Origin of the sequence: Streptomyces qaidamensis, from assembly GCF_001611795.1 — a bacterium.
GTDB lineage: Bacteria > Actinomycetota > Actinomycetes > Streptomycetales > Streptomycetaceae > Streptomyces > Streptomyces qaidamensis.
Genome location: NZ_CP015098.1, coordinates 5,239,082 through 5,463,545, shown reverse-complemented (window position 1 = coordinate 5,463,545; position 224,464 = coordinate 5,239,082). Strand labels below are relative to the sequence as shown.

The following is a 224,464-nucleotide window of genomic DNA, read 5'->3' as shown; positions in this document are numbered from 1 at the left end:
CCTCGACGGGCACCTCGGACTCGGTGGTGTAGCTGTCGATGTCGATCTCTTCGAGCGGCTGCTCGGCAGTGGTCTCGGCCACGATGCTCCTCAGATTCTCTTCAGTCTTGGGGGTGGCCGGACTTACTGCGCGACCTGGGTGATCTCGAACGGCTGCGGCTGCTGCGCGCCGTGCGGGTGCTGGTCACCCTTGTAGACCTTCAGCTTCGAGAGCATCTGACGGCCCAGCGTGTTCTTGGGGAGCATGCCCTTGACGGCCTTCTCGATGGCCTTCTCGGGGTTCTTGTCGAGCAGCTCGTCGTAACGGACGGAGCGCAGACCGCCCGGGTAGCCGGAGTGGCGGTACGCCATCTTCTGGGTCCGCTTGTTGCCGGACAGGTGCACCTTGTCCGCGTTGATGATGATGACGAAGTCACCAGCGTCGACGTGGGGAGCGTAGATCGGCTTGTGCTTGCCCCGGAGGAGCGTCGCGGCAGTGGTGGCGAGACGGCCCAGGACAACGTCCTGGGCGTCGATGACGTGCCACTGGCGCGTCACATCGCCGGGCTTGGGGCTGTACGTACGCACGGTTCGTAGCCTTCGCTTCGAGTGAATGGTCCATAACTGGTCACCGAAACGATCACGACAGCCTGGACCGCACTGCGGCGACGCATACCGCGTACGTGGGGTCGCTGGTCATCGGCCCGGTGGACCGGTGTAAGGGCCCGTCCCGTGAGAATGAGCAAGCCAATACACAACGAACAAGCAGAATACCGGGGTACACCACAAGGGTCAAAACGCGGGATCACCGGAGCCGCTCGGTCACGGAGACATACAGGACGGCACAGAGCGTGACAGCCTTCCGCAGCGTCCTCCGCCGCAGTGGCCGTACGTACGGGAACACCGCCGAGACGGCGACGTCCACGGCGAGGGCCGCGCACCACCGCACCACGGATCCGCCCGCGCGCGGACGACGGCATGCCCGCAGCGCCCCCACCACGACCGACGGCCACACCCCGGCCGCGAGGGCCGGCCAGGACAGCAGACACCCCAGCAGCACCACCGCCGGCAGCACTCGCCCCAACCACCCGGAGATGTCGCCTTTGCCCGTGCGCATGGGAGGAACGCTAGGGGCTGGAGAGCCCGTCCGGGCGGACCAGCACACCCCTTGTCCCGTCTAAGATGCGGCCCATGAGCTTTGGGCAGCAGGGGGGACCTCAGTCCCAGTGGGATCCCTGGAAACCGCAGTCGCAGCAGCCCTGGAACAGCGGGGGCGGCCCGTCACCGGACTGGGCGGCGCTCGCTGAAGCCTCAGAGGCCCGCAACAAGCGACGCCGGCTGCTGATGATCGGCGGCGGCGCGTTCGCCACCGTCGCGATCGGCACCGCCGTCGCGGTCGCCGTCGTCTCGGCGGGCGACGACAAGCAGGGGAACCCGACCTCCCTGCCGTCGGCCGACATCCCGAGCCAGACCGCCTCGGCCCCGTCCTTCGCCCCGACCAGCGCCCCTCCCCCGCTGGACCCGAAGGACTTCATCGCCAGCGCGAAGAAGGACAAGGCCCCGCTCAGCCCGGACACCCTCTTCCCGGGCACCCAGCTGACCCAGGCCGGGACGCTGTACAAGAAGGGCCCCACCGCCGACACCCGCAGCTGCGGCTCGGCGGCCGGCGGCACGCTCCCCAAGATCCTCACGGCGAACGACTGCACGCGCCTGATACGCGCCACCTACGTCAAGGACGGCATGGCGGTGACGGTCGGCGTGGCCGTCTTCGACACCGAGGCGCAGGCCGTGAAGGCCAAGGGCCAGAGCACCAAGAAGAGCTTCGTGAAGTCGCTCTCCGGCGGCGGCGTGAAGCCCTTCTGCGAATCCGGATTCTGCCGCACGACCACCAACTCCTACGGCCGCTACGCCTACTTCACCAACGCCGGTTTCACCAACGGCAAGGACGTGACGCCCAAGGACATCCCGGTCTACAAGATCGGGGACGACCTGGCCCAGTTCACGTTCGACCAGATCCGCCGCCGCGGCGAGGTCCAGGCCTCGGCCGCGGCCAACGAATAGCCGGCCCTCAGCAGCAGCCCGCCGACGGCAGCGACCGCTTGTTCCGCGCCTCCCTGCTGCGCGCGGCGAGCAGTTCGTCGGCCGGGTAGCCGACCTCCTCCAGCGTCAGCCCGTGCGGCCGTACGACGTGCACGGCCGAGTCCCGTACGCCGGCCGCCAGCACCTTCCCCGGCCAGTCGGCGGGCCGGTGCCCGTCCCCGACGAACAGCAGCGCCCCGATGAGCGAGCGCACCATGTTGTGGCAGAAGGCGTCGGCCCGCACGGTGGCGGTGATGATCCCGTCGTCCCCGCGCACCAGGCTCAGCTCCTGGAGCGTGCGGATCGTGGTCGCGCCCTCCCGCTTCTTGCAGTAGGCGGCGAAGTCGTGCTCGCCCAGCAGCCCCCGGGCCGCCTCGTTCATGGCGTCCACGTCGAGCGGCCAGTCGTGCCACAGCACATGGCCGCGCAGCAGCGGGTCGACGCCCCCGGGGTTGTCGGTGACCCGGTACGCGTACCGCCTCCAGACTGCCGAGAAGCGGGCGTTGAAGCCCGTGGGCGCCTCCCTGAGGGCCCAGACCCGGACATCCCGCGGCAGCCGCCCGGCGAGCCGCTTCAGCAGCTTCTGGTGGTGCTCGGCCCACACCTCACGCGGCAGGTCGACATGAGCGACCTGCCCGCGCGCGTGCACGCCCGCATCGGTACGCCCCGCGACGGTCAGCTCGTAGGTCTCCCGCGACCGCGTCACGGTCCGCAGAGCGTCCTCGATCTCCCCCTGCACGGTCCGCCGCCCCCCGGCCTGCTTGGCCCACCCGGAGAACTCACTCCCGTCGTACGACAGATCGAGCCGGACCCGGACGTGGCCGGCCTCTACTTCGTCACTCACCCCAGGATCCTCTCACCGACACAAAGGCGGGCCCGTCCCCTGTGAAAGGGAACGGGCCCGCCAACGCCCTGAAGGGGCGGAACGCTTACGCGTCCTTCGACTCCTCGGCGGGAGCCTCGGCGGCCTCGTCGGACTTGGCCTCGGCGGCCTCGTCCTTCTTGAGGGCGTCTTCCTTGACCGCGCGCGCGGTCGCGGCCTCGGCCTCGCCCGTCGCCTCCTGCGCCACCGTCAGAGCCTCGACCAGCTCGATGACAGCCATGGGCGCGTTGTCGCCACGGCGGTTACCGATCTTGGTGATGCGGGTGTAGCCACCCGGACGGTTCTCGTAGCGCGGGCCGATCTCGGTGAAGAGCGTGTGCACGATGCTCTTGTCCGTGATGACCTGGAGCACCTGACGGCGGTTGTGAAGGTCGCCCTTCTTCGCCTTGGTGACCAGACGCTCGGCGTACGGCCGCAGCTTGCGGGCCTTCGCCTCGGTGGTGGTGATGCGGCCGTGCTCGAAGAGCGACTTCGCGAGGTTCGCGAGCATCAGCTTCTCGTGCGCGGCGCTGCCGCCCATACGGGCACCCTTGGTGGGCTTCGGCATGGTGCTTCTCCTAGGTGTCTGCCCCGGCCGTATCAGGTACCGGGGTCAGTATCCGAGCAGGCGGTCGCCTGTCGGAGATCCGGGCGCCGTTTCCGGCGCCCGGAGGGGTCCGCGCCCCACCGGGGCGCGGGGAACTGCGCGGCCGGCCACGACGGACCGGCAGCCCGATCAGTACTGCTCGGTCTCCACGAAACCGGCATCGGCGTCGTCGTCGGCACCGAACGCGTCCGCGGCAGCGGTCGGGTCGAAGCCGGGAGGCGAGTCCTTGAGCGCGAGGCCCATACCCGCCAGCTTCGCCTTGACCTCGTCGATCGACTTCGCACCGAAGTTGCGGATGTCGAGCAGGTCCGCCTCGGAACGGGCCACGAGCTCACCCACGGAGTGGATGCCCTCGCGCTTGAGGCAGTTGTACGACCGAACGGTGAGCTCCAGCTCCTCGATCGGCAGCGCCAGGTCGGCGGCAAGGGCGGCGTCCGTGGGAGACGGGCCCATGTCGATGCCCTCGGCGTCGATGTTGAGCTCGCGGGCCAGGCCGAACAGCTCGACCAGGGTCTTACCGGCGGACGCCATGGCGTCACGCGGGCGCATGGCCTGCTTGGTCTCGACGTCGACGATCAGCTTGTCGAAGTCGGTCCGCTGCTCGACACGCGTGGCCTCGACCTTGTACGTGACCTTGAGCACCGGCGAGTAGATCGAGTCGACCGGGATCCGGCCGATCTCCTGACCCACCTGCTTGTTCTGCACGGCGGAGACGTAACCGCGACCGCGCTCGACGGTCAGCTCCATCTCCAGCTTGCCCTTGCCGTTGAGCGTGGCGAGGACGAGGTCGGGGTTGTGCACCTCGACACCGGCCGGGGGCGCGATGTCGGCGGCGGTGACCAGACCCGGGCCCTGCTTGCGCAGGTACATCACGACCGGCTCGTCGTGCTCCGAGGAGACGACCAGCTGCTTGATGTTGAGGATCAGGTCGGTGACGTCCTCCTTGACGCCCGGCACGGTGGTGAACTCGTGCAGCACGCCGTCGATGCGGATGGACGTGACCGCCGCACCCGGGATCGAGGAGAGGAGGGTCCGGCGCAGAGAGTTACCGAGGGTGTAACCGAAGCCCGGCTCCAGCGGCTCGATCACGAACCGGGAGCGGAATTCGTCGACGACCTCTTCGGTCAACGAGGGACGCTGAGCGATCAGCATGTGGTGAGTCCTTCAGTCAGGGGCACCCACTATTTGATGCCCTTGCCACCGGGCGGCTGGCCCGGAGTGTGTTGCAGTTACAAGGGTACGGGCGATATGGCCCCGAAGAGCCATACCGCCCGAAACCCTCAGACCGACGAGCGGCCGTGCACCTGCCCCGAGGGGTCAGACGCGGCGGCGCTTCGGCGGACGGCAGCCGTTGTGCGGGGTCGGCGTGACGTCCTGGATCGAGCCGACCTCGAGGCCGGTGGCCTGGAGGGAGCGGATCGCGGTCTCACGGCCGGAGCCGGGACCCTTGACGAAGACGTCGACCTTGCGCATGCCGTGCTCCTGCGCGCGGCGGGCGGCCGACTCGGCGGCCATCTGCGCGGCGAAGGGAGTCGACTTGCGCGAGCCCTTGAAGCCGACGTGGCCGGCGGAGGCCCAGGAGATCACGTTGCCGGACGGGTCCGTGATCGAGACGATCGTGTTGTTGAACGTGCTCTTGATGTGCGCGTGGCCGTGAGCGACGTTCTTCTTTTCCTTGCGGCGCACCTTCTTGGCAGCGCCCTGACGACCCTTGGGGGGCATCTATAACTCCTACGGGAGGTGGTCGGTCCTACAGCGAAGACCGTGGACAGTCGTCCGCTGTGGACTACTTCTTGCCCGGCTTCTTCTTGCCGGCGATGGCGCGACGCGGACCCTTGCGGGTACGAGCGTTGGTGCTGGTGCGCTGACCGCGGACGGGCAGACCACGACGGTGACGGAGACCCTGGTAGGTACCGATCTCGACCTTGCGGCGGATGTCGGCCTGGATCTCGCGACGGAGGTCACCCTCGGTCTTGATGTTGTTGTCGACGTACTCGCGGATCGCGACCAGCTGCTCCTCGGAGAGGTCCCGAACACGGGTGTTCGGGTCCACGCCGGTGGCGGCCAGCGTCTGCTGGGACAGAGTCCGGCCGATGCCGAACACGTAGGTGAGGGCGATCTCCACGCGCTTTTCGCGCGGGATGTCAACACCGGAAACGCGTGCCATTCAATGGCTCCAGTTACTTGTCGGAGGTCTTCCGCAGAACCGACTCCCAGCCGCCGTACCAGGTACGAACTGGGTCCCCAGCCTCCGAACCGGGGGTGTCAGGCGGACGCTCGTTCGCCTGGGTCCTGCGTATGAACATGTTCTGCTTGCGTCGCGCGAATCTCTGCGATGGATGCAGAGGGATCGGTCGTGCGTCAGCCCTGGCGCTGCTTGTGGCGCGGGTTGTCGCAGATGACCATGACCCGGCCGTGACGGCGGATCACCCTGCACTTGTCGCAGATCTTCTTGACGCTCGGCTTGACCTTCATGGGTTGAGGTTCTCCGGGTCAGTGCCGGCAGCCCCGTCGCACGTGGCGCGGGGCACAGGCAAGATCTACTTGTAGCGGTAGACGATCCGGCCACGGGTGAGGTCGTACGGAGACAGCTCCACCACGACCCGGTCGTCAGGGAGGATGCGGATGTAGTGCATGCGCATCTTGCCGCTGATGTGTGCCAGGACCTGGTGGCCGTTCTGGAGCTCGACCTTGAACATGGCGTTCGGAAGAGACTCGACGACAGTGCCCTCGATCTCGATGGCACCTTGCTTCTTGGCCACGCTTCGCCCTTCGAATCGACTACCTTGATCGACTCTGTGCGGGGCGCATGCAGGCATGCGGGTACACAAGAGCCGACGAGTCAGTCTACGACAGGGCTCCCGGAAACACGAATCGAGGAAGTCTGCCCCACCGGGCCGGGCTTTAAGCGCCCCATCAGGGGCGCGGGGCTGTGTCGACATGCGGCTCCGCCGCGTGGGCGCGAACAACCACGACGAACCCGCAGCCGCCGGACGGCTCGACCGTCCACCCCGGAGGGGGCGGCACTCAGCCCAGCGGATCCGGCGCGGCAACGATCCCCAGCTCGGCGAGCTTCGCCTTGCCCCCGTCGGGAGCCGTCAGCACGAGCGGCCCCTCCTCCGTCAGAGCGACGGAGTGCTCCCAGTGCGACGACCACGTGCCGTCCGTCGTGATGACGGTCCAGTCGTCCTGGAGGACCTCCGTCTTCGGCGTCCCCAGCGACACCATCGGCTCGATCGCGAGGCAGAAGCCGGGCACCAGCTTCGGGCCCTTGCCGCGCCGCCGGTCGACGTAGTTCAGCAGGTGCGGGTCCATGTGCATCTCGGTGCCGATGCCGTGGCCGCCGTAGTCCTCGATGATCCCGTACTTGCCGCCGCCCGGCTTGGGCTGGCGGCGGATGTACGTCTCGATGGCCCGGGAGACGTCGACCAGGCGGTTGCCCTGCTTCATCGCGGCGATGCCGGCCCACATCGACTCCTCGGTCACCCGGGAGAGCTCGACCAGCTCCGGGGAGTGACCGGACCCCACGAAGGCCGTGAAGGCCGCGTCGCCGTGCCAGCCGTCGATGATCGCGCCGCAGTCGATGGAGATGACGTCGCCGTCCTTGAGGACGACGTCGTCGGACGGGATGCCGTGGACGACGACCTCGTTCACCGACGTGCAGATCGTCGCCGGGAAGCCGCCGTAGCCGAGGAAGTTCGGCTTGGCGTTGTGCTCGGCGAGGACCTTGCGGGCGACCTGGTCCAGATCCTTCGTCGTGGCCCCGGGTACGGCGGCCTCACGGGTCGCCGCGTGAATGGCGGCGACGACCAGCCCCGCCTCACGCATCTTGGCGATCTGCTCGGGGCTTTTGATCTGCACCATGGGAGCTACGGCCTTTCTGGACCTTCGGCGACAACGAACGCCTTCAACGATACGGGGCCGCGCGACCGGCCCCACCCACACAGCAGCCGCGGCTCCCCGAGGGGAACCGCGGCCGTAGCTGCGTACGGACGACTACTTGTCGCCCTCGTCACGCTTCAGCGCCTCCATGGCGCGGGTCGTGACGTCCTCCACCTTGCCGAGCGCCGAGATCGTGACCACCAGGCCCTGGGCCTTGTAGTAGTCGATGATCGGCTCGGTCTGGGTGTGGTAGACCTCCAGGCGCGTCCGGACCGTCTCCTCGGAGTCGTCGTCGCGCTGGTACAGCTCACCGCCGCAGACGTCACAGACGCCGTCCTTGGCCGGCTGCTTGTACGTCACGTGGAAGACGTGCGAGGAGTCGTTACGGCAGATGCGGCGGCCGGCGATGCGCTTGACCACCTCGTCCTCGGGGACCTCCAGATCCAGCACCGCGTCGAGCTGCATGCTCTCGGTCTCGAGGAGCTCGTCGAGCGCCTCGGCCTGCGACACGTTGCGGGGGAAGCCGTCCAGCAGGAAACCGTTCTCGGCGTCCGGCTGCTCCATGCGGTCCTTCGCCATCGCGATGGTGACCTCGTCGGGCACGAGATTGCCCGCGTCCATGTAGGACTTCGCCAGTTTGCCGAGTTCCGTCTGCCGGCTGATGTTGGCCCGGAACAGGTCGCCCGTGGAGATGTGCGGGATCGACAGGTTTCTGGCCAGGAACGCGGCCTGCGTTCCCTTACCGGCACCCGGCGGCCCGACGAGGACGATACGCATCAGCGGAGGAACCCTTCGTAATTGCGCTGCTGGAGCTGGCTCTCGATCTGCTTCACGGTCTCGAGACCGACACCCACGATGATCAGGATGCTGGTCCCGCCGAACGGGAAGTTCTGGTTTGCCCCGAAACCAGCCAACGCCATCGTCGGCACGAGAGCGATCAGCCCCAGGTACAGCGAACCCGGCCAGGTGATCCGGTTGAGCACGTACGACAGGTACTCAGCGGTCGGTCGGCCAGCCCGGATGCCCGGGATGAAGCCACCATACTTCTTCATGTTGTCGGCGACTTCCTCGGGGTTGAAGGAGATCGCCACATAGAAGAACGCGAAGAAAACGATCAACAGGAAGTACGTGATGATGTAGTACGGGTGGTCGCCCTTGACGAAGTGTTGCTCGATCCAGGTCTTCCAGCCCGAGGTGCCTCCGGCGAACTGAGCGATCAGCGCCGGGATGTAGAGCAGCGACGAGGCGAAGATGACGGGGATCACACCCGCCTGGTTCACCTTGAGCGGGATGTAGGTGGACGTACCGCCGTAGGAACGGCGGCCGATCATGCGCTTGGCGTACTGCACCGGGATTCGGCGCTGGGCCTGCTCGACGAAGACCACCAGGCCGACCATGGCGAAGCCGACCAGGATGACCGTGCCGAACTCGATCCAGCCGCCGGCCAGGGAGCCCTGCGTCTTGATCGCCCACAGGGCGGACGGGAAGGTGGCCGCGATCGAGATGAACATCAGGATCGACATGCCGTTGCCGATGCCGCGGTCGGTGATGAGCTCGCCGAGCCACATCACGGCCGCCGTACCGGCGGTCATGGTGATGACCATGGTGATGGTGACGAAGATCGACTGGTCGGGGACGATCTGGCTGGCCACCGGGCAGCCCGTGAAGAGAGCGCCGCTGCGGGCGGTGGCGACGAGGCCGGTGCCCTGAAGGATGGCGAGGGCGATCGTCAGGTAACGGGTGTACTGCGTGATCTTCGCCGTACCGGCCTGGCCCTCCTTCTTCAGGGCTTCCAGACGCGGAATCACCACGGTCAGCAGCTGCAGAATGATGCTCGCCGTGATGTACGGCATGATGCCCAGCGCGAAGATCGTGATCTGCAGCAGCGCGCCGCCGCTGAACATGTTCACCAGGCCGAAGATGCCCTGGTTGGCCTGGGCGTTATCGATACACGTCTGGACGTTCCGGTAATCGACACCTGGGATCGGGATGTGCGTACCGACCCGGTAGACCACGATGATGCCGAGCGTGAAGAGCAGCTTCTTGCGCAGGTCGGGCGTCTTGAACGCCCGGGCGAACGCGGTGAGCACGGTGCCTCCTGCGACCCCCGCGCAACTGCGTCAAGGGTGACGGTCTTGAGGTTCGACGAATAGGTAACGGTCAACTGCCGCTGTGAGTGCCCGAAGTGAAGCACCCAGTGAAAAGTGGGCAGTGCAGGCCACCTTACCGGCGAGACTGCCGCCCTAGGAACGACCAACCGGGGATACCCCATTTGTGGGGTATCCCCGGTCGGGATCGCTCAGGTCATCGAGACGCCTGTGGTGTTCAGACGAGCTCGGTGACGGAACCGCCGGCGGCGGTGATCTTCTCCTTGGCGGAGCCGGAGACGGCATCGACCGTCACCTGCAGCGCCACGGAGATCTCGCCCTGGCCGAGGACCTTGACGAGGCTGTTCTTGCGAACGGCCCCCTTGGCCACCAGACCCTCGACGGTGACCTCGCCACCCTCGGGGTAGAGCGCGGCCAGCTTGTCGAGGTTCACGACCTGGAACTCGGTCTTGAACGGGTTCTTGAAGCCCTTCAGCTTCGGGAGACGCATGTGGAGGGGCATCTGGCCACCCTCGAAGCGCTCCGGAACCTGGTAACGGGCCTTCGTGCCCTTGGTACCACGACCGGCCGTCTTACCCTTCGACGCCTCACCACGACCGACACGGGTCTTCGCGGTCTTGGCGCCCGGGGCGGGACGGAGGTTGTGGATCTTGAGCGGGTTGTTCTCCGCCATGATCAGTCGACCTCCTCGACCGTCACGAGGTGGCGGACGGTGTGCACCATGCCGCGGAACTCGGGGCGGTCCTCCTTGACGACCTGCGTGTTGATGCCCTTGAGACCAAGGGAACGCAGGGTGTCACGGTGGTTCTGCTTGCTGCCGATGTAGGACTTGACCTGCGTAATCTTGAGCTGCGCCATGATTACGCACCCGCCCCGGCACGCGCACGGAGAAGAGCCGCGGGGGCGACGTCCTCGAGCGGCAGACCACGGCGGGCCGCGATCTCCTCGGGACGCTGCAGGCCCTTCAGGGCCGCCACGGTCGCGTGCACGATGTTGATCGCGTTGTCGGAGCCGAGCGACTTCGACAGCACGTCGTGGATACCGGCGCACTCGAGCACGGCACGCACCGGACCACCGGCGATAACACCGGTACCGGGCGACGCGGGCTTCAGGAGCACGACGCCGGCAGCCTTCTCACCCTGGATGGGGTGCGGGATGGTGCCCTGGATGCGGGGGACCTTGAAGAAGTGCTTCTTGGCCTCCTCAACACCCTTGGCGATGGCGGCCGGCACCTCCTTGGCCTTGCCGTATCCGACACCCACGGTGCCGTCACCGTCGCCCACCACGACCAGCGCGGTGAAGCTGAAGCGACGACCACCCTTCACAACCTTGGCGACGCGGTTGATCGCGACAACGCGCTCAACGTACGCGGTCTTCTCGGCGGCAGCAGCGCCGCCGTCACGGCCCTTCCGGTCCCGCCGCTCGCCGCCACCGGCACCGCCACCGCGGCGCTGGGGTCCAGCCATTGGAATTACCTCTCTCTGTTTCCGCTAGCTACGGAACCGACTCAGAACTTGAGTCCGGCCTCGCGGGCGGCGTCCGCCAGGGCGGCGATGCGCCCCGCGTACTGGTTACCACCACGGTCGAACACGACGGCCTCGACACCGGCGGCCTTGGCGCGCTCGGCGACCAGGGCGCCGACCTGCTTGGCCTGCGCGGACTTGTCGCCCTCGCCACCGCGGATCGACGTGTCCAGGGTGGACGCCGACGCAAGGGTGTGACCCTTGATGTCGTCGATCACCTGGGCCACGATGTGGCGGTTCGAGCGGGTAACGACCAGACGCGGACGCTCCGCCGTACCGTTGATGTGCTTACGGATCCGGATGTGGCGGCGCTTGATCGCGGCGCGCTTGTAGGCGTCGCCCTTAAGGATCTTCTGTCCGTATGCCATGGCTTACTTACCCGCCTTTCCGACCTTGCGGCGGATGACTTCGCCCTCGTACTTGACGCCCTTGGCCTTGTACGGGTCGGGCTTGCGCAGCTTGCGGATGTTGGCCGCAACCTCGCCGACCTTCTGCTTGTCGATGCCCTCGACCGAGAAACGGGTCGGGGACTCCACCTTGAAGGTGATGCCCGCGGGGGCCTCGACCAGGATCGGGTGGCTGTAGCCCAGGGAGAACTCCAGGTTGGAGCCCTTGGCCACGACACGGTAACCGACACCGCTGATTTCGAGCTTCTTGACGTATCCCTGGGTCACACCGGTGATCATGTTCGCCACCAGCGTGCGGGACAGGCCGTGCAGGGCCTTGCTCTGCCGCTCGTCGTTCGGCCGCAGCACCTGAAGGGTGCCGTCCTCGGCCTTCGCGATGTCGATCGGCGCGATGACGGTGTGGGTCAGTTCGCCCTTGGGGCCCTTGACCGCGACCGTACGGCCGTCGATGGTGACGTCCACGCCGGCGGGAACCGGGATGGGGAGCTTGCCGATACGCGACATTGCTGTCTCTCCTCCGTTCCCGAATTACCAGACGTAGGCGAGGACTTCCCCACCCACGCCCTTCTTCTGCGCCTGCTTGTCGGTCAGGAGCCCGTGCGACGTGGAGATGATGGCCACGCCCAGGCCGCCCAGAACCTTCGGCAGGTTGGTGGACTTCGCGTACACCCGGAGACCGGGCTTGGAGATCCGCTTGATGCCCGCGATGGAGCGCTCACGGTTGGGGCCGAACTTCAGCTCCAGGACGAGGTTCTTGCCGACCTCGGCGTCCTCGACCTTCCAGCCCGTGATGAAGCCCTCCTGCTGGAGGATCTCCGCGATGTGCGACTTGATCTTCGATGCCGGCATCGTCACGGAGTCGTGGTATGCCGAGTTCGCGTTCCGCAGACGGGTCAGCATGTCTGCGATCGGATCAGTCATGGTCATGAATTGGCCTTCGGCCTCTCTCGCCGGGGTTTCCTGGTGCGCCATCCCTCTCCCCGATCCGAGACGGGACGGGTGCGGCGCGGTGGACCTACGGCGTAGTAAGCATTCAATGAGCGGACAGTTGTCCGCGATGTAAGGGCGGCGGCAGACGCCCAACCCCACAAGCCTAAGCCATGCGGGCCGGGCGTCCTGCCACCCCTACGTGCTTACCGAGAGCCCTGCGAATCCCTATAAGGGGGATTACCAGGAGCTCTTGGTCACGCCCGGCAGCTCGCCACGGTGAGCCATCTCACGAAGGCACACGCGGCAGAGGCCGAACTTGCGGTACACGGAGTGCGGGCGGCCGCAGCGCTGGCAGCGGGTGTAGCCACGCACACCGAACTTGGGCTTGCGAGCAGCCTTAGCGATCAGAGCCTTCTTCGCCATCTCGCTCACGCCTCCTTGAAGGGGAAGCCGAGGTGACGAAGGAGCGCGCGGCCCTCAGCGTCGTTGGTCGCCGTGGTCACCACGGTGATGTCCATACCCCGGGTGCGGTCGATCTTGTCCTGGTCGATCTCGTGGAACATGACCTGCTCCGTGAGACCGAAGGTGTAGTTGCCACGGCCGTCGAACTGCTTGGGGGACAGGCCGCGGAAGTCGCGGATGCGCGGCAGCGCGAGCGACAGGGTGCGGTCCAGGAACTCCCACATGCGGTCGCCACGGAGCGTGACGTGGGCACCGATCGGCTGGCCCTCACGCAGCTTGAACTGCGCGATGGACTTGCGGGCCTTGGTGACGGCCGGCTTCTGACCGGTGATCGTGGTGAGGTCGCGGATGGCGCCCTCGATCAGCTTGGAGTCGCGGGCGGCGTCGCCCACACCCATGTTGACCACGATCTTGACGAGACCGGGGATCTGCATGACGTTCTCGTACTTGAACTCGTCACGCAGCTTGCCCGTGATCTCCTCACGGTACTTCTGCTTCAGACGCGGGCTGGTGGTGGTCGTCATCAGATGTCCTCACCCGTCCGCTTGGCAACGCGGATCTTGTTGCCTTCGTCGTCGAAGCGGTAACCGACGCGGGTCACGACCTTGTTGCCGTCCTTCTCCACGACCAGCTGGACGTTGGAGACGTGGATGGGGGCCTCGGTGGTGACGATGCCGCCGGCCTGCGAACCGCGAGCCGTCGGACCGGCCTTGGTGTGCTTCTTGACCCGGTTGACACCCTCGACCAGGACACGGTCCTCGCGGGGGAAGGCCGCGATGACCTTGCCCTGCTTGCCCTTGTCCTTACCCGTGATGACCTGGACCAGGTCGCCCTTCTTGATCTTCATGCTCACAGCACCTCCGGCGCGAGGGAGATGATCTTCATGAACTTCTTCTCGCGCAGCTCCCGGCCCACCGGGCCGAAGATACGGGTGCCACGAGGGTCGCCGTCGTTCTTGAGAATGACAGCGGCGTTCTCGTCGAAGCGGATGTACGAGCCGTCCGGACGGCGGCGCTCCTTGACGGTGCGAACGATGACCGCCTTGATGACGTCACCCTTCTTCACGTTGCCGCCGGGGATCGCGTCCTTGACGGTGGCGACGATGACGTCACCGATACCCGCGTAGCGGCGACCGGAGCCACCGAGCACACGGATGCAAAGGATTTCCTTCGCACCAGTGTTGTCGGCGACACGCAGTCGCGACTCCTGCTGGATCACGTCTATCTCCTGATTGTCTGCCGGTTCCCGGGGAGGAGCGTGAATGACTCACGCTTCTCCCCGAGCCTGGCGGAACGATTCCTAGGGAGTCCCCCTAGGAGGGATTACTTGGCCTTCTCGAGGATCTCGACGACGCGCCAGCGCTTCGTCGCGGACAGCGGCCGGGTCTCCATGAGGAGGACACGGTCGCCGACACCCGCGGCGTTCTGCTCGTCGTGGGCCTTGAGCTTGTTCGTACGGCGGATGACCTTGCCGTACAGCGCGTGCTTGACGCGGTCCTCGACGGCGACGACGACGGTCTTGTCCATCTTGTCGCTGACGACCAGACCCTCACGGGTCTTGCGGAAACCGCGGTCCGTCTTGGTCTCTTCAGTCACGTTGCTCTCGCTCATCAGGCGCTCTCCACCGTCTCGATGCCCAGCTCGCGCTCACGCATCAGGGTGTAGATCCGCGCGATGTCCTTACGGACGGCCTTGAGCCGGCCGTGGTTCTCGAGCTGGCCCGTCGCCGCCTGGAAGCGGAGGTTGAACAGCTCTTCCTTGGCCTCGCGGAGCTTGTTGAGGAGCTCCTCGTTGCCCAGCTCGCGCAGCTCGGACGCCTTGGTACCGGCCGACATCACGCTTCACCTGCCTCGCGCTTGACGATCTTGCACTTCATCGGCAGCTTGTGAGCCGCACGGGTCAGGGCCTCGCGCGCGATCTTCTCGTTGGGGTACGACAGCTCGAACATCACGCGTCCGGGCTTGACGTTGGCGATCCACCACTCAGGAGAACCCTTACCGGAACCCATGCGGGTCTCGGCGGGCTTCTTGGTGAGGGGGCGGTCCGGGTAGATGTTGATCCAGACCTTGCCGCCACGCTTGATGTGGCGGGTCATGGCGATACGCGCGGCCTCGATCTGACGGTTCGTCACGTACGCCGGGGTCAGCGCCTGGATACCGTACTCGCCGAATGCGACCTGCGTGCCACCCTTGGCCATACCGTTGCGCTTCGGGTGGTGCTGCTTGCGGTGCTTGACCCTACGGGGGATCAGCATGTCGGTCAGGCCTCCGTTCCGGTGCTCTCAGCCGGAGCGGCGGCAGCGGGAGCCTCGGCCTTGGGGGCCTCGGCGCCGGCAGCCTGCTGCGGCTTGCGACCGCGCCCGCCACGCTCGCCACCGCGGCCACCACGGGCCGGGCGGTCGGCGCCACCGCGGGCCGGGCGGTTACCCGCACGGGCAGCGGCGTTCTCGGCGCGGACCTCGGCGATGTTCTTGACGTCGCCCTTGTAGATCCAGACCTTCACACCGATGCGGCCGAAGGTCGTCTTGGCCTCGAAGAAGCCGTAGTCCACGTTCGCGCGGAGCGTGTGCAGGGGCACACGGCCCTCGCGGTAGAACTCCGAGCGGGACATCTCGGCGCCGCCGAGGCGGCCACCGCACTGGATCTTGATGCCCTTGGCGCCGGCCTTCATCGCCGACTGCATGCTCTTACGCATGGCGCGGCGGAAGGAGACGCGGGAGGAGAGCTGCTCGGCGACGGCCTGGGCAACCAGCTGAGCGTCGGTCTCGGGGTTCTTGACCTCGAGGATGTTCAGCTGGACCTGCTTGCCGGTGAGCTTCTCGAGGTCACCGCGGATGCGGTCGGCCTCGGCGCCACGGCGGCCGATGACGATGCCCGGACGAGCGGTGTGGATGTCCACACGCACGCGGTCACGGGTGCGCTCGATCTCGACCTTGGAGATGCCGGCGCGCTCCATGCCGGACGTCATCATCCGACGGATGGCGACGTCTTCCTTGACGTAGTCCTTGTACAGCTTGTCGGCGTACCAACGCGACTTGAAGTCGGTCGTGACACCGAGCCGGAACCCGTGCGGGTTTACCTTCTGGCCCATTACCGGGTTCCTTCCTTGCTGCTGACGACCACGGTGATGTGGCTGGTCCGCTTGCGGATCCGGTAGGCACGGCCCTGGGCGCGCGGACGGAACCGCTTCAGGGTCGGGCCCTCGTCGACGTAGGCCTCGGAGACGAAGAGGCTGTCGACATCGGTGTGGTCGTAGTTGTGCGCGGCGTTGGCGATGGCGCTGTCAAGCACCTTGCCGACCGGCTGGCTCGCGGCCTGCGGGGCGAAACGCAGGACCGCCTGAGCCTCCGTGGCGTTCAGGCCACGGATGAGGTCCACCACGCGGCGGGCCTTCATGGGCGTGACGCGGATGTACCGCGCCTGGGCCCTGGCTTCCATGGTTGTCCTTCCAGTGTCTGTCATGGTCATTCCACCCCGCGCTTAGCGGCGCTTCGACTTCCGGTCGTCCTTGACGTGACCCCGGAAGGTGCGCGTCGGCGAGAACTCGCCGAGCTTGTGGCCGACCATCGACTCGGTGACGAACACCGGAATGTGGGTCTTGCCGTTGTGCACCGCGAGCGTGTGGCCGAGCATGGCCGGCACGATCATGGAGCGACGGGACCAGGTCTTGATGACGTTCTTGGTGCCGGCTTCGTTCTGGGCGTCCACCTTCTTGATCAGGTGGTCGTCGACGAAGGGCCCCTTCTTCAAGCTACGAGGCATCTCAACCCGTCCTTAGCGCTTCTTGTTCGTCTTGCGGCGGCGGACGATGTACTTGTTCGACGCCTTCTTGGGCGAACGAGTACGGCCTTCCTTCTTGCCCCAGGGGGACACCGGGTGGCGACCACCCGAGGTACGGCCTTCGCCACCACCGTGCGGGTGGTCCACCGGGTTCATGACCACACCACGCACGGTCGGGCGGACGCCCAGCCAGCGCTTACGGCCCGCCTTACCCCAGTTGATGTTGCTCTGCTCGGCGTTGCCCACCTCGCCGACCGTGGCGCGGCAGCGCTGGTCGACCAGGCGGATCTCACCGGACGGCATGCGGAGGTGGGCCATCGAGCCCTCCTTCGCGAGCAGCTGCACCGAGGCGCCGGCGGAGCGGGCGAACTTCGCACCGCCGCCCGGACGCAGCTCGATGGCGTGCAGCGTGGTACCGACCGGGATGTTGCGCAGGGCAAGGTTGTTGCCCGGCTTGATGTCGGCCCCGGGACCGTTCTCGACGCGGTCGCCCTGGCTCAGGCCACGCGGCGCGAGGATGTAGCGCTTCTCGCCGTCCGCGTAGTGCAGGAGCGCGATGCGCGCGGTGCGGTTGGGGTCGTACTCGATGTGCGCGACCTTCGCCGGCACGCCGTCCTTGTCGTGACGACGGAAGTCGATCACGCGGTAGGCGCGCTTGTGGCCACCGCCCTGGTGGCGGACGGTCACACGACCGGAGTTGTTACGGCCACCCTTGCTGTGCAGGGGGCGGACCAACGACTTCTCCGGCGTGGACCGCGTGACCTCGACGAAGTCGGCGACGCTGGAGCCACGACGGCCCGGCGTAGTCGGCTTGTACTTGCGGATTCCCATTTCTCAGTCCTCGTCCGATATCGGACGATCCGACCCGCTTACGCGGTCGGACCGCCGAAGATGTCGATACGGTCGCCCTCAGCGAGGGTCACGATCGCGCGCTTGGTGGACGCGCGCTGGCCGAAGCCGGTGCGGGTCCGCTTGCGCTTGCCCTGGCGGTTGATCGTGTTGACCCCGGTGACCTTGACCGAGAAGACCGACTGCACGGCCTGCTTGATCTGGGTCTTGTTGGCGCTCGGGTCCACGATGAACGTGTACTTGCCCTCGTCGAGGAGCGCGTAGCTCTTCTCGGAGACGACCGGCTTGAGCAGCACGTCACGGGGGTCCGTGAAGGACTTGCTCAGCGGGGTCTCGACGGTGTTCTTGCCCTCGGCGGCGTGGCGGCGCGCCTTGGCGACGCGCGCGGCCTTGGCCTTCTTCGCCGCCTTGGAGGCGATAGCGGGGTGACGGATAGCCATCAGACCTCGCTCCCTTCGGTGTCATTGGCCTTCGGGCCGGACACGAAGGACTCGAAGGCGGCCTGGGTGAAGACCACGTCGTCCGAGACGAGAACGTCGTACGTGTTCAGCTGGCCCGGCTCCAGGATGTGGATCTGGGGCAGGTTGCGGGCGGACAGCCACGCGGCCTCGTCGGCGCGGTCGACGACCAGGAGCAGGTTCTTGCGCTCCGAGATCTTGCCGAACAGCGTCTTGGCGGCCCTCGTGGAGGGGGTCTCGCCCTCGACCACGCCGGAGACGACGTGGATGCGGTTGTGGCGGGCCCGGTCGGTGAGGGCGTGACGCAGCGCGGCAGCCTTCATCTTCTTCGGGGTCCGCTGCGAGTAGTCACGCGGCACGGGACCGTGCACGACGCCACCACCGGCGAACTGCGGCGCGCGGGTCGAACCCTGACGGGCGCGACCGGTGCCCTTCTGGCGGTACGGCTTCTTGCCACCGCCGCGGACCTCGCCACGGGTCTTGGTCTTGTGCGTGCCCTGGCGGGCAGCGGCCAGCTGTGCGACGACGACCTGGTGGATCAGCGGAATGCTGACCTTCTCAACGTCGAAGATCTCCGCGGGGAGCTCGACGGAACCGGCCTTGTCGCCCGCCGGCGAAAGGATGTCAACAGTGCTCATTACCTCAGGCCCCCTTGGCCGCGGTGCGGACCAGGACGAGGCCGCCGTTCGGACCGGGAACCGCGCCCTTGATGAGCAGCAGACCCTTCTCCGCGTCAACGGCGTGGACGGTCAGGTTCTGGGTGGTGACCCGCTCGTTGCCCATGCGACCCGCCATGCGGAGGCCCTTGAACACACGGCCCGGGGTGGCGCAGCCACCGATGGAACCGGGGGAGCGGTGCTTGCGCTGGGTGCCGTGTCCGGCGCCGAGGCCCTTGAAGTTGTGACGCTTCATGACACCGGCGAAGCCCTTGCCCTTGCTCTTGCCGGTCACGTCGACCTTGATGCCGGCCTCGAACACCTCAGCGGTGATCTCCTGGCCGAGGGTGTACTCGCTGGCGTCAGCGGTACGGATCTCGACGAGGTGGCGGCGGGGAGTGACGTCGGCCTTGGCGAAGTGGCCCTTGAGGGGCTTGTTCACCTTGCGCGGGTCGATCTCGCCGAACGCGATCTGGACGGACTCGTAGCCGTCGACGTCGTTCGTGCGGACCTGGGTGACGACGTTGGGGCCGGCCTTGACGACGGTGACCGGAACAACACGGTTGTTCGCGTCCCACACCTGCGTCATGCCGAGCTTCTCGCCCAGGATGCCCTTGATCTGCTTAGCCATCGTTCAGATCACCGGCCTCAGAGCTTGATCTCGATGTCGACACCGGCCGGGAGGTCGAGTCGCATCAGAGAGTCAACGGTCTTGGGGGTCGGGTCGAGGATGTCGATCAGGCGCTTGTGCGTGCGCATCTCGAAGTGCTCGCGCGAGTCCTTGTACTTGTGCGGCGACTTGATGACGCAGTACACGTTCTTCTCAGTGGGCAGCGGCACCGGGCCTGCGACCGACGCACCAGTACGCGTCACCGTCTCGACGATCTTCTTCGCCGAGCTGTCGATGACCTCGTGGTCGTAGGCCTTGAGCCGGATGCGGATCTTCTGTCCCGCCATGGCTACTAGTAGTCCTGTCTCTCGTAACGCTCTGGAACCCGGCGTTCCAGCCCTTCTGTCCGACCCACGCGGTCGGGCGTGTCGCTCTTCCGCTGACACAGATGTCCCTTGTTCGAACACCCCTGCAGGGATTGCGCACGGCCCTTCCGGAACCGCAGGCCGGGACCTAGAAGGCCACCGGGTGCCTGGCCGGTGCCGCACTGACGCTTCCCGAAAGATTCCCGTACGTCCGCCCCAGCGCTGCCGTGGTGGCAGTTAGGGCGACGAGTACTGTGGGACTCGCTTCCGGTCCTCCCGGCGGGAGGCGCGCAGCATCAACACTCGACCGAGCAACTCGGACAGTCTGCCATATGGGGCAGGGGCGACGCCAATCGAGCCGAGGAGAATACCCCGGGAGTGACGTAGGTCAAACACAAGGCCGGACGGGCCCGGACCCCACCCCTTCGACGAGCCGCTCCAGTTCTGCGTCGTAGGCCCGGTAGCCGGTCCTTCACCCTCTCAACTGGGCCGGCTGAAGATCGACCCCTACCGATCAGCTCTCGTCGGGCCAGAGCAGCAGGTTCCGGTGGAGCGGACGGCGTCGATCTCCACGACGTCGCCGAGAGAGGCGAAGTTCGCTCAAGCGAGGGGCACCGGATCCGGATCGCCCGCTCTCAACGCCATTCCTCGGGGTTGAGAGCGGCGGCAACGAACGTGTCTCCGGTCGTGACCGTAAGATCACGCTGCGCGACCCGCGATGCGACCTTGTCACGATCGAAGTCACGGAACTCGAAAACGAAATGTTCGGCGATCGCAGGCCTGTCCAGGGGGAAACCATCGAGATCCACCACAGAATTCGCACGATCCGCGCCCTGGCAGAGGACTGATACGAACAGGGGGAAGTGTTCCGCTTCCAGAAGCCGATCCGCGTCCTGGACGACACTCGCGATCCCGACTCCACCTGTCACCTCACCGCACAGGTCGTCCAGACAGTCCACCAGGGCATCCCAGTTCCTGCCGAAGTATCCGGGGAACCGCAGGACTTCGGCGAAGGAACGGTAAATCCCCTCCTCAGTCGTGAGGTCGCGGGATTCGAAGCGGTACACGTGCCCACCCTTCGCCTCCAGCCTTGACAGTTGCTGGTGGACCCCGGATTCCCCCTGGGGAACGAAGATGGCCCAGGGTTCCGAAGTCCCTGTGATATCAAAACCGGTCATCCTGAATCATCCTGCAAATTGGCCGACGTAGTAGAACGTTCCGTAATGGTCCGGTGTGTAATAGGCGGGGCCAGGGCCGTCTTTCGGAGTCAGAAGGCGTTCGGGGCCTCTGATTTCCTTCCCGCAACCCGGAGCGCTGCACTGCGGGAGGTCGACCTTGGCGTTGACGTCCCATTCTTTGTACTTGCCCCCGGGAAGGGCGGACTTGTTGTTACCCCAGTTCGCATTGCCATGGTAGCCGTCGACTTTCCCGATTCCCCCTGGCCGGGCATTGACCTTGTTCAGCATGTCCACGGCGTGCTGGGGCGCCGGTCCCGGCAACAACCCGGCCCCGTCCGGGCTGCCCGTGTCGCCGCCGTGCTGATGACACAGGGGCGCGAGCCCCAGGGGTCGGACCAGGTGTGTGGGTTCCGGACGTACGCGACCCAGTGGGTCGTAGGTGTAGCGCCACCGGACGCCGTCCGGTGTGGTGACGGCGGTGAGCCGGTCCTCGGCATCCCACTCGTACCGCCAGGTGTCGGGTTTGCGGGAGAGCCGGGTCTTGCGGCGTACGACCACGCGCCCCTGGGCGTCGTACTCGTAATGAACGGCGCCTGCCCGCCTCAGCCGCGTACCGGTGTACTCGCGCGGCCCGGTGGCCTCATGACCCGGATGCTGTGCGGGCCCAGGCAGCCTCGGTCTGGTTGCCCGCGGAGTCGTAGGCGTAGCGCTCGCTCCAGCCCGCCGCGTGCACCGCGGTGACGCGGCCCTGTGCGTCGAGATCGAAACGCCGGCCGCCCGTGCGGGAGTCCTGGACGCCTATGAGGTGGCCGTCGGGGCGGTAGGTGTACGAGCGCTCCGCGATCCGGCGGTCTCCTGGAGCTGTGCTCGCCTGCGTGACCAGCCTGTCGAGGCTGTCATAGCCGCGAGTGAGTGTGAGCGCGCCGTCGATGCGGCGGATCACTTCGCGGTCTGCCGCATCGTGCACGAAGTCGATCGTGTGCCCCGCCGTGCCGAGCCGGGCAGTGCGTCCCGCGGCGTCGTACTCCCACGTGCTCCGGGCGCCCGAGGGGGTGATGCGCAGCGTCCGATCGCCGGCGGCGTCGTAGGCAAAGCTCATGGTCCGGCCGTCGACGGTTTCCCTGACGCGACGGCCGACTGCGTCGAGTTCCACGGTCATGTTCACGCGGCGGTAGGGAAACGGATCAGTGTCGGGAACGACGCCCGCGCCACGCCCGCCACGTCTCCCCGACGGCGTCCGCGAACTGCAGCCACCAGCCCTCCGCCTTGTTCCGCACCGTCGCATGCACCCACCGCCATTTGAACCACGACGGGAGCTTGCGGAACGGCACGAAGGTCAGCGTGTCGTTGATGGCGTCTTCGGCCAGGCCCTTGGGCCCCGCCATGCGCAGCACTGCGTACAGCTCCGGCGTCAGCTCCCGGTTGAGTCGCGCTGCGGTACCCGCGGCAGTGAAGGCGTACCCCCGCTGCTCGGGGTGCGGCAACTGCGTCGCCCGCACGAGCCGAGGCGAGACCTCCTCCAGCGAACACTGGAGCGCCAACCCGATCGCCGCTGTACCGAGACGACTCTCACCGCGCTCCCACGCGGCATCCCACTCGGCGGGGTCGTCGATGCCCAGCAGGCCCTTGCCGCTTTCCCAGTCACGATCCGACGCCATGAGCAGTATCCCTACCGATACCAATCCTCGCCGGCGCTCTCCAACGCACTGCGCACATAGCGCTTCAGGCTCGGCGCCACGAGGATTCTGCTGTCCGTCTCATGATCCCAGACGAACACCTCGCTGCGCTCGGGCCGCCGGACGAAGGCGAACTGGTCTCCCCCGCCGTTGTCTCCGAAGAACATGAGCGAATCGAACTCCCTGTACAGGGACTTGTGCTGTTCGTCGTTGCGGAACGAGAGATTGTCACCGAGGATCCGGTCGGCAGACCAGATGACGTCGGTGCCGTATTCATCGGCCAGCCCATTGCTCTCGAGAAGAAGGGCGCGGAGGTCACCCGGGAGCGGCTGGCCCAGGACCGATTCGATACGGTCGAGGGTGCCGGTGTCTGCGGGGTCACGGAGTTCCGCGGAGGGGAACGCTTCGACGATCTCGCGCCAGATCACATTTACTCCGATTCGGTGCCGAGCCTCGGTTGCCATGGCGCCGGTGCCGGTTCTCCAGGATCTATGCCTCTTGGACGCCGGGGCGCCCGCCGTACCGTTCGAGGGCGAAGACTCCGGCCATGAGTACCGCGTCGACCAGAGTCTCGGCGCGCAGTCCCCGTGATCACCAGGCGCACAGCGGCGGCTCTCCTGCTCGATGTCCCGGCCGTCCTCGTGAAAGGGAGGTCAGCCCGTGAACCGGAACGTCGACGTGATCGCGTCGAAGATGTCGAAGAAGGAGTCCGCGAGGTCGAGGACCTGGCTGCTGCCGGCGACCAGGGCGATCTTGCCCTCCTGGCCCGGCACGGGAATGTACGTCTGCATCAGTACAGCGCGGATGGTCCGGTTGAGCGCGTCGCCGGGCACGGCGATGTCCTCGATGCCGTACGTCCGCGCGGCCGGGCAGACGCCCGGGATCTCGACGGTCGTGACCTTCCGCCACGAGTCGCCCTCCCGCTTCGCCTCCTTGACCGCGAGCTGACTCGCGATGACGGCCGGGTCGTTCGACAGCGGCTCACCCCGCTCGTTGCGGCCGCCGACGAGAGAGACGGTCACCGAACCCGTGATCGGCGTGTCCCCGCCGAAGCTCTCCGCCATGCAGCCGCAGTACATCGCGCCCGACTTCCAGGCATCCGCGGCGGCCTTCCGGAGGAAGTCGACGTACGCGTCCCGGTACTGCTCCAGTTCCGGGCGCTGCCGCACGCGCTCGCTCACCATCCGCCGGATCGAGTCGTCCCGCGACTCCGGCCGTACGTCGAACTCCCACCAGGACTCCGGCACCTTGATCCGGAAACCGCCCCGCTCGACGGTCAGTGTCTCCATGTAGCGGGCCATGACGCCGGTCTCCCCGTTCGCTCGATCACGTGTGCGCACATCGTGCCACTACTCCTCCAGTGTCCAGAACGGTGAGTCCTTCGGAGGTGCCGGGCGTACGGGATGGGTGCCGAAGTCGATGTCCGCGTCCACCTGCGGATCTCCAACCGGGAGGCGTTTCCCGTGATCCGGGCTGTAGTACGTCCCGTACGCCCAGTACTCCGGCAGTTCGTGGCCCATCAGCTCCACGCCCCACGCGGCCGACTCCCGCGTTCCGTACATCGCGTTGATCCTGGCAACCGCCTCCGCGCGGGAGACACCGATCCGCTCCACCAATACGTCCGTCATCTCGCGGAAGTAGGCAAGCATCTCGTCGTCGAGCGGAAGCACGAACTCCGTGCCCGTGGTGCCGGCCGTGGGACATGCCCCGTACTCGACGAGCCACCGCAGGCGCCTGACCTCCGCCACGAGACGCGGCACCGCCTCTCTCGCCATGGCGACGAAGGCGGGGCCCGGCGCCGTGCACGCCTCCTCGATGGCATCCAAGTCGAGGTCTTCGCAAGCGGGTTCGGAAGTCATGCCCCAGTGTTACAACGGACACGCCCTACGTCGCCTACGCCAAGCGCGCCCGCAACCACCCCACCGACCCGGACCGGCACACCCGCCCCGAGCCCATCAGGGTCGTACCGGCCGACGGGCCCCGCTACACCGGCCCGATCGCCGTACTGACCTCAGGCACGACCGTCAGCGCCGGTGAGACCTTCACGCAGGCCCTGATTGACCGGCCGGGCGGCACGGTTCGCGTCGGGCAGCCGACCACCAAGGAGGAGTTCGCCAAGAACCGGGACTCGGCGTTCGACCGCGCGGTGAGCGTCCTTCGGAACGACGGCTAGAAGGAGGCCAGGAACTCCGACCATGCCTCCGGCGCAAGCGCGAGCCGGGGGCCTTCGGTGTGCTTGGAGTCCCGGACGTGGATGGTGTGGGGGGCTATGGCGATCTCGACGCAGGAGTCGCCGTCGGGGCCACTGCTGTAGCTGCTCTTGAACCACACCGGTTCAGCGTTACGGATCATGTCTCTCCCAGCAGTTGCTCGATGAAGGCCAGCGACTCACGCGGGGGAAGAGCCTGAGCTCGGATGGTGCCGTAGCGCAGTTCGAGGATCCGGATGTGCTTCGGATCAGTGGTCGGACGGCCGGTGAAAGCGCCGTCGGACCGGCCCACCGCGGTGCCGTCCCCGAATTTCAGCACCTCGATCCTCCCGTTCAGACCGGGGTGTGCCTCGCTGCTCGTCGGCATCAGCTGAAGCCTGACGTTACGCAACCGCCCCACCTCCAGCAGACGCTCAAGCTGCCGACGCCACACCATTGTGCCTCCGACCGGGCGGAGCAGTGTCGCCTCCTCCTGGACGAAGCTCAGCGAAGGTGCCGGCGACCGCTCGAACACCGACTGCCGAGCCATGCGGGCAGCCACCAGACGTTCCACTTCGTCCGGCGAGTATGCGGGTTGCCACGACTCGAACAACGCCCGAGCATGCTCGGGGGTCTGCAACAGCCCGTTGACGCTGTTGCACTCATACACCCCGATCTCCACCGCCTGCCCCTCCAACTTGGCAAGCTCCCGCACCCTCTTGGGGTACCGAACCCTCTTCACGTCCTCCCAGGCCGCCGCAATCAGCCCACCCGCTCCCAGCACCTCATCAGCCCTGACGAGATAGTCCTGCCGAGGGATCCGCTTCCCGCCCTCGATCTTGTAGACCATGTCCTCGCCGTACCCCACCGCCGTCCCGAACTGGGCGGCCCGCATCCCCACCGCCTCCCGCCGCAGCTTCAGCTGCCGCCCCACCGTGGCGATGACCGCGACGCCCCACTCGTCGTCCGGGTCCACCTCCCAACCCGGCTCGTCCGCCTCGCTCTTGAGCCGCCCCGAATCCGCCTCGACCGTCATCCCGCACCCTTCCGCCGTCGTACGACCGTGCCCAGCGGCCTACCCGCACGCCCGGCCCCGACAGCCCGGACAACACCGGACAAGCTCCGGACAGTCACCGTACGCACCCGCTGAGTCACTGTTCACAGTAGGCACTGACGGCCACGCTGAGTGACGTGAAGCAGAACTCCCCCGAACTCCGCACCCCCATCCGTAACTTCAGCCTCCAGCTCTCCGCCACCCCGCGCGGCGCCCGCCTGGCCCGCCTCCTCACCACGGAACAACTGCGCTCCTGGGGCCTGCCGCTGGACCCGGCACGGCAGGTCGTCGCAGAGCTGTCGGTCAACGCGGCCACCCATGGCCGCATCCCGGGCCGCGACTTCCGCCTGCTGCTCTACGTCGTCGCGGCCACCCTCCGCATCGAGGTGACGGACACCCGCGGCGACCGCCTGCCGAGTCCGCAACTGCCCGGCCCCGACACCGAGTCCGGCCGCGGCCTGCTCCTCGTCGACGCACTCGCCGACCGCTGGGGCGTCACCCCGGGCCTGTCACCCCGCAAGACCGTCTGGGCCGAACTGGACTTCTGACCGGAGGCACCGACGCCCCACACCTCGCACCAGGCCGCACGGCGACGACGAGGCACGTACTCCTCGCCGGTCGGGCTCAGGTGCAGCAGTCGCATCCGGGGTGGCAGCCGCACGCGTCCACCCCGGCCGGAGCCGTCACCGTCGGGGACGCGGGTGCGCAGCATCCCTTCCCCTGCCAGGCGTCGCGCCCCTCCTTGAGGGCGATGACGGCAATGACGAGCGCGGCGAACGGGTCGGCCCAGGACCAGCCGAGGGTGGCATTGAGGAGCAGGCCGACCAGGAGCACGGCGGAGAGGTACGTGCACAGCAGGGTCTGCTTGGAGTCCGCCACGGCCGAGGCGGAACCGAGTTCGCGCCCGGCACGGCGCTGCGCGGCGGACAGGAACGGCATGATCGCGAGCGACAGGGCGGCGAGCACGATGCCGGTGATGGAGCGGTCGGCCTCTCCGGCGCCGGCCAGGGCACGGATCGCGTCGGCACTCACGTAGGCGGCGAGGACGAAGAAGGAGGCCGCGATGATCCGCAGGGTGGTCTTCTCCCGAGCCTCACGGACCGCGGGGTCGGCCGCGGAGAACTGCCAGGCGACCGCGGCGGCGGAGGAGACCTCGATGACGGAGTCGAGACCGAAACCGATCAGTGCGCTGGAGGAGGCGACCGTGCCGGCGACGAGGGCGACGATCGCCTCGACGACGTTGTAGGTGATCGTCGCCGCGACGAGCAGCCGTATCCGGCGGGTGAGCGTATCGCGGCGGGCCGCGGACGGCCCCAGGGACAGGGCCACCATCAGCAGCAGCCCTCCGTGGCGGCGTCCGGGCAGGTCTTGTCCTCCTCGACCGCGACCACCACGGCGCGCAGCTGGTCGAGCGCGTGGCCGAGACGTTCGTCGGCGAGCTCGTAGCGGGTGCGCCGTCCGTCCGGGACGGTCACCACGAGGCCGCAATCCCGCAGACACGCCAGGTGGTTGGAGAGCCGGGTGCGGGAGACGCCGAGCGCGTCGGCGAGGTCGGCGGGGTAGACGGGGGCTCGGCTCAGCGCAAGGAGGATCCGGCAGCGGATCGGGTCGGCGAGCGCGCGGCCGAAGCGGGCCAGCACATCGATGTCGGAAGCAACGGTCAGCACCCCGCAACAGTACAGCGAAGCCTGAATTCAGGAAACCCTGAATCATGCGGACAGAACCTGGCCTGGTCAACAGCAAAGGGGCCCGCACGACCGAAGTCGTACGGGCCCCTTCGAGCCACTCAGGTCAGTAGACCCTCAAGCAAGTCCGAAGACTCACTTGTTGATCTTGGTGACCTGGCCGGCGCCCACGGTCCGGCCACCCTCACGGATGGCGAACTTCAGGCCCTCCTCCATGGCGACGGGCTGGATGAGCTCCACCTTCATCTCGGTGTTGTCACCCGGCATGACCATCTCGGTGCCCTCGGGGAGGGTCACCACGCCGGTCACGTCCGTCGTACGGAAGTAGAACTGCGGGCGGTAGTTGTTGAAGAACGGCGTGTGGCGGCCACCCTCGTCCTTGGACAGGATGTAGGCCTGCGCCTCGAACTCGGTGTGCGGGGTGACCGAGCCCGGCTTGATGATGACCTGGCCGCGCTCGACGTCCTCGCGCTTGATGCCACGGAGGAGCAGACCGACGTTCTCACCGGCCTGGCCCTCGTCGAGGAGCTTCCGGAACATCTCGATGCCGGTGACCGTGGTGGTGGTCTTCTCCTGCTTGATGCCCACGATGTCAACGGTCTCGTTGACCTTGAGGACACCACGCTCGATACGGCCGGTGACGACCGTACCGCGACCGGTGATCGTGAAGACGTCCTCGATCGGCATGAGGAACGGCTTGTCGACGTCACGCTCGGGCTGCGGGATGTTCTCGTCCACGGCCTTCATGAGCTCGAGGACGGAGTTGCCCCACTCCTTGTCGCCCTCGAGGGCCTTGAGCGCCGAGACCTTGACGACCGGCAGGTCGTCGCCCGGGAACTCGTACTCGGAGAGGAGCTCACGGACCTCGAGCTCGACGAGCTCCAGGATCTCCTCGTCGTCCACCATGTCGGCCTTGTTCAGCGCGACGACGATGTACGGGACGCCGACCTGGCGGGCCAGGAGCACGTGCTCCTTGGTCTGCGGCATCGGGCCGTCGGTGGCGGCGACCACGAGGATGGCGCCGTCCATCTGCGCCGCACCCGTGATCATGTTCTTGATGTAGTCCGCGTGACCGGGGCAGTCGACGTGGGCGTAGTGACGCGTCTCGGTCTGGTACTCGACGTGCGCGATGGAGATGGTGATACCGCGCTGGCGCTCCTCAGGAGCCTTGTCGATCTGGTCGAAGGCCGAGGCCTCGTTCAGGTCCGGGTACGCGTCGTGCAGCACCTTGGTAATGGCGGCCGTGAGGGTCGTCTTACCGTGGTCGATGTGACCGATGGTGCCGATGTTGACGTGCGGCTTAGTCCGCTCGAACTTCGCCTTCGCCACTGGGGTCCTCCTGGGAGTGGTTCTGGTACGCCTTACTTCATCGGCGCCAGGTGATCTTTGCTGGAAAGCCCGGGCCCCGGGGCACTCACGCCGCGATTGCGGTGGAATGCCCCACGAGGCTCCGGAGTCAAGCCTACGGCGTGTAGACGCTGTGCGTTACTCGCCCTTGGCCTTCGCGATGATCTCCTCGGCGACGTTCCGGGGAACCTCGGCGTAGGAGTCGAACTGCATGGAGTAGCTCGCACGGCCGGACGTCTTGCTGCGCAGGTCGCCGACGTAGCCGAACATCTCCGAGAGGGGCACGAGGCCCTTCACGACGCGGGCACCGGCCCGCTCCTCCATGGCCTGGATCTGACCACGGCGGGAGTTGATGTCGCCGATGACCTCACCCATGTAGTCCTCGGGCGTGGTGACCTCGACGGCCATCATCGGCTCAAGGAGCACGGGGGACGCCTTGCGCGCGGCCTCCTTGAAGGCCTGCGAACCGGCGATCTTGAACGCGAGCTCGGAGGAGTCGACCTCGTGGTAGCCACCGTCGATGAGCGTGACGCGGACGCCCGTCATCTCGTAGCCCGCGAGGATGCCGAACTGCATGGCCTCCTGCGCACCGGCGTCCACCGAAGGGATGTACTCCTTCGGGATACGGCCACCGGTGACCTTGTTCACGAACTCGTACGAGGCGTCGCCGCCCTCGATCGGCTCGATCGCGATCTGCACCTTGGCGAACTGGCCGGTACCACCAGTCTGCTTCTTGTGCGTGTAGTCGACGCGCTCGACGGCCTTGCGGATCGTCTCGCGGTAGGCGACCTGCGGCTTGCCGACGTTGGCCTCGACCTTGAACTCACGGCGCATACGGTCGACCAGCACCTCAAGGTGCAGCTCGCCCATACCACCGATGATGGTCTGGCCGGTCTCCTCGTCCGAGTGGACCTGGAAGGACGGGTCCTCCTCGGCCAGGCGCTGGATGGCGACACCCAGCTTCTCCTGGTCGCCCTTGGACTTGGGCTCGATGGCGACCTGGATGACCGGCGCCGGGAAGTCCATGGACTCCAGGATCACCGGGTTCTTGTCGTCGGACAGCGTCTCACCGGTGGTGGTCTGCTTCAGGCCCATCACGGCGACGATGTCGCCGGCGCCCACCGCGTCGATCTCCTCACGCTTGTTCGCGTGCATGCGGTAGATCTTGCCGATGCGCTCCTTCTTGCCCTTGACGGAGTTCAGCACCGCGGTGCCGGACTCCAGGCGGCCCGAGTAGACCCGGACGAAGGTGAGCTTACCGAGGTGCGGGTCGCTCATGATCTTGAACGCGAGCGCGGCGAGGGGCTCGTCCTCCGACGGCTTGCGCACGACGACCTGCTCCGGGTCCTTGACGTCGTGGCCCTCGATGGCCTCGACGTCGAGCGGGGTGGGCAGGTAGCGCACGACCGCGTCGAGCAGGGGCTGAACGCCCTTGTTCTTGAACGCGGTACCGCAGAACACGGGGGTGACGGTGGTGCCGCCGCCCTTGCCGGACGCGATCGTGATACGGCGGATCGCGGCGTAGAGCTGCTCCACGGTGGGCTCGGTGCCCTCCAGGTACAGCTCCATCAGCTCTTCGTCGTTCTCGGCGACGGCCTCGAGCAGCTTGCCGCGGTACTCCTCGGCAGCCTCGGCGTGGGTGTCCGGGATGTCGACGGTGTCGTACATCTCGCCCTTGGTCGCCTCGGCCGACCAGACCAGGGCCTTCATCGTCACGAGGTCGATGACGCCCTTGAAGTCCGCCTCCGCACCGATCGGCAGCTGCATGACCAGCGGCTGCGCGCCCAGGCGGTCCGAGATCATGTCCACGCAGCGGTGGAACTCGGCGCCGGTACGGTCCAGCTTGTTGACGAAGCAGATACGCGGCACGCCGTAACGGTCGGCCTGACGCCACACCGTCTCGGACTGCGGCTCGACACCGGCGACACCGTCGAACACCGTCACGGCACCGTCGAGCACACGCAGGGAGCGCTCCACCTCGACGGTGAAGTCGACGTGCCCCGGGGTGTCGATGATGTTGATGGTGTAGTCGTTGTCCTCGAGCGGCCAGTGACAGGTGGTCGCAGCAGACGTGATCGTGATGCCACGCTCCTGCTCCTGCTCCATCCAGTCCATGGTGGCAGCGCCGTCGTGGACCTCACCGATCTTGTAAGACACACCGGTGTAGAACAGGATCCGCTCGGTGGTGGTCGTCTTGCCCGCGTCGATGTGGGCCATGATCCCGATGTTGCGGACCTTGGCCAGGTCAAGTGAAGTGGTAGCCATAAGGCTTCAGTCTTCTCTCGGTCTCGATGTGGGTAGCGACTACCAGCGGTAGTGCGCGAAGGCCTTGTTGGACTCGGCCATCTTGTGGGTGTCCTCGCGCTTCTTCACAGCGGCACCGAGGCCGTTGGAGGCGTCGAGAAGCTCGTTGAGCAGACGCTCGGTCATGGTCTTCTCGCGACGGGCGCGGGAGTAACCGACCAGCCAGCGCAGCGCGAGCGTGTTGGCGCGACCGGGCTTGACCTCGATCGGAACCTGGTACGTCGCACCACCGACACGGCGGGACTTGACCTCGAGGGTCGGCTTGATGTTCTCCAGCGCGCGCTTCAGCGTGATGACCGGGTCGTTGCCCGTCTTCTCACGCAGACCCTCCATGGCGCCGTAGACGATGCGCTCGGCGGTGGAGCGCTTGCCGTTCAGCAGCACCTTGTTGATGAGGGAGGTCACCAGAGGAGAACCGTAGACCGGGTCGATGATGACCGGGCGCTTCGGGGCGGGGCCCTTACGAGGCATTCTTACTTCTCCTTCTTGGCGCCGTAGCGGCTGCGGGCCTGCTTGCGGTTCTTGACACCCTGGGTGTCGAGCGAACCACGGATGATCTTGTAGCGAACACCCGGCAGGTCCTTCACACGGCCGCCGCGCACGAGCACGATGGAGTGCTCCTGCAGGTTGTGTCCCTCACCCGGAATGTAAGCGGTGACCTCGATCCCGCTGGTCAGACGCACACGCGCGACCTTACGCAGGGCCGAGTTCGGCTTCTTCGGGGTGGTCGTGAACACACGCGTGCAGACGCCACGACGCTGAGGGGAACCCTCGAGTGCGGGCGTCTTGTTCTTCTCGACCTTGTCCTGCCGGCCCTTCCGGACCAGCTGCTGGATCGTAGGCACTACTTCTCCGGTTTCTGTGTGCCGAATGGTGAAGCTAACCTGGAACATCTCCGACCCACGCGGTCGGGTGTGTCGAATCCCGCGGACTTCCGCTGCCAGGCAGAAATAACGCAGATTACGGTGGCCGGTGTCGGCTCGCCGTGCGGTTCATGGCACACACGCGAGCCAGGGCACACCCCAGGCACAAGGTCTGAGCGTACCTACCGCATTCGCTGCGGTCAAAACAAATGGGCACCGCCCGCATCGCCCGGCGGGACATGTCAAGCCCCTCAGCCGTTGTCGATCTTCAATTCGTCGGCGAGTGTCCGATATGCATACCTTCAAGATGCTACGACGGACACCACGGTCAGCAACACCAGAACGAGTGCCCAACCTGCCGTCGACAACCATCCGAGCACGAGACCGGTCAGCGCGAGCCCGTCCCCCAGCTCTCCCCGGCTGCGGATCTCGGCCCGGGCCACATGTCCCAGTACGACGGCCGGGATCCCGGTCAGCCCCATCGTGGGCACGCACAGCAGCCCGCACACCCCGGCCGCGACTGCCTTCCCGTTGGTCCGCGGCCGCGGCACGGGCAGGAACGAGGCCGGCACGGGCGCGACGGAGGCCGGCCGCGGCAGCGGCCCCTGCGGCAGATCCGCGACGAGCAGCGCCAGCTCCCCCACGGTCCGCGCCGCATACGCCCGCCCGACCCGCTTCTCGAACTCGCCGTGCTCCAGGCGACCCTCGCCGTACCCGGCTCTGAGCACGTCCACGGCCCGCTCCCGGTCGGCGTGCGACGCGAGCATCGACGGGGCACCAGAGCCCTGCCAGGGCTGCCAGGACGGATAGGGCTGCGACACGGAGCACCTCCCCGGGACCGGAGTCCTTCCATGATGCGCCGAAGCGCGGGTTCCGGCACAGGTGCGTCCACGACGGGGCACCGCGTGTCGGCCAGACGGCGGACCCCCCGCAGGGCGGACACGCCGAAGGGCGGCCACCCCGCAGGGTGACCGCCCTTCGCCTCAAGCGACTCGCTTACTGGTTGTACGGACCGTAGTCGTAGTCCTCCAGCGGAACGGCCTGGCCGGAGCCCGTGCCGAACGGCGAGTAGTCGATGTCGTCGTAGCCGACGGCCGAGTACATGGCGGCCTTGGCCTCCTCGGTCGGCTCGACCCGGATGTTGCGGTAGCGGGACAGACCCGTACCGGCCGGGATGAGCTTACCGATGATGACGTTCTCCTTGAGGCCGATGAGGCTGTCGGACTTGGCGTTGATCGCCGCGTCCGTCAGGACTCGGGTCGTCTCCTGGAAGGAGGCGGCCGACAGCCAGGATTCCGTCGCCAGCGAGGCCTTGGTGATACCCATCAGCTGCGGACGGCCGGAGGCCGGGTGACCGCCCTCCTGGACCACACGACGGTTCTCGGTCTCGAACTTCGAGCGCTCGACCAGCTCGCCGGGCAGCAGCTCGGCGTCGCCGGACTCGATGATCGTCACGCGGCGGAGCATCTGCCGGATGATGATCTCGATGTGCTTGTCGTGGATCGACACACCCTGCGAGTTGTAGACCTTCTGGACCTCGCCGACCAGGTGGACCTGAACGGCACGCTGGCCCAGGATGCGCAGCACGTCGTGCGGGTTGGTGGCACCCACGGTGAGCTTCTGGCCCACCTCGACGTGCTCGCCCTCGCTGACCAGGAGACGGGCACGCTTGGAGATCGGGAACGCCGTCTCGTCGCTGCCGTCGTCCGGGGTGACGACGATCTTCTTGGTCTTCTCGGTCTCCTCGATCCGCACGCGGCCCTGGGCCTCGGAGATCGGGGCGACACCCTTCGGGGTACGGGCCTCGAAGAGCTCGACGACACGCGGCAGACCCTGGGTGATGTCGTCACCGGCCACACCACCGGTGTGGAAGGTACGCATCGTCAGCTGGGTACCGGGCTCACCGATGGACTGGGCGGCGATGATGCCGACCGCCTCACCGATGTCGACCAGCTTGCCGGTGGCCAGCGAACGGCCGTAGCACATCGCGCAGGTACCGACGGCGGACTCGCAGGTCAGGACCGAGCGGGTCTTGACCTCCTCGACTCCGCGCTGGACGAGCTCCTCGATGAGGACGTCACCCAGGTCGGTGCCGGCCGGGGCCAGCACCTGACCGTCGACCACGATGTCCTCGGCGAGGCAGCGCGCGTACACGGACGTCTCGACGTCCTCGGTCTTGACCAGGCCGCCCTCGGCGTTCCGGTCCGCGATCTTGAGGCGCAGACCGCGCTCGGTGCCGCAGTCCTCCTCGCGAATGATGACGTCCTGGGAGACGTCGACCAGACGACGGGTGAGGTAACCCGAGTCGGCGGTACGCAGAGCGGTGTCCGCCAGACCCTTACGGGCACCGTGCGTGGAGATGAAGTACTCCAGCACGGACAGGCCCTCACGGAAGGAGGCCTTGATCGGACGCGGGATCGTCTCGTTCTTCGCGTTCGACACCAGACCACGCATACCGGCGATCTGACGCATCTGCATCATGTTGCCTCGTGCACCCGAGTTCACCATCATGAAGATCGGGTTGGTCTTCGGGAAGTTGTCGTTCATCGCCTCGGCAACCTCGTTGGTCGCCTTGGTCCAGATCGCGATGAGCTCCTGCGTGCGCTCGTCCTTGGTGATCAGACCGCGCTCGTACTGCTTCTGGACCTTCTCGTCCTGCGCCTCGTACCCGCGGACGATCTCCTTCTTCGCCTCGGGAACGACGACGTCGGAGATGGCCACGGTGACGCCGGAACGGGTCGCCCAGAAGAAGCCGGCCGCCTTCAGGTTGTCGAGCGTCGCCGCCACGATGACCTTCGGGTAGCGCTCGGCGAGGTCGTTGACGATCTCGGAGAGCTGCTTCTTGCCGACCTCGTAGTCGACGAACGGGTAGTCCTCGGGCAGCAGCTCGTTGAAGAGCGCACGGCCCAGGGTGGTGTTCAGGCGGAAGGTGTCACCCTGCTGCCACTCCGGCTCGCCCTCCTCACGCGCCGGCGGGGTCCAGCCACGCGGCGGGATGGTGCCGACCGGGAAGCGGACGTCGATCTTCGACTGGAGCGAGAGCTCGCCCGCGTCGAAGGCCATGATCGCCTCGGCGACCGAGGCGAAGGAACGGCCCTCGCCCTTGAGGTCGCGCATCTCGCCGTCGGTGGTGAGGAAGAACAGACCGAGGACCATGTCCTGGGTCGGCATCGTCACCGGGCGGCCGTCGGCCGGCTTGAGGATGTTGTTCGAGGACAGCATCAGGATGCGGGCCTCGGCCTGCGCCTCCGCGGACAGCGGCAGGTGCACGGCCATCTGGTCACCGTCGAAGTCCGCGTTGAACGCGGTGCAGACGAGCGGGTGGATCTGGATGGCCTTGCCCTCGACCAGCTGCGGCTCGAAGGCCTGGATGCCGAGGCGGTGCAGCGTGGGCGCACGGTTCAGCAGAACCGGGTGCTCCGCGATGACCTCTTCCAGCACGTCGTACACGACCGTGCGGCCGCGCTCGACCATGCGCTTGGCGCTCTTGATGTTCTGCGCGTGGTTCAGGTCGACCAGGCGCTTCATCACGAACGGCTTGAAGAGCTCCAGCGCCATCGCCTTCGGCAGACCGCACTGGTGCAGCTTCAGCTGCGGACCGACGACGATCACGGAACGCGCGGAGTAGTCCACACGCTTACCGAGCAGGTTCTGACGGAAGCGGCCCTGCTTGCCCTTCAGCATGTCGCTGAGGGACTTCAGCGGGCGGTTACCGGGACCGGTGACCGGACGGCCACGACGGCCGTTGTCGAACAGCGCGTCGACGGCCTCCTGGAGCATGCGCTTCTCGTTGTTCACGATGATCTCGGGCGCACCGAGGTCGAGAAGCCGCTTCAGGCGGTTGTTCCGGTTGATCACACGGCGGTACAGGTCGTTCAGGTCGGAGGTCGCGAAGCGGCCACCGTCCAGCTGCACCATCGGGCGGAGGTCCGGCGGGATGACCGGCACGCAGTCGAGCACCATGCCCTTGGGGCTGTTGCTGGTCTGCAGGAACGCGGAGACGACCTTCAGGCGCTTGAGCGCACGGGTCTTCTTCTGGCCCTTGCCGGTGCGGATGATCTCGCGAAGGCGCTCGGCCTCCTCGTCGAGGTCGAAGGACTCCAGGCGCTTCTGCAGCGCCGCGGCACCCATCGAGCCGTCGAAGTACGTGCCGAAGCGGTCACGCAGCTCGCGGTAGAGCAGCTCGTCGCCCTCCAGGTCCTGGACCTTGAGGTTCTTGAAGCGGTTCCACACCTCGTCGAGACGGTCGATCTCGCGCTGGGCACGGTCGCGCAGCTGCTTCATCTCGCGCTCGGCACCCTCGCGCACCTTGCGGCGCACGTCGGCCTTGGCGCCCTCGGCCTCCAGCTCGGCCAGGTCGGTCTCGAGCTTCTTGGCCCGGGCCTCCAGGTCGGCGTCGCGGCGCTGCTCGATCTGCTGGCGCTCGACGGAGACGTGGGCCTCCAGCGAGGGCAGGTCGCGCGTACGGCGCTCCTCGTCGACGTACGTGATCATGTACGCCGCGAAGTAGATGACCTTCTCGAGGTCCTTGGGGGCCAGGTCGAGCAGGTAGCCCAGACGGGACGGAACACCCTTGAAGTACCAGATGTGCGTGACGGGGGCGGCGAGCTCGATGTGGCCCATCCGCTCACGGCGCACCTTGGCACGGGTGACCTCGACGCCACACCGCTCGCAGATGATGCCCTTGAAGCGGACACGCTTGTACTTGCCGCAGTAGCACTCCCAGTCCCGGGTCGGACCGAAGATCTTCTCGCAGAAGAGTCCGTCCTTTTCGGGCTTGAGCGTGCGGTAGTTGATCGTCTCGGGCTTCTTGACCTCGCCGTGGCTCCACTGACGGATGTCGTCAGCGGTGGCCAGACCGATCCGGAGCTCGTCGAAGAAGTTGACGTCGAGCACTATGCGTCAATCCCTCTCAGGGTTGTAAGTCATGGGGTCTGATACGGGGGTCCTGGGGCCGGAGGCCTTCATGACGAAGGCCTCCGGACTCCCGTCAGACCTCTTCGACGCTGCTCGGCTCACGCCGGGACAGGTCGATGCCAAGCTCCTCCGCAGCGCGGAAGACGTCCTCGTCGGTGTCGCGCATCTCGATGGACATGCCGTCCGAGGACAGCACCTCCACGTTGAGGCACAGGGACTGCATCTCCTTGATGAGCACCTTGAAGGACTCGGGGATGCCGGGCTCGGGGATGTTCTCGCCCTTGACGATGGCCTCGTAGACCTTCACGCGGCCGGTCACGTCGTCGGACTTGATGGTCAGCAGCTCCTGGAGGGCGTACGCGGCGCCGTAAGCCTCCAGCGCCCACACCTCCATCTCACCGAAGCGCTGGCCACCGAACTGGGCCTTACCACCCAGCGGCTGCTGGGTGATCATCGAGTACGGACCGGTCGACCGGGCGTGCAGCTTGTCGTCGACCAGGTGGTGCAGCTTGAGGATGTACATGTAGCCGACCGAGATCGGCTCGGGGAACGGCTCGCCGGAGCGGCCGTCGAACAGCGGCGCCTTACCGGTCGGGAGCACCATGCGCTCGCCGTCGCGGTTCGGGATCGTGTGGTTCAGCAGACCGGCCAGCTCGTCCTCACGCGCACCGTCGAAGACGGGGGTGGCGACGTTCGTGCCCGGGGCGACCTGGTCGGCCTCGATGGCCTGCAGGCGCTGCGCCCAGTCGTCCGCGAGCCCGGAGACGTCCCAGCCGCGGCTGGCGAGCCAGCCGAGGTGGATCTCCAGGACCTGTCCCGGGTTCATTCGGGACGGCACACCGAGCGGGTTGAGGATGATGTCGACCGGGGTGCCGTCCTCCAGGAACGGCATGTCCTCGATCGGCAGGATCTTCGAGATGACGCCCTTGTTGCCGTGGCGGCCGGCGAGCTTGTCACCGTCGGTGATCTTGCGCTTCTGCGCGACGTAGACGCGCACCAGCTGGTTCACACCGGGGGGAAGCTCGTCGCCCTCCTCGCGGTCGAAGACGCGGACGCCGATGACCTTGCCGATCTCGCCGTGCGGCACCTTCAGCGAGGTGTCACGGACCTCACGGGCCTTCTCACCGAAGATGGCGCGCAGCAGGCGCTCTTCCGGCGTCAGCTCGGTCTCGCCCTTGGGCGTGACCTTGCCGACGAGGATGTCGCCGGCGACGACCTCGGCACCGATGCGGATGATGCCGCGCTCGTCGAGGTCGGCGAGGACCTCCTCGGAGACGTTCGGGATGTCCCGGGTGATCTCCTCGGGGCCGAGCTTGGTGTCACGGGCGTCGACCTCGTGCTCCTCGATGTGGATCGAGGAGAGGACGTCGTCCTGCACGAGGCGCTGCGACAGGATGATCGCGTCCTCGTAGTTGTGACCCTCCCACGGCATGAACGCCACGAGCAGGTTCTTGCCCAGCGCCATCTCGCCGTTCTGGGTGGCCGGACCGTCGGCCAGGACCTGGCCCTCGATGATCCGGTCGCCCTCGTTGACGATGACCTTCTGGTTGACCGAGGTGCCCTGGTTGGAGCGGGCGAACTTGGCCAGGCGGTACGTGATGTACGTGCCGTCGTCGTTGGCGGTGGTGATGTAGTCCGCGGAGACCTCCTGGACCACACCGGGCTTCTCGGCCTTGACCACGTCGCCGGCGTCGACCGCGGAGCGGTACTCCATGCCGGTGCCGACGAGCGGGGACTCGGACTTGATGAGCGGCACGGCCTGACGCATCATGTTCGCGCCCATGAGGGCACGGTTGGCGTCGTCGTGCTCGAGGAAGGGGATCATGGCGGTCGCGACCGACACCATCTGGCGCGGCGAGACGTCCATGTAGTCGACGTCCTCGCCGGTGACGTAGTCGACCTCGCCGCCCTTACGGCGGACCAGCACCCGGGCCTCGGCGAAGCGGAGGTCGTCCGTCAGCTGCGCGTTGGCCTGCGCGATGACGAAGCGGTCCTCCTCGTCGGCGGTCAGGTAGTCGACCTCGTCGGTGACCTGGCCCTCGAACACCTTGCGGTACGGGGTCTCCACGAAACCGAACGCGTTGACCCGGCCGTAGGAGGCGAGCGAGCCGATCAGACCGATGTTCGGGCCTTCGGGCGTCTCGATCGGGCACATGCGGCCGTAGTGCGAGGGGTGCACGTCACGGACCTCGAAGCCGGCCCGCTCACGGGAGAGACCACCCGGGCCAAGAGCCGACAGACGGCGCTTGTGGGTGAGACCCGAGAGCGGGTTGTTCTGGTCCATGAACTGCGACAGCTGGCTGGTGCCGAAGAACTCCTTGATGGAGGCGACGACCGGCCGGATGTTGATCAGGGTCTGCGGCGTGATCGCCTCGACGTCCTGGGTCGTCATCCGCTCGCGGACGACACGCTCCATACGCGCCAGACCCGTGCGGACCTGGTTCTGGATGAGCTCGCCGACGCTGCGCAGGCGGCGGTTGCCGAAGTGGTCGATGTCGTCGGTCTCGACGACGATGTTCGTACCGCTGTCGCCAACCGTCTCGGTCTCGCCCGCGTGCAGCTTCACCAGGTACTTGATCGTCGAGATGATGTCCTCGACGGTCAGGATGCCCGCGTCCAGCGGAGCGTCCGCCCCCAGCTTCTTGTTGACCTTGTAGCGGCCGACCTTGGCCAGGTCGTAGCGCTTGGGGTTGAAGTACAGGTTCTCCAGCAGCGTCTGCGCGGCCTCACGCGTGGGGGGCTCGCCCGGACGCAGCTTGCGGTAGATGTCGAGCAGCGCGTCGTCCTGGCCCTGGGTGTGGTCCTTCTCCAGGGTGGCACGCATCGACTCGTACTCGCCGAACTCCTCGAGGATCTGCTCGGTGGTCCAGCCGAGCGCCTTGAGCAGGACGGTGACGGACTGCTTGCGCTTGCGGTCGATGCGGACACCGACCATGTCGCGCTTGTCGATCTCCATCTCCAGCCAGGCACCCCGGGAGGGGATGATCTTCGCGGAGAAGATGTCCTTGTCGGACGTCTTGTCGATGGAGGAGTCGAAGTAGACGCCGGGCGAACGGACGAGCTGCGACACCACGACACGCTCGGTGCCGTTGATGACGAAGGTGCCCTTGCCGGTCATGAGCGGGAAGTCGCCCATGAAGACCGTCTGGGACTTGATCTCGCCGGTCTCATTGTTGGTGAACTCGGCAGTGACGAAGAGCGGGGCCGCGTACGTGAAGTCGCGCTCCTTGCACTCGTCGATGGAGTTCTTCGGCGGCTCGAAGCGGTGGTCGCGGAAGGTCAGCGACATCGACCCGCTGAAGTCCTCGATCGGGGAGATCTCCTCGAAGATCTCCTCGAGCCCGGACTTGGTGGGGACGTCCTGACCGTTCTCGAGAGCCTCCTCGACCCGACTCTGCCAGGCGGTGTTGCCGAGGAGCCAGTCGAAGCTCTCGGTCTGCAGCGCGAGCAGGTTCGGAACCTCGAGAGGCTCCTTGATCTTTGCAAAAGAGATGCGCAGCGGGGCAGTGCTGGCGGCGTTGTTCGTATTCGCGGTCGAGGCGTTGCGCGAGGCGGCCAAGAGGGGGTCCTTCCGAGGGCTCGGACTCACTACGCGCGTACCGGCCCCTCTCCCGTACACGGAGACAAGCCGCGTGGATCCGGCCGAAAGGCCAGGTCAACAAGTCTTGTCGTCGATGCTCGGGCGAGGGCAGACCCCTGGTGACGGGCAGGGGACAGCTAACAGGCAGCGCAAAGGGTCAGTGTAGCCACTTGGCCCACTGATGTCCAGTGCGGGTCGTGAAACCCGTGTTCACCCTCGTTGTTCCACTCCTGCGACACGGCGCTGCCCTCAACGCACGTTGATACTGCCCTCTTCGTCGTCGATCCATGCCTCGGATTCGGATCCTGTGACGACGCGTCCTGAGAATTGCGCGCTGCGTGCGGTTCGTCAAGGCCCCCCTGCCCGATCCGGAGCCGCCCGGAGACACGACGAAGATCACCATACCCCCCGTCACAAAGGGTTCAAGGCAACCGTGGCCGGCCCCCGGGAACGCCGAAGAGCGACCACCCGGATGGATGATCGCTCTTCCGCGCTTACGCGTTACACGTCCAGTGGGACGTGTCGTGGATCCTGGCGGATCCGAAAGGTCTTACTTGACCTCGACGGAGGCGCCGGCGCCCTTGAGGGACTCGGCGGCCTTCTCGGCGGCGTCCTTGGCGACCTTCTCGAGAACGGGCTTCGGGGCGCCGTCCACGAGGTCCTTGGCCTCCTTCAGACCCAGGGAGGTCAGCTCACGCACGACCTTGATGACCTGGATCTTCTTGTCGCCGGCACCCGTGAGGATGACGTCGAACTCGTCCTGCTCCTCAGCGGCCTCGGCAGCGGCGCCACCAGCGGCACCACCGGCGACGACGACCGGCGCGGCAGCGGCGGCGGTGACGTCGAACTTGTCCTCGAACGCCTTCACGAACTCGGAGAGCTCGATGAGGGTCATCTCCTCGAACTGCGCGAGCAGGTCTTCCTGGCTGAGCTTCGCCATGATGGCGGTCCTTCCACTAATTCGGCAGGTGCCGGATGTACATGTGAGGCGGGCGTACGTTTGGCCCGCGACGGTCGCCGCGTTCAGGCAGCGGCGGCCGGGATGCGAGCCGAGTTACTCGGCACCGCCCTGCTCGTCCTGCTTGGCACGGAGCGCGTCCACGGTGCGGACGAGCTTCGACGGCAGCGCCTGGAAGACAGAGGCAGCCTGGGACTGCTTGCCCTTCATGGCACCGGCCAGCTTGGAGAGCAGAACCTCGCGGGACTCGAGGTCCGCAAGCTTCTTGATCTCATCGGCGGACAACGCCTTGCCGTCAAGGACACCGCCCTTGATGACGAGGTTGGGGTTGTCCTTGGCGAAGTCACGGAGACCCTTCGCCGCCTCGACCGGGTCACCGGTCACGAAGGCGACGGCCGACGAACCCGCAAAGAGGTCGTCCAGCGTCGTGATCCCGGCCTCGTTGGCCGCAATCTTGGTCAGCGTGTTCTTCGCCACACGGTACTGAGCGTTCTCACCGAGTGAACGACGCAGCTGCTGGAGCTGCGCGACGGTGAGACCGGTGTACGCGGTAACGACGGCAGCGTTGGAGTTGCGGAACTTCTCCCGCATCTCCTCGACGGCATCGACCTTGTCAGGCCTCGCCATGAGCCTCGGCCTCCTTCCGGGTGTGTCGGACCGCGCGGACCCGAAGGAGGACTGGGGAAAACGAAACGCCCCGGCGCAAGCGCACGGGGCGTAGCTCGACCGGTTTCACGCACGCACGGGGCGGCGGGCTCCGGGAGCTTCTCCAGTGTCACCTGCGCGGGTCGTCCGCCGTTCAGCGGATCCTTCGGCCACCGCGCCCTCAGATGAGCGCGCGGTAACGACCAGCGGTCTTTGGCTTCTTCAGGAGAGTACGGGAACGGATCGCCGTCAGGCAAATCCGCCCGTACGGCTGATCAGCCCTGGGCGGTTCAGCCCTGGCCCAGCTCCTTGAACATCTCGCCCAGGTCCGCGACTTCGCCGGCCGGCGGGGCCTCGACGGTGACCGGCTCGTTGTAGTCGAGGAAGGTGATGGTCATGTCCATCGGGCCCTTGTCGGCCTGGCCCTTCATGCGGAACTGCTTGGTGTGGTCCTCGCCGTCGACCCACATGTCCATCGTGAGCTTGTCGACGCCGAGCTTCTCGTACTGCTTGATGCTCTTCTCGCGCTGCTCGCGGGTCTCCCCCTTGCTGTCCTTGAGCGAGGCACGCAGGTCGGCGAGGGTGGCCGTGCCCGTGTAGTGGGTGGTCTCGACGCCGTCGACCTTCTCGCTGCCGACCTTCTTCACGTCCTTGGCGCCCGTGAGGAAGGTGGACTCCGCCGCCGGGTTCTGCTCGGCCTGGCTCGTGGACCCCATCTTGTCCAGGTCCTTGGCCGCGTCGGAGCCGGAGAGATCGAACTTCAGCCAGCGCTTGCCGTCCATCTCCTTGGCCATCTCGGCTCCCCCACCGAGATACATGGCCTTGTCGACCAGGCGGATCTCCACGGTTTCACCGGCGGCCTGGTCGGGCGCCTGCATTTTCATGCTCATGGCGATCGTGGGCTTCAGACGCATGGACGCCTCGCCCTCGACGCGGCCCGACTCCGGGACCGTGCCCTTCATGCGGTACTGGAGGGACGTGATGTCCTCCGTGTTCTTCGCCGCCTTGGCCACGGCCGCCGCGGGCGTCATCTCGGGCGACTCCTCCGAGCCGCAGCCGACAGCGCCGGCGGCGAGAAGCAGAGCGCCCAGCCCGGCGGCAGGTATGGATGTCCTCATTGATTCCCCCCAAGGAATACATGCTTGCTTCACAGCAAGGCCGTGAGCCTATCCCAGAGGGCACAAGTGATCTATCCGAATTGACGGGGGCCTCAGGGCGTACCGGTCCGCTTCCGCATCAGGTCCCCGAAGTCTCCGGTGTCGGACTTCGGGGGCCGCTCGGCCCGGACCGCGACGCCGTAGTCGGCGTAGTGCGCGGTCTGGGTCATCAGACCCGTGCTCATCCGTGCCTTCTCGACCTTCTTGACCAGCAGGTTCCGCTGGTCGACCCAGATGTCGACGGTCTCGGTGGTGACTCCGGCTCCGGTGAGCTGCTTCCTCAGTCCGGCGTCGGCGACGTCGGCCGCCGTCACGGTTCCGGACCAGTGCGTGGCGGTCCGGCCGCGGACGGTCTCCTCACCGACCTTCCTGACGTCGCCGGAGGAGAGCAGGAGCTTCACGGACTGGTTGGGGGTGGTGCTGCGCATCTGGTCGCCGAGGTGGGAACCGGAGCCTCCGGTGAGGGCTCCGAGGTCGTTGTACGCGTACCGGATCCAGTGCTTGCCGCCGGTCTGCTCGGCGAACTTCGCGCCCATGCGCGCGTAGTACGCGTCGGGCAGGTAGCGGGCCTCCATCGAGGTGGTGCCGAGCCGGCGCATGGTGTCGGCCATGGTGCCGCCGGTGTACGTGATGGTGAGGGTGCCGGTGATGCCGTCGCTCCAGCCGAGGGTGCCGTCGGCGGTCATGGACATCAGCGAGCCCATCGTGGTCGTGGACTCGACCCGGGCGGACTCGGCGTGCTCGGTGGCGCGCTCGGCGGAGCGCAGGGCCGCCAGGGACCGGTCGCGCGCGGTGCGGTCGTCCCGGCCGGGGTCGTCGGAGGAACCCTGGGACGTGCAGGCCGCCAGCCCCGTCAGCGCGGTCGCCACCGCGAGCACCAGGCCCACGCGGCGCATGGTCGTGCCCTGCATACGTCCCCCGTTCGTATCCGGTTCCCGCACGTTAACCCAGGCCACCGGCGTACGTACCGGAAAAGGGAACGGGCCCCGCACCTGTAAGAGGTGCGGGGCCCGTGACCGGTTGGGCGAGCCTCAGGCTCAGACCGCAGCCGGGTCCTCCTCGACGAGGAGGTTGCGGGTGCGGTTCGGGTCGACCGGAATGCCGGGGCCCATCGTGGTGCTGATGGCGGCCTTCTTGATGTAACGACCCTTGGCGGCGGACGGCTTCAGACGGAGGATCTCCTCCAGCGCGGCGCCGTAGTTCTCCACCAGCTTGGTGTCGTCGAAGGACGACTTGCCGATGATGAAGTGCAGGTTCGAGTGCTTGTCGACGCGGAACTCGATCTTGCCGCCCTTGATCTCGGTGACGGCCTTGGCCACGTCGGGGGTGACGGTGCCGGTCTTCGGGTTCGGCATCAGACCACGCGGACCGAGCACGCGGCCGAGGCGGCCGACCTTGCCCATGAGGTCCGGGGTGGCGACGACGGCGTCGAAGTCCAGACGGCCCTTCGACACCTCGTCGATCAGTTCGTCGGAGCCGACGATGTCGGCGCCCGCGGCCTCCGCGGCCGCAGCACGGTCACCGGTCGCGAAGACCAGGACCCGGGCGGTCTTGCCGGTGCCGTGCGGAAGGTTCACGGTGCCACGGACCATCTGGTCGGCCTTGCGCGGGTCGACACCCAGGCGGAAGGCGACCTCGACGGTGCCGTCGAACTTGGTCGTGGAGGTGTCCTTGGCGAGACGGACGGCCTCGAGCGGGGCGTAGAGCTTCTCCCGGTCGACCTTGGCGTCCGCAGCGCGAAGGGACTTGCTGCGCTTGCTCACTACTGCTCCTGTGGATTCTTAGGAGTCGTGGTCCGGGCCGAGCAGGCCCTGCCACTTCTGCTGATGGAGGTTGGGGCTCAGCCCTCGACCGTGACGCCCATGGAACGGGCGGTGCCGGCGATGATCTTCTCGGCGGCGTCCAGGTCGTTGGCGTTGAGGTCGGGCATCTTCGTGGTGGCGATCTCACGGACCTGGTCACGCGTGATCTTCGCGACCTTGGTCTTGTGCGGCTCGCCGGAGCCCTTCTCGATGCCCGCGGCCTTCAGGATCATCTTCGCGGCCGGCGGCGTCTTGGTGATGAAGGTGAAGGAACGGTCCTCGTAGACCGTGATCTCCACCGGGATCACCCAGCCACGCTGCGACTCGGTCGCGGCGTTGTAGGCCTTGCAGAACTCCATGATGTTCACGCCGTGCTGACCCAGCGCGGGGCCGACCGGCGGGGCCGGGTTGGCGGCACCGGCCTGGATCTGGAGCTTGATGAGCCCCGTGACCTTCTTCTTCTTGGGAGGCATAGCTCTCCGGGTCCTTTCGATTCGGGTCCTGCCCGCATACGGGGACCACCCGGATGCAGGCATACCGCACAACGATAACGGGTATAGATGCGCGGCCAAAAACCGCGCAGGTCAGGCAAGCGCCGGAGCGATCGCCTGACCTGCGCGGAAGCGGTGAGTCCGGAAGTTAGTTCTTCTGGATCTGGTCGAAGGAGAGCTCGACCGGCGTCTCGCGGCCGAAGATCTCGACGAGACCCTTGACCTTCTTCGAGTCCGGGTTGATCTCGTTGATGGTCGCCTGCAGCGTGGCGAACGGACCGTCGGTGACGGTGACCGAGTCGCCGACCTCGAAGTCCAGCACCTGGACCTCAACCTTGCGCTGCGGAGCCGGCTTGCCCTCGGCCTCGGCGGCCTCGCGGGCGGCCTTCTCCTCGGCCTCGGGGGCGAGCATCTTGACGATCTCGTCCAGGGTCAGCGGGTACGGGTCGTAGGCGTTGCCCACGAAGCCGGTGACGCCGGGGGTGTTGCGGACGACGCCCCAGGACTCGTTCGTCAGGTCCATGCGGACGAGGACGTAGCCCGGGAGCTTGTTCTGCTTGATCGTCTTGCGGTCGCCGTTCTTGATCTGGACGACCTCTTCCTGCGGCACCTCGGCCTGGAAGATGTAGTCCTCGACGTTCAGCGAGACGGCGCGCTGCTCCAGGTTGGTCTTCACGCGGTTCTCGTAGCCGGCGTAGGTGTGGATGACGTACCACTCGCCGGGCAGGACACGCAGTTCCTCGCGGAGCTTCTCGATCGGGTCGCGGTCGTCCTCGGGCTCTTCTTCGACGAGTTCTTCCGCGGCCTCTTCGCCGTCCTCGGTCTCCGCCTCGGCGGCGTCGTCCGCGACGGCGTCGGCAGCCTCGACCTCGGCGGAGGCCTCGGTGTCCTCGTTGTCCGCGCCCTCGACGATGTCGAGCTCGTCCTCGACGGACTCGACCGGCTCGATGGCGTCGTTCACGTTCGGGTCAGACACGGTGGCTGCTTCTTCCTGGATACATGGGGGTGGAACATGCGAAAGGAGCGCCGGGTACCTCGGCGCTCTTCGCGGACTGCTCAGCCGAACACGTACTTGGCGGCGTTGCTGAGCCCATAGTCAATCACGGTGACCAGGCCGATCATGATGACGACGAAGATGATCACCACGGTCGTGTAGGTCGTCAGCTGGTTGCGGCTCGGCCAGACGACCTTGCGCAGTTCCGCGACGATCTGACGGTAGAAGAGGGCAAGGCGCTTCAGCGGGCCTTTCTTGCCGCGCTTACCACCCTTGCGGGTCTTCTTCGACTCCGGCGCCTCGTCCTGGGCATCAGGCATGTCGATGGAGCCCACGGCGTCCGTCACTCGTCCTCACCTGATTCCGGGTCGTGGCCGTGCCGCGCCCGGTCTGAGCCGCACGGCGGTGCATTGCTGTACGTACATGCGCACACATCCTGGCGAAGGTGTGTGTAGCAGGGCCGGAGGGACTTGAACCCCCAACCGCTGGTTTTGGAGACCAGTGCTCTACCAATTGAGCTACGACCCTTTGTGTGTCCCCCAACGTACCGCATCCGTCCGGATGCTTGGTGTGCACCGAACGGGCGCGGCCTGCTGAAGGCCAACGAGGTGAGAGTGTACGTGCTCCGCGGCCGGTCGTCGAACAGAAAAGGCCCGCGGCAGAACTCGTTGGCTGAAGATCACCTCCGGGGCGAGGGGCGGACTGACGAGAATCCGCTGACGATCGCGCAGGCCGTGCGGGCGATCCGCACTGTTGTTCAGGGATTTGCCCGAGGTTGTTCAGTCTGTGAAACCCCCGTGCCGCGCGCGTTTCCGGTCTGAAACGATGGGGCCCATGAGCCCTGCAACCCCTCCCACCGAGCGCCGGGTCTCCGCCCGAGTCGGCGCGATCTCCGAGTCCGCCACCCTCGCCGTGGACGCCAAGGCCAAGGCCCTCAAGGCCGCCGGGCGGCCGGTGATCGGCTTCGGCGCCGGTGAGCCCGACTTCCCGACCCCCGACTACATCGTCGAGGCCGCGATCGAGGCCTGCAAGAACCCGAAGTACCACCGCTACACGCCGGCCGGTGGTCTGCCCGAGCTGAAGGCCGCGATCGCCGCGAAGACGCTGCGGGACTCCGGCTATGAGCCCGACGTCTCGGAGATCCTGGTCACCAACGGTGGCAAGCAGGCCATCTACGAGGCCTTCGCCGCGATCCTCGACCCGGGCGACGAGGTCATCGTGCCCGCGCCGTACTGGACGACGTACCCGGAGTCGATCCGGCTGGCCGGGGGTGTCCCGGTGGAGGTCGTCGCCGACGAGACGACCGGCTACCGGGTGAGCGTCGAGCAGCTGGAGGCGGCCCGTACGAAGAAGACGAAGGTCGTTCTCTTCGTCTCGCCGTCGAACCCGACCGGCGCGGTCTACAGCGAGCAGGAGACCGAGGCGATCGGCCGCTGGGCGGTCGAGCACGGCCTGTGGGTGCTGACCGACGAGATCTACGAGCACCTCGTGTACGGCGACGCCTCCGCCGTGTCGCTGCCGGCGGTGCTGCCCGAGCTGCGCGACAAGTGCATCGTGGTCAACGGTGTCGCGAAGACGTACGCGATGACCGGCTGGCGCGTCGGGTGGGTCATCGGCCCGAAGGACGTCGTCAAGGCCGCGACGAACCTGCAGTCGCACGCCACGTCGAACGTGTCCAACGTCGCCCAGGCCGCCGCGCTGGCCGCCGTCTCCGGTGACCTGGACGCCGTGACGGCGATGCGTGAGGCCTTCGACCGGCGCCGCAAGACCATCGTGCGGATGCTGAACGAGATCGACGGCGTGGTGTGCCCGGAGCCGGAAGGGGCGTTCTACGCGTACCCGTCCGTGAAGGGGCTGATCGGCAAGGAGATCCGGGGCAAGCGGCCCAAGGACTCGGTCGAGCTGGCCGCGCTGATCCTGGAGGAGTCCGAGGTCGCGGTGGTGCCGGGTGAGGCGTTCGGTACGCCCGGGTACCTGCGGCTGTCGTACGCGCTGGGTGACGAGGACCTGGTCGAGGGTGTGAGCCGGATCCAGAAGCTGCTGGCGGAAGCACGGGACTGACGTCCGCTGCGCCGGTTTCCGCTGCCTGGGGGCACCTACCGAGTTCGGTGGGTGCCCCCTTTGCTTGCGCCAGTTTGTTTGTGCGAGCAAGACCACGAAAGGGGAAACAGCTACCGGGACGGCTGGGACGTACGGCAGGATCTTTGGATGGAGCGTGTACGTGATGTCTCTGAGCTGCCGAAAGCCCATCTGCACCTGCACTTCACCGGGTCGATGCGGCCCTCGACCGTGCTGGAACTGGCCGACAAGTACGGGGTGCGGCTGCCTGACGCGCTGAGTGAGGCGCTGACCAGCGGGGAACCGCCGAGCCTGCGGGCGACGGATGAACGGGGCTGGTTCCGCTTCCAGCGGCTGTACGACGCGGCACGCTCGTGCCTGCGGGAGCCGGAGGACATCCAGCGGCTGGTGCGGGAGGCCGCGGAGGAGGACGTGCGGGACGGGTCGGGGTGGCTGGAGATCCAGGTCGACCCGACGTCGTACGCGCCGCGGATGGGCGGGCTGATTCCGGCGCTGGAGATCATCCTGGACGCGGTGGAGACCACGTCGCGGGAGACCGGGCTCGGGATGCGGGTGCTGGTCGCGGCGAACCGGATGAAGCACCCGCTGGACGCGCGGACGCTGGCGCGGCTGGCGGTGCGGTACGCGGAGCGGGGCGTGGTCGGGTTCGGGCTGTCGAACGACGAGCGTCGGGGGATGGCGCGGGACTTCGACCGGGCGTTCGGGATCGCGCGCGAGGCCGGGTTGCTGTCGGCGCCGCACGGCGGTGAGCTGGCGGGTCCGTCGTCGGTGCGGGACTGTCTGGACGACCTCGGGGCGAACCGGGTGGGACACGGGGTGCGGGCCGCGGAGGACCCGCGGCTGATGAAACGGCTGGCGGACCGGCAGGTGACGTGCGAGGTGTGCCCGGCGTCGAACGTGGCTCTGGGGGTGTACGAGAAGCCGGAGGACGTGCCGCTGCGGACGCTGTTCGAGGCGGGCGTGCCGTTGGCGCTGGGCGCGGACGACCCCTTGCTGTTCGGGTCGCGTCTTGCCGCGCAGTACGAGATCGCGCGGCGGCACCACGGGTTCACGGATGCGGAGCTGGCGGAGGTGGCCCGGCAGTCGGTCCGGGGTTCGGCGGCGCCGGAGGACGTGAAGACGAAGCTGCTGGCGGGCGTGGACGACTGGTTGACGTCCTAGGCGACGCGGGTCGTTTTTTGAGGGGCGGGTATGCCGGCGCCACGTCCCCCGCCGCCCCGGCGCCCGTCTCCGACCCCATCGCGCGGGACGCGCGGGAGTTCGGGGCCTACGCCCGGACCGGCGGGTGGGCCTTCGGGCTGAAGGTGGCGCCCGGTGTGCGGCCCGGCGGGCAGGAGGTGCCTGCGGCGGCCTCTGCCGCTGCGGCGGGCTTCGGACCCGCCCCGGCACGGGCATGACGCGGGTCAGCTCGCGATACCCGCCAGCAGCGTGCGGGCCAGACCCGCGGCGAACGACTCCACCGGCGGCCGGCCCCCCTGTGCCGCGTCGTACGCGAACGCCCGCTGCGCGCACGCCCCCATCAGCAACGACGCCGCGGCGAACGTGTCCACGTCGGCCCTCACCCGCCCGGCGGCCCGCTCGGCCCGCAGATAGTCGTCCAGGCACGCGATCGGCACATGCGGGCCCGTACCCAGCTCCCGCATCATCTCGTCATGCCGCCGCTTCAGCTGCGTCTCGGCGTACAGCGAAGCGGCGATCGGAAAACTCTGCTCATAGAACAGGGCCGCCTGGTGGGCGATCTCCCTGAGGTTCGCTTCCAGCGTGCCCTGCCCGGGCTCCGCGGCCAGCCCCCGCAGCAGCGGGCCGAGTTGGGGCAGCCGCTCCGAGAGGACGCGGATGAACAGGTCCTCCTTGCTCGTGAAGTGCTTGTAGAGCGCGGCCTCGGAGCAACCGGCGGCCCGGGCGATCTCCTTCGTGGTGGCGCGGGCGAGCCCGACGGTGAGCATCAGCTGATGCGCAGCGTCCAGGACGCGCTCCCGGGCCGGTGGCTGCATGGCGGATCCTTAACGGCTTGACGGGTGGGTGAGTGCTTACTCACCCTAGGGAGAAGAGTAGGGGTGAGTGAACACCCACCCACCTATCCGGCAGGGGACGTACCTCATGAAGCTGACTGTGTTCGGTGCCACCGGCGGCGTCGGGCAGGAAATCGTGCGGCAGGCGCTGACGGCGGGCCACCAGGTCACGGCGGTCGTCCGGGACCCGGCCCGGCTGACCGTGACCGGCGCCGGCCTGGACGTGTTCCGGGCGGACCTGGCCGACGCCGAGGCGTTACGCCCTGCCGTGACCGGGCGGGACGCCGTGCTGTCGGGGCTCGGGGCCCGCAGCCGCAAGCACGCCGGAGACGCGACCCGGCTGACACGGGCGGTGCTGGGCGCCATGGAGGCGGAGGGCGTGCGGCGGCTGCTGGCGATCAGCGCCGCCCCGATCGGGCCCGTGCCCGAGGGCGACGCGGCGCTCGACCGTGTCGCGCGCGGCATCGTCTCCCGGATCTACAAGGACGTCTACGCCGACCTGCGCGCGATGGAGGCGGGGATCGCCCGCAGTGCCACCGACTGGACCGTGGTACGGCCCCCGAAACTGCTCAACCGGCCGGTCAGCGGGATGTACCGGGTGGCCGTCGGGGGAACACCGCCCAGGGCCCGCTCCCTGGGGCGCGCCGACGTCGCGCACGCGATGCTGGCGATGGTCGGCGACGCGACCACCGTGAAGCAGGGCGTGGGTCTCGCCTACTAGGACCTGTCCGGCCGATCATGCAGTTCTCGTGACGCAGGTGGGCTCTTCGCTACCCGCCGTTGCGGACTTGTGAAGTGCGAGCTGGTCCGGGCCCGTTCAGTCGGCGTCGGGGCTCTGCTCCGCCGCGGTGTCGTAGGCGGCGCGGGCCTCTGCGATGGCGGACCGATGCCGCTCGGCCCAGCCCACCAGCCCGGTCAGCGAAGCGTGGAGCTCCCGGGCCATAGGCGTGAGGCTGTACTCGACCTTGGGCGGCACGGTCGGATACACCGTGCGAACGAGCAGTCCATCCCGCTCCAGCCTGCGCAGGTTGAGGGTGAGCATTCGTCGGCTGATGCCATTGATAGCGCGTTCCAACTCGGTGAAACGGACCGGGCCGTGGGCGGCGGCGATCAGGATCCCGATGCTCCATTTGCCCGCCACCCGGTCGAGCACCTCGGTGACCGGGCAGGCTTCGTCCCTCAGCGCTTCGGTAACACGGGTGTGACTGCGTGACATGAAAGTGCCTCCTTCCGACGACCAGCATCGTTACCGATGATTACTCCTGTTACACGTCGTAGACCAAGGGGGAAGACATGTCTGTTCGTGCTCTTGTCGTCGATCCGTCCGCATCCGCAGCCGTCTGCCTCGCCGAGGTGCCCGACCCCGTGCCCGGGCCGGGCCAGGTCCTGGTGGACGTCTCCCATGCCTCGTTGAACTACGGCGACCTCAACGACGCCCGCTCCGGGCGGGTCCCTGTTGGTGCGGTGCTCGGTTCGGACGCCGCCGGAGTGGTCATTCAGGCCGCAGCCGACGGAACCGGACCGGCGGTGGGTACCCAGGTGGTGGCCCTGACCACGGGGGCGTTCGCCGAGTGCGTCGCGATCGACGTGGGTGCGCTCGCCGAGGTGCCGAAGGGACTCGACCTGGCGAAGGCGGTGGCTCTGCCAGTCGCCGGAGTGGCGGCACTGCGCTCATTGCGGGCCGCCGGGCTCGGACCGGACAAGAGGGTGTTGGTCACCGGTGCTTCCGGCGGCGTCGGCCGGTTCGCCGTCCAACTGGCGGCGCGGGCCGGTGCCCACGTGATCGCGTCCGTGGGCTCGGCTGCCCGCGGGGAAGGGCTGGCCGAGGTCGGCGCGGCCGAGGTGCTGATCGGACTGGAGGGACTCCAGCGACCGGTCGACGCGGTCATCGACAGCGTCGGCGGCCCCCAACTGGTCGCGGCATGGAACATGCTCGCTCCGAGGGGCAGCGTGCAGAGCGTCGGCTGGACATCCAGGGAGCCGGCGGTCTTTCAGCCGTATGCGACCGTCGGTCCGGCCAAGTCGCTGACCTCCTTCGTGATCGAGGGCGATGTCGGCGCGGACCTGGCCGTTCTCACCGAGCTGGCCGCTGAGGGGTCCCTCACCGTCGAGATCGGCTGGCAAGGATACTGGGACCGCTTCGAGGAGGCGGCCGAGGCGCTTCGCGGACGTCGGATCTCCGGAAAAGCGGTCCTGGAGGTGGCGTCTGGTCAGATGCAGGCCCCGGTACCCTCTCCGCAGGACTAGGTCTGGCCGGAATCACGTTCGGAGCCATATGGCCAGGGCTGCTGTGGTGGCAGTGCCAAGGAAGATGTAGCCGCGTTTGTCATAGCGAGTGGCCACGGCCCGACATTGCTTCAGCCTGTTGATCGCCCGCTCGACGGTGTTGCGCTTCTTGTACCGCTCGTCGTCGAAGCCGGGCGGCCGTCCACCCCGCGCCCCCTTACGCAGGCGGGCGGCCTTGCTGTCGGTCTTCTCCGGGATCTAGAGGCTGACGCCGACCGTGACCGGCTCGTTGACCAGGGTGACTCCGAAGGCCTCGCGGACTCCGGCCACGACCTCGCGGGCCAGGGCCAGGAGGTCTTCCGTCGTCGCGCTCCCCCGGTTCGTGAGTGCCAACGTGTGCTTCGTGGAGATGCGGGCCGGTCCGTCGCCGTAGCCCTTCGTGAAGCCCGCCTTGTCGATCAGCCAGGCCGCGGAGGTTTTGGTGTGGCCCTCACCCGCCGGGTACGCGGGGGGCTCCACCCCGTCGCCGAGCCGCTCACGCACGCGGGCGCGGAACGCCGCGAAGTCCGTGTCCGTGAGGATCGGGTTGGTGAAGAAGGAGCCGGCCGACCAGGTGTCATGGTCCTCGGGGTCCAGGACCATGCCCTTGCCGGCGCGCAGCTTGAGCACCGTCTCGCGGGCCCGCGTCAGGGGGACGCGGTCGCCGGGCTCCACTCCGAGGGCCCGGGCCGTCTCGGCGTACCGGAGGGGGGCGGAGAGGCCCTCGGCGTCCTGAAGGGAGAAGCGGACGCGCAGGACCACGTACCGCTCGGGGTCGGACTTGAAGCGGCTGTGGCGGTAGGAGAAGGCGCAGTCCTCGTTGGCCAGGGTGACCGTCTCACCGGTGCGGCGGTCGTACGCGACGACCTCGGTGATCGTCGAGGAGACCTCCTGGCCGTACGCCCCGACGTTCTGGATGGGGGTCGCGCCCGCCGAGCCGGGGATGCCTGCCAGGCACTCGATGCCGGCCAGACCCGCCTCGACCGTACGGGCGACCGCGTCGGTCCAGATCTCACCGGCCGCGAGCTCCAAGCTCGTGCCGTCGAGGGAGAAGCCCTTCGTGGCGATGACGAGGGCGGTGCCCTCGAAGCCCTTGTCGCCGATGACCAGGTTCGAGCCGCCGCCGACGAGCAGCAGCGGGGTGCCCGCCTCGTCGGCTTCGCGGACGGCGGCGATCACCTCGTCGTCCGTCGTCGCGGTGACCAGCCGGGTCGCGGGGCCGCCCAGCCGGAAGGTCGTCAGCGGGGCGAGGGGGGCGTCGTGGAGTTCCTGCACGGGCTCAAGAGTACGAGACGGCACTGAGAGCGCCGGGCACGTGTGGGTGCGGCCCCCTTTCGCGGGGAAAGGGGGCCGCACGCGCGCGTGGTGGCTCTCAGGGCAGGCGGCGGAGCGCCTCGGACCAGGAGAGCGGGAGGTCGTCGCTGCTCACCTGCCAGGTGGTGAAGGCCGAGTCCTTCATCTGCGGGGCGAGGCCCCGGGAGGAGGGACCGTGGGCCCCCGCGCGGACGAAGGCGTGCAGCGCGTCCTTGGACTCCCAGGCCGACAAGGTCCAGAAGGTCCGTTTGAAGGGCTTCGCCTTCAGGGTGGCTCCGTAGGCGCCGGGGCTCCGGCGGACCTGCCGCCAGACGGCGGGCGTTCCGGCGAGGAACCTCAGGGCTCCCCACAGCGTGCGGGTCTCGAAGCGGGAGGCGAAGACGTACACCTCGGTGTCGCGGGGCGGGGGGTTCGGGACGGTCCAGGGAAGAGTGGGCATGGCCGCTTCTCCTTGTTCGGGTCCTTCGGGGTCAGTGGGCGGCCGTCTCCAGTACCGGTGCCGGTTCGGCCGACTGCGCCTGCCGTTCCGTGCGCCGCCGGGTCGGTATGAGCAGGGCGGCGATGCCCGCGACGGCGACCACCGCGGAGCCCGTCACCAGGGCCGGCCGCATACCGTCGACGAAGGTCTGGCCGGTCTCGTAGCCGCCCTGGGCCGCGAAGATCGACCCCATGACGGCGATGCCGAGCGCACCGCCCACCTCGCGCAGGGCGTTGTTGGCACCGGAGGCGATGCCCTGCTCCGACGGCCGCACGCTGGACATGACCAGGTGCGAGGCGGGGGCGAAGAACAGCGCCATGCCGACACCGCTGACGATCAGGGCGGGCAGCTGGGACACGTAGGAGGCGTCGGTCGTGGCCACCACCGCCATGTAGCCGAGGCCCAGCGCCTGCAGGAAGAGGCCCGCGGCGACGACCGGGCGGCCGCCGATGCGGTCGGCCAGGATGCCGGCGATCGGGGCGACCAGCATCGGCATGCCGGTCCAGGGCAGCATCCTCAGGCCCGCCTCGGTGGGCGAGTAGCCGAGGACGCCCTGCATGTACTGGCTGAGCAGGAAGATCGAGCCGAACATGCCGAGGAACATCAGCAGGCTCGCCGCGTTGATGCCGGAGAACGCCCGGGAGCGGAACAGCCGCATCGGCAGCATGGGGTTCTTGGCGCGTGTGCTGTAGAGGATGAAGCCGACGAGCAGCGCTCCGCCCGCGAACAGTCCGGTCAGGACGAGGGAGGAGGTCCAGCCGTCGGCGGGGCCGCGCACCAGTCCGTAGACGACGCCGAACAGGCCGCCGCTGGCGAGCAGGGTGCCGGGGACGTCGAGCGGCGCTCCGGTGCCGTGGGACTCGGCGAGGCGGAGGCGGGCGAGCGGCAGCAGGGCCAGCCCCAGCGGGACGTTCAGCCAGAAGATCCACTGCCAGGAGATGTGCTCGGTGAGGGTGCCGCCGACGAGCGGTCCGGAGGCGACGGCGAGCCCGTTGACGGCGCCCCAGATGCCGTACGCCATCCCCCGCTTGGCGACGGGCACGGCGGCGGTCAGCAGGGTCAGCGTCAGCGGCATCATCACCGCGGCGCCGGCGCCCTGGACCGCGCGGGCGGCGATGAGGGAGTCGATGCCGGGCGCCATGGCCGCGGCGGCGGAGGCTCCGGTGAAGACGGTGAGCCCGGCGATGAACAGCCGGCGGCGGCCGAAACGGTCACCGAGGGCCGCGCCGAACATCAGCAGGACGGCGAAGGTGAGCGTGTAGGCACTCACCGTCCATTCCAGGTCGTGCAGCCCCCCGCCGAGGTCCTCTCGGATGGAGGGCAGGGCGGTGGTGACGACGAGGTTGTCCAGGGCCGCCATGAATCCGGCGACGCTGGTGATGACGAGGGCCCAGGCGGCTCCCCCGCGACGTGCGGTCTGCTGTGACATCGCTCCCCCATGGAGTGTGTACCGTGATCGATTAGTTATTGATTACTAACTTTCGCGGTCATGAGAATGCGCGGCATCCTCACCCTTCCCTGTCAGTCCTCCGACCCGGCCTTGCGGCGCGCCGAGGGGTACATGCCCTCCCAGACGCGGTGCTCGGGCGGGAACTGCATGGCCGTCAGGCAGTTGATGAGCATTCCGTACGCCATGAACATCGTCGTCTCAGCGGCGTCGGCGCCCAGCGGGAGGTGGACGGTGTCCCACAGACGCATCCACCCGGCGCGCACGGACTCGCCGAACTCGTGGTCGCCCTCCTCATCGGCGGCCCTCACGGCGACGTACATCTGCATCTGCATCATGAGCCGCTCGGGGCGCTCCTCGATGACCTTGGTGTACGCGTTCCCCATCGCATGCAGGGCCTCTTCACCTTCAAGCCCCTCAGAGGCCTCCGCGAAGGTGCGGATGGTGTCCTCCACGCACCGCTCCGCCGCCGCCAGGAAGATCGCCCTCTTCCCCGGGAAGAGCCGGAAGAGGTACGGCTGCGAGACGCCGACCCGGCGGGCGATCGCCTCGGTCGAGGTGCCGTGGTACCCACCTCGGGCGAACTCGGTCGTAGCCGCCCGGATGACGCTCTCGCGCCGCTCTTCTGCACTCATCCTGGCCATGCATTCGAAGTTAGTGCTCAATCACTAACCATGTCAAGCGATGGCTTGCAGACGCTATGCGTAAGGGGCGCCCCGCAATGGAGAGCGCCCCTTACCTCGTGTCGCGGCCGCCTCAGGCCAGTCGCACAACCGCCCGGGACATGCCCAGCACCTTCTGCCCGGCGCTGGTCGCGGTCAGGTCCACGCGGACCGTGTTGTCGTCGAGCTTGGCGGCGACCTTGCCTGCGACCTCGATCACGGCGCCCTGGTCGTCGTTCGGGACGACGACCGGCTTGGTGAAGCGGACGCCGTACTCGACGACCGCGCCCGGGTCGCCGGTCCAGTCGGTGACCACCCGGATCGCCTCGGCCATGGTGAACATGCCGTGCGCGATGACGTCCGGCAGGCCGACCTCCTTGGCGAACTTCTCGTTCCAGTGGATCGGGTTGAAGTCGCCGGAGGCGCCCGCGTAGCGGACGAGGGTCGCGCGGGTCACGGGAAAGGTCTGGGCGGGCAGTTCGGTGCCGACCTCGACGTCGGAGTAGGAGATCTTCGCGGTCATGGTGTCGCTCACGCCTCCTCGGCCGCGCGGGCCACGAGCTTGGTCCAGGCGGTCACGACGTGCTCGCCGGCCTCGTCGTGCACCTCACCGCGGATGTCCACGATGTCGTTGCCCGCGAGGGACTTGACGGCCTCGATGGTCGAGGTGACCGTGAGCCGGTCGCCGGCCCGGACCGGACGGCGGTAGGCGAACTTCTGGTCGCCGTGCACCACACGGCTGTAGTCCAGACCGAGCTGCGGGTCCTGGACCACCTGACCGGCGGCCTTGAAGGTGATCGCGAAGACGAAGGTCGGCGGGGCGATCACGTCGGGGTGCCCGAGTGCCTTGGCGGCCTCCGTGTCCGTGTACGCCGGGTTGGCGTCGCCGACCGCCTCGGCGAACTCACGGATCTTCTCCCGGCCCACCTCGTAAGGCGCGGTGGGCGGGTACGTCCGCCCCACGAAGGACTGGTCGAGCGCCATGGCTCGGCACCTCCTGGTAGCTCTACTGACCGGTACGGGTCCCTCAACGACGCGAGGCCGCCCCCGATCACTCGGGAACGGCCTCGTGTACGAGCCTGTTTTTATCGCGTTTCGCGGTGCGCGGTGTGCGCATTGCAACGCGGGCAGTGCTTCTTCATCTCAAGGCGATCCGGGTTGTTACGCCGGTTCTTCTTGGTGATGTAGTTCCGCTCCTTGCACTCCACGCAGGCCAGCGTGATCTTCGGGCGGACGTCGGTGGCAGCCACGTGAGTGCTCCTAAGACGAACGGATGGACTGTTTAACGCAAGAAGAGTAGCCGATCGAAGGACCGACCCCGCAATCGGCTACTTAGAGTAGCGGTGACCGGACTTGAACCGGTGACACAGCGATTATGAGCCGCTTGCTCTACCGACTGAGCTACACCGCTTTGATGTGATCCGGACCCCGTCTTGCGACGGGAGCCAGTCACACCAGAGCCCCAAAACGGAATCGAACCGTTGACCTTCTCCTTACCATGGAGACGCTCTGCCGACTGAGCTATTGGGGCGAGCGATGAAGACATTACACGCTCCGCCGCCGTTCACCCAAATCCGTTTCGAGGCCTCCGCTCCTGGCGCCCGGAGCGTCCTCCCGGCGGCCTCGTGGACCCCTCCCGTTCCGTGAGCGGACCACGCCGGTACGACTATTGCGCTCCTCCCCGCCGCGGGCGGGGTGCCGTCCTAGGCTCGTCTCACTCTGCGTGATCATGCGTCCTCCCGTGCCAGCCCGAGCCCCTGGAGTGCGATGCCCGACAGCCGGCCGCAGCCACCCCCGCCCCCGTCGTCCTCGCCGGGTCCGACCGACCCGTCGTCGCTGCTGCTGTGCGGAGCGCGGCTCACCGACGGCCGGACCGTGGACGTACGGCTGGGCGGCGGGCGCATCGAGGCGGTCGGCACGGCCGGCAGCCTGGGGGCGGGCGGCGCTCGCGCGTGCGGGGCACGCGTGGACCTCAGTGGCTATCTGCTGCTGCCGGCGCCCGCCGAGCCGCACGCCCACGCCGACACGGCCCTGTCTGCGGACGCCGCGGGACCGGTCTCCTACGAGCCGCAGGACGTGCAGCGCCGGGCGACGGAGGCCGCACTGCTCCAGCTCGGGCACGGGGCGACGGCGCTGCGGGCGCACGTGCGCGTGGGGGACGTTCAGGGCCTCGGCGCGCTGGCGGCCGTGCTGCAGGCGCGGCGCGCCCTGCGCGGGCTGGCGGAGCTGACGACCGTGGCGATGCCCCGGGTGCTGACCGGGGTGGCCGGCGCGGACGGGCTCGCGATGCTGCGGGACGCGGTGAAGATGGGCGCCTCGGTGGTGGGCGGCCGGCCGGACCTCGACCCCGACCCGACCGGGTACGTGGAGGCGGTCCTGGAGATGGCCTCCGAGCACGGCTGCCCCGTCGACCTGCACACGGACGCCGGGGACCCGGCCCGGCTGGCCCGGCTCGCGGCCATGGCGGGCGGGCTGCGCCCCGGGGTGTCCCTCAGCCCCTGCGGCGATCTCGGCCGGCTGCCCTCCGAGGTGGCCTCGCGGACGGCCGACCAACTCGCGTCGGCCGGGGTGGCGGTGGTGTGCCTGCCCCAGGGCGGCTGCGGCGGTGTGGACCGGCGCGGGGCGGCCCCCGTCCGGCTGTTGCGCGCGGCCGGGGTGCGGGTGGCCGCCGGGAGCGGGGCGCTGCGGGACGTGTCCAACCCGGTGGGGCGCGGCGACCCACTGGAGGCGGCCTTCCTGCTGGCCTCGCGTTACGGGCTGGCGCCCGAGGAGGCGTACGACGCGGTGAGTTCGTCGGCGCGGGCGGTGCTGGGGCTGCCCGAGGTGCGGGTGGAGGCCGGTTTCCCGGCCGAGTTGCTCGCGGTGCGCGGGGACCGGCTCGCAGGGGTGCTGTCCCTGGCGTACAGCCGGATCGTCGTGCACCAGGGGCGCGTGGTGGCGCGGACCAGCGCGGTGCGGGAGTACTGCAGTTCGACGGCCTCGGTGGAGCTGGGGCTGCCGCGGCAGGGGCGGGGGGAGGTGCCGTAGGGACTGCGGGTTGCCAGTGGGGGTGCCGGAGGGACTGCGGCAAGAGTGCCGGAGGGACTGCGGCAGGGGGTCCGAAGGAACTGCGGCAGGGAGTGCGTGCGGCAGGGGGTCCGGAGGGACTGCGGCAGGGGGCCGCCGGGCCCGGCCGGTGTGGCCCAGGCCGTGCGGCGGACGGTGCTGTCGAGGCGTACGGTCGAATGCATGCGCATTGTCATCGCTGGTGGTCATGGTCAGATCGCGTTGCGGCTGGAGCGGCTGCTCGCCGCGCGCGGGGACGAGGTAGCGGGAATCATCCGGAAGGCCGAGCAGGCGGACGATCTGCGGCAGGCCGGTGCCGAACCGGTCGTGCTCGACCTGGAGTCGGCGACCGTGGACGAGGTCGCGGAGCGGCTGAGGGGCGCCGACGCGGCGGTCTTCGCGGCGGGCGCGGGCCCGGGCAGCGGGGCGACCCGCAAGGACACGGTGGACAAGGCCGCGGCGGTCCTCTTCGCGGACGCGGCGGTGCAGGCGGGCGTACGGCGCTTCGTGGTCGTGTCGTCCATGGGCGCCGATCCGCGCCACCAGGGCGACGAGATCTTCGACGTCTACCTGCGCGCCAAGGGCGAGGCGGATGCGTACGTGCGCGGGCTGGACGCCCTGGACTGGACGATCCTGCGCCCCGGACAGCTCACCGACGACGCCGGAACCGGTCTCGTACGCCTGGAGGCCCGCACCGGCCGCGGCCCGATCCCGCGCGACGACGTGGCCGCCGTACTGGCGGAGCTGGTGGACACCTCGGCGACGGCCGGGCTCACTCTGGAACTCATCAGCGGGTCCGCGCCGGTCTCGGTGGCGGTGAAGTCGGTGGCGGGAAACTGAGGTTCGCCGCCGGCCGCGCGGTCGGGGCCTAGAACAGGGGCAGTTGGCCGGGGAAGTCCGGGACCGTGTAGCCGTCCAGGGACGGTTGCTCGGGGCCCGGGCGGGCCTGGCGGCGGGAGCCCGGGCACGAGGTGAGTTCGCCGTGCTCACGGGCGCCGGGCGGGTCGTGGCGCGCGTAGCGTCCGGCGACGACGGCGATCTCGCGACGGCACTCGGGGCAGACTCTGCGACGAGAGGACATGGGCCCAGTGTGCCGCGGTCGTCGCGTGCACATCGATCTTGATTCGATTGCTTAAGTCACTCTCCAAAGGCGGCGACTTGGGTTGGAGCAGCGGCACCGCCCTCGGCCTGTTCGCGGTGTCCGTCGTCGTGCTGCTGGTGTGGGGCTGGTGGGAGCTGCGGGTCAGCGAGCCACTGGTCGACCTGCGGACCACAGCCCGCCGTCCCACCCGCGGGCGAGCTGCTGTCGGCGTGTATGCGCGGGGGGGGGGCTCGTGGGTGGAGGCCAGTGCGTGCCACCCCACGGCCGCGCGGCGGAGTGATCATGCTCACCCCCTGGGGGCGCCCGGCGGAGACGCCAGGAGGACGCCAGGGGGGACGCCAGGAGGACGCCAGGGGGACATGCGCTGAGACAACGAAAAACCCCCTCTCATCTACGTCTCCGTAGATGAGAGGGGGTCTTCCCCAGTGTGGCGGCGCCAGGATTCGAACCTGGGAAGGCTGAGCCGGCAGATTTACAGTCTGCTCCCTTTGGCCGCTCGGGCACACCGCCGGGGTCGCTGCCTGGCGAGCCGCTCTTCCGCGGCGCTCCGTGGCAACGACGTAAACAATACCTGATGTGGAGGGGTGCTCCGCCACCCGATTGATCCGCGCCCGGAGGGCCGGGGGTGGCTAGGCTTGTCCGGATGCGGCCCGGGACCTGAACGGGCCCTGCGACCGCCCGCATACGCCGGTACGCACGATACGCACCCCGATACAAGGAGCCACAGGACATGGCCGACTCCAGTTTCGACATCGTCTCGAAGGTCGAGCGGCAGGAGGTCGACAACGCACTCAACCAGGCCGCCAAGGAGATCTCGCAGCGCTACGACTTCAAGGGCGTGGGTGCCTCGATCTCGTGGTCCGGTGAGCAGATCCTCATGGAGGCGAACTCCGAGGACCGGGTGAAGGCCATCCTCGACGTCTTCCAGTCCAAGCTGATCAAGCGGGGCATCTCGCTGAAGGCTCTGGACGCGGGCGAGCCCCAGCTCTCCGGCAAGGAGTACAAGATCTTCTCTTCGATCAAGGAGGGGATCTCCCAGGAGAACGCCAAGAAGGTGGCGAAGACCATCCGCGACGAGGGCCCCAAGGGCGTGAAGGCGCAGGTGCAGGGCGAGGAGCTGCGGGTCAGCTCCAAGAGCCGTGACGATCTGCAGGCCGTCATCACCCTGCTGAAGGGCAAGGACTTCGACTTCGCGATGCAGTTCGTGAACTACCGGTAGGTCCGGTCCCCGGGCTCCCGCCCGCACGGGTACGAGGAGGGGTGGGTACTACCGGTGCCCACCCTTCTCTCCCGTCTACCGCCATCGATCTCGCCCGCTGCGGCCATCATCGGCTCGGCTGCTGCCAACTGCCAGCGGCCGCCCGCATGCCTCCCGCAGGCCGCGCGCCTGCCGCCATCGTCTCGGCTGCCGACTGTCGGCCGTCGGCTGCCATGGGTGGCCGCGGTCAGTCGCGCGAGTTGCCGAACAGCAGGCGGTAGGCGATCAGCAGGACCAGCGATCCGCCGATCGCCGCTGCCCAGGTCGCACCGTCGTAGAAGCCCTTGGTGATCGGGTGGTCCATCCAGCGGGCCGATATCCAGCCGCCGATGAACGCGCCCGCGATGCCGATCAGAGTCGTGCCGATGAGGCCGCCCGGGTCACGCCCCGGCAGCAGGAACTTCGCGATCGCTCCGGCCAACAGTCCCAGGATGATCCAGCTGATGAAGGTCATGCCGTGAACCTGCCCTTTCACGCTGTGCACGCACTGTCCCGGCCTTGTGATCCTGCTCCCGGCAGGCCCGGCCCGTGCGTCCTACGTCGGGCGTCCCGCGCATGGCCTCCTCGCCACGCACGTTCACGCCGTGTTGGTGGGGAGGACGTCCCGGCCGCACCCGCTGGTTGCGCTGATCAATAGGGTGCGACGCATGACAGCTTCCGCTCCCGGACTGCGCCGCACCCTCGGCTTGGGTGACGCCGTCGTCATCGGACTCGGCTCGATGGTGGGGGCGGGGATCTTCGCCGCCCTCGCGCCGGCCGCGCACGCGGCCGGAACCGGGCTACTCATCGGGCTCGCCGTCGCCGCTGTGGTCGCGTACTGCAACGCCATGTCGTCGGCTCGCCTCGCCGCCCTGTATCCGGCCTCGGGCGGCACGTACGTGTACGGGCGGGAGCGGCTCGGGGAGTTCTGGGGGTATCTCGCGGGCTGGTCGTTCGTAGTGGGTAAGACGGCCTCCTGTGCGGCGATGGCGCTCACCGTGGGCACGTACGTCTGGCCCGGGCAGGCGCACGCGGTGGCGGTCGGGGCCGTGGTGGCGCTGACCGCGGTGAACTACGGCGGTGTCCAGAAGTCCGCGTGGGTGACGCGGGTGATCGTGGCGCTGGTCCTGGCTGTCCTCGCTTCCGTGGTGGTCGTGTGTCTGGTCTCCGGTGAGGCCGATGCCGGGCGGCTGGACATCGGGGCCTCGGGCGGCACGGACGGTGTGCTGCAGGCGGCCGGTCTGCTGTTCTTCGCCTTCGCCGGGTACGCCCGGATCGCCACCCTCGGCGAGGAGGTGCGGGATCCGGCGCGCACCATTCCACGCGCGATCCCGCTGGCGCTGGGCATCGCGCTGGTGGTGTACGCGTGTGTGGCTGTGGCTGTCCTTTCGGTGCTCGGGCCGGGCGGTCTCGGGGACGCGACGGCGCCGCTGACCGACGCGGTGCGGGCGGCCGGAGCGACCTGGCTCGTGCCGGTGGTACGGATCGGTGCGGCGGTGGCCGCGATGGGCTCGCTGCTGGCGCTGATCCTGGGGGTGTCACGGACGACGCTGGCCATGGCACGGGACCGGCATCTGCCGGGGGTGCTGGCCACCGTGCATCCGCGGTTCCAGGTGCCGCACCGGGCGGAGCTGGCCGTGGGTGCGGTGGTCGCGGTTCTGGCCGCCACGGTGGATGTCCGGGGCGCGATCGGGTTCTCCTCCTTCGGTGTGCTGGCGTACTACGCCGTGGCCAACGCATCGGCCTGGACGCTGTCTTCGGCGCCGGCGGCGCGGGTGGTGCCGGTGGTGGGGCTGGCCGGGTGTGTGGTGCTGGCGTTCTCGCTGCCCGGGGTGTCGGTGGTCGTGGGCGCGGGGGTGCTGGTGGTCGGGGCGGTTGCGTACGCGGTGCGGCGGCGGGTGGAGGCCGGGGCGGCGAGGAAGTAGGGCAGGGCTTCCTGGTCACCGCCGTTCACGCCCTCAACGCCGTCCAAGCCCCTTGCGCCCTCGACGCCGTCCAAGCCCGTGGAGCCCACCACGCGTTCAAGTCCATGCGGCCCACCACGCCGTCCGTCAGAACCTTGGCCTGCGGGAGCCTCTCGGCTCAGGTCTGTCGGGGCCCCTCGGCTCAGGTCTTTCGTCGCTCCTCCCGGGCGCGGCAGGCTCGGGGTGCGACGGTCCGGCCCCCAAGCGGGAGTTGCAGAGCTCGGACATCACTCGGGTCGGCAACTGCTCGATCGCTGTCATGGGTTCATCATGCAGGCCGCCGCTGACGGCCGGGCGGGCCTGTGGATAACCACTGGCCTGTGGACATCGGGGGAAGAGAGGCTCCCTGCGTCAGCGCACCGCGAACGGCTCGTTCGTCCGCACGATGTCGCGGCCGAGCGGGAGCAACGAGACCGGGATGAGCTTGAAATTGGCGATGCCGAGCGGGATGCCGATGATCGTCACGCACAGGGCGATGCCGGTGGCGATGTGGCCGAGGGTGAGCCACCAGCCCGCGAGGACGAGCCAGAGCACGTTGCCCACGCAGGACGGTGCGCCCGCGTCATGGCGCTCGACCGTCGTGTACCCGAAGGGCCACAGGGCGTAGACGCCGATGCGGAAGGCCGCTATGCCGAACGGGATGCCGATGATGGTGATGCAGAGGAGGACGCCCGCGAGCATGTAGGCGAGGAACAGCCAGAAGCCACTCAGGACGAGCCATATGACGTTGAGTACGGTCCTCATTGGTTCCCACCTGCCATCTTCTCGAGCCGGGCGATGCGTTCCGCCATCGGCGGGTGTGTGGAGAACATCTTCGAGAGGCCCTGGCCGGGCCGGAACGGGTTCGCGATCATCATGTGGCTGGCGGTCTCGATGCGCGGCTCGGGCGGCAGCGGGAGCTGCTTCGTGCCGAGTTCGAGCTTACGCAGGGCACTGGCCAGGGCGAGCGGGTCGCCGGTGAGCTGGGCGCCGGAGGCATCCGCCTGGTACTCCCGGGAGCGGCTGACGGCCAGTTGGATGAGCGAGGCGGCGAGCGGGCCCAGAAGCATGATCAGGAGCATGCCGAGCAGCCCGGGGCCGTCATCGTCGTCCGAGCGCCCGATGGGGATCAGCCAGGCGAAGTTGACCAGGAACATGATGACGGAGGCGAGGGCGCCCGCGACCGACGAGATGAGGATGTCGCGGTTGTAGACGTGGCTCAGCTCGTGTCCGATGACGCCGCGCAGCTCGCGTTCGTCCAGCAGTCGGAGGATGCCGTCGGTGCAGCACACGGCGGCGTTGCGTGGGTTGCGGCCCGTGGCGAAGGCGTTGGGTGCCTCCGTCGGGGAGATGTACAGGCGCGGCATGGGCTGGCGGGCCTGGGTGGAGAGCTCGCGGACCATGCGGTAGAGCGCCGGCGCCTCGAACTCGCTCACCGGGCGGGCGCGCATCGCGCGCAGTGCCAGTTTGTCGCTGTTCCAGTACGCGTACGCGTTGGTGGCCAGCGCTACCAGGACGGCGATGACGAGCCCCATGCGGCCGAAGAAGCTGCCGATGACGATGATGAGTGCGGACAGTCCACCCAGGAGGATCGCTGTCCTGAGCCCGTTGTGCCGGCGGTGCACGGTGCGCCCTCCAAGTGGTGCGGCAGGGGGACCCTTGCTTGCTGAATCTGCGGTGCCCACTGGTGCCGCGTCCTCACGTCCAGTGGACCTTCCCGTACTGGTCAACGCCAGGCGGGAGGCTCAAGTTCCCTGGTGCGCGCGGCGGCGGGTGTGGACCGTCCGGGTGACGGCAACGACCGCGGCACGCACGCGTGGGAGCGAGTGCACCACGCGCGTGCGGTGTGAGCGGCCGGTCTTCCGGGAAGCCGGTCCGTTCAGAAGAACCCGGTGCCGGTGAAGCGTCAGAAGAACCCGGTGCCGGTGAAGCGTCAGAAGAGCCCGGTGCCGGTGAAGCGTCAGAAGAGCCCGGTGTCGGTGAAGCGCAGGACCAGCTGGGGTGCGCCGGACAGGGCGATGCCGAGGACGCCGGTCAGGGCGATCGCGGCGGTGACCGGGCCGGGGACGCGGTGCTTGTCGGGCTCACCCTCGGGGGCACGGAAGAGCAGAGTCGTCCACTGGAGGTAGTAGAACAGCGCGATGACGACGTTGACGGCCATGATCACGGCCAGCCAGCCGAGGCCGGCGTCGACCGCCGCCGAGAAGACGGTGACCTTCGCGAAGAGGCCGATGATCCCCGGCGGCAGCCCGGCGAGGCAGAGCAGGAAGAACGCCAGGAGCAGCGCGGACAGGGGACTGGAGGCGTACAGGCCGCGGTAGTCGGCGACGCGGTTGAGGGACTTCGTCCGGCCGACGAGGGCGGCCACGGCGAAGGCGCCGAGGTTCACGGCGCCGTACATCAGGGCGTAGGCGACGGTGGAGCCGATCGACTTCTCCGCGTCCCCGGAGTACGCGGCGGCGGCGATCGGCACCAGGAGGTAGCCGGCCTGGCCGACGGAGGACCAGGCGAGCAGGCGGACCGCGCTGTACGCGCGCGTGGCCTGCTGGCGGAGGGCTCCGACGTTGCCCACGGTCATGGTCAGCGCGGCGAGGGCTGCCAGGGCGGGGCCCCAGACGTCGGCGTAGGACGGGAGGGCCACGACCGTGACCAGGATCAGGCCGCTGAAGCCCACCGCCTTGCCGATGACCGACAGGTAGGCCGCGATCGGCAGGGGCGCTCCCACGTAGGTGTCGGGCACCCAGAAGTGGAAGGGCACGGCGGCCGTCTTGAAGGCGAAGCCGACGAGGGTGAGCACGACGCCGGTCTGGGCGAGCGTGTGGAACTGCCCGTCGACGTTCTGGACACGGTTGGCGACCTGGGTCAGGTAAAGCGTGCCCGTGGTGGCGTACACGAAGCTGATGCCCATGAGGCTGACCGCGGTCGCGGTGACCGAGGAGAGGAAGAACTTCAGGGCCGCTTCGGAGGACTTCCGGTCGCCGTACCGCAGGCCGACCAGCGCGAAGGCGGGCAGGGAGGCGACCTCCAGGGCGACGATCAGGGTCGCGAGGTCGCGGGAGGCGGGCAGGAGGGCGGCTCCGGCCGCGGAGGACAGCAGCAGGAACCAGTACTCGCCTTCGGGCAGCTCCTTGCGGGCGTCCTTCAGGGCGGTGACCGAGAGGAGGGCGGAGAGCAGGGCGCCGCCGAGGACGAGGAACTGGATGACGAGGGTGAAGCGGTCTGCCGTGTAGCTGCACACGGCGGCGTCGCCGGTCAGGCAGAAGGTGCTGCGGTCGCCGTCCAGCAGGGGCAGCAGCATTGCCGTCGCGGCGGCCAGGCCTGCCACCGACGTCCAGCCGAGCAGGGTCTTGCGGTGCTCGGCGAGGAACAGGTCCGCGACCAGGACGACGAGTCCGGCGACCGCGGCGATGGTGGGCGGCGCGATCGCGAGCCAGTCGACGGACTGGACCAGCGAGGCGGCCAGGGGCTGGGCCGGGGAGCTCATCGGGTGCCTCCTGCGAGGAGCTGCTGGACGGCCGGGTCGCTCAGGCCCAGGAGAGCCTTGGGCCACAGGCCCGCGACGACGGTGAGGACGACGAGCGGTGTCCACGCCGCGAACTCGTACGAGCGGACGTCTGTGAGCCTGGGAGCGTCGTGGGGCACGGCGCCCATGCAGACGCGGCGGACCACGATCAGCAGGTACGCGGCCGTCAGCAGCGTGCCGAACGCGCCGATCGCCATGAAGGTGAGGAAGGCCGCGCGGTTGAGGCCCTCGGCCGGCTGGAAGGCGCCGAACAGGGCGAGCATCTCGCCCCAGAATCCGGCCAGGCCCGGCAGGCCGAGCGAGGCGACGGCGGCGAAGGCGAGCAGGCCGCCGAGGCGCGGGGCCTTGCCGTAGAGGGCGGCTCCGGTTTCCTCGGCGAGGGTGTCGAGGTCGGTGGTGCCGGTGCGGTCCTTCAGGGCGCCGACCAGGAAGAACAGCAGGCCGGTGATGAGGCCGTGCGCGATGTTGGCGAACAGGGCGCCGTTCACGCCGGTCGGGGTCATCGTCGAGATGCCGAGCAGCACGAAGCCCATGTGGCCGACGGAGGAGTAGGCGATGAGGCGCTTGAGGTCGCCCTTCGCGCCCTGTTTGGCGAGGGCCAGGCAGGCCAGGGATCCGTAGATGATGCCCACGACGGCGAGGGCGGCGAGGTAGGGCGCGAAGGTGCGGAACCCGTCCGGCGCGATGGGCAGCAGGATCCGGACGAACCCGTACGTACCCATCTTCAGCAGGACGCCGGCCAGGAGCACCGAGCCGACGGTCGGCGCGGCGGTGTGGGCGTCGGGCAGCCAGCTGTGCAACGGCCACATCGGCGTCTTCACCGCGAGCCCGATCCCGATCGCCAGAACGGCGATGACCTGCACGGATGTGGTCAGCGACCGGCCGTTGTCAGTGGCGAGTGCCATCATGTCGAACGTGCCCGCCTTGATCCCGATCAGGAGCAGGCCGAGCAGCATGACCACGGAGCCGAGCAGCGTGTAGAGGATGAACCGCCAGGCGGCCTGGCTCCGGCCCTCGCCGCCCCAGCGGGCGATGAGGAAGTACATCGGGATGAGGACCATCTCGAAGGCCAGGAAGAACAGCAGCAGGTCGAGGACGGCGAAGGTCGCGAGGGTGCCGGACTCGAGGACGAGCAGCAGGGCGACGAAGGCCTTGGGAGTCGGCCCCGCAGGCATCTTGAAGTACGAGTAGAGCGCGCAGAGGAAGGTCAGCAGCGCGGTCAGGACCAGAAGGGGGAGGGAGATGCCGTCGATGCCGAGGTGGATGCGTACGTCGAGTGCGGGGATCCAGCTGATGTCGGTGCCGGCCTGCATCTTCGACGGCTGGTCGTGGTCGAAGCCGAGCGCGAGGACGATCGCCGCGATGAGGACCGCGCCGGTCACGGTGACCCCGTGCCGGAGCACGGCCTGCTCGGGTGACTTCCCCTTCAGCCCGGGCGGGGCGGGCAGGAGAGCCGCGGCGGCGCCGAGGAGCGGGCCGGCGACGATGAACGCCAGAAGGAACTGCATCACGGACTCGCTGATATCGATCACGCCTGCTCACGCTCCCGTGGCGACGAGGACGACGGCGACCGCGAGGACGACGGTGCCGGCGAGCAGCGCGCTCACATAGGTCTGGACGTTGCCGGTCTGGGCGCGCCGTACGGCGGTGCCGAGCCAGCGGGGCAGCGCGCCCGCACCGCGCACGTAGGTCTCGACGACCTCCCGGTCGAGGAACCGGACGAGGCTCGCTCCGGCCTGGACCGGGCGGACGAAGAGGGTCGTGTACACGGCGTCCAGGTGGAAGCCGGCGGCCGCGTGCCGGTGCAGGGGACCGAGCAGCAGCCGTCCCGGGTCGGCGGGGTCCGGCGCGTAGGCGATGTCGCCGTAGGCGGGCTCGTGGCTGGCGATGGCCTCGGCCTCGACTTGGGCGGCGTCGCCCTCGGGGTGGGCCGCGACCGCGCCGAGCGGAACGCGGGCGGTGAGCGCGGTGGTGTGCCGCCAGGCGGCGTAGGTGACGATGCCGCCGACCAGGGCCACGCCCGTGCCGAGCACGGAGGTGGTCAGGGTCGGGCTGAGGTCCCGGCCGTCGAACCAGTCGGGCAGCAGGCGGAACGTGAACCCGCCGAGGGCCAGGGACGGCACGGCCAGCACCCACAGCACGGCGGTCATCGTCAGCGGCTGCCTGCCGTGGTCGGGCGCTTCGGTGCCCCGGCCCCGGAAGGCCAGCAGCCACAGGCGCATCGCGTAGGCGGCGGTGAGCACGGCCGTGAGGAGGCCTGCGACGAGGACGATCCAGCCCGCCGCGGCGGGTGCGTGCTCGGTGTGTCCGGTGACCACGTGCTCGGCGACGCCGAGGACGGCCTCCTTGGAGAAGAAGCCGCTGAACGGCGGGATCGCGGCGAGCGCGAGCAGCGCCACGGTCATCGTCCAGTAGGCGTCGGGGACGCGGTCGCGCAGGTTCCGCATGCGGGACATGGCGGCGAGCGAGTTGGTGCCGGCGGCGTGGATGATCACGCCGGCGGCGAGGAACAGCAGCGCCTTGAAGGCGCCGTGGGACAGGAGGTGGAACACGGCGGCCCCGCGGTCGCCGACGGCGAGGGCGCCCGTCATGTAGCCGAGCTGGCCGATCGTCGAGTAGGCGAGGACGCGTTTGATGTCGTCCTGGGCGAGCGCGGCGAGCGCCGAGCCGGCCATCGTGACGGCGGCCATGACGGCAAGGACGACCATCGCGGACTGTGAGGCCTCGAAGACCGGGAGGAGACGGGCGATGAAGTAGACACCGGCGGCGACCATCGTCGCGGCGTGGATCAGCGCGGAGACGGGGGTCGGGCCCGCCATCGCGTCGGGGAGCCAGGTGTGCAGCGGGAACTGCGCCGACTTGCCCGCCACGCCCGCGAGGAGAAGCAGGGCGATCAGCGTCGGGTGGTCGAGGGAGCCGCTCGCGACGGTGCCGAGGATCCGCGTGATGCGGAACGAACCGGCGTCGGTGGCCAGGGCGAACAGGCCGATGAGGAAGGGGACGTCGCCGAGCTTGGTGACCAGGAAGGCCTTGAGGGAGGCGGCGCGGGCCTCCGGGGTCTCCCAGTAGTGGCCGACCAGGAAGTAGGAGCAGATGCCCATGACCTCCCAGCCGACCAGCAGCACGATCAGGTCGCCGGAGTAGACGACGAGGAACATCGCGGAGGTGAACAGCGAGACGAGAGCGGCGTAGGAGGGGTAGCGCCGGTCGTCGCGCAGGTAGCCCGTCGAATAGATCTGCACGCAGGAGGCGACCAGGCCGACCAGGACGGCGACGAGGGCGGCGAAGCCGTCGATGTGCAGGGCGAGCTCGATCGGGACCGAGCCGGTGGGGGTGAGTTCCGTGGCCGAGTCGACGGCCGCGTCGCCGCCCTGGCGTACGGCGACGAGCGCTGCGAGTGCGAGGGAGGTGAGCGTCGGCAGGACGGCGAGCGGGCGGACGAAGCCGGGGGCCGTGCGGCCCAGGAGCAGCCCAGCGACGGCGCCGAGGAACGGAAGGAGGGGGACGAGGACGGCGAGGGTGGTCGTGGTCACGCGGTGGCCTCAGCCTTCTGGGCCTCGTCGGACGGCTCGGCCGTGCGGGCGTCGTGGCCGGTGCCGTCGGGGTCGTGCCGTTCGGAGGTGTCCCGGAGCCTGTCGATGTCCGCGGTGCCGCGGTTGCGGTGGACGGCGAGGACGATCGCCAGGCCGATGCCGATCTCGGCGGCGGCGATGGCGATGGTGAACAGGGTCAGGGCCTGGCCGGAGTGCAGGGTCTCCTCGGCGGTCCTGCTGAGCCAGACGTCGAAGGCGACCAGGTTGAGGTTGACGGCGTTGAGCATCAGCTCGACCGACATCAGGACCAGGATCGCGTTGCGGCGGGCGAGGACGCCGTACAGGCCCGTGCAGAAGAGGAGGGCGGAGAGCACGGCGGGATAGGCGAGGTGCATCAGCGGGCCCCTTCCGTGTCGCGCCCGGTGTCCTGGCCGGCCGGGTCGGCGGCGTCGGCCTTCGCCTTGCGGGACAGGACGATCGCGCCGACCAGGGCGGCGAGGAGGAGGACGGAGAGGGCCTCGAAGGGGAGGACCCAGTTCTGGAAGAGGCTCGCGCCGGTGGCCTCGGTGGAGCCGGCGGCGGGGCCGTCCAGGTCGATCCAGGTCGTGCGGAACGCGTCCACGACGACCCAGACCAGTGCGGCTGCGGCGGCGACGGCCACGGTGAGGGCGGCCCAGCGGTTGCCCGAGTCGGCGTCCGGGGAGCGGCCGATGGGGGCCCTGGTGAGCATCAGTCCGAACAGGAGGAGGACGACGACGGAACCGACGTAGATGAGGACCTGCACCCAGGCGATGAACTCGGCGGTGAGCAGGAGGTACTCGACGGCGAGGCCGCCGAGGGTGACCACCAGCCACAGGGCGGCGTGCACCAGCTGCCGGGTGGTGACGGTGACGAGCGCGGCGCCGAAGGTGACCAGGCCGACGAGGAGGAAGGCGATCTCGACGCCGGTCGGGGAGAGGAAGCCGTGGGTTCCGGCGGCGGCACCGGTGGTCGGGCCCGTCGCGAGGAGAGCGGCGCTTGCGGCGAGGGTCATTCCGAGCCCTCCTGCCCCGGCTTCGGCTGGTCCGGCTTCGGCTGGTCCGTCTGCTGCTTGGAGTCGCCCTGGGGGCGGGTGGGCTGTTCGGCAGCGCGGGCCTGCTCGTCGGCGTGCGGTTCGGTGACCGGAGGGGCCTGCTGGGCCGCCAGCTTGTCGGCGGTCTTGCGGGCGGTGGCCAGTTCCTTCGGTTCCTCCGCGCCGGGGTCGAGGGCGGGCGGGGCCGGGACGGTCCACATCCACTCGCGGAGCTTGTCCCGCTCGTGCGTGAGCTCGCGGATGTCGGTCTCGGCGTACTCGAACTCGGGGGACCAGAACAGCGCGTCGAAAGGACAGACCTCGATGCAGATACCGCAGTACATGCACAGGGAGAAGTCGATGGCGAAGCGGTCGAGGACGTTGCGGCTGCGTTCGCGGCCACCCGGGGTCGCCGCCGGGACCGTCTCCTTGTGGGAGTCGATGTAGATGCACCAGTCGGGACACTCGCGGGCGCACAGCATGCAGACCGTGCAGTTCTCCTCGAACAGGCCGATCACACCCCGGGTGCGGGGCGGGAGGTCGGGCTGGGCGTCCGGGTACTGCGCGGTGACGGACTTCTTCGTCATCGTGCGCAGGGTGACGGCCAGGCCTTTGACGAGCCCAGAGCCGGGGATGCGGGGCCGGTTGGGCGGGAGCGACTCAGCCATGGTTACCGGATCACCACCTTGACGACGCCGGTGAGGGCGATCTGGGCGAGAGAGAGGGGGACGAGGAGGGTCCAGGAGAGCTTCTGGAGCTGGTCCTCGCGCAGACGGGGATAGGTGACGCGCAGCCAGATCACGAGGAAGGCGAGGACCGCGGTCTTCAACAGGGTCCAGACCCAGCCGAGGCCGTCGGCGCCCCAGGGGCCGTGCCAGCCGCCCAGGAAGAGGACGGTGGTCAGCCCGCACAGGACGACGATTCCGGCGTACTCGGCGAGGAGGAAGAGAGCGAAACGGAGGCCGGTGTACTCGGTGTAGGCACCGAAGATGATCTCCGAGTCGGCGACCGGCATGTCGAAGGGCGGGCGCTGGAGTTCGGCGAGGCCGGCCACGAAGAAGACGATCGCGCCGACGATCTGCCAGGGCAGCCACCACCACTCGAAGGCGTCGAGGATGCCGGGGAGGGAGACGGTCCCGGCCGCCATCGCCACGGAGGCCGCCGTCAGCAGCATCGGGAGTTCGTAGGCGAGGAGCTGGGCGGCGGTACGCAAGCCTCCGAGCAGGGAGAACTTGTTCGCCGACGCCCAGCCGGCCATGAGCGAGCCGAGGACGCCGACGCCCATGACGGCCAGGACGAAGAAGACACCCGCGTCGATGACCTGGCCGACGGCTCCCTCGCCGGGGCCGATGGGGATGGCGAGCAGGACGAGGAGGTAGGGCAGGAGGGCGACGGCGGGGGCCAGTTGGAAGATCCGGCGGTCGGCGCCCGCGGGGACGATGTCCTCCTTCTGCGCGAACTTCACGCCGTCGGCGATCAGCTGGGCCCAGCCGTGGAAGCCGCCGGCGTACATGGGGCCGAGGCGGCCCTGCATGTGAGCCATCACCTTGTGTTCGGTCTGGCCGATGACCAGGGGGAAGGTGAGGAAGACGACGAAGACGATCAGGAGTCGCAGGGCGACGTCGAGCACGTCGTTCACTGCGGGCCTCCTGCGGGGTCCTCGGGATTGTCGGGCTTGTTCGGGCTGCCGGCGGGCTTGACGTCGTCATCCGTGGGCTGCGGCTCCGTCACCGAGTCCTGTACATCCGCGGCGTCCGCGGCATCCGTGGCGTCCGCGGCATCCGCGGCATCCGCGGCATCCGCGGCGTGCGTGGCATCCGGGCTCTCGGGTCGGCTCGAGAACTCCGGTGTGTCCGGGCTCTCGGGTGTCTCCGAGGACTCCGGTGCCCCCGCGGGCTCGGAGGCCGGCGAGGTCGGCGACCCCTCCGACGGCCCCGGGGCCGGTGACTTCGTTGCCTCCGGTGCCGTTTCGGGGGCCGGTTCGTCGAAGGCCGGGCGGGCGTGGTGCCAGGGGGCATCGGAGGCCGGGGACGCGGAACCGGGCCTCGCGGACTCGGAACCGGGCCTCGCGGACTCGGGGCCGGTCGCGGGGGACGCGGAGCCGGGCTCCGGCGATGCCGGGCCACCGGGTTGCTGACTCGCCGACCCCTGCGACGCCGAGCGGTTGCGCCGCGGGCCCGCCGGAGCCGGAGCCGCCGACTCACCTGGCGTGGACTGGCTCACCGAACCCTCAGCGGCAGAACGCACCCGACGCGGACCGGCCGAAGCCCCCGCACCACCAGCCGAAGCCCCCGCGCTGCCGGTCGGCGTCTCCGCGCCGCCGGCCGGCGTCCCCTCACCAGCCGCCGACTGACTGGCGGAGCCCTCCGACACCGAGCGCGCGCGCCGTACCGGGCGTTCCCCTGCGGGGCGGGCTGCGCCTCGGGTGGGGCGGTCGCCTCCTGCGCGGCCCGCGCCTCGGGTGGGGGCGGGCGGGAGCTGGCCCTTGAGGGGGCCCCATTCGTTGGGGTCGGGGACGCCGGGCGGGAGCATCTGGCGGCGCTTTGGGCCGCCGTGTTCCGACTCGCCCGGTTCCTTCGCGCCGGGCCAGGCCTTGGCGACGCGGGCGGCCAGGACGAAGTCCTTGCGCAGGGGGTGGCCTTCGAAGTTCTCCGGCAGGAGCAGGTGGTCCAGCGCCGGGTGGCCTTCGAAGGTGATGCCGAACATTTCGTACGTCTCGCGCTCGTGCCAGGCGGCACCCGCGTAGACGCCGACGGCGCAGGGCAGGGCGGGAGCCTCGTGAGGGACCGTCGTACGCAGGAGGAGGCATCGCAGCGGGGACAGGGCCGCGACGTGGGCCATGACGTGGAAGCCCGTGCCCGGTTCGTCGACCGCGCTCAGCCAGTCGAAGTAGGTGCAGCCGAGCCGGTCGCGGGCGGTCTCCAGGGCGGTGATCCAGGCGGCCGGGGGTACCTCGACGGTCAGGACCTCGTAGGACTCCTCGGCCGTGGCGTCCGGGCCGAAGAGCTCCTCGGCGTCCGAGGGCAGCCAGCCGACGGCGGTCATCGTCCCTCCCCCGGCGTCGGGTCCGAGCCCGGGGCGGGGCCGGGAGCGGGCGCCGGCGGCTGCACCAGTCCGCTCTGCAGTGCCGACGCAGAAGGACGGCCGGCGCCGCTGCCGTACCGCTCCCCCAGCGACTCGCGGGCGATCTTCTCCTGGAGCTTGAGGATGCCCTGGAGCAGTGCCTCGGGGCGGGGCGGGCAACCCGGCACGTACACGTCCACCGGAATGATCTGGTCGACGCCCTTGGTGACGGAGTACGAGTCCCAGTAGGGGCCGCCGCAGTTGCTGCACGCGCCGAAGGAGATGACGTACTTCGGCTCCGGCATCTGTTCGTAGAGGCGCTTGACGGCCGGGGCCATCTTGTCCGTGACGGTGCCGGAGACCACCATCAGGTCGGCCTGGCGGGGGCCCGGGGCGAACGGGATGACGCCGAGGCGGATGAAGTCGTGGCGGGCCATCGACGCGGCGATGAACTCGATCGCGCAGCAGGCGAGGCCGAAGTTGAAGACCCAGAGCGAGTAGCGGCGGCCCCAGTTGAGGACGACCTTCATCGGCTCGGGCGCGAGGCGGGCCAGGGCGCCCAGCCGCTTGGGCTCGGGCAGCAGGACGGGCTCGGGCGCCGAGGGGTTCACGTCCATGTCAGGACGCCCTTCTTGTATGCGTAGAGCAGGCCGACGGCCAGGAAGCCGAGGAAGATGAACATCTCGACCAGGGTCGTCGCGCCGTAGCCGGGGGCGGCGAAGACGGTCGCCCAGGGGAACAGGAAGATCGAGTCGACGGCGAAGATCACGTAGAGGAAGGCGTACACGTAGTAGCGGACCTGGGTGTGGGCCCAGCCCTCGCCGACGGGGTCGACGCCGCACTCGTACGTCAGGAGCTTCTCCGGGGTGGGGACCACGGGCCGCAGCAGGCGGCCGGCCCCGAACGCGACGGCGACGAACAGTACGCCGACGACGGCGAGCAGGCCGACGACCGAATAGGACTGGAAGTAGTCCGCCGCGACGACGGTCGTGGTGACGACGGTCGGTTCCGGCACGTCCGTCCCTCGCTCCCTCAGAATTCGGACCTGGATCCTTGCGACGATGCTGCGGGCCCACTCGGACGCCGCCGTTCGACGATCTGTACGCACGGGAGTCTAGGCCCTGATAAAGGCAGGGTAAGCAGCCCGTCACGGGCCCGGCACGCGAGGGTGGGGTTTTCCTCAGTTGATCCTGGCGGCCCACCTCATGGCGCCGCCGCCCGCCGCCGGGCACGCTAACGCATATGACCCAACGCATCCCGTCCCCGGGCACGACGGCGGCCCGGGGGGCCGCCCGGCCGGACGACCGTCCGCCGCCCGCCCGGCTCGCCTATGACCGGCACACCTGGAAAGAGATCGCGCACCTGCTGGCCAACCTGCCGGTCGCGCTGCTCGGCTTCACCTATGTCGTGACGATGATGTCCATCGGTTTCGGGCTGACCGTCACGGTCGTCGGGTTCCCGCTGCTCGCGGCCGGACTCGTGGGTGCGCGGCAGTTGGGCAGGATGGAGCGGGCGCGGGCCAGGGCGCTGCTCGGGGTGCGGATCGAGGAGCCGAGCCGGCTGCGGCTGCGCGGCGGGGGCGGCTTCTTCCAGCGGTTGTGGATGCAGCTGAAGGACCCGGTGGGCTGGCGCACGGTGCTGTACGAGTTCATCCGGCTGCCGTGGGGCGTGCTCACCTTCACCGTCACGCTGGTCTCGCTGTTCGTGCTGTGGCCGGTGCTGCCGTTCATCGCGCGGGGGCTGACCAACGCCGACCGGGCCATGGTGCGGGCGCTGTTGTCGCCCTCCGACGAGCTGGAGCGGCGGATCGCCGAGCTGGAGTCGGACCGGGGGGTCGTGGTCGACACGGCCGCGGCCGACCTGCGGCGCATCGAGCGGGATCTGCACGACGGGGCGCAGGCCCGGCTGGTGGCGCTGGCCATGGGGCTGGGCCTGGCCAAGGAGAAGGTGCTGGAGGATCCGGACGCGGCGGCGGCGATGGTCGAGGAGGCGCACGGCGAGGTGAAGCTGGCGCTCCAGGAGCTGCGGGATCTGGCACGCGGCATCCATCCGGCGGTCCTGACCGACCGTGGCCTGGACGCGGCCCTGTCCTCGGTCGCCTCGCGCTGCACGGTCCCGGTGAAGGTGACGGTCGATCTGCCGGAGCGGCCGGCCGCGGCCATCGAGGGCATCGCCTACTTCACCGTCTCGGAGCTGCTGCAGAACGTCAGCAAGCACAGCGGGGCGAAGTCGGCCTCGGTGGACGTGTGGCGGACGAAGACCCGGCTGCTCATCCAGGTGTGGGACGACGGGGGCGGGGGCGCGAGCCTCGACGGCGGTACGGGGATGAAGGGCCTGGCGGAGCGGCTGGACGCCGTCGACGGGCTGTTCGTGCTGGAGTCACCCGTGGGCGGCCCGACGACGGTCACGGCGGAACTGCCGTGGCGTGACCGGTCCGGGGCGCGGGGGTTCGGACCTGCTGCCACTTGACCGTGCACGAGTGCGCTTTCGTGAGGGTGAGTGAGCTTCGGTGCCTGGCCGTCGGGGTGTGTGGACGGACTTCCGGTCGACTTGAACAGTAGTTCGCCCGTCGAATGCATGACCTTTGCGCGGGGAGCTCGTCGGGCGGGGCGAAAGGGTCTTCGATGCCGGTGGTGGGGTGGCAGGGGTGGGCGGGTCGCGTGAGGTGGCGGCGCCGTTCGTGGTGCCCGGCCCTGCGGCGGTCGCGATCCGGGACCGCCTCAAGGGCCTGACCACCGGCGACGAGAAGGTGCTGCGCCTGAGGAACGGTAGGGAAAACCCCCCGTCCAAGACACCGACGGACTCCATGGTCCGCCGACCTGCGGCGGAGCAGGGTGGAGGTACGAGAGCACAGCCGCGGGACGAGGAGAAGGACGGCGCCGATGGCCACGGAGTACGGACAGGGGTACGGGCTCGACAGCGGGCCCGGGCTCCCGGGGAGCACCGAACGGCGGTACCGGCTGCCCGCCGCGCTGCGGGCGCCGGTCGAGCTGCGCACCTGGCTGGAGCTCACCCACGTGCTGCTCAGCCTGCCGATGAGCATCCTGCTGTTCACCTACGCGGTCACGATGGTGTCGCTGGGGGCGGGGCTGCTGGTCACGTTCCTCGGCATACCGGTGCTGGCGGCGGGGCTCGCCGGGTGCCGCGGTTTCGGGGCGCTGGAGCGGATGCGGGCGCGCGGGCTGCTGGGCCTGGAGGTGGCCGAGCCGGAGCCGCTGCGAATGACGAAGCCGGGCGCGATGGCGTGGATGGGGGCCGTCCTCAGGAGCGGTGCCTCGTGGCGGGCCGTGCTGTACGCGGTGCTGCACCTGCCCTGGGCGGTGTTCTCGTTCGTCGTCGCGGTGAACGTGTGGGTGCTGGGCTGGGCGCTGCTGACGTACCCGCTGTGGTTCTGGGTGTTCCCGGTGTACGCCGGTCAGGAGGGGCTCCAGCTGTACGGCGACGAGACGCACCGGATCTACCTCGACAACCCCTTCGAGATCACGGTGACCGCGCTGGTGGGGCTGCTGTTCACGATCGCCTCGCCGTGGATCGTGCGGGCGCTGACGATGGTGGACCGGCTGCTGGTGCACGGGCTGCTCGGGCCGTCGCGGCTGGCGTCGCGGGTGGTGGAGCTGGAGTCGGACCGGGGGGTCGTGGTGGACACGGCCGCGGCCGACCTGCGGCGCATCGAGCGGGACCTGCACGACGGGGCGCAGGCCCGGCTGGTGGCGCTGGCGATGGACCTGGGGCTGGCGAAGGAGAAGCTGCAGGAGGATCCGCAGGCGGCCGCGCGGATGGTGGACGAGGCGCACGGCGAGGTGAAGACGGCGCTGCAGGAGCTGCGCGACCTGGCCCGGGGGATCCATCCGGCGGTGCTGACGGACCGCGGGCTGGACGCGGCGCTGTCGGCGGTGGCGTCGCGGTGCACGGTGCCGGTGCGGGTCGAGGTCGACCTGGCGGAGCGGCCGGCGCCGGCCATCGAGGGGATCGCGTACTTCACGGTGTCGGAGCTGCTGCAGAACGTCAGCAAGCACGCGCGGGCCACCTGGGCGGGCGTCGAGGTGTGGCGGACGGAGAACCGGCTGATGCTGCAGGTCGTGGACAACGGTGTGGGCGGGGCCGACGTCTCCGAGGGGTCGGGTCTCGCGGGGCTGGCGGACCGGCTCGACGCGGTGGACGGGATCCTGGTGGTGGACTCGCCGGCGGGCGGGCCGACCCGGGTGACCGCGGAGTTGCCGTGGCGGGGGGAGCACGTGCGGTGACGTCCGCGGGGCCCGGCTCCTGCGAGCCGTGAAAGGGCCGGGGGCCGTCGCCCCTGGCCCCCCATCTTTCCCTCACCACCCGATCGGCCAGCCAAGAAGCCGCTCCCGGCCCCATTCACCCCCCGGCCCTGAAATGCTGGACCCGTCGCACGGGTGGGCGCGGAGCCGATGTGGGCTGCGGACGGGCGGCATCGGGCTCTGGGGGGCCGGACATCGTGGAGGACAGGGTGCGGGTGGTCATCGCCGAGGATTCAGTGCTGCTCAGGGAGGGCCTGACCCGGCTGCTGACAGACCGCGGGCACGACGTCGTCGCCGGTGTCGGTGACGGTGAGGCGCTGATCAAGACGATCACGGAGCTGGACGCGCAGGGCGAGCTGCCGGACGTGGTCGTGGCGGACGTGCGGATGCCGCCGACGCACACCGACGAGGGAGTGCGGGCGGCGGTGCAGCTGCGCAAGGCGCACCCGGGGCTCGGGGTGCTGGTGCTGTCGCAGTACGTGGAGGAGCGCTACGCCACGGAGCTGCTCGCCGGTTCCAGCCGGGGTGTGGGCTACCTGCTGAAGGACCGGGTGGCCGAGGTGCGGGAGTTCGTGGACGCGGTGGTGCGGGTGGCGGAGGGCGGTACGGCGCTCGACCCGGAGGTGGTCGCGCAGCTGCTGGGCCGCAGCCGTAAGCAGGACGTGCTGGCGGGGCTCACCCCGCGGGAGCGTGAGGTGCTGGGTCTGATGGCCGAGGGGCGGACGAACTCGGCGATCGCGCGGCAGCTCGTGGTCAGCGACGGGGCGGTCGAGAAGCACGTCAGCAACATCTTCCTGAAGCTGGGGCTGTCCCCGAGCGAGGGGGACCATCGCAGGGTGCTGGCCGTGCTCACACATCTCAAGTCGTGATGTTTCACCCGCTGACGCGGGAGACCAGGACATAGCCGGACGCATGATCATCCCAAAGTCGTGTCCAAGATGCGAATGACACGAAGAAGGCGACCCCTGCGGTCGTAGGGTTGATCCTGGGAGGGCCTGCGGGAAGGCCTGTCCCGGACAGCGTCCTCGAGGGAGGTCCAGTTCAGTGACCAGCCAGGTCAGTAGCCCAGCGGAGCAGGCCGACGGAGCAGTCGTAGGAGAGCAGCGCAAAGCGGCGGGCGCGAAGGATGTCCGTCGCCTCGACCGGGTGATCATCAGGTTCGCGGGGGACTCGGGTGACGGTATGCAGCTCACCGGTGACCGTTTCACCTCGGAGACCGCGTCGTTCGGCAACGACCTGTCGACGCTGCCGAACTTCCCGGCCGAGATCAGGGCGCCCGCCGGGACCCTGCCGGGTGTGTCGTCCTTCCAGTTGCACTTCGCCGACCACGACATCCTCACGCCCGGTGACGCGCCGAACGTGCTGGTGGCGATGAACCCGGCGGCGCTGAAGGCGAACATCGGCGATCTGCCGCGCGGCGCCGAGGTGATCGTCAACACGGACGAGTTCACCAAGCGGGCGATGCAGAAGGTCGGCTACGGGACGTCCCCGCTGGAGGACGGGTCGCTGGACGGCTACCAGGTGCACCCCGTGCCGCTGACCACGCTCACGGTCGAGGCGCTGAAGGAGTTCGACCTCAGCCGCAAGGAGGCCGAGCGCAGCAAGAACATGTTCGCGCTGGGCCTGCTGAGCTGGATGTACCACCGGCCCACCGAGGGCACGGAGAAGTTCCTGAAGTCGAAGTTCGCGAAGAAGCCCGACATCGCGGCGGCCAACATCGCGGCGTTCCGGGCCGGCTGGAACTTCGGCGAGACGACGGAGGACTTCGCCGTCTCCTACGAGGTCGCCCCGGCGGCCGCGGCGTTCCCGCCGGGTGTCTACCGCAACATCTCGGGCAACCTGGCCCTGTCGTACGGGCTGGTCGCGGCGAGCCGGCAGGCGGATCTGCCGCTGTATCTGGGGTCGTACCCGATCACTCCGGCGTCGGACATCCTGCACGAGCTGAGCAAACACAAGAACTTCGGCGTGCGGACCTTCCAGGCGGAGGACGAGATCGCAGGGATCGGGGCCGCGCTGGGCGCGGCCTTCGGTGGTTCGCTGGCCGTGACCACGACGAGCGGCCCGGGTGTGGCGCTGAAGTCGGAGACGATCGGTCTCGCGGTCTCGCTGGAGCTGCCGCTGCTGGTCGTGGACATCCAGCGCGGTGGCCCTTCGACGGGTCTGCCCACCAAGACCGAGCAGGCGGACCTGCTGCAGGCGATGTACGGGCGCAACGGAGAGGCGCCGGTGCCGGTGGTCGCGCCGCGCACCCCGGCGGACTGCTTCGACGCCGCGCTGGAGGCGGCGCGGATCGCGCTGACGTACCGCACGCCGGTGTTCCTGCTGTCCGACGGCTACCTGGCCAACGGCTCCGAGCCGTGGCGGATCCCGGACATCGAGGAGCTGCCGGACCTGCGGGTGCAGTTCGCGCAGGGGCCGAACCACACGCTGGACGACGGCTCCGAGGTGTTCTGGCCGTACAAGCGGGACCCGCAGACGCTGGCTCGCCCGTGGGCGATCCCGGGCACGCCGGGCCTGGAGCACCGGATCGGCGGCATCGAGAAGCAGGACGGCTCGGGCAACATCTCCTACGACCCGGCCAACCACGACTTCATGGTGCGCACCCGGCAGGCGAAGATCGACGGCATCGACGTCCCGGACGTCGAGGTCGACGACCCTTCCCCGAGCTCTCAACTTGGTTCGAGCAGGGGCGGCCCCGACGAGGCCAAAACGCTGGTCCTGGGATGGGGCTCGACGTACGGGCCGATCACGGCGGCGGTACGGCGGCTGCGCAGGGCCGGGGAGTCCGTCGCGCAGGCCCATCTGCGCCACCTCAACCCCTTCCCGCGGAATCTGGGTTCCGTTCTGGAGCGTTACGACAAGGTGGTGATCCCCGAGATGAACCTCGGGCAGCTCGCCACGCTCATCCGGGCGAAGTACCTGGTCGACGCCCACTCGTACACCCAGGTCAACGGCATGCCGTTCAAGGCGGAGCAGCTCGCCGCGGCTCTGAAGGAGGCCATCGATGGCTGAGACGTCCACGCACGGCACGGGCACCGTCGAGTCGCTCTCCCTCGTCCCCAAGGCCGAGGGCAGGCAGTCGATGAAGGACTTCAAGTCCGATCAGGAAGTGCGCTGGTGCCCCGGCTGCGGCGACTACGCCATCCTCGCCGCGGTGCAGGGTTTCATGCCCGAACTGGGGCTGGCGAAGGAGAACATCGTCTTCGTCTCGGGCATCGGCTGCTCCTCCCGCTTCCCGTACTACATGAACACGTACGGGATGCACTCCATCCACGGCCGCGCCCCCGCCATCGCCACGGGGCTCGCCAGCTCCCGCCGGGATCTGTCGGTGTGGGTCGTCACCGGTGACGGCGACGCGCTGTCCATCGGCGGCAACCACCTGATCCACGCGCTGCGGCGCAACGTCAACCTCAAGATCCTGCTGTTCAACAACCGGATCTACGGTCTGACCAAGGGCCAGTACTCGCCGACCTCCGAGGTCGGGAAGATCACGAAGTCGACGCCGATGGGCTCGCTGGACGCGCCGTTCAACCCGGTGTCTCTGGCGATCGGCGCGGAGGCGTCGTTCGTGGCGCGCACGGTCGACTCCGACCGCAAGCACCTCACCGAGGTGCTGCGCCAGGCCTCCGCGCACCAGGGCACGGCGCTGATCGAGATCTACCAGAACTGCAACATCTTCAACGACGGCGCCTTCGACGCCCTCAAGGACAAGCAGCAGGCCGAGGACGCCGTGATCCGCCTGGAGCACGGCAAGCCGATCCGCTTCGGCGCGGACCAGGCCAAGGGCGTCGTGCGGGACCCGCTGACCGGTGACCTGAAGGTGGTCGCGGTGACGCCGGACAACGAGGACCAGGTGCTCGTCCACGACGCGCACTCCCCGTCCCCGACCACGGCGTTCGCGCTGTCGCGCCTCGCCGACCCGGACACGCTGCACCACACGCCGATCGGGGTCCTGCGCTCCGTCGAGCGGCCCGTCTACGACACGCAGATGGCCGACCAGCTGGACACCGCGATCGAGCAGCACGGCAAGGGCGACCTGGGCGCGCTGCTGACGGGCGGCGACACCTGGACGGTCGTGGGCTGACCTTGCCGGCCACCCGACGGGGCCCGGGACGCTAGGAAGCGGCCCGGGTCTCGTCGTATGTCCGCCGGGCCTTCTCCACGTCGTCCATGCGGTCGTGCGTCCACTGCGACAGGGCCCGCACCTGCTCGGCGGCCTCGCGGCCCAGGCCGGTGAGGGAGTAGTCGACGCGCGGCGGGATGACGGGTTTGGCATCGCGGTGGACGAGTCCGTCCCGCTCCAGGGTCTGGAGGGTCTGCGTGAGCATCTTCTCGCTGACGCCCCGGCCGCCGTAGGCGCCGATCGCCCGGCGCAGCTCGCTGAACCGGTACGGGCGGTCCAGGAGCTCGATCAGGACGAGCACGCCCCAGCGGCTGGTCACGTGCTCCAGGACCAGCCGGTACGGGCACAGGGCTTCGTTATCACTTACCGCCATGCCAGTACCTTACTTCAAAGTGGGTACTTTCCAAGAGTTAGCGCATCTCCTAGGGTTAGTGCCAACGCACCCCACAAGGAGAGTCCTCACCATGAGCATCGTCGTCACCGGAGCCACCGGACACCTCGGCCGCCACGTCGTGGAGCAGCTGCTGGAGAAGGTCCCCGCCGAGCAGATCACCGCGGTCGTGCGCAATGCGGAGAAGGCCGCCGACTTCGCGGACCGCGGTGTGAAGATCGCCCTCGCCGACTACAACACCCCCGCCTCCTTCGACGGCCTGTTCTCCGCCGGTGACAAGGTGCTCCTCGTCTCCGGCAACGAGTTCGACAAGGGCCGCGTGCACCAGCACAAGGTCGTCATCGACGCCGCCGCGGCGGCCGGTGTCGCCCTGCTCGCCTACACCAGCGCCCCCGGCTCCCTGACCGCCGCGCTGGCCGACGACCACCGCGGCACCGAGGAGATCCTGCTGGGCTCCGGCGTGCCCTACGCACTGCTGCGCAACGGCTGGTACCACGAGAACTACACCGAGAACCTCGCCCCGGTGCTGGAGCACAACGCGGTCGTCGCCGCCGCGGGTGAGGGCAAGGTCTCCTCCGCCTCGCGTGCCGACTACGCCGCTGCCGCCGTCGCCGTGCTGACCGGCGAGGGGCACGAGAACAAGACGTACGAGCTGGGCGGCGACACCCCCTGGAGCTTCGCCGAGTACGCGGCCGAACTGAGCCGGCAGACCGGCAAGGACATCACCTACAACGCCGTCTCCCCCGAAGCGCTCGCCGGCATCCTGACCGGCGCGGGTCTGCCCGAGCCGCTCGCGCAGATACTCGCGGGCGTCGACGCCTCCATCGAGAAGGGCGAACTGGTCGTCTCCACCGGCGACCTGTCCCGCCTGGCCGGCCGCCCGACCACCCCGCTCGCCGACGCCATCGCAGCGGCCCTCAAGGGCTGACCCCCGCTTCACCGCGCCACCCCGGACTGTCATGACCGTATGCCGATACGGGCATGACAGCCGGGGGCGCCCGGCGTTACCGTCGTGAACGCGGACGCACGCCAGGCGCGAAGGAGGGGCACGTGACCGGCAAGCCGAGGGGTGAGCGGCACATAGGACTGCTGAACGGCTTCGCGGCCTACGGGATGTGGGGGCTGGTCCCCCTGTTCTGGCCCCTGCTGAAGCCGGCCGGCGCGATGGAGATCCTGGCCCACCGGATGGTGTGGTCGCTGGTCTTCGTGGGCGCCGCCCTGCTCGTGCTGCGCCGCTGGGCCTGGGCCGGTGAGCTGCTGCGGCAGCCGCGCAAGCTGGCGCTGATCACGGTCGCCGCGGCGGTCATCACCGTCAACTGGGGCCTGTACATCTGGTCCGTGAACTCCGGGCACGTCGTCGAGGCCTCGCTCGGGTACTTCATCAACCCGCTGGTCACCATCGCGATGGGCGTGCTGCTGCTGAAGGAGCGGCTGCGGCCGGTGCAGTGGGCGGCGGTCGGGACCGGCGGCGTCGCGGTGGTCGTGCTGACCATCGGCTACGGGCAGCCGCCGTGGATCTCGCTCTGCCTGGCGTTCTCCTTCGCCACGTACGGGCTGGTGAAGAAGAAGGTGGGCCTCGGCGGCATCGAGTCGCTGGCCGCGGAGACGGCGATCCAGTTCCTGCCCGCGCTCGGCTTCCTGGTGTGGCTCTCCGCGCGGGGCGGCTCCACCTTCGCGGCCGAGGGCGCGGGGCACGCGGCGCTGCTCGCCTCGGCCGGCATCGTCACCGCGCTCCCCCTGGTCTGCTTCGGCGCCGCCGCCATCCGCGTGCCCCTGTCCACCATCGGCCTGCTGCAGTACCTGACGCCGGTCTTCCAGTTCCTGCTCGGCGTCCTCTACTTCCACGAGGAGATGCCGCCGGAGCGCTGGGCCGGATTCGCGCTGGTGTGGCTGGCGTTGACGCTGCTCACCTGGGACGCGTTGCGCACCGCCCGCCGGGCCTCCCGCACGCTCACCAACGAGATCAGCGTGCCCAGCACGACCAGGACGACCGGCACGGTCAGTGCCGCGCGGAACGCCGAGAGCGTGGCCTCCGGTCCGGACCCGGTGGACGCCAGGCCGTAGACCGCCGTCACCGCCGAGATGCCGATCGCGGAGCCGAACTGGGTGGCCGTGGTCAGCAGCCCGCCGGCCAGGCCCTGCTCCGACTCGGCCACGCCGTCCGTCGCGGCGATGGTCAGCGGCCCGTAGGCCAGGGCGAACGCGAGACCGCTCAGGAGCAGGGTCGGGAACATCATGGCGTAGGACCAGTCCATGCCGACCGGCAGGAACAACGCGTAGGAGGCCACGGCCAGCAGGAAGCCTCCGGCGATCACCCGGGCGTTGCCGAAGCGGGTGACCAGTCTGGGCGTGAGCGTCGGCGCGAGGACGGCGTCGATGCCCATGACGACCAGGGCCAGCGCGGTCTGGAGGGACGACCAGCCGCGCAGTTCCTGCAGGTAGAGCGTGACGACGAACTGGAAGCCGAAGAAGGCGCCGAGGAAGAGCAGCGCCCCCAGGTCGGCGCGCACGACCGGACCCTTGCGCAGCAGGCCGAGCCGGACGAGCGGGTCGGGGCAGCGGCGCTCGACCGCGACGAAGGCGGCGGCCACCAGCACGGCCGCGAGGCCCGAGGCCAGGGTGACCGGCCACTGGTGCAGGCCGTGCTCCAGACGTACGACGGTGTAGGCGGCCAGCAGCATGGCGGCGGCGGCGGTGATCGCACCGGGCAGGTCGAAGGTGCGCCGGCGCTTCGCAGGGGCGTCGCGCCGGGGGATCAGGCGTGCGGCGGCGACGAGCAGGGCGGCGGCCAGCAGCACGGGTGCGAAGAACACCCAGCGCCAGCCGATCTCGGTGAGCAGACCGCCGATCACCAGGCCCAGCGAGAAGCCGGCCGCGCCCGTCCCGGCGAAGACCAGCAGAGCCTTGTTGCGCTGCGGGCCCTCCTCGTACGAGGTGGTGATCAGGGAGAGCGCTGCCGGGGTCATGAAGGCGGCGGCGACGCCCGTGACGAACCGGGCGACGATCAGCGTCCAGCCGCCCGTCGCGAAGCCGCCGAGCCCCGAGAAGGCAAGAAAGACGGTCAGCCAGAGCAGGAACATCCGCCGCCGCCCGAGCAGGTCGGCGGCCCGGCCGCCCAGCAGCGTGAACCCCGCGTAGCCGAGCACGTAGGCGCTCATCACCCAGGCCGCGGTGCCGGTGGTCAGTCCGAGATCGGCACGGACGGCCGGGATCGCCACCGCCATCATCGCGACGTCGGCGCCTTCGAGGAAGATCGTTCCGCACAGAACGAGCAGTAGCGCCCAGGCACGGGTGCCCATGAGTCAACACTCCTCCGGTAAGGGGCGGTTACGCAAGTGAGGGTCGGTTCCCTCTTGTAACCACGCCCCACCCTGCGGCAGCATCGATGGACATGGAAGAAGGCACTTCTAAGTCACCGAGTAACTGCGCGAGCACCGTGGACCACGGTGACGCCGACCCCTTCCAGTGGGACACCCGCGAGGACTGCCAGGTCCGGCAGATCCTCGACCGGATCGCCGACAAGTGGTCGCTGCTGGTCATCGCGCTGCTGGAGAACCGGCGGCTGCGCTTCACGGAGCTGCGCCGGGAGATCGACGGGGTCAGCCAGCGGATGCTGACGGTGACCCTGCGCTCGCTGGAGCGGGACGGCCTGGTGAAGCGGACGGTGCACCCGGTGGTGCCGCCGCGCGTCGAGTACGAACTGACCTCGCTCGGCAGGACGCTGCACACCACGATCCAGTCCCTGGTGACCTGGACGGAGGAGCACCAGGAGGAGATCGCGCAGGCCCGGACCGCCTACGACACCCGTGCGACCGAGGCTGCGGCGGCTACGACTTCGTAGGGGCGTGGCGGGCGCGGTGCGCCCGGACCTTCTCGCGGTTCCCGCAGTGCTCCATCGCGCACCAGCGGCGGCGGCCCGGCCGGGAGGTGTCGACGAACAGCAGATGGCAGTTGTGGGCGCCGCACTCGCGGATCCGGTCGGCACAGGGCCCGGTGAACAGGTCGATCGCGTCGCGGGCGACGGTCGCGAGCAGGTGGGTGCCGGTGGCGCCCGGGGCCCAGGACCGGGTGCCGTCGGGCTCGATGCGGGAGACCAGCGGCGGCGCGGCCGCGGCGGCGTTGACCACGTCCAGGTGGGGGGCGTGCAGGGGGCGGCCGTGGGCGCGGTCGGCCGCGAGGAGGAGCACGGCGTCGCGCAGGGTGCGCGCCCGCTCCAGCTCCCCGGCGGAGACGGTGAGGTCCAGCCCGTCCGGCAGCCGGCTGAGCCCGGCCCAGGTGACCAGGTCGGACGGTTCGTGCAGCGCTTCCCAGCGGGCGAAGACTCCGGGCCCGCCCGTCGTCGTCAGCTCCAGGCACAGGGCGCCGGGGTCGAAGCGGTAGGGCTTGCCCTCGCCCGAGACCAGTGTCAGGCCAGGCGTGCGATCCGGCGTTTCCCTCGCGCGTCCACTCACCTAACCAGTATAAGTGGTTACATGACGCAGACACCCGCATCACCGGCTCCCGTGCACTGGAAACTCGTCATCGACGCGAACGACCCACACGCCCAGGCCGACTTCTGGGCCGCCGCCCTGCGCTACGAAGCCGAGGACAACAGCGCCCTCATCGGGAAGCTGCTCGGCTTCGGCGCCCTGCCTCAGGAGGCCACGGTCGACTTCCACGGCCGCCGCGCCTTCCGGGACCTGATCGCCGTACGGCACCCCGAGGACCCCTTCGACGAGGAGAGCGGGACCGGGCTGGGGCGTCGGCTGCTGTTCCAGCGGGTGCCGGAGGCGAAGACGGTCAAGAACCGGCTGCACCTCGATCTGCACCCGGGCGAGGGGCGGCGCGAGGAGGAGGTCGCCCGGCTGGAGGGGCTCGGGGCGAGCGCGCTGCGACGGGTGAAGGAGCAGGGCGGCGAGTGGGTCGTGATGGCGGACCCGGAGGGGAACGAGTTCTGCGTCCAGTGACGGGGGCTCCGGAGTCCTTCACTCCGTAACCCCCTGGCCAAATAAGTATCTTGACGGAGAGTCAGTACCAGCTTCACCATCCAGGCACCCCATTCACTGTGGGCGGCCCGTGGACATCCCACGGGCTTCCCCACGGAATCCGGAGCCCCCACATGAAGCTCTCCGTTTCCGCGCGTGCCGTCGCCGCGGGCGGCATGGCAACCGCCATGCTCCTGACCGGCGGTGCCGTGGCCGACGCCGCGTCCTCCGCTCCCTCCAGAGCGGCCGCCGCGCCGGACATACCCGTGGCGAACGTCAAGGCCCACCTGTCCCAGCTGCAGTCCATAGCCACCGCCAACGGCGGCAACCGGGCGCACGGCCGGGCCGGCTACAAGGCCTCGCTCGACTACGTGAAGGCCAAGCTGGACGCGGCCGGATACACCACCACGATCCAGCAGTTCACCGCCTCCGGCCGCACCGGCTACAACCTGATCGCCGACTGGCCGGGCGGCGACGCGAACCAGGTCGTGATGGCCGGCTCGCACCTCGACAGCGTCTCCTCCGGGGCCGGCATCAACGACAACGGCTCCGGCTCGGCCGCCGTCCTGGAGGCCGCGCTCGCCGTGTCCCGGGCGCAGTACAAGCCCACCAAGCACCTGCGGTTCGCCTGGTGGGGCGCGGAGGAACTCGGCCTGGTCGGCTCCCGCTACTACGTCAACCGGCTGACCACCGGCGACCGTTCGCGGATCAGCGCCTACCTGAACTTCGACATGATCGGCTCCCCGAACCCCGGCTACTTCGTCTACGACGACGACCCGGCGATCGAGAAGACCTTCAAGGACTACTTCGGCGGCATCGGCGTCCCGACCGAGATCGAGACCGAGGGCGACGGCCGCTCCGACCACGCGCCCTTCAAGAGCGCCGGTGTGCCGGTGGGCGGTCTGTTCACCGGGGCGAGCCGGACGATGACGGCGGCGCAGGCGGCCAAGTGGGGCGGTACGGCCGGGCGGGCCTTCGACCGCTGCTACCACTCCTCCTGCGACACCACCGCCAACATCAACGACACCGCCCTGAACCGCAACAGCGACGCCCTCGCGCACGCGGTGTGGGAGCTGTCGGACTAGCCCCCCGGCGCGGCGCCTACTGGTTGCGGGCGCGTTCGGTGAGGCGGCCCATGCGGGCGCGGGCCGACTCCAGCTGCTCGACCTCCTCGGCGGCCGGGCCGTCCTCGGCGGCGAGCTCCGTCCACAGACCGATCAGGTCGCGTCCCAGTTCCAGCCCGAGCGCCGGGTCGCGCACCGCGCGCCAGGCGGTGGCCGCGCTCTCCACGTTGCCGTAGGCGGCCTCCGGGTCTCCGGCCCGGCGGCGGGCAGCGGCCAGGCCGAGCGACAGCCGGAAGGCGCGGAGCGGGTCGCCCGCCAAGTAGGCGATGTACGCCGTGAGTTCACCCAGCCGGAGCACCTCGGGGTGCTCCGGCCCGAGCGTCGCGGACGCCTGCACGACGGTCTGCTCCGCCAGCCCGGACGCCGCTTCGATCCTGCCCTCCTTCACTGCCTCGTTGATCCGCGCCATCGGCTCCGCGAGCAGCGCGGGGGCGGCGGGATCGCCCGGGGCGGTGAGGGGTTCGTCCCCGAGCACGGCCTCCGCGACGGCGTCGAAACCGCGCGGGGGCGTGGGCTTGGGGTCGGGGTCGGCGGCGATCAGGGCGTCCTCGGGGACCGGCGCGGGTCGCGGAGCCGGCTGGGCCTCGGGAACCGGGAGCGGCCTCGCGTCCATGGGCGGGGGCGGGCCGAACTCGCCGGTGGGCGGGGCGACGGTGCCGGGCGGCATCGCCGCACCCGAAACCGGCGGCATGTCCTCCGGCGCGGGCACGACGGTGCCGGGCGGCATCGCCGCACCCGAAACCGGCGGCATGTCCTCCGGCGCGGGCACGACGGTGCCGGGCGGCATCGCCACACCCGAAACCGGCGGCATGTCCTCCGCCGCGGGCACGACGGTGCCGGGCGGCATCGCCACACCCGAAACCGGCGGCATGTCCTCCGCCGCAGGCACGACGGTGCCGGGCGGCATCGCCACACCCGAAACCGGCGGCGCGTCCTCCGGCGCGGGCTCGGCCTGCTCCGGCACGGCGCGCAGCTCGAACGTCGGTACGGGTCCCTCGGCCGGCTGCGGTTCTGGCACGGCCCGCAGCGGAAACGTCGGGGCCACGCCGCGGCCGGACTCCGGCGCGGGACGCAGCACGTGCGTGGCGCTGTCGCTGCGCGGGTGCTGCGGCTCGGGCGGGGCCGGGGCCTCGCTCCGGGCGTGCTGCGGCACCGGTGGCGTGCGGGTGGCGTCGCCTCGGGCGTGCTGCCGCTCCGGCGGGTCCGTGGCGACCGGCTCGGCCGTGAAGTGGCTGGAGCCGTCCGGATCGACCTGGAGCGGGACGACGTAGCCGATGCGCTCGTCACGGATCGTGGCGAGGACGGGGCGCCCGGTGGCGAGGGCGATGTGGTGGAGGCGGTTCAGGACGGCCCGCTGGATCTCCTCGCCGGGAGCCGCGAAGACCGGGACGCCACCGACCAAGGCGCCGTCGGACACCCCGCCGGTGCCCCCTCCCACGTCCGTGCCGGGGCCGGGGACATGGACGTCGATCGGCGCCGCCGGGGTCGCCGCGTGTGCGGCCTGCTTCTGTTCCCGCTTCTTCTCGCGGCTGAGTCGCGACATCGTCCCCTCACTGGGCGTCGTACACCTGCTGTCGAGTGTGGCCGCTCGCCCCCGTTTCTCACGTCACCACGGTGTCACAGGCTCGTCCCAAGGGACGCCGGCCCCGGCACGGTCGTTACCGAGGGCGTGAAGACCGCCCGTACGAGGGAGGAGAGGGGCATGCACACAGGCATGCGACAGGGGCCGGAGATCTGGCTGCGCGGCCCGGTGACCACCCCGGAGCCGGGGCCGCCGGAGCCCGCGCACGCCCATGCCGCGGCGCGGCGTTTCTCCTGGGTCGGCCTGCACGGCGGCGCGGGCGTCTCCACGCTCGCCGCCATCTACGGCGGCCATGACAGCGGACGGTCCTGGCCCGGGCCCGGCGATCCCTCGTCGGTACTGCTGGTCGCGCGGACGCACGCGGCCGGGCTGGACACGGCCGCCGGGGCGGTGGAGATCTTCCGGCGGGGCCAGGCTCCGCCGGGGCTCGACCTGGACGCGATCGTCCTCGTGGCGGACGCCCCGGGCCGGCTGCCGCGTCCGCTCGCCCAGCGGGTCAGATCGCTGGAGTCGGTCATCGACGTGTACCGCGTGCCGTGGGTGCCGTCCTGGCGCCTCGGCGACCTGGGGCGTCCGCCGCGCGAGACGGAGGCCCTGGCCCGGCTGACGGGAGCCGCACGCTGACCGCCCTGCCGCCGACGGCCGTCCCCCTGTCGGCCGGGGAGATCGCGGCGGGGGTACGGGCCCGGGAGCTGCGCGCGGCGGATGTCGTCGCGGCGGCCCTGGAGCGGATCGAGCGGACCGATCCGCAGCTGTGCGCGTTCGCCGAGGTGTGGCGCGACGAGGCGTTGCGGCGGGCGCGGGAGGTGGACGCGCGGCTCGACCGGCGGGGCCCGGACGTCTTCCTGCCGCTGGCCGGCGTGCCGGTCGCCGTGAAGGGACGGCACGGGCTGCGCGCGGCGGGTCCGCTGCTCGCGGCGGGTTGCGTGCCCGTGGGGGCGACCTCCGTGCCCGGGCCGGGGACGCCCTGGCAGACGTGGGGGCTCGGGGCCCACGGCCGGACCGTCAATCCGTGGCGGGCCGACCGTACGCCGGGCGGCTCGTCGGCCGGGGCCGCGGCGGCCGTGGCGGCCGGGCTGGTGCCGCTGGCGACGGGCGGCGACGGGGCCGGGTCGGTGCGCATCCCGGCGGCGTGGTGCGGGGTGGTCGGCCTGAAGACGACGAGCGGACGGCTGCCGTCCGGCGACCGTACGGGACTTGCGGTTCCCGGGGTGCTCGCCCGCTCGGCGTCGGACGCCGGGCTGTGGTGGACGGTGGTGTCCGGGGAGCGGGCACCGGCCGGGGCGGCCCTCCCCGTCCCGGCCGTCTGGTCCCCCGACCTGGGCTTCGCCGACCCCGACCCGGAGCCCGTCGCGCTCGCCCGGGCCGCGGTGGAGCGGCTCGTGGCGGCAGGGGTCGTACGGCTGGTGCGGCCGCGGGTGCCGTTGCGGCTGGCGGATCCCGGCCCGGCCTGGCTGGCCCTGCGCACCCCCGGTTCCGACCTGGCCGGGGCCGAGCGGGTCCGGGCGGAGAACGGGCGGCGGCTGGCCGGGCTGTTCGCCGATGCCGAGCTGCTGCTGACCCCGACGGCACCCACCGCCCCGCACGGTCACGAGGGGCCCGGGGACGTCTACTCCACGTCTCTCACCTGGGGGTTCAACCTGAGCGGTCACCCCGCGCTCAGCCTGCCCGCGGGCTTCGGCGGCGACGGCTGCCCGGCGGGTCTCCAGCTGGTGGCGCAGCCGGGGCGGGAGGCGCTGCTGCTGGCGGTGGCGCGGGAGGCGTGACGGGCACCCCTGGCGGATTTACTTGCGTACGCATATGATGCACACGCATGCTATCGCCGTACGCCGAGTTTCCAGAGGGGCACCCATGACCCGCCGTTTCCTTTTCGTCCTGGGCAGCGCTCGCGCCGAGGGCAACTCCGAGCTGCTGGCCCGCCGGGCCGCCGAGCAACTGCCCCCGGACGTCGAGCAGGAGTGGATCGACCTCACCGAGCATCCGGTGCCGGACTTCGAGGACCTGCGGCACGACAGCGACCACGTCCGCCCGACCGAGGGCAACGTGGCCCGGCTGCTGGACGCGACGCTCGCGGCGACGGACCTCGTGATCGTCTCGCCCCTGTACTGGTACTCGGTCTCCGCGCAGACCAAGCGCTACCTCGACTACTGGTCGGGCTGGCTGCGCACACCGGGCCTCGACTTCAAGGCGACCATGGCCGGCCGCACCCTGTGGGGCGTCACCGCCCTCGCGCACACCCAGGAGGTGGTCGCCGACCCGCTCGTCGGGACGCTGCACAACTCCGCGGCGTACCTGGGGATGCGCTTCGGCGGCGTGCTGCTCGGCAACGGCAGCAAGCCCGGTGACGTGCTGACCGACGACGCGGCGCTGACGCGCGCCAAGACCTTCTTCGAGCAGGAGGCGCCCCCGGCCCGGTTCCTGTACGAGGACTGAGCGCTACGCGGTGATGTCCTTCGCCGTGAAGCGCGCCCACGCCGCCGACCCGAACACCGCCGCGTACAGGGCCTGGAGGCCGAGGTTCCTGGCCAGTTCGTCCCAGTAGACCGGCTCGCGCATGAGGTCGGCGAAGGACAGCCAGTAGTGGGAGAAGAAGTACGGCTGCAGGGCGTGCAGTTGCGGGATCTGGTCGAGGATCTGGACCGTGATCAGCAGGCCGACGGTCGTCGCCATCGCCGCGATGCCGCTGCCCGTCAGAGTCGAGACGAACAGGCCGAGCGCGGCGACGCCGATCAGTGACGCGGCGACGGCCAGGGCGATCAGCAGGGCTCTGCCCAGACCCTCGGCCAAGCTGATCTGCGTACCGGAGATGGTCGTCAGGTCACCGAGCGGGAAGAGCAGCGCCCCGACCGTCAGTGCCGAGACGGCGACCACGAGCGTCGCGGCCAGGCAGAAGATGACCACCGTCGCGTACTTGGTGAGCAGCAGGCGGCTGCGGCCGGCCGGAGCGACCAGCAGGTAGCGCAACGTGCCGGAGTTGGCCTCGCCGGCGATCGCGTCACCCGCGACCACGCCGACCGCCATCGGCAGGAAGAACGGGAGTGTCGCGGCCAGGGCGGTGAAGACGAGGAACAGGCCGTTGTTGGTGATCTGCGAGATGAAGGCCGGTCCTGCGCCGCCCCCGCCGCCGGGCGACGAGCCGTCGCCCGTCTCCATCTTGACGGCGATGCCGACGAGGACCGGCACACCTGCCAGCACGGCCAGCAGCGCGAGCGTGCGCCACCGCCGGAACGTGGTGACGAGCTCGTTGCGCAGCAGCCCGAAGGTCCACAACGGGCTCACCGGCCGTACGCTCTCCGCGACCTCAGCCCGCGACATCGAAGCCCTCCCCGGTCAGCGCCACGAACGCGTCCTCCAGCGAGGCCCGTTCGACCGTGAAGCCGCGCACCCGGACCCCGGCCGTCACCAGCGCGGCGTTCACCTCGGCGAGGTCGCGGTCCGGTGGTTCGCCGGTCACCCGGTCGTCGGCGACGACGACGTCGGCGACGCCCTGCTCCTTCAGGATCCGGGCCGCCTCCGCCGGGTCCGGCGTGGTCACGACCAGCCGGCCGCGCGCCCCGGCGGACAGCTCGGCGACCGGGCCCTGCGTGATCAGCCGGCCCTGCGCCATCACGGCCGCGTGCGTGCAGACCTGCTCGATCTCGTCGAGGAGGTGGGAGGAGAGGAAAACGGTCGTGCCGTCCGAGGCCAGCTCCCTCACCAGGGCGCGGATCTCGCGCATGCCCTGCGGGTCGAGGCCGTTGGTGGGCTCGTCCAGCACGAGCAGCCGGCGCGGCTGGAGCAGCGCGGCCGCGAGGCCCAGGCGCTGTTTCATGCCCAGGGAGTACGCCTTGGCCTTCCTGCCCGCGGCGGCGGTCAGGCCCACCCGGTCCAGGGCCGAGGCGACCCGGGTGCGCCGGGTGCGCGGATCGGCGGCCGGGTCGGCGCTGTCGTAGCGGATCAGGTTGTCGCTGCCGGAGAGGAAGCCGTAGAGGGCCGGGCCCTCGATGAGGGCGCCGACGTGCGGCAGCACGGCGCGGGTGGCCCGGGGCATGGGCTGCCCGAGCACCCGGGCCGTGCCGGAGGTGGGCTCGATGAGGCCCATCAGCATGCGGATGGTGGTGGTCTTGCCGGAACCGTTGGGTCCGAGGAAGCCGAAGACGCTGCCCGCCGGGACGGTCAGGTCGAGACCGTCCACGGCGAGCTGTCCGCCGCGGTAGCGCTTGGTGAGCGCGCGGGTGGCGATGACCGGTTCCCCGGTCCCGGCCCGTGTCCCACGCTGCTCCGGTTCCCCGGCGGACACCTCGCCCATCGGCTTCCTCGTTCTCTCGACGTCCCGTGCGGCCGCGGGACCTACTTGCCGGCGTCGGCCGCCTTCACGAGCGCGTCCTTGGTGACCAGGCCCGCGTAGACCTTGCCGTCGTCGGTGACGAGGGCGTTGACCAGGCGGGTGGAGAAGACCGTGCCCGAGCCGAACTTGCCGTGGACCTTGTCGCCGAGCGAGTCCATGAAGCCGCCGAACTCGCCGCCGGCCTTGCCCGAGGGCACGCCCTCGCCGCCGGTGTCGAAGGTGGCTATGGCGGTCCAGCCCTCGCCGATGGTCTTCATGCCGTCGAGGTCGCCGACTCCCTTGCCGGAGTCCTTCCCGGCCTTGGGCGCCTCGCCCAGGTCGAAGGGCTTGCCGGGGGCCTTGCGCGGGGTCTCGCCCGCCTTGTCGCGTGCCGTGCCCGCGTCCTTCTCCTCGGTGACCTTCGCGCCCTTGGGCGGGGTGAAGTCGAAGGTGGAGGCGGCCGGCTCGGCGAAGCTGACCTTCGTGAAGCCCGCGTCGACGACGGCCGGGCCGCCGCCCGCCGGGGTGAGCGTGAACTTCAGCGGCATGCCGGTCTTCGCGTCCACGGCGACGGTGATCGCGCCGACCGTGGAGCCGGACTGCTTCGGCTCGACGACCAGCTTGTAGGCGTCCCGGCCGGCGACCTGGGCCGTGCCGTCCACGGTCACGGACGTGGTGTCGTCGACCGCCTTCAGGGCCTCCTCGGCGAAGTCCTTCGGCAGGGCCGGCGGCTGCTGGTCCTTGCCGCGCTCCGGGCTCTCGGAGGAGGTGCCGTGGTAGACCTCGTTGGACTTGCTGTCGTAGCCCCAGACGTCCTTGCCGTTGTGGATGACGCTGTACTCGGCGGCGTTCTCCAGCAGCGACAGCTTCTGCTTGTCCGGGCCGTCGGCGGCGACGCGCAGGGTGTGCGTGCCGGAGGCCAGTTCGGTGAGCTTGGCCGTCGGGTCGGCGGAGGAGCCGCCCTCGCCCTGGCCCGCGGCGCCGGACAGCAGGCCCGACTCCAGGCCGCCGAGGTTCGGCAGGCCGAGGTCCGTACTGATCTTCACCGTGCCGGACAGCTGCTGGACGTCCGACTTGGCGATCTTCTCGATGAGTTGCTGTGCGGTGATCTTCGGGAGGTCGGGGTCCCCGGAGTCGGCGAGCGCGGGGACCAGCCCGATCGTCGCGGCGGCCACCCCCACCACCGTGACCGGGACGATGTACCGCGCGGCTTTGCGCCGCCCGGAGCGCTGCTCGTCGACCTCTCCGGCGGTCGTGCTGTCGTCGGATGCGTACGGTGCCATGTGTGCCCTACCTCCGTGGTCGGCGGCGGCTGTCCGTGTCGTCCACGCACTCGTCCCTGAGCCGCCATTCTCACCCGAACAGGTGAGGAGTGGTGTCTTTCCCTGGTGTCCATCTGACCAAATCGGCCAGGGAGATACGTCAGACCCCGGGCTCAACTCCGTGTACTGCTGGGGTATGACACGGAAGGGCGACTTCTCCCCCGACCCGTAGGGGTCGCGGGGAGGGCGGGCTAGCCGGCCCGGTGCACCACCGCGTCGCACAGCTCCAGGAGCGCCGTCTTCGCGGTGCACTCCCGCAGGGGCGCGAGCGCCGAACGGGCGTCCTGGGCGTAACGGACGGTGTCCCGCCGGGCCTGCTCCAGCGCCGGGTGGGCCCGCAGCAGGCGCAGGGCCTCGGCGTGCCGGGCGTCGTCGGTGAGGTCGGAGTCGAGGAGCTCGCACAGGGCGATGTCCTCGGCGAGTCCGAGCCGGGCCGCCCGCTCGCGCAGCCGCAGCACCGGCAGCGTGGGGATGCCCTCACGCAGGTCGGTGCCGGGCGTCTTGCCGGACTCGTGGGAGTGGGAGGCGATGTCCAGGACGTCGTCCGCGAGCTGGAAGGCGACGCCGAGCCGCTCGCCGTACTGGGTCAGGACGTCCACGACCGTGTCGTCGGCGCCGGACATCATCGCGCCGAACCGGCACGACACCGCGACCAGCGAGCCGGTCTTGCCGCCCAGCACGTCGAGGTAGTGCTCGACGGGGTCCCGGCCGTCCTGCGGTCCGGCCGTCTCCAGGATCTGGCCGGTCACCAGCCGCTCGAACGCCTCGGCCTGCACCCGCACGGCCTCCGGGCCGAGGTCGGCCAGGATGTGCGAGGCGCGGGCGAAGAGGAAATCGCCGGTGAGGACCGCGACGGAGTTGCCCCAGCGGGTGTTCGCGCTCGCGACGCCGCGGCGCACGGCGGCCTCGTCCATCACGTCGTCGTGGTACAGCGTGGCGAGGTGGGTCAGCTCCACGACGACGGCCGACGGCACGATCCCGGGTGCGTACCGGTCGCCGAACTGGGCGGAGAGCATCACCAGCAGCGGGCGGAACCGCTTGCCCCCGGCCCGCACCAGGTGCTGGGCGGCCTCCGTGATGAAGGGCACCTCACTCTTCGTGGCCTCGAGCAAGCCTTCCTCGACAGCCGCCATCCCGGCCTGGACATCGGCTTCCAGAGCCTGGTCCCGCACGCTCAGCCCGAACGGCCCGACGTCGGTCACGAGGGGTCTCCTGTCTGCTGTGTCTGCCGGTGATTACGCGGATTGTCGATAGGTCGCTGCCCTCACTCCGGCCAGCGTATCCGGTCACGTTTCGATCACCGCCAGCACCCAGGGTTACAGGCCGGGTGGTATCCGATCACGACCGTTATGTTTTCGATCAACCTATAAGAACAGATATAAATCGACTTACCCAGAGGTAGCGAACTATGCACGATTTGCCGTGATGAGTACGTGAATTCCCCTTGGCGAAAATTGCCCCGCAGGCTCGTGATCAGTGAGTTGAATCACTTGTTCCCCTTTTCCGCCCCACTACGGCATCGGCTTGTACCGCCTTCCCCAGAACGCCAGTTGAGCCTTGGCTCCCGCAAAGGATCAAGCGGCCCAAAAGCCCCCGACCAAGGTCAACTGCGTGATATGTGACTGGGGTGCTTGTTCCCGACATGTGCTCTCGCATACGTTCCGGCCCTGTCCGGCGGACGCCTAATCCTGCCGCCGCCCGGACTCCCCACAGAACCGACTCACTCACGCGTGGCAGGAGCGGGGGACCCAGGTAAGTCGCCGGTCCGCACAGCGGCACGGCTCGGGGTGAAGCCGCGTACGGCACACAGCGCCGTACGCGGCCGGGCACCTCCCGGCCCGAACCCGACAGCTCACCTCGCAGGCGCCGGAGAGGAATATCGCCATGGCCGGACGAGGCAAGCACCGTCGCCCCAGAACCAACCCGCTGACCCGAGGCTTCATCGCCGCCGGTACCGGCGGAGCCGCACTCACCCTTCCGCTCCTCGGCGCCACGCACGCGAGTGCCGCCGAGCCACAGATCGCACCCGCCGCCGCACAGTCCGTGCCGCAGGCGGCCCAGCCCGCCAAGCCCCTCACGTACACCGTGGTCAAGGGCGACTCGCTCGCCCGCATCGCGGACAAGTACGACGTCTCGGGCGGCTGGAAGCAGCTCTACAAGGACAACCGCGCCGCCGTCGGCGACGACCCGAAGCTGATCCACCCGGGTCTGAAGCTGACGGTGAAGACCACCAAGACGGACGCAGCGAAGAAGACGGCGACCAAGTCGTCCGCCCCCGCCAAGCCGGCCGCGAAGCCCGCCGGCGGTGTCGCCCAGGCCACCCAGGCGTCGGCGAAGACCTACGCGAACAACCTGGACGGATGGATCCGCGAGGCGCTGGACATCATGGCGCAGAAGGGGATCCCCGGGTCCTACGACGGCATCTACCGCAACATCATGCGCGAGTCGTCCGGCAACCCGCTGGCGATCAACAACTGGGACTCCAACGCCGCCAAGGGCACCCCGTCCAAGGGCCTGCTCCAGACCATCGACCCGACCTTCCAGGCCTACCACGTGGACGGCACGTCGTGGGACCCGTACGACCCGGTCGCCAACATCACGGCGGCCTGCAACTACGCGGCCGACCGTTACGGCTCGATCGACAACGTCAACGGCCCGTACTGAGCCGCCCCGCCCAGCAGTCGTTCGAGGACGACGGCGATGCCGTCGTCCTCGTTCGACAGGGTGACCTCGTCGGCCACGGCCTTGAGTTCGGGATGGGCATTGGCCATCGCCACCCCGTGAGCGGCCCAGTCGAACATCGGGATGTCGTTGGGCATGTCACCGAAGGCGAGGGTGTCCGCCGGGCGCAGCCCCAGATGCTCGGCGGCCAGCGCGAGGCCCGTGGCCTTGGTGATCCCGCACGGCTGGAGTTCGACCGTGCCGGGGCCCGACATCGTCACCGTCGCCAGTGAGCCGACCACCGAGCGGGCCGTCGCCGCCAACTCGTCGTCCGACAGGTGGGGATGGCGCAGCAGCACCTTGCTGATGGGCTCGCCCCACAGGTCGTCGCGGCGGTCGACCCGCACGGCGGGCAGGGTCGGGTGCGGCATCAGATAACCCGGCTCGATCAGCGTGAGCCCGTCGACCCCGTCCTGGTCGACCGCCGCGTACACCTGCCCCACCTCGGCCTCGATCTTGCCCAGAGCGGTCTCGGCCAGTTCCCGGTCCAGGGTGATGGACCACAGCAGCCGGTCCGCGCCTGCGTCGTACACCTGCGCGCCCTGCCCGCACACCGCGAGCCCCGTCGTGCCGAGGTCGTCCAGGAGCGGCCGCACTCTGGGCGCCGGCCGGCCCGTCACCACGAGGTGCTGGGCACCGGCGTCCGCCACCCGCGCGAGCGCGGCGAGGGACCGGTCGGAGAGGGTGTCGTCGCCGCGCAGCAACGTCCCGTCCAGATCGGTGGCGATGAGTGAATATGCGATGGGTGCGGCCATGATCAGAGAATACGGACAGTGCGCCCCTTCGTTTCATCGCACGACGGACCCCGATCCTCGCGCGACGGACACCGATTGCCCGGTTGAAGGCCTCTGCACCGGTTGGCAACAACATGCTCCGCTACCTACCCGTGAGGCCGCAACGAGCGGTACCTTCCAAGTGTCCAGGGGGGACTTGATCGGGGGGTCGGGTTGAGCAGTGGGCGCATACGCGTGGCCGGGCCCGGGGAGCTCGGCGAAGGGGAGAAGGAGCGCTGGCGTGCGCTGCGCGCGGCCTCCGAGGCACCGCGCAACCCCTTCATGGAACCGGAGTTCACCGAGGCCGTCGGCCGGGTCAGGCCCGGGGGCCGGGTGGCCGTGGTCTACGAGGGGCCGGAACCGGCCGGGTTCCTGCCCTATGAGCGCGGCCCGTTGGGGCAGGGCCGGGCGATCGGGCTCGGTGTCTCGGACGCGCAGGGCGCAATCCTGCGGCCGGGCCTGGACCTGGAGACCGGCCGGCTGCTGAGGGCCTGCTCGGTGTCGAGCTTCGCCTTCGACAATCTGGAGGCCGGGCAGCGGCTGTTCGTCCGGTACGCGGCCGAGGAGCACGCCACCTACGTCATCGACGTGGAGAAGGGCTACGAGACGTACGAGTCGGTGCTGCGCTCGCAGTCGCCGAAGTTCCTGAAGACCACCCTGGCCAAGGAGCGCAGGCTCGGCCGGCAGGGCGGCGAGCTGCGGTTCGTCTTCGACGAGCGCGAACCGGCCGCGCTGCGCGCGCTCATGGAGTGGAAGTCCGCGCAGTACCGCAGGACCGGCCGCCGGGACCGGTTCGCCCAGGGGTGGATCACCCGGCTCGTCGGACAGCTGGCCCGGACCCGGGCGCCGGAGTGCAGCGGCACGCTGTCGGTGCTGTACGCCGGTGAGCGGCCCGTCGCCGCGCACTTCGGGCTGCGCTCGTCGTCGGTGCTGGCCTGCTGGTTCCCGGCCTACGACCCGGAGTTCGCGAAGTTCTCGCCCGGCCTCGTGCTGCACCTGCGCATGGCCGAGGCGGCGGCCGCCGACGGCATCGGCATGCTCGACCTGGGGCGGGGCGCGGCCGAGTACAAGGACGCGCTGAAGACGGGCGAACTGCCCGTGTACGAGGGCGCGGTGACCCGGCCGGGGGCCGGCGCGGCACTGCACTGGCTGAGCCGCGAGCCCTCGCGCCGCGCGCACAGCTTCGTCCGCAGCAGGCCGCGGCTCGCGTCGCTCGCCGCGCGGACGCTCAAGGGCGCGGCTCGGCTGCGCCGTACCTGACACACAAGGGGGGTGGGCGCATGGCCCGTTCGGTTCGTGCGCAGGAGGAGATCCGGCGGTTCCTGGACATCGGGGCGGTGCAGGTCGCCGAGCTGGACCTCGACGATGACGAGGCGGTGCTCAGACCCGGTCCGGGGAACCGGCCCGTGACGCACGGCGAGGTGTTCGTACTGGTCAGGCGGGGTGGCCGACCCGTGGGCACACTGCTCGGGCGGGTGCCGGAGGGGGCGGATCCCAGGGCCGTGCTGGCGGAGCGGGCGCGGGCGGAGTGCGGGCCGGCCGTCTTCGGCGAACCCGGGGAGCCGCCGTTCACGAGTGTCGTCGTCGCCACCCGGGAGCGCGCCGGGCAGCTGGCGCGGGCGCTGGACTCGCTGCTGGCGCAGGACCACCCGCGGTTCGAGATCGTCGTCGTCGACAACGCGCCGGCCACGGACGAGACGCGGGAGCTGATCGAGCGGAAGTACGCCGAGCGCGTGCGGTACGTCTGTGAACCCGTTCCGGGGCTCGCAGCCGCCCACAACGCCGGGCTGGACGCCGTGCGCGGCGAGGTGGTCGCCTTCACCGACGACGACGTGGTCGCCGACCCGCGCTGGCTGACCGAGCTGAGCGCGCCCTTCGCCGCCGACGCCGGGCTCGGCTGCTGCACCGGGCTGATCCTGCCCGCGCGGCTGACGACCCCGGCCCAGGTGCTGCTGGAGAGCCACGGCGGCTTCGCGAAAGGCTTCACTCCAAGGACGTACGACCCCGCGCGTCCGCCGGGCGACGAGCCGCTGTTTCCGTTCACCGCCGGGCGGTTCGGCTCGGGCGCGAACATGGCGTTCCGGACGGCGGTGCTGCGTTCCGTCGGCGGTTTCGACCCGGCCACCGGCGCCGGGACGGCCGCCCGGGGCGGCGACGACCTCTACGGCTTCGTGCGCGTTTTGGCCCAGGGCCACCGGCTGCGCTACACGCCGTACGCCCTGGTCTGGCACCACCACCGGGAGACCTGGCGGGACCTGGAGACCCAGGCCTACGGCTACGGCGCCGGGCTCACCGCCTACCTCACCGCGGTGCTCGTGAACCGGCCCGCGCTGCTGCCGGCGTTCCTCGCGAGGCTGCCCCGCGGCCTCGCCCACGCCCGCACGCTGACGGCGGTACGCGAGACGGAGCCGGCGGACGGCACGGGCACGCCCGGCGATCACGACGTGCGGACCCACCCATGGCCGCGGCGGCTGTCGCGGTTGCAGCGCAGGGGGATGGTCTACGGGCCCCTCGGCTATCTGCGGGCGCGGTACGCACTGCGCGCGGCGGTTCGGGAGAAGACGGCTCAGCGGGCGCAGCCCGCTCAGGGGGCGAGATGACGACGTCGGCACGTACCCGTGGTGAGGGGCCGATATCGCCCTCGGGCACCCCGGTCATCCCCGTCTTCCTCTACCACGCCGTGATGGACGACCCACCCGAGTGGATCGCCGAGTTCACGGTCACGCCTCGGCAGTTCGCGGCGCATCTCGACGTCATCGCCGGCAGTGGGCGCACCCCCGTCACGATCAGCGCCATCGCCGATCATCTGGCCGGGCGGGCGCCGCTGCCGCCCCGGCCCGTGCTGCTCACCTTCGACGACGGGTTCGCCGATCTGCCCGGCCCCACCGCCGAGGTCCTGGCCGCACGCGGGCTGCCCGCCACCGCCTACCTCACCACCGGCGCCATCGCCCCGGGCGGCCGCAGTCTGCTGCCGCCCGCCCCGATGATGACCCTGGCCCGGGCGGCGGAGCTGGAACGTTCCGGCATGGAGATCGGCAGTCACACCGTCACGCACGCGCAGCTCGACACCCTGTCCGCCAAGGCCCTGGCGTACGAACTGCGCACCTCCAAGGCCGTACTGGAGGACGCCCTCGGGCACGAGATCCGGCACCTCGCCTACCCGCACGGCTACAACAGCCCCCGGGTGCGGGCGATGTCGGCGCGGGCCGGCTACGAGACGGCGACCGCAGTGCGGCACGCGCTCAGCTCCGACCGTGACGAGCGGTACCGCATCGCCCGGCTCATCGTCCGGCGCACCCACACCGTCGCCGACGTCACGGGCTGGCTGGCGGGGGCGGGCGCACGGGTCGCGCCGTACCGTGACGGGCCGAAGACGATCGCGTGGCGCTGGTACCGGCGGGCCCGTGCCGTGGTGCACGGGCCCGAGTTCGCGGGCTGACCGGGCGGGGGCTACCTGAGCGGCTGGTTGAGGTACGGGTCGGAGACCGCCTTGCGCAGGCTGTCCCAGGCCGCGTCGTTGGCCAGCGCCAGGTTGCAGTGCGGCCCGGGGTCGCGGTAGTTCCACTGGAGAGCGGCCTTGACGCCCTCAAGGCCCTTCAGGACCCCGGGCACCTCCGCGTACCACTCGGCCTGCCGCTGCGGGCGGTTCGCGTCCGCGGCCGTGCCGAACTCGGAGAGCATCAGCGGCTTGTCGTCGGAGATGTTGGCGCGGATCCAGTCGTGCGTGGCGTTCTGGGTCTGTGCGAAGGTCAGCCAGTCCGCTTCGTGGCAGCGGTAGTAGTTGTACTGGTTGTAACCGACCCAGTCGACGTAGTCGTCGCCCGGGTACATCTTCTTGATCTCGTCGGCGTGGTCGAGGTACCCGGTGGTGATCCACGTCCACACCACGTTGTCGACGCCCAGTTCACGGAAGCGGTCGTGAATGTGCCGGTAGGCCTTCACGTAGTCGGCCGGCGTGCCGTTGTCCGGGGTGCGGGTGTCCATCTCCAGGTCGAAGGAGAGGAACACCTTCTTGCCGTAGTCCTTGATGCGCCGGGCCTGGACGTCGATGACCTTGTCGTCCAGCTCGCCGGCGGCGATCTGCTTCCAGGTCGGCTGCTGCCGCTTCGTGCCACCCCACCACTTGCTCTCCCAGGACAGCAGCAGCAGGTGGTCCTCTCCGACGCGCCGCTCCTCCGGGGTGAGCAGCCGGCCCTCGCGCCGGGTGCCCGAGGCCAGGGACATGTCGTGGTACGTGTACACGATGTCGAGTTTGCGGCCCACGCGCTTCTCGTAGGCGCGCACCTTCTCCGGCAGGTCGTCCCGCTCGTGCGGCACGAACGCCCCGAACCAGGCGCCGCAGGGCGGTTCCAGGAGGGCCGTGGGGCGGCAGTCCGCCTTGGATCCGGCGGCTCCCGGGTCCGGCCCCGACGCGTCGCGCAGGGCGAGTACGGCGACCAGGACCGCGCTGACGACCGTGGCCGACGTGATCAGCAGACGGCGCCGGCTGGATGCCGGCGGGCCGGCGGACTGCGCCGGGTGCGGATCCTTTCGGTGCTGTCCTCCGGTCGTGCTCGGCTTGCGGCGAAAGGGACGGTGGGGGCGGTTGAACCTCACTGAGCGGAACCCTTCGGTGTCCTCGGCGTCGTGCCCGGCGGCGGGGAGGCGCGCAGCGGCGGACAGAACGCGGCGAGTGTGGTCAGCAGCGTCAGCGTCAGCAGCACCCGCTGCGCGCTGAAGGTGTGCGTGGCGATCAGCACGGTCGCGACGAGCATCACGGCGCCGATGCTCAGGAACAGCGTCAGCATCAGCCGCTCCAGCAGGTCGGAGTGGCGGGCGAAATCCGGGTCCCGGCGCTCCACAGGCCCCTCGGCGGGACGCGCCCCCAGGGCGGGGGCACAGACTCTGACCACGGCCGCGCCCGGGCCCGCCGCCAGGAAGAGCACGACCGCGGCTCCGCGCAGCGGTGATCCACCGGGCAGGGCGAGCGCGGCCAGCGCCAGCCAGCCGCCGAACGGGGGCAGCATCCGGACCACGAGTTCCTGCGGTGTCATCGCTCCGCCCCCTCTGACTGCTTCAGTTCGTAGAGCCATCCGGCGCTGTTCTCCGCCACCAGCCGGAAGCGCGGCGAGGCGGCGACGGACGTCCGGATGCGGTCCAGCTGCGCCCTGTCGAGCTGCCCGTTCATCTCGGAGTTGGCCAACTGCCCCTGGGTGAGCAGGAAGTAGGCCCGGGCCGGCCGCTCCACCCCGGCCATGTCGTCGGCGAGGGTGGCGGCCGGGGCCCGGACGATCTTGTCGACGTGGCTGCGGGCGTCGTCGAGGAACCAGTAGTGGTCGATGCTCCAGTAGGAGGCGTACGCGTCCGGGTAGTTGCGGTTGGCGGCGACGACCAGCGAGCCGTCGGGCGCCTGGTCGAAGAGCTGCCGTACGAGGGCCACTTCCTGCGGCGGGAAGTAGTTGATCCGGTCCTTGCCGGAGTAGGCGGGGACGAACGCCAGGGTTCCGCCGAGCAGCGCGGCCAGCGGCACCCAGGTGCCGATGCCCCACCGGCGGGGCCTGGCGGTGCCGGTGAGCTGCCGGTTGCCGGTGTCCCGTTCGGCGGCGTCGGCGGCCAGTGTGCGGACCTCGGGCAGCAGTGCCGCGGCGGCGAAGAAGGCGGCGCCGGGCAGCATGAACAGGAGCACCCGGAAGATCATCTCGCTGCCGTAGCTGCTCGCCGCGAACATCGGCAGCGGGGCCGCCGCGACCAGCAGCAGGGGCCGGGCCCGGTGGCGCAGCACCCGCTGGCGCAGCACGCCGACGGCCGCGAGCAGCAGCACGGAGCCGGACAGCAGCCGGGCCGCCCAGGAGGTCGCGATCGCTCCGGTGCCGGTCGGGGTGGCGCCGTAGCCCGTCTCGACGTTGGCGCCGACGTCGCCGATGGAGCGGATCATGTCCGGCATCGCCACCGACAGGAAGGGCAGCGCCGCCGTGAGGCACCAGGCCAGGAAGATCACCACGGTCGTGACCAGCGGGACCCAGTCGCGGTAGCGGCGGCTCAGGCACAGGGCGAGCAGGCAGACGGCCAGCATGCCCGGGGTGAGCTGGTGGGAGATGACGATCGCCACGATCATGACGGTGACCACCACCGTCCACACCGCCTGCCGCGGCCGGCCGCGCCGCACGGCTGACCGGCCGAAGCGGCGCAGGACGACGGCCAGGACACCCACGTGCAACGCGTACGCCACGGACTGCGGGGAGAAGTAGTCCTGCCCGACCCAGTTGGCGACGTAGAAGAGCCAGACCGCGGTCCAGATCAGCCGCCGGTCCTCGGTGAAGGTGCGGTAGATCAGCAGCAGCGGGAGCAGCAGCATCAGGCTGGAGACCAGGGGCCACCAGGCCATGAACATCGCCGCCGAGTCCACGCCCAGCAGCCGCTGCAGGGCGGCCTGAGCGGCGAAGAAGCCCGGCCACTGGTCGTACACCGCCATGTCGCCGACCTGATCGGCCGTCTGCAGACCGCCGGCCGTCAACAGATGGTCGATGACCGCCTCGTGCTTCCACGCCCAGGCGTACAGCGGCGTCGGGTAGAGCACTGCCTGCGTGGCCCGCTCCATCACCAGCAGGCCCAGCACGTACGCCGCCGACCAGGCGCCCGGCCGGCGCGCGTCGCGGACCGTGAACCAGAAGCCGGTGGTGAGCACCGCGAGCCCCGCCCAGAAGGCCGGATGCAGCGCGCTGACCAGCCCGTAGTCGTCGAGCCGCGAGACGTCGGTGTGCCGCACGGCGTACGCCCAGAGCGCGAGGGCGACGAGCAGCGGCACACCCGGCCAGGCCAGTGCGCGGCGCCCGGACCAGGCCGGGGGCAGGTCGGAGAGATCCCTCACGGGCTCGTGGGCGGGGCTCGACGACTCCGAGGAGGAGGGGCTGGAGGACTGGCTGGCCGTCTCGGGGCCGCTGCCGGGGGTGTTCGCGCCGTCCCGTGCGGGTGTGGGTTCTGGCGTGGATCTCTCCCTCGGTGTGACTGGCGGACGCACGGTGGTTCCCCCCCTGGCGGTTGCTCTCTTCGGCTCTGTTCGGCCTCTGTCGGCCTCTGTTCAGCCTCTGTCGGCCCGGAGCCCGGATCGGTTTCGGCTTCGGGTCTGATCAGTCGCGGGGCGGGCCGCTCGGTGGTTCGTCGGCCGCTCGGTCGGCTGAGGGGCCTGTTGAGGCTGTGGTGCGGGAGCGCGCCCAGGCCGTCACGGCGCGGTGGAACAGCAGGAGCAGCGTGAGGGTGACGAGCAGGGGCGGCGCGAGGGGTGCGAGCGCGTCACGCCACACCCAGCCGCCGACCGCGACGAGATACAGAACCCCCCAGCGCCCCGGCCACGGCAGCCGCCCGCCCGCGCTCGCGAGCAGCAGCCCCAGTGGTACGAGACACAGCAACTGGCAGACCGGCGGCGCCCAGCGCAGCAGCGGTTCGGACCCCGAGAGCCCCCCCATGTCCGCCAGGAAACCGGCCGTCCTCTCATACAACGCCCCGTCCACCGGCCGCGGTTCCCGTCCGAGGGCGGCCGGTGCGGCGTACAGGGCGATGAGGGCGGCGCCCAGCGCCGTGCCGGGCAGCCACGGGTCGCGCCGCGTGCTCAGCGTGACGGCGGCGACGAACACCACGAGCAGGAGGCCGCCCGCGGTGAGCGACGGCAGGGGCAGGCCCTCCAGCAGCTGACGGCCGGTCAGGGCCGCTTCGGATGGCCGGTCGAGCCACGGCAGGTCCCGCAGCGGGGCCCAGAAGAACACGACGGCGACACCGAGCAGGCTCCACAAGGCGCCTCTCAGCCGCCGCTCCCGCGGCTCCTGGTCCGGCTCCCCGGGGCCGTGGGGCCCTGGCTGCCGGTCCGGCTCCCCGAGGCCGTGGGGCCCTGGCTGCCGGTCCGGCTCCCCGAGGCCGTGGGGCCCTGGCTGCCGGTCCGGCTCCCCGAGGCCGTGGGGCGGCGGCTGCCGGTCCGGCTCCCCGAGGCCGTGGGGCGGTGGCTGCCCGGTCGGGCCCTCCGGCCGCACGATCAGCGCCAGCGTGTCCGCCTGGAGCGCCTCGCGCTCGTAGCCGGGGCGCCCTATGAAGAGCGTGACCGTGTCCTGGTCGCCCTCCCGGGGCTGGTGGGCGGCCCGGCGGGCCCAGGTCGTGCCGTACCCGGCGGTGGCGTTGAGTTTCGCCCAGTGGGTGCCGTAGGAGGGGGCCGCGGGCGTGCGGACGGCGGGCGCACTGTCGTCGTGGCGCAGGGCCGCGCGCAGCCCGGCCGTGGAGACGACGGCGATCAGCGTCATGCTCAGCAGCACCGCCCAGCCCGCGCCCGCGATCCCGGACGGGGTGAACAGCACGGCCGCGCTGCCCAGCACGAGGGCGCACATGGTCCCTTGGAGCGCGGCGAGCACACCCGTGCGCCCCTGGACGCGCAGCACGCCGATGTAGAGCTCCACCACCACCCGCGGCAGGGCGCCCAAGGCCAGCAGCCGCAGCACGGTCGAGCCGTGCTCGGCGTAGTCGGGGCTGAAGGGCGTGAGGATGTACGGGGCGAAGACGACCAGCACGGCCACGACCGGGACCAGCAGCAGCGTCATGCGCCGCAGGGCGCCCCGGACGCCGTCGGCGAGCTGGCGGGGGTCGTGCGAGGCGTGCGCGGTGAGCGACGAGGCCATGTTGATGGCCATGAACTCCATCGTGCCGCCGACGGTGTACGCCACGTAGAAGTAACCGTTCTCGGCGGCGCTGAAGCGGACCGCGACCATCACCGGCAGCAGGTTGATCATCGCCAGGCTGAACAGGGCGCCCAGCGAGTCCCCGGCCAGGAAACGCCCCATGTCCTTGATCTTCGGGGGTTCCTTGTCGCGGTCGGCCTCCGCCTGGCGCGGGATCAGCCGGCGAAAGATCAGCCAGCCCAGCGGCAGCGTGGAGAAGGCGATCGCCACCGCCCAGGAGACGAAGATGCCGAGCACGGGCAGCATGCCGGCGAAGACCGCCAGGAGGACCAGCTTCCCGACCGAGAACACCGCGTTCCCGGCGGGCACCCACTCCGCCTTGCGCAGTCCGGTGAGCACCCCGTCCTGGAGGGTGAGCAGCGCCCAGGCCACGCACGCCGCGACGAACACCGCTCCCGCCATGGGCCTGCCCAGGGGCGCGTAGGACGCTCCCCACGCGTCGAGCGTGAGCAGGAAGACGGCGGCCGCGAGCGCCACGACCAGCGAACTGGCCACGTACGTGCCCCACACCAGGCGCCCGGTCTGGCGTCCCGCGCGCGGGACGAAGCGGACGACGGCGCCGATCATCGTCGTCGCCGTGATGCTGGCGAGCAGCCGCATCGCGGCGATCGCGGCCGAGCCCTGGCCGACGGCCTCCTCCGTATAGTAGCGGGCGGCCACCAGCCAGAATCCCAGGCCCAGTACGGCGGAGACGCCGGTGCTGAGCATGAGGAAGTAGGCGTTCTTGAAAAGCGAGTCGTGGGTGTGGTCGCCGTCGGCAGGCTTCGGCCCGCCGCCGTCGGTGCGCGCGGCGGCGGGCTCGTGCACCTGGATCTCAGTCACGGGACTGTCCCAGCCCTCCCGGTGTCGGCCTGCTCCGAGGCGGCTCTTCCTCTCCCGGCGCCCGCACCGGCCGCGCCCCGGACCGCTCCAGCACCTCGGCGACCGTCCGCGCCCGCAGCGGGTCCACGGGCAGCGCGTGCCGGGCGAACCAGCGGGCCGCCTCGGGGGCCGGCGAGGGGTCGGTGAACTCCGCACCGGCGTAGTCGTCGAGGGGCGGGTCGTAGAGGTAGCCGACGACGATGCCCTGTCGCGCGAGAGCCGCCACCGCCGCGTCCCGGTCGGCCACGAACAGCGGCACACGGAACAACGGCTGGGTGCCGTAGGCGTCACGCGGCTTGGCCCAGGGCGTGGAGAGCAGCAGCTCCGTGCCGGCCCGGCAGGCGTCCAGGACGTCGTCCAGCCGGTCGAGCCCCCGCCCGATGCGCCGCAGTCGCAGCCGTCCGGCCTCCAGGCGGTAGTCGTGCATGTCGACGCGCACCCACGGGTGATGGGCGTCGAGCCCGGGCGTCTCGCGGGCGGCGAGGGCGAGTTCGTCCGGGCGCAGCGGCATCCGGATCTCCTCGCGGTCCGCCAGTCCCAGCAGCCGGATCGCGGCCCAGGCGGCGCGCCGCAGCCGCAGCCCGCGCACCGCCGCCTCCGCGTAGGGCCGGATCAGGTAGGCCAGTTCGGCACTGGTCCGGCGTGGCGCGAGCAGTCCGGCGCAGGTCTTCTCCACCGCCTCACGCAGCCCCGGGTCGGCGAGCGAGAGGATGCCTCCGGCCTTGGCCCCGACGTGCTTGGACAGGCTGAACACGGAGGCCTCGCCCCACGCCCCGACCGGTCTGTCCCCCACCCGGCTGCCGATCGCGTGCGCCCCGTCCTCGAAGAGCGGGATCCCCAGCGCGTCGCACTTCTGCCTGAGGCGCGGCGCCGGGTCCGGGTTCCCGTACAGGTTCGTGGTGAGGACGGCCGACACCGAGCCCCACACCTCGTCCGGCACGGCATCGATGTCGATGGACGCGTCGAGCGGGTTCAACGGCGCCTGCACCGGCCGCAGTCCGGCCGCGAGCACGACGAAGAAGATCACGTCGTCGTTGACCGGCGACATCAGGACCCGTCCGCCGGGCGGGCACCAGTGGCGCAGCGCCACGTACAGCCCGAAACGGCACGACGGTACGTACACACATTCCCGGCCGAGCCGGACGCGCATGGTCTCTTCCAGCCGTTTCGGCTGTGCGCCATGCCGCACCGAACCCGGACCGGCCTCCCCTATGGCCATCCGCCCCCCAGATGTGCCGTGGGAAAGCCCCCTCCCCGAGGCCTTCCGGCACCCGCCCAGAGTCGCCCCGTTCGCACCGCTCCGTCAAGATTGCGTCGCGTCCTGTGGATAACTTCCGGCACGTACGAATGTGGCGTCCCGTCCGGCGCGCCGGAGTCGCCCCGTCCGGTCCCACCAGGGCCCACCTGCCCCGTTCGTCCGTCTCCGCCTCCTCGGACTCTGCCCAGGACCGGCGTGTCACCCGTAACGTGTGGCACGACCACGAACACGTGGCGACGACATGGCACACCCGAAAGCGAGGCAGCACCCGATGCCCCCCTTCGATGTCCCCGAGGGCGACCCCTTCGGCCCGCACAACCTGCCGTACGGCGTGTTCTCCCTCCCCGGCTCGTCCCACCGGACCGTGGGCGTCCGCCTCGGCGACCACGTGCTGGACGCGGGCGCGGCGGCCCACGCGCTCGGCTCGCCGTACGCCTCCCTGCTCGCGCGGCCGACCCTCAATCCGCTGCTGGCCGCGGGCCGCACCGCCTGGTCCGACGTGCGCCGGGCGCTGACCGCCTGGGTGACCGTGCCGTCCCACCGCGAGACCGTCGCACCGCTGCTCCACCCCCTGTCGTCGGTGACCCTGCACCTGCCGTTCGAGGTCGCGGACTACGTCGACTTCTACGCCTCCGAGAACCACGCCCGGAACGTCGGGCAGATCTTCCGCCCCGACGCCGAGGACTCCCTCACCCCCAACTGGAAGCACCTGCCGATCGGCTACCACGGCCGCTCCGGCACGGTCGTCGTCTCCGGCACGGAGGTCGCACGCCCGTCCGGCCAGCGCAAGGCGCCCACGGACGCCGCTCCCGTCTTCGGCCCGTCCGTCCGCCTGGACATCGAGGCCGAGGTCGGGTTCGTCGTCGGCGTGCCCTCCCGGATGGGCGCGCCGGTGGCCCTCGGCGACTTCCGCGAGCACGTGTTCGGGCTGTGCCTCCTCAACGACTGGTCCGCGCGCGACATCCAGGCCTGGGAGTACGTGCCGCTCGGCCCGTTCCTCGGCAAGTCCTTCGCCACGTCGGTGTCGGCCTGGATCACCCCGCTGGACGCCCTGGAGGAGGCGCTCGTGGCGCCTCCGGCCCGGACGCACGGGCTGCTGCCCTACCTGGACGACAGCGACGAGGAACCCGGCGGCTACGACCTGCGGATCAGCGTCGCCGTCAACGGCCACGTCATCTCCGAGCCTCCCTTCTCCACCATGTACTGGACGGCCGCCCAGCAACTGGCCCACATGACCGTCAACGGCGCCTCCCTGCGCACCGGCGACCTGTACGGCTCCGGCACGGTCAGCGGCCCGGCGGAAGGGGAACGCGGCTCCCTGCTGGAGCTCACCTGGAACGGCCGCGAACCGCTCGAACTCCCCGACGGCAAGCGCACGTTCCTGGAGGACGGCGACGAGGTGACCCTCTCGGCCTGGGCCCCGGGACCGAACGGCGTACGGGTCGGGCTGGGCGAGGTGACGGGCCGGGTGGTCCAGGGCTGACGCGGACCGGCCGGGAGCAGCCTCTCCAGGCGTGCGACGGTCGCCCCTCCCGTTTCCTCTGTTGTCGTTCAGCCCCTGACGCACACCGCCCGGCCCGTCATACTGGGCGCGGGGCGGTGTGCCCGCACGTACGCCACGCTCGGCGCACCGGTGCGCACGGCGACCGCCCTCCCCCGAACGACCCGTAGCCGCCCCTCTTCCGACGAGGAACCGGAGCCCGTGGCCATGACCGTCTGCCTGCTCCTGCTGAGCGTCGTCGCCGTGACGGCCGCCGTCCCCGTTCCCCGTGCGCTGACGCGGGCCGCATGGCCCGAGCGGGAACCGGTGGTCGCGCTGTGGGTCTGGCAGTGCCTGGTGGCCACCGTTCTGCTGTGCTGCGTGACGGCACTCTCCCTGGGCGCCGCGGCCGTCTTCGGTACCGTCCGCGCCCAGCTCTTCGCCCCGGCGCCCCCCGCGGTGACCGCGGCGTACGACCTGTCCACCGCCCCGCCCTGGGCCGCCGCCCTCACCCTGCTGCTGGCCTGCGGTGCCGCCTGGACGACGGCGATGCTCGCCCGGGAGCTCGTCGAGGCCCGCCGGCGCCGCGCCCAGGCCCGCGCCCACCTGCGCGAGCGCGCCCCCGACCTGCCGGCCGGCCTGCCCGCTGCGCGGGGACCGCTGCTGGTCCTGGAGGACGAGTACCCGGACGCCTGGTGGATGCCCGGCAGCCCGCCGCAGCTGATCGTCACCACGGGCGCCCTGCACCGCCTCACCGGGCACCAGATCGACGCCGTCCTCACCCACGAGCGGGGCCACGCCCGGGCCCGCCACGACTGGCTGCTGCACCTGTCCACGGCCCTGGCCACCGGCTTCCCCCGCATCCCGCTGTTCGCCCACTTCTGCGACCAGACCCACCGCCTGGTCGAACTGGCCGCCGACGACACGGCCTCCCGCCGCTGCGGCCACCTGACCACGGCCCTGGCCCTGATCGAGCTCAACCAGCACCGCGGCGTCCTGTCCTGCGCCTCCAGCCACCGCCTGCTGGGCGAGCGGGTCGACCGGCTCCTGGAACCGCCTCCCCGGCTGGGCCGCCGGCACCGGGCCCTGACCACCACGACGGCGGCCCTCGTACCGCTGCTGCCCCTGCTGATCGCGTTCGCCCCGGGACTGACGGCACTGTCATAGCGGGGCCGGACCGGCGGCCGGTGGGGCTCACGGGGATGCCGGACCGGCGGGCGGTGGCTCGCTGCGGGGCCAACCCGACGGCCGTAACCCTCGGCGGCGCACCGGCTCCGCAGCCGGTGACTCCCGGCGGGGGCCAACCCGACGGCCGTAGCTCCCGGCGGCGCACCGGCTCCGCAGCCGATGGCTCGCGGGAGGGCCAACCCGACGGCCGTAACCCTCGGCGGCGCACCGGCTCCCGCGGCCGATGGCTCGCGGGGGCGTATCGGCCCGTCGGCCGTAGCCCTCGGCGGCGCACCGGCTCCCGCGGCCGATGGCTCGTGGGGGCGTATCGGCCCGGCGGTCGGTGGCGCCCTGGCACTGACCCGGCACCGCGCCACCGAGGAGGCCCGGGCGGCTCTCGCCACGGCGACGACGGACTCCGACGCGGACGTCAGGGCGTATGCGGGACGGGCTGTGTGACCGGTCCGGCCCGAACACCGGTCTGACCCGGCAGGACCCCGGCCCTACATCCAGTCGTCGGGCTCCGGCTCCTCGTCCATCTCCGGCCAGTGGTCCGGCTCGCCCGCGTCCTGTCGGGCGGGGTGAGCCGCCTCCTGGCCGGGCGCTGTCCGGGCCGGGGGCGAGTCGCCCGCCGCGGGAGCGGAGGCTGCCGGTCCACCCCGCGAGGCGAGCACCTCCAGCACACCCTCGCCGTACGTCGTCAGCTTCTTCTCACCGACCCCGCTGATCCCGCCGAGCTCCCCCACCGACGTCGGCCACACCGTGGCGATCTCCCGCAGCGTGGCGTCGTGGAAGATCACATACGCCGGGACGCCCTGCTCACGTGCCTGCTCGGCGCGCCAGGCACGCAGTGCCTCGAAGGCCGGCAGCAGTTCCTCGGGCAGCTCGGCGGCGACAGCCTTGCCCTTGCGCTCGCCCCGCCCGGAGCCGGAGGACGAGGCCCCCGACCGGGAGGTCACCGGCTTCTTCGGCTCCTTGCGCAGCGGCACGTCCCGCTCTCGCCGCAGCACTGCCCCGCTCGCCTCGGTCAGCACCAGCGTGCCGTACTCGCCCTCCACCGCGAGCAGCCCCTGGGCGAGCAACTGGCGGATGACACCCCGCCATTCGCCCTCGGTGAGCTCCTCGCCGATGCCGAACACGGACAGCTGGTCGTGGTCGAACTGGATGACCTTGCCGGTGCGCTTCCCCAGCAGGATGTCGACGATCTGCACCGCGCCGAACTTCTGTCCGCGCTCCCGCTGCAGCCGGACCACCGTGGACAGCGCCTTCTGCGCCGCGATCGTGCCGTCCCAGGTCTCCGGTGGGGTCAGGCAGGTGTCGCAGTTACCGCAGCCGGAGGCGTCCGGGTCCTGGCCGAAGTAGGCGAGCAGTTGGCCCCGGCGGCACTGGGCCGTCTCGCACAGCGCCAGCATCGAGTCCAAGTGGGCCTGGGCCCGGCGCCGGAAGGCCTCGTCGCCCTCGCCGGACTGGATCAGCTTGCGCTGCTGGATGACGTCGTTCAGCCCGTAGGCCATCCAGGCCGTCGAGGGCAGCCCGTCGCGGCCGGCCCGGCCCGTCTCCTGGTAGTAGCCCTCGACCGACTTGGGCAGGTCGAGGTGGGCGACGAAGCGCACGTCCGGCTTGTCGATGCCCATGCCGAAGGCGATGGTCGCCACCACGACCAGGCCGTCCTCCCGAAGGAAGCGGGACTGGTGGGCGGCGCGTGTCCCCGAGTCCAGGCCCGCGTGGTACGGCACCGCCTCGACGCCGTTTCGGCTGAGGAACTCGGCGGTCTTCTCCACCGAGTTGCGCGACAGGCAGTAGACGATGCCCGCGTCGCCCGCGTGCTCCTCGCGCAGGAAGCTCAGCAGCTGCTTCTTCGGGTCGGCCTTGGGCACGATCCGGTACTGGATGTTGGGCCGGTCGAAGCTCGCCACGAAGTGGCGGGCCGTCGGCATGTTCAGCCGCTCGGTGATCTCCTGGTGCGTCGCGTCCGTGGCCGTCGCCGTCAGCGCGATCCGCGGCACGTCCGGCCAGCGCTCGCCGAGGAGGGACAGCGCCAGGTAGTCGGGCCGGAAGTCGTGGCCCCACTGGGAGACGCAGTGCGCCTCGTCGATCGCGAAGAGGGAGATCTTGCCGCGGGAGAGCAGGTCGAGCGTGCTCTCCAGCCGCAGCCGCTCCGGCGCCAGGTACAGCAGGTCCAGCTCGCCGGCGAGGAACTCGGCCTCCACCATCCGCCGCTCGTCGAAGTCCTGCGTGGAGTTCATGAACCCGGCGCGCACGCCCAGCGCCCGCAGCGCGTCCACCTGGTCCTGCATCAGGGCGATCAGCGGGGAGACGATGACGCCCGTGCCCGGCCTGACCAGGGACGGGATCTGATAGCACAGCGACTTGCCGCCGCCGGTCGGCATGAGCACGACGGCGTCACCGCCCGCCACCACATGCTCGATGACGGCTTCCTGCTCGCCCCGGAAGGCGTCGTAGCCGAAGACCCGGTGCAGCGCGACCAGCGCCTCGCTCGCGTCGGCACCGAGGGGCCCGGCGGAGCCGCGGCCCGCGCCGGTCCCGGCTCCGGTCCCGGTCGTCCCGATCCCGATCGCCTCCGTCCCGGCCACCGCGTCCAGTTCCGTCATCACACCTGTCCCGCCCGTCGCGCCCATCGTTGCGTCCCCCGTGCGTCGCGCCTCGACCACTGCGTCCACCATAGGCGCCCCCACCGACAGCCCCGGAGTCATCCACAGGTCCCGCCCGGTGGAGGCGGCATCCATACATACGTGCGACTCGACCGGCGGGCCGTCCGCCTGCCCGGAAACGCCGTGGGGCCCGGCTCCCGAAGGAGGCCGGACCCCATGGGGACGTACGCGGATGTCAGCGGACGAACACGCCCGCCTGCCCCGCCAGATCGAGGAAGTACTGCGGCGCCACACCGAGCACCAGCGTGACCGCCACGCCCACCCCGATCGCCGTCATCGTCAGCGGCGACGGCACCGCCACCGTCGGGCCCTCCGGCCGCGGCTCGCTGAAGAACATCAGCACGATGACGCGGATGTAGAAGAACGCCGCGATCGCCGACGAGATCACACCGATGACGACGAGCGGGGCGGCCCCGCCCTCCGCCGCCGCCTTGAACACGGCGAACTTGCCGGCGAAGCCGGACGTCAGCGGGATGCCCGCGAAGGCCAGCAGGAACACCGCGAACACCGCCGCCACCAGCGGGGACCTGCGCCCGAGCCCGGCCCACTTCGACAGGTGCGTCGCCTCACCACCCGCGTCGCGCACGAGGGTGACCACCGCGAAGGCGCCGATCGTCACGAACGAGTACGCCGCCAGGTAGAACAGCACCGACGAGACACCGTCGGGCGTCGTCGCGATGACACCCGCGAGGATGAACCCGGCGTGCGCGATCGACGAGTACGCCAGCAGCCGCTTGATGTCGGTCTGGGTGATCGCGACGATCGCACCGCCCAGCATGGTGACGATGGCCACGGCCCACATGACCGGCCGCCAGTCCCAGCGCAGGCCCGGCAGGACGACGTAGAGCAGCCGCAGCAGCGCGCCGAACGCCGCCACCTTCGTCGCCGCCGCCATGAAGCCGGTCACGGGCGTCGGAGCGCCCTGGTACACGTCCGGCGTCCACATGTGGAACGGCACCGCGCCCACCTTGAACAGCAGGCCCATCACCAGCAGCGCGGCGCCGATCAGCAGCAGCGCGTCGTTGCCCATGGTGTCGGCGAGCGCCGGGTTGACGTCCTGCACGGTGCCCTCGACGACCTGCGCGATCGTCGCGTACGACATCGAGCCCGCGTAGCCGTAGAGCAGCGCGATGCCGAACAGGGTGAAGGCGGAGGCGAAGGCGCCGAGCAGGAAGTACTTGACCGCCGCCTCCTGCGACATGAGCCGCTTGCGGCGGGCCAGGGCGCACAGGAGATACAGCGGCAGGGAGAGGACCTCCAGCGCCACGAACAGCGTCAGCAGGTCGTTGGCCGCCGGGAAGATCAGCATGCCGGCGACGGCGAACAGCAGCAGCGGGAACACCTCGGTGGTGGTGAACCCGGCCTTGACCGCGGCCTTCTCGCTCTCGCTGCCCGGCACGGCGGCGGCCTGCGCGGCGAAGGAGTCGACGCGGTTGCCGTGCACCACCGGGTCCAGGCGCCGCTCGGCGAAGGTGAACAGGCCCACCAGGGCCGCCAGCAGGATCGTGCCCTGCAGGAACAGGGCCGGTCCGTCGACGGCGATCGCGCCCATCGCCGCGATCTGCGCCTTGGTGGTGCCGTATCCGTTTGCGGCGAGCGCCACGACCGCCGCGAAGGCGGCCGTGATCGCGACCACGGAGAGGAACATCTGGACGTAGTAGCGCGATCTGCGCGGGACGAACGCCTCGACCAGGATCCCGACGATCGCCGCACCGACGATGATCAGGGTGGGGGCGAGCTGCCCGTATTCGATCTTCGGCGCGTCGATCTTCGAGATCGGTTCGGCCGCGGTTGTCCACAGGCTGTGGACGGCTGTTGCGCTCACTTGGCCGCCTCCACCTCGGGCTGGGGGTCCTTCTTCTGGACGTCGGACATGGTCTGCTTGACCGCCGGATCGATGATCTGTGTGAGGGGCTTCGGGTAGACGCCCAGGAAGATCAGCAGGACGACCAGCGGGGTGACGACCACGAGTTCACGGACCCGGAGGTCCGGCATCGCGGAGACCTCCGGTTTCACCGGGCCCGTCATCGTCCGCTGGTAGAGGACGAGGGTGTAGAGCGCGGCGAGGACGATGCCGAACGTGGCGATGATGCCGATCACCGGGTAGCGCGTGAACGTGCCGACCAGGACCAGGAACTCACTGACGAACGGCGCCAGTCCCGGCAGGGAGAGGGTCGCGAGGCTGCCGATCAGGAACGTGCCGGCGAGCACCGGGGCGACCTTCTGCACTCCGCCGTAGTCGGCGATGAGCCGCGAGCCGCGCCGGGAGATCAGGAAGCCCGCGACCAGCATCAGCGCGGCCGTCGAGATGCCGTGGTTGATCATGTAGAGCGTCGCGCCGGACTGGCCCTGGCTGGTCATCGCGAAGATGCCCATGATGATGAAGCCGAAGTGGGAGATGGACGCGTAGGCGATCAGCCGCTTGATGTCCCGCTGGCCGACCGCCAGCAGCGCCCCGTAGATGATGCTGATCAGGGCGAGGACGAGGATGGCGGGCGTGGCCCACTTGCTGGCCTCCGGGAAGAGCTGGAGGCAGAAGCGGAGCATCGCGAAGGTGCCGACCTTGTCGACGACCGCCGTGATCAGCACGGCGACCGGGGCGGTGGACTCCTGCATGGCGTTGGGCAGCCAGGTGTGCAGCGGCCACAGCGGCGCCTTCACCGCGAAGGCGAAGAAGAAGCCGAGGAACAGCCAGCGCTCGGTGTTGGTCGCCATGTCGAGCGTGCCGTTGGCACGGGCCTCGGCGATCTCCTGGAGCGAGAAGTTCCCGGCGACCACGTACAGGCCGATCACCGCGGCCAGCATGAGCAGGCCGCCGGCCAGGTTGTAGAGGAGGAACTTGACGGCCGCGTACGAGCGTTGCGTCGCCGCCGCCTTCTCACCGTGCTCGTGGGCACGGTCCCCGAAGCCGCCGATGAGGAAGTACATCGGGATCAGCATGGCTTCGAAGAAGATGTAGAAGAGGAAGACGTCCGTGGCCTCGAAGGAGAGGATCACCATCGCCTCGACGGCGAGGATCAGGGCGAAGAAGCCCTGCGTCGGCCGCCACCGGCTGCTGCCGGTCTCCAGGGGGTCGGCGTCGTGCCAGCCCGCGAGGATGATGAACGGGATCAGCAGCGCCGTGAGCGCGATCAGCGCCACCCCGATGCCGTCCACGCCCAGTTCGTAGCGGACGCCGAAGTCGGCGATCCAGGCGTGGGACTCGGTGAGCTGGTAACGGTCGCCGCCCGGGTCGAAGCGCACCAGGACGGTGATCGCCAGGACGAGCGTGGCGAGCGAGAAGACCAGCGCCAGCCACTTGGCCACGGTGCGCTTCGCGGCCGGTACGGCGGCGGTGGCGATCGCCCCGACGGCCGGGAGCGCCGCTGTCACTGTCAGCAGAGGAAAGGACATCGGTATCAGACCGCCCTCATCAGCAGGGTCGCGGCGACGATGACCGCCGCACCCCCGAACATCGAGACCGCGTAGGAGCGGGCGAAGCCGTTCTGCAGCTTGCGCATCCGCCCGGAGAGGCCGCCGACCGAGGCCGCCGTGCCGTTGACGACGCCGTCGACCAGGGTGTGGTCGACGTAGACCAGGGACCGCGTGAGGTGCTCGCCGCCGCGGACCAGGACGACGTGGTTGAAGTCGTCCTGGAGCAGGTCGCGCCGGGCGGCCCGGGTGAGCAGCGAGCCGCGCGGGGCGACGGCCGGGACGGGGCGGCGGCCGTACTGGGCCCACGCGAGGGCGACGCCGATGACCATGCACGCGACGGTCGCGCCGGTGACCACACCCGCGCTGATCGGCGGGTTGCCGTGACTGTGCCCGGTGATCGGCTCCAGCCAGTGCAGGAACCGGTCGCCGATGCTGAAGAACGCTCCGCCGGCGACCGACCCGACGGCCAGCACGATCATCGGGATCGTCATGACCTTGGGCGACTCGTGCGGATGCGGCGGGGTGTACTCGCCGCGCGTCTGGGCGGCTGGCTCCACGTCGGGCTTGGCCGGCGACGGGGTCGGGGCGTTGCGCCAGCGCTCCTCGCCGAAGAAGGTCATCAGCATCACGCGCGTCATGTAGAACGCGGTGATGGCCGCGCCGAGCAGGGCGCAGGCGCCGAGGATCCAGCCCTCGGTGCCGCCCTTGGCGAACGCCGCCTCGATGATCTTGTCCTTGGAGAAAAACCCGGACAGGCCCGGGAAGCCGATGATCGCCAGGTAGCCGAGGCCGAAGGTGACGAAGGTGACCGGCATGTACTTCCGCAGTCCGCCGTAGCGGCGCATGTCCACCTCGTCGTTCATGCCGTGCATGACCGATCCGGCGCCGAGGAACAGCCCGGCCTTGAAGAAGCCGTGCGTCACCAGGTGCATGATCGCGAAGACGTAGCCGATGGGGCCGAGACCCGCGGCGAGGATCATGTAGCCGATCTGCGACATGGTCGAGCCGGCCAGGGCCTTCTTGATGTCGTCCTTCGCGCAACCGACGATCGCACCGAACAGGAGCGTGACCGCGCCGACGATGGTGACGACCAGCTGCGCGTCCGGGGCGCCGTTGAAGACGGCCGCGGAGCGGACGATCAGGTAGACGCCCGCCGTCACCATCGTCGCGGCGTGGATGAGGGCCGAGACCGGGGTCGGGCCCTCCATGGCGTCCCCGAGCCAGGACTGCAACGGCACCTGGGCGGACTTGCCGCACGCGGCGAGCAGCAGCATCAGCGCGATCGCGGTCAGCTTGTCCTCACCGGCGGCACCGGCCAGCCCGGCCTCACCGTGGCCGCCGAGCACCGGCCCGAAGGCGAAGGTGCCGAACCACAGGAACATCAGCATGATCGCGATGGACAGACCCATGTCGCCGACGCGGTTGACCAGGAAGGCCTTCTTCGCGGCCGTGGCGGCGCTGGGCTTGTGCTGCCAGAAGCCGATCAGCAGGTAGGAGGCGAGACCGACGCCCTCCCAGCCGACGTACAACAGCAGGTAGTTGTCGGCGAGGACGAGGATCAGCATCGCCGCGAGGAACAGGTTCAGATAGCCGAAGAAGCGGCGGCGCCGCTCGTCGTGCTCCATGTACCCGATCGAGTACAGGTGGATCAGCGATCCGACGCCCGTGATGAGCAGCACGAACGTCATGGACAACTGGTCGAGCTGGAAGGCGACGTCCGCCTGGAAGCCCTCGACCGGGATCCAGCTGAACAGGTGCTGGCTCAGGACGCGGCTCTCGGCGTCCCGGCCCAGCATGTCGGTGAACAGCACCAGGCCGAGCACGAAGGAGACGGCCGCGAGCAGGGTGCCGAGCCAGTGGCCGACGGCGTCCAGCCGCCGCCCGCCGCACAGCAGGACCGCCGCTCCGAGCAGGGGCGCCGCCACCAGCAGCGCAATGAGGTTCTCCACGATTCTTCCGACCCCTTACAGCTTCATCAGGCTGGCGTCGTCGACCGAGGCCGAGTGGCGGGCACGGAACAGGGACACGATGATCGCGAGCCCGACCACGACCTCGGCGGCGGCGACGACCATCGTGAAGAAGGCGATGATCTGGCCGTCGAGGTTGCCGTGCATCCGGGAGAAGGCGACGAACGCGAGGTTGCAGGCGTTGAGCATGAGCTCGACGCACATGAACACGACGATCGCGTTGCGCCTGATCAGTACGCCGGTGGCGCCGATCGTGAACAACAGGGCCGCGAGGTAGAGGTAGTTGACCGGGTTCACTTCGACGCCTCCTCGGACCGCTGGAACTTCGCCGGCCCGACCGCCCTGCGCTCCAGACGCTCCTCGGACCGCTGCTCCAGGGCCTTGAGGTCGTTGAGCGCCTCCCGCGACACGTCGCGGATCTGGCCGCGCTCGCGCAGGGTCTTGCTGACGGTGAGGTCGGACGGGGTGCCGTCGGGCAGCAGGCCCGCGATGTCGACCGCGTTGTGCCGGGCGTACACACCGGGGGCGGGCAGCGGCGGCAGTTGCTTGCCCTCGCGCACGCGCTCCTCGGCGAGCTCCCGCTGCGTCTTGGCCCGCTCGGTGCGCTCGCGGTGGGTGAGCACCATGGCGCCGACGGCGGCCGTGATGAGCAGGGCGCCGGTGATCTCGAACGCGAAGACGTACCTGGTGAACAGGAGGGCGGCCAGGCCCTCCACATTGCCCCCGGCGTTCGCCTGGCCGATGCCGTTGAACTCCGTCAGGGAGGCGTTGCCGATCCCGGCGACCAGCAGGACGCCGAAGCCGAGCCCGCACAGCGCGGCCAGCCAGCGCTGGCCCTTGATCGTCTCCTTCAGGGAGTCCGCCGCGGTGACGCCGACGAGCATCACCACGAACAGGAACAGCATCATGATCGCGCCGGTGTAGACGATGATCTGGACGATGCCCAGGAAGTAGGCGCCGTTGGCGAGGTAGAACACCGCCAGGACGATCATGGTTCCGGCGAGGCAGAGCGCGCTGTGCACGGCCCTCTTCATGAGGATGGTGCCCAGGGCGCCGATCAACGCGACGGTGCCGAGGGTCCAGAACTGGACGGCCTCTCCGGTGGAGGTGGAGTAGGCGGCGAGCTGGGCGGTCATCGGCCGATCACCTCGTCCGACGCGGGTTCGGTCCCGCCGAAGGTCGAGTCGGCCTCCTGCACGACCTCGCCCTTGGAGTGGGCGACCTGCTGTTCGGTGCCGGGCGCGGCTTCCGTCACCAGGCCCCGGTAGTAGTCCTGCTCGTCCGTGCCGGGGTAGATGGCGTGGGGCGAGTCGACCATGCCGTCCTCGAGACCGGCGAGCAGCTGTTCCTTGGTGTAGATGAGGTTGGCGCGGCTGGAGTCGGCCAGCTCGAACTCGTTGGTCATCGTGAGCGCCCGGGTGGGGCAGGCCTCGATGCACAGGCCGCACAGGATGCAGCGGGCGTAGTTGATCTGGTAGACGCGGCCGTACCGCTCGCCCGGCGAGTAGCGCTCCTCCTCGGTGTTGTCCGCGCCCTCCACGTAGATCGCGTCGGCGGGGCAGGCCCAGGCGCACAGTTCACAGCCGACGCACTTCTCCAGGCCGTCCGGATGGCGGTTGAGCTGGTGCCGTCCGTGGAAGCGCGGGGCCGTGGTCTTCTGCTGCTCCGGGTACTGCTCGGTCAGCCGCTTCTTGAACATGGCCTTGAAGGTCACGCCGAAGCCGGCCACGGGGTTCTGGAAACCGGGCTTGGTGTCCTTGGGTTCCTCAGTCATCGGACGCCTCCTTTCCATCCGTAGTTCCGCCCAGAGATTCGTCACTCCGAGTATCGGGGCCACCACTGACAATCAGCTCACGCTCACTGCGCGAGCGGCGGCGCGGGACTGGTGGGAGTTCCTGTCCCGGCAGGGGCGGCACGGGGAATCCGCCCGCCATCGGGTCGAAGGCGGTCGGGGTCTCGGCGGGCTCCTCGGCCTTCTTCGCCTTCTCGCGGAACATGTCGACGACGAAGGAGAGCAGCAGCAGGGCGAGTACGCCACCGCCGACGTAGAGGGCGATGTCACCGAAGGCGTAACCCTCGTTCCGGAAGGCCCGGACGCTCGCGACGAGCATCAGCCACACCAGCGCGACCGGAATGAGGACCTTCCAGCCGAGCTTCATCAGCTGGTCGTAGCGAACGCGCGGGAGGGTGCCGCGAAGCCAGATGAAGAAGAAGATCAGCACCTGGAGCTTGACGACGAACCAGAGCATCGGCCACCAGCCGTGGTTCGCGCCCTCCCAGAAGGTGCTGATCGGCCAGGGGGCCCGCCAGCCGCCGAGGAACAGCGTCACCGCGATCATCGACACGGTGACCATGTGGATGTACTCGGAGAGCATGAACATCGCGAACTTGATGGAGCTGTACTCGGTGTTGAAGCCGCCGACCAGGTCGCCTTCGGATTCCGGCATGTCGAACGGGGCCCGGCTGGACTCTCCGATCATCGTCACCATGTAGATCAGGAACGAGACCGGGAGCAGCATGAAGAACCAGCGGTCCTCCTGGGCTCCGACGATCGCCGAGGTCGACATCGAGCCGGAGTAGAGGAAGACCGAGGCGATGGCGGCGCCCATGGCGATCTCGTACGAGATGATCTGCGCGCACGAGCGGATACCGCCGAGCAGGGGGTACGTCGACCCGGAGGACCAGCCGCCCAGGACGAAGCCGTACACCCCGAGGGAACCGATGGCCAGGATGTAGAGCATCGCGACCGGCAGGTCGGTGAGCTGCATCGTGGTGCGCTGGCCGAAGATCGAGATCTCGTTGCCGGCCGGGCCGAAGGGGATCACCGCGATCGCCATGAAGGCCGGGATGGCCGCGATGACCGGCGCGAGGACGTACACCACCTTGTCCGCGCGCTTGACGATCACGTCCTCCTTCAGCATCAGCTTGATGCCGTCGGCGAGCGACTGGAGCATGCCCCACGGGCCGTGCCGGTTGGGGCCGATGCGCAGCTGCATCCAGGCGACGACCTTGCGCTCCATGACGATGGAGACCAGCACGGTCACCATCAGGAAGGCGAAGCAGAACACCGCCTTGATGCCGACCAGCCACCACGGGTCGGTGCCGAACATCGAGAGGTCTTCAGCGGCGAGGTACGGGCTCATCCCTCCACCTCCTTGGGGGCCTCGCCGGCGAGCGTCGCCGGGCCGATGCGGACGAGGGAACCGGGCCGCGCCCCGGTGTCGGAGGCGACGCCGCCCCCGGCGGAGTTCAGCGGCAGCCACACCACCCGGTCGGGCATGTCACTGATCTGGAGCGGGAGTTCCACGACCCCCTGCGGGCCGGTCACCGCGAGCAGGTCGCCCTCCTTGACGCCCGCCTCGGCGGCCGTCGGGGCCGACACCCGCGCGCGTGCCGCGTGCCGGGTTCCGGCGAGTGCCTCGTCGCCCTGCTGGAGGACGCCCTGGTCGAGCAGCAGCCGGTGCCCCGCGAGGACGGCTTCCCCGGCGGCCGGCCGCGGCAGCGCGGCCGCGGTCTCCAGGGGTTCACCGGCCCGCGGGCCGTCCCAGGCGCCGAGCCGGTCGATCTCGCCGCGCACGGTGCGCAGATCCGGCAGTCCGAGGTGGACGTCCATGGCGTCGGCCAGCATCTGGAGCACGCGCGCGTCGGTGGGCGCCGAGCTGCGGGTCATCTGGTCGGGCTTGAGCGCCGCCTCGAAGAAGCGGATGCGGCCTTCCCAGTTGAGGAAGGTACCGGCCTTCTCGGCGACCGCCGCGACGGGCAGCACGACGTCGGCCTTGCGGCTGATCTCGCTCGGCCGCAGCTCCAGCGAGACCAGGAAGCCCACCTCGTCCAGCGCCGCACGCGCGCGTGCCGGGTCGGGCAGGTCGGCGATCTCCACGCCCGCCACCAGCAGGGCCTGGAGCTCTCCGGTCGCCGCGGCCTCCACGATCTGGCCGGTGTCACGGCCGTAGCGGTGCGGGAGGCCGGCGACGCCCCAGACGGCGGCGACCTCGTCACGCGCGCGTGGGTCGGTGGCCGGGCGTCCGCCCGGCAGCAGCGACGGCAGCGCGCCCGCCTCGATCGCGCCGCGCTCCCCGGCCCGGCGCGGGATCCACACCAGCCGGGCACCGGTCGCGGAGGCGGTACGCGCGGCGGCGGTGAGCCCGCCGGCCACGGCGGCCAGCCGCTCGCCGACGACGATCACCGCGCCCTCGGCGCGCAGCGCCTCGGCGGCGAGCGCACCGTCGTCCTCCAGGCCGGCCCCGTTCGCGAGCGCGTCCAGCCACTCGGTCTCGGTGCCGGGAGCGGCCGGCAGCAGCGTGCCGCCGGCCTTCTCCAGACCGCGGGTGGCGTGCGTGGCGAGGGAGAAGGTCTTCTGCCCGTGCTGACGCCAGGCCTTGCGCAGCCGCAGGAAGACGCCGGGCGCCTCCTCCTCCGCCTCGAAGCCGACCAGCAGGACGGCCGGTGCGTTCTCCAGCGCGGTGTACGTGACGCCCGTGCCGTCGAGGTCCCGGCCGCGCCCGGCGATCTCGGCCGCGAGGAAGTCAGCCTCCTCACTGCTGTGCACCCGCGCGCGGAAGTCGATGTCGTTGGTGTCGAGCGCCACGCGCGTGAACTTGCTGTACGCGTAGGCGTCCTCGACGGTGAGGCGGCCGCCGGTCAGGACGCCGGTGCGGCCCCGCGAGGCCAGCAGCCCCTGGGCCGCGATCTGGAGCGCCTCGGGCCAGGAGGCCGGTTCCAGCTCGCCCTCGGCATTGCGCACCAGCGGCGTGTCGAGCCGGTCGCGCTGCTGCGCGTACCGGAAGGCGAACCGCCCCTTGTCGCAGATCCACTCCTCGTTGACCTCGGGGTCGTCTGCCGCGAGCCGCCGCATGACCTTGCCGCGCCGGTGGTCGGTGCGGGTGGCGCAGCCGCCGGAGCAGTGCTCGCACACCGACGGGGAGGAGACCAGGTCGAAGGGGCGGGAGCGGAATCGGTACGCCGCCGAGGTCAGCGCGCCGACGGGGCAGATCTGGATGGTGTTGCCGGAGAAGTACGACTCGAACGGGTCACCCTCGCCGGTGCCGACCTGCTGGAGCGCGCCCCGCTCGATCAGCTCGATCATCGGGTCGCCCGCGACCTGGTTGGAGAACCGGGTGCAGCGGGCGCACAGCACGCACCGCTCGCGGTCGAGCAGCACCTGCGTGGAGATCGCGACGGGCTTCTCGTAGGTCCGCTTGCGGCCCTCGAAGCGGGAGTCGGTGTCGCCGTGCGACATGGCCTGGTTCTGCAGCGGACACTCGCCGCCCTTGTCGCAGACCGGGCAGTCCAGCGGGTGGTTGATGAGCAGGAGCTCCATCACACCCTTCTGGGCCTTCTCCGCGACCGGGGAGGTGAGGTGGGTCTTCACCACCATCCCGTCGGTGCAGGTGATGGTGCAGGACGCCATGGGCTTGCGCTGGCCCTCGACCTCGACGATGCACTGGCGGCAGGCGCCGGCCGGGTCGAGCAGCGGGTGGTCGCAGAACCGGGGGATCTCGATGCCGAGCTGCTCGGCGGCCCGGATGACCAGGGTGCCCTTGGGCACGCTGATCTCCGCGCCGTCGATCGTCAGCGACACGAGGTCCTCCGGCGGGACCGCCGCCTCTCCCCCGCCGGAGGGAGAGCTGGTGGTCACGGTCATGCGTTCACCTCCGTGCGGTCGGCCCAAGCCGTCGACTTGGCCGGGTCGAAGGGACAGCCCCGGCCCGTGATGTGCTGCTCGTACTCCTCGCGGAAGTACTTCAGCGAGGAGAAGATCGGCGAGGCGGCGCCGTCGCCGAGGGCGCAGAAGGACTTGCCGTTGATGTTGTCGGCGATGTCGTTCAGCTTGTCGAGGTCGGACATCTGTCCCTTGCCTGCCTCGATGTCGCGCAGCAACTGCACGAGCCAGTAGGTCCCTTCGCGGCAGGGCGTGCACTTGCCGCAGGACTCGTGGGCGTAGAACTCGGTCCAGCGGGTGACGGCACGGACCACGCAGGTCGTCTCGTCGAAGCACTGGAGGGCTTTGGTGCCGAGCATGGAACCCGCGGCGCCCACTCCCTCGTAATCAAGAGGGACGTCGAGGTGCTCGTCGGTGAACATCGGGGTCGAGGAGCCGCCCGGCGTCCAGAACTTGAGGCGGTGCCCGGGGCGCATGCCGCCGCTCATGTCGAGGAGCTGGCGGAGGGTGATCCCGAGCGGCGCCTCGTACTGGCCGGGGCTGGCGACATGGCCGGAGAGGGAGTAGAGCGTGAAGCCGGGTGACTTCTCACTCCCCATCGACCGGAACCATTCCTTGCCCCGCTGCAGGATCGCGGGAACCGACGCGATCGATTCGACGTTGTTCACCACAGTCGGGCAGGCGTAGAGGCCCGCGACGGCAGGGAAGGGAGGGCGAAGCCGCGGTTGGCCCCGGCGGCCTTCGAGTGAGTCCAGCAGTGCGGTCTCCTCACCGCAGATGTACGCGCCCGCGCCCGCGTGCACGGTGATGTCGAGGTCGAGTCCGCTGTCCAGGATGTTCTCGCCGAGGAAGCCGGCCTCGTACGCCTCGCGCACGGCCGAGTGCAACCGCCGCAGCACGGGGACGACCTCACCACGCAGGTAGATGAAGGCGTGCGACGACCTGATGGCGTAACACGCGATGATCATGCCCTCGATGAGGCTGTGCGGGTTCGCGAAGAGGAGCGGGATGTCCTTGCACGTCCCCGGCTCCGACTCGTCGGCGTTGACAACAAGATAGTGCGGCTTGCCGTCCCCCTGCGGAATGAACTGCCACTTCATCCCGGTGGGGAATCCCGCACCGCCGCGTCCGCGCAGACCGGAGTCCTTGACGTACGCGATCAGGTCGTCCGGCGTCATGGCGAGCGCCTTGCGCAGCCCTTCGTAGCCGTCGTGCCGCCGGTAGACGTCCAGCGTCCAGGACTTGTCCTCGTCCCAGAAGGCCGACAGCACCGGTGCGAGCAGCTTCTCGGGGCTCGTGTCTTTCAGCTCGGGTGCCAAGGTCATCACTCCCCCTCCTCGGCGGTGGGCCCGGCCGAATCGGCGGGGCGGGGCGGAGCAGCCCCTCCATCAGGGGTGGCGGGGGGCGACGGGTGTGAGGGGTCGGAGGCCGATGTCTCCTGCGGCGCGTCGTGCGAGCTCAAGTGCTCCGTCGGCGACGGCTCGTGCGGTGCCGCGGTCCGGGGCGCCTCACCGCGCGGGTGCACCACGCGCGCGGCGGAGGTCTCCCCCTTGGCGAGCTTCAGGCCGACCAGGGAGGCGGGTCCCGCGCTTCCCCCGGACTCCACGGCCCCGTCCCGCTCGTCGGGGAAGCCGGCCAGGACCCGGGCGGTCTCCTTGAAGGTGCACATGCGCGCCCCGCGGGTGGGCGTGACCGGCCGTCCCGCGCGCAGGTCGTCGACGAGGCTCTTGGCGCTGGCGGGGGTCTGGTTGTCGAAGAACTCCCAGTTGACCATCACGACCGGCGCGAAGTCGCAGGCCGCGTTGCACTCGATGTGCTCCAGGGTGACCTTGCCGTCGCCGGTGGTCTCGCCGTTGCCGACGCCGAGGTGCTCCTGGAGCTCCTCGAAGATCGCGTCCCCGCCCATGACGGCGCACAGGGTGTTGGTGCACACCCCCACCTGGTAGTCGCCGCTCGGCCGGCGGCGGTACATGGTGTAGAAGGTGGCGACGGCGGTGACCTCGGCGGTGGTCAGGCCGAGGACGTCCGCGCAGAACCGCATGCCGGTGCGGGTCACGTGCCCTTCCTCCGCCTGCACGAGGTGCAGCAGCGGCAGGAGGGCGGACCGGGAGTCCGGGTAGCGGGCGATGATCTCGCGCGCGTCCGTCTCCAGACGGGCCCGGACGTCGTCCGGGTAGGCGGGTGCGGGCAGTTCGGGCATGCCCAGGCTGACGCCCCGCTCGGAAGACGATGTGGTCACCGGTCGACGCCTCCCATCACGGGGTCGATGGACGCGACGGCGACGATGACGTCGGCGACCTGGCCGCCCTCGCACATCGCCGCCATGGCCTGAAGGTTGGTGAAGGACGGGTCCCGGAAGTGGACCCGGTAGGGGCGGGTGCCGCCGTCGGAGACGACGTGCACCCCGAGTTCGCCCTTGGGCGACTCGACCGCCGCGTACGTCTGTCCCGGCGGGACGCGGAAGCCCTCGGTGACCAGCTTGAAGTGGTGGATCAGGGCCTCCATGGAGGTGCCCATGATCTTCTTGATGTGGTCGAGGGAGTTGCCGAGCCCGTCGGGACCCAGAGCGAGCTGCGCGGGCCAGGCGATCTTCTTGTCGGCGACCATGACCGGGCCGGGCTGGAGCCGGTCCAGGCACTGCTCGACGATCCGGAGGGACTGGCGCATCTCCTCCAGCCGGATCAGGAAGCGGCCGTAGGAGTCGCAGGTGTCGGCGGTCGGGACCTCGAAGTCGTAGGTCTCGTAACCGCAGTAGGGCTGCGCCTTGCGCAGGTCGTGCGGCAGGCCGGTGGAGCGCAGGATCGGACCCGTCGCGCCGAGGGCCATGCAGCCGGCCAGGTCGAGGTAGCCGACGTCCTGCATACGGGCCTTGAAGATGGGGTTCCCGGTGGCGAGCTTGTCGTACTCCGGAAGGTTCTTCTTCATCTTCTTCACGAACTCGCGGATCTGGTCCACCGCGCCGGGCGGCAGGTCCTGGGCGAGTCCGCCGGGGCGGATGTACGCGTGGTTCATCCGCAGGCCGGTGATCAGCTCGTAGATATCGAGAATGAGTTCACGATCACGGAATCCGTAGATCATGATCGTGGTCGCGCCCAGCTCCATACCGCCGGTGGCGATGCACACCAGGTGCGAGGAGAGCCGGTTCAGCTCCATCAGCAGGACGCGGATGATCGTGGCGCGGTCCGGGATCTGGTCCTCGATGCCGAGGAGCTTCTCGACGCCGAGGCAGTACGCCGTCTCGTTGAAGAACGACGTCAGGTAGTCCATGCGCGTCACGAAGGTGGTGCCCTGCGTCCACGTCCGGTACTCGAGGTTCTTCTCGATGCCGGTGTGCAGGTAACCGATGCCGCAGCGGGCTTCGGTGACGGTCTCGCCCTCGATCTCCAGGATCAGGCGGAGCACGCCGTGCGTGGACGGGTGCTGCGGGCCCATGTTGACGACGATGCGCTCGTCGTCGGCGCGGGCCGCGGACTGGACGACGTCGTCCCAGTCGCCGCCGGTGACCGTGTAGACGGTGCCCTCGGTGGTCTCGCGAGGGGAGGCGTGCGAAGTGCTCATGAGTACGACCTCCGCTGGTCCGGAGCCGGGATCTGGGCGCCCTTGTACTCGACGGGGATGCCGCCGAGGGGGTAGTCCTTGCGCTGCGGGAAGCCCTGCCAGTCGTCCGGCATCATGATCCGCGTCAGGGCGGGGTGGCCGTCGAAGACGATTCCGAAGAAGTCGTACGTCTCGCGCTCGTGCCAGTCGTTCGTCGGATAGACCGCGAACAGCGACGGGATGTGCGGGTCGCTGTCGGGGGCGCTGACCTCCAGGCGGATCACCCGGTTGTGGGTGATCGAGCGCAGGTGGTAGACGGCGTGCAGCTCGCGGCCCTTGTCGTTCGGGTAGTGCACGCCGCTGACGCCGGTGCACAGCTCGAAGCGCAGGGCCGGGTCGTCGCGCAGGGTGCGGGCGACGAGGACGAGGTGCTCGCGCTCGATGTGGAAGGTCAGCTCGTCGCGGTCGACGACCGTCTTCTCGATGGCGTTGCCGGGGAGCAGTCCCTGCTCCTCCAGCGCGCCTTCGAGTTCGTCGGCGACCTCGTCGAACCAGCCGCCGTAGGGACGGGCCGCCGGCCCCGGGAGCCGGATCGAGCGGACCAGGCCGCCGTAGCCGGAGGTGTCGCCGCCGTTGTTCGCGCCGAACATGCCGCGCTGGACGCGGATCTCCTCGCCTCCCTGGCCGCGCTGGCCGGGGAGGTTCTCCGCGGAGAGGTCCTTCTCGGGGTTGACACCGTTGCCGTTCGCGTCGCTCACCGCAGCAGCCCCTTCATCTCGATCGTGGGCAGGGCCTTGAGCGCCGCCTCCTCCGCCTCGCGGGCCGCCTCCTCGGCGTTCACGCCGAGCTTGGAGGACTGGATCTTCTGGTGGAGCTTGAGGATCGCGTCCAGCAGCATCTCCGGCCGGGGCGGGCAGCCGGGGAGGTAGATGTCGACCGGCACGATGTGGTCGACGCCCTGGACGATGGCGTAGTTGTTGAACATGCCGCCCGAGGAGGCGCAGACCCCCATGGAGATCACCCACTTGGGGTTCGGCATCTGGTCGTAGACCTGCCGGAGCACCGGCGCCATCTTCTGGCTCACCCGGCCGGCGACGATCATCAGGTCCGCCTGGCGCGGCGAGCCGCGGAAGACCTCCATGCCGAAGCGCGCCAGGTCGTAGCGGCCGGCGCCGGTGGTCATCATCTCGATGGCACAACAGGCGAGGCCGAACGTGGCGGGAAAGACGGACGACTTGCGCACCCAGCCCGCGGCCTGCTCGACGGTGGTCAGCAGGAAGCCGCTCGGCAGCTTTTCTTCGAGTCCCATGACGTGTGGCCCCTCAGTCCCATTCCAGGCCGCCGCGCCGCCATACGTACGCGTACGCGACGAAGACGGTGAGCACGAAGAGCAGCATCTCCACGAGCCCGAAGATCCCCAGGGCGTCGAAGGTGACGGCCCAGGGGTAGAGGAAGACGATCTCGATATCGAAAATGATGAAGAGCATCGCCGTCAGGTAGTACTTGATCGGGAAACGCCCGCCGCCGGCCGGCGTGGGGGTCGGCTCGATGCCGCACTCGTAGGCCTCGAGCTTGGCGCGGTTGTACCGCTTGGGCCCGATCAACGTGGCCATGACCACGGAGAAGATCGCAAAGCCTGCCCCGAGGGCTCCCAGTACGAGGATGGGCGCATAAGCGTTCACCGCTCCTCGCTCCTCTCAGTCGGCACTGACTGCTGGCGGATTGCATCGGGCTCACCTCCGCCCCACCTGTCCCTCGAACCCCGCCCGCCCCGGCGAAGATCGGGAACATGTGAAGCAGGTCACAAGCCCAACCGCGTGCATCTTATGCCCGACGCTCTGTGATCTGCGACACGGGGTATTGCACAAGCTTTGTGATCTCCACCACCTGACGATCGATCATGAAGTCGGATGAGCGGTGATCTTCACACGCGAAGCGTCCGTGTGATCACGAGAGGTGACATTTTGGCTCGTCAGCGCAGGCCGGAGGGGTCGTCTCAATATCAAGATGGTTCTCTTGCATGCAAATTGGCGATGGACTTGATCTCTTGATAGAGGCCCGTTCACACATCAGAGGGCGTGTGGGGCGAGGTGTGGACGCGTGCACGCGTTCACGATCTTCGCGAGCCCGTGACCCGGCCGTGATCTCCACACCGGGACGCGACCTCCGGGCCAACCGTTCCGTGATCCCCGTCACACAGGTGAGAGATCCATGAGAACGGGGCTTGGCCAATCAACCCAACCGATGGTAGGCGCGGGGCAATTCGGGCGTATTGATCAAACACCGTGATCACAGGCCGGTCACGGTGCGCCCGCAATGTCCGTTACGGCGTCAATAAAGGGCCTCGTTCGGGGGTTTTGAGCGCCCGATTGAGTAACTGTGGCGCAGCACACGTTTCTTGAAGATATGAAGGAGCCCCTGGTACCGGTTATTCCCATGTCCCACACCGCTCACATACGCAGCCACCGGAAACCCCGCCGCAGCGCGACCTCATCGATCGCCCTGCGCGCCGGCGTTGCCGGTGGCGTTCTCAGCATGGCGGCGGCTGGTGCGTCGGCCTCGGCGAGCGCCGCCGAGCCGGTGACGCAGACCATCGAACTGCCCACCCTGACGGCCGACCTGTCCGCTCAGGTCGCCCAGTCCGCGGCCGCCACCCAGCAGGCCGCCGCGAACTACGAACTGCGCGCCGAGCGTGACGCCGCCGCCGCCAAGGCCGCGACGGAGGCCAAGAAGGACCTCGCCGAGGCGAAGAAGAAGGCGGAGGCCAAGAAGGAGGCCGCCGAGGCCGCCCGCAAGGCCGCCGCCGAGCGTGCCAACCGCAGCACCGAGCGCGCCACCCTGTCCGCCTCCGCCTCCACGTCCGCCTCCACGTCGGTGTCGGCGCCCGCCAGCGGCAGCGTCGCGACGGTCATCGCGTTCCTCAAGGCCCAGGTGGGCGACGCCTACGTCATGGGCGCCACCGGTCCCAACGCCTGGGACTGCTCCTCCCTCGTGCAGGCCGCGTACAAGCAGGTCGGTGTGGACCTGCCGCGTGTCTCGCAGGACCAGTCGATGGCCGGCACGGACGTCCCGCTGTCCAGCGTCCAGGTCGGCGACATCCTGTACTGGGGCGGCAAGGGCTCCGCGTACCACGTGGGTGTCTACATCGGGAACGGCCAGTACCTGGACGCGGCCAACCCGTCCAAGGGCGTCGTCATCCAGGACCTGTCGGGCTACCCGGCGTCGGGCGCGGTCCGCGTCCTCTGACGTCACACGCCGTCCGGCACATCCGCTGACACGGGCTAGAGGGCCGCTGCCACCACGAGGCAACGGCCCTCCCGGCCTGTCCGGGGTCCCTCGCCCCGAATCCCCTCGGCCCGCCTCCGAGTCGCTCAAGGGGCCCTCAGGGCCCTTCCAGGGCCCACCGGGCCCGGCGGCCCGCCCCTGCACTCCCGCCACTCCGCCATCACGCGCCCGAATTTTCCCGGATTGGCGCGGTGTTGACGCCGACGTCCCCGCGTGGCCGGACCACTCCTGGGACCGGCCCGGGTGTTCTGTCGTGATGAGGGCCGAAGGGGCGGGGAGGGAATGCCGGAAGCCGACTCGTACCCGCGGCTCGCTCCCGAGACCCGGCAGGGCACGGTCCGGGGACCACCGAAGCCGGCGAAGAGGTCCTGCACAAGCCGTGCCGGACGTCACCGGGAGCCGGTCCGGGCCTCGCCGCGCTCATCGCCGACATGTTCCCCGGCCATGCGCAGGAGGCTCCTCGACGAGGCGGAGGGCTGCCTCTCCGCGCCGGGCGCCACCACGGACGTGCCGCGTCCGGACCGCGCCGTGGTGCGCGGCTTCTTCCGGGACGGCGAGCGGCTCGTGATCGAGGTCACCGGCTGCTTCGCCCCCTGCCTCGCGCACGAGGCCGATCACTGCGACGGGCGGCTCTACCTGGACCGGCTCTCCGCACGGGAGCGGAAGGCCGCGCTGCGGCGGACGGCGGACCGGCGGGACGGGGTGCTCGCACGCCGGGCCGCCGGCATCGCGGCGAACGCGTGATCAGGCCTTCGGGGCCACCCTGCTCAGCCCGTTGATGATGCGGTCCATCGCGTCGCCGCCCGTCGGGTCGGTGAGGTTCGCGAGGAGCTTCAGGGTGAACTTCATCAGCATCGGGTGCGTGAGACCGCGCTGGGCGGCGATCTGCATGACCTTCGGGTTTCCGATGAGCTTCACGAAGGCACGGCCGAGCGTGTAGTAGCCGCCGTAGGTGTCCTTCAGGACGCGCGGATAGCGCTGGAGGGCCAGTTCGCGGCTCGCGGGGGTCGGCCGGGCGTGGGCCTGGACGATGACGTCGGCGGCGATCTGGCCGGACTCCATGGCGTAGGCGATGCCCTCGCCGTTGAAGGGGTTCACCAGGCCGCCGGCGTCACCGACGAGCAGCAGGCCCTTGGTGTAGTGCGGCTGGCGGTTGAAGGCCATGGGGAGCGCGGCGCCGCGGATCGGGCCGGTCATGTTGTCCGGGGTGTAGCCCCAGTCCTCCGGCATGGACGCGCACCAGGCCTTCAGGACCTCGCGCCAGTCCAGCTCCTTGAAGGAGTCGGAGGTGTTGAGGACGCCGAGACCGACGTTCGACGTGCCGTCGCCCATGCCGAAGATCCAGCCGTAGCCGGGCAGCAGGCGGTCCTCGGCGCCGCGGCGGTCCCAGAGCTCCAGCCAGGACTCCAGGTAGTCGTCCTCGTGGCGCGGGCTGGTGAAGTACGTGCGCACCGCAACGCCCATCGGGCGGTCCTCGCGGCGGTGCAGGCCCATTGCCAGGGAAAGCCGGGTGGAGTTGCCGTCGGCGGCCACGACGAGCGGCGCCCGGAAGGTGACCTCGCGCTTCTCCTCGCCGAGCTTGGCGTGCACCCCGGTGATACGGCCCGTGCGCTCGTCCAGGATCGGCGCGCCCACGTTGCACCGCTCGAAGAGCCGGGCACCGGCTTTCTGGGCGTTCCGGGCGAGCTGCTCGTCGAAGTCGTCGCGCTTGCGGACGAGGCCGTAGTCGGGGAAGGAGGCGAGATCCGGCCAGTCGAGCTGGAGGCGCACCCCGCCGCCGATGATGCGCAGGCCCTTGTTGCGCAGCCAGCCTGCCTCCTCCGAGATGTCGATGCCCATCGCCACGAGTTGCTTGACGGCACGCGGGGTGAGGCCGTCGCCGCAGACCTTCTCGCGGGGGAACTCCGTCTTCTCCAGCAGGAGGACGTCGAGTCCGGCCTTGGCGAGGTGGTAGGCGGTGGTGGAGCCGGCCGGCCCCGCGCCCACGACGATCACATCGGCGGTGTTCTCGGAGAGGGGCTCGGTCACGACGGTCACGGCGGGATCTCCCCAAGTTCGTCAATCTTGCGTGCCGACCGGCACTGGACATGGGCAGTCTATGCAGCAGCATTCATCACCCGGCTGAAGGGCTGCCTCCGTGAACCGAGTTCTCCCCGCTGTGCGGCTTCGCGTCCCCACCCACGAGGACGCGGTCGTCTGACACCGGATCTTCGACGACCCGGACGTCATGGAGTTCCAGGGCGGCCGGGCCGCGGAGCTCTCGGTCTACGAGGAGCTCACCGCCCGCCAGCGCCGGCACGACGCCGAACTGGGCTTCTGCCTGTGGACCGTGCTGGACGGTTCGGGGCAGGTCATCGGCTTCACCGGCGCCCAGCCGTGGGAGCGGGCCTGGGGCCCGGCCGGGGAGATCGAGATCGGCTGGCGGCTGGGCCGGGAGCACTGGGGCAAGGGCTACGTCACCGCGGCCGCGCGGCAGACGCTGGAGCGGATGCGGGCGAGTGGCGTCCCGGGCGTCGTCGCGATGGTCGACGCCCGCAACAGCCGGTCCATCGCGGTGACCCAGCGCCTCGGGATGCGCCTCGCCGAGACCTTCACCACCCCGGCCTCGCAGCGGGCGGGTCACTGCTACCGGCTCGACCTCCAGCGAGCTGACGCAGCGTAGTCGACTGTCACAGAAAGACATCTGTCGCTTCCGGCCGGTGCGGGGCGGGAGTTACCCTTCCTGTACCGCTGGGGGTGACATCTGTGCACATTTCCCGCAAGACACCCGAAGTGCGCGTTCCGCGTCTGGTCGGCCTGATGGCCGTGGACGCACGGGAGACGGCCCGGGCGCAGGGCCTCCTCCTCACCGCGCCGGACCGGCCCGAGCTCGCTCTCGTCGTCGTCGACTACGTCGTACGCCAGTACCCGCAGCCCGGTGCCGAGGTGCCGCGGGACTCGATGGTCTACGTGTGGTTCGACTTCGGCCCCGGTGAGGGCGGCGGGGGCGTGCACGAACCGCGGATCCCGCGGCCGCCCCGAGGCGGTCTCCAGCGCGAGCTGGACCAACCGGGCGACCCCCACATGGTCCTCAGCTCGCCGTAGGGTCAGCTCGCCTTGAAGCCCCGGTGCAGGGCGACGATCCCGCCGCTCAGGTTGCGCCAGGCCACCCGCGACCAGCCGGCCTTGCCCAGCCGCTCGGCCAGCGCGGGCTGGTCGGGCCAGGAGCGGATGGACTCGGCGAGGTAGACGTAGGCATCGGGGTTGGAGGACACCGCCCGGGCGACCGGCGGCAGGGCGCGCATCAGGTACTCGGTGTAGACCGTGCGGAACGGCGCCCACGTCGGGTGCGAGAACTCGCAGATCACGATCCGCCCGCCCGGCCGGGCCACCCGCAGCATCTCGCGCAGGGCGGCGTCCGTGTCCTGCACGTTGCGCAGCCCGAAGGAGATGGTGACGGCGTCGAAGGTGTCGTCCTTGAACGGGAGCCGCGTCGCGTCGCCGGCGGTGTACGGCAGCCAGGGCCGGCGCTGCTTGCCGACCTGGAGCATGCCCTGCGAGAAGTCGCACGGGACGACGTAGGCGCCGGTCTGCGCGAAGGGCAGCGAGGAGGTTCCCGTGCCCGCGGCCAGGTCGAGGATCTTCTGCGCGGGGCGCGCGTCGACCGCCTTGGCGACCTCCTTGCGCCATCGCCGGTCCTGGCCGAGGGACAGCACGTCGTTGGTCAGGTCGTACCGTTCCGCCACGTCGTCGAACATAGAGGCGACTTCGTGCGGCTGCTTGTCCAGGGATGCGCGGGTCACGGGCCCATTCTTGCAGCACCCCCTCCGTGCAGGAGCCGCGGCTGCTTGCGTGCCGCCCTGGATGTGCGCCCCGGGTTTCCCGGGAAGGCCCGCCGATCTCGCCGCGCGCCACCGCCTCCGTGAGACGTTCGCTGCCGGGAAACGTACTTTCTGTCCGACCCTCAGATCGCACGAGAACGGGAGCGCACGTCATGAGGAGTTTCCGGAAACCGGCGGCGGCCGGGCTGGGCTGTCTGTTCGCCCTCGCCACCGCCGCATGCTCCGGGCAGGGCGACGCGGCGCCTCCGGCCTCAGAGGCCCCCACACCCGCCACGTCCCCCACGGCGACGGCCGCGGCCGGCACCTCCTACGCCCCGTACCTCAGCGCCACCGAGGCCGCCGGCACCGACTCGGCCGGCTCCCCCACGACGTACAACCTGGCGTTCGTCATAGCCGACGGCGACGACTGCACGCCGCGCTGGAACGGCACGCACGCCATGGGGGACGCGAAGGTCGCCTCCCGGATCGCGAAGCTCAAGGAGGGCGGCGGCCGGGTCCGGGTCTCCTTCGGCGGTGCCTCCGGGAAGGAACTCGCGGTGAACTGCGGCAGCGCCGCCCGGCTGGCGGCGGCGTACGGCCAGGCCCTCGACGCGGCCGGCGCCACCCTGGCCGACTTCGACATCGAGGGCGACGAGCTGTCCGACTCCGCCTCGATCGCGCTGCGTTCGGAGGCGATCGCGCGGTTGCAGGAGGAACGGGCCGACCTGGAGGTCTCGTTCACCCTGCCGGTGATGCCGTCCGGGCTCGACGAGGACGGCCTCGCCCTGCTCGCCTCCGCCAACGACACGGGCGTCCAGGTCTCCACCGTCAACCTCATGACGATGAACTACGGCTCCGCGTACGACGGTGACATGGGCGGCTACGCCCGCACGGCCGCGAAGGCCGCGCACACCCAGCTGAAGAAGGTCTTCGGCACCTCGGACACGACCGCCTGGCAGGGCATGGCGCTCACCTCGATGATCGGCGTCAACGACGTCGCGAACGAGACCTTCACCCTCGCGGACGCCACCGAGGTGCGGGCGTTCGCCGAGGAGAAGGGCATCGCCTGGGTGTCGATGTGGTCGACGGCCCGGGACCGGCAGTGCGCGGACGGCTCCAAGCCGACCGAGGCGGCGACGGATTGCAGCGGTGTGACGCAGGGGCCGGGGGCGTTCGGGAAGGCCTTCGCGGGCTGAGCCGGCCATGGGCCAGGGGGCCCGGGTCAGCGGGCCCGGTACACCAGCCGGCCGGCCAGCACGGTCGCCACGCAGGTCACCGCGCCGCGCTCGCGCAGGGCCGCTTCGTCGGGCACGTCGAACACGGCCAGGTCGGCCCGGCCGCCGACGGTCAACGGGCCGTGGACCGTACCGGGGAGGTCGTACCCCTCGGCGAACGGGTCGAGGTCGGGCCGCTCGCCCAGCAGCGTGCCGGGAGCCCCCGTGGTCCCCACGACGGTCAGCCCGGAACGGGCGACGGCCGTGGCCACCAGGGGATCGCGGAAACGGGCGCCGGGTGAGGCGACCGTCGTCGTGCCGTACCTCAGCATCCGCTGCACACCGCGCCGCACACTGCCCGACCAGCGGGTCTCGGTGAGCTCGCCCAGGGCGGTCAGCCGCTCGCCCCACAGGGGCTGTTCGCCCAGCTCATCGGCTTCGCGCGGGTCCGGGTGGTAGCAGTGGCGCAGCAGCCGCAGCGGGTGCCACTGGCGCAGACCCGGGGTGAGCACGCCGGGCCAGCGCCGCACCCGCGCGCCCGGCGCGTCTTCGGCGACCTCGTCGTAGGGCCCCACGGCCGTGATCCGGTCGCCGTCGACCACGACGGCGCCGTCCACGACGGGTGCGTCCATGCCGGGATCCGCGCCCGCCGGGAGGACCAGCGGGGCGGCGTGGATCGTCAGCACGACCGGGTCAGTTGGGGGCCAGCAGCTTCAGCTCGGGGTGAGCCGTGCCGCCCTCGATGGCCGTCGAGGAGATGTGCGAGACCACGCGGTCGTCGACCGGGTCGTTCGCCGGGTCGTCGTGGACGACGAGGTGCTCGTAGGTGGTCGCGCGCTGGGCGGGCACCCGGCCCGCCTTCCGGATCAGGTCGATGATCTCCATCCGGTTCGACCGGTGCTTGGCACCGGCCGACGACACCACGTTCTCCTCCAGCATGATCGAGCCGAGGTCGTCGGCGCCGTAGTGCAGCGAGAGCTGCCCGACCTCCTTGCCCGTGGTCAGCCAGGAGCCCTGGATGTGGGCGATGTTGTCCATGAACAGCCGCGCGATGGCGATCATCCGCAGGTACTCGAAGAGCGTCGCCTGCGTGCGGCCCTTCAGGTGGTTGTTCTCGGGCTGGTAGGTGTACGGGATGAAGGCGCGGAAGCCGCCCGTACGGTCCTGGACCTCGCGGATCATCCGCAGGTGCTCGATGCGCTCGGCGTTGGTCTCGCCGGTGCCCATGAGCATGGTGGAGGTGGACTCCACGCCCAGGTTGTGCGCGATCTCCATGATCTCCAGCCAGCGCTCGCCGGACTCCTTCAGCGGGGCGATGGCCTTGCGGGGCCGCTCGGGCAGCAGCTCGGCGCCGGCACCGGCGAAGGAGTCGAGGCCGGCGGCGTGGATGCGCTGGATGGCCTCCTCCACGCTCACCTTGGAGATCCGGGCCATGTGCTCGACCTCGGACGCCCCCAGGCTGTGGATGACCAGCTGCGGGAATTCCTTCTTGATCGCGGCGAAGTGCTTCTCGTAGTACTCGACGCCGTAGTCCGGGTGGTGGCCACCCTGGAACATGATCTGCGTGCCGCCCAGTTCGACGGTCTCCGCGCAGCGGCGGAGGATGTCGTCCAGGTCGCGCGTCCAGCCCTTGTCCTTGGCCTTCGGCGGGGCGTAGAAGGCGCAGAACTTGCACGCCGTGACGCACACGTTCGTGTAGTTGATGTTGCGCTCGATGATGTACGTCGCGATGTGCTCGGTCCCGGCGTACCTGCGGCGGCGTACGGCGTCGGCGGCGGTGCCCAGCGCGTGCAGCGGTGCGTCCCGGTACAGCACGAGTGCCTCGTCCGGGGTGATCCGCCCACCGGCGGCTGCACGGTCGAGGATGGGCTGAAGGTCGGCCTTCTCGGTCACCGGGCGTCCCTTTCGTAAGGGTTGTGGACGGACCAGCCCAGCGTACGCCAGGGGTTCTGCGGGCCGGACGTCAGGCCGTGGGGGCGGGATGGGCGTAGGGGGCGGGCGGGGTGCTCGGGGCCGAGAGGCGCTGCGGCTTGTGGCGCCGGGCGAACCACAGCACGATCGCGGCGTAGAGCAGGTCGGCGACGATGGCGGTGAGGGCCAGCGACCAGGGCGCGTCGGCCGCGGTCTCGTCCGACGACAGCCCGTCGACGACCGCGGCGGAGACTCCGAAGGCCAGCAGGTTGTTCAGGACGTGCAGGGCGATGGCCGCTTCCAGTCCGCCGGTGCGGATCGTGAGCAGTCCGGCCACCAGGCCGTTCACCAGCAGACCGAGGAAGCCCCACCGGGTGCCCCAGCCGTGGGCCGCGGCGAACAGCACGGCCTGCGGGATCACGGCGAACCACGGGGAGCGCACGAACGCCCCGACCGCCTGGAGCAGCCAGCCGCGGAAGACGTACTCCTCGGCCGCGGCCTGCAGCGGGACGAGGACGGCCAGCACGGCCAGGGCCGTGAGGAAGGAGCGCCAGCCCACCCATGTGTCGGACTCGCCCGAGTCGCCCGGCAGGAAGAAGGCCGTCACCGTGAGCAGGAGGATGGGCAGCAGCCCGGCCAGCAGACACCGCCCGAGCCAGCCGATCCGCAGCCGCCCCGTGACGGACGTGACGGTGCCGACGGGCCGTCTCGCCGGCCACAGCGTGGCCAGCAGCACCAGGGGCAGGGCTATCGCGATCGACACGAGATCCATCGCCGTGTTCCCGAGCGGCCCCAAGTCGGCACCGCCGTCGGGGAGTTCCGGCGCGCCGAGCGCCGTGCCGAGGCCGAAGCTGAATGCCAGCAGCACGAGGAGACCGAAGAAGTAGGCAACGGCCAGTAACAGGGTGCCGACCCAGGCCCGCCACCAGCGGTGACGCCCTGTGGTGCGGTCCTGGCGGTGGTAGGGCTGGCCGGTGGGGTCGACGGGAGGAACGGTGGGGTACGGCGGCGGGATGGTGGGGTACGGCGTGAGGGCGGCGGGGTAGGGGGGCGGGCCGGTGGGCTGCGAGGTCGGGCCCGTGGGGTGGGCGGTCGGGCCCGTGGGGTGGGCGGTCGGGCCGGTGGGGTTCTGGGATGGGTTTGTCATGATCAGCATCATGGCAGTGCCGATTGCGTGGATCACAGGAGTTCCGCCCGTCCCCTGCCCTGGTGTCAGGCCGTGTACGCGCCCACCAGAAGCCCCAGCAACGCCCCCGTGATCAGGAACGGGCCGAACGGGATGGCTGTTTTGCGGGTGGCCCGGCGGGTGATGACGAGCGCCGCGCCGTACAGGGCGCCCAGGAGGAAGCCGGCGAAGGTACCGAGCATGACCGTCGGCCAGCCGTACCAGCCGAGGGCGGCCCCCGTGCCGAGGGCGAGTTTGACGTCGCCGAAGCCCATGCCCGCGGGGTTGATGAGAAACAGGACGAAGTAGCCGCCGCCCAGGGCGAGGGAGCCGAGCAGGGCGGTGGTCCAGTGGCCCGCGTGTTCGGGGACGAGGGCGGTGAGGCCCAGCAGGGCCAGGGCCGCAGCGGCGAAGGGCAGGGTGAGCGGGTCGGGCAGCCGCCGTACGCGGAAGTCGACGACCGTCAGCAGGACGCCGACCGGGGCGAGCAGCAGCCAGACCCCGAGCTCGGGGCGGGTGCCGGTCGCGGCGGCGAGGACGGCGCAGACCAGGGCGGTGGCGATCACCAGGGGCGTCGTACGCGGCCCGTATCCGGGCTCCGCACACGCTCGGCACACCGCCCGCCCCAGCCAGCCCCCGAGAGCGTGCCCCCCGGGGCACTCCCCCCGCCAGGCTTCCCCCGAGGGCGCCGAGAACCGGTAGGCCGCCCGCGGCAGCAGCGCTCCCGCCGCCGCACCCCACAGCACGGCGGCGAGGACCAGCAGCCCGGTGCTCATCCCACCGCGGCGATCGCGTCACGCCACGTCGGCAGCAGCTCGTCGAGCAGTGCCTCCGTGCGCGGCGGCAGCCCACGGGCCCCGCTGCGGCCGATGAGGTCGGTGGCGAGGGCGGTCAGCCGGTCCGTGTCGCCGGTGGCGTGAGTGGCGCGCAGCAGCTCGTGCCACAGCCGCTCGTCGGCCGGAGCGGTGCGCAGGGCCGCGTTGAGTGCCTCGATGGCCTTCTCCGCGCGGTTCTTCTCCATGTGGAACTCGCACAGCGCGAGCCCCGTGTCCGCGACGAGCAGCGGCAGCTGGGCGTCCACGATCTCGTGCGTGAGCCACCGGTAACGCCCCTCGGGCCGGTCTGCGAGCAGCGGCCCGCGCACCAGCACCAGCGCGTCGGTGAGCAGCCGCCCGCGCACGGCCCGGCTGTCGACGCCCTTGCCCTGCGTGGCCTCGTGGTACAGGGACCGCAGCACGTCCAGGTCGGAGACGACCGTCTTGGCGAGCGTGAGCCGGCCGGAGCTGTCGGTGGCCAGGCGCGGCGTGCCGTCGGGGTCGGCGCCGAGCCAGTCGTGCAGCCGGTCGAGCAGCGCGCTGCGCACGTCGTCGGTGACGCCGCGCGGCCACAGCGCGGAGGACAGCACCCGCGGGTGCACGCCCTCGCGGTGCAGGAGCAGCAGGGCGAGAGCCTCGTGCAGCAGTGCGCTGCGCTCCCCGTCCGGGTTGTCCAGGCCGATGATCTCGTACGGCCCGACCAGCCGGGCGTACACGGCCGGCCGGCCCTGCTCGCTGATGTCGACGAGGAACGGCGGGGTGGTCGCGGGCCCGTCGGTGTCGCGCTCCGGGTCGGCCTCGACGAACAGCTCGACCACGGCCCGCTGCTGGGCGGCGGGCAGCAGCTGCGCGTCGAGTTCGAGCCCGAGGAGCGGCGCGAGCAGCTTGCCCTGGCCGGTGATCTCCATCTCCCAGGCGGCGCCCGGCAGATCACCGGTCTCGGTGCCGACGAGGTAGCCGATGCCGAGGCGGCCGGCGTCGGCGGCGAGTTCGGCGAGTTTGACGGCGTCCTCCGCGGACGGCTGCGCGGCGAGCAGGACCAGGTGCGGGGCCCAACGGGTGTGCTGCGCGGGCCCGGTGCGGCCCGTGAGGACGGAATCGTGCCCGGCGGCACCGAGCGCCCCCCGCCGCTGCCGCGTCTCGGCCTCCATGGTCTCGACGAGCGCCTCGACGTCCTCCAGATGCCGGATGCGGTTCGGGGCGAGCAGGGTGAGGTCCTCCCCGAAGCCGACGAGCGTGATGGTCATGCGGTCCGACCACCCATTGGTCGCCAACTCGGCCGCCACGGACGCGAAGACGGCGGCCCGGTCGGCCTCCCGGCCGCTCAGCGAGACGATGCCGGGCACGGCCTCCAGGTTGAGCAGCAGCCGCGAGTCGTCCATGGTGCCGAGGCTGACCAGGCCCGGGTAGGGCGCGGCCGTGTCGACGTCCTCGTAGCGCTCGGCGTCGGTCCGGGACAGCATCCAGAACGTCTGGTCCTGGCCCTGCTGCCAGGGGGCCGGGGGCTTCCCGGCGGGCTGGGCGAGCTGGAGGTGCAGGTCGCCGTTGCTGAGCCAGGCCGCGTACACGACCGGCAGCGCGCGCGACTCCTCGGTGAGGGAGGCGGCGAGCCCGCGCAGGCTCCGGTCGAGCAGCCGTACGCCCTCGGGGTCGGCGCCGACGAGCAGCGCGTCCTGGACATCCTGCGCGTCACCGGTCGGCGTGGGCGGCTCCATGCCGCGCCGCCCGCCGACGGACCCGAACGCCGACTGCCACAGCGCCTGCCGGCGCCGCCGTCCCAGGGCGCCGAGGAGACCGGCGGCGAGGAGGGGCGCGGCGAGGAGGGCTTCGGGGAGACCGAAGGAACTGTCGGACTCGGCGCCGACGGCGGTGGCCTGCTGTTGCCCGGTGCCGTGGGCGGGGCGCTGCTGATCGGGTACGGACACCTGGGTGGCGCCGCCGCCTTGGGCGTGGCCGCTGCCGCCCTGGGCGCCGCCTGCGCCTTGTGCATGGTCGCCGGTCTGGGCGTAGTCGCTGATCTGCTGCTGCACGTCGGGCGACACGTTGGGTGCCTCGTCGGGCATCTCGACGAGGTCGCCGCCGCGGGCGTCGCCCGGCATCTCCATGATCCAGCCGGGCCGGATGAGACTGGCCTCGGAGAGCTTGGACCCGTCCGGCTGCACGCGGTCCTTGTTGAGCTCGAAGATCTCCTTGTAGCGACGCCCGTCACCGAGGTGCCGTTGGGCTATCTCCCACAGGGAGTCGTGGTGACGTCCCTCGGGCGGCTGGATCCGGTAGAACTTCGTGTCGCCCTGCTGGGCGGTGCTGCCGCCGGCGTCGGCGTGGGCGGCGGCGTGCGAGGCCTGCTCGGCGAGCGCGGCCGCGGCGCCGGAGGCCTGCTCCTGCTGCTGGGCGAAGAGGCCCGGGGTGGCCTGGGCGGCCGCGACGGTCGGCTTCTGGTTGGCGTCGTAGCTGTTCCCGAGCTGCGACAGCCCGGGCGTGAAGCTGGCGGCGGTGGCGCCGACCAGCAGCAGCGCGGCGACGAGCTGCCGCGCGAGCAACTGACTCGGCCCCCCACCCGGCACCCGCCCCGGCACGCCGACACCCGAGAGCGCAGCCTTCATCTCCACGAGCACGCACGCCGTGAACTGCGCCCACGCCAGCCACACGATGACGGTGAGGATGTTCAGGAACGTGTGAACGGTGATCTCTTGCTGCAGCCAGTCGAGACTCGGCACCCCGTCGGGCAGCGGCCACCCGATCTGCGTGGCCAGCGCGCCCGGCACACCGACGAGCAGCACGGCCAGGGCGACGAAGGCGAGGAACGCCTTGACGAAGTCCCCGAACGACCGCCGCCGGATCCGCACCGGTTGCGGGGTCCGGTTCCTGGGAGCGGCCGTGGTTCCCGTCGCTCCCGTCGTACTTCCCGTCGAGCTTGACGAGCTTGAGGTGCGGCGTCGCGGCATGGCGGGTGTCCTGGGGTCGTGTGTGGAGTGGGGTGAGGCCGAGCTCGGGGTGAGGGGTGTGCTGAGCCTACAGAGATCTTATGGACTCTCCTCGGGGTCGTCGAAGGGCGGATCGAAAGATCCCCGCGGTCGTCCGATTTGCCCCCGAAGTCACGGGTGTTCACCCTTGCATCGGGCACCCGTGGGCGCCTCATTCGCAATTGCCACGCACGCCTCTCACGATCCCCACGCAATCCACCAGTGGCCCTCAAAGCGCCACGTCCCGCCCCTGATAGCTTCGTTCCCTGTCGCGTACACCGAAACTCACGGGGGAGATCAACTGTGGCCCGCCGCGCACTGACCACCACTGCCACAGCGTTCGCCACGGCGGCAGCGCTGCTTCTGACCGCCTGTGGCGGGGGCGATGACGCGTCGTCGGACGACATCAAGGGCGCGGGCGACAGCTCCCCCGGCCCGACGGCGTCGAAGACGTCCGCGGCACCCGCCGTCAAGCGCCCGGTCATCAAGCTCCCCAGCAGCTTCCAGCTGACCTTCGAGAACTGGACGAGCAGCGATCCGGTGAAGCAGGCGGTACTCGACGACGGCAAGGAACAGCTCCGCGCCGGGTACGAGGCGATCATCGAGAACGACCCCGACAGCAAGAACCGTGCCTTCTACGACACGAAGAACGGTTTCCTGCAGAGCCGGCAGTGGATCAAGACCTACACGGACAAGAACCTGACCGTCATCGGCAAGTTGCCCGTGTTCGACCCCAAGGTCACCCTCTCCAAGGACAAGGCGGCGGCATCCCTCTCCTACTGCACCGACGAGAGCAAGGCCTCGACGAGGAACCGCAGGACAGGTGAGGTCAAGGGCAACCCGGCGGGCACGGACCCCGAGGTCTTCTACGTGATCTCCATGGGCAAGAGCCCCCAGGGTGTGTGGCAGGCAGTGTCGGCGCGCTCGGAGCGGGGTGGATGCCCTCAGTGAGGTCACACGCCGCCCGACCGCTGTTGGTGCTCTCGCTCACCGGAGCCCTGCTCGCACCCGTACCCGCCGTCGCTCTCGGCGGCGAGGGCAGCTACGGCGGCGAAGCCAAGAACGACGAGATATCCGCTTCCGCCTCGCACTCCCGCATCAAGGTCACCCAGACGAGCGGCCCAACCGGCGGCCAGCAGGGCACCGTCGCGTCGACGGACGTCAACTGGAAGCCGCCGCCGTGCTGGTACGAGCCCGTCTTCACCCCTGGGCAGCTGAAGGACTTCTCGGAGAACGACGGCAGCGGTGACGCCGGGCTGCGCGACGGCTGGTACGGATCGGAGCTCTGGACCGACCACTTCCGGGACGAGAAGGACGCCACCACCATCTTCACGAAGCCGGCGACCGTGAAGGGGTACAAGAACTACAACCTCGGCAAGAAGGGCTACTTCTGGCGCGGTGTCGCACCGAACGTGACCGAGCTCGACGACACGACCCTGTGCAGCCGGCTGATGTTCTGGCAGGACGCGGGCGAGATTCCTGACGTGCCGAACGCCCCCACCCCGGAGGTCCTCGCCGACTACGCCTACGACAAGGTCAAGGTTCCCAAGACCAAGGTGGAGTTGAAGCCGGCGGCCAAGTCGACGGTGAACCTGCCGACATGGGTCTGGCTGGACAAGGGCACGTTCAAGGACGTCAAGGTCCGGGCGGAACTCCCTGGTACGGGCCTGTGGGCGGAGACCACCGCCAAGCCGGTCGCCCTCCACCTCGACCCGGGCACCGAGGACGCCGAGGTCTTCCCCGCCTCCGGCGACTGCGCGATCAACGACGACGGCTCCATCGGCACCCCGTACACCAAGGGCGCCGCCGACAAGACCCCACCGTGCGGCATCCGCTACCTCCACGCGACCGGCGACGCCCCGTACCAGCTCTCGGCCAGCGTCACCTGGCAGATCACCTGGGAAGGCTCCGACGGCACTGGCGGCGACCTGCCCGACGGCACCTTCGAGACCACCCAGGACATGAACGTCCAGGAGATCCAGTCGATCAACCGCTGAGTGACTCCAGCGGCGCGTGACGGCGAAGGTAGGGCATGATCGAGGAACCCCGGCGCTACCGGGTCGAGTTCGCGAGTGGCACCGCCGCCTCGGTGGCGAAGCGACGCTCCTTCCGTGACCTCGAACGCAACGACATCGAGCCGGACCTGCCCGGCTGGCCGGTTCAACCGCCCTTCCGTGTCCGGGGGTTCTTCGGCAAGCTCGGCGTGTACGTGCGGTCCGCCACCATCAGGCTCCTGCTGCTGCCCCTCATCGTCATCGCCGACGCCCTCGGCAGCCCGGTGTGGCCTCCAGAAGCGCGGCGAGCCGGAGGAGCGCGAGAACGAGATCGAAGACTTCCCCGTCATGTGGGCGGGCGAGGGCGAGACGGCCCGTACGCTGCCCTGGCAGCTCGACCCCTCCCGGCGGTCCTGGCGCACGATGACCGAGATCGAAGTGGCGGAGCCGGACGGGCTGGTGCGCATCTGGTCGTACGAGGACACGATGCAGGGCAGCCGGCATCTCTCCTGGGGTGGTGGCGGGAAGGTCCCGGGATCCGAGGCTCTCCTCTGGACGCTGCCGCGGAGTGAGATCGTCGGCGCGGAGATCAAGCGGTTCAGCTTGGACGAGTCGGACTTCAGGGTCTCCTTCCGGGACGGTTCGTGGGTACGGCTGACGAGTTCACGCAACGGCGCCCAGAGGATCGTCGCTCTGCTCGGTCAAGGGATGCCTGAAAGCGACCCCGCACCCGCCCTGCCGTGAACTACCCCGTTCGCAACCGCCATGCCACGGGCGCTCAGGCGCTCGTCGTCAGGGCTTCGAGTGCCTGGTCGTAGGCACGGAACGCCGCTTTACCCTGTTCGGGGGTGCCCGCGTCGGGGCGGAGGAGGGCCGGGAGGTGGGCGACCCGCCACATCCTGAAGACCAGGGCCGGGGCAGAGCGCCCCGTCTCGCCCACGAGGTCGGACGCGAGTGTGAGGGCATCGACGATCCTGGCCGCCCGCCGCCCGACGTCCCCGCCGGACACGATCGCGGCGGTGACGAGGGCCTGCAGCAAGTACGTCATCTGCAAGTCGGCCGCCATGTGACACATGCGCCGTACGACGTCCCGCTGTTCGAGGTCCTCCAGCCGCGGCGGAATCCCTTCGACCGCACCCGACCACAGCAGCAGGGCAGGGGCGGTCACCTCGTGCTCACGCAGGTAGCCCAGTTCGTCCGCGATGGCCATGGTGGCCGGGGAGAAGCCACCGATGTCGCGAACGAGGTCGAGCAGCCGGCCGACCTCGTCGCGGCGGCGGCTCACCAGTTCGCCGACGGAGGCGGCACCGACGCTCCACGTCCCGGTCGCCGACACCGCACCGATCTCCACGATGCCTCCGAGTGGCCCGAAGACCTCACGAGCCAGCACGCTTTCCGGTACGGGAGTGATCTGACCTGCCACTACGTCATGCCTCGCATCCGCTCAGAACTGTCCCATCATGTGCTGGATGACCGCCTCACGCTGTGGGAGCGCGCGGGGGGACCCCGCGTTGAGGATGTCCACTCCCTCCGGCGTGTCGACGAAGTACTCGGGCTGCCTTCCCGCCGGGCCGCTGTGTTCCCGCAGCACGGAGTCCGCGAAGGATCGCGGCACTTCGGTCCGCACCACCACACCGTCCGGGCCGGCGTACTGCGTGGCCGCCCTGTTGAAGTCGTCCGTCAGATACACCCCGGCGTCCGGAGTGTATTCACGCTGCAGATCGTTGGACCGCCCAAGCGAGAAGTCGTTGCCCGTCCAATTGCGCGAACCATGGTAGAGGACCACCGTGTCCTCATCGCATGCCATGAGGCCGAACGGATCCACCTGGCGCAGCGGATTGGTGACATATCCGTAGGGGTCGGGGGCGGGTGCCAGACCGAGCGGGTCGAGAGACGTGTAGCGCGCAGTCTCGGGGTCGTAGTGGCGGTGGTAGTTGTAGTGCAGGCCGGATTCGAGGTCGTGGTACTGGCCGGGAAACCGCAGGGGCGTGTACCCGTTGCTCCGCCTGGGCCAGGAGGTCGCTCCCCACACGGTCCGCCGTGCCCGCCAGGCCACCTCGCCCTGAGGATCGACGAGTTCGGTGGGTGACCCGATCAGGTCGGTGACGACCGCGAAGAACCGGGAGTCGACCTCCTCCTGCGTCGCGGAGTTCGTCAGCCGCTCGGTCTGGGTGACGGGCCGCAGGCCGTCGTAGTCCCAGGTGAGTGTGACGGGGTGCGGCAGCGCCGGGTCGGCGGCGGTCTGCTCGGCCAGGGAGGTGCCGTCCCAGGTGAAGTCCGTCCGCTCCACGGCCGTTCGGCCGTCCCCGGCGAGGCGTTCCTTGGCGATGCGGCGGCCGAGGGGGTCGTACACGTACCGCCACCGCGTACCGTCCGGTGTCACCACGGAGGTCAGCCGGTCCTCGGCGTCCCAGTCGTACCGCCAGACGTCGGGCTTGCGCGACAGCCGGGTCTTGCGGCGCTCGACGACCCGGCCGGCGGCGTCGTAGCTGTAGCGCACGGCCCCCGCGCGGTGCAGCCGGGTGCCGGTGTACGAGCGCTCTCCCGCTGCGTCGTCGATGCCCGGGTATCCGGACCAGGACGCGGAGGTGATGTGTCCGGCCGCGTCGTAGCCGTAGCTCTCCGCCCTGTCGCCGCCCTGGAGAGCCCGCACGCGCCCCATGGCGTCCGTGTCGACGTCGAAGGTCGTCGGGCCGTCCAGGGCGTCCGTGAACCGCTTGAGGTGACGGTCCGCGCCGTAGCCGTACGTGCGGTGCTGAACCTGCCTGCCCGCGGCGGTCCACCGCTGCTCGACGGGACGGCCGAGGGTGTCCCGTTCCTGTGTGAAGCACAGCCCGTCGTCGACCGAGCGCTCGATCTCCTGCCCCGACCGGTCGCGTACGAAGTCGACCGTGTGGCCCGAGCCGCTGAGCCGGATCGTCCGTCCGACGGCGTCGTAGTCGTACCGGGTCCGCGCTCCCGACGGTGTGACCCGCTCCACCCGTCGGCCCATGGCGTCGTAGGACGAGAGCAGAGTGCGGCCGTTGATCCGTTCGGCCGTGATCCTTCCGGCGCGGTCACGGTCCATGCGGAGATCGCCGCCCGGCCCCGAGGCGTGCACGAGACGGCCTGCCTCGTCATATTCGTAGGCTGTGGCGACGCCGTCGACCGTCTTGCCGCGGAGCCGCCCCGCTGCGTCGTAGCTGTAGTCGACGCGCTGTCCGGCCGGGTTCAGCCGCTTCTCCAGCCGGCCTGCCGGGTCGTGGGCGTACTCGGTGCGCTGATCGTCGAAGTCCGTCTCGGCGACGAGGCGGCCGGCGAGGTCGTAGGTGTAACGCCACTGGGAGCCGAGCGGGTTGCTCACCTGCTTCAGGCGCAGGGAGGCGTCGTACTCGAACGCGTAGCGGCCTCCGTCCGGGCCCGTCTGGGCCGTGAGCAGGTCGAAGGGACCGTACTCGAACGTCGTGCGCGCTCCGCCCGGTGCCATGTGGGCGGTGCAGTTTCCCTCTCCGTCGTAGGTCCAGGCCTCCTCCGCACCGTCGGGGCCCAGTACGCGTGAGATGCGGCCCTCGACCGTCCACCACAGCCTCGTCGTGTGCCCCAGGGGATCGGTGATGCTGCTCAGCCGTCCGAACGAGTCGTACGTACGGACCGAACGCTCGCCCAGAGCGCTGACGGTCTGCGCCTGGAGGCCGGCGGGATTGCACAGCACCCGCGTCGTGGCACCGAGGGGGTCGGTGACCGACAGGAGACGTCCGTACGCGTCGTATGCGAACCGGGTGACGGCCCCGTCCGGGGCGCTGGAGCGGACCCGGTTGCCCCGCTCGTCGTAGGCATGCTCCCGGACACCCCCGTCGGGCTGCACGATGCGCGTCGGCAACTGCAGCGAGTCGTACTCCACCGTGACGACGCCGTCGTCCGGCAGCGTGACCCGCGTGGGCTTTCCGAACGCGTTGTTCTCGTACCGGGTCGTGTTGCCCAGGGCGTCCGTGCGCGACAGCAGGTGATGGTGCCTGTCGTACTCGGTGCGGGTGACGGCGCCGAGCGGGTCGATCTCCGCCACGACCTGGCTGTGGTCGGTGACGACGAAACGGGTGACGGCTCCGTCTGCGGCGGTGTGGGTGGTGACACGGCAGCCGGGCCAGGCGGGGTCGGTGCCGTCGTAGCTGAACGTTCCGGTGAGGTGCCCCGCCTCACCCCCCTGTGAGACGCATCGGTCCTGAGCGTCGTAGGTGTACGCGTAGCGCCGCTGGTTCCGGTCGGTCCACGAGGTGACGCGCAGGCGCTCGTCATAGGTGAACGTCAGGGCCTGGCCGGACGAGTCGACGACCTCCGCCAGGTTGCCCCCGGTGTAGCCGAAGCGCCGTAGGGTGACGTCCCCTTCCTCCGCCGTTCCGCGCAGGCTCAGCGCGGTGACGCGGCCGTCCTGGGTGGCGACGGAGACGTGGTACCCGCCGGAGTGGCGCACGGCCACGGGAGCGCCGGCCTCGTCGTAGTCGAAGGTGATGGTGTTGGCGTTGCGGTCGGTGACAGCCGTGATGTGAGCCGGCCCGTCCGCGCACGGAGCGAAGTGACGGGCGAGCCCGGTCAGTGGATCGTCGACGCGGTAGGTGCCGTCTTCCAGCACGAGCAGTGGCAGGCGGGGGCCCGTTTCGGGCAGCCACGGTCCCTCGGCCGGGCGCCGGCGCGGGTAGACGAGCAGCATCCCGTCTTCCGTGGCGAAGATGATCTCATTCTCGCCGATCTCAAGACGCTGGTCGAGGGTCGACGCCCACGTGGGGCCGAACCACCAGCCGCAGCGGTAGTCCGAAGCGACCCGTCGCGTGAACACCAGGGGCAGGGTGCCGGGGAGCGAGACGTCGGTCTCCGCGAGGAACATCTCGCCCGTGGCCACGTCGACCGGGTCACCGCAGCCCCGGATCTTGCTGCGGAGCCGGCTGTAGGCGCCCTTGGCGCCGTCCGCCACGGCCGTCCTGGCGCTCTTGCCCAAGCCCCTGACGCCCTGGGCCATGCCTTTCAGGCCGACCTTGCCGAAGGCCTTCGCCCCCTTGGCGAGGCCGCCGAGGGTGGTCAGGCCCTTCATGCCCGGGATGCAGTCCAGCGCGGCCAGCCCCACATCCCATAGGGACGCTTGGCCTTTCGAGTATTTGTAGAGCGTGTCGGCGAGCACCACCGCGGCCGCGATCAGCACAATCGCGCCCAGGATCGGACCGCCGATGATCATCGCGACGATCCCGACGACCGTGACGACGACCTTGCACACGGCGACGATGGTGTCCCAGTTGTCTACGAACCAGTCGCCGACCTCTTCCCACCACGACCGGTTCTGAATGCCCGCGTCGGAGGCCTCGTCGATCTTCGACTTGGCCTCGCGGGCCGCCTCGTCACGCATCGCGCGCGCATCCGCGGCCATCTTCTTCGCCGCGGCCAGCGCGTCCTGCGCGTCGGAGACGTCCGACTGGGCCTTGGACTGGGCCGACTTGGCGTGCTGGACGTCCCGGGTCGCAGCCCGCACCTTGGCCTCATCGGGCTTGTCGGCGCCTTTGCTGCCGGTCGGGTCGTCCTTGTACTTGTCCGCCTCCTTGCCGGCCCGCGTCACCCACGAGTCGGCCGAGGTGAGACGCGACTGGGCCGAGGAAAGGCTGTCGCGCGCCTCCCGGCCCTTGCGCAGCGCCTTGTCCGCCAGCGACTGCGCCCGCTCCAGCTTCGGCCAGAAGTCCGCCAGCGCATCCCCGCACATCTCATAGGACTTCTTCAGCTTCTTGAGGTTCTTCGGCACATCCGCGAAGTCCTCCTTGAAGACATCCGCCGACTTGCCCGCCCACTCCAGGAGCGTGCCCTCCCCCGCCATGCCCTTGACCAGACGCAACGCGTCGGAGACGTCGTCGGCGAAATCGTGCAGATGCTTCGCAAGCGTGCGCACCCGCTGCGGATCACCAGGCGTCGGATCCTTGTCCAAGTCCAGGACATGCCAGTCCGAAGGCCTGTGCCCCGCCATACCGCAACCCCCGTCACGCGTACACCAACGTCAACAACCGTATGCACACGTGAACTTACAAGGCACAGTCGTTCGACGGAAAGATCGGGCCGGGGTACGGTTCTGCTGGGATCAGAGTGCCGGACGTTGGGGGGGACTGCCACATGGGCAAGGGCAAGAGCGACCTCGCGCTCCCGCTGACCGAGCTGGAGAGCTACGGGCGCCGGCTGCGGTCCATCAAGACCCGTCTGAATCACACCAAGAAGCTCTTCGCGTCGTACAGGGACGACATCGGCGACGGCAGCGTCAATGACGCGCTCGACGATTTCGAGTCCAACTGGGAGGACGGGCGCGAGGACATCACGCAGCAGTTGGATGCGCTGGCGAGTATGTCCGATGCCGTCGTGCGCGAGTTCAAGAAGTTGGATGACGAACTCGCCAAGAAGGTGAACGACGCCATGAAGACCGAGGACAAGCGGGGCGGTAAGGGCGGAAAGGGCAGCGACGGCGGTAAGGGGGATGGCGGGGGGAAGTAGACCGCCGCCGCCGAGAGACGCGAAGGGCCCCGGATCCGGAGATCCGGGGCCCTTTCCTGCGCGTTCGTCAGGAAGCGACGGCCGCGTTGAGGTGCAGGTCCGCCGCGATGCCCTGCGGCGAGACGGCGAGGCCCACGCCGCCGCCGACGCCGGCGGTCAGGCCGACGGCCGTGGTCTCGACGTAGAGACCGGCTGCGGCGCCGGCACCCGCGGCAGCACCGCCCGCCTGGCCGCCGGCGATGGTGTCCAGCTCGGCGTCGGACATCTGGGCGGTCTGGATCTGCGGGGTGAAGGCCATGGAAGGCGGTTCCCTTCGTTCAACAATTCGAAGTGCTCGAGCGCGACTGATCAAAGCACGCCGGAAGAAGGGGTGGCCAGTCAGTGCCCGGCCCGTGGATATGGATGGGAGTGGTTTTCTGGGCGCGCATTCATGGGTGTGACTATTCGGTCACCCGGGACCTCGTGGTCTTCACATCTTCTGCCACTACGCGGTGCGGAAATGCGTTCCGCAGCACAAGAAAGGAGTCGGCCTCGGTTTCTGCCGGCCCCGTCACGACCTCCCAGTGAACGGTGTGCAGATTCGCAGAATGTTCCGGATCGGCTCAGCCGACCTCGTTCTGCGCGACCGCCTGCCCGTGGACCACCACGTCGCCGCCGTAGAACATCCCCGTGAAGACCGGGGAGTACGTGAGTTGCACCTCGACCTCGACCTGCTCGGCGTTCGCCGCCACGCAGTGGGTCGCGCCGATGTCCGCGCCCGTCATGTCCATCTCGCGGGCGAAGGCCTTCACACGGGCGTTGCAGTTCTCGAAGTTGATGGGGGCGGGGCCGCCCTCGTTCTCGTAGAGGGCGTCGCGGTCGATGTCCTGGGCGGCGTAACGGGCGGCCTGTTCGGCGATGTCGGCGGCGCGCTCCCGCTTGGAGATGGACAGGCCGCCGTCGATGACGAACGCGGACAGGGAGAGGAAGACGAGGGTGAAGATGATGACCGCTCCCGCGCCGGAGCCACAGTCGTCCAGACGCGCGCGACGGGCCGCCCACCACGAGGGCCATGAGGACCGAAGGTGTCTCATGCCGACCTCCGGAACGGGTCGAGCGGGGAGCTGAAGCTCGATGACAGGGTCGTCGGGACGTCCAGGCCGAGCATGGCGAGGCCCCGCACCTGGCAGCTCACCTCGACGGTGAAGATGGTGTCCGGTTCGAAGCCCTGGCTGGTCTGCGTGACGGACACCGGGCCCGAGCAGACGTCCGCGAGGTTCGCCTCCGCGGCCTTCTTCGCCTCGGCCATGGCCGTCGCGTGGTCCTTCTGGATCGAGCCCGCGCGGGCCGCGTCCCGGGCCGCGCCGTCGAGCGCCCCGCGGCCGTCCACCAGCTGGCCGAAGGCCACCAGCACCAGGATGAACAGGATCATCACCGGCGCGAGGATCACGACCTCGACGGTGGACAGGCCACTGTCGTCCGCGGACCGTCGGCCCTTGAGGAGGGACGTGAGGAGGGAAGGGAAGGACATTCAGTTGCCCTCTTCCTGAACGAACCGCTCCACCGGCCCCACCGACTGCGCGTGCACCGTCAGGTCCAGTCCGGGGAACACCGTCGGGACCCTCGCCGCGATCTCCACGCCCACCGTGTTCTGCTCCGGCTGCACCATCGTCACGTCCGGGGACAGGACCAGTTGGGGGCCGAGCTGGCTGATGTAGCTGTCCACCACGTCCCGCGCCTCGCCCCGCCACGCACCCGGCTGTTCGTCGGCCGTGGCGCGGGCCTTGCGGGCTCCGGCCTGGGCCGCCGCCTGGGCCACGTGATCCGCGAAGAAGTACAGAGCGAACTGCACCGTCGCGAAGATCATGAAGAACAGGACCGGGGTGAGCAGCACGAACTCGATCGCGGTCATGCCAGAGTCGCCGCGGGCGGCCGCACGTTCCCGTGCGGCCCGCACCCAGCGGCGTGCCCGTCTGCCCACATCTGCCGGCATCCCGTGAACCCCGTTGCTCCTGATGCTTCTGACGCTCCCGAGCGCGATCAGCAGGTCTTGCCCGCGTCCGCACCCTTGATGCAGTCGCCGACCTTGGTGGCGCCCTCGCTCAGCGCGGCGTTGATGATGGCGGCCACAACCCCGACGATCGCCACGACGACCGCGGAGATGATGACCCACTCGACCGCGGAGGCACCGCGGTCCAGCTCGTCGGAGCGGGCGCGCTCGGTGCGGGCCTGGAGGAAGGTGACCAGGAAGTCCACGGCGGGGATGCCGGTGTGGAAGGTGCGTCCGTTCATGACGTCTTGTCCTTTCGAAATCGGTTCACGGAGGTTCTGGAGTTGTGAAGGTCGCTCACTGCGAGCTCACCGCAAGGCTCATGCACGGCTCACTGCACCTGGAACACCCGCATCGCCGCCGGAAAGATCAGGAACACCAGGAACCCGGCGCACAGCAGCAGCTGCGCCACGAGCATCGACTGGGACTTCTCGCCCGCGCTGCCCTCGATCTCGGCGAGCTCGCGGTGCCGCATGGTCTCGGCGCGGGAGGCGAGGGACTCGCGGACCTTGGCGCCGTCGTCCGCGACCAGGGCCAGGGAGGCGGAGAGGTCCTTGAGTTCCTCCACGCCGATCTCCTCGCCGAGCGCGCCGAGCGCCTGCCACTGGCTGACGCCGGTGATGCGGGCGTCGGACAGGGCGTTGCGGATGCGCTGGTTGGCCCAGCCGTCGGAGATCTCGGCCGCCGCCATCAGGGCCTCGGGCAGACCGCGGCCGCCGGCGAGGCTCATCGACACCAGGTCGAGGTAGGCGCCGATCACGCGCCGCAGGTCGCGTCGCTTGTCGGCCGCGTCCCGCCGGACCTCCAGGTCGGGCAGGAAGAAGAAGACGACCGCGAAGAGCAGGGCCAGCCAGACCGGGATGATCGGGCTCCTGCCGAAGCCCAGCGTGTAGACGATGGCGAACAGGAACGGGCCGAAGAACAGGCCGGCCACGCCCAGCAGCACCTTCGTCGCCAGGAACTTCTCCCAGCTGCGGTCCAGCACCGCCAGATCCGCGCGCAGCGAGCGCTGCTCCCAGCCCTGCTGGAGGTAGAACTCCGAGACACGCAGGCCCACTTCGGCCCGCAGGGCGCCCAGGCGGCCCTTCTCCCGCTCGACGCGGACCGATTCGTAGGCCGAGCCGCGGGCGCGCATGGCGTCGATCCGCGCGACCTGGGAGATCGCGCTGCGCTTGCTGGGCATGAGGGCGCGCACGAGGGCGTAGATGCCCAGACCGATGACGGCGCCGACGACGAGCGGCATCGTGAGATCCATCAGCGGGCCCCCTCTTCCTGCGGCAGCCGCTGCTGGGACTGCGGCGCCCCGGACGGCGTCCTCGGGCGGACGAACTGGACGGAGGCCTCGTCGCGGACCAGGAAGCGCTCGGGCGTCTCGATGGTGGACAGCTTGCGCAGCCACCAGAAGCCGAGCGCGAACAGGCCGCAGACACAGGCCAGGACGAGCTGGCCGACGGCCGTTCCGTACGGCTCCACGAAGTCGCGGTTGAAGATCGACAGGCCGAGGACGAAGGCGATGGAGACCGCGACGACGATCTGCACCGACCTGCGGGTCGAGGCGCGCTGGGCCATGACGCGCTGACGCATGTCGACCTCCTCGCGGGCCGACTTGGCCAGGGCGCCGAGGACTTGGCGCAGACCCGGGCCGCGCAGCCGGGCGTTGAGGATGAGGGCCGCGACGATGATGTCGGCGGAGGCGTCGTCGATCTCGTCGGCGAGCTGCTGGAGTGCCTCGGGCAGCGGGGTGCGGGCGCGCAGCCGGTCGACGAGGGCGTCGAGGTGGGGGCGCAGGACGGGCGCCGCGGCGCGGGCGGAGGCCGGGATGGCCTGCTCCAGACCCACGGCGCCGGCGATGGTGTCGCGCAGGGACTCCGTCCAGGAGGCCAGGGCCTCCACGCGGCGCATGGCGGACCGCTCCTCACCGGCGCCGCCGAAGAGGCGGTCCCAGAAGAAGACGAGGACGCCGGCAGCGATGCCCGCGACGGCCCAGCGGGTGAGGACGAGGACGACCAGGCCGACGATGGCGGCGAGCGAGCCGCGCTGCCCGGCGAAGCGGATCAGTTCGCTCGCCCGCTCGGCGGCCTTCTGCTTCTCGTGGTCGGGCTTGGCGGGCAGACCGCGGACGGCGATGAGGAGGAGGGCGAGGCCACCGCCGACGGCGACGCCGCTCCCCATCGCGTACAGGACGGTGGTGGAGAACAGGCCGCCCATGGAGCCGAGCGAGCCGATTGCCGCGAGATTCGTGTTCATCCCCGGCTCACCCCCAGGTCCCGGACGGCTGGTAGCCGTGTGCCATCAGTTCCTCCAGGCAGGCTATGGGGGCGTGCGGCACGATCCGGCCGTCGGGGGCCTCCGCGAACACCTCGCTGGACAGCACCCGTCCGTCGACGCCGTTGACCTCGCGGACGGAGGTGACCATGCGCTGGAGGCGGCCGCCGTTGCCGAAGTTGTTGCGGCGCTGGATGAAGACGACGAAGTTGACCGCGCCCGCGATCAGCATCTGGCTGGCCTCGATGGGCAGCCGCTCGGTCGCCTGCAGCGCGTAGGTGGAAATACGGTTGAAGACCTCGTGCGAGCTGTTGGCGTGGATCGTGGACAGCGAGCCGTCGTTGCCCTGCGACATGGCGTTGAGCATGGTGACGATCTCGTCGCCGAGGACCTCACCGACGATGACCCGGGAGGGGTTCATGCGCAGCGAGCGGCGCACCAGTTCCGCCATCGAGATGGTGCCCTGGCCCTCGGAGTTGGGCAGGCGCTCCTCGAACGCGACGACGTTGGGGTGCAGGTCGGGGAAGGTGTCGAGGCCGAGCTCCAGGGCCCGTTCGACGGTGATGAGGCGCTCGTGCGGCGGGATCTCGTTGGCGAGGGCGCGCAGGAGCGTGGTCTTGCCGGCGTTGGTGGCCCCGGCGATCATGATGTTCTTGCGGGCGCGGACCGCGCAGGCCATGAAGTGGGCGACCTCGGGCGACAGGGTGCCGTTGCCGACGAGGTCGGAGATGAACACCTTGCCCATGCGCGCCCGGCGGATGGACAGGGCGGGGCGCCGGGTGACGTCCATGACGGCCGACAGTCGCGAACCGTCGGGCAGGCGCAGGTCCAGCTGCGGGTTGGCCGAGTCGAAGGGACGCGAGGACAGGCCGGAGTACGCGCCGAGCACCTGGATGAGCTCGATGAGCTCCTCGTCGGTCTCGGCGACGGGGTCGCCCTGCACCTCGCGGCCGTCGGCGTAGCCGATGAACACTTGGTCGCAGCCGTTGATGTCGATGTTCTCGACGTCGGGGTTGTCCAGCAGCGGCTGGAGCCGGCCGACGCCGAACAGCGCGGCGTGCACGGCGGCCGCGTACTGCTCCTCGGTCTCGGCGTCCAGCGGCGTACGGCCCACGTTGATCTCGGCGCGGGCGTACTCCTCCAGGATCTGGGCTATGACGGCACGGGCGTACTGCCGTTCGTCCTCCGTGGACATCGGAGTGACGCCCGCGGCCTGGTCCTGTCGGCGCTGCTCGGCGATGCGGTCGCCGGCGTCCTGGCGGAACCGCTTGACCAACTGGTGGTCGACAGCGGTCATGCGCCGGCCCCCGCGTGGCCCTGCATCTGGCCCGGGGCGTGCGGGGCGTGGTGGGCCTGCGGTGCCTGATTGGCCTGCGCGGAGGCGGCCCAGGCGGCGCCGTACTGCTGGTAGAGGTCGGCGGCGACCTTGCGGGCCGAGCGGATCAGCAGCGACTTGTCGAGACGGCCGCGCTTGCGGCCGGCCAGCTGGTCGGCGCCGGCCGGGTCGTCGGCGATGGTGCCGACCACGCGGGCGCCGGTCTGGGCGTGCACGAGCATGTCGTTGACCTGCGAGGCGAGCTTTCCGGCCGTGCCGGTGTCGGCGATCAGGACGACGCCGATCATCGGGGTGCCGAGGCTCGCGGCGCCACGCGATCCGCCGTGCAGCTTGCCGGCGAGGGCGGCGGCGCGGTCGCGGACACGGGCGAGGGCCTCCGGCTCGGTGCGTGAGATGAGCAGCACGAGAGCGGCGTGCGGGAACAGCTCGACGGCCGGGGTGTCGCCGCTGATGCGTCCGCAGTCGGCGATGACGTCGGCGGCGGCGTGCGGGGAGTCGGCCAGGGAATTGAAGGCGTGCCCGAGGGTCGGCCACAACCCCGCCAGTCCGGCGGCCTGTTCGGCGATCCCGAGCCCGACGAGGACCTCAAGACCGCCGCTCAGCGGCTGGACGTGGTCCCAGAGCTGGTCGGGCACGAGGCCGCGGCGCGCGGTGGCGGCGATGGAGAGCATGCCGGTGTTGGGGTTGAGCGGTCCGCCGTGCGCGGCGGCACTGCGGTAGACGAGGTCACCGCCCGCCGGGTCCGCCTCGGCGAGCAGGACACGCCGCGGCCAGACCGCCGCGAGGGCGACGGCCGCGGTGGTGACACCGGGGGAACCCTTGTCGGCGGCGAGAGCGATGAGCGCCATGGGTTGGGTGCCGCCTTCTAGTTGCCGGGGACGTGCACGATGGCGACTTCGTTCGCGGCCGCCGCGGAGGCGAGCGCGGCCGCGTCGGCCTGGTCGACGAGGAGGGTGAGCGACAGGTTGCCCGTGCTCACGGTCGCGTCGTCGTCCGCCGCGACGGCGTTCACGCGCGCGTTGTCGACGAGGGCGCCGCCGGAGGAGGTGCCGCTGGAACCGCTGTTGCCCTCGGAGTTGCTCGAACCGGAGCCGGTGGAGCCGACGCGGTAGGCGGAGACGGTGTCGCCGGCCTTGATGTCCGCGGGGTACGTGCCCTCCTTGAGAGCGAGCCCGACGGAGGCCTTGCCTGCGGGCAGGCTCGCCTTCTTGGCGAACATCTGGCCCATCACGACGGTGTCGGCGTAGATCGTCGACTTGGCCTTGAGAGTCTTGAGCGTCTCCAGCTGGGACCACTTGACGTAGTTGATGCTGTCGTCGGCGGCGACCATCACCGACGTCGCGTTGTCTTTGGTGACGGCCTCTCCGGCCTGGATCTCCTTCGTCACCTTGACGACCTCGACCCGGTTCCCGACCTGCAGCACGAGCATCGTCACGCCCAGCGCGCCCACCAGGATCAGCAGCACCGCGAGCGCGGCCAGTGCCGGTTTGCGCTCGCGAGGCGGGGTGGGAAGCCGGTCGCCGACCGACGGCTGAGCCGGAACGGCAGAACGACCTGCGCCCGCCCCCGTACGCTCTTGGATCTTCACGCAACCGCTCCCCGTACACCCAAGAAGATGTCTGTCATGTGCCTTCAAATTCGGACACTTCACCCGCGTCGACCCCCACCGAGAAGTGCGGGACGGGCCGGACGTACCCGCCCGACCTGGGCGAATAGCCAGCACTGGGGGTGAGTGTCAAGCCATCGCACCGTATCAGCCGCACATAAGCCCCTCAAGGCGCGTCCGGCCCCATGGGCCGCAGGCTGCGGCCTGTTATCCATCTGCAACGTCCTACCCGCCCAACCCGTCCGGGACCAGCGCCACATGACGTCAGCACCTGTGCGCGAGCGAATCGCCACGGACTCCAACCGATCTCGCCAACAGGCTGGTTCGTCACCTGTCGGCCATCAGGCCTGCACGATTCACTCACGAAGTCTGGTGTGGGACACCGCCTGATCTTGACCTCGTGAGGGTGACGCTTCATCGAACCGCAGGCGGACCTGCCCCACTCCGCCCCCGGTAGGGCAGCGGGCAGGGGCTCCTCCGGAGAACCGGCACAGCCGCAACCGGGCGACCTGTAGCAGTCGCGAACGGCCGAGTAGAGTGCCGCGCGGACGCCGAACGGACCGCGGGGGACTCACCGGTGAGAGCAGTCACGACCCACTACGCCCGCACAGCGGGGATACGGGCAACGGGCAACAGCCGCGGCCGCGTTCTCGGGCTGCTCCTGACCCTGTGTGCGCTGACGGCCCTCTTCGCAACCGCCACACCCGCCGACGCCGCGAACACCGAGGACGCCGCCGACACCCCCACCCGGGCCGCCTACCTCGCCGACCGCCTCCGCGACAACCCGGTCCACGTCTCCGACCAGCTCCCCCGCGAGGTCCCCCGCTCCACCGCCCCCGACTTCGCCCGGATCGCGAAGAAGACCGGCGTCCCGACCTACGTCCTGGTCCTGCCCCTGCAGACCGGCGCGGACGGCCGGCAACTGCTCGGCGCGGTGCACGACCGGCTCGGGCGCGACGGGCTGTACGTCCTGTTCGAGGGGCCCGACATCGCGGAGGCCAGGGCCTTCGGCGTCGACGCTCCCGCTGACGCCGCCGTCACCGTCACGCAGTACGAACTCCCCTATGACGCGGGCCCGTTGCTGAGCTTCGAGCGCTTCGCCGACGTCATCGCGCAGGGCGGCGAGAAGGCCACCGCCCGCGCCGAGGCCGCTCGCGAGACGCACCCGGACGACGAACCCGCCGAGATGTACATCGGCCCGTCCGACCGCCAGAACCAGTCGTTCATCACGGGCATCCTGCTCACCGGCGTACCCCTGTCGATCCTGCTGCCGGCGGCCTACGCGGGGCGCGGGCGTCCGAAGAAGCCCGTCCTGCGCCGGTCCGTCTGGGGCGCGGCCGTCCTCTCCGCCGCCGCTGTCACCCTCACCGCCACCGTCGTCTTCGACCAGACCCGGTCCAGCGCGGCGGAGCCCCCCACCCCCGCCGACCTGTCCGCCCGTGTGGAGCGGGTCGCGGCGGGGCTGAAGCAGGACCCGGTGTACGCCGATCCGGAGAGCCCGCGCGTCCTCGACGCCCGTCAACTGGACCGCCTGCACGAGCGGATCCGGGACTTCCGGCGTTCCGACGGCGGCGGCCCGGTGTACGTCTCCCTCGTGCCGCAGACGCCGGAGAGCGAGTCGGCCGGCGACTCGGGGCTGTTCGCCGCGGCGGTGCACGCCAAGGTGGGCGGGGACGGGGTGTACGTGGTCGCCGACCCGGCCGACGGCACGATCGACGTCTACAACCACGGCCTGCGCCTGGACGGCAACCGCCTCTCCTTCGACGTACCGGACTCCGTCACGCTGGGCGACAGCAGGGCCGACGAGGCCGGCGACCACCTCCTCGGTGAGCGCCTCGACGCGCTGATGACCTTCCTCGACGACACCCCGCGCACCGACCGGCCCTGGTCCGAGCCCGCGCCCCCCGCGGCGCCGAGCGCCACCGGCGAGACCTCCCTTCCGCCCCTGTTCTCCACGGACTTCTGGCCGGGCCTGTTCGTGGGCGCCTTCGCGGCCCTGCTGCTGTCGAGCCTCGTGGCCGGGGCGACATGGATCGTCCGGGGCGTGCGGCGGCGGCGCTCCCCCGTGCCCGAGCCGTCCGGCAGCCTGCCGCTCACCGCGCCGACCGAACCCTCGGTGTCCTACCTCCGGCGCACCGCCCACGCCGAACTCACTGCTCTGACAAGCGGGTTCAGCGACCCGGGCGATCGCGACCGCGCCTGGGACCACCTCGACGCCGCGCTGCTCCTGGTCGACGGCGACCCCGGGCGCGTCCGGCAGCCGGGGACGGATGCCTCGACCCTCGTCGCCGTCATCGTGCTCGCGCGAGCCGGCCGTGCCGCACTCGCCGGCGACCCGGCCGACCTGTGCTGCGGCATCAACCCGCTGCACGGCCCCGCCGCCCGCCGTCACCACGTCCGCGTCTCGGCCGAGGGCAACAGCCGCCGCCTGCTTCCCGTCTGCGGGCTCTGCGGCGACACGGCCGTCGCCGAACCGCGCGGCATCCCGGGCCGGTTGCTGAAGCTGCCCGACCCCTCCCTCGGCAACACCCGCTTCCCCTACTACGACGTGACCGACGGCCCCCTGACCGCCGTACCGCAAGGAATCGCCCGGCTCATCGACAAGGTGAGGGAGACCGCAGGTGTCCACTGAAGTTGACCAGGGCGCCGCGAAGCGCGTGATCACCGCCCTCGCGGCACTGCTGCTGACGGCGCTCGCCACGACGGGCAGCGCCATCGCGGCGGACGGCGACGGCCCGAGCCCCGGGCAGCGCATCGCGAACGCCCTGCGCACCTCGCCCGTCTACGTCGACGAGGCCTACGCCGATGCCGTACCGCCGTCCCGGCAACGGCAACTGGCGGACCGCATCCGCCGCACGGGCCTGCCCATCAAGGTCGTGCTCACCCCGCTCACCAAGGGCGACGCCTTCGACGGCGACTCCGACCTCCTGGCCGGGACGGTCCGCGACCGGCTCCCGGAACGGCGCGACCTCGTCCTCATCACGTCGGACAGCGACTTCCCCGACTCCCTCCAGGGCTACGAGTGGCCCGGCGACACCCACCAGGCGAGCAGGGCGGTGGCGGCCGCCGGGTTCCTGGACGAGATGCGGGACGCGGGACTGGCGGACCTGACGGCGAAGGCCGTGGACCTGGTGGCGGAGGGCAAGGGCGAGCAGCGCTACGAGGAGGCGATGAGCGACCTGGGCGGATCGGCCCGCCCCACGCAGTCCGGCTCCGACTCCGGCTCCGGCTCCGGCTCCGGCTCCGGCATGACCGGCTGGTGGCTGCTCATCGCCGTACCGGCCCTGGCCCTGACCGCGCTCGCGACCCGCGCGGCCCTGCTCCGTTCCCGTACACCCGACCCGGCCGTCCCTCAACTGGTGTTCACCACGGCCCGCGCGGCCGACGAGGCGCGGGTACGGCGCCGTGCGGAGGCGGAGGTACTGGCGCTGGGCGAGGCGACCCAGGCCGCCGACGTGGCCGCGACCCCCGGTCTCCAGCAGGCCCTCGACGCGTACGCCGCAGCAGGCGCGGTCCTCGACGAGGCCCGGGGCCTGCCGGACCTGGCCGGCGCCCTGGCCCTGGCGCAGGAGGGCCGCGATGCCCTGGCCGGCTCTCCCGGCCTTCCCCTGTGCTTCTTCAACCCCCTGCACGGCCGAGCGGCCCTCCGCACCGGCTGGCGTCCGCTCGGCCGCCGGGACCGGCTCGACGTGGCGGTGTGCCAGGAGTGCGCGGACGCGCTGCGGGACCGCCGCGCCCCGGAGGTGCTCCCCGACACGGACGAGGACGGCCGTACGGTGCCCTACTTCGAGATCCCGGCCGGGCGGAGCGCGTGGGCGGCGTCCGGATACGGCTCGCTGATGCCCCCGTCGGCCGGGCTCGCCAGGGCCCGTTGAACGGGCACGGCTCCCTGGTGCCCGCGCCGGCCGGTCTCGGCAGGGGCCGTTGATGAACCGGGCGGACGGTCCTCGCGTCGCCGCAACCTTGTCACCGCTCCCGCACAACCCGCCCATGAGCCGCCCGGGCCGCCATGCCATGATCTTCGCTCGCATCAGCGACCGAGGAGCCCCCCATTGAAGCGCGCCGCCCTGGCCGTCGTCTCCGTCCTGGCCCTGGCCTCCGCACTGACCGCCTGCTCGGGCGGCGAGGACACGCCCACTGATGCGCCGTCGGCGCCGAAAGCCAAGCAGATCACTCCGGCACAGCGGCTGGCGAAGGCCATCGTGACGAAGGACGACCTGCCCGGCTACAACGTGTCCGCGCCGGAAGCCGAGTACGCCTTTGCCAAGTCCTCGGACGAGGTCACGCTCGACGAGCCCGGCTGCGCCCCGCTGGCCTACGCGATGAATCAACTCCCGCTCGGTGAACCGCAGGCCGACCTCACGCGCAGTGCCGGGGCGGGCTACGGCAAGACGAGCACGTACATCACTCTCGCCGTGTACGAGCCGGCGGCCGAGGCCGAGTCGGTGCTGGCCGGGCTGGCGAAGGCCGTGCCGGAGTGCGGAGACGGGTTCACTGCGAAGGCGGGCAAGAACACCACGGCCTACGACTCGGTCACCGCCGAGAAGGGCACGGCGGCTGGTGCCGTCGCCTTCCGGTCGACGATGACCTTCCGGGGTATCACCCACACGCTGCACACCGAAGCCGTCCGCCACGGCGACGTGCTCGCCGTCTACTTCTCGGTGAACGGCTTCGCCATCGCCGACAGCAGGCGGCCCAGCGACGCCGAGATGCCCGCGAACGTGGTGCGAGCGCAGGACTCCAAGCTCGCGAAGTAGTCCTGCTGCGGAGCTCGTTGATCAACCGGGCGGCCGGTCCCTGTGCGAGGCTCGTTGATCAACCGGGCGGCCGGTCCTCGCGCAGGGCCTCGAACAGGGCGCGGGCCCGTCGGCCGTCCGACTTCACCGCGCTGCCCTTGGAGGTGCGCAGGTCCGGGTCGGCCACGGACACGTTGAGCTGCCGGCCTCCGCCACCCGCGGCTTTCCGCAGCCCCTCGAACAGCCGCCGCAGCTGGTCGAGGAGCCGGGGTGTCCAGACGGGGTCGGGACCCCCATCTGAGGTGAGCGTGACTGTCCGGGCGGGCATCGCCCCGGTCCGTATCCCGCCCCGGTTGATCCCGATCACGGGCCCACCCTTCGCGGCGGCGTCGGGCACGGGATCCGTACAGGGCGAACGCGCCTTGGCGGCGTCGACCTCGTGCTGGGTCCAGCCCTCGAAGACGAGCAGGGCGAAGATGAGGGGGAGGGTGAGGGTGAGGGCGAGGGCGAGGAGGAGCCAGTGGGCTCGGAGGGCGGGGGACTGTTCGTGACGGGCCCGGGCTCTGGATGTGCCCCCGGAACTCTTCGAGAGGTTCCGAGCCGAGGACCGCACCTCCGAAGCCTTCATCTACGTCTGGGCCCTGATCGCCCTCCCCGCGGCCGGCCTGCTCCACACACCCCAGGCCTTGGTGCGCCGGGCGCGGATCAAAGCGGGCTGGACGCTGATCGCCGGGTACTGGATGTACTTCGCACTGATGGCGGCGCTCGCCTGGCAGGTACAGGGCTTCTTCCCGGCCCACGACGCTCCCGGCAAGAACGGAGGACTGTTCGGCGCGGCAATCCTGCTGGTGATCGGTACGCCTCTCTTCGCCGTAGGCTCGGGAGCCGTGTTCCGAGACGAACGCGACGCCACCACGCCCGGCCTCCGAGAGCACGTCACGGCGGTCACGATCCTCTGCTGCACGCTGACCGGCCTCGTCGCGGGCCTGACGTTCGGCTACAACTTCGCCCTCCCGCGCAACGGCTACCCGGCCATGTTCCTGCCGGGCGGGGCGCTGTGGGGCCTCCTGGCGGGAGCGGCCTTGGGCATGCGCGCCGGTGCGCTGCTCACGAGTTCGGCGAACAGCAGGCGCAGGATGACCGACGACGCGAAGTCCTTCGCCCGCACCCCCACGGCCCTGCTGGGGTGCTGCCTGTGCGTCTCCCAACTGGGTTGGTTGCTGCCGACGTGGGCGATGGCGCTGGTTGGCCTTCCGGCCCCGTTCGCCCTGTTCTTACTCGCGGGGCGTTACGAGTGGCTGGCACGGTGGGTGGAGTATCGGCAGATCGAGGTGCCGAAGGAAGCGATGTACTGAGCACATCCGTCCGTTTCACGCCGGGACGTACCCCGTGTCCCACCTGCTCTGCCGCACACAGCCCCAAGTGCCCATCGCGACGGCGAGGAGGAAGAGAACCATGAGGAACCCGACGTTCGAGCTCTGCTCTACATCGCTGGTGGGACTGGCAACTCCTGCGGGGTCGTACCGGACACGCAGCTTGTCGCCCGCCTCCACCGAGTCCCTGCACCCTTCGCCTTCCGAAAGCGAGGGAGAGATCTCACGGCCGCCGACTGTCCGCAAGTCACAGTGGTTGGTCTTGGCGCTGTCTTTACGTACGACCACAGCGTCGGCCCATTCGCCCCGCTCCGCCAGGGCAACCTGATCACCGGCCGCGTTTCCGAACACGCCCAGCGCCACCCCCGCAACGACGGGAACGACGAGTTGCCAGGCGACTTTCCGCTGCTTTCGCGGGACCCTCCGCAACATCAGCAGCGGCACGAGAACCGATGCCAGCGGCAGCACGATCCAGGCAAGGAGCAGGGCCACCCCACGAGCCGGATTCCACAACGGTACGACGGGCCCGAGCCATGCGAGCCCCAGTGAGCCGCCGGCACACAGGAGACTGAACACCGACCAACGGGCCAAGTCGATCCGCCACAAGGCTTTTTGACCGTCCCGCCCAGTCCGAACCCCAGCCCTTATCATCATGCATTACTCGGGCGGTTCACGGCCTGGGCCTCCTTGACGGTCACTTCCTGCTCGGACGTCGACAGCCCGTCCGGCAGCCCCGGCTGCTGCGACGGACCATCCGGGTCGGCCGAGTCGGTCCACGTCACCTTCCAGGTGATGGACGCCTTGAAGGGGTAGGTGCCACTGCCGGACGCACGGCGGTACGTCACGTTGCAGCCGGCACTCTCACTGTTGGCCGTATAGCCGCCTTTGCCCTTTACCAGCTCATAGGTGCAGCTTTGCGGGTCGGCGTCGGCGGTACCGGCGTCGACCTTGAGCGCGACGGGGGTGGCGACCGTGGTCGCGGCGAGCTGGACGCCCTTGTAGTCGAGGCTCGCGGTCGTCCACACGCGGTCGAGATCGCCCTTGAACGCCACCCGCGTACCGAGGTTCACGAGCAGCCGGTCCGCTCGCGGCTGCAACTCCACTGGCGGGGCTGGCAACTTGGTCGAGTTAAAGGCCAGTTCTGAAAGGATCTCGGGAGTCACTTTATTGGGGTCCGGCTGCGGGTCCGCCGGAGGAACCCAGATCTCCCAGTTGTCCGTGGTGACGGGGCAGGCCTTGTCGTAGGTGTCATCTCGGAACTGAACCTGCCACCACAGGCCCTTGTCGCCCTCGTGGTACTTCTCCTTCTCCCGCTTCTTCGCGTAGTCCTCCGCCGGGCTTCCCCCCGCAGCGCCGCCATACGCGCCCTTGATGAACTTCTCGTACTCCTCCGGCGTGTACATGGGTTCATACCAGCACACCGGGGGTTCCCAGTTGGCGTCCGAAGAGGTAGCGGATTGAGTGGAGCCGCCGGAGGTAGGGGTGCTCTGGTTGATACGGATGTGGGCGCCGATGGAGCCTTTGCCTGAGTCGGCCCCGGACTCGGCGCCGGAGTCGGCGTTCGGTTGGCCGGTCCCACCGGCTGTGCTGCCATCACCACGGGTGTCATCCGCATGTGCCGGCAAGCCCTGCCCCACCACCAACAAGAGCCCCGCTACAACAGTCGCCCTGAGAACTGGCTGAGCAGCCCTGCTCCTCACCCCTGCACGCACGACGCATCACCCTTGTTCCAGTTCTGCTGCGTGACCTGCCAGTCCCCAGCGGAATCCTTCTGAGCCTGGAGCGTGTACAGAACGAAGCTCTTGTCGCTGGCCTTGGTGCGCAGCACCTTTTTCGTCTTGATCTCCATGCTGTATGCCTTGCTCTGGTCCTCGCAGTAACGGACCGCCGCCGTCTTACTGTTCGCGATGTCTGTCACTTCGAACTTGTAGTAGCGGTACTCGCCAGTGAGTGTGAGTCCGTCCTTCTTGAAGTCCGCGACCTGCTTGGTCCAGTAAGTGAAGGCAGGACCCGCGAAGTAGCGATTCATGTTGGCGGTCTGATCGTTCCCCAGAGCGAAGGCCTCGATATTGGCCTGGGCGGAGTACGCCATGTCCCGCAGGATCGCGTCCTTCGCAGCGTCCCCGGTCGAGTCCCGGTCGACCGATACCGAAAGACCTGACGGAAAGTCGAAGGTCGGCCCATCACCCTCGGCCGAGGCAGAGGCGGACGGCGTGGGGGAACCTGCTCCCGCATCGGCGCCCGCGATCTTGTCACCGCCCGAGCCCTCGTCCGAATCACTGCTGCAACCAGCCACAGAAAGGGTGACAGCAGCAAGGAGGCAGGCCGCAGCGGCCCTCCGGCGCGTGGTCAGCATGGCGCTCGTCCTCAGAGGTAGATGGTCGGCGTGCCAACGCATGATCCCATGAGTGGCGGACGCAACTCCAAGCACCCGTTCGCCTGTACCCGTCACACGGTCGCGACCGCCGATCGAGACAACTCAGCGCCCCGGCCCTGGGTTGCCGCACCCTGCGGCAGCCCGGGCCGTCCCCTGCTCGGGCACGATCAGGTCACTGCCAACCCCCACGCGCCCCATACACCACGGCTTGCCCCCGTTCACTCGAAAGTTCGCTCTGGTGAAACCGAAAAGCCCACCGGTACCGTCAGTGCTCGTACTGCACATCTGTCTTTCACGGGGAGCCACTGTGAAGCGCCGCCCTCTGCCCGTTGTTGCCGCCCTGACGGTGACAACGGCACTGCTCTTGACGGCCTGCGGCAGCGGGGACGACAAGTCCAGCGACAACGACAAGATCGCCGGCGCCGGCCAGGCGGGCGAGACGCCGAAGGAGTCGGCATCCGCCTCGGGAGCACCGGCGGGGGACAAGCCGGACGGCGTGGACGTGTCCCTGCCCAGCGACATGGATCTGGTCTTTGACTGGGAGAAGCCGAAGGACAAGAACGAAGCGGCTGCGATGGAGGATGCGGCGAACTTCGTCCGGGCCATCTACCGAGGCGTCGACAAGCGCACGACCAAGGACGCCTCCCTGGTCGCCTACTCGACAGGCGATGGGACGAAGTACGCGAAGACGCAGATCAACGCCCGGCTGGATGGCGGCTGGACGGCACAGGGCACGCGGCGCCATTACCAGGCCACCACCCGGTCCGCACCGAACGGCAACTCGGTGGAGGTTGCGTTCTGTGTGGATTCGAGCAAGTTCTACTCCAAGGAGATCAAGACCGGAAAGGTCCTGAAGGGCGCCCCCAGCATCACGGACTTCGACTACTTCAAGATCATCATGGTCAAGCTCCCCACCGGGGATGGTCTGTGGCAGGCATCCAAGGTGTTCGTCGAGGCCAAGGCGGCGAAGTGCCAGTGAATAAGACACTGCACCTGGCCCTCAGCGCAGGCGCAGTTGCCCTGGGGCTGACCATGGGCGTACTCACCCTCGCGGAACCGGCCTACGCGGGAGAAGAGCCGGCCAATACCCAGGGTGCCAACACAGAAGAGTCGGGTGGCGGCAACGGCAACGGCATCTACGCCGCCGCCCGCATCCAGTACTCCGGATCCGTAGCCAAGGGTGGCGGCACCGGAAACGTGACGTCCTCGGACGTCAACTGGACGCCGCCGCCGTGCTGGTACGCCCCCTACCTCGGAGCCAAGGACTTCAAGGAGAAGATGTCCAAGGACATCGAGCGGGAGCTGAACACACCCGGAATGGGCGGGACCGCGGGGTCGGCGATCGGCGAGAAGAAGCGCCACTACGAGGACAACTACGGCTGGACCGACACTCCCGGCTACAAGGACTACAACGTCGAGAACGACGGCAAGGGAATGTTCTGGGCCGGCGTCGAGAATCCCAACGAGCCGGACTACCTGAAGCGGACCTCGTGCACCGACCTCCCCTTCTGGGTGGAGAACGGTGAAGCCCCGCCGCCCCAGTACGAAGAGGCGATCTCGCCGGAGATACTCGCCGCTCTCGCCTACCAGCACATGCAGCTTCCCGACACGAAGGTCACCCTCGCTCCCGAGGTCAACACCAAGGTGAACCTGCCGACCTGGGCCTGGCTCGACAAGGCCGTCTTCGACGAGGTCCAGGCGACCGCGGCCCTCAACGTCCCCGGGTTCAACATCCAGGCCACGACCACCGCCAGGCCGGTGTCCCTCAAGCTGGAGCCGGGTACCAAGGACGCCGTGACGTACCCGGCCTCGGGCGAGTGCGTCATCAACGCCGACGACTCCATCGGCGAGCCCTACGCCAAGGGGAAGGCCGACGAAACCCCACCGTGCGGAATCAGGTACCTCCGCTCCTCCGGCGACGGCACGTACAAGCTCCGGGCCACCATCACGTGGGACATCGACTGGACCGGCACCGGCGGCGCGGGCGGAGACCTCCCGAACGGCACCTTCGGCAACGAACAGGCGGTCACCGTCCAGGAGATCCAGGCCGTCAACCGGTGACTGTGGCCGCTACGCGAACGCCGAGACGGCATCACGAGGCCGGCACCGGCAGCCCCTGCGCTGCGGGGCGTACGGCCGGAGAGGTGGAGCGAACGCCTCTGCGGCCGTCTTGCCCTGCTCCGCCCGGCGCCGGGCCCGGCAGGCAACGCCGGCAGGTGGCTGCGCAACCGCACCTCAGGACTGATTTCATCGTGCAATCTTCGTGAAGAGCTCTGCACATCGCGGACCGCCCGCGCCATGAACTTTCACATACCCACCTTCGCAAGAGGTGCGCCCGACACATAAGCATTCCCAACCCCACCCCGACCCCCAGAAATCACCCATACTCCACCGAGAAGTTCGCGCTGGCGAACAGCGGAACTCAGCAGATACCGTCGGCGTTACCTGGCAGACCTTTCTCGCTTCTCGGGGGAGTCACTTGAAGCGTCGCCTTCCGTTCCGCACGCCGCCGCTGCGCATCACCCGTGCAGGCCCATTCAACGGACTCTACGGCCGCCGCATCAGCCACCGCACGCTCACGGCCGCCACCCGCTGACCCGGCACAGGCGGGGTCCGCCGCCCCGCAGGCCGCGCCCCACCCACCCACAGAGACTGAGCGCCACCATGAGCGATCTGCGCCTCGAAGACACCGTGTTCGAGCACTTGAAGAAGACCTTCTCCTCCATCAGCGACCGTATGGAGGACGCCCGCCGCGACCTTCGAGGAGCCGACTCCTCGGCTGTCGGCGAGAGCGGGCTCATCGAAGACGTCCAGGACTTCGCCGACGACTGGGGCTACGGCATCAAGCAACTCGGCAAGCACACCCACGGCGCAGTCAAGATGATCAACAAGATCGGCGAGACGTTCGACGGCCTCGATCTGGAGCTGGCTCAGTCACTCAAGGTCAAGAAGAAGGGCAAGTAACGTGGCGGGTCAGCGCACCGTTCCTCCCAACATCGGCTGGGACCCCACGCCCGGGAGCGTGGAGGACACCCGGCAACTCGCCAAACGACTTGGCAAGTTGGCAGGCGAGCTGGGTACAGCGGTACGCGAGTTGGAGCGAATAGAGTGCGGAGCCTGGAAGGGCAAGACCGCCGTCGCCTTCACCGAGTACATCGGCCAGGACGTCACCCCGCTGATCCGCAAGAGCCACGAGTCCTTCGACAAGGCTTCGCGCGCACTGCATCGCTGGGCCAACGAGCTCCAGGACTTCCAGGAGGAGACGGACCGCCTGGAGAAGAAGGCGGGAGAGAAACTCGACGCCAAGGCGGAAGCCAAGGAAGGCACCAAGGAATACGGCAAGGCCTCCGGCGATGTCACCGGCCTCATTCAGAAGGTCCATGAGCTGGAGGACCGTTACAAGCAGGCCGCGGCGAAGATCAGCAAGGAACTGGACAAGGCCGCCGACATCGCCCCCGACGAGCCGGGCTTCTGGGAGAAGCTGGGCACGGGTATTGCAGACGCCTGGGACGCCACCGGCGACTGGCTCAAGGAGCACGCCGACCTGATCAAGGCGATCGGTGACGTGCTCAGCGACATCACAGCCGTCCTCGGGCTGCTTGCCATCGTCACGCTTCCCTTCCCGCCCCTCGCCGCCATCTTCGGCACTGCCGCGCTCATCGGCGCGGGCCTCACGCTGGCTACGCATGGGGTGGCCAAAGCAGCCGGAGCGGACGTGAGTTGGGCTCAACTCGGGCTGGATGCGGTGGGCCTGCTGCCGGGGATCGGCATGTTCGGCAAGGGAATCAAGGTGGTCGGTGCGGGAAAGGCCGCGTTGACGGCAGAGAGGCTCGGTACGGGCTTCAGTGCCACCAAGCTCGGCAGTTCACGGGTTCTGATGTCCTTCGGTAAGGAATCCGCAGACATCGTCGGAGGATTCGGGAAGGCCGGCTTGGTAAAGATCGGCGGTATGTCCGACGATGTCTTCGAAGTTGCGCACGGGAGCAGCGGCTTGATGTCTCGTATGGGGGGCCTCTCTTACGCGGGCTACCATCAAGGACAGCTGATCGGTTCCAAGGGAGCCAATCTGATTCCCGGCGTGAACATCAACCCCTTCGGGGCGGGCGGTATAGCCCTCGATGCGGGCCTCAAGATCGCCCCCAAGATCTACGGCCACGTGGCGGGCGACTAGCCCGAGGTTGCGCCATGGCACCCAAGATGGCCGCGAAAGGAAGTGTGAGGACATGAGCGTGTGGTGGCCCAGCTCGGGAGAGACTTTCATCGCCCGTGCTCCGCTGACTTTCGCCACGGGCGCGGCCACTCGGGTCAAGGGAATGCGTTGGTTTCGCGACAGCGAGCGCAACGACATCCAGAACGAACTAGACGGCTGGCCCGAAGGACCGTCATACACCGCCCGTTCTTCGGGGAGCACCGCCGGCCGGAACACCGTGAAGGGCGCCGCCATGGCGGTCGGTGTGGCTGTCATGGGCCTCCTGTCGTCCCAGTCGGGCAGTGTCGGCCCAGGCCGTTCAGACAAGGGCTCGGACACCTCGCACGACCGACCTGACGAGGTCGAGGATTTCCCGGTCATGTGGGCCGCTCGGGGCTCCACCGCACGCACTCTGCCTTGGCAGTTGGACCCCTCGCGCTCCCCTCAGGACGAGTACCGCACACACGCGATCGTCACCGACCAGCGGCTCGTGATCGTGGGTTTCCCGTATTTCAAGGGGGAGGAGAGGCGCATCTCCGACGAGTTCCTCTGGGAGACACCTCGGTCCGGCATCGAAGGGGTCGAACTACGGGATTTCAAGCTCGGCAACGACGCAAAGATCGCATTCACTGACGGTTCCTGGTGCAGAGTGAGCAGCATCAAACGGGAGAGGCTCACTCGTTACCTGATCGAACCTGTCGACTTCATCCCGCTGACATCGCTGACGCAGGCGCAACGCAACACCGCTGAGAGGTTTGCAGCAGCTCAGGCACCGGATGCCCAGCCGCCTTTGGTCAAGCGGAACCCATGTGGATGTTTTCGGGTCGAAGTCGTGGCACCGAGCACCGTTCATGCTTCCTTCGGTCACTCCGGGCTGAACACGGTGATGGACGTGAACGGCACGGAACTCCGCCTGACGGAATACCACCAAGAAGACTTCCTGACCTGACCCTTTCTCTGCATTCGACCAGAACGGCGCACGACCTCACATGATCCCAGCCGCAGACTCCGAGAACGCCCAGCATGTCAGTGCTGCTGACGGGAACATCCCGCCCCTCTGGTTCCTCGCCCCCGAGGGCTTCTTCGCACTGCCCATCGCCGCCACCCCGGAGGAGCGCAGCGAACGCGCCCTCTCCTTCGTCCGAGAGCTGTACTCCCGGGGCGATGAGACCATCTGGGAACCTGCCGCCCCCTATTACGCGGCGATAGCCGAACTCATGGGAGACACCGGTGTCTCCTATGCGGCCATGGGCTTGTTCTCCACGGCTGACGAAAGCGAAGTGCCAGAGGGACAGGTAATCAGGCACGAACCTGCCGAGGGCATCGCCCAATGCGCCTTCACCGTCGCCATCGCCCCCACGGACCAGGCCGGCACCGACACCGATGTCGTCGCCCAGGGCATCCTCGCGACCCTCTCCAGCGACCCGTACAACGACGCCATCTGGCTCGATCTGCCGTGCGGCCCGGCGGTGTCCTGCGTCAGCCTGCGCGAATACGACCTCGGCCCGGAAGCATCCGCCGACGGCGAGGCCACGAAGCTCCTCACGGGCCAGATCCAGGTTTACGTGCCCTTCCCGACCGGGCCCTTCACAGCGATCTTCACGCTCTACACGGCCTCGATGGACCACTGGACCGACATTTACCGCTTGTTGTCGGCCGTCCTGCAGACCGTTTCCTTCGTCGAACCGACCGAAGAATGGACCGAGGAACGATCACAGGGCCTGCCCGGAGAGGCATGACCACTCCGGCAGCACTCTCCGACGTTGCTATGAGAATTGCGCCGGAGCACTGGTACGGAACTGCCCATGACCTGTTTGCACTCCCCCTCACCCTCTGCGCGCCGCCCGGCTTTTCCCCTTGCCCTTCCTACGAAGTCTCCGCAGTCGTTCCCGCTCCCGCGCCGCTTCTACCTCGGACCGGGCGCTGGCCCAACGCCAGAAAAGCCAGCCCATGACGCCGACGCCAAGCGCATAGGCGAGGAATGCGCTCCCAGTACCGGGGATGTACTCACAGCTGGCTGAGCGGCAGTTCTTGCCGGGCAGTCCACTCAGCAGATAGAAGAGCGGCCCGAATGCCGCTGTGCAACAAGCCGCAGTGCCCGCCGCTCGCAGCCTCTGCATCCGACGGGTCTCCCCCGCGCGACTCGACGCGCAGCGCAGACCGCCCGTCGCCCCGACTACAGTGATCAGCCCGAGAACGCCGCCGACCACCCAAGGGCCTCCGGGCAGGTCGACCAGCGCAGGGACCGTTTCACGAGCGAACCGCTTCCACAGTCCCATGAACAGCAGAATGGCGCCCACCCCGACGACCAGGCAGAGAACCACGACGACGATTCCCACACCATCCCGCGCCCGGAGCCGATTGTCGGCAGCCGTAGCGTCAGCTTGTCGCTCCACCCGTCGTCCCTTCCTCGACGGGGCAGGTACCCGCCGCAACTCGACCTCAGCGTCTGGTCTTCACTGCCACGTCACGTCCAGTGCAACGTGTCCGCCACCGCGTCGAAGAGCCCGACCATCTGACGCGCCAGCGGATCCAGGGGCGTGGAGAACGACAGGATCAGCCACTCATCAGTCGCCGGGACAGGAACGTAATACTTCACCGTGGTCGTTGGGAGTTCGTTGCCCAGTTGCGTGGTGGGAGAAGCCGCTTCGGAGCGGAACTCGCGGACCGCACCGCCAGCGACGGGGAGTTTGACCACGGTAGTTTCCGCCCCACGCCGGCCAAGCACGTCAGCGAACGTGTGCACGTCGGAGGATGAGGGCATGGTCCCAGGCGCGGCAAAGCTCACCAAGAGCGATGACGAAAGCGGCAGAGGCCCGATCCGCAGGGTCGACAGGTACAACTCGATACCGCCGGCCTGATACGCGTCTTTCGCTGTCTTCTGCAACTCACGCATCATCTGCTCCTTGAGCAGAGGAGCGTTGTCGACACCATGGAACTGCTGTTCCGCCAGCGCGATGATGCTGCGGTCACGGTGTTCCGGGTCCAGCGACAGCTTGAACCAGCCGTCGGGGACGATCAGATTGTAGTCTTTCGGCGGCGTGGTGGCGTCCTCGTCCTCCCAGGGCTCAGGCATCAGGGCTGCCCGCCTCCGGGATCGGGTTGCCCTCCGCGTCGAGCGGCACGAAGCGCAGCGTCGGAATCAGCGCATCGACTTCCTCTGTGAGTTGATCGCTGTGTTCCATGGCGCCCCAGTTCATCGTCGCCAGGAGCACGTCTGAGGTCTCGGGCACCAAAAGGGCATACGAAACGGCTTCAGTGAGCTTCTTGCCGAACCCCAGCACCCCCTTGGACTGGTACATGGCCTGCAGCCGGACTGCCGATCCGACGGGCAGCTCGACCCTGCTGACCTGCGGTTCCCCGACGATCTCCTTGTGGCCCCGCAGCATGTTCTCGACCTCGTCCAGAGAGAGAGTGGTTTCGTCCTCACCGAAAATCTGGACGTCGAACGTGGCGTAGTGTGCTCCGCCTGCGGCGAAGAACGCGGCGGCGAGAACCGCGTGATTCTTTTCGGCGGCTCGAGCAAGGTGAATGAGGTCCTTCTCGATGGACTCCTTCGAGGCCACGAGATCCAGTGGGTTGAAGGACTCAACGACTTCCCGCGCCCAGGCGGACTTCCCTGCGGAGTCGAGTCCGGCACCGGCCGTCAGGTCGACCCAACCGTCAGAAAAATGCAGCCGACAGGTCCAGTCGTCAATTTCAACTGTCATGTCGATCTCCTAGAGGGCCGGTCGAGTGTTTTCGTCGAGATAGATGTTTCCACCGGTCACAGCGTATCCGATGCCGGTCAGGACGTTGACCGTGGTCTTGACGCCGTTCAGGCCTGGGATGTCGGGGAAGTTGGCGGCCATAGGCTTGATCGACTTGAGACTGGCAGCAACTTCAGCGTCGACCAACGAAACCGATTTCGCCACCCCCCCGTTCGCTGTGATCGCTTCCTTCGCGCCCCGCCAACTGCTCGGATTAAACACGGTCTTGGCGTTGTCCGCGAAGCCTTTCCACCCGCTCTTTGTGACCAGCTCGGTGAAGGGACTGGCCATCGTCTTGCCGAGCTCCTTCGGTGTCATCGAGAACACCTTCGTGAAGCCCTGCGAGCCGAGCTTGTTCAGCTTCTGACGATCACGCTTGAAGGCCTTGCCTATGCCCGGCGTCTTGCTCGACTTCATTCTGGTGAGCCGCTTGAGCACAGTCCCCGCGTACTTGCCGGCAAGCTTCGAGAACGCCTTGCCGACACCGATCATCAGGAAGCCGAGCGCCGCCTCACCCAAATCCATGAGGTCCGCGTTTCCGCGCATGTAAAGAACTGCCGTACAGATGAAACCGACCAACGACATGACGAGAGCGATGGTGCCGAGAATTCCGGCCAGCGCCTGTCCGATCACTGGAATCCAGCCAACCATCAGGGACAACACACCGCACACGGTGGCGATCGTTCCTGTAATGTCCGCGATGTCGTCGAGAAGACTGTCCCAGAACCCGTCCTTCAACGCATCGTCGGATATGACCTCGTCGATCGCGTCACAGGCCCGCTTGGCGGCGGCATCTCGGATGCGCTTCGCCTCTTCGATCTTCTCCTGGGCAGCCTTGACGACATCATCGGCCGCCTTCTGCTGATCCTCGAGATCCTTCTTCTTCGAGTCGTCTTCCGCGTCGGCTAGCTTCGTCCCGGCTGCACGTTTGTCGTCTTCCGCCGCTTGGGCTTCCTTGAGGGCCTGATCAGCTATTTGCTGAGCGCGGTTCAGGTCAGAGGCGTAGTTCGTGGGCGAGGCATGGACCTTGTCCGCATAACCACCGCCGACGTCGACGACTGTGTCTCCGAGTGCAGCCGCGGCAGTCGCGTAGCGCTTTCGCGCAGCTTCCAGCTTCCCCGTTGAGCCTTCAGCCCTTTTACGGAACTCCCTGCCCGCTTCGCTGTCCCAGGAGTCGACCTCAGAGATGGCCTTGAGGTTCTTTACCTGACGCTCGAGTTCTTCAGCAGTCTTCTTGAGTTTCTTCCCCAAGCCTGCCACCCTGTCCGGGTCTCCTGGGACAGGGTCGAACCAACACAGCGGCGACCAATCACGAGGGCGTCCACCCACGGCGACTCACTTACCCTTCTTGCCGGGGCTCTGGGCTTCGCGGATCACCTTGGCCAACTCGTGATCCAACTTGCTGTACGTCTTTGCAGCAGCCAGCGCATACTCCGACAAGAACTTGAGTTCTTCCTGTAGCTTGTCCCGATTCAGGTTCCAGTTCGCCTCGAAGTCCTCGAACTTGTCGGTCAGGTCATCGTGTCCGAAGTCTTCTCCATACGATTCCACGATGCCCGGCAGGCCCTCGAACGCCTTGTGAATCCGCCCAAGGCCTTTCCCCATCTCCCGGATGACGTCAAGGTCGTCGATCCGCGCGTGGTCAGCCACAGGTCACCGCCGCAAGCGCACTCTTCATCATGCAGATCCCCCGATGCGCGAGTTTCGCGCTCATCAATGTGAAAGCGTCGGCACTTTACTCACCCTTGGCACTTGGCGCCAACCAACACCGCCGCGCCCGCACACCGCATCCTGGGCAAGCCTGCAGCTGCCTCCGAGGCAGGGCGGCCCGTCAGCCACCTGCTCACTACCGCACTGGCGGGGGATTGGGGCAGGCGAGCCAAGAGCGATGGTGTCGTCCTCGTCAGCCAACGGGGCGGTGCAGCCACCTGGCGCGCACGCCACTCCGCCCCGCCCCGTGACCTCAGCAGAACGTCACTTGCTCCGAGCCTGCTTAGCCAGCTCCTCATCGATCTGCTCGAACTTGTCCGCAGCCATGGTCAGGTAGTCCCCCATGCCGTCCAGACCATCCAGCGTGTCCTTCATGCCGCGCACGAACTCGTCGAAGTTCTCGTCGAACGCCTTCGACGAGCTCTTCGTGACGTAGCCGCCCTGCACGAGGTTGTTGATGTACTTCTTCAGGCCCTCGAGCTTCTCCTGGAGCTTTTCCTTCTCCTTCACGACATGCTTGGCTGCATCCCGCATGTCCTGATATGTGACATCAAGGTCCTTGGCCATGAAGCCGCTCCCTCTCGCAACGCCGCAGGGCCAACCCCCGTGGCTTCCCTGTTTGCGGACTCACCGACACAGAAGCCGAGTTGCAGTCACAGCCGGCAACCGGTGTGATCGTCCGCTCTTGCGTCAGCAGCTTACGGGTGTGGCTTGTGGTGCCCCATACCCGGCTTGTGAACGAGCCGTCATGAAAGCGTGTACGACGTTGCCATCGGGAACGTCACGGCGGCTCCCCATTGCCCCGCCGTCGTACCGAACGGATATCGTCCCAGTACCACTGTGACCCGCGTGACTGAAGCGAGCAGGACAGCCAGCAGCACAGCGGCAACCAGCGACAGACACCACAGCGGCCGCACCGGCCCAGTGGCACGGGGAGGACAAGTCGTGCGCCTGACTCTGACCGTCGTCGACCCGTACGGCGGTGGCACCGCCGACGTCGTGCTCGATGCCGATCCTGAGTCCACCGTGGGGGACATCGCGCAGGAGCTGGCCAAGCAGGTGGGGCACAGCGGGGCGCAGGTCATCCCGCTCGGGCAGCACCGGCACGCGCCGGCCAACAACGCGCCCCTCGTGTACGTGGACGGGTATGCCGTCGATCCCGGCGCCACTGTCGTGGGGTCGCCCCTGCGTGAAGGCGCCGTCGTCAGTCTGCAGGATCCGTCCGGGTGTCTGCCGGGCGAGCCCACCGGGCTCGTCGAGCTGCGGGTGGTCGGCGGGCCCGCCGCCGGGTTCGTGCACCGGCTCGGCGTGGGGCGGTACGACATCGGCAGCGGGGCGGCGTCTTACGTCCGGATCGACGATCCCGAGGTCGACGCCCGGGCCCTCACCCTCTCCGTCGCCACCGACGGCACCTGCCGGGTCGCCGTGCACATGGACAAGGAGCACGTCACCCTCGACGGCGCCTCCCTCGCGGAGGACGAGGACAAGAAGGACGAGCCCAGCGGCAAGAAGCGCGGCAAGAAGAAGGGCCAGGAGAAGAAGAAGGAAGAGAAGAAGGACGGCCCCCTCCAGTGGCCCCTCGGCGCTCAGATCGGCGTCGGCAACACCCTTCTCGAACTGACCCGTTACACACCCCCGAACGCCGCCCTCAAGTGGTCCGACGACGGCGTGGGCCTCGACTACAACCGGCCCCCGCGGCTGCGTCCGCCCGAGCGGCAGACCAACTTCCGGCTGCCGTCGTCGCCGCGTGAGTACGAGGCCAGACCGCTGCCCTGGCTGATGGCGCTGACGCCGCTCGTCGGTGCCGTCGTGTCGGTGATGATCTTCCAGCGCTGGTACTACCTGATCATGGCTGCCCTCAGCCCGGTCCTGCTCTTCGCCAACTACTACAACGACAAGAAGCACGGGCGTAAGTCGCACGCCAAGCAGGTCCAGGAGTACGAGGAGCAGAAGGAGCGGATCGAGAAGGACGCCCAGGACGCGCTCGTCGCCGAGCGGAACGACCGGCGGCAGGCCATCCCCGACCCGGCGACCGTGCTCGCCCTCGGGACCGGGCCCCGTACCCGTCTGTGGGAGCGGCGGCGGACCGATCGTGATCACCTCCTGATCCGTTTCGGGACCGGGCAGTTGCCCTCCGAGGTGGTGCTCGACGACCCCGAGCAGGACGACCACCGCCGGCAGGTGACCTGGAAGATCGAGGACGCCCCGGTCGCGCTGCACCTGCGCACCCTCGGTGTCGTCGGCATGGCCGGGCCCGGGGACTCCGCCCGTGCCCTCGGGCGCTGGGCCGTCGCGCAGACCGCGGCGCTGCACAGCCCGATGGACGTGCAGTTCTACGTGCTGAGCGACAACGCCGCGCAGGAGTCCTGGGACTGGGTGCGCTGGCTGCCGCACGCGCGGCCGTCCGGCGGGCAGGACGTCAACGCGCTCATCGGCACCGACGCCGAGACCGTCGGCGCCCGCATCGGTGAGCTGACGCAGATCCTCGACGCGCGCAAGAAGGCCGCCGAGGAGAACAAGTCACAGGGCAATTCGAGCTTCAGCGACCCCGACATCGTCGTGGTGTGGGACGGGTCGCGGCGGCTGCGGTCCCTTCCCGGCGTCGTACGGCTGCTGCGCGAAGGGCCGTCCGTGTCCATGTTCGCGATCTGCCTGGACGCCGAGGAGCGGTTCCTGCCCGGCGAGTGCCAGGCATACGTCGTGGCCGAGCCGAAGACCGAGGAGTACCAGCCGGCCGCCCAGCAGGTGCAGCAGCAGCCCCAACAGGCCGCCGGTGGGTTTCCGTCCTTCCAGGCCTGGCACAGCACGGCCCAGCAGCCCGAACAGGCCGAACGCAGCGAGCAGTTGCGGCTGCGCGTCGAGGAGGCCGGGGCGGAGCGCCTGAAGGACGTGCGGCCCGACTTCGTCTCCGCCGCCTGGTGTCTGCGGCTGGCCCGGTCACTGTCGCCGCTGCGGGACATCAGCGGCGAGACCGAGGACTCGGCGCTGCCCGGGTCGAGCCGGCTGCTGGACGTTCTGCAGCTGGAGCCGCCGACCAGTGACGCGATCGTCGCCCGCTGGCGGATGGGCGGGCAGTCGACGCTGGCGGTCATCGGTGAGTCGTACGACGGGCCGTTCGGCATCGACATCCGCAAGGACGGGCCGCACGGTCTGATCGCCGGTACGACCGGTTCGGGTAAGTCGGAGCTGCTGCAGACCATCGTGGCGGCGCTGGCGGTGGCGAACACGCCCGAGAACATGACGTTCGTGCTGGTCGACTACAAGGGTGGCGCGGCGTTCAAGGACTGTGTGCATCTGCCGCACACCGTCGGCATGGTGACCGACCTCGACGCCCACCTGGTGGAGCGGGCCCTGGAGTCGCTCGGTGCGGAGCTGCACCGGCGCGAGCACATCCTGGCGGCCGCCGACGCCAAGGACATCGAGGACTACCAGGATCTGGTGCGCCGGGACCCCTCGCACCAGCCGGTGCCCCGGCTGCTCATCGTCATCGACGAGTTCGCCTCGATGGTGCGCGACCTGCCCGACTTCGTCACGGGGCTCGTGAACATCGCCCAGCGTGGCCGGTCTCTCGGCATTCACCTGCTGCTGGCGACGCAGCGGCCGTCCGGTGTCGTGTCTCCCGAGATCCGCGCGAACACCAACCTCCGTATCGCGCTGCGGGTGACGGACGGCGGCGAGTCGTCGGACGTCATCGACTCGCCCGAGGCCGGGCACATCTCCAAGAACACCCCGGGGCGCGCTTACGCCCGGCTCGGGCACGCCTCCCTGGTGCCGTTCCAGTCCGGCCGGGTCGGTGGCCGTCGGCCGGGCGCCGCCGACCCTGCCCTGCTGATGCCCTGGGTGGGCCCGCTGACCTGGGAGGATCTGGGCCGGGCGGCGCTGGTCAAGCCGAAGGCGGAGTCCCGGGAGGACGAGGAGATCACCGACCTGAAGGTCCTGGTCGACACCATCCGCGACGCCAACAGCTCCCTCGGCATCCCGCCGCAGCACAGCCCGTGGCTGCCCGCCCTGGACGAGACGCTGCTGCTGGACGACGTGGAGCTGCCCGCGTTCGCCGGCGGCCCCGGCAAGCTGCCGCCGGCGCCGTACGGCATCGAGGACCTGCCCGCGAGCCAGTCGCGCCGCCCGGTCGCCGTGGACTTCTCCTCCTTCGGCCACCTGATGATCGGCGGCGCCCCGCGCAGCGGCCGCTCCCAGGTCCTGCGCACCCTCGCGGGTTCCATCGCCCGCACGCACTCCATCGCCGACGTGCACCTCTACGGCATCGACTGCGGCAACGGCGCGCTCAACGCCCTGACGCGGCTGCCGCACTGCGGTGCGGTCGTGAGCCGTAACCAGACCGAGCGGGTCGTGCGGCTGGTCAACCGGCTCAAGGGCGAGATGGGCCGCCGCCAGGACGTGCTCGCGGAGAAGGGCTTCGCCGACATCGGGGAGCAGCGGGCGTCGGTCGCCGAGGACGAGCGGCTGCCGCACATCGTGGTGCTGCTGGACCGCTGGGAGGGCTGGGTGCCCACGCTCGGCGAGGTCGACCACGGGTCGCTGACCGACGAGTTGCAGACGATGATGCGCGAGGGTGCGAGCGTCGGCATCCACCTGGTCCTGACGGGTGACCGGACGCTGCTGGTGGGCCGTATCGCGACGCTCACCGAGGACAAGTACGGGCTGCGGCTCGCCGACCGCAGCGACTTCTCGGCGCTGGGCATCCCGGCGCGGAAGGTGCCGGAGGAGATCCCGCCGGGGCGTGCGTTCCGCAACGAGTTCGGTACGGAGACGCAGTTCGCGCTGCTCGCGGAGGACACCACCGGTCAGGGTCAGGCCGCGGCGCTGGCGGCGATCGGCGAGGCGGCCGCGGTCCGCGACGCCGCCGTCCCCCGCTCGCGGCGCCCGTTCCGGGTCGACAGCCTGCCCAGCCGCGTCTCCTTCCCGGAGGCGTGGGAGCTGCGCGACCCGGACGCGTCCCGCTCGCGCCTGTTCGGTCTGGCCGGCATCGGCGGCGACGAGATCGTCGGCTTCGGCCCCGATCTGGCGGAGGGCGTACCGGCGTTCGTCATCGCGGGCCCGGCCAAGTCGGGCCGTTCGACGGTCCTGCTGAACTTCGCCCACTCCTTCCTGTCCCAGGGCACCCGGCTGGTCATCGCGGCCCCGCGCCAGTCCCCGCTCCGCCAACTCGACGGTACGGACGGCGTGCTGAAGGTCTTCACCGGTGACGACATCGACGAGGACGAGTTCGAGGAACTCATCGACGAGGCGTCCCTGGCGGAGCCGATCGCGGTCCTGATCGACGACGGCGAGATCCTGGAGGACTGCGACGCCGAGAGCCAGATGAAGAAGCTGGTCTCGCGCGGCGCCGAGCGGGGACTCGCGCTCGTCATCGCCGGTGACGAGGAGGACGTGTGCAGCGGCTTCTCCGGCTGGCAGGTCGACGCGAAGAAGGCCCGCCGCGGCATCCTGCTCTCCCCCCAGGAATCCTCCAGCGGCGACCTCATCGGCGTCCGCCTCAACCGCAGCATGGTCGGCGGCCAGGTCGCCCCCGGCAAGGGCATGCTCCACCTCGGCGACGGGGAGCTGCGTACGGTGGTCATTCCGGGGTGAGGTGGTGGTGAGCGGGGGTAGCCGGTCCTCAGCGGGGACGGCTGCCCCGGCTACTTCACCTTCGACATCCGAGCCTGCGGCCGGCCCGACTCCGCGCTCTCCGAGCGGTACTGGAGGTCGTCGCCCACCGGCTTGAGGTGGACGGTCGTCTGCGCCGGGTTGCAGCCGCTGTGATTGGTCTTCGCGCCGACCGACGTCGCGACGAGCTCCGTCTTCGTCACCTGCTTCAGGGTGAGTACGTCGACACAGACGCCGCCGATCGGGTCGGTCTGGCGGAGCCTGCCCAGTTCCTGGCCGACGGTGGTCCGTTCGACCGTGAGGCGGAACGTGCCGAGGGGCAGTCTGCCGTCGAGGGCGACGCCCTGGCCCTCCCAGGTGCCGAGGTACGCGGCGGGGTCCGCGTCGGTGGAGGGAGCGGAGCTCGCGGTCGCCGCCGGAGGCGAGTCGGACCCGCTGCCCGCGTCCGCGTCGTCCTGGCCGCCGCCCCGCCCCGGCAGCAGGTCGAACACGAACACCGACCCGATCGTCACGGCCGCCATCGCCCCCGCGACCGCCAGCGCCACGGAGCAGCTCAGCTTCCGCACCCGCCCGCCGCTCTCGCCGTCCGGCGTGGAGGTAGCCGCTACGGAGACGGTGACCCTGCCGGGCCGCCGGCCGAACCCCGGGGCGGTGTCCTGCGGGTGGTCGCCGTCCCGGGGTTCGGGTACGGCGGTGGGGAGGGGTGCTGGTGCCCCGGGCGCGTCGGAGGGGGCTGGTGCCCCGGGCGCGTCGGAGGGGGCTGGTGCCCCGGGCGCGTCGGAGGGGGCTGGTGCCCCGGGCGCGTCGGAGGTCCCCGGCGCCGCGGGCGGACCGGTTGTCGCAGATGCCCCCGTCGCCGCGGGCGCACCGGTCGTCGCCGAAGCCCCCGGCGCCCCGGAGGCCCCGGCAGCAGACGCCCCCCGCCCCGCGGGGGCACCGGTTGTCGCGGATGCCCCCGACGCCGCCGGCGCACCGGTCGTCGCCGAAGCCCCCGACGCCCCGGAGGCCCCGGCAGCAGACGCCCCCCGCCCCTCGGGCGCACCGGTTGTCGCGGATGCCCCCGACGCCGCCGGCGCACCGGTCGTCGCCGAAGCCCCCGACGCCCAGGAGGCCCCGGAGGCCCCGGAGGCCCCGGTCGGGGACGCACCCGCCCCCTCGGACGCCCCCGCCCCCGGCAGCACCACCGGCACCGCCGGCATCACAGGCGGTGGCCCGAACACCCCGAGGCCCTCGCCCGGGCCGCCGGACGCGCCCGGTGCCCCCACCGACGGACTGCTGAAGGCGACCGGCCCGGACGGCGCTCCGGTCCCCGTCCCAGGCCCCGTCACCTCCAGGTTCAGCAGCTGCACGGCACTCCGGCTCACCTGTTCCACCAGTGCCCCCGGCAGCCAGCCGCCCGCCACCAGCCGGGTCGCGCCGTCGGGGGCCAGTCGGCGGGCCAGTGCCGCGGGGGCGGGCCGCGTGTCCGGGTCCTTCGCGAGGCACTCCGCTGTCAGGCCTCGCAACTCCCCCTCCAGCAGGCCGAGTTCCGGCTCCTCGTGGACGACCTTGTAGAGCAGGGCGGCGGAGGAGTCCCCGGGGAACGGTGGCCGGCCGGTCGCCGCGTACGCGAGGACCGCGCCCAGCGAGAAGACATCGGCGGCGCCCGTGACGGCCTTGCCGAGGATCTGCTCGGGCGACATGTAGCCGGGCGATCCGATGGACACGCCGGTGGAGGTGAGGGACGCCGTGCCGTCCGTGGCCCGGGCGATGCCGAAGTCGATGAGGAGCGGGCCGTCGAGGGTCAGCAGGACGTTCGACGGTTTCACGTCGCGGTGCACCAGCCCCAGCTCGTGCACCGCCGCCAGCGCCTCGGCGAGCCCCGCGCCCAGCGCCCGTACGGTGTGGGCCGGCAGGGGCCCGCCGTCGGCGACCGCGGCCGACAGGGACGGTCCGGCGGCGTACGCCGTCGCCACCCACGGCACCCGCGCCCCCGGGTCCGCGTCCAGGACGGGCGCGGTCCAGGCGCCGCCCACCCGGCGTGCGGCGTCGACCTCGCGCCGGAAACGCGCCCGGAACTCCTCGTCCAGGGCGAAGTGCGGGTGCACGATCTTCACGGCGACCGTACGGCCACCGGCGCTGCGGCCCAGGTAGACCCGGCCCATGCCGCCGGAGCCCAGCCGGCCGAGCAGCCGGTAGGGCCCTACGACGGTGGGTTCGTCGACGTCGAGCGGCCGCATGGGCGTCACCCCTCCCCCGTGGGCAGGCGGGGACGGCTCCGGTCCCGGTACGCCTGCACTCCCCCAGCAGAGTAGTGCGGGAGCACCGCCCGGCTCACGGCTGGAGCAGGTCCACCTTCACGTCCGCCGGGAAGCCGGTCGTCGGGCCGACCCGCCGGGCGAACTCGGCGACCGCCGCCAGCTGCGGGCCGCCGAAGCGGAAGTCGAGGGTCGTGAAGTAGCGGGCGAGGGTCTCCTCGTCGAAGGCCTCCCAGCGCGCGGCCTGCTCGGCGACCTTGCCGACCTCCTCCAGGGAGAGGTTGCGGGAGTCGAGGAAGGCCTCGTGCACCCGGCGGGTGATCACCGGCTCGCGTTCCAGGTAGTCCCGGCGGGCCGCCCAGACCGCGAAGACGAACGGCAGGCCCGTCCATTCCTTCCACAGCGCGCCCAGGTCGTGCACGGCCAGGCCGAAGCGTGGCCCGTCGAGCATGTTCGCGCGCAGCGCCGCGTCGCCGATGAGGACGGCGGCGTCGGCCTCCTGCATCATCAGGCTGAGGTCGGGCGGGCAGGTGTAGTAGTCCGGCTGGACGCCGTAGCGCTCGGCGAGGAGCAGCTGGGCGAGGCGGACGGAGGTGCGGGAGGTCGACCCGAGGGCGACGCGGGCGCCGTCCAGCCGGTCCAGCGGGACCTGCGAGACGATCACGCAGGACATGACCGGGCCGTCGCAGCCGACGGCGATGTCGGGGAAGGCGACCAGGTCGTCGGCGTGCCGGAGGAACTCGACGAGGGTGATCGGCCCGATGTCGAGATCGCCCTGCACCAGCTTCTCGCTGAGCTTCTCCGGGGTGTCCTTGGAGAGCTCGAAGTCGAGGAGCGTGCCTGTTCTCGCGAGCCCCCAGTACAGGGGCAGGCAGTTCAGGAACTGGATGTGGCCGACGCGCGGCCGGGTGCGAGGATTGTCCACATCGTGAGGCTAGCCCTCACGGCGTACGGACCGGCGCGCGACCCCGCCGCCGGGGTGCGGCGCCCTGTGGGCGCCCCTCTCCGCCAGTCGGCCGCGGGTTGTTCAAACATTCGGGTGACGTGATCTTGACCCCTATTGCATTCCGGGGCCTGCGTGCTAGGCTCGTCGCAAGTTGCAGTTTGGTTTCCCTTGCAGTACAGAGCCTGCGGAGCATGTGACCGCGGGCTCTCGTCATTCACAGACATATGCACTTGTGCGGAATTCATCTTCACACTTGCTGGTTCTGGAGCAGGGCAACCCTTTTGGGCCCAAGGAGGGCTTATGGCTACCGGAACCGTTAAGTGGTTCAACGCCGAAAAGGGCTTTGGTTTCATCGCCCAGGAGGGCGGCGGCCCCGACGTCTTCGTCCACTACTCCGCGATCAACGCGACCGGATTCCGGTCTCTCGAGGAGAACCAGCAGGTGTCTTTCGACGTCACGCAGGGTCCGAAGGGCCCGCAGGCTGAGAACGTCACGCCGGTCTGATTTGTAGTACCCAAGGAGCCCCGCGCCGTAAGGCGACGGGGCTCCTGCCCTTTCCGGGCCCGGTCGGCCGGTGAATTCCCGGCGAATTCCGGCCGAGGGACGATGGGCGGGTGCGGAAAGATCCGGAGAACAGCGGCAGACCGGGCGGCCCGCCCACCGACAAGGCCCTGGCCCCAGGCCTGAGCGGTGTGGGTATCGGCGCCCGGCGGGGCCGCCCCTGACCAGGGCGTTGGCGCCCCACCGGGACGCCCCACCGGGACGCCCCACCGGGACGCCCCACCGGGGACGTACGCCTTACCGCGCCGAGCGGCACTCCGAGGTCCCTCACGGCCTAGGGTTCAGGGCCATGACCGACGCCGCTGACTTCGTGACCGACTTCGTGACCGAGACCCGCGTGTTCTACGACACCGTGGCCGAGGAGTACGCCGCTGCCTTCAGCGGTCTGCGTCCGGGGACGCCCCTGGACCGGGGCGTGCTCCACGGTTTCGCGGGGCTCGTGGGTGAGGGGGGCGAGGTCGCCGACCTGGGGTGCGGGCCCGGGCGGGTGACGGCGTACCTGGCGTCCCAGGGGCTGTCGGTGTTCGGGCTGGACCTGTCGGAGTCGATGCTCGCGATCGCCCGCCGCGAGAACCCGGGCCTGCGGTTCGTGCGGGGCTCCATGCTGGAGCTCGACCTGCCGGACTCCTCACTCGACGGTGTCGTGTCCTGGTACTCGATCATCCACACCCCCGAGGAGCACCTGCCCGCGCTCTTCGCCGGCTTCCACCGCGTGCTGCGCCCCGGCGGGCATCTGCTCCTCGGCTTCCAGTTCGGTGACGAGCCCCGCCGCTACGAGGAGGCCTTCGGACACGACGTGTCCCTGACCTTCCGCCGGGGCCGGCCGGAGCCCATCGCCGCGCTGCTGAGCGGCGCCGGCTTCACCGTCCGCGCCACGACCGTACGAGAGCCCGACGAGGCGCAGGGCGAGCCGGTCGCCCAGGCGAGCCTCGTGGCCCGCAAGCCGGAGGTCTGAACCGCCCGGGGCATCGCCGCAGCCCCACGCGCGACGCCCCGGGCGGCCCCGTGACCGGCCGCGGATGCCCCCAGGCGCACCGCGGACCGGCTCACGCGCGGCCGGCCTCTTGCAGGCCCCCGGCGAGCCCCGGCCCGACCGCTACGGCACCCCCGCGATGTCCCGCGCCGCGATGTACCCGAACGTCATCGCCGGGCCGATCGTCGAGCCCGCGCCCGCGTAGCTGTGGCCCATCACCGCCGCGCTGGCGTTTCCCGCCGCGTACAGCCCGGGGATGACCGAGCCGTCCTCGCGCAGTACCCGGGCCCGGGCGTCCGTGCGGAGGCCGCCCTTGGTGCCTAGGTCGCCGGGGACGATGCGGAAGGCGTGGTACGGGGGGAGCCAGAGGGGTGCCAGGCAGGAATTGGGGAGGACGGACGGGTCGGTGTAGTAGTGGTCGTAGGCGCTGTCGCCCCGGTGGAAGTCGGGGTCCTCGCCCTGGCGGGCCTGGGCGTTGAAGCGGTTCACGCTGGTGCGCAGGGCCGCCGCGGGGACGCCGATGGAGGCCGCCAGCGCGTCCAGGGTCCACTCCTTGTGCGCCGCCCCGGAGTCGTACCAGGAGGCGGGGAAGGGCAGCGTCGGCAGGACGTCCTTGAAGAGGTACCGGTTGCGGTAGTTCTGGTCGGTGATCAGCCAGCACGGGATGGCCGGGTCGGTGTCGTGGACGTCGTACATGGTGTGCACGACGTCGCTGTAGGGCGCGGCCTCGTTGACGAAGCGCCGGCCCGAGCCGTTGACCAGCAGCCCGCCGGGCAGGGTGCGTTCGGCGAGGCAGAAGTACGGTCGGCCGGGGATCGGGATCGCCGGGCCCCACCACGCGTCCTCCATCAGGTCGAGTGCCGCGCCCAGCCGCTCCCCCGCCCGGATGCCGTCGCCGGTGTTCTCCTTCGCCCCGACGGTCCACTCCGTGCCGATGGGCTGCCGCTGGAAGCGTTCCCGCATCGCCGCGTTGTGCTCGAAGCCGCCCGAGCCGACGATCACGCCCCGGCGGGCGCGGACCAGGCCGGGAGTGCCGTCGCGGGTGACGACGGCTCCCGTGACCGTGCCGTTCTCGACGTGCAGGTCCGTCAGGGGCGTGTTCAGCCAGACGGGGACCCCGGCCGAGCGCAGGCCCGCGCGCAGGCCCGCCGCCAGCGCCTGGCCCATCGTCAGGGGCTTCTGGCCGAGCGTCGCGGCCTTCGCGCCGCGGGCCAGGCACTGGGCGGCGACGGCCGCGCCCCGGGCGTTCACCGCGGCCAGGGCGACCCACTTGTAGTCGGCGCTGAAGACGACCATGCCGGCGGGGACGTCCATGTAGGGCGGGTTCAGGTGCGCCAGCTCGGCGCCCAGGAGGTTGCCGTCGAGCTGGTCGGGCTCGATGGAGCGGCCGTTCGGCAGGCCGCCGGGCAGCTCGGGGTAGTAGTCGCTGTAGCCCTCCATCCAGCGGAACCGGAGCGGGCTGTTCGCCATGACGAAGGAGATCGTCGCCGGGCCGTGGGCGAGGAAGGCACGCTGCCGGTCGGCGGGGACCTCCGGGCCGACGACGGCGGCGAGGTAGGCGGCGGCCTTCGCGGGGGTGTCCGGGACCCCGGCCGCGAGGATCACGGAGTTGTTGGGGATCCAGATCCCGGCGCCGGAGCGGGCGGCCGAACCTCCGAAGGTCGGCGCCTTCTCCACGACCACACAGCTCAGGCCCTGGCGCGCGGCGGTCAGGGCGGCGGTCATGCCCGCGGCGCCGGAGCCGACGACGACGACGTCGTACGTGCCCAGCGGGGGTAAGTCGGCTGCCTGGGCGCCCTGTTGGACCCCCGCGGCGACCGCGAGACCGGCACCGGCGGCCCCGGCCAGCAGGCGTCTTCGGGACAGGCCTTCGGTGGTTCCTGCGGTGTCCGTGCGAGTGGTCATGGCCGCTCCAGCCCGACGAGAACGCGTAAGGGGTGGGAATGTCGCGCGGGGGCCTTGCGAAGTCAAGACCCGTGCGGCACCCACCCCGCGACCCGAGCCCGACGCGCCCAGGCGGCCCAGCCCCGAGCACATCCGCGACCGGAGCCCGAATCCCACGCAGCCCGCCCCCGCGCACCTCCGCGACCCGAACCCGAAACCCACGCAGCCCGCCCCCACGCACCTCCGCGACCCGAACCCGAAACCCACGCAGCCCAGCCCCGAGCCCAGCCGCGACCCGAACCCGACGAGTCCACGCAGCCCGCCCCCCGCGCACCTCCACAACCCGGACCCGAAGCCCCCGCAGCCCGCCGTACCGGCGCCGGCACCCGAGCGCGTCCGCTAGTCGAGGCCGATGGCCGCGCAGTCCGCCCGGTACTTGGAGGTGCAGATGTCCTTCACGGTGTACACGCCGTCCGTGATCACCGTCTCCTTGATGTTGTCCTTGGTGAGGGCGACCACCGGCACCAGCATCGCCGGGATGTTCTGCTGCGTGGGGCTGTCGACCGTCTCCCGGGTCAGCGCGGCGAACTCGATGGAGCGGCCCTGGACCTTGGCCACCGCGATCTTCGCGGCGTTGGTCGCCTCCAGCAGGAAGGACTTGTACACGGTCATGTACTGCTCGCCGGACACGACCCGCTGTACCGCGTCGAGATTGGCGTCCTGCCCGGTCACCGGCGGCATCTTCGTGGCTCCGGCCTCCCGCAGCGCCTCGATGACGGCCCCCGCCATGCCGTCGTTGGCCGAGTAGACGGCGGCGATGTTGTTCAGCCCGACCGCCTGGATCGCCTCCTTCATGTGCTCCTTGGCGATCGCGGGCTTCCACTCCTTGGTGTCGTACTCCTTGACGATGTTCACCTGATCGCGGAGCTCGCTCAGCGCGCCGTCCTTGAACCGTGCGGTGTTCGGGTCACCGGGGTCGCCGTTCATCATGACGACCTTGCTCTTCTCGGCCTTGTCGCCGAGTTCCCCGACGATGGCGCGGCCCTGCACCTGTCCGACGAGTTCGTTGTCGTGGGAGACGTAGGCGTCGATCGGGCCCTCGGCGAGCCGGTCGTAGGCGATGACGGGGATGCCGGCGTCCTTGGCCTTCTGCACGTCCGTCGCGATGGTCTTGGAGTTCAGGGCGTCGACGAGGATGACGTCGACCTTGTCGGCGATCATCTTCTGGAACTGGCTGCTCTGTCTGGTGACGCTGGCCTCGGCGTTGGCGTAGCGGACCTTGCCCTGGTTCTCCGTGAGGGAGGCGACCTCCTGCTTGATCAGCGGGTAGTCGAACTTCTCGAAGCGCGCCGTGTCCCGGTCGGGCAGCAGCAGGCCCACCGTGATGTCGTTGCCCTTCTTCGCGGCGGTGTCGTCACTCCCGCCGTCGCCGCCGCAGGCGGCGAGGGACAGGGCCGACACGGAGACCGCCAGGGCTACGGAGATGTGCCGCACGGTGGCCTGACGGGTGTTGCGCGCTATCACTGGTGGTGCCTTCCGATGGGGGGAGCATCGTGACGAGGTGGTCGAAAGCCAACGGGCAGACGCCGTGCGTCGTCAATAAGCACGTGTGAAGAGATCGCAAAGGTGCCTCACCGCGTGTACAGGCCCTCCACTTCCGTCGCGAAGGCGCGCAGCACGGCCTCCCGGCGGAGCTTCATCGACGGGGTCAGATGGCCCGCCTCCTCCGTGAAGTCCTCGGGGAGGACGGCGAAGCGGCGGATGGACTCCGGGCGGGAGACCATCTTGTTGGCCTCGTCGACGGCCCGTTGGAGCACGGCGCGCAGGTCCTCGTCGTCGACGAGGAGCCCCGGCGGTACGGGGTGCTTGCCGTTCATCTGACGCCAGTGGGTGATGCCGGCCGGGTCGAGGGTGATCAGCGCGGAGACGAACGGGCGGCCGTCGCCCAGGACGAGGCACTGGGAGATCAGCGGGTGCGAGCGCAGCCAGTTCTCCAGCGGGGCCGGGGCGACGGACTTGCCGCCCGCGGTGATGAGCATCTCCTTCTTGCGGCCGGTGATCGTCAGATAGCCCTCGTCGTCCAGTTCGCCGAGGTCGCCGGTGGCGAGCCAGCCGTCGGGGGCGGCGGGGACGACGCCGCCGGCCTGCGGGTCCCAGTAGCCGCGCAGCACGTGGTCGCCGCCGACGAGGATCTCGCCGTCGGCGGCGATACGGACACGGGTGCCGGGCAGCGGCCAGCCGACGGTGCCCAGCCGGGGTTTCAGGGGCGGGGTGACGGTGCTCGCGCCGGTGGTCTCGGTCAGGCCGTAGCCCTCGAAGATCTCGATGCCGGCACCGGCGAAGAACGCGGCGAGGCGGCTGCCGAGCGGGGAGCCGCCGCAGATGGCGTAGCGGACCCTGCCGCCCATGGCGTTGCGGATGCGGCGGTAGACCAGGGGGTCGTAGAAGGCGCGGGCGGTCTTGAGGGCGCGGGAGGGGCCGGCGCCGGTGCCCGTCTGCTGGGCCTCCAGGGCCTCTCCGTAGCGCTGTGCCACCGCCGCCGCGCGGTCGAACGAGGAGACCCGGCCGCTCGCCTCGGCCTTGGCCCGGGCCGAGTTGAAGACCTTCTCCAGCATGTACGGGATGGCGATCAGGCAGGTCGGCCGGAAGCTGGCCAGGTCCGGGAGCAGCCGGTCGGCCTTGATGCTGGGGGCGTGGCCCAGCCGGACGCGGGCCCGGATGCAGGCGATCGCCACCATGCGGCCGAAGACGTGGGACATCGGCAGGAACAGCAGGACCGAGGCCTCTTCGCTGGTCTTCGCCCGGAAGACGGGGTAGAGCAGCTCGATGGCGTTGTCGACCTCGGCGAAGAAGTTGCCGTGGGTGAGCGCGCAGCCCTTGGGGCGGCCGGTGGTGCCGGAGGTGTAGACGAGGGTGGCGAGGGTGTCGGGGCCGAGCATGCCGCGCCGCACCTCGACCTCCTGGTCGGGCAGGTGTGCGCCGGTTTCCGCGAGCCGGTCCACGTGGCCCTTCTCGACGACCCACAGGTGTTTGAGGTCGGGCAGGCGTTCGCGCTCGGGGCCGAGGGCGGCGGCCTGCGCGGCGGTCTCGGTGACCAGGGCGACCGCGCCGGAGTCCTGGAGGATCCAGCGGGCCTGGAAGACGGAGGAGGTGGGGTAGACGGGGACGGTGACGAGTCCGGCCGACCAGGCGGCGAAGTCCAGGACCGTCCACTCGTAGATCGTGCGGGCCATCACGGCGACCCGGTCGCCCGGCATCAGTCCCTCGGCGACCAGGCCCTTCGCCACGGCTCTCACCTGGTCGGCGAACTGCGTCGCCGTGACGTCGCTCCAGCGCCCGTCGGCGTCCTTGCGGCTGAGCACCACGGCGTCCGGATGCGCGTTCGCGTTGTCGAAGGGCAGGTCGGCGAGCGACCCGTGCGTCCACGGCGGGGCCAGCGGCGGTACGGAGGCCTCCCGTACCGCCCCGTCCATCCGCCGCACCTCGGGCTCGACCAGGACCGGCCCTCCGTACGCGTCGCCGTAGGCGGAGGAGGGATACGCAGTGGACACGGGCGGCTCCTGGGGCGTGCAGCGAAGGACTGCTTGCTGCATGACGTACGTGCCTCGCACGCCGAGGCGCTCAACCGGCTGAACCTCCCGAAAGGGGTTACTGACGGTAGGAACGGGATCGTACGGCGCTCACGTGGCGGGTTTGTGCGAATTCGGGGATGGTCCGGAGCCAGGCCTGTGCAATCTCGGGGGTTACGTGAGGGTTCCTCAGGTTCCGCACGTCCCTTGCCTTCAGGCGCGCTCCAGGATGGCCGTCACTCCCTGTCCGCCCGCCGCGCAGACGGAGATCAGGCCGCGGGCGGGCGCGTCCCGTTCGGCGAGGAGCTTGGCCAGGGTGGCGAGGATCCGGGCCCCGGTGGCCGCGAAGGGGTGGCCGGTCGCGAGGGAGGAGCCGGCGACGTTCAGCCGGGCACGGTCCACCGTGCCCAGGCCGCGTTTCTCCCAGACGGCGAGCGTCGCCAGCACCTGGGAGGCGAACGCCTCGTGGATCTCGACGAGGTCGAAGTCGTCCAGGCCGAGGCCGGCCCGCTCCAGCATGCGCGGGACGGCGTGGGCGGGTGCCATGAGCAGGCCGTCCTCGCCGCCGGCCACATCGCCGTCCACGAAGTCGACGGCGGCTGTCTCGTACGCGGTGAGGTACGCCAGCGGCTCCAGTCCGCGCTCGCGGGCCCACTCCTCGCTCGCCAGCAGGACGGTGGCGGCGCCGTCCGTCAGCGGGGTGGAGTTCCCGGCCGTCATGGTCGGGTCGGGGTGGCCGAGCCCGAACACCGGCTTCAGGGCCGCGAGTTTCTCCACGGTCGAGCCGGGGCGCAGGTTCTGGTCGCGGGCCAGGCCGCGGAAGGGGACCACCAGGTCCTGGAAGAAGCCGCGTTCGTACGCCGCCGCCAGCCGCTGGTGACTGGTGGCGGCGAGTTCGTCCTGGGCCTCGCGGGCGATGCCCAGGGCGCGGGCGGTGACGGCGGCGTGTTCGCCCATGGACAGGCCGGTGCGCGGCTCGGCGTTGCGCGGGATGTCGGGGACGAGGTGGCCCGGGCGCACCTTCGCCAGGGCCTTGAGACGGGCGCCCGGCGACTTCGCCCGGCGGACCTCCAGGAGGATGCGGCGCAGGGAGTCGTTGACGCCGAGGGGTGCGTCGCTGGCGGTGTCGGCGCCGCCCGCGACGGCCGATTCGGTCTGGCCGAGGGCGATCTTGTTGGCGGCGGCGATGACGGCCTGGAGGCCGGTGCCGCAGGCCTGCTGGATGTCGTAGGCGGGGGTGCTCGGGTGGAGCCCCGAGCCGAGGACGGTCTCGCGGGCGAGGTTGAAGTCGCGGGCGTGCTTGAGCACGGCCCCGGCGACGAACTCGCCGACCGCACCCGGCCCCTGGAGTCCGTACCGCTCGACCAGGCCGTCGAGGGCGGCGGTGAGCATCTGCTGGTTGGAGGCGGTGGCGTAGGGGCCGTCGGAGCGGGCGAAGGGGATGCGCGCTCCGCCGACGACCGCCACGCGCCGCACCGACGGCGACAGCTGCTGGGGACTCATCTCGACCACCTCATTCCGACCTGTTCATCTCGACCCGCTCCTCGTCCCTGACATAGCCTTACCTCCGGTAACCTTACTCCAGAGTAAACACGAGTGGGGCTTCAGCGAGCCGTCGTCGGGAACAGGGAGTCGTCATGGCCGACCGCTATCTGCGCTTTACCGGTACCGCGCCCGGCCGCTTCCTCACCCGCCGGCTGGGGCTGCCTCAGCCCGCGGCGCTGACCCGCTGGTCCCCGGACCGGCCCGCCCTGGACGGCGGCCTGCTGCACCTCACCGCGGGCCGGTCCGCCCTCGGCCTGGCGCCGGTCCTGGCCCGTACGGGGATCGGCCCGGCCGGCTCCGGCCCTGCCGCGGCCGTCGTCCTGGACGCGACCGGGGTGCGGGACGTGGAGGCCCTGGCCGAGGTGCATGCCGCCCTGCATCCCGTCGTACGGTCGGTCGCTCCGAGCGGGCGGGTGGTGGTGCTCGGCGCGCCCCTCGACCCGGCCGACCACCACCAGGCCGCGGCCCAGCAGGCCCTGGAGGGGTTCACCCGCTCCCTCGGCAAGGAGATCGGCCGGGGCAGGACGGTGAACCTGGTCCGGCTCACGGACGCGGCCGCCGCGGAGTCCACGCTCCGTTTCCTGCTGTCGCCCAAGTCTGCCTACGTCAGCGGGCAGGTGATCGAGGTGGGAGCACCCCAGGGGACCGTTCCCCCCGACGGGGACCGCCCCCTGACCGGCCGCACCGCCCTCGTCACCGGCGGCGCCCGGGGCATCGGTGAGGCGGTCGCCGGAACCCTCGCGCGGGACGGTGCCCATGTCGTCGTCCTCGACGTGCCGCAGGCCGAACAGGACGCCCGGCGGGTCGCCGAGCGGCTCGGCGGCACCGCGCTGCTGCTCGACATGACGTCCGCCGACGCGGGCGCGCGCATCGCCGAGGCCCTGCCCGACGGCCTGGACCTGCTGATCCACAACGCGGGCGTCACCCGCGACCGGCGTCTGGTGAACATGCCGTCCGAACGCTGGATCTCCGTCCTCGAAGTGAACCTGGCGAGCGTGCTGCGCACCACGGACGCCCTGCTCAAGGACGGGACGCTGAAGCGCGGCGGCCGGATCGTCGCCACCGCCTCGATCGCGGGGATCGCAGGCAACGCCGGCCAGACCAACTACGGGGCGAGCAAGGCGGGCGTCGTCGGCCTGGTCCGCTCCCTCGCGCCGCGCGCCCTCGACGAACACGGTGTGACGGTCAACGCGGTCGCGCCGGGCTTCATCGAGACGAGGATGACGGCCGCCGTCCCGCTGTTCATCCGCGAGGCGGGCCGCCGGATGAACTCCCTCGCCCAGGGCGGTCTCCCGGTCGATGTCGCCGAGACCACCGCCTGGCTGGCCCACCCGGCCTCGGGCGCGGTCAACGGCCAGGTCGTCCGCGTCTGCGGCCAGAGCCTGCTGGGGGCGTGATGGCCGGCCCCGACGCCCTCGTCCTCACCGGGCCCCCCGCTCTCACCCCGCTCCTGGCCCGCGGCGCTCTGCTCTCGCCCCTCAAACGCCCCCGCTCCGACGCGGACTTCCGCCGCACCCGGCTCGTCCTGCCGGACCTGCGCGTGGACCTCGCGCGGCTCGCGGCGTACGAGCGGGTCTGCGGGTTCCCCGTCGGGGAGGACGCGCTGCCGGTGACGTATCCGCACGTGCTCGGGTTCCCCCTGGCCATGCGGCTGATGAGCGGACGGGACTTCCCGCTGCCGCTGCTCGGCCTCGTCCACACGTCGTTCACCGTCACGCGGCACGCCCGGATGCCGGCGAGCGGCGGCTACGAACTCTCCGTGCACGTCGAGGGGTTGGTCCCGCACCGGCGCGGCACGGAGGCGACGGTCGTCACCGAGGTACGCGGCGGCGGGGACGTCGTGTGGGAGTCGAGGAGCACGTACCTGGCCCGGCACCGCACGGACCGGCCGACCGCGGTGCCCCGGGAGCCGGAGGCGCGCAGACCGCTGCCCTCCGTCGCCGAGTGGCGGCTCGCCGGGGACGTCGGGCGCCGCTACGGGGCCGCGTCCGGGGACCGCAACCCGATCCACCTGCATCCGCTCACGGCGCGGCTGTTCGGCTTCCCCCGGGCCATCGCCCACGGCATGTGGACCGTGGCCCGCTGCCTCGCCGCGCACGGCGTCACGGAGTGCTGCCATCTGCGCGCGGAGTTCAGGGCACCGGTCCTGCTGCCCGGGACGGTGACGTACGCGGCGCAGGACGGCCGGTTCGAGCTGCGCGGCCGGGAGGACCGGATCCACGTGACGGGGGACGTCTACCCGGTGTGAGGGCCCGGCGACTCCTCCTGGGGTGCCCAGGGCCGCCCCGCCATGAGGTCGCCGAGCCCCGCCCAGGCGAAGTTCATCAGGGTGGCGGCGGCCTGGCGGGCGGTGACGCCCGGGGTGGCGTTGGCCCAGGCGGCGAGCGACTCGGCGGCGCCCACCAGGGCCTCGGCGAGCCCGGCGACCTCGCGCTCCGGCAGATCGGGATCGCGGTGGGCCTCGCGGGCCCCGGCGAGGATCAGCTGCGTCACGAACGCGACGATCTCCTCGCGCATCGCGGCGACCTCGGCGGCGAACGGCTCACCGTGGGTACGGGCCTGGAGGTGCAGGACCGACCACGCGTCCGGGTTCTCGCCGGTGTGCGCGAAGAAGGCGCCGAGGCCTTCCCAGAGTTGCCGGTCGGCCGGCAGGTCGCGGCGGACCCCGGCCCGCACCGCCTCGACGAGGGCCCCCGCCTCCCGGCGGATGCAGGCGGTGAAGAGGTCTTCCTTCGAGTTGAGGTACAGGTACACCAACGGCTTGGACACGCCGGCCAGTTCGGCGATCTCGTCCATCGACGCGGCCATGTAGCCCCGTTGGCCGAAGATCCGCACGGCGGCGTCCAGCATCTGCTGTTCACGGACCGCGCGCGGCATCCGCTTGGTCTTCACGGCACCCATACCGCTTAGCGTACGGGCCCCCCGGAGGCCCTTCGCCCGGTGAACCGGGGAAGGACCGCCCAGGGGGCCCGTTTCAGATCTCGATGCCGTCCGGCCGTCAGGCGGTCGCGGGGACCGGCTCGGCCTTGTCGCGGGGCTCGTCGAGCGGCTCGTCCAGGGAGGAACCGTCGGCCGTGGCGTAGGCGTCGCGGTCGAGCAGGTTCTCGCGGGCGGAGACCAGCACCGGGATCAGCGCCTGCCCGGCGACGTTCGTCGCGGTGCGGATCATGTCCAGGATCGGGTCGATCGCGAGAAGCAGGCCCACGCCCTCCATCGGCAGGCCGAGGGTGGACAGGGTGAGGGTCAGCATGACCGTCGCACCGGTGAGACCGGCCGTGGCGGCGGCGCCGACCACCGAGACGAACGCGATCAGCAGGTAGTCGCCGACGCCCAGCTGGATGTCGAAGATCTGGGCGACGAAGATCGCGGCGATGGCCGGGTAGATCGCGGCGCAGCCGTCCATCTTGGTCGTCGCGCCGAACGGCACGGCGAAGGAGGCGTACTCCTTCGGCACGCCGAGCCGCTCGGTGACCTTCTGCGTCAGCGGCATGGTGCCGACGGAGGAGCGGGAGACGAAGGCCAGCTGGATCGCGGGCCAGGCGCCCTTGAAGAACTGGACCGGGTTGACCTTGGCCACGGTCGCGAGCAGCGTCGGGTAGACGCCGAACATCACGATGAGGCAGCCGACGTAGATGTCGGCGGTGAACGTCGCGTACTTGCCGATCAGGTCCCAGCCGTAGGTGGCGATGGCGTGGCCGATGAGGCCGATCGTGCCGAGCGGGGCGAGCCGGATGACCCACCACAGCGCCTTCTGGAGCAGGCTGAGGACGGACTCGCTCAGGGTGAGGATCGGCTGGGCCTTCTCGCCGAGCTGGAGGGCGGCGATACCGGCGACGGCGGCCATGAAGACGATCTGGAGCACGTTCAGTTCGGTGAACGGCGTGATGACGTCGGTCGGGACGATGCCGGTCAGGAAGTCGATCCAGGAACCGGTGGTCTCGGGCTTCCCGCCGTCCTTGGGCGTGAGGCCGGTACCGGCACCCGGGTTGGTTACCAGGCCGATGATCAGGCCGATGCTCACCGCGATCAGCGACGTGATCATGAACCAGAGGAGGGTGCGCGAGGCCAGGCGGGCCGCGTTGTTGACCTTCCGCAGGTTGGTGATCGAGACCAGGATCGCGAAGAAGACGAGCGGGGCGACCGCGAGCTTCAGCAGCCCGATGAAGGTGTCACCGACTTTTTCCAGGGTCGTGACCAGCCAGGACAGGTCCAGGTCGCGGGCGAGCCAGCCGAGCAGCACACCCAGGACGAGACCGGCGAGTATCTGGGCCCAGAAGGGCACCTTGAAGAACTTCAGACGTGAGGACACGCGACTGACTCCGTTGGGGGGACGCGTAGGGGAGCTGACGTGGGAGACGACGGGGGGTTGCGTTACGTCAGGGACGACAGAAAGCGGACGCGCACCGACAGAGATCCACGTGCAGCCGCGCCACGAGCGGAGCGCTCAGGGGCGAGTGGGGCGCGACTGCTGACTTCATACCAGGACCTTAACACCTGAGCTTTGGGGACCCCAAAGCCTGGCTTTGACAGGTGACGACGCACACACACCCATACAACGCAAAGCGCCCCGTTTCCGAGCATGTACGGAAACGGGGCGCCGGAACGCGTGTGAGGGACCTTACGAGGTCTGCCCCTGGGCCCGGGCGGTGTCGTCGGCCACATCCTCCTGGCTGCGGTTCGCGTCCAGGTTGGCCTTCATCCGGTCGACGCGCTGCGCGACCTGGACCGACGCCCGGTCCCGCTCCTTGCGCAGCACGACCAGGCTGATCGGCGCGGAGATGAGCAGGGCGAGGGCCACGATCCACAGCCCGTTGCTGCTGCCGAGCCCGCGCGGGGCGATGCCGGAGTAGACAGCGCCCCAGACGACCACGAGGCAGCCCACGAAGATTCCGAGGCGCATCAGCGTGTAGCGGAGCATCTCAATCCACTCTTCCGGTTCGAACGGTCGGAACGCACCCAAAGGGGCACCGTCAAGTGAAGCACGCCGAGCGGCCGATCTTGCAGGGGGGTCAGACGAGGGGCAGCAGCATGATGACGTCCTCGCGGTCGTCCCCCGGCGCCACCCGGATCGCCCCGGGAATCCGCCCGACCTCCTTGTAGCCGCACGTCTCGTAGAACCGCTCGAGACCGAGTCCGCCGCGGCAGGTCAGCCGGATCGCCTCGATCCCGTCCATGCCCCGGGCCGTGTCCGCGGCGGCGCGCAGCAGGTCCCGCCCCCAGCCCTTGCCCTGGTGCCTCGGGTGCACCATCACCGTGTACAGCCACAGCCAGTGCGTCATCAGGTGGTGTGTGTTGAAGGTCAGGAAGGCGGTCGCCGCGACCCTTCCGTCCTCGTCGTGCCCGACGAGCAGCTTGACCCGGCCGTCCGCCATCGCCGCGAAGTGCTGCACCAGCGCGGGGCGGATCTCCTCCCGCGTCACCGGCGGCACGTACCCGACGGCCCCTCCGGCGTTGGAGACATCGGTCCACAGATCGAGCAGACCGTCACGCAGCTCGGGGGTGACGGCGGGTTCGAGTGTGAGGGTAAGGGGCATGTCGAAATGGTAGCTATTACGACAGGGCGTCTGCCGCCACCTTCAGGTCCGACACCAGCCCCCGGTACGCCGCCTCCCGGTCGTCCGACCGCAGCACCGAGGAGGGGTGCACGGTCGGCACCAGCCGCTCCGGCCTCCCGTGGATCTCCTCCTCCAGCACGGTGCCGCGCACCTGCGTGACCCGGAAGGAGGACCCGAGCAGCGCCTTCCCGGCGGTGGCCCCGAGGACGACGATCAGCTCCGGCTCCACGACCGCGAGCTCCGCGGCCAGCCAGGGCCCGCACGCGGTCATCTCCCGCAGGTTCGGCGCCTTGTGGATCCGCCGCTTCCGGGGCTCGGCCTGCGTGAACTTGAAGTGCTTCACGGCGTTGGTGACATAGGCCTCGGAGGGATCGATACCGGCCTCCTCCAGGGCCCGGTCGAGCAACTGCCCGGCCGGCCCGACGAACGGCTTCCCCCGCCGGTCCTCCTGATCCCCGGGCTGCTCCCCCACGAGCATGACCCGGGCGTCCGTGTCACCGGCCCCGAACACGGTCTGGGTGGCGTCCCGGTGCAACGGACATCCCCGGCATTCGGCAGCGGCCTTCCGAAGAGCGGGAAGACCGCCGCGCTCGGGAAGAAACGGCTCAGCGGTGTAGGCGTCCTCAGGAGCCCTCGTACCGACCATGCCCTCCGGGTACCCCGCCCAGGGGCGCGGGACTCTGCCGGTATGCGGCTCCACCGCGGGGCACGACCAGCCCCCACGCGCCGAAAGCCGCAATCAGACCCTCATGGGCTGCGGCGACTCACGACGCTCCGGGTCGGGCCCCTCATACTCCCGGATGATCTCGTACCGCGTGTTCCGCTCCACCGGCCGGAACCCGGCATCGCGAATCAGATCCAGCAGATCCTCACGCGTCAGCTTGTTCGGCGTCCCGTAGTTGTCCGCGTCATGCGTGATCTTGTACTCGACGACGGACCCGTCCATGTCGTCCGCCCCGTGCTGCAGCGCCAGCTGAGCCGTCTGCACCCCGTGCATCACCCAGAACACCTTCACGTGCGGCACGTTGTCGAACAGCAGCCGTGACACCGCGAAGGTCTTCAGCGCCTCGGCCCCCGTCGCCATCTGCGTCCGCGCCTGGAGGCGATTACGCACCTTGCCGTCCTGCATGTCGACGAAGTCGTGCTGGTACCGCAGCGGAATGAAGACCTGGAAGCCGCCGGTCTCGTCCTGCAGCTCACGCAGCCGCAGCACGTGGTCCACCCGGTGACGCGGCTCCTCGATGTGCCCGTACAGCATCGTGCACGGGGTCTTCAGACCCTTTTCGTGTGCGAGCCGGTGGATCCGGGACCAGTCCTCCCAGTGGGTCCGGTGGTCCACGATGTGCTGGCGGACCTCCCAGTCGAAGATCTCGGCGCCGCCGCCGGTGAGGGACTCCAGACCGGCGTCGATGAGCTCGTCGAGGATCTCCGACGCCGACATCCCCGAGATGGTCTCGAAGTGGTGGATCTCCGTGGCCGTGAACGCCTTCAGCGAGACGTCCGGCAGCGCCGCCTTCAGCTCGCGCAGCGACCGCGGGTAGTACCGCCACGGCAGGTTCGGGTGCAGCCCGTTGACGATGTGCAGCTCGGTGAGGTTGTCCGACTCCATCGCCTTCGCGAGCTTGACGGCCTCCTCGATGCGCATCGTGTACGCGTCCTTCTCCCCCGGCTTGCGCTGGAAGGAGCAGTACGCGCAGGAGGCCGTGCACACGTTCGTCATGTTGAGGTGCCGGTTGACGTTGAAGTGCACGACGTCGCCGTTCTTGCGGGTGCGCACCTCGTGCGCGAGGCCGCCGAGCCAGGCCAGGTCGTCCGACTCGTACAGCGCGATGCCGTCCTCACGGGTCAGGCGGACACCCGCCCTGACCTTCTCCTCCAGCTCGCGCTTGAGCCCGAGATCCATGCCCACACCTTTCTACGACAACGTCCCAACCGTACGGCTACCGCTCTACTCCTCTTCGGGCAGCTCCCCGACCCGGTTCTCCCACTTCGTGGAGAGCACGATCGTCGTCCGCGTGCGGGAGACGCCCTCGATGCCGCTGAGCCGCCGGATCATCTTCTCCAGGCCGTCGACGTCCGCCGCCCGCACCTTGAGCATGTAGGAGTCCTCGCCCGCGATGAACCAGCAGTCCTCGATCTCCGAGAGGTCCTTCAGCCGCTGCGCCACGTCCTCGTGGTCGGTGGCGTCGGAGAGTGAGATGCCGATCAGGGCGGTGACGCCGAGGCCGAGCGAGGCGGCGTCGACGGTGGCCCGGTAGCCGGTGATGACACCGGCCGCCTCCAGCCGGTTGATGCGGTCGGTGACACTGGGTCCCGACAGTCCGACGAGGCGTCCCAGCTCCGCGTAGGAGGCCCGGCCGTTCTCCCTCAGGGCCTGGATGAGCTGCCTGTCCACCGCGTCCATTGCGATCGAAGCCTTCCGCTGAAGTTGTCGTTGAGTCCGATGAGGTTCGCGTACCGCTCAGCCGTCGCGGTGCGCACCGCCGCCGAGTTCACCTTGCCAACGGCGGTAGAGCCGGTGCGGCACGCCCGCCGCGTCGAGTACGCGTCCGGCGACGAAGTCCACCAGGTCCTGGATGTGCGTCGCGCCCGCGTAGAAGGCGGGTGAGGCGGGCACGACCGTCGCGCCCGCGTCGTCGAGGGTGACCAGGTGCCGCAGCGTCTGGCCGTTCAGCGGGGTCTCGCGCACGGCCACGATCAGCTTGCGTCCCTCCTTGAGGGTCACGCTCGCCGCCCGCTGGAGCAGGTCCTTCGACAGGCCGAGCGCGACCCCGGCCACGCTCGCCGTCGAGGCGGGCACGATGAGCATGCCCTTGGTGGGGTACGACCCCGAGGAGGGCCCGGCGGCCAGGTCGCCGGCGCTCCAGTGCCGTACGGCGCCGATGTCGACGGAGAAGGTGTCCGGCTTGCCGTCGGCGCCCCGGGACAGCCATTCCCGCAGGTCGGCCTGCCAGTGGGCGTCCCGGAAGGAGATCCCGGTCTCGTCCAGCAAGGTCAGCCGGGACGCCCGGGACACCACGAGATCGACGCTCTCGCCGGCGGCGAGAAGGGCCCGCAGCACGGCAGCGGCATACGGGGTGCCGGAAGCCCCGGACACCCCTACGATCCAAGGCGTACGCGGCATCTCGCCTGGCTTGACTGGGTTCACAACACCGAGCCTATCCGGCGCCGCAGGGTGGGAACCGGCCAAGGGGTGCGGGCCGTTGCACGGAGGGGACGAGCGAACACTGGGGGTCGCCATGTCGGGTCCGCAAGCCGGGTGGTCGAACGGCGATCGTGCGCTGGCCGCGGGCAAGCTGATGCTCGCCTGGGTCGCGCTGCTGTGGCTGCTGGAAGTGGTCGACGTGGCCACGGGCCACGCGCTGGACGGCTTCGGCGTCACCCCGCGCGACCCGTCCGAGCTGGTCGATGTCGTCCCCTCGTCCTTCATCCACTTCGGTTTCGCCCATCTGGCGGCCAACACCGTGCCGCTGCTGGTCCTCGGCTTCCTCGCGGCGCTCGCGGGCCTGCGCCGGTTCCTGCTGGTCTGCGCGCTGATCATCGTCGTCGACGGCCTGGGCGTCTGGCTCATAGCCCCGGACGGCACCAACACCGCGGGCGCCTCCGGCGTGATCTTCGGCCTCTTCGGCTTCCTCCTGGTCAGCGGATTCGTCGAGCGCCGCCCCTGGGGCGTCCTGGCGGGCGTCCTGATCGCCGCGGTCTGGGGCGGCTCGATCCTGGCGGGCCTGGCCCCGACCCAGACGGGCGTCAGCTGGCAGGGCCACCTGCTGGGCCTGCTGGCGGGGGTGGCGGCGGCGTTCGTGTTCCGCCGCGGCCCGGCAGCCCCAGCCGCGCTCACACGGTGAGGCCACGCACCAGCAGGTCCAGCAGCGCGCACACGAACAGGGCGATGCCGATGAAGCCGTTGACGCTGAAGAAGGCCCGGTTCACCCGGGAGAGGTCGTGGGGGCGCACGATCGAGTGCTCGTAGAGGAAGGCCCCGGCGACGATCAGCAGGCCCAGCCAGAAGAAGGCACCGGCGCCGGTGGCGAGGGCGTACCAGACGAACAGGGCGGTCGTGAGGGCGTGGCAGACGCGGGCGCCCCAGATCGCCGACGGGATGCCGAACCGCGCCGGGACGGACATGACGCCGATCTCACGGTCGGTCTCCACGTCCTGGCAGGCGTAGATCAGGTCGAAGCCGCCGATCCAGATCCCGACGGCCAGACCGAGGATCACCGCCTCCCAGGACCACTCCCCCGAGATCGCCAGCCAGCCGCCGACCGGGCCCATGGCCTGGGCGAGGCCGAGGATGGCCTGCGGGAAGTTCGTGAACCGCTTGCCGTACGGGTAGACCACCATCGGGATCACCGCGATGGGGGCCAGCGCCAGGCACAGCGGGTTGAGCAGGGCCGCCGCGCCGAGGAACACGGCCAGGGCGATCAGCGCGCCCGTCCACGCGTGCTTCACCGACATCGCGCCGGTCACCAGCTCGCGCTGTGCCGTGCGCGGATTGCGCGCGTCGATCTCCCGGTCGATGATCCGGTTGACCGCCATGGCGAACGTGCGCAGCCCCACCATGCAGACGGTGACCAGCAGCAGCTTGCCCCAGTGGATGTTCCTGTCCCACTGGAACATCGCGGTGAGCGCGGCGATGTAGGCGAAGGGCAGCGCGAAGACCGAGTGCTCGATCATCACCAGCCGCAGGAAGGCCTTGGTGCGTCCCGGCTGCGGGATGGCGGCGGAAGCGGAAGTCACAGGCCGTACTCCTTCCAGCGGCGGTCCACCTTCGCCGCCGTCTCCGGGTCGGACTCGACCATGTCGGGCCAGCCGCCGTCGCGGGTGTAGCCCTCCTCGGGCCACTTCTTCGTCGCGTCGATGCCGGCCTTGCCGCCCCAGAACTGCTGGTAGGAGGCGTGGTCGAGGTGGTCGACGGGGCCCTCGACGACCGACAGGTCGCGGGCGTAGTCCGTGTTGCCCAGCGCCCGCCAGGCGACCTCGTGCAGATCGTGCACGTCGCAGTCGGAGTCGACGACCACGATCAGCTTGGTCAGCGACATCATGTGCGCGCCCCAGATCGCGTGCATGACCTTCTGCGCGTGCTTCGGGTACTTCTTGTCGATCGAGACGATCGCGCAGTTGTGGAAGCCGCCCGCCTCCGGCAGGTGGTAGTCCACGATGTCCGGCACGATGATCTTCAGCAGCGGCAGGAAGAAGCGTTCCGTCGCCCGGCCCAGCGGCCCGTCCTCCGTCGGCGGGCGGCCCACGACGATCGACTGGAGCAGCGGCCGCTTCCGCATCGTGATGCAGTCGATCGTCAGCGCCGGGAAGGGCTCCTGCGGCGTGTAGAAGCCGGTGTGGTCGCCGAACGGACCCTCGGGCAGCATCTCGCCCGGCTCCAGCCAGCCCTCGATCACGACCTCCGCCTGCGCCGGCACCTGGAGCGGCACGGTCTTGCAGTCGACCATCTCGATCCGCTTGCCCGCGAGGAACCCGGCGAACAGGTACTCGTCGATGTCCCCGGGCAGCGGGGCGGTGGAGGCGTACGTCACGGCGGGCGGACACCCGAAGGCGATCGCGACGGGCAGCCGCTCGCCCCTGCGCGCGGCCACCTGGTAGTGGTTCCGGCTGTCCTTGTGGATCTGCCAGTGCATGCCGATGGTGCGCTTGTCGTGCCGCTGGAGGCGGTACAGCCCGAGGTTGCGGACGCCGCTCTCCGGGTCCTTGGTGTGGGTCAGCCCCAGGTTGAAGAACGACCCGCCGTCCTTCGGCCAGGTGAACAGGGCGGGCAGCTGGTCGAGGTCGACGTCGTCCCCCGTCAGGACGACCTCCTGCACGGGGCCGTCCTTCACCTTCTTCGGCGGCACGTGCGTCATCGCGCCGAGCTTGCCGAAGGCCTCCCGGACGCCGACGAAGCCGTGCGGCAGCTCGGGCTTGAGCAGCCCGCCGATCCGCTCGGAGATCTCGGCGTACGACTTGAGGCCCAGTGCCTTCAGCAGCCGCCGGTCCGTGCCGAACACGTTCATCGCGAGGGGCATGCTCGACCCGCGCACGTTCTCGAAGAGCAGGGCGGGGCCGCCGGACTTCTGCACCCGGTCGACGATCTCCCCGACCTCCAGGTACGGGTCCACCTCGGCCTTGATGCGCTTGAGGTCGCCCTCGCGCTCCAGCGCCCTGAGCAGGGAGCGAAGATCGTCGTAAGCCATGGGGTCCAGTATCCCCGAGCCGCTACCCTGGCCTGGAACCACCCACCCGCTTTCGCTGAGAGGCCGCATGCTCCGGGTACTGATGTTCCTCGTGCCGTTGGCACTCAGCGTGTACGCGTTCATCGACTGCATCAGCACGAAGGACGACGAGATCCGCCACATGCCCAAGCCGCTGTGGGCGATCCTTGTGCTGCTGTTTCCGCTTGTCGGGTCGATCTCCTGGCTGATCGCCGGCAAGAAGCGGGTACCGGCGGCGGAGCGTCCCCGGCGGTGGGTGGCGCCCGACGACAATCCCGACTTCCTGAAGTCCCTCGACCAGGACAAGGATCCGGACACGGACACGGACGGGCGCAGGCGCGAGGACTAGTGCCTGTGCGGGTTCCGACCAATTGAGTCGACATCCGTTCAGAGCTGCGCGAAGCTCCTCGCGATGACCCGACGAACCGATACACCTTCCGCGTGGGACGAGCGTACGCAGCTGGTCACCTTCCTCGACTACGCCCGGGACACCGCGCTGGCCAAGTGCGAGGGCGTGTCAGCCGAGGACGCCCGCAAGGCCCCGCTCCCGAGTTCACCGCTGATGACGTTGTGCGGGCTGATCAGCCATCTGCGCTGGGTCGAGCACTACTGGTTCCAGGTGATGTTCCTGGGCGAGGAGCCTGTGGGGCCGCTCACCGAGGCGACCGACGATGATCCCGACCCCGAGATGCGGACAGCGGTCGACATCCCGTTGCCCCGCCTTCTCGCCGAGTACCGGGAGCAGAGTGCCCGTTACCGCCGCCTGGTGTCCGAGCACGACCTGAACTCAACGGCCAAGCGTCCCATCAGCGATGGCCGCCATGTCGACCTCCGCTGGGTGATCCTCCACCTCATCGAGGAGACGTCCCGCCACAACGGCCACCTCGACGTCGTCCGTGAGCTCGTCGACGGGCGGACCGGCGTCTGAGACCGGCTCTCAGAGGGCGGCGGTGAACGCCGCCCAGGCAGACCGCCCCACGACCAGGACCGGCCCGTCAGGGTTCTTGCTGTCGCGGACGGGGACGGTTTCTGGGAAACCGGGGGCTATTTCTATGCAGTTGCCGCCGTTGGCGTCGCTGTAGCTGCTCCTGATCCAGGTCAGCGAGTTCCCGTCCATGATGCGCGTACCTCTCCATCGTCTCGTGGATCAGAGCGGCGGACTGGGGAGCTGACAGGGCGTCCGCCCTGAGCACATCATAAGTGTGGCTATGGCGCGCGAAGAGGGCCGGATCGTCGTTGAAATGGCCGCGATCCAGCGATTCCGAGTAGACCCAGTCGTGCCCGTCGGGCAGCTTGATCAGCGACATGGAACCACTGGGGCGGAACAGCCCGAGGCGTGAGGCAGGGGCGACCTGGATCCGGATATTGGGCCGCCGTCCGACGTTGAGCAAGTGCGCGCACTGGTCCCTCATCACCGCCGGACTGCCGATCAGGTTGCGCAGGCAGCTCTCGTCGAGAACGACGATGTACAGCGGGCCACCCTCCGCCAGGAAACGCTGCTGGCGACTCAGGCGCGCCCGCACGCGCTCCTCCAGCTCCTCGCCGCTCACCAGCAGGGAGAACAGCGACTGCGCATAGTCCGCCGTCTGCAACAAGCCCGGGATCACCCGCTCCTGGTACTCCCGGAGGGAGACGGCCACCTCGTCCATCTCCGCCCGCCGCCGGAACCAGTCGGGATGCTCCACCTGCGGATACCAGTCGATCCGGGCCCACAGTCGGGCCAACACCCCACCCGTGCCCAACAGTTCGTCACAGGTCTTGGCGAACGTGTCCTGCGGAACCCTCGTACCGCCCTCGACCCGCGCCACATGCGAACGGTCGCACGGGATCTGCCTCGCCAAGCCCTCCTGCGTGAGCATCGCGGCCTCACGGAAGTGCCGCAGGACCTCCCCGAATACCGCCGCCGTACTCGCCCCGCCGTTCCGTCGACTCACGGCTCCCCCTCCGTGACAGTGCACCGGTGTCACACGCCAAGCATTGAACCGGACTGTTCCCGTGCGCAACGCTCGATACACCCAGAGTGACGGAGGTGCGCGGAATGGAACCGGGAACGCTCGTCTACGACCCGCAGACGTGCAAGGTCGGCGAGTACCAGGACAGGACCGGCCCGTACGTGATGCTGCGCCCGGTCGGCGGCGGCCGGGAATGGCAGGCGGACCCGGCGAGGATCCGCGAGGCGACACCGGAGGAGCGGCTCAGTGCGGGCGTGCGCGCGCTCAACGACCGTTCCAGGGAAGGCCTGTCGGCCGACCCGGCCCGGCCGCCCTCCCCGGTGCCCGGGTGCGCGGGATGTGAGGAGCTGGCGCTGCGGCGGGACCGCGCACGCGCGGCGTTCGACGGCAGTGCGGTGACCGACGCGAACGTGCTGCTGCGCCAGCACCAACGCGCGGAGCACGGTGGGGAGTCGACGGGCCGCAGGATCTTCCGGTACGTGCCGTACACGATCGTGCAGGACGCGTCGGCCCTGCCCGAGTACGAGGCGTACTGCGTCTCCGGCGAGGAGCAGGACTGCGGGGCGGGTTCGGGCCGGTGCCAGGGGCCCGGCGAGGTGGAGGAGTGGCAGCGCAGGCACACCCAGGAGACGCGGCACCTGCGCTACCGCCGCAGTTTCGCGGACTACGCCGTGCTCGAACAGGTCACGGCCCGGTCAGCGATCAGGGATCCACATATCTGAATTCCGGACCGTACGTCCTGCCGCTCCCGTCGGGCAGTGCGCGCTGCATCAGGAGCTGGGAGGGTTCGACGAGGAAACGCATCCGGGTCACCGCTGCCGAGAGATTTCTCTGCATGTCGGCCGTCGCAGTGGCCTGCCAGGCCCGTTCGAGGAACCTCAGCATCTCGCTGTACTGGAGATTGACTTCCACCAGCCGCTGCCTCGTCTCCTCATCCGGTGCCGGCAGGCCTCCGGCTTCCCAGCCGCCTGCCGGAACCTTCCCCATGGGGAGGGCGGAGGGCATGGCTATGGCGTCTCCGGCGAATTCCCACCGGTCGGGGTTCTGGGAGGTCCTGACCAGCTTGCGGCCGTGGAAGAGTTCGCGGAAGACATAGAAGTGGGCGAGTTCCCCCTGCTCTCCGGGGTGCGGATTCTCCGGCGAGGCCGCCGTGCCCTCGCCCTGCTCCTTGATGATGCCGATGGCCTTCTCGGCGCCGGCGAGCGAGGTGATCTCCAGCACGTCGTTGCCCTCGCCGTGGTGCGACATGAGCCGGCGCATCTGCCGGGTGCCGGTGATCAGGTCCGGATGCTGCCGGAACGCCTCGCCGATCGCCGAGTAGAAGGCCCCGATGGACGTGTGCCCGCCGCTCTCCACCGTGACCGGGTCGTCCGGCTCCTCGATGCGGGAGAACAGGTCCAGGGAATCCTTGGTGAGCCCGCTCAGGAAGACGGTCAGGTCCGGGCGCACGCCTCCGGGCAGCGGGCCGGGGTATTTCGGTGCCGTCCGGGCGTCGGCGAGGCGGGGCATGCCACCGATCGTCGTCAGCAGATTTCCGGCGAGCCCCAGATGTGACATCTCGTCGAAGACGACGCGGCGAATGGCTTGGGCCACGTCGGACTCCTGGTCCTCGATGGACCACAGGGCGCACAGATACGGCGGAAGCGTAGAGAGCTCCAGCATGACGGCCTGCTGCAGTGCGTCCTTCAACCATTCGGAATCGCGCTGATCTTCACGCGCGTCCATCAATTCGACGATTCTGCTGCTCTGATAGCTGACGATTGTCGCCATGGGACGTCACTTCCCCGCCGTGCTCGTGCACCATCAGAAGGCGCATCTGAGTTTCGCCTTTTCTGACGCGAATCCCCGATATTCACGAGCCTACGACGCACCCGTACCGGCCGCAGCCCATCCGGCCCCTTCCGACATCAGCCTCCCCCCGCCCGCCCCGCCGACCGGCCCGAGGTCGATCAGCCAGTCGGAGGCCCGCATGACGTCCGTGTTGTGCTCGATGGTGATGACGGAGTGGCCCGCGTCCACCAGCCGTTGCAGGGCGTCCAGCAGCCGGGCCGTGTCCGCGGCGTGCAGGCCGGTCGTCGGCTCGTCGAGGACGTACAGCGTGCGGTCGCTCGGCCTGCGGCCCAGTTCCCGTGCCAGTTTGAGGCGTTGGGCCTCGCCGCCGGACAGCGTGGTGGCCGGCTGGCCCAGCGGGAGGTAGCCGAGGCCCACGTCGGCCATGCGGCGCAGCCGTCCGGCCACGGCGGGCACGTCCCGGAAGACCTCCAGCGCCTCGTCGACCGTCGCCTCCAGCACCTCCGCGATGTCGTGGCCCGCGTACCGGACGGCGAGCACCTCGGGCCGGAAGCGCCGCCCCCGGCAGCCCGGGCATCGCACCGGGACCGCGGGGAGGAAGTGCATGCGGACCGTCAGCACCCCGGCGCCCTCGCAGCGTTCGCAGCGGCCGCCCGGCACGTTGAAGGAGAAGCGGCCCGCGGGGAGTCGTCCGGCTGCCGCGAAGGCCTCGCGGATCGGGGTGAAGACGTCCGAGTACGTCGCCGCGTTGGAACGGGGCACGCGGCCGACCGGCGCCTGGTCGATGAGGACGGCCTTGGACAGGTGCTCCCAGCCGTCGATGCCGTCGTGCTCGGCGGGCAGTTCCCCCGCCCCGTGGAAGTGCCGGCGGGCGGCCCGGCCGAGGATGTCCAGCAGCAGGGTCGACTTGCCCGAACCGGACGGGCCGGTGACCGTCACCAGTCGCCCCAGCGGGATCCGTACGGTGACGTCCTTGAGGTTGTGGGCCCGGGCTCCCCTGATCAGCAGCGCCGCCTCGCCGTCGCCGCGACCACGCGACCGGGGTGCGGGGAGGCGGCCCGAGAGGTACGCGCCGGTGACGGAGCCCTCGGCCCGGGCCACCTCCTGCGGCGTGCCCTCGGCGACGATCCACCCGCCGTCCCGGCCCCCCCCCGGCCCGACGTCCACGACGTGGTCGGCCGCCCGCAGCACCTCCAGGTCGTGCTCGACGACGAGCACGGTGTTGCCCAGGTCGCGCAGGCGGCGCAGGACCCCGATCAGACGGGCGGTGTCCGAGGGGTGCAGGCCGATGGTCGGCTCGTCCAGGACGTAGAGGACGCCGGTCAGGCCGGAGCCGAGCAGGGCGGCCAGCCGCAGCCGCTGGGTCTCGCCGGCGGAGAGGCTGGGTGTGGCCTGGCCCAGGGTGAGGTAGCCGACGCCGACGTCCAGCAGGCGCCGGACCCGCTCCTCCAGGTCGGCCACGACCGGCTCCACGAACAGCCACTCGTCCCCGTCCGACCGCTCGCGCAGGCCGGTCAGCCATGCGCCGAGGTCGGTCAGCGGCAGCCGGGCGGCCTCGACGACGGTGAGGCCGTGCACGGTCACCGCCCGGGCCCGGGCGCACAGCCGGGTCCCGCCGCACTCCCCGCAGGGCTGCTTCACCAGACCCTGCTGCTCGGCCCGTTCGCGGTAGTCGGGGTCGTCGGCGCGGTCGTTGTAGCGGCGCAGCAGCGCCGTCGCGACCCCTTCGAAGCGGCCCGTCGTCACGGTCGCCGGTGGGGCGGTGTCGGGGAAGTGCCGCCGGAACTCCCGGCTTTCCACGCCGTGGAGAAGCAAGTCCTGTTGTATGCCGTCGAGTTCGCCGAACGGTGCGTCCGTGTCGAAGGTGAAGCCGTAGTGGGCGGCGGCTGCCCGCAGCACGGGCAGGCTCCAGGCGGTGTACTTCGCGTTCCAGCCCTTCACCGCCCCCTGCGCGACCGGCTTGCCGTCGTCGACCAGGCGCCGCACGTCGGGGCGGATCACCTCGCCCAGGCCGGTGCAGGCCGGGCAGGCTCCGGCGGGCTTGTTGAAGGAGAAGGAGCCCATGACCAGTTCGGGTACCGGGGTGGAACAGTGCGGGCAGGGCCACTGCTCGGGCTCGGCGTCCTCGTCGGCCTCGGCACCGTCGGCGTAGGACGGCGGGATGTCCTTGCCGCAGCCGGGGCAGGGCCGGATCCCGATGCGCGACCACAGCAGCCGCAGGTAGGTGAAGACCTCGGTGACCGTGCCGACCGTGGAGCGGGGGCTGCGGTTGGTGAGGTGCTGGTCGACGCTGATGGACGGGGACAGGCCGGTGATCGAGTCGACGGCGGGTTTGCTGACGAAGCCGGTGACCATGCCCAGCGACTCCAGGTACTGCCGCTGGCCCTCCCGGTGGAGGGTGTCGAAGGCGAGGGTGGACTTGCCGGAGCCGGACAGGCCGGTCAGGACGACCAGCTTGTTCTTCGGCAGGGAGAGGGAGACGTTCTTGAGGTTGTTCAGGCGTGCGCCGGTGACGCGGATACAGTCGTCCATTCCTTCAAGTCTTCCATTGAAGTACCTCCTTGAGACTTGAGAGGGAGCCACTGCCTGTTTCCTGCCGTAACCTTCAAATCGATGACGAACGAACGCCGCCTCCGCCCCGTCGACCTGGCCCGGCTGGCCGGTGTCTCGGCGCAGCAGATCCGCAACTACGAGGACGCCGGTGTGCTCCCGCCGGCCGCCCGGACCGCGTCCGGCTACCGCGCCTTCGGGGAGGTGCACCGCGGTGCGTTGCTGGCGTACCGGGCGCTGATGCGGGGGTACGGGCCGGTGACGGCGGCGGGGATCATGCGGACCCTGCACGCGGGGGACGTCCCGGGCGCGCTCGCGCTGGTCGACGCCGCGCATGCCGCCCTGCACGAGGAGCGGGTGTCCCTGCGGGCGGCGAGCGAGGCCCTGGAACTGCTGGCGCTGGAGCCCCCGGCCCCGCTCCCCCGCTCCGGCGGCCTGCGCATCGGCGAGGTGGCCGTGCTGCTGGGCGTACGGACCTCCGCGCTGCGGGTGTGGGAGGGGGCCGGGCTGCTCACGCCGGGCCGCGAGCGCGGGACGGGTTACCGGATCTACGAACCGGCCGATGTGCGCGACGCCCGGCTCGTGCACACCCTGCGCCGCAGCCACTATCTGTTCGACCAGATCAGGCCGGTGCTGGAGGGGCTGCGGCGGGAGGGCAGCAGTGCGGCGCTGCGCGCCGCCGTCGCGGCCCGCGGCCAGGCGCTGACCGCCCGCAGCAGGGTGATGATCGAGGGCGCGGGCGCCCTGCACACGTACCTCGACCGGTTCGGCCCGGCCGCGGTGACGACGGGACCGACCGCAGGCGGGCTTGGATGAGGTCATGGACCAGGCACAGGCACGCACATGGCTGACGACCGCTGTCGAGGAGGCCCGTTCCGGGCTCGCCGAGGGCGGCATCCCGATCGGTGCGGCGCTGTACGGCGCCGACGGCACCCTGCTGGGCCGCGGCCACAACCGCCGTGTCCAGGACGGCGATCCGTCCCTGCACGCGGAGACCGCCGCCTTCCGCGCGGCCGGGCGGCAGCGCTCCTACCGGGGTACGACGATGGTGACGACCCTGTCCCCGTGCTGGTACTGCTCCGGCCTGGTGCGGCAGTTCGGCATCTCCCGGGTGGTGATCGGCGAGGCGGTCACCTTCCACGGCGGCCACGACTGGCTGGCCGAACACGGTGTGGAGATCGTGCTGGTGGACGACGCCGAGTGCGCCGGGCTGATGCGCGCTTTCATCGCGGAACACCCCGCGCTCTGGCACGAGGACATCGGCGTCAACTGAGCACATCGGACGGACCCCGCATCGCCGTTCGAGATGCCATCCGTTCTCCTGAAATGTGACGACACGCGGTGTGGCCGGTGGCCGGCTCGGCATTCCCTTGATCGGGTCTGTCCCATCTGCGAACGGAGACGCCCCGTGCGAATGACCGACATCCAGCGCTGCGAGGTCCGGCCTGGACGACTCGTCGAATGGACGCTCAGTCCGGCGACCGTCGCGACGGCGAAGGCCCTGCCCGAGGACTCCAGGCCACCCGCCTACATCCAGGAGTCACATCTGCGGACGGCGCGGTCGGTGCGCGAGGACGGGCTGTTCGTCCCGACCTGGATCGGTGCGGCCTTCGACCTCCCGGGCCGGGCCGACCTGGACGCCCTGGGCGCGGCGCTGCGCGGCTGGACGCTGCGGCACGAGACGCTGCGCAGCGGCTTCCGCTGGGCGGGCGGGCCCGGTGACTCCCTGCGCCGCTTCACACTCGACGCGGACGCCGTGTCCCTGCACCGCGAGGACGCCGGGGAGTTCACCGACCCGGCGGCCCTGGCCCAGCACCTCCAGGACCGCTTCGACACCACCGCCGACGCGCTGCGCTGGCCGAACCTCATCTACACGGCCGTCGTCCGGGACGACTCCACCAGCGTGTACATGGCCTTCGACCACAGCAACGTCGACGCGTACTCCCTCTACCGCATCCCGGCCGAGATCCAGGAGCTGTACGCCGGTCACCTCACCGGCCGCGCCCCGGAGCAGCCCCCGGTCTCCAGCTACGTCGACTTCTGCGAGGCCGAGCGGGCGGACGCGGACCGGCTCGACGCGGACCACGAGATCGTCGCCCGCTGGCGGGAGTTCATCCGGCGCTGCGACGGTCGGCTGCCGAGCTTCCCCGTCGACCTCGGGCTGGAGAGCGGGGGCGGTCTGCCGACGCAGAAGCTCATGCGGGAGATGCTCGTGGACGCGGACGCCGCCGCCGCGTTCGAGGCGTACTGCCGCCCCTTCGGGGGCTCCCTGGTCGGGCTGCTGGCGGCGACGGCCCTGATCGTCCACGAGATCGGCGGTGAGCCCGTCTACCGGACGGTCGTGCCCTTCCACACCCGGGCGAAGTCCGCGTACTCGGACTCGGTGGGCTGGTACGTCGGCGGCGCGCCGATCGAGGTGCCCGTCGACGAGGCGCCCGACTTCCCCGCCGCGCTGAAGACCGTACGCGCCGCGCTGCACGCCACCCGGCCCCTGGCCCGGATGCCGCTGGCCCGGGTGCTGCGGCTGCTCGGCGCGGACTTCCGGCCGACGTCCCCCGACATGTACTCGATCGTGTCGTTCGCCGACGCCCGCGGCATCCCCGAGTCAGCCGCCTGGACCGAGCGCAACGCCTACGGCCTGATCCGGGTGTCCTACGGCGACCAGGTCTGCGCCTGGGTCACCCGCCTCCACGAGGGCCTGTGGTTCGCGGCCCGCTACCCGGACACCGATGTCGCGCACAAGAACCTGCGGCTGTACGCCGACCGGCTGCGCGACATCATCGTGTCGGTCGCGGACCACGCCCCCGCCGCCCGGCGGTGAGATGCCCGGCGGGGCCTACACGCCCGCGTAGGAGTGCTTGCCGGAGACGAAGATGTTCACGCCGTAGTAGTTGAACAGCCAGCAGCCGAAGGCGATGAGGGCCAGGTAGGCGGCCTTGCGGCCCTTCCAGCCGGCGGTGGCGCGGGCGTGCAGGTAGCAGGCGTAGGCGACCCAGGTGATGAAGGACCAGGTCTCCTTGGGGTCCCAGCCCCAGTAGCGGCCCCACGCGTCGCCGGCCCAGATGGCGCCCGCGATGATCGTGAACGTCCACAGCGGGAAGACGGCCGCGTTGACGCGGTAGGAGAACTTGTCGAGGGAGGCGGCGGAGGGCAGCCGCTCCAGGACGGAGGTCGCGAAGGTGCCGGGCGTGCCGCCGCTCGCGAGCTTGCTCTCGTAGGAGTCCTTGAACAGGTACAGGATCGTGCCGACCGCGCCGACGTAGAAGACCGCGCCGCAGAAGATCGCCGTCGAGACGTGGATGTACAGCCAGTACGAGTGCAGGGCCGGGACCAGCTGGTCGCTGGCGGTGTAGAGGACCGTGACCGCCAGGCCCAGGTCGAGCAGGACCGAGGTGATCAGGAACAGGCCGAGCCAGCGCACGTTCTTCTTCAGCGCGAGCAGTCCGAGGTACACGCCGACCGCGACCGTGGAGAACGTGATGTTGAACTCGTACATGTTGCCCCACGGGGCGCGCTCCACCGACAGGGCGCGGGTGAGGACACCACCGAACTCGACCAGGAAGGCGAGCACCGTGAGGGAGATGGCGATCCGGCCGTACAGGTCGCCCTGCTCGTCCCCGCCGTGCGCCCCGGGACCGTCCGGCACGTCGCGCTGACCGGCCGCGGCCCGCACGGTGACCTTCGGCCGCTCCAGCACGGCGGTGCCGCCGGCCTGGTTCACGGTGACGGCCGGGGCCGCCTTCTTGGCGTCCGCCTTGGTGGTGAGCGCGGCGGCGGTCCGGGCGACCTTGCTGCGGCTGCCGAAGAGCCATTCGGCGATGTACGCGAAGAAGGCCAGGGTGTAGACGGCCATCGCGGAGTAGATCAGCACATTGCTGATGCTCGCGAGGTTTTCGTTGGTGGCGGCGGCGAGAGTCACTTCTCAGCCCCTTCGGCAGGTACGGAGGTTGCGGTACCCGGCTCCTGGGCGGGGTCGGGGGAATCTGCGGGGGTGGCGGGACCGGGAGCGCCCGGTGCCTGCTCGTAGAGGTCGCCGGCGAGGTGGCCCAGCTCCTCGGGGACCTTGGCGGACTCACTGCGGCCGAGACCGGCCATCTCCACGACGGTGACGCCGTCGGCGCCCTTGACCGCGCGCACCCAGACGCGGCGGCGCTGGATGAACAGGGAGGCGGCGAGGCCGCCGATCGCGGCGAGGGCACCGGCGAGGGCCCAGCCGCTGCCGGGCTGCTGGACGATCTGGAAGCCGGCCCACTCCTTGATGTCCTTGCCGAAGGTGACCGAACCGGCGCCGTTCGGGAGCTTCATGGTCTCGCCGGGCTTCAGCAGCTTCTTGAACAGCTTGCCCTGGGAGTCCTTGAACTCCTTCATGTTGGTGCGGTCCATCTGGTAGACGCTCTGCGGGATGCCCGAGTCGGCCCCGAGGTCGCCGTGGTAGGCGGACAGCGCGAGCAGCGGATTGTCCAGCGCCGGGAACTGGGACAGCATCGTGCCGCTGGCGGAGCCGCCGAAGGTCGGCACGAAGAAGGCGTTGAAGCCGAGCTGCTCCTTCTTGCCCTGGGCGTTGCGGTAGCCGTCGAGGACCTTGACGACGCCGGAGGAGGTGACGTTGGCGTCCAGCGGCAGCAGCGGTACGGCGTCGTCGAAGACGATCTTGCCCTTGGCGTCGCGGACGGTGATGACCGGGGCGTAGCCGTGGCTGACGAGGTAGACCTTGGAGTCGCCGATCTCCAGGGGGTGGTTCACCTGGACGGTGTCGTTCTTCTCCTTGCCGTAGGCGCCGGAGCTGTAGGTGATGTCGGCCTGGTAGACGCGCGGGGTGCCCTTGTTGGGGCCGGTGCGCTCATAGGTGCCGGTGAACTTCTTCAGGTTGAAGCTGAACGGCACCAGGTCGTCGGACGTGAAGAGGTTGCCGGACTTGAAGTCGTCGTACTGGGTGAGGGTGTTGGAGAAGCCGTCACCCTCGACGACGAGCTTGTTGCCCTCGGACTTGAAGAGCTGGCCCCAGGCGAAGGCGATCAGCATCACGATGAGGGCGATGTGGAAGACGAGGTTGCCCGTCTCGCGCAGGTAGCCCTTCTCGGCGGCGACGGCGTCCCCGGTGAGGTGGGTGCGGAAGCGGCGCTTCTTCAGCAGGGCCAGGGCGGCCTGGTGCACCTGCTCGGGTTCGGCCGTGGTGCGCCAGGTGGTGTGCGCGGGCAGCCGGTTCAGCCGCCGGGGCGCGCCGGGCGGCAGGCCGCGCAGCTGGCCGACGAACTGCCAGGTGCGGGGGACGATGCAGCCGATGAGGGAGACGAACAGCAGGATGTAGATCGCGGAGAACCACACCGAGCTGTAGACGTGGAACAGGCCGAGCTTGTCGTAGACGTCGCCGAGGGTGGGGTTGCCCTTGCGGAAGTCGGCGACCTTCGTCTCGTCCTGGCCGGACTGCGGGATGAGCGAGCCGGGGATCGCGCCGAGGGAGAGCAGCAGGAGCAGCAGGAGCGCGACCCGCATGGAGGTCAGCTGCCGCCAGAACCAGCGGGCCCAGCCGATGACGCCCAGGGAGGGCAGGTTGGGCGCGTCCTCCCTGGGGGCGGTGGACAGCTGGGAGCCGGCGTCGCCCAGCTCCTGCTCCTCGGCGGCGGAGGGGGCCGGGTCGGAGGCGGTGGTCTTGCTCATCGATCAGATCCCCACAGTGAAGCCGTCGGACCAGACCTGCATCTCCTGCACGATGCGGTCCCAGGCGCCGGTCAGCAGGAGCAGACCGGTCACGATCATCATGATGCCGCCGATCCGCATCACCCAGACGTAGTGGCGCTTGATCCAGCCGAAGGCTCCGAGGGCCTTGCGGAAGGCGACCGCGGCGAGCACGAAGGGCACGCCCAGGCCCAGACAGTACGCGATGGTCAGCACGGCCCCGCGTCCGGCGCTGCCCTGCTCGGAGGAGAGGGCGAGCACGGAGGCGAGGGTGGGGCCGATGCAGGGCGTCCAGCCGATGCCGAACAGCGCCCCGATCAGGGGCGCGCCGGCCAGCCCGGCCACGGGCTTGCGGTGGAGGCGGAACTCGCGCTGGGTGAACCAGGGCATGAGGCCCATGAAGAAGACACCCATGAGGATCATGAGCACGCCGAGCACCTTGGACAGGATGTCCCTGTGCTCCTGAAGCGTGGCGCCGAAGTAGCCGAACAACGCCCCGGAGGAGACGAACACGGCGGTGAAGCCGAGCACGAACAGGGAGGCGCCCGCGACCATCCGGCCGCGCCGCGCCTCGGCGAGGTCGGTGCCGGCGACCCCCGTCACATAGGACAGGTAGCCGGGCACCAGCGGCAGGACGCACGGCGAGAAGAAGGAGACGAGGCCGCCGAGCAGCGCGATCGGCAGGGCCGCCAGCAGGGCGCCCTTGAGCACCGTGCCGTTGGGGTCCGCGACCGCGGCGAGCGTGGTGACTGCGCTCACGTCACTACTCCGCTCACTTCTCGGCGACGACCGGCTTGAGCATCTTCAGCAGCCGTTCCTCGCTGAGCGCGGACAGGGAACGGGCCGCGATCTTGCCGTCCCGGTCGAGGATGAGTGTGGAGGGGATCGCCTGCGGGTTGAGCGTGCCCTTCTTGAAGCGCAGCAGCAGCTTGCCGGTCGGGTCGTAGAGGCTGGGGTAGGTGATGCCCCAGTCCTTCTCGAAGGCGAGGGCGGCGCCGGTGGAGGTGTCGCGGGTGTTGATGCCGACGAACTGCACGCCCTTGTCCGCGTACTCCTTGGACACCTTCGCGAAGTACTTGGCCTCGGCGCGGCAGGGGTTGCACCAGGAACCCCACACGTTGAGGACGACGACCTTGCCCTTGTAGTCGGCGACGTCGAGGGTCTTGCCGGCGATGGTCTTGCCGGACAGGTCGGGCGCGGGGGTGCGCTCGCCCTTGGCCGCCGTGGCGACGCCGTCGGTGCCGGTGACGAAGTTGGTGTTGCCGCCCCCGCCGGAGGTGCCGCCGGAGCCGCACGCGGAGACGAGCAGTGCGGTGGCGGCGAGACCGGCGGTCAGGACGGCGCTGCGGCGGACACGGCGGGTGCGCTCGGTGGCACGGGTCGTGCGGTTCGAACGCTGGGGGGCGCTGGCGGCACTCATGTGAAAAGTTTCGCATGCCCGTTCTGGGGGTCTCGCCCACCCCCCTTGCGGGCGGAAAACCGCATTTCAGGCGGCGTTCGGCGAGGCGTCTCCGCCGGGCGTGGAGGCCTTGCCGGTGAACTCCCGCCAGCCTCCGGTCGGCTGCTGCCCGACCCCGAGGGTGCGGAGCTTGTCGAGCACCTCGGGCTTCTGCACGTCCAGCCAGTCGGTGAACTGCCGGAAGGAGACGAGACGCACATCCGCGCCCTTCTCCTTCTCCCGGGCGATGTACTGGAAGGCCTCCTCGACGGCGTCCATGTAGATGCCGCCGTTCCACTGCTCGAAGTGGTTGCCGATGAAGAAGGGTGCCCGGTTTGTCTCGTATGCCCGCTTGAATCCCTGGATGTACGCCTGCGCCGACTGCTTCCGCCAGCCCGGGTAGTTGTGGGCCGGGGCCTTGGTGGAGTTGAGGGACTGGTTGGCGAGCATGTTGTAGTCCATCGACAGGACCTCGAAGCCGCGGCCGGGGAAAGGTATCTGCTGGAGGGGCAGGTCCCAGATGCCCTGGCGCTTGGCGGGCCAGACCTGGAGGCCGCCGGGCGAGGAGGCGTCGTAGCGCCAGCCGAGCTCGCGGGCGGTGGGCAGCAGGTTGTCCTGGCCGAGCAGGCAGGGCGTACGGCCGCCGACGAGTTCCTTGTCGTAGTCGAACGGCAGCGACGGCAGGTCGGTCCAGCCGGTGTTGGTGCGCCACTCCTTGACGAAGGACTTCGCCTGGTCGATCTCGCTGCGCCACTGCCGGGGCGTCCAGTTCTTGACCGAGCCGTGGGACTCGCCGCAGAAGTGCCCGTTGAAGTGGGTGCCGATCTCGTGGCCCTCCAGCCACGCCCGGCGGACGTTCTTCAGCGTGTCCTTGACGTGCTCGTCGGTGAGGTAGCCGATGTCGGAGGCGCCGCGCGGATTGTTCGGCGGGTTGTACAGACGCTTCTTCGACTCGGGCAGCAGGTACAGCCCGGACAGGAAGAAGGTCATGCTCGCGCCGTGCTCCTTGGCGAGGTCCAGGAAGCGCGGGAAGAGGCCGTTGCCGACCTCGCCGGCGCCGTCCCAGGAGAACACGACGAACTGCGGCGGGGTCTGCCCCGGCTCCAGCGGCTCGGGCTTGGCGGGCTGGTGGGGCTGCTTGCCGGTGCGGCTGGTCGATCCGTCGCCGATGGGGCGGGCGGTGGGCTTCGGCTTCGATCCGCCCTGGACGGAGTCGCCGCCGGAACCGTCGGCACGGCCGGAGTCGTCCGAGCCCGTGAGCCCGCCGCATCCGGCGAGCGAGACGGCGGCGGCGGCTCCCGCGCCGAGTCCGAGCATTCCCCTGCGGGAGAGAGCGCGCATGGCATCCCCGATTCGTCACGTCGTGCTGGTCACCCAGTCAGAGGACGTGGAGAACGGGGAGGTTCCGCTTAATTGCGCAGATTCCGTAACGAAGGAGTCGTAAGCGATCAGAAGGGGGCGAACGCGGAGCGCTCACGCGCCCCTGCCGAACACCCACGGAGGCCGGCTGAACAGCCGGGCCCCGCGCCCGATCG

At 69.9% G+C, this 224,464-nt stretch carries 221 protein-coding genes, 4 tRNA genes, 8 pseudogenes and 1 riboswitch (1 of these 234 only partly in view); of the genes and pseudogenes, 63 read left to right on the top strand and 170 right to left on the bottom strand.

The features are described 5' to 3' along the window. From rpsI to A4E84_RS24415, 3 genes are all read right to left on the bottom strand, one after another. On the bottom strand, positions 1-82 hold the 5' end (the start) of the coding sequence (gene rpsI / locus A4E84_RS24425; protein WP_062928598.1) for a 30S ribosomal protein S9. It extends 431 nt beyond the left edge of the window; 82 of the gene's 513 nt are visible here — the first part of the coding sequence; it begins with the start codon at positions 80-82; its stop codon lies beyond the left edge, outside the window. Between the two features lie 41 nt (positions 83-123). Beyond that, complete coding sequence (gene rplM / locus A4E84_RS24420) at positions 124-567, bottom strand: 50S ribosomal protein L13 (RefSeq protein ID WP_033308956.1); 444 nt, start codon at positions 565-567, stop codon at positions 124-126. 217 nt (positions 568-784) lie between these two features. Continuing rightward, positions 785-1,096, bottom strand: a complete 312-nt coding sequence (locus A4E84_RS24415; protein ID WP_062928597.1) for a hypothetical protein — start codon at positions 1,094-1,096, stop codon at positions 785-787. A 74-nt stretch (positions 1,097-1,170) separates the two neighbouring features. Here A4E84_RS24415 and A4E84_RS24410 point away from each other — a divergent pair, with 74 nt between their 5' ends. Next, positions 1,171-2,040 carry a hypothetical protein gene (locus A4E84_RS24410; protein WP_062928596.1) on the top strand — a complete coding sequence of 290 codons (870 nt, stop codon included), beginning with the start codon at positions 1,171-1,173 and terminating at the stop codon, positions 2,038-2,040. A gap of 7 nt (positions 2,041-2,047) precedes the next feature. On the opposite strand, the gene truA is transcribed toward A4E84_RS24410, so the two are convergent. The 37 genes and pseudogenes from truA to A4E84_RS44715 all read right to left on the bottom strand — a co-directional run bounded on the left by truA (position 2,048) and on the right by A4E84_RS44715 (position 24,268). Next, a complete protein-coding gene (truA, locus tag A4E84_RS24405) occupies positions 2,048-2,902 on the bottom strand; it encodes a tRNA pseudouridine(38-40) synthase TruA (RefSeq protein WP_062928595.1) in 855 nt (284 codons plus the stop codon). 85 nt (positions 2,903-2,987) lie between these two features. Then, entirely contained in the window at positions 2,988-3,488 is a 501-nt protein-coding gene (gene rplQ / locus A4E84_RS24400) for a 50S ribosomal protein L17 (RefSeq protein ID WP_062928594.1), read from the bottom strand. Positions 3,489-3,656: 168 nt separating this feature from the next. Next, on the bottom strand, positions 3,657-4,679 hold the full coding sequence (locus A4E84_RS24395; RefSeq protein WP_003966937.1) for a DNA-directed RNA polymerase subunit alpha: 1,023 nt from the start codon (positions 4,677-4,679) through the stop codon (positions 3,657-3,659). A 165-nt stretch (positions 4,680-4,844) separates the two neighbouring features. Continuing rightward, positions 4,845-5,249 carry a 30S ribosomal protein S11 gene (gene rpsK, locus A4E84_RS24390; RefSeq protein WP_003956432.1) on the bottom strand — a complete coding sequence of 135 codons (405 nt, stop codon included), beginning with the start codon at positions 5,247-5,249 and terminating at the stop codon, positions 4,845-4,847. 64 nt (positions 5,250-5,313) lie between these two features. After that, the gene (gene rpsM, locus A4E84_RS24385; protein ID WP_004984507.1) at positions 5,314-5,694 is read right to left on the bottom strand and encodes a 30S ribosomal protein S13; all 381 of its coding nucleotides are present in this window, start codon (positions 5,692-5,694) and stop codon (positions 5,314-5,316) included. 194 nt (positions 5,695-5,888) lie between these two features. After that, positions 5,889-6,002: a 50S ribosomal protein L36 gene (gene rpmJ / locus A4E84_RS24380; RefSeq protein WP_003974245.1), complete on the bottom strand. Its 114-nt coding sequence runs from the start codon at positions 6,000-6,002 to the stop codon at positions 5,889-5,891. A 65-nt stretch (positions 6,003-6,067) separates the two neighbouring features. Beyond that, complete coding sequence (infA, locus tag A4E84_RS24375; protein ID WP_003948620.1) at positions 6,068-6,289, bottom strand: translation initiation factor IF-1; 222 nt, start codon at positions 6,287-6,289, stop codon at positions 6,068-6,070. A gap of 265 nt (positions 6,290-6,554) precedes the next feature. Continuing rightward, positions 6,555-7,391, bottom strand: a complete 837-nt coding sequence (gene map / locus A4E84_RS24370; RefSeq protein WP_062928593.1) for a type I methionyl aminopeptidase — start codon at positions 7,389-7,391, stop codon at positions 6,555-6,557. A gap of 132 nt (positions 7,392-7,523) precedes the next feature. Next, positions 7,524-8,186, bottom strand: coding sequence for an adenylate kinase (locus A4E84_RS24365; protein WP_062928592.1), 663 nt, complete (start codon positions 8,184-8,186; stop codon positions 7,524-7,526). Further along, positions 8,186-9,499: a preprotein translocase subunit SecY gene (secY, locus tag A4E84_RS24360; RefSeq protein ID WP_062928591.1), complete on the bottom strand. Its 1,314-nt coding sequence runs from the start codon at positions 9,497-9,499 to the stop codon at positions 8,186-8,188. Before secY ends, A4E84_RS24365 begins: the two co-directional genes overlap by 1 nt. 235 nt (positions 9,500-9,734) lie before the next feature. Further along, entirely contained in the window at positions 9,735-10,190 is a 456-nt protein-coding gene (gene rplO / locus A4E84_RS24355) for a 50S ribosomal protein L15 (protein WP_031141307.1), read from the bottom strand. 2 nt (positions 10,191-10,192) lie between these two features. Next, positions 10,193-10,375 (bottom strand): 50S ribosomal protein L30, encoded by a 183-nt coding sequence (rpmD, locus tag A4E84_RS24350; protein WP_003974250.1) that lies wholly within the window; start codon positions 10,373-10,375, stop codon positions 10,193-10,195. 2 nt (positions 10,376-10,377) lie between these two features. Beyond that, a complete protein-coding gene (rpsE, locus tag A4E84_RS24345) occupies positions 10,378-10,983 on the bottom strand; it encodes a 30S ribosomal protein S5 (RefSeq protein WP_003992370.1) in 606 nt (201 codons plus the stop codon). Positions 10,984-11,024: 41 nt separating this feature from the next. After that, positions 11,025-11,408 (bottom strand): 50S ribosomal protein L18, encoded by a 384-nt coding sequence (gene rplR, locus A4E84_RS24340; RefSeq protein ID WP_007494754.1) that lies wholly within the window; start codon positions 11,406-11,408, stop codon positions 11,025-11,027. Positions 11,409-11,411: 3 nt separating this feature from the next. Beyond that, positions 11,412-11,951, bottom strand: coding sequence for a 50S ribosomal protein L6 (gene rplF / locus A4E84_RS24335; protein ID WP_033308964.1), 540 nt, complete (start codon positions 11,949-11,951; stop codon positions 11,412-11,414). Between the two features lie 24 nt (positions 11,952-11,975). Continuing rightward, entirely contained in the window at positions 11,976-12,374 is a 399-nt protein-coding gene (gene rpsH, locus A4E84_RS24330; RefSeq protein WP_030839654.1) for a 30S ribosomal protein S8, read from the bottom strand. Between the two features lie 240 nt (positions 12,375-12,614). Then, complete coding sequence (locus A4E84_RS24325) at positions 12,615-12,800, bottom strand: type Z 30S ribosomal protein S14 (protein WP_003948630.1); 186 nt, start codon at positions 12,798-12,800, stop codon at positions 12,615-12,617. 5 nt (positions 12,801-12,805) lie between these two features. Next, complete coding sequence (gene rplE / locus A4E84_RS24320) at positions 12,806-13,363, bottom strand: 50S ribosomal protein L5 (protein WP_030839657.1); 558 nt, start codon at positions 13,361-13,363, stop codon at positions 12,806-12,808. Beyond that, positions 13,363-13,686, bottom strand: a complete 324-nt coding sequence (rplX, locus tag A4E84_RS24315; RefSeq protein ID WP_003992365.1) for a 50S ribosomal protein L24 — start codon at positions 13,684-13,686, stop codon at positions 13,363-13,365. Before rplX ends, rplE begins: the two co-directional genes overlap by 1 nt. 2 nt (positions 13,687-13,688) lie before the next feature. Next, positions 13,689-14,057 (bottom strand): 50S ribosomal protein L14, encoded by a 369-nt coding sequence (rplN, locus tag A4E84_RS24310; protein WP_003992364.1) that lies wholly within the window; start codon positions 14,055-14,057, stop codon positions 13,689-13,691. A 104-nt stretch (positions 14,058-14,161) separates the two neighbouring features. Then, positions 14,162-14,449, bottom strand: coding sequence for a 30S ribosomal protein S17 (gene rpsQ, locus A4E84_RS24305; protein WP_010036717.1), 288 nt, complete (start codon positions 14,447-14,449; stop codon positions 14,162-14,164). Then, positions 14,449-14,673 (bottom strand): 50S ribosomal protein L29, encoded by a 225-nt coding sequence (rpmC, locus tag A4E84_RS24300; RefSeq protein WP_010036720.1) that lies wholly within the window; start codon positions 14,671-14,673, stop codon positions 14,449-14,451. The genes rpsQ and rpmC overlap by 1 nt, the downstream gene beginning before the upstream one ends. Further along, positions 14,673-15,092, bottom strand: coding sequence for a 50S ribosomal protein L16 (rplP, locus tag A4E84_RS24295; RefSeq protein WP_062928590.1), 420 nt, complete (start codon positions 15,090-15,092; stop codon positions 14,673-14,675). The genes rpmC and rplP overlap by 1 nt, the downstream gene beginning before the upstream one ends. 5 nt (positions 15,093-15,097) lie before the next feature. After that, positions 15,098-15,928 (bottom strand): 30S ribosomal protein S3, encoded by an 831-nt coding sequence (gene rpsC, locus A4E84_RS24290; RefSeq protein ID WP_030317320.1) that lies wholly within the window; start codon positions 15,926-15,928, stop codon positions 15,098-15,100. Next, on the bottom strand, positions 15,928-16,275 hold the full coding sequence (rplV, locus tag A4E84_RS24285; protein ID WP_030839668.1) for a 50S ribosomal protein L22: 348 nt from the start codon (positions 16,273-16,275) through the stop codon (positions 15,928-15,930). The genes rpsC and rplV overlap by 1 nt, the downstream gene beginning before the upstream one ends. 42 nt (positions 16,276-16,317) lie before the next feature. Further along, complete coding sequence (gene rpsS, locus A4E84_RS24280) at positions 16,318-16,599, bottom strand: 30S ribosomal protein S19 (RefSeq protein WP_003992359.1); 282 nt, start codon at positions 16,597-16,599, stop codon at positions 16,318-16,320. A gap of 12 nt (positions 16,600-16,611) precedes the next feature. Beyond that, positions 16,612-17,448, bottom strand: a complete 837-nt coding sequence (gene rplB / locus A4E84_RS24275) for a 50S ribosomal protein L2 (RefSeq protein ID WP_031141294.1) — start codon at positions 17,446-17,448, stop codon at positions 16,612-16,614. Positions 17,449-17,486: 38 nt separating this feature from the next. Beyond that, positions 17,487-17,906, bottom strand: a complete 420-nt coding sequence (gene rplW, locus A4E84_RS24270) for a 50S ribosomal protein L23 (protein ID WP_033308967.1) — start codon at positions 17,904-17,906, stop codon at positions 17,487-17,489. Then, positions 17,906-18,562: a 50S ribosomal protein L4 gene (rplD, locus tag A4E84_RS24265; RefSeq protein WP_062928589.1), complete on the bottom strand. Its 657-nt coding sequence runs from the start codon at positions 18,560-18,562 to the stop codon at positions 17,906-17,908. Before rplD ends, rplW begins: the two co-directional genes overlap by 1 nt. A 4-nt stretch (positions 18,563-18,566) precedes the next feature. Then, entirely contained in the window at positions 18,567-19,211 is a 645-nt protein-coding gene (gene rplC, locus A4E84_RS24260; protein WP_033308969.1) for a 50S ribosomal protein L3, read from the bottom strand. A 17-nt stretch (positions 19,212-19,228) separates the two neighbouring features. Further along, positions 19,229-19,537, bottom strand: a complete 309-nt coding sequence (gene rpsJ, locus A4E84_RS24255) for a 30S ribosomal protein S10 (RefSeq protein WP_003948644.1) — start codon at positions 19,535-19,537, stop codon at positions 19,229-19,231. Positions 19,538-20,190: 653 nt separating this feature from the next. Next, positions 20,191-20,622, bottom strand: a complete 432-nt coding sequence (locus tag A4E84_RS24250; protein WP_237304992.1) for a barstar family protein — start codon at positions 20,620-20,622, stop codon at positions 20,191-20,193. 531 nt (positions 20,623-21,153) lie between these two features. Then, positions 21,154-21,877 (bottom strand): annotated as a pseudogene (locus A4E84_RS43735) (type IV secretion protein Rhs); the annotation flags it as partial. A gap of 40 nt (positions 21,878-21,917) precedes the next feature. Then, positions 21,918-22,391 (bottom strand): hypothetical protein, encoded by a 474-nt coding sequence (locus A4E84_RS24240; protein ID WP_062928587.1) that lies wholly within the window; start codon positions 22,389-22,391, stop codon positions 21,918-21,920. Positions 22,392-22,402: 11 nt separating this feature from the next. Continuing rightward, a complete protein-coding gene (locus tag A4E84_RS24235; RefSeq protein WP_237304991.1) occupies positions 22,403-22,837 on the bottom strand; it encodes an SMI1/KNR4 family protein in 435 nt (144 codons plus the stop codon). Positions 22,838-23,062: 225 nt separating this feature from the next. Continuing rightward, complete coding sequence (locus A4E84_RS24230) at positions 23,063-23,710, bottom strand: hypothetical protein (protein ID WP_062928586.1); 648 nt, start codon at positions 23,708-23,710, stop codon at positions 23,063-23,065. A 48-nt stretch (positions 23,711-23,758) separates the two neighbouring features. After that, positions 23,759-24,268, bottom strand: coding sequence for a hypothetical protein (locus A4E84_RS44715; RefSeq protein ID WP_237305172.1), 510 nt, complete (start codon positions 24,266-24,268; stop codon positions 23,759-23,761). 14 nt (positions 24,269-24,282) lie between these two features. On the opposite strand from A4E84_RS44715, the pseudogene A4E84_RS41165 reads away from it, so the two are divergent. Beyond that, positions 24,283-24,582: pseudogene (locus tag A4E84_RS41165) on the top strand (S41 family peptidase); the annotation flags it as partial. Here the strand turns inward: A4E84_RS41165 and A4E84_RS24220 are convergent. Then, a complete protein-coding gene (locus tag A4E84_RS24220) occupies positions 24,579-24,761 on the bottom strand; it encodes a DUF397 domain-containing protein (protein WP_062928585.1) in 183 nt (60 codons plus the stop codon). The pseudogene A4E84_RS41165 and the gene A4E84_RS24220 sit on opposite strands and share 4 nt — an antisense overlap. Then, a complete protein-coding gene (locus tag A4E84_RS24215) occupies positions 24,758-25,633 on the bottom strand; it encodes a helix-turn-helix domain-containing protein (protein WP_062928584.1) in 876 nt (291 codons plus the stop codon). The genes A4E84_RS24220 and A4E84_RS24215 overlap by 4 nt, the downstream gene beginning before the upstream one ends. A 155-nt stretch (positions 25,634-25,788) precedes the next feature. On the opposite strand from A4E84_RS24215, the gene A4E84_RS24210 reads away from it, so the two are divergent. Next, positions 25,789-26,199, top strand: coding sequence for an ATP-binding protein (locus A4E84_RS24210; RefSeq protein ID WP_107308369.1), 411 nt, complete (start codon positions 25,789-25,791; stop codon positions 26,197-26,199). Between the two features lie 76 nt (positions 26,200-26,275). On the opposite strand, the gene A4E84_RS24205 is transcribed toward A4E84_RS24210, so the two are convergent. The 18 genes from A4E84_RS24205 to A4E84_RS24120 all read right to left on the bottom strand — a co-directional run bounded on the left by A4E84_RS24205 (position 26,276) and on the right by A4E84_RS24120 (position 46,922). Continuing rightward, complete coding sequence (locus tag A4E84_RS24205) at positions 26,276-26,983, bottom strand: cation diffusion facilitator family transporter (protein ID WP_062928582.1); 708 nt, start codon at positions 26,981-26,983, stop codon at positions 26,276-26,278. After that, positions 26,983-27,318, bottom strand: a complete 336-nt coding sequence (locus tag A4E84_RS24200; protein WP_062928581.1) for an ArsR/SmtB family transcription factor — start codon at positions 27,316-27,318, stop codon at positions 26,983-26,985. Before A4E84_RS24200 ends, A4E84_RS24205 begins: the two co-directional genes overlap by 1 nt. Before the next feature lie 153 nt (positions 27,319-27,471). After that, on the bottom strand, positions 27,472-28,665 hold the full coding sequence (gene tuf / locus A4E84_RS24195; RefSeq protein WP_030839706.1) for an elongation factor Tu: 1,194 nt from the start codon (positions 28,663-28,665) through the stop codon (positions 27,472-27,474). Positions 28,666-28,821: 156 nt separating this feature from the next. After that, on the bottom strand, positions 28,822-30,948 hold the full coding sequence (gene fusA / locus A4E84_RS24190; protein WP_031141286.1) for an elongation factor G: 2,127 nt from the start codon (positions 30,946-30,948) through the stop codon (positions 28,822-28,824). A gap of 39 nt (positions 30,949-30,987) precedes the next feature. Next, on the bottom strand, positions 30,988-31,458 hold the full coding sequence (gene rpsG, locus A4E84_RS24185; protein WP_003974303.1) for a 30S ribosomal protein S7: 471 nt from the start codon (positions 31,456-31,458) through the stop codon (positions 30,988-30,990). 2 nt (positions 31,459-31,460) lie between these two features. Further along, complete coding sequence (gene rpsL / locus A4E84_RS24180) at positions 31,461-31,832, bottom strand: 30S ribosomal protein S12 (protein WP_003948652.1); 372 nt, start codon at positions 31,830-31,832, stop codon at positions 31,461-31,463. Positions 31,833-32,152: 320 nt separating this feature from the next. Continuing rightward, positions 32,153-32,671 (bottom strand): DUF1707 and DUF4190 domain-containing protein, encoded by a 519-nt coding sequence (locus tag A4E84_RS24175; RefSeq protein WP_079129097.1) that lies wholly within the window; start codon positions 32,669-32,671, stop codon positions 32,153-32,155. A gap of 175 nt (positions 32,672-32,846) precedes the next feature. Continuing rightward, the gene (locus A4E84_RS24170) at positions 32,847-36,746 is read right to left on the bottom strand and encodes a DNA-directed RNA polymerase subunit beta' (RefSeq protein ID WP_062928579.1); all 3,900 of its coding nucleotides are present in this window, start codon (positions 36,744-36,746) and stop codon (positions 32,847-32,849) included. 94 nt (positions 36,747-36,840) lie between these two features. Then, on the bottom strand, positions 36,841-40,326 hold the full coding sequence (gene rpoB / locus A4E84_RS24165) for a DNA-directed RNA polymerase subunit beta (RefSeq protein WP_062928578.1): 3,486 nt from the start codon (positions 40,324-40,326) through the stop codon (positions 36,841-36,843). Positions 40,327-40,897: 571 nt separating this feature from the next. Then, positions 40,898-41,287: a 50S ribosomal protein L7/L12 gene (gene rplL, locus A4E84_RS24160; RefSeq protein WP_062928577.1), complete on the bottom strand. Its 390-nt coding sequence runs from the start codon at positions 41,285-41,287 to the stop codon at positions 40,898-40,900. A gap of 114 nt (positions 41,288-41,401) precedes the next feature. Next, on the bottom strand, positions 41,402-41,932 hold the full coding sequence (gene rplJ, locus A4E84_RS24155; RefSeq protein ID WP_062928576.1) for a 50S ribosomal protein L10: 531 nt from the start codon (positions 41,930-41,932) through the stop codon (positions 41,402-41,404). A gap of 308 nt (positions 41,933-42,240) precedes the next feature. Then, positions 42,241-43,068: an SCO4651 family lipoprotein gene (locus tag A4E84_RS24150; protein ID WP_062928575.1), complete on the bottom strand. Its 828-nt coding sequence runs from the start codon at positions 43,066-43,068 to the stop codon at positions 42,241-42,243. A gap of 92 nt (positions 43,069-43,160) precedes the next feature. Next, complete coding sequence (locus A4E84_RS24145; RefSeq protein WP_062928574.1) at positions 43,161-44,018, bottom strand: SCO4651 family lipoprotein; 858 nt, start codon at positions 44,016-44,018, stop codon at positions 43,161-43,163. 126 nt (positions 44,019-44,144) lie between these two features. Next, positions 44,145-44,870, bottom strand: coding sequence for a 50S ribosomal protein L1 (gene rplA, locus A4E84_RS24140; RefSeq protein WP_033308987.1), 726 nt, complete (start codon positions 44,868-44,870; stop codon positions 44,145-44,147). 77 nt (positions 44,871-44,947) lie between these two features. Continuing rightward, positions 44,948-45,382 (bottom strand): 50S ribosomal protein L11, encoded by a 435-nt coding sequence (gene rplK / locus A4E84_RS24135; protein ID WP_003992325.1) that lies wholly within the window; start codon positions 45,380-45,382, stop codon positions 44,948-44,950. 166 nt (positions 45,383-45,548) lie between these two features. Then, entirely contained in the window at positions 45,549-46,376 is an 828-nt protein-coding gene (nusG, locus tag A4E84_RS24130) for a transcription termination/antitermination protein NusG (RefSeq protein ID WP_033308988.1), read from the bottom strand. An 80-nt stretch (positions 46,377-46,456) separates the two neighbouring features. Next, positions 46,457-46,741 (bottom strand): preprotein translocase subunit SecE, encoded by a 285-nt coding sequence (gene secE, locus A4E84_RS24125; protein WP_030233953.1) that lies wholly within the window; start codon positions 46,739-46,741, stop codon positions 46,457-46,459. A gap of 108 nt (positions 46,742-46,849) precedes the next feature. Continuing rightward, a tRNA-Trp gene (locus tag A4E84_RS24120) sits at positions 46,850-46,922 on the bottom strand. Between the two features lie 306 nt (positions 46,923-47,228). On the opposite strand from A4E84_RS24120, the gene A4E84_RS24115 reads away from it, so the two are divergent. The 3 genes and pseudogenes from A4E84_RS24115 to A4E84_RS45815 all read left to right on the top strand — a co-directional run. Beyond that, positions 47,229-48,455, top strand: a complete 1,227-nt coding sequence (locus tag A4E84_RS24115) for a pyridoxal phosphate-dependent aminotransferase (RefSeq protein WP_062928573.1) — start codon at positions 47,229-47,231, stop codon at positions 48,453-48,455. A 147-nt stretch (positions 48,456-48,602) separates the two neighbouring features. Next, positions 48,603-49,634 carry an adenosine deaminase gene (locus A4E84_RS24110; protein WP_062928572.1) on the top strand — a complete coding sequence of 344 codons (1,032 nt, stop codon included), beginning with the start codon at positions 48,603-48,605 and terminating at the stop codon, positions 49,632-49,634. A gap of 17 nt (positions 49,635-49,651) precedes the next feature. Beyond that, positions 49,652-49,852, top strand: a pseudogene (locus A4E84_RS45815) (hypothetical protein); the annotation flags it as partial. Between the two features lie 24 nt (positions 49,853-49,876). On the opposite strand, the gene A4E84_RS24105 reads toward A4E84_RS45815, so the two are convergent. Continuing rightward, the gene (locus A4E84_RS24105; protein ID WP_062928571.1) at positions 49,877-50,467 is read right to left on the bottom strand and encodes a TetR/AcrR family transcriptional regulator; all 591 of its coding nucleotides are present in this window, start codon (positions 50,465-50,467) and stop codon (positions 49,877-49,879) included. Between the two features lie 106 nt (positions 50,468-50,573). On the opposite strand from A4E84_RS24105, the gene A4E84_RS24100 reads away from it, so the two are divergent. Further along, positions 50,574-51,206: an NAD(P)-dependent oxidoreductase gene (locus tag A4E84_RS24100; protein ID WP_062928570.1), complete on the top strand. Its 633-nt coding sequence runs from the start codon at positions 50,574-50,576 to the stop codon at positions 51,204-51,206. A 96-nt stretch (positions 51,207-51,302) separates the two neighbouring features. Here the strand turns inward: A4E84_RS24100 and A4E84_RS24095 are convergent, their stop codons facing one another. After that, on the bottom strand, positions 51,303-51,701 hold the full coding sequence (locus A4E84_RS24095) for a winged helix-turn-helix transcriptional regulator (RefSeq protein ID WP_062928569.1): 399 nt from the start codon (positions 51,699-51,701) through the stop codon (positions 51,303-51,305). 77 nt (positions 51,702-51,778) lie between these two features. Between A4E84_RS24095 and A4E84_RS24090 the strand changes: the two genes are divergently transcribed. Then, the gene (locus A4E84_RS24090) at positions 51,779-52,732 is read left to right on the top strand and encodes a zinc-binding dehydrogenase (RefSeq protein WP_079129096.1); all 954 of its coding nucleotides are present in this window, start codon (positions 51,779-51,781) and stop codon (positions 52,730-52,732) included. Positions 52,733-52,744: 12 nt separating this feature from the next. Here A4E84_RS24090 and A4E84_RS44710 read toward each other — a convergent pair. The 10 genes and pseudogenes from A4E84_RS44710 to A4E84_RS24045 form a co-directional block, all read right to left on the bottom strand. Next, positions 52,745-52,969 (bottom strand): annotated as a pseudogene (locus A4E84_RS44710) (IS5/IS1182 family transposase); the annotation flags it as partial. Further along, positions 52,970-54,025, bottom strand: a complete 1,056-nt coding sequence (locus tag A4E84_RS24085) for a UDP-N-acetylmuramate dehydrogenase (RefSeq protein ID WP_062928568.1) — start codon at positions 54,023-54,025, stop codon at positions 52,970-52,972. A 97-nt stretch (positions 54,026-54,122) separates the two neighbouring features. Beyond that, positions 54,123-54,503: a DUF3291 domain-containing protein gene (locus tag A4E84_RS24080; protein WP_062928567.1), complete on the bottom strand. Its 381-nt coding sequence runs from the start codon at positions 54,501-54,503 to the stop codon at positions 54,123-54,125. A 31-nt stretch (positions 54,504-54,534) separates the two neighbouring features. Continuing rightward, a complete protein-coding gene (locus A4E84_RS24075) occupies positions 54,535-55,971 on the bottom strand; it encodes an MFS transporter (RefSeq protein ID WP_062928566.1) in 1,437 nt (478 codons plus the stop codon). A 92-nt stretch (positions 55,972-56,063) separates the two neighbouring features. Continuing rightward, a complete protein-coding gene (locus A4E84_RS24070) occupies positions 56,064-56,633 on the bottom strand; it encodes a TetR/AcrR family transcriptional regulator (RefSeq protein WP_174569457.1) in 570 nt (189 codons plus the stop codon). A 112-nt stretch (positions 56,634-56,745) separates the two neighbouring features. Continuing rightward, on the bottom strand, positions 56,746-57,174 hold the full coding sequence (locus tag A4E84_RS24065; RefSeq protein ID WP_062931583.1) for a MaoC family dehydratase: 429 nt from the start codon (positions 57,172-57,174) through the stop codon (positions 56,746-56,748). A gap of 8 nt (positions 57,175-57,182) precedes the next feature. Continuing rightward, positions 57,183-57,635, bottom strand: coding sequence for a MaoC family dehydratase N-terminal domain-containing protein (locus A4E84_RS24060; RefSeq protein ID WP_062928565.1), 453 nt, complete (start codon positions 57,633-57,635; stop codon positions 57,183-57,185). 101 nt (positions 57,636-57,736) lie between these two features. After that, positions 57,737-57,901 carry a 50S ribosomal protein L33 gene (rpmG, locus tag A4E84_RS24055; RefSeq protein WP_003948671.1) on the bottom strand — a complete coding sequence of 55 codons (165 nt, stop codon included), beginning with the start codon at positions 57,899-57,901 and terminating at the stop codon, positions 57,737-57,739. An 88-nt stretch (positions 57,902-57,989) separates the two neighbouring features. Continuing rightward, a tRNA-Met gene (locus A4E84_RS24050) sits at positions 57,990-58,062 on the bottom strand. A 47-nt stretch (positions 58,063-58,109) separates the two neighbouring features. Then, a tRNA-Thr gene (locus A4E84_RS24045) sits at positions 58,110-58,182 on the bottom strand. 236 nt (positions 58,183-58,418) lie between these two features. Here A4E84_RS24045 and A4E84_RS24040 point away from each other — a divergent pair. Then, positions 58,419-59,678, top strand: coding sequence for an amidohydrolase family protein (locus A4E84_RS24040; RefSeq protein ID WP_062928564.1), 1,260 nt, complete (start codon positions 58,419-58,421; stop codon positions 59,676-59,678). A gap of 201 nt (positions 59,679-59,879) precedes the next feature. Next, a complete protein-coding gene (locus A4E84_RS24035; RefSeq protein WP_062931582.1) occupies positions 59,880-60,536 on the top strand; it encodes an NAD(P)H-binding protein in 657 nt (218 codons plus the stop codon). A gap of 28 nt (positions 60,537-60,564) precedes the next feature. Here the strand turns inward: A4E84_RS24035 and A4E84_RS24030 are convergent, their stop codons facing one another. After that, the gene (locus A4E84_RS24030) at positions 60,565-60,777 is read right to left on the bottom strand and encodes a hypothetical protein (protein ID WP_030839769.1); all 213 of its coding nucleotides are present in this window, start codon (positions 60,775-60,777) and stop codon (positions 60,565-60,567) included. Between the two features lie 47 nt (positions 60,778-60,824). Here A4E84_RS24030 and A4E84_RS44705 point away from each other — a divergent pair. Next, positions 60,825-60,980: pseudogene (locus A4E84_RS44705) on the top strand (MFS transporter); the annotation flags it as partial. A 246-nt stretch (positions 60,981-61,226) separates the two neighbouring features. Here A4E84_RS44705 and A4E84_RS24025 read toward each other — a convergent pair. After that, positions 61,227-61,308, bottom strand: a tRNA-Tyr gene (locus tag A4E84_RS24025). A 220-nt stretch (positions 61,309-61,528) separates the two neighbouring features. On the opposite strand from A4E84_RS24025, the gene A4E84_RS24020 reads away from it, so the two are divergent. Then, positions 61,529-62,017 carry a YajQ family cyclic di-GMP-binding protein gene (locus A4E84_RS24020; protein WP_033309004.1) on the top strand — a complete coding sequence of 163 codons (489 nt, stop codon included), beginning with the start codon at positions 61,529-61,531 and terminating at the stop codon, positions 62,015-62,017. A gap of 226 nt (positions 62,018-62,243) precedes the next feature. Here A4E84_RS24020 and A4E84_RS24015 read toward each other — a convergent pair whose 3' ends face one another. Beyond that, complete coding sequence (locus A4E84_RS24015; protein ID WP_062928563.1) at positions 62,244-62,510, bottom strand: GlsB/YeaQ/YmgE family stress response membrane protein; 267 nt, start codon at positions 62,508-62,510, stop codon at positions 62,244-62,246. 193 nt (positions 62,511-62,703) lie between these two features. On the opposite strand from A4E84_RS24015, the gene A4E84_RS24010 reads away from it, so the two are divergent. Then, positions 62,704-63,960: an APC family permease gene (locus tag A4E84_RS24010; protein WP_062928562.1), complete on the top strand. Its 1,257-nt coding sequence runs from the start codon at positions 62,704-62,706 to the stop codon at positions 63,958-63,960. 390 nt (positions 63,961-64,350) lie between these two features. On the opposite strand, the gene A4E84_RS24005 is transcribed toward A4E84_RS24010, so the two are convergent. The 12 genes from A4E84_RS24005 to A4E84_RS23950 form a co-directional block, all read right to left on the bottom strand. Further along, positions 64,351-64,743, bottom strand: a complete 393-nt coding sequence (locus tag A4E84_RS24005; RefSeq protein WP_062928561.1) for a YccF domain-containing protein — start codon at positions 64,741-64,743, stop codon at positions 64,351-64,353. Then, positions 64,740-65,603: a zinc metalloprotease HtpX gene (gene htpX / locus A4E84_RS24000; RefSeq protein ID WP_031141231.1), complete on the bottom strand. Its 864-nt coding sequence runs from the start codon at positions 65,601-65,603 to the stop codon at positions 64,740-64,742. Before htpX ends, A4E84_RS24005 begins: the two co-directional genes overlap by 4 nt. Before the next feature lie 335 nt (positions 65,604-65,938). After that, on the bottom strand, positions 65,939-67,462 hold the full coding sequence (locus tag A4E84_RS23995; protein ID WP_062928560.1) for an NADH-quinone oxidoreductase subunit N: 1,524 nt from the start codon (positions 67,460-67,462) through the stop codon (positions 65,939-65,941). Then, on the bottom strand, positions 67,459-69,033 hold the full coding sequence (locus A4E84_RS23990; RefSeq protein WP_062928559.1) for a complex I subunit 4 family protein: 1,575 nt from the start codon (positions 69,031-69,033) through the stop codon (positions 67,459-67,461). Before A4E84_RS23990 ends, A4E84_RS23995 begins: the two co-directional genes overlap by 4 nt. A 6-nt stretch (positions 69,034-69,039) precedes the next feature. Continuing rightward, positions 69,040-71,034, bottom strand: a complete 1,995-nt coding sequence (locus A4E84_RS23985; protein ID WP_062928558.1) for an NADH-quinone oxidoreductase subunit 5 family protein — start codon at positions 71,032-71,034, stop codon at positions 69,040-69,042. Then, on the bottom strand, positions 71,031-71,429 hold the full coding sequence (nuoK, locus tag A4E84_RS23980) for an NADH-quinone oxidoreductase subunit NuoK (RefSeq protein ID WP_033309011.1): 399 nt from the start codon (positions 71,427-71,429) through the stop codon (positions 71,031-71,033). The genes A4E84_RS23985 and nuoK (A4E84_RS23980) overlap by 4 nt, the downstream gene beginning before the upstream one ends. Beyond that, entirely contained in the window at positions 71,429-72,067 is a 639-nt protein-coding gene (locus tag A4E84_RS23975; RefSeq protein WP_062928557.1) for an NADH-quinone oxidoreductase subunit J family protein, read from the bottom strand. The genes nuoK (A4E84_RS23980) and A4E84_RS23975 overlap by 1 nt, the downstream gene beginning before the upstream one ends. Continuing rightward, complete coding sequence (locus A4E84_RS23970; RefSeq protein WP_062928556.1) at positions 72,064-72,753, bottom strand: 4Fe-4S binding protein; 690 nt, start codon at positions 72,751-72,753, stop codon at positions 72,064-72,066. Before A4E84_RS23970 ends, A4E84_RS23975 begins: the two co-directional genes overlap by 4 nt. 2 nt (positions 72,754-72,755) lie before the next feature. After that, positions 72,756-73,724, bottom strand: a complete 969-nt coding sequence (locus A4E84_RS23965; RefSeq protein ID WP_062928555.1) for a complex I subunit 1/NuoH family protein — start codon at positions 73,722-73,724, stop codon at positions 72,756-72,758. Continuing rightward, positions 73,721-75,130, bottom strand: coding sequence for an NADH-quinone oxidoreductase subunit C (locus A4E84_RS23960; protein ID WP_062928554.1), 1,410 nt, complete (start codon positions 75,128-75,130; stop codon positions 73,721-73,723). Before A4E84_RS23960 ends, A4E84_RS23965 begins: the two co-directional genes overlap by 4 nt. Then, on the bottom strand, positions 75,127-75,765 hold the full coding sequence (locus tag A4E84_RS23955) for an NADH-quinone oxidoreductase subunit B (RefSeq protein ID WP_062928553.1): 639 nt from the start codon (positions 75,763-75,765) through the stop codon (positions 75,127-75,129). Before A4E84_RS23955 ends, A4E84_RS23960 begins: the two co-directional genes overlap by 4 nt. After that, positions 75,756-76,163: an NADH-quinone oxidoreductase subunit A gene (locus tag A4E84_RS23950; RefSeq protein WP_031116983.1), complete on the bottom strand. Its 408-nt coding sequence runs from the start codon at positions 76,161-76,163 to the stop codon at positions 75,756-75,758. Before A4E84_RS23950 ends, A4E84_RS23955 begins: the two co-directional genes overlap by 10 nt. Before the next feature lie 227 nt (positions 76,164-76,390). Between A4E84_RS23950 and A4E84_RS23945 the strand changes: the two genes are divergently transcribed. The 5 genes from A4E84_RS23945 (at position 76,391) to A4E84_RS23925 (ending at position 83,494) form a co-directional block, all read left to right on the top strand. Next, a complete protein-coding gene (locus tag A4E84_RS23945; RefSeq protein ID WP_062928552.1) occupies positions 76,391-77,617 on the top strand; it encodes a sensor histidine kinase in 1,227 nt (408 codons plus the stop codon). Positions 77,618-78,030: 413 nt separating this feature from the next. After that, positions 78,031-79,392: a sensor histidine kinase gene (locus tag A4E84_RS23940; RefSeq protein WP_062928551.1), complete on the top strand. Its 1,362-nt coding sequence runs from the start codon at positions 78,031-78,033 to the stop codon at positions 79,390-79,392. 227 nt (positions 79,393-79,619) lie between these two features. Then, the gene (locus A4E84_RS23935) at positions 79,620-80,279 is read left to right on the top strand and encodes a response regulator transcription factor (RefSeq protein ID WP_335340854.1); all 660 of its coding nucleotides are present in this window, start codon (positions 79,620-79,622) and stop codon (positions 80,277-80,279) included. 175 nt (positions 80,280-80,454) lie between these two features. Next, positions 80,455-82,422, top strand: coding sequence for a 2-oxoacid:acceptor oxidoreductase subunit alpha (locus A4E84_RS23930; protein ID WP_062928549.1), 1,968 nt, complete (start codon positions 80,455-80,457; stop codon positions 82,420-82,422). Continuing rightward, positions 82,415-83,494 carry a 2-oxoacid:ferredoxin oxidoreductase subunit beta gene (locus tag A4E84_RS23925; RefSeq protein WP_062928548.1) on the top strand — a complete coding sequence of 360 codons (1,080 nt, stop codon included), beginning with the start codon at positions 82,415-82,417 and terminating at the stop codon, positions 83,492-83,494. Before A4E84_RS23930 ends, A4E84_RS23925 begins: the two co-directional genes overlap by 8 nt. Before the next feature lie 31 nt (positions 83,495-83,525). On the opposite strand, the gene A4E84_RS23920 is transcribed toward A4E84_RS23925, so the two are convergent. After that, positions 83,526-83,906: a winged helix-turn-helix transcriptional regulator gene (locus A4E84_RS23920; RefSeq protein ID WP_062928547.1), complete on the bottom strand. Its 381-nt coding sequence runs from the start codon at positions 83,904-83,906 to the stop codon at positions 83,526-83,528. 91 nt (positions 83,907-83,997) lie between these two features. On the opposite strand from A4E84_RS23920, the gene A4E84_RS23915 reads away from it, so the two are divergent. Continuing rightward, positions 83,998-84,852, top strand: coding sequence for an NAD(P)H-binding protein (locus A4E84_RS23915; RefSeq protein ID WP_062928546.1), 855 nt, complete (start codon positions 83,998-84,000; stop codon positions 84,850-84,852). 122 nt (positions 84,853-84,974) lie between these two features. Beyond that, entirely contained in the window at positions 84,975-85,988 is a 1,014-nt protein-coding gene (gene rarD, locus A4E84_RS41140; protein ID WP_079129093.1) for an EamA family transporter RarD, read from the top strand. 80 nt (positions 85,989-86,068) lie between these two features. Here the strand turns inward: rarD and A4E84_RS23900 are convergent. Further along, positions 86,069-87,148 (bottom strand): annotated as a pseudogene (locus A4E84_RS23900) (MFS transporter); the annotation flags it as partial. Positions 87,149-87,315: 167 nt separating this feature from the next. On the opposite strand from A4E84_RS23900, the gene A4E84_RS23895 reads away from it, so the two are divergent. Further along, positions 87,316-87,765, top strand: coding sequence for a winged helix-turn-helix transcriptional regulator (locus A4E84_RS23895; RefSeq protein ID WP_062931580.1), 450 nt, complete (start codon positions 87,316-87,318; stop codon positions 87,763-87,765). Here the strand turns inward: A4E84_RS23895 and A4E84_RS23890 are convergent. Next, positions 87,752-88,375: a CGNR zinc finger domain-containing protein gene (locus A4E84_RS23890; RefSeq protein WP_237304990.1), complete on the bottom strand. Its 624-nt coding sequence runs from the start codon at positions 88,373-88,375 to the stop codon at positions 87,752-87,754. The two genes, A4E84_RS23895 and A4E84_RS23890, sit on opposite strands and share 14 nt — an antisense overlap. 21 nt (positions 88,376-88,396) lie before the next feature. Between A4E84_RS23890 and A4E84_RS23885 the strand changes: the two genes are divergently transcribed. Further along, positions 88,397-88,870: a VOC family protein gene (locus tag A4E84_RS23885; protein ID WP_062928542.1), complete on the top strand. Its 474-nt coding sequence runs from the start codon at positions 88,397-88,399 to the stop codon at positions 88,868-88,870. Between the two features lie 152 nt (positions 88,871-89,022). Beyond that, positions 89,023-89,973, top strand: a complete 951-nt coding sequence (locus A4E84_RS23880) for a M28 family metallopeptidase (protein ID WP_062928541.1) — start codon at positions 89,023-89,025, stop codon at positions 89,971-89,973. Between the two features lie 16 nt (positions 89,974-89,989). Here the strand turns inward: A4E84_RS23880 and A4E84_RS23875 are convergent, their stop codons facing one another. Then, entirely contained in the window at positions 89,990-91,555 is a 1,566-nt protein-coding gene (locus tag A4E84_RS23875) for a hypothetical protein (RefSeq protein WP_062928540.1), read from the bottom strand. Positions 91,556-91,714: 159 nt separating this feature from the next. Between A4E84_RS23875 and A4E84_RS23870 the strand changes: the two genes are divergently transcribed. From A4E84_RS23870 to A4E84_RS23860, 3 genes are all read left to right on the top strand, one after another. Further along, complete coding sequence (locus tag A4E84_RS23870; RefSeq protein WP_062928539.1) at positions 91,715-92,218, top strand: DUF6668 family protein; 504 nt, start codon at positions 91,715-91,717, stop codon at positions 92,216-92,218. Continuing rightward, a complete protein-coding gene (locus tag A4E84_RS23865) occupies positions 92,215-93,360 on the top strand; it encodes an amidase (RefSeq protein WP_418082263.1) in 1,146 nt (381 codons plus the stop codon). Before A4E84_RS23870 ends, A4E84_RS23865 begins: the two co-directional genes overlap by 4 nt. An 85-nt stretch (positions 93,361-93,445) precedes the next feature. Further along, a complete protein-coding gene (locus A4E84_RS23860) occupies positions 93,446-94,027 on the top strand; it encodes a flavodoxin family protein (protein WP_062928538.1) in 582 nt (193 codons plus the stop codon). 3 nt (positions 94,028-94,030) lie between these two features. On the opposite strand, the gene A4E84_RS23855 is transcribed toward A4E84_RS23860, so the two are convergent. From A4E84_RS23855 to A4E84_RS23840, 4 genes are all read right to left on the bottom strand, one after another. After that, positions 94,031-94,909, bottom strand: a complete 879-nt coding sequence (locus tag A4E84_RS23855; protein ID WP_062928537.1) for an ABC transporter permease — start codon at positions 94,907-94,909, stop codon at positions 94,031-94,033. Then, the gene (locus A4E84_RS23850; protein ID WP_062928536.1) at positions 94,896-95,882 is read right to left on the bottom strand and encodes an ABC transporter ATP-binding protein; all 987 of its coding nucleotides are present in this window, start codon (positions 95,880-95,882) and stop codon (positions 94,896-94,898) included. The genes A4E84_RS23855 and A4E84_RS23850 overlap by 14 nt, the downstream gene beginning before the upstream one ends. A gap of 41 nt (positions 95,883-95,923) precedes the next feature. Next, on the bottom strand, positions 95,924-97,183 hold the full coding sequence (locus A4E84_RS23845; protein WP_062928535.1) for a LolA family protein: 1,260 nt from the start codon (positions 97,181-97,183) through the stop codon (positions 95,924-95,926). Positions 97,184-97,413: 230 nt separating this feature from the next. After that, positions 97,414-98,424 carry a polyprenyl synthetase family protein gene (locus tag A4E84_RS23840; RefSeq protein WP_062928534.1) on the bottom strand — a complete coding sequence of 337 codons (1,011 nt, stop codon included), beginning with the start codon at positions 98,422-98,424 and terminating at the stop codon, positions 97,414-97,416. 509 nt (positions 98,425-98,933) lie between these two features. After that, positions 98,934-99,103, top strand: a riboswitch (cyclic di-AMP (ydaO/yuaA leader). 3 nt (positions 99,104-99,106) lie between these two features. Here A4E84_RS23840 and A4E84_RS23835 point away from each other — a divergent pair. Next, complete coding sequence (locus tag A4E84_RS23835) at positions 99,107-99,886, top strand: transglycosylase SLT domain-containing protein (protein ID WP_062928533.1); 780 nt, start codon at positions 99,107-99,109, stop codon at positions 99,884-99,886. Here the strand turns inward: A4E84_RS23835 and A4E84_RS23830 are convergent. Next, a complete protein-coding gene (locus A4E84_RS23830; protein ID WP_062928532.1) occupies positions 99,850-100,698 on the bottom strand; it encodes a Cof-type HAD-IIB family hydrolase in 849 nt (282 codons plus the stop codon). The two genes, A4E84_RS23835 and A4E84_RS23830, sit on opposite strands and share 37 nt — an antisense overlap. Before the next feature lie 192 nt (positions 100,699-100,890). Here A4E84_RS23830 and A4E84_RS23825 point away from each other — a divergent pair, with 192 nt between their 5' ends. The 3 genes from A4E84_RS23825 to A4E84_RS23815 all read left to right on the top strand — a co-directional run bounded on the left by A4E84_RS23825 (position 100,891) and on the right by A4E84_RS23815 (position 104,155). Further along, positions 100,891-101,976, top strand: coding sequence for a GNAT family N-acetyltransferase (locus A4E84_RS23825; RefSeq protein ID WP_062928531.1), 1,086 nt, complete (start codon positions 100,891-100,893; stop codon positions 101,974-101,976). Positions 101,977-101,996: 20 nt separating this feature from the next. Beyond that, a complete protein-coding gene (locus A4E84_RS23820) occupies positions 101,997-103,316 on the top strand; it encodes a glycosyltransferase family 2 protein (protein ID WP_062928530.1) in 1,320 nt (439 codons plus the stop codon). A gap of 83 nt (positions 103,317-103,399) precedes the next feature. Next, positions 103,400-104,155, top strand: a complete 756-nt coding sequence (locus tag A4E84_RS23815; RefSeq protein WP_062931578.1) for a polysaccharide deacetylase family protein — start codon at positions 103,400-103,402, stop codon at positions 104,153-104,155. Positions 104,156-104,166: 11 nt separating this feature from the next. Here the strand turns inward: A4E84_RS23815 and A4E84_RS23810 are convergent, their stop codons facing one another. From A4E84_RS23810 to A4E84_RS23790, 5 genes are all read right to left on the bottom strand, one after another. Next, positions 104,167-105,312: a glycosyl hydrolase gene (locus tag A4E84_RS23810; protein WP_062928529.1), complete on the bottom strand. Its 1,146-nt coding sequence runs from the start codon at positions 105,310-105,312 to the stop codon at positions 104,167-104,169. Further along, the gene (locus tag A4E84_RS23805; protein ID WP_062928528.1) at positions 105,309-105,749 is read right to left on the bottom strand and encodes a hypothetical protein; all 441 of its coding nucleotides are present in this window, start codon (positions 105,747-105,749) and stop codon (positions 105,309-105,311) included. Before A4E84_RS23805 ends, A4E84_RS23810 begins: the two co-directional genes overlap by 4 nt. Further along, positions 105,746-107,563: a hypothetical protein gene (locus tag A4E84_RS23800; protein ID WP_062928527.1), complete on the bottom strand. Its 1,818-nt coding sequence runs from the start codon at positions 107,561-107,563 to the stop codon at positions 105,746-105,748. The genes A4E84_RS23805 and A4E84_RS23800 overlap by 4 nt, the downstream gene beginning before the upstream one ends. Before the next feature lie 259 nt (positions 107,564-107,822). Beyond that, complete coding sequence (locus tag A4E84_RS23795) at positions 107,823-110,234, bottom strand: oligosaccharide flippase family protein (protein WP_079129092.1); 2,412 nt, start codon at positions 110,232-110,234, stop codon at positions 107,823-107,825. Beyond that, a complete protein-coding gene (locus A4E84_RS23790; RefSeq protein ID WP_079129091.1) occupies positions 110,227-111,492 on the bottom strand; it encodes a DegT/DnrJ/EryC1/StrS family aminotransferase in 1,266 nt (421 codons plus the stop codon). The genes A4E84_RS23795 and A4E84_RS23790 overlap by 8 nt, the downstream gene beginning before the upstream one ends. 310 nt (positions 111,493-111,802) lie before the next feature. Here A4E84_RS23790 and fahA point away from each other — a divergent pair, with 310 nt between their 5' ends. Together fahA and A4E84_RS23780 are read left to right on the top strand one after the other, a co-directional pair. Beyond that, positions 111,803-113,014: a fumarylacetoacetase gene (fahA, locus tag A4E84_RS23785; RefSeq protein ID WP_062928525.1), complete on the top strand. Its 1,212-nt coding sequence runs from the start codon at positions 111,803-111,805 to the stop codon at positions 113,012-113,014. Between the two features lie 225 nt (positions 113,015-113,239). Continuing rightward, positions 113,240-114,178 (top strand): M56 family metallopeptidase, encoded by a 939-nt coding sequence (locus A4E84_RS23780; protein ID WP_062931577.1) that lies wholly within the window; start codon positions 113,240-113,242, stop codon positions 114,176-114,178. A gap of 503 nt (positions 114,179-114,681) precedes the next feature. On the opposite strand, the gene recQ is transcribed toward A4E84_RS23780, so the two are convergent. The 15 genes from recQ to A4E84_RS23705 form a co-directional block, all read right to left on the bottom strand. After that, the gene (recQ, locus tag A4E84_RS23775) at positions 114,682-116,790 is read right to left on the bottom strand and encodes a DNA helicase RecQ (protein WP_079129089.1); all 2,109 of its coding nucleotides are present in this window, start codon (positions 116,788-116,790) and stop codon (positions 114,682-114,684) included. 235 nt (positions 116,791-117,025) lie between these two features. Then, entirely contained in the window at positions 117,026-118,675 is a 1,650-nt protein-coding gene (nuoN, locus tag A4E84_RS23770) for an NADH-quinone oxidoreductase subunit NuoN (RefSeq protein ID WP_062928523.1), read from the bottom strand. Then, on the bottom strand, positions 118,672-120,243 hold the full coding sequence (locus tag A4E84_RS23765; RefSeq protein ID WP_062928522.1) for an NADH-quinone oxidoreductase subunit M: 1,572 nt from the start codon (positions 120,241-120,243) through the stop codon (positions 118,672-118,674). Before A4E84_RS23765 ends, nuoN begins: the two co-directional genes overlap by 4 nt. A 5-nt stretch (positions 120,244-120,248) precedes the next feature. Continuing rightward, positions 120,249-122,213 carry an NADH-quinone oxidoreductase subunit L gene (nuoL, locus tag A4E84_RS23760; RefSeq protein WP_062928521.1) on the bottom strand — a complete coding sequence of 655 codons (1,965 nt, stop codon included), beginning with the start codon at positions 122,211-122,213 and terminating at the stop codon, positions 120,249-120,251. A gap of 15 nt (positions 122,214-122,228) precedes the next feature. Further along, complete coding sequence (gene nuoK, locus A4E84_RS23755) at positions 122,229-122,528, bottom strand: NADH-quinone oxidoreductase subunit NuoK (protein WP_062928520.1); 300 nt, start codon at positions 122,526-122,528, stop codon at positions 122,229-122,231. Continuing rightward, the gene (locus tag A4E84_RS23750; RefSeq protein ID WP_062928519.1) at positions 122,525-123,367 is read right to left on the bottom strand and encodes an NADH-quinone oxidoreductase subunit J; all 843 of its coding nucleotides are present in this window, start codon (positions 123,365-123,367) and stop codon (positions 122,525-122,527) included. The genes nuoK (A4E84_RS23755) and A4E84_RS23750 overlap by 4 nt, the downstream gene beginning before the upstream one ends. Continuing rightward, on the bottom strand, positions 123,364-124,005 hold the full coding sequence (gene nuoI, locus A4E84_RS23745) for an NADH-quinone oxidoreductase subunit NuoI (protein WP_062928518.1): 642 nt from the start codon (positions 124,003-124,005) through the stop codon (positions 123,364-123,366). Before nuoI ends, A4E84_RS23750 begins: the two co-directional genes overlap by 4 nt. After that, entirely contained in the window at positions 123,998-125,374 is a 1,377-nt protein-coding gene (nuoH, locus tag A4E84_RS23740; protein WP_062928517.1) for an NADH-quinone oxidoreductase subunit NuoH, read from the bottom strand. The genes nuoI and nuoH overlap by 8 nt, the downstream gene beginning before the upstream one ends. Next, on the bottom strand, positions 125,371-127,875 hold the full coding sequence (locus tag A4E84_RS23735) for an NADH-quinone oxidoreductase subunit G (RefSeq protein ID WP_062928516.1): 2,505 nt from the start codon (positions 127,873-127,875) through the stop codon (positions 125,371-125,373). The genes nuoH and A4E84_RS23735 overlap by 4 nt, the downstream gene beginning before the upstream one ends. After that, on the bottom strand, positions 127,872-129,218 hold the full coding sequence (nuoF, locus tag A4E84_RS23730; protein ID WP_033309056.1) for an NADH-quinone oxidoreductase subunit NuoF: 1,347 nt from the start codon (positions 129,216-129,218) through the stop codon (positions 127,872-127,874). Before nuoF ends, A4E84_RS23735 begins: the two co-directional genes overlap by 4 nt. Beyond that, positions 129,218-130,132: an NADH-quinone oxidoreductase subunit NuoE gene (gene nuoE / locus A4E84_RS23725; RefSeq protein WP_062928515.1), complete on the bottom strand. Its 915-nt coding sequence runs from the start codon at positions 130,130-130,132 to the stop codon at positions 129,218-129,220. The genes nuoF and nuoE overlap by 1 nt, the downstream gene beginning before the upstream one ends. Then, positions 130,129-131,451, bottom strand: a complete 1,323-nt coding sequence (locus A4E84_RS23720; protein ID WP_062928514.1) for an NADH-quinone oxidoreductase subunit D — start codon at positions 131,449-131,451, stop codon at positions 130,129-130,131. The genes nuoE and A4E84_RS23720 overlap by 4 nt, the downstream gene beginning before the upstream one ends. Beyond that, complete coding sequence (locus A4E84_RS23715) at positions 131,448-132,188, bottom strand: NADH-quinone oxidoreductase subunit C (RefSeq protein ID WP_062928513.1); 741 nt, start codon at positions 132,186-132,188, stop codon at positions 131,448-131,450. The genes A4E84_RS23720 and A4E84_RS23715 overlap by 4 nt, the downstream gene beginning before the upstream one ends. Then, positions 132,185-132,739 carry a NuoB/complex I 20 kDa subunit family protein gene (locus A4E84_RS23710; protein WP_031141109.1) on the bottom strand — a complete coding sequence of 185 codons (555 nt, stop codon included), beginning with the start codon at positions 132,737-132,739 and terminating at the stop codon, positions 132,185-132,187. The genes A4E84_RS23715 and A4E84_RS23710 overlap by 4 nt, the downstream gene beginning before the upstream one ends. Before the next feature lie 13 nt (positions 132,740-132,752). Then, positions 132,753-133,112, bottom strand: coding sequence for an NADH-quinone oxidoreductase subunit A (locus tag A4E84_RS23705; protein WP_003974383.1), 360 nt, complete (start codon positions 133,110-133,112; stop codon positions 132,753-132,755). Positions 133,113-133,836: 724 nt separating this feature from the next. Here A4E84_RS23705 and A4E84_RS23700 point away from each other — a divergent pair. Then, entirely contained in the window at positions 133,837-134,676 is an 840-nt protein-coding gene (locus A4E84_RS23700) for a C40 family peptidase (RefSeq protein ID WP_062928512.1), read from the top strand. Between the two features lie 321 nt (positions 134,677-134,997). Continuing rightward, positions 134,998-135,459, top strand: a pseudogene (locus A4E84_RS23695) (peptide deformylase). Here A4E84_RS23695 and A4E84_RS23690 read toward each other — a convergent pair. Further along, positions 135,460-136,752, bottom strand: coding sequence for a geranylgeranyl reductase family protein (locus A4E84_RS23690; protein WP_030839958.1), 1,293 nt, complete (start codon positions 136,750-136,752; stop codon positions 135,460-135,462). 190 nt (positions 136,753-136,942) lie between these two features. Here A4E84_RS23690 and A4E84_RS23685 point away from each other — a divergent pair, with 190 nt between their 5' ends. Both A4E84_RS23685 and A4E84_RS23680 read left to right on the top strand, forming a co-directional pair. Further along, entirely contained in the window at positions 136,943-137,377 is a 435-nt protein-coding gene (locus tag A4E84_RS23685; protein WP_237304989.1) for a GNAT family N-acetyltransferase, read from the top strand. Between the two features lie 110 nt (positions 137,378-137,487). Beyond that, complete coding sequence (locus A4E84_RS23680; protein WP_062931576.1) at positions 137,488-137,799, top strand: PASTA domain-containing protein; 312 nt, start codon at positions 137,488-137,490, stop codon at positions 137,797-137,799. A 2-nt stretch (positions 137,800-137,801) separates the two neighbouring features. On the opposite strand, the gene A4E84_RS23675 is transcribed toward A4E84_RS23680, so the two are convergent. Beyond that, positions 137,802-138,497: a demethylmenaquinone methyltransferase gene (locus tag A4E84_RS23675; protein ID WP_062928511.1), complete on the bottom strand. Its 696-nt coding sequence runs from the start codon at positions 138,495-138,497 to the stop codon at positions 137,802-137,804. Between the two features lie 191 nt (positions 138,498-138,688). Between A4E84_RS23675 and A4E84_RS23670 the strand changes: the two genes are divergently transcribed. Continuing rightward, complete coding sequence (locus A4E84_RS23670) at positions 138,689-139,711, top strand: chitinase (RefSeq protein ID WP_062928510.1); 1,023 nt, start codon at positions 138,689-138,691, stop codon at positions 139,709-139,711. 26 nt (positions 139,712-139,737) lie between these two features. Here the strand turns inward: A4E84_RS23670 and A4E84_RS23665 are convergent, their stop codons facing one another. The 5 genes from A4E84_RS23665 to A4E84_RS23645 form a co-directional block, all read right to left on the bottom strand. After that, the gene (locus A4E84_RS23665; RefSeq protein WP_062928509.1) at positions 139,738-140,415 is read right to left on the bottom strand and encodes an imidazolonepropionase-like domain-containing protein; all 678 of its coding nucleotides are present in this window, start codon (positions 140,413-140,415) and stop codon (positions 139,738-139,740) included. A gap of 7 nt (positions 140,416-140,422) precedes the next feature. Further along, positions 140,423-141,622 carry a cyclic dehypoxanthinyl futalosine synthase gene (gene mqnC, locus A4E84_RS23660; RefSeq protein WP_062928508.1) on the bottom strand — a complete coding sequence of 400 codons (1,200 nt, stop codon included), beginning with the start codon at positions 141,620-141,622 and terminating at the stop codon, positions 140,423-140,425. A 70-nt stretch (positions 141,623-141,692) separates the two neighbouring features. After that, positions 141,693-142,787: a CPBP family intramembrane glutamic endopeptidase gene (locus A4E84_RS23655; RefSeq protein ID WP_237304988.1), complete on the bottom strand. Its 1,095-nt coding sequence runs from the start codon at positions 142,785-142,787 to the stop codon at positions 141,693-141,695. Positions 142,788-142,852: 65 nt separating this feature from the next. Next, on the bottom strand, positions 142,853-143,581 hold the full coding sequence (locus tag A4E84_RS23650; protein WP_062928507.1) for a prepilin peptidase: 729 nt from the start codon (positions 143,579-143,581) through the stop codon (positions 142,853-142,855). Continuing rightward, the gene (locus tag A4E84_RS23645; protein WP_079129088.1) at positions 143,578-146,565 is read right to left on the bottom strand and encodes a BTAD domain-containing putative transcriptional regulator; all 2,988 of its coding nucleotides are present in this window, start codon (positions 146,563-146,565) and stop codon (positions 143,578-143,580) included. The genes A4E84_RS23650 and A4E84_RS23645 overlap by 4 nt, the downstream gene beginning before the upstream one ends. Positions 146,566-146,886: 321 nt before the next feature. Here A4E84_RS23645 and A4E84_RS23640 point away from each other — a divergent pair, with 321 nt between their 5' ends. The 3 genes from A4E84_RS23640 to A4E84_RS23630 all read left to right on the top strand — a co-directional run bounded on the left by A4E84_RS23640 (position 146,887) and on the right by A4E84_RS23630 (position 149,321). Further along, entirely contained in the window at positions 146,887-147,534 is a 648-nt protein-coding gene (locus A4E84_RS23640) for a hypothetical protein (RefSeq protein ID WP_062928505.1), read from the top strand. Then, a complete protein-coding gene (locus tag A4E84_RS23635; protein WP_062928504.1) occupies positions 147,522-148,580 on the top strand; it encodes a hypothetical protein in 1,059 nt (352 codons plus the stop codon). Before A4E84_RS23640 ends, A4E84_RS23635 begins: the two co-directional genes overlap by 13 nt. Positions 148,581-148,925: 345 nt before the next feature. Beyond that, positions 148,926-149,321, top strand: coding sequence for a hypothetical protein (locus A4E84_RS23630; RefSeq protein WP_062928503.1), 396 nt, complete (start codon positions 148,926-148,928; stop codon positions 149,319-149,321). A 34-nt stretch (positions 149,322-149,355) separates the two neighbouring features. Here A4E84_RS23630 and A4E84_RS23625 read toward each other — a convergent pair whose 3' ends face one another. Both A4E84_RS23625 and A4E84_RS23620 read right to left on the bottom strand, forming a co-directional pair. Then, the gene (locus A4E84_RS23625; RefSeq protein WP_159029615.1) at positions 149,356-149,928 is read right to left on the bottom strand and encodes a hypothetical protein; all 573 of its coding nucleotides are present in this window, start codon (positions 149,926-149,928) and stop codon (positions 149,356-149,358) included. Positions 149,929-150,021: 93 nt separating this feature from the next. Beyond that, a complete protein-coding gene (locus tag A4E84_RS23620) occupies positions 150,022-154,554 on the bottom strand; it encodes a DUF6531 domain-containing protein (RefSeq protein WP_079129087.1) in 4,533 nt (1,510 codons plus the stop codon). 143 nt (positions 154,555-154,697) lie between these two features. On the opposite strand from A4E84_RS23620, the gene A4E84_RS23615 reads away from it, so the two are divergent. Continuing rightward, a complete protein-coding gene (locus tag A4E84_RS23615) occupies positions 154,698-155,069 on the top strand; it encodes a hypothetical protein (protein WP_062928500.1) in 372 nt (123 codons plus the stop codon). A 67-nt stretch (positions 155,070-155,136) separates the two neighbouring features. On the opposite strand, the gene A4E84_RS23610 is transcribed toward A4E84_RS23615, so the two are convergent. The 10 genes from A4E84_RS23610 to A4E84_RS23565 form a co-directional block, all read right to left on the bottom strand. Continuing rightward, positions 155,137-155,367 (bottom strand): hypothetical protein, encoded by a 231-nt coding sequence (locus A4E84_RS23610; protein WP_062928499.1) that lies wholly within the window; start codon positions 155,365-155,367, stop codon positions 155,137-155,139. Positions 155,368-155,671: 304 nt separating this feature from the next. Further along, a complete protein-coding gene (locus tag A4E84_RS23605; RefSeq protein ID WP_062928498.1) occupies positions 155,672-156,142 on the bottom strand; it encodes a pilus assembly protein TadG-related protein in 471 nt (156 codons plus the stop codon). After that, complete coding sequence (locus tag A4E84_RS23600) at positions 156,139-156,579, bottom strand: TadE/TadG family type IV pilus assembly protein (RefSeq protein WP_062928497.1); 441 nt, start codon at positions 156,577-156,579, stop codon at positions 156,139-156,141. Before A4E84_RS23600 ends, A4E84_RS23605 begins: the two co-directional genes overlap by 4 nt. Next, positions 156,580-157,041: a TadE family protein gene (locus A4E84_RS23595; RefSeq protein ID WP_062928496.1), complete on the bottom strand. Its 462-nt coding sequence runs from the start codon at positions 157,039-157,041 to the stop codon at positions 156,580-156,582. A gap of 47 nt (positions 157,042-157,088) precedes the next feature. Continuing rightward, positions 157,089-157,340, bottom strand: coding sequence for a hypothetical protein (locus tag A4E84_RS23590; RefSeq protein WP_062928495.1), 252 nt, complete (start codon positions 157,338-157,340; stop codon positions 157,089-157,091). An 89-nt stretch (positions 157,341-157,429) separates the two neighbouring features. Then, positions 157,430-158,353: a type II secretion system F family protein gene (locus A4E84_RS23585; RefSeq protein ID WP_062928494.1), complete on the bottom strand. Its 924-nt coding sequence runs from the start codon at positions 158,351-158,353 to the stop codon at positions 157,430-157,432. Further along, positions 158,353-159,306, bottom strand: a complete 954-nt coding sequence (locus A4E84_RS23580) for a type II secretion system F family protein (protein ID WP_062931574.1) — start codon at positions 159,304-159,306, stop codon at positions 158,353-158,355. The genes A4E84_RS23585 and A4E84_RS23580 overlap by 1 nt, the downstream gene beginning before the upstream one ends. Positions 159,307-159,352: 46 nt before the next feature. Continuing rightward, positions 159,353-160,660, bottom strand: a complete 1,308-nt coding sequence (locus tag A4E84_RS23575; RefSeq protein WP_062928493.1) for a CpaF family protein — start codon at positions 160,658-160,660, stop codon at positions 159,353-159,355. Further along, positions 160,657-161,547 (bottom strand): hypothetical protein, encoded by an 891-nt coding sequence (locus tag A4E84_RS23570; RefSeq protein WP_062928492.1) that lies wholly within the window; start codon positions 161,545-161,547, stop codon positions 160,657-160,659. The genes A4E84_RS23575 and A4E84_RS23570 overlap by 4 nt, the downstream gene beginning before the upstream one ends. A 17-nt stretch (positions 161,548-161,564) precedes the next feature. Then, positions 161,565-162,287, bottom strand: coding sequence for a hypothetical protein (locus tag A4E84_RS23565; protein ID WP_062928491.1), 723 nt, complete (start codon positions 162,285-162,287; stop codon positions 161,565-161,567). A gap of 595 nt (positions 162,288-162,882) precedes the next feature. Here A4E84_RS23565 and A4E84_RS23560 point away from each other — a divergent pair. The 3 genes from A4E84_RS23560 (at position 162,883) to A4E84_RS23550 (ending at position 167,062) form a co-directional block, all read left to right on the top strand. Continuing rightward, positions 162,883-164,937 carry a hypothetical protein gene (locus A4E84_RS23560; protein ID WP_062928490.1) on the top strand — a complete coding sequence of 685 codons (2,055 nt, stop codon included), beginning with the start codon at positions 162,883-162,885 and terminating at the stop codon, positions 164,935-164,937. Further along, the gene (locus A4E84_RS23555; RefSeq protein WP_062928489.1) at positions 164,927-166,180 is read left to right on the top strand and encodes a PIN domain-containing protein; all 1,254 of its coding nucleotides are present in this window, start codon (positions 164,927-164,929) and stop codon (positions 166,178-166,180) included. Before A4E84_RS23560 ends, A4E84_RS23555 begins: the two co-directional genes overlap by 11 nt. Before the next feature lie 177 nt (positions 166,181-166,357). Then, positions 166,358-167,062, top strand: coding sequence for a hypothetical protein (locus A4E84_RS23550; protein ID WP_062928488.1), 705 nt, complete (start codon positions 166,358-166,360; stop codon positions 167,060-167,062). Between the two features lie 58 nt (positions 167,063-167,120). Here the strand turns inward: A4E84_RS23550 and A4E84_RS44700 are convergent, their stop codons facing one another. Continuing rightward, positions 167,121-167,654, bottom strand: a complete 534-nt coding sequence (locus tag A4E84_RS44700; protein ID WP_062928487.1) for a hypothetical protein — start codon at positions 167,652-167,654, stop codon at positions 167,121-167,123. Between A4E84_RS44700 and A4E84_RS23540 the strand changes: the two genes are divergently transcribed. After that, positions 167,611-168,396, top strand: a complete 786-nt coding sequence (locus tag A4E84_RS23540) for a hypothetical protein (RefSeq protein WP_062928486.1) — start codon at positions 167,611-167,613, stop codon at positions 168,394-168,396. The genes A4E84_RS44700 and A4E84_RS23540 overlap by 44 nt on opposite strands. A 15-nt stretch (positions 168,397-168,411) precedes the next feature. On the opposite strand, the gene A4E84_RS23535 is transcribed toward A4E84_RS23540, so the two are convergent. From A4E84_RS23535 to A4E84_RS23525, 3 genes are all read right to left on the bottom strand, one after another. Beyond that, positions 168,412-168,906: a hypothetical protein gene (locus A4E84_RS23535; protein ID WP_237304986.1), complete on the bottom strand. Its 495-nt coding sequence runs from the start codon at positions 168,904-168,906 to the stop codon at positions 168,412-168,414. Positions 168,907-169,064: 158 nt separating this feature from the next. After that, positions 169,065-169,817, bottom strand: a complete 753-nt coding sequence (locus A4E84_RS23530) for a hypothetical protein (protein ID WP_062928485.1) — start codon at positions 169,815-169,817, stop codon at positions 169,065-169,067. A 293-nt stretch (positions 169,818-170,110) separates the two neighbouring features. Next, positions 170,111-170,770 (bottom strand): hypothetical protein, encoded by a 660-nt coding sequence (locus A4E84_RS23525; RefSeq protein ID WP_062928484.1) that lies wholly within the window; start codon positions 170,768-170,770, stop codon positions 170,111-170,113. A gap of 328 nt (positions 170,771-171,098) precedes the next feature. Here A4E84_RS23525 and A4E84_RS23520 point away from each other — a divergent pair, with 328 nt between their 5' ends. The 6 genes from A4E84_RS23520 to A4E84_RS23495 all read left to right on the top strand — a co-directional run bounded on the left by A4E84_RS23520 (position 171,099) and on the right by A4E84_RS23495 (position 176,719). Continuing rightward, the gene (locus tag A4E84_RS23520) at positions 171,099-171,770 is read left to right on the top strand and encodes a hypothetical protein (protein WP_062928483.1); all 672 of its coding nucleotides are present in this window, start codon (positions 171,099-171,101) and stop codon (positions 171,768-171,770) included. Positions 171,771-171,823: 53 nt separating this feature from the next. Next, positions 171,824-172,852 (top strand): hypothetical protein, encoded by a 1,029-nt coding sequence (locus tag A4E84_RS23515; protein ID WP_062928482.1) that lies wholly within the window; start codon positions 171,824-171,826, stop codon positions 172,850-172,852. Between the two features lie 603 nt (positions 172,853-173,455). After that, positions 173,456-173,755: a hypothetical protein gene (locus A4E84_RS23510; protein ID WP_030840073.1), complete on the top strand. Its 300-nt coding sequence runs from the start codon at positions 173,456-173,458 to the stop codon at positions 173,753-173,755. A 1-nt stretch (position 173,756) separates the two neighbouring features. Then, positions 173,757-174,962 (top strand): WXG100 family type VII secretion target, encoded by a 1,206-nt coding sequence (locus A4E84_RS23505; protein ID WP_062928481.1) that lies wholly within the window; start codon positions 173,757-173,759, stop codon positions 174,960-174,962. A gap of 52 nt (positions 174,963-175,014) precedes the next feature. Next, positions 175,015-175,929 carry a hypothetical protein gene (locus tag A4E84_RS23500; protein WP_062928480.1) on the top strand — a complete coding sequence of 305 codons (915 nt, stop codon included), beginning with the start codon at positions 175,015-175,017 and terminating at the stop codon, positions 175,927-175,929. 40 nt (positions 175,930-175,969) lie between these two features. Beyond that, on the top strand, positions 175,970-176,719 hold the full coding sequence (locus tag A4E84_RS23495; protein WP_062928479.1) for a hypothetical protein: 750 nt from the start codon (positions 175,970-175,972) through the stop codon (positions 176,717-176,719). A 728-nt stretch (positions 176,720-177,447) separates the two neighbouring features. On the opposite strand, the gene A4E84_RS23490 is transcribed toward A4E84_RS23495, so the two are convergent. From A4E84_RS23490 to A4E84_RS23470, 5 genes are all read right to left on the bottom strand, one after another. Further along, positions 177,448-178,056, bottom strand: coding sequence for a hypothetical protein (locus A4E84_RS23490; RefSeq protein WP_062928478.1), 609 nt, complete (start codon positions 178,054-178,056; stop codon positions 177,448-177,450). Then, a complete protein-coding gene (locus A4E84_RS23485) occupies positions 178,049-178,690 on the bottom strand; it encodes a hypothetical protein (protein ID WP_062928477.1) in 642 nt (213 codons plus the stop codon). The genes A4E84_RS23490 and A4E84_RS23485 overlap by 8 nt, the downstream gene beginning before the upstream one ends. Positions 178,691-178,699: 9 nt before the next feature. Next, entirely contained in the window at positions 178,700-179,980 is a 1,281-nt protein-coding gene (locus A4E84_RS23480) for a hypothetical protein (RefSeq protein WP_159029614.1), read from the bottom strand. Positions 179,981-180,064: 84 nt separating this feature from the next. Beyond that, positions 180,065-180,379 (bottom strand): hypothetical protein, encoded by a 315-nt coding sequence (locus tag A4E84_RS23475; RefSeq protein ID WP_062928475.1) that lies wholly within the window; start codon positions 180,377-180,379, stop codon positions 180,065-180,067. A gap of 324 nt (positions 180,380-180,703) precedes the next feature. Continuing rightward, on the bottom strand, positions 180,704-181,006 hold the full coding sequence (locus tag A4E84_RS23470; protein WP_033309092.1) for a WXG100 family type VII secretion target: 303 nt from the start codon (positions 181,004-181,006) through the stop codon (positions 180,704-180,706). A 378-nt stretch (positions 181,007-181,384) separates the two neighbouring features. Here A4E84_RS23470 and A4E84_RS23465 point away from each other — a divergent pair, with 378 nt between their 5' ends. Beyond that, entirely contained in the window at positions 181,385-186,031 is a 4,647-nt protein-coding gene (locus A4E84_RS23465; protein WP_062928474.1) for an FtsK/SpoIIIE domain-containing protein, read from the top strand. 50 nt (positions 186,032-186,081) lie between these two features. Here the strand turns inward: A4E84_RS23465 and A4E84_RS41125 are convergent, their stop codons facing one another. Together A4E84_RS41125 and A4E84_RS23455 are read right to left on the bottom strand one after the other, a co-directional pair. Next, complete coding sequence (locus tag A4E84_RS41125; RefSeq protein ID WP_062928473.1) at positions 186,082-188,268, bottom strand: serine/threonine protein kinase; 2,187 nt, start codon at positions 188,266-188,268, stop codon at positions 186,082-186,084. Positions 188,269-188,362: 94 nt separating this feature from the next. Next, the gene (locus A4E84_RS23455; protein ID WP_062928472.1) at positions 188,363-189,211 is read right to left on the bottom strand and encodes a menaquinone biosynthetic enzyme MqnA/MqnD family protein; all 849 of its coding nucleotides are present in this window, start codon (positions 189,209-189,211) and stop codon (positions 188,363-188,365) included. A gap of 321 nt (positions 189,212-189,532) precedes the next feature. On the opposite strand from A4E84_RS23455, the gene A4E84_RS23450 reads away from it, so the two are divergent. Beyond that, positions 189,533-189,736 carry a cold-shock protein gene (locus tag A4E84_RS23450; RefSeq protein ID WP_004984723.1) on the top strand — a complete coding sequence of 68 codons (204 nt, stop codon included), beginning with the start codon at positions 189,533-189,535 and terminating at the stop codon, positions 189,734-189,736. Positions 189,737-190,082: 346 nt separating this feature from the next. Then, complete coding sequence (locus A4E84_RS23445) at positions 190,083-190,748, top strand: class I SAM-dependent methyltransferase (RefSeq protein ID WP_062928471.1); 666 nt, start codon at positions 190,083-190,085, stop codon at positions 190,746-190,748. A gap of 141 nt (positions 190,749-190,889) precedes the next feature. On the opposite strand, the gene kstD is transcribed toward A4E84_RS23445, so the two are convergent. The 4 genes from kstD to A4E84_RS23425 all read right to left on the bottom strand — a co-directional run bounded on the left by kstD (position 190,890) and on the right by A4E84_RS23425 (position 197,722). Then, entirely contained in the window at positions 190,890-192,671 is a 1,782-nt protein-coding gene (gene kstD / locus A4E84_RS23440) for a 3-oxosteroid 1-dehydrogenase (protein ID WP_062928470.1), read from the bottom strand. Positions 192,672-193,049: 378 nt separating this feature from the next. Further along, positions 193,050-194,174 (bottom strand): sugar ABC transporter substrate-binding protein, encoded by a 1,125-nt coding sequence (locus tag A4E84_RS23435; RefSeq protein WP_079129085.1) that lies wholly within the window; start codon positions 194,172-194,174, stop codon positions 193,050-193,052. A gap of 107 nt (positions 194,175-194,281) precedes the next feature. Continuing rightward, on the bottom strand, positions 194,282-196,201 hold the full coding sequence (locus A4E84_RS23430; protein ID WP_174569454.1) for an AMP-dependent synthetase/ligase: 1,920 nt from the start codon (positions 196,199-196,201) through the stop codon (positions 194,282-194,284). Between the two features lie 231 nt (positions 196,202-196,432). Next, on the bottom strand, positions 196,433-197,722 hold the full coding sequence (locus A4E84_RS23425) for an acetyl-CoA C-acetyltransferase (protein WP_062931570.1): 1,290 nt from the start codon (positions 197,720-197,722) through the stop codon (positions 196,433-196,435). A gap of 134 nt (positions 197,723-197,856) precedes the next feature. On the opposite strand from A4E84_RS23425, the gene A4E84_RS23420 reads away from it, so the two are divergent. Continuing rightward, complete coding sequence (locus A4E84_RS23420; RefSeq protein ID WP_062928469.1) at positions 197,857-199,161, top strand: 3-oxoacyl-ACP reductase; 1,305 nt, start codon at positions 197,857-197,859, stop codon at positions 199,159-199,161. Further along, positions 199,161-200,012 carry a MaoC/PaaZ C-terminal domain-containing protein gene (locus A4E84_RS23415; RefSeq protein WP_062931569.1) on the top strand — a complete coding sequence of 284 codons (852 nt, stop codon included), beginning with the start codon at positions 199,161-199,163 and terminating at the stop codon, positions 200,010-200,012. Before A4E84_RS23420 ends, A4E84_RS23415 begins: the two co-directional genes overlap by 1 nt. Here A4E84_RS23415 and A4E84_RS23410 read toward each other — a convergent pair. The 9 genes and pseudogenes from A4E84_RS23410 to A4E84_RS23375 all read right to left on the bottom strand — a co-directional run bounded on the left by A4E84_RS23410 (position 200,000) and on the right by A4E84_RS23375 (position 206,443). After that, positions 200,000-200,665 (bottom strand): TetR/AcrR family transcriptional regulator, encoded by a 666-nt coding sequence (locus A4E84_RS23410; RefSeq protein ID WP_062928468.1) that lies wholly within the window; start codon positions 200,663-200,665, stop codon positions 200,000-200,002. The two genes, A4E84_RS23415 and A4E84_RS23410, sit on opposite strands and share 13 nt — an antisense overlap. 97 nt (positions 200,666-200,762) lie before the next feature. Next, a complete protein-coding gene (locus tag A4E84_RS23405; RefSeq protein WP_062928467.1) occupies positions 200,763-202,073 on the bottom strand; it encodes a dicarboxylate/amino acid:cation symporter in 1,311 nt (436 codons plus the stop codon). A 67-nt stretch (positions 202,074-202,140) separates the two neighbouring features. Continuing rightward, positions 202,141-202,200 (bottom strand): annotated as a pseudogene (locus A4E84_RS45810) (putative leader peptide); the annotation flags it as partial. Positions 202,201-202,382: 182 nt separating this feature from the next. After that, complete coding sequence (locus A4E84_RS23400; RefSeq protein ID WP_062928466.1) at positions 202,383-202,682, bottom strand: DUF4229 domain-containing protein; 300 nt, start codon at positions 202,680-202,682, stop codon at positions 202,383-202,385. 91 nt (positions 202,683-202,773) lie between these two features. Beyond that, entirely contained in the window at positions 202,774-203,298 is a 525-nt protein-coding gene (locus tag A4E84_RS23395) for a GNAT family N-acetyltransferase (protein ID WP_062928465.1), read from the bottom strand. Between the two features lie 16 nt (positions 203,299-203,314). Further along, a complete protein-coding gene (locus tag A4E84_RS23390; protein WP_062928464.1) occupies positions 203,315-203,965 on the bottom strand; it encodes a UdgX family uracil-DNA binding protein in 651 nt (216 codons plus the stop codon). Between the two features lie 93 nt (positions 203,966-204,058). Further along, positions 204,059-205,222, bottom strand: a complete 1,164-nt coding sequence (mqnE, locus tag A4E84_RS23385; protein ID WP_062928463.1) for an aminofutalosine synthase MqnE — start codon at positions 205,220-205,222, stop codon at positions 204,059-204,061. Positions 205,223-205,267: 45 nt separating this feature from the next. Further along, positions 205,268-205,723: an Lrp/AsnC family transcriptional regulator gene (locus A4E84_RS23380; protein WP_031141000.1), complete on the bottom strand. Its 456-nt coding sequence runs from the start codon at positions 205,721-205,723 to the stop codon at positions 205,268-205,270. A gap of 57 nt (positions 205,724-205,780) precedes the next feature. Continuing rightward, a complete protein-coding gene (locus A4E84_RS23375; RefSeq protein ID WP_062928462.1) occupies positions 205,781-206,443 on the bottom strand; it encodes a UbiX family flavin prenyltransferase in 663 nt (220 codons plus the stop codon). A gap of 115 nt (positions 206,444-206,558) precedes the next feature. Between A4E84_RS23375 and A4E84_RS23370 the strand changes: the two genes are divergently transcribed. Further along, positions 206,559-207,164, top strand: a complete 606-nt coding sequence (locus A4E84_RS23370) for a rhomboid family intramembrane serine protease (RefSeq protein WP_062928461.1) — start codon at positions 206,559-206,561, stop codon at positions 207,162-207,164. On the opposite strand, the gene mqnP is transcribed toward A4E84_RS23370, so the two are convergent. Together mqnP and A4E84_RS23360 are read right to left on the bottom strand one after the other, a co-directional pair. Then, positions 207,154-208,056: a menaquinone biosynthesis prenyltransferase MqnP gene (gene mqnP / locus A4E84_RS23365; protein ID WP_062928460.1), complete on the bottom strand. Its 903-nt coding sequence runs from the start codon at positions 208,054-208,056 to the stop codon at positions 207,154-207,156. The two genes, A4E84_RS23370 and mqnP, sit on opposite strands and share 11 nt — an antisense overlap. Then, a complete protein-coding gene (locus A4E84_RS23360) occupies positions 208,053-209,504 on the bottom strand; it encodes a menaquinone biosynthesis decarboxylase (protein ID WP_062928459.1) in 1,452 nt (483 codons plus the stop codon). The genes mqnP and A4E84_RS23360 overlap by 4 nt, the downstream gene beginning before the upstream one ends. A 67-nt stretch (positions 209,505-209,571) precedes the next feature. Between A4E84_RS23360 and A4E84_RS23355 the strand changes: the two genes are divergently transcribed. Beyond that, the gene (locus tag A4E84_RS23355; protein WP_062928458.1) at positions 209,572-209,871 is read left to right on the top strand and encodes a PLD nuclease N-terminal domain-containing protein; all 300 of its coding nucleotides are present in this window, start codon (positions 209,572-209,574) and stop codon (positions 209,869-209,871) included. A 63-nt stretch (positions 209,872-209,934) separates the two neighbouring features. Next, on the top strand, positions 209,935-210,450 hold the full coding sequence (locus A4E84_RS23350) for a DinB family protein (RefSeq protein WP_062928457.1): 516 nt from the start codon (positions 209,935-209,937) through the stop codon (positions 210,448-210,450). A gap of 9 nt (positions 210,451-210,459) precedes the next feature. Here the strand turns inward: A4E84_RS23350 and A4E84_RS44695 are convergent, their stop codons facing one another. Then, positions 210,460-210,570 (bottom strand): DUF397 domain-containing protein, encoded by a 111-nt coding sequence (locus A4E84_RS44695; protein WP_237305141.1) that lies wholly within the window; start codon positions 210,568-210,570, stop codon positions 210,460-210,462. Then, positions 210,518-211,456: a helix-turn-helix domain-containing protein gene (locus A4E84_RS43730; RefSeq protein ID WP_062928456.1), complete on the bottom strand. Its 939-nt coding sequence runs from the start codon at positions 211,454-211,456 to the stop codon at positions 210,518-210,520. Before A4E84_RS43730 ends, A4E84_RS44695 begins: the two co-directional genes overlap by 53 nt. A 104-nt stretch (positions 211,457-211,560) precedes the next feature. Between A4E84_RS43730 and A4E84_RS45500 the strand changes: the two genes are divergently transcribed. Beyond that, positions 211,561-212,196, top strand: a complete 636-nt coding sequence (locus tag A4E84_RS45500; RefSeq protein WP_062928455.1) for a DUF7848 domain-containing protein — start codon at positions 211,561-211,563, stop codon at positions 212,194-212,196. On the opposite strand, the gene A4E84_RS23335 is transcribed toward A4E84_RS45500, so the two are convergent. Both A4E84_RS23335 and uvrA read right to left on the bottom strand, forming a co-directional pair. Then, complete coding sequence (locus A4E84_RS23335; RefSeq protein ID WP_062928454.1) at positions 212,177-213,244, bottom strand: ferritin-like domain-containing protein; 1,068 nt, start codon at positions 213,242-213,244, stop codon at positions 212,177-212,179. The two genes, A4E84_RS45500 and A4E84_RS23335, sit on opposite strands and share 20 nt — an antisense overlap. Before the next feature lie 90 nt (positions 213,245-213,334). Further along, positions 213,335-215,797: an excinuclease ABC subunit UvrA gene (uvrA, locus tag A4E84_RS23330; RefSeq protein WP_062928453.1), complete on the bottom strand. Its 2,463-nt coding sequence runs from the start codon at positions 215,795-215,797 to the stop codon at positions 213,335-213,337. An 81-nt stretch (positions 215,798-215,878) separates the two neighbouring features. Here uvrA and A4E84_RS23325 point away from each other — a divergent pair, with 81 nt between their 5' ends. From A4E84_RS23325 to A4E84_RS23315, 3 genes are all read left to right on the top strand, one after another. Further along, a complete protein-coding gene (locus A4E84_RS23325) occupies positions 215,879-216,631 on the top strand; it encodes a MerR family transcriptional regulator (RefSeq protein ID WP_062928452.1) in 753 nt (250 codons plus the stop codon). Positions 216,632-216,635: 4 nt separating this feature from the next. Beyond that, complete coding sequence (locus A4E84_RS23320; protein WP_062928451.1) at positions 216,636-217,088, top strand: nucleoside deaminase; 453 nt, start codon at positions 216,636-216,638, stop codon at positions 217,086-217,088. 135 nt (positions 217,089-217,223) lie between these two features. Continuing rightward, positions 217,224-218,636: a condensation domain-containing protein gene (locus A4E84_RS23315; RefSeq protein WP_062928450.1), complete on the top strand. Its 1,413-nt coding sequence runs from the start codon at positions 217,224-217,226 to the stop codon at positions 218,634-218,636. A 15-nt stretch (positions 218,637-218,651) separates the two neighbouring features. Here the strand turns inward: A4E84_RS23315 and ccsB are convergent, their stop codons facing one another. The 5 genes from ccsB to A4E84_RS23290 all read right to left on the bottom strand — a co-directional run bounded on the left by ccsB (position 218,652) and on the right by A4E84_RS23290 (position 224,270). Beyond that, on the bottom strand, positions 218,652-219,734 hold the full coding sequence (gene ccsB / locus A4E84_RS23310) for a c-type cytochrome biogenesis protein CcsB (protein ID WP_062928449.1): 1,083 nt from the start codon (positions 219,732-219,734) through the stop codon (positions 218,652-218,654). Next, entirely contained in the window at positions 219,731-221,473 is a 1,743-nt protein-coding gene (gene resB / locus A4E84_RS23305; RefSeq protein ID WP_062928448.1) for a cytochrome c biogenesis protein ResB, read from the bottom strand. Before resB ends, ccsB begins: the two co-directional genes overlap by 4 nt. Before the next feature lie 3 nt (positions 221,474-221,476). Next, positions 221,477-222,250: a cytochrome c biogenesis CcdA family protein gene (locus A4E84_RS23300; protein ID WP_062928447.1), complete on the bottom strand. Its 774-nt coding sequence runs from the start codon at positions 222,248-222,250 to the stop codon at positions 221,477-221,479. A 13-nt stretch (positions 222,251-222,263) separates the two neighbouring features. Next, the gene (locus A4E84_RS23295) at positions 222,264-222,911 is read right to left on the bottom strand and encodes a TlpA family protein disulfide reductase (RefSeq protein WP_062928446.1); all 648 of its coding nucleotides are present in this window, start codon (positions 222,909-222,911) and stop codon (positions 222,264-222,266) included. 66 nt (positions 222,912-222,977) lie between these two features. Continuing rightward, entirely contained in the window at positions 222,978-224,270 is a 1,293-nt protein-coding gene (locus A4E84_RS23290; protein ID WP_062928445.1) for a polysaccharide deacetylase family protein, read from the bottom strand. Positions 224,271-224,464 lie beyond the last annotated feature (194 nt).

Excerpts from the sequence above, each read along its gene's own strand:
- A4E84_RS24415 (WP_062928597.1), bottom strand. The coding sequence starts at position 1,096 with ATGCGCACGGGCAAAGGCGACATCTCCGGGTGGTTGGGGCGAGTGCTG.
- A4E84_RS24410 (WP_062928596.1), top strand. The coding sequence starts at position 1,171 with ATGAGCTTTGGGCAGCAGGGGGGACCTCAGTCCCAGTGGGATCCCTGG.
- rplQ (WP_062928594.1), bottom strand. The coding sequence starts at position 3,488 with ATGCCGAAGCCCACCAAGGGTGCCCGTATGGGCGGCAGCGCCGCGCAC.
- A4E84_RS24395 (WP_003966937.1), bottom strand. The coding sequence starts at position 4,679 with ATGCTGATCGCTCAGCGTCCCTCGTTGACCGAAGAGGTCGTCGACGAA.
- rpsK (WP_003956432.1), bottom strand. The coding sequence starts at position 5,249 with ATGCCCCCCAAGGGTCGTCAGGGCGCTGCCAAGAAGGTGCGCCGCAAG.
- rpsM (WP_004984507.1), bottom strand. The coding sequence starts at position 5,694 with ATGGCACGCGTTTCCGGTGTTGACATCCCGCGCGAAAAGCGCGTGGAG.
- rpmJ (WP_003974245.1), bottom strand. The coding sequence starts at position 6,002 with ATGAAGGTCAAGCCGAGCGTCAAGAAGATCTGCGACAAGTGCAGGGTG.
- map (WP_062928593.1), bottom strand. The coding sequence starts at position 7,391 with ATGGTGCAGATCAAAAGCCCCGAGCAGATCGCCAAGATGCGTGAGGCG.
- A4E84_RS24365 (WP_062928592.1), bottom strand. The coding sequence starts at position 8,186 with ATGCGTATCGTCCTCGTCGGGCCGCCGGGTGCCGGTAAGGGAACGCAG.
- rplO (WP_031141307.1), bottom strand. The coding sequence starts at position 10,190 with ATGGCGGAGAACAACCCGCTCAAGATCCACAACCTCCGTCCCGCCCCG.
- rpmD (WP_003974250.1), bottom strand. The coding sequence starts at position 10,375 with ATGGCGCAGCTCAAGATTACGCAGGTCAAGTCCTACATCGGCAGCAAG.
- rpsE (WP_003992370.1), bottom strand. The coding sequence starts at position 10,983 with ATGGCTGGACCCCAGCGCCGCGGTGGCGGTGCCGGTGGCGGCGAGCGG.
- rplR (WP_007494754.1), bottom strand. The coding sequence starts at position 11,408 with ATGGCATACGGACAGAAGATCCTTAAGGGCGACGCCTACAAGCGCGCC.
- rplF (WP_033308964.1), bottom strand. The coding sequence starts at position 11,951 with ATGTCGCGTATCGGCAAGCTCCCCATCCCGGTTCCCGCCGGCGTGGAC.
- rpsH (WP_030839654.1), bottom strand. The coding sequence starts at position 12,374 with ATGACCATGACTGATCCGATCGCAGACATGCTGACCCGTCTGCGGAAC.
- A4E84_RS24325 (WP_003948630.1), bottom strand. The coding sequence starts at position 12,800 with ATGGCGAAGAAGGCTCTGATCGCTAAGGCTGCTCGCAAGCCCAAGTTC.
- rplE (WP_030839657.1), bottom strand. The coding sequence starts at position 13,363 with ATGACGACCACCACCAGCCCGCGTCTGAAGCAGAAGTACCGTGAGGAG.
- rplX (WP_003992365.1), bottom strand. The coding sequence starts at position 13,686 with ATGAAGATCAAGAAGGGCGACCTGGTCCAGGTCATCACGGGTAAGGAC.
- rpsQ (WP_010036717.1), bottom strand. The coding sequence starts at position 14,449 with ATGAGCGAGAGCAACGTGACTGAAGAGACCAAGACGGACCGCGGTTTC.
- rpmC (WP_010036720.1), bottom strand. The coding sequence starts at position 14,673 with ATGTCGGCCGGTACCAAGGCGTCCGAGCTGCGCGAGCTGGGCAACGAG.
- rplP (WP_062928590.1), bottom strand. The coding sequence starts at position 15,092 with ATGCTGATCCCCCGTAGGGTCAAGCACCGCAAGCAGCACCACCCGAAG.
- rpsC (WP_030317320.1), bottom strand. The coding sequence starts at position 15,928 with ATGGGCCAGAAGGTAAACCCGCACGGGTTCCGGCTCGGTGTCACGACC.
- rplV (WP_030839668.1), bottom strand. The coding sequence starts at position 16,275 with ATGGAAGCCAGGGCCCAGGCGCGGTACATCCGCGTCACGCCCATGAAG.
- rpsS (WP_003992359.1), bottom strand. The coding sequence starts at position 16,599 with ATGCCTCGTAGCTTGAAGAAGGGGCCCTTCGTCGACGACCACCTGATC.
- rplB (WP_031141294.1), bottom strand. The coding sequence starts at position 17,448 with ATGGGAATCCGCAAGTACAAGCCGACTACGCCGGGCCGTCGTGGCTCC.
- rplW (WP_033308967.1), bottom strand. The coding sequence starts at position 17,906 with ATGGCTATCCGTCACCCCGCTATCGCCTCCAAGGCGGCGAAGAAGGCC.
- rplD (WP_062928589.1), bottom strand. The coding sequence starts at position 18,562 with ATGAGCACTGTTGACATCCTTTCGCCGGCGGGCGACAAGGCCGGTTCC.
- rplC (WP_033308969.1), bottom strand. The coding sequence starts at position 19,211 with ATGGCTAAGCAGATCAAGGGCATCCTGGGCGAGAAGCTCGGCATGACG.
- rpsJ (WP_003948644.1), bottom strand. The coding sequence starts at position 19,537 with ATGGCGGGACAGAAGATCCGCATCCGGCTCAAGGCCTACGACCACGAG.
- A4E84_RS24240 (WP_062928587.1), bottom strand. The coding sequence starts at position 22,391 with ATGGCGTCGGATCGTGACTGGGAAAGCGGCAAGGGCCTGCTGGGCATC.
- A4E84_RS24230 (WP_062928586.1), bottom strand. The coding sequence starts at position 23,710 with ATGGCCCGCTACATGGAGACACTGACCGTCGAGCGGGGCGGTTTCCGG.
- A4E84_RS44715 (WP_237305172.1), bottom strand. The coding sequence starts at position 24,268 with ATGACTTCCGAACCCGCTTGCGAAGACCTCGACTTGGATGCCATCGAG.
- A4E84_RS24220 (WP_062928585.1), bottom strand. The coding sequence starts at position 24,761 with ATGATCCGTAACGCTGAACCGGTGTGGTTCAAGAGCAGCTACAGCAGT.
- A4E84_RS24215 (WP_062928584.1), bottom strand. The coding sequence starts at position 25,633 with ATGACGGTCGAGGCGGATTCGGGGCGGCTCAAGAGCGAGGCGGACGAG.
- A4E84_RS24205 (WP_062928582.1), bottom strand. The coding sequence starts at position 26,983 with ATGGTGGCCCTGTCCCTGGGGCCGTCCGCGGCCCGCCGCGATACGCTC.
- fusA (WP_031141286.1), bottom strand. The coding sequence starts at position 30,948 with ATGGCTACCACTTCACTTGACCTGGCCAAGGTCCGCAACATCGGGATC.
- rpsG (WP_003974303.1), bottom strand. The coding sequence starts at position 31,458 with ATGCCTCGTAAGGGCCCCGCCCCGAAGCGCCCGGTCATCATCGACCCG.
- rplL (WP_062928577.1), bottom strand. The coding sequence starts at position 41,287 with ATGGCGAAGCTCAGCCAGGAAGACCTGCTCGCGCAGTTCGAGGAGATG.
- rplJ (WP_062928576.1), bottom strand. The coding sequence starts at position 41,932 with ATGGCGAGGCCTGACAAGGTCGATGCCGTCGAGGAGATGCGGGAGAAG.
- A4E84_RS24150 (WP_062928575.1), bottom strand. The coding sequence starts at position 43,068 with ATGAGGACATCCATACCTGCCGCCGGGCTGGGCGCTCTGCTTCTCGCC.
- A4E84_RS24145 (WP_062928574.1), bottom strand. The coding sequence starts at position 44,018 with ATGCAGGGCACGACCATGCGCCGCGTGGGCCTGGTGCTCGCGGTGGCG.
- rplK (WP_003992325.1), bottom strand. The coding sequence starts at position 45,382 with ATGCCTCCCAAGAAGAAGAAGGTCACGGGGCTCATCAAGCTCCAGATC.
- A4E84_RS24115 (WP_062928573.1), top strand. The coding sequence starts at position 47,229 with ATGAGCCCTGCAACCCCTCCCACCGAGCGCCGGGTCTCCGCCCGAGTC.
- A4E84_RS24110 (WP_062928572.1), top strand. The coding sequence starts at position 48,603 with ATGGAGCGTGTACGTGATGTCTCTGAGCTGCCGAAAGCCCATCTGCAC.
- A4E84_RS24105 (WP_062928571.1), bottom strand. The coding sequence starts at position 50,467 with ATGCAGCCACCGGCCCGGGAGCGCGTCCTGGACGCTGCGCATCAGCTG.
- A4E84_RS24100 (WP_062928570.1), top strand. The coding sequence starts at position 50,574 with ATGAAGCTGACTGTGTTCGGTGCCACCGGCGGCGTCGGGCAGGAAATC.
- A4E84_RS24095 (WP_062928569.1), bottom strand. The coding sequence starts at position 51,701 with ATGTCACGCAGTCACACCCGTGTTACCGAAGCGCTGAGGGACGAAGCC.
- A4E84_RS24090 (WP_079129096.1), top strand. The coding sequence starts at position 51,779 with ATGTCTGTTCGTGCTCTTGTCGTCGATCCGTCCGCATCCGCAGCCGTC.
- A4E84_RS24080 (WP_062928567.1), bottom strand. The coding sequence starts at position 54,503 with ATGCCCACTCTTCCCTGGACCGTCCCGAACCCCCCGCCCCGCGACACC.
- A4E84_RS24075 (WP_062928566.1), bottom strand. The coding sequence starts at position 55,971 with ATGTCACAGCAGACCGCACGTCGCGGGGGAGCCGCCTGGGCCCTCGTC.
- A4E84_RS24070 (WP_174569457.1), bottom strand. The coding sequence starts at position 56,633 with ATGGCCAGGATGAGTGCAGAAGAGCGGCGCGAGAGCGTCATCCGGGCG.
- A4E84_RS24065 (WP_062931583.1), bottom strand. The coding sequence starts at position 57,174 with ATGACCGCGAAGATCTCCTACTCCGACGTCGAGGTCGGCACCGAACTG.
- A4E84_RS24060 (WP_062928565.1), bottom strand. The coding sequence starts at position 57,635 with ATGGCGCTCGACCAGTCCTTCGTGGGGCGGACGTACCCGCCCACCGCG.
- A4E84_RS24040 (WP_062928564.1), top strand. The coding sequence starts at position 58,419 with ATGCCCGACAGCCGGCCGCAGCCACCCCCGCCCCCGTCGTCCTCGCCG.
- A4E84_RS24035 (WP_062931582.1), top strand. The coding sequence starts at position 59,880 with ATGCGCATTGTCATCGCTGGTGGTCATGGTCAGATCGCGTTGCGGCTG.
- A4E84_RS24030 (WP_030839769.1), bottom strand. The coding sequence starts at position 60,777 with ATGTCCTCTCGTCGCAGAGTCTGCCCCGAGTGCCGTCGCGAGATCGCC.
- A4E84_RS24020 (WP_033309004.1), top strand. The coding sequence starts at position 61,529 with ATGGCCGACTCCAGTTTCGACATCGTCTCGAAGGTCGAGCGGCAGGAG.
- A4E84_RS24015 (WP_062928563.1), bottom strand. The coding sequence starts at position 62,510 with ATGACCTTCATCAGCTGGATCATCCTGGGACTGTTGGCCGGAGCGATC.
- A4E84_RS24010 (WP_062928562.1), top strand. The coding sequence starts at position 62,704 with ATGACAGCTTCCGCTCCCGGACTGCGCCGCACCCTCGGCTTGGGTGAC.
- A4E84_RS24005 (WP_062928561.1), bottom strand. The coding sequence starts at position 64,743 with ATGAGGACCGTACTCAACGTCATATGGCTCGTCCTGAGTGGCTTCTGG.
- A4E84_RS23995 (WP_062928560.1), bottom strand. The coding sequence starts at position 67,462 with ATGAGCTCCCCGGCCCAGCCCCTGGCCGCCTCGCTGGTCCAGTCCGTC.
- nuoK (WP_033309011.1), bottom strand. The coding sequence starts at position 71,429 with ATGCACCTCGCCTATCCCGCCGTGCTCTCCGCCCTCCTCTTCTGCACG.
- A4E84_RS23975 (WP_062928557.1), bottom strand. The coding sequence starts at position 72,067 with ATGACCCTCGCCGCAAGCGCCGCTCTCCTCGCGACGGGCCCGACCACC.
- A4E84_RS23970 (WP_062928556.1), bottom strand. The coding sequence starts at position 72,753 with ATGGCTGAGTCGCTCCCGCCCAACCGGCCCCGCATCCCCGGCTCTGGG.
- A4E84_RS23960 (WP_062928554.1), bottom strand. The coding sequence starts at position 75,130 with ATGACCGCCGTCGGCTGGCTGCCCTCGGACGCCGAGGAGCTCTTCGGC.
- A4E84_RS23955 (WP_062928553.1), bottom strand. The coding sequence starts at position 75,765 with ATGGACGTGAACCCCTCGGCGCCCGAGCCCGTCCTGCTGCCCGAGCCC.
- A4E84_RS23945 (WP_062928552.1), top strand. The coding sequence starts at position 76,391 with ATGACCCAACGCATCCCGTCCCCGGGCACGACGGCGGCCCGGGGGGCC.
- A4E84_RS23940 (WP_062928551.1), top strand. The coding sequence starts at position 78,031 with ATGGCCACGGAGTACGGACAGGGGTACGGGCTCGACAGCGGGCCCGGG.
- A4E84_RS23925 (WP_062928548.1), top strand. The coding sequence starts at position 82,415 with ATGGCTGAGACGTCCACGCACGGCACGGGCACCGTCGAGTCGCTCTCC.
- A4E84_RS23920 (WP_062928547.1), bottom strand. The coding sequence starts at position 83,906 with ATGGCGGTAAGTGATAACGAAGCCCTGTGCCCGTACCGGCTGGTCCTG.
- A4E84_RS23915 (WP_062928546.1), top strand. The coding sequence starts at position 83,998 with ATGAGCATCGTCGTCACCGGAGCCACCGGACACCTCGGCCGCCACGTC.
- A4E84_RS23895 (WP_062931580.1), top strand. The coding sequence starts at position 87,316 with ATGGAAGAAGGCACTTCTAAGTCACCGAGTAACTGCGCGAGCACCGTG.
- A4E84_RS23885 (WP_062928542.1), top strand. The coding sequence starts at position 88,397 with ATGACGCAGACACCCGCATCACCGGCTCCCGTGCACTGGAAACTCGTC.
- A4E84_RS23880 (WP_062928541.1), top strand. The coding sequence starts at position 89,023 with ATGAAGCTCTCCGTTTCCGCGCGTGCCGTCGCCGCGGGCGGCATGGCA.
- A4E84_RS23875 (WP_062928540.1), bottom strand. The coding sequence starts at position 91,555 with ATGTCGCGACTCAGCCGCGAGAAGAAGCGGGAACAGAAGCAGGCCGCA.
- A4E84_RS23870 (WP_062928539.1), top strand. The coding sequence starts at position 91,715 with ATGCACACAGGCATGCGACAGGGGCCGGAGATCTGGCTGCGCGGCCCG.
- A4E84_RS23860 (WP_062928538.1), top strand. The coding sequence starts at position 93,446 with ATGACCCGCCGTTTCCTTTTCGTCCTGGGCAGCGCTCGCGCCGAGGGC.
- A4E84_RS23855 (WP_062928537.1), bottom strand. The coding sequence starts at position 94,909 with ATGTCGCGGGCTGAGGTCGCGGAGAGCGTACGGCCGGTGAGCCCGTTG.
- A4E84_RS23850 (WP_062928536.1), bottom strand. The coding sequence starts at position 95,882 with ATGGGCGAGGTGTCCGCCGGGGAACCGGAGCAGCGTGGGACACGGGCC.
- A4E84_RS23845 (WP_062928535.1), bottom strand. The coding sequence starts at position 97,183 with ATGGCACCGTACGCATCCGACGACAGCACGACCGCCGGAGAGGTCGAC.
- A4E84_RS23835 (WP_062928533.1), top strand. The coding sequence starts at position 99,107 with ATGGCCGGACGAGGCAAGCACCGTCGCCCCAGAACCAACCCGCTGACC.
- A4E84_RS23830 (WP_062928532.1), bottom strand. The coding sequence starts at position 100,698 with ATGGCCGCACCCATCGCATATTCACTCATCGCCACCGATCTGGACGGG.
- A4E84_RS23820 (WP_062928530.1), top strand. The coding sequence starts at position 101,997 with ATGGCCCGTTCGGTTCGTGCGCAGGAGGAGATCCGGCGGTTCCTGGAC.
- A4E84_RS23815 (WP_062931578.1), top strand. The coding sequence starts at position 103,400 with ATGGACGACCCACCCGAGTGGATCGCCGAGTTCACGGTCACGCCTCGG.
- A4E84_RS23805 (WP_062928528.1), bottom strand. The coding sequence starts at position 105,749 with ATGACACCGCAGGAACTCGTGGTCCGGATGCTGCCCCCGTTCGGCGGC.
- A4E84_RS23790 (WP_079129091.1), bottom strand. The coding sequence starts at position 111,492 with ATGGCCATAGGGGAGGCCGGTCCGGGTTCGGTGCGGCATGGCGCACAG.
- fahA (WP_062928525.1), top strand. The coding sequence starts at position 111,803 with ATGCCCCCCTTCGATGTCCCCGAGGGCGACCCCTTCGGCCCGCACAAC.
- A4E84_RS23780 (WP_062931577.1), top strand. The coding sequence starts at position 113,240 with ATGACCGTCTGCCTGCTCCTGCTGAGCGTCGTCGCCGTGACGGCCGCC.
- recQ (WP_079129089.1), bottom strand. The coding sequence starts at position 116,790 with ATGACGGAACTGGACGCGGTGGCCGGGACGGAGGCGATCGGGATCGGG.
- A4E84_RS23765 (WP_062928522.1), bottom strand. The coding sequence starts at position 120,243 with ATGTCCTTTCCTCTGCTGACAGTGACAGCGGCGCTCCCGGCCGTCGGG.
- A4E84_RS23750 (WP_062928519.1), bottom strand. The coding sequence starts at position 123,367 with ATGACCGCCCAGCTCGCCGCCTACTCCACCTCCACCGGAGAGGCCGTC.
- nuoI (WP_062928518.1), bottom strand. The coding sequence starts at position 124,005 with ATGACTGAGGAACCCAAGGACACCAAGCCCGGTTTCCAGAACCCCGTG.
- nuoH (WP_062928517.1), bottom strand. The coding sequence starts at position 125,374 with ATGAGCCCGTACCTCGCCGCTGAAGACCTCTCGATGTTCGGCACCGAC.
- A4E84_RS23735 (WP_062928516.1), bottom strand. The coding sequence starts at position 127,875 with ATGACCGTGACCACCAGCTCTCCCTCCGGCGGGGGAGAGGCGGCGGTC.
- nuoF (WP_033309056.1), bottom strand. The coding sequence starts at position 129,218 with ATGACCTTGGCACCCGAGCTGAAAGACACGAGCCCCGAGAAGCTGCTC.
- A4E84_RS23720 (WP_062928514.1), bottom strand. The coding sequence starts at position 131,451 with ATGAGCACTTCGCACGCCTCCCCTCGCGAGACCACCGAGGGCACCGTC.
- A4E84_RS23710 (WP_031141109.1), bottom strand. The coding sequence starts at position 132,739 with ATGGGACTCGAAGAAAAGCTGCCGAGCGGCTTCCTGCTGACCACCGTC.
- A4E84_RS23700 (WP_062928512.1), top strand. The coding sequence starts at position 133,837 with ATGAAGGAGCCCCTGGTACCGGTTATTCCCATGTCCCACACCGCTCAC.
- A4E84_RS23685 (WP_237304989.1), top strand. The coding sequence starts at position 136,943 with ATGGAGTTCCAGGGCGGCCGGGCCGCGGAGCTCTCGGTCTACGAGGAG.
- A4E84_RS23670 (WP_062928510.1), top strand. The coding sequence starts at position 138,689 with ATGAGGAGTTTCCGGAAACCGGCGGCGGCCGGGCTGGGCTGTCTGTTC.
- A4E84_RS23655 (WP_237304988.1), bottom strand. The coding sequence starts at position 142,787 with ATGACAAACCCATCCCAGAACCCCACCGGCCCGACCGCCCACCCCACG.
- A4E84_RS23650 (WP_062928507.1), bottom strand. The coding sequence starts at position 143,581 with ATGAGCACCGGGCTGCTGGTCCTCGCCGCCGTGCTGTGGGGTGCGGCG.
- A4E84_RS23645 (WP_079129088.1), bottom strand. The coding sequence starts at position 146,565 with ATGCCGCGACGCCGCACCTCAAGCTCGTCAAGCTCGACGGGAAGTACG.
- A4E84_RS23635 (WP_062928504.1), top strand. The coding sequence starts at position 147,522 with ATGCCCTCAGTGAGGTCACACGCCGCCCGACCGCTGTTGGTGCTCTCG.
- A4E84_RS23630 (WP_062928503.1), top strand. The coding sequence starts at position 148,926 with ATGTGGGCGGGCGAGGGCGAGACGGCCCGTACGCTGCCCTGGCAGCTC.
- A4E84_RS23620 (WP_079129087.1), bottom strand. The coding sequence starts at position 154,554 with ATGGCGGGGCACAGGCCTTCGGACTGGCATGTCCTGGACTTGGACAAG.
- A4E84_RS23615 (WP_062928500.1), top strand. The coding sequence starts at position 154,698 with ATGGGCAAGGGCAAGAGCGACCTCGCGCTCCCGCTGACCGAGCTGGAG.
- A4E84_RS23610 (WP_062928499.1), bottom strand. The coding sequence starts at position 155,367 with ATGGCCTTCACCCCGCAGATCCAGACCGCCCAGATGTCCGACGCCGAG.
- A4E84_RS23605 (WP_062928498.1), bottom strand. The coding sequence starts at position 156,142 with ATGAGACACCTTCGGTCCTCATGGCCCTCGTGGTGGGCGGCCCGTCGC.
- A4E84_RS23600 (WP_062928497.1), bottom strand. The coding sequence starts at position 156,579 with ATGTCCTTCCCTTCCCTCCTCACGTCCCTCCTCAAGGGCCGACGGTCC.
- A4E84_RS23595 (WP_062928496.1), bottom strand. The coding sequence starts at position 157,041 with ATGCCGGCAGATGTGGGCAGACGGGCACGCCGCTGGGTGCGGGCCGCA.
- A4E84_RS23590 (WP_062928495.1), bottom strand. The coding sequence starts at position 157,340 with ATGAACGGACGCACCTTCCACACCGGCATCCCCGCCGTGGACTTCCTG.
- A4E84_RS23585 (WP_062928494.1), bottom strand. The coding sequence starts at position 158,353 with ATGGATCTCACGATGCCGCTCGTCGTCGGCGCCGTCATCGGTCTGGGC.
- A4E84_RS23580 (WP_062931574.1), bottom strand. The coding sequence starts at position 159,306 with ATGGGCGGCCTGTTCTCCACCACCGTCCTGTACGCGATGGGGAGCGGC.
- A4E84_RS23575 (WP_062928493.1), bottom strand. The coding sequence starts at position 160,660 with ATGACCGCTGTCGACCACCAGTTGGTCAAGCGGTTCCGCCAGGACGCC.
- A4E84_RS23570 (WP_062928492.1), bottom strand. The coding sequence starts at position 161,547 with ATGGCGCTCATCGCTCTCGCCGCCGACAAGGGTTCCCCCGGTGTCACC.
- A4E84_RS23530 (WP_062928485.1), bottom strand. The coding sequence starts at position 169,817 with ATGTACACGCCGGAGGAGTACGAGAAGTTCATCAAGGGCGCGTATGGC.
- A4E84_RS23525 (WP_062928484.1), bottom strand. The coding sequence starts at position 170,770 with ATGCTGACCACGCGCCGGAGGGCCGCTGCGGCCTGCCTCCTTGCTGCT.
- A4E84_RS23515 (WP_062928482.1), top strand. The coding sequence starts at position 171,824 with ATGGGCGTACTCACCCTCGCGGAACCGGCCTACGCGGGAGAAGAGCCG.
- A4E84_RS23510 (WP_030840073.1), top strand. The coding sequence starts at position 173,456 with ATGAGCGATCTGCGCCTCGAAGACACCGTGTTCGAGCACTTGAAGAAG.
- A4E84_RS23500 (WP_062928480.1), top strand. The coding sequence starts at position 175,015 with ATGAGCGTGTGGTGGCCCAGCTCGGGAGAGACTTTCATCGCCCGTGCT.
- A4E84_RS23495 (WP_062928479.1), top strand. The coding sequence starts at position 175,970 with ATGATCCCAGCCGCAGACTCCGAGAACGCCCAGCATGTCAGTGCTGCT.
- A4E84_RS23490 (WP_062928478.1), bottom strand. The coding sequence starts at position 178,056 with ATGCCTGAGCCCTGGGAGGACGAGGACGCCACCACGCCGCCGAAAGAC.
- A4E84_RS23485 (WP_062928477.1), bottom strand. The coding sequence starts at position 178,690 with ATGACAGTTGAAATTGACGACTGGACCTGTCGGCTGCATTTTTCTGAC.
- A4E84_RS23470 (WP_033309092.1), bottom strand. The coding sequence starts at position 181,006 with ATGGCCAAGGACCTTGATGTCACATATCAGGACATGCGGGATGCAGCC.
- A4E84_RS41125 (WP_062928473.1), bottom strand. The coding sequence starts at position 188,268 with ATGCGGCCGCTCGACGTCGACGAACCCACCGTCGTAGGGCCCTACCGG.
- A4E84_RS23450 (WP_004984723.1), top strand. The coding sequence starts at position 189,533 with ATGGCTACCGGAACCGTTAAGTGGTTCAACGCCGAAAAGGGCTTTGGT.
- A4E84_RS23445 (WP_062928471.1), top strand. The coding sequence starts at position 190,083 with ATGACCGACGCCGCTGACTTCGTGACCGACTTCGTGACCGAGACCCGC.
- kstD (WP_062928470.1), bottom strand. The coding sequence starts at position 192,671 with ATGACCACTCGCACGGACACCGCAGGAACCACCGAAGGCCTGTCCCGA.
- A4E84_RS23425 (WP_062931570.1), bottom strand. The coding sequence starts at position 197,722 with ATGAGTCCCCAGCAGCTGTCGCCGTCGGTGCGGCGCGTGGCGGTCGTC.
- A4E84_RS23420 (WP_062928469.1), top strand. The coding sequence starts at position 197,857 with ATGGCCGACCGCTATCTGCGCTTTACCGGTACCGCGCCCGGCCGCTTC.
- A4E84_RS23415 (WP_062931569.1), top strand. The coding sequence starts at position 199,161 with ATGGCCGGCCCCGACGCCCTCGTCCTCACCGGGCCCCCCGCTCTCACC.
- A4E84_RS23410 (WP_062928468.1), bottom strand. The coding sequence starts at position 200,665 with ATGGGTGCCGTGAAGACCAAGCGGATGCCGCGCGCGGTCCGTGAACAG.
- A4E84_RS23400 (WP_062928466.1), bottom strand. The coding sequence starts at position 202,682 with ATGCTCCGCTACACGCTGATGCGCCTCGGAATCTTCGTGGGCTGCCTC.
- A4E84_RS23395 (WP_062928465.1), bottom strand. The coding sequence starts at position 203,298 with ATGCCCCTTACCCTCACACTCGAACCCGCCGTCACCCCCGAGCTGCGT.
- A4E84_RS23390 (WP_062928464.1), bottom strand. The coding sequence starts at position 203,965 with ATGGTCGGTACGAGGGCTCCTGAGGACGCCTACACCGCTGAGCCGTTT.
- mqnE (WP_062928463.1), bottom strand. The coding sequence starts at position 205,222 with ATGGATCTCGGGCTCAAGCGCGAGCTGGAGGAGAAGGTCAGGGCGGGT.
- A4E84_RS23380 (WP_031141000.1), bottom strand. The coding sequence starts at position 205,723 with ATGGACGCGGTGGACAGGCAGCTCATCCAGGCCCTGAGGGAGAACGGC.
- A4E84_RS23375 (WP_062928462.1), bottom strand. The coding sequence starts at position 206,443 with ATGCCGCGTACGCCTTGGATCGTAGGGGTGTCCGGGGCTTCCGGCACC.
- A4E84_RS23370 (WP_062928461.1), top strand. The coding sequence starts at position 206,559 with ATGTCGGGTCCGCAAGCCGGGTGGTCGAACGGCGATCGTGCGCTGGCC.
- A4E84_RS23360 (WP_062928459.1), bottom strand. The coding sequence starts at position 209,504 with ATGGCTTACGACGATCTTCGCTCCCTGCTCAGGGCGCTGGAGCGCGAG.
- A4E84_RS23355 (WP_062928458.1), top strand. The coding sequence starts at position 209,572 with ATGCTCCGGGTACTGATGTTCCTCGTGCCGTTGGCACTCAGCGTGTAC.
- A4E84_RS23350 (WP_062928457.1), top strand. The coding sequence starts at position 209,935 with ATGACCCGACGAACCGATACACCTTCCGCGTGGGACGAGCGTACGCAG.
- A4E84_RS45500 (WP_062928455.1), top strand. The coding sequence starts at position 211,561 with ATGGAACCGGGAACGCTCGTCTACGACCCGCAGACGTGCAAGGTCGGC.
- A4E84_RS23335 (WP_062928454.1), bottom strand. The coding sequence starts at position 213,244 with ATGGCGACAATCGTCAGCTATCAGAGCAGCAGAATCGTCGAATTGATG.
- uvrA (WP_062928453.1), bottom strand. The coding sequence starts at position 215,797 with ATGGACGACTGTATCCGCGTCACCGGCGCACGCCTGAACAACCTCAAG.
- A4E84_RS23325 (WP_062928452.1), top strand. The coding sequence starts at position 215,879 with ATGACGAACGAACGCCGCCTCCGCCCCGTCGACCTGGCCCGGCTGGCC.
- A4E84_RS23320 (WP_062928451.1), top strand. The coding sequence starts at position 216,636 with ATGGACCAGGCACAGGCACGCACATGGCTGACGACCGCTGTCGAGGAG.
- resB (WP_062928448.1), bottom strand. The coding sequence starts at position 221,473 with ATGAGCAAGACCACCGCCTCCGACCCGGCCCCCTCCGCCGCCGAGGAG.
- A4E84_RS23295 (WP_062928446.1), bottom strand. The coding sequence starts at position 222,911 with ATGAGTGCCGCCAGCGCCCCCCAGCGTTCGAACCGCACGACCCGTGCC.
- A4E84_RS23290 (WP_062928445.1), bottom strand. The coding sequence starts at position 224,270 with ATGCGCGCTCTCTCCCGCAGGGGAATGCTCGGACTCGGCGCGGGAGCC.